207 protein-coding genes, 1 other RNA gene and 5 pseudogenes (2 of these 213 running past the window's edge) are annotated in these 230,686 nt (G+C 69.8%); 100 read left to right on the top strand and 113 right to left on the bottom strand.

Annotated features, from left to right (window positions below; genetic code table 11):
• On the bottom strand, positions 1-827 hold the 5' portion of the coding sequence (locus FB559_RS45620; RefSeq protein ID WP_141957157.1) for a serine/threonine-protein kinase. 814 nt of this gene lie to the left of the window's left edge; 827 of the gene's 1,641 nt are visible here — the first part of the coding sequence; the start codon lies at positions 825-827; its stop codon lies off the left edge, out of view.
• 54 nt (positions 828-881) lie between these two features.
• The gene (locus FB559_RS20655; RefSeq protein WP_141957156.1) at positions 882-1,943 is read right to left on the bottom strand and encodes a serine/threonine-protein kinase; all 1,062 of its coding nucleotides are present in this window, start codon (positions 1,941-1,943) and stop codon (positions 882-884) included.
• A gap of 99 nt (positions 1,944-2,042) precedes the next feature.
• Between FB559_RS20655 and lysX the strand changes: the two genes are divergently transcribed.
• The 3 genes from lysX (at position 2,043) to FB559_RS20640 (ending at position 7,737) form a co-directional block, all read left to right on the top strand.
• A complete protein-coding gene (lysX, locus tag FB559_RS20650; protein WP_141957155.1) occupies positions 2,043-5,312 on the top strand; it encodes a bifunctional lysylphosphatidylglycerol synthetase/lysine--tRNA ligase LysX in 3,270 nt (1,089 codons plus the stop codon).
• 57 nt (positions 5,313-5,369) lie between these two features.
• Positions 5,370-6,026, top strand: a complete 657-nt coding sequence (locus FB559_RS20645; protein ID WP_141957154.1) for a hypothetical protein — start codon at positions 5,370-5,372, stop codon at positions 6,024-6,026.
• A gap of 478 nt (positions 6,027-6,504) precedes the next feature.
• A complete protein-coding gene (locus FB559_RS20640) occupies positions 6,505-7,737 on the top strand; it encodes a DUF3592 domain-containing protein (protein ID WP_141957153.1) in 1,233 nt (410 codons plus the stop codon).
• On the opposite strand, the gene FB559_RS20635 is transcribed toward FB559_RS20640, so the two are convergent.
• Positions 7,734-8,942 (bottom strand): TIGR02679 family protein, encoded by a 1,209-nt coding sequence (locus FB559_RS20635; protein WP_141957152.1) that lies wholly within the window; start codon positions 8,940-8,942, stop codon positions 7,734-7,736. The genes FB559_RS20640 and FB559_RS20635 overlap by 4 nt on opposite strands.
• A gap of 106 nt (positions 8,943-9,048) precedes the next feature.
• Between FB559_RS20635 and FB559_RS44730 the strand changes: the two genes are divergently transcribed.
• The 4 genes from FB559_RS44730 (at position 9,049) to FB559_RS20615 (ending at position 11,466) form a co-directional block, all read left to right on the top strand.
• Complete coding sequence (locus FB559_RS44730; protein ID WP_246121815.1) at positions 9,049-9,408, top strand: nucleotide pyrophosphohydrolase; 360 nt, start codon at positions 9,049-9,051, stop codon at positions 9,406-9,408.
• Entirely contained in the window at positions 9,405-10,244 is an 840-nt protein-coding gene (locus tag FB559_RS20625; protein ID WP_141957150.1) for an endo alpha-1,4 polygalactosaminidase, read from the top strand. The genes FB559_RS44730 and FB559_RS20625 overlap by 4 nt, the downstream gene beginning before the upstream one ends.
• A 103-nt stretch (positions 10,245-10,347) precedes the next feature.
• Entirely contained in the window at positions 10,348-11,064 is a 717-nt protein-coding gene (locus tag FB559_RS20620) for a DUF899 domain-containing protein (RefSeq protein WP_141957149.1), read from the top strand.
• Positions 11,065-11,238: 174 nt separating this feature from the next.
• On the top strand, positions 11,239-11,466 hold the full coding sequence (locus FB559_RS20615; protein ID WP_221640101.1) for a hypothetical protein: 228 nt from the start codon (positions 11,239-11,241) through the stop codon (positions 11,464-11,466).
• Here the strand turns inward: FB559_RS20615 and FB559_RS20610 are convergent.
• The 11 genes from FB559_RS20610 to FB559_RS20560 form a co-directional block, all read right to left on the bottom strand.
• The gene (locus tag FB559_RS20610) at positions 11,456-12,088 is read right to left on the bottom strand and encodes a LutC/YkgG family protein (RefSeq protein ID WP_246121813.1); all 633 of its coding nucleotides are present in this window, start codon (positions 12,086-12,088) and stop codon (positions 11,456-11,458) included. The genes FB559_RS20615 and FB559_RS20610 overlap by 11 nt on opposite strands.
• Positions 12,070-13,464, bottom strand: a complete 1,395-nt coding sequence (locus tag FB559_RS20605) for a lactate utilization protein B (RefSeq protein ID WP_425455076.1) — start codon at positions 13,462-13,464, stop codon at positions 12,070-12,072. Before FB559_RS20605 ends, FB559_RS20610 begins: the two co-directional genes overlap by 19 nt.
• A 132-nt stretch (positions 13,465-13,596) precedes the next feature.
• Positions 13,597-14,298 carry a (Fe-S)-binding protein gene (locus FB559_RS20600; protein WP_141957148.1) on the bottom strand — a complete coding sequence of 234 codons (702 nt, stop codon included), beginning with the start codon at positions 14,296-14,298 and terminating at the stop codon, positions 13,597-13,599.
• Between the two features lie 4 nt (positions 14,299-14,302).
• Positions 14,303-15,112 (bottom strand): amidohydrolase family protein, encoded by an 810-nt coding sequence (locus FB559_RS20595; protein WP_221640100.1) that lies wholly within the window; start codon positions 15,110-15,112, stop codon positions 14,303-14,305.
• Positions 15,109-16,026: an aldo/keto reductase gene (locus tag FB559_RS20590; RefSeq protein ID WP_141957147.1), complete on the bottom strand. Its 918-nt coding sequence runs from the start codon at positions 16,024-16,026 to the stop codon at positions 15,109-15,111. The genes FB559_RS20595 and FB559_RS20590 overlap by 4 nt, the downstream gene beginning before the upstream one ends.
• Positions 16,027-16,028: 2 nt before the next feature.
• Positions 16,029-17,051: an ABC transporter permease gene (locus FB559_RS20585; RefSeq protein ID WP_141957146.1), complete on the bottom strand. Its 1,023-nt coding sequence runs from the start codon at positions 17,049-17,051 to the stop codon at positions 16,029-16,031.
• Positions 17,044-18,585 carry a sugar ABC transporter ATP-binding protein gene (locus FB559_RS20580; RefSeq protein WP_141957145.1) on the bottom strand — a complete coding sequence of 514 codons (1,542 nt, stop codon included), beginning with the start codon at positions 18,583-18,585 and terminating at the stop codon, positions 17,044-17,046. The genes FB559_RS20585 and FB559_RS20580 overlap by 8 nt, the downstream gene beginning before the upstream one ends.
• Positions 18,582-19,637, bottom strand: a complete 1,056-nt coding sequence (locus tag FB559_RS20575) for a sugar ABC transporter substrate-binding protein (RefSeq protein ID WP_141957144.1) — start codon at positions 19,635-19,637, stop codon at positions 18,582-18,584. The genes FB559_RS20580 and FB559_RS20575 overlap by 4 nt, the downstream gene beginning before the upstream one ends.
• A 10-nt stretch (positions 19,638-19,647) precedes the next feature.
• Positions 19,648-20,394, bottom strand: a complete 747-nt coding sequence (locus tag FB559_RS20570) for an SDR family NAD(P)-dependent oxidoreductase (RefSeq protein ID WP_141957143.1) — start codon at positions 20,392-20,394, stop codon at positions 19,648-19,650.
• A 1-nt stretch (position 20,395) separates the two neighbouring features.
• The gene (locus FB559_RS20565; protein ID WP_141957142.1) at positions 20,396-21,679 is read right to left on the bottom strand and encodes an enolase C-terminal domain-like protein; all 1,284 of its coding nucleotides are present in this window, start codon (positions 21,677-21,679) and stop codon (positions 20,396-20,398) included.
• The gene (locus FB559_RS20560; RefSeq protein WP_141957141.1) at positions 21,676-22,515 is read right to left on the bottom strand and encodes a fumarylacetoacetate hydrolase family protein; all 840 of its coding nucleotides are present in this window, start codon (positions 22,513-22,515) and stop codon (positions 21,676-21,678) included. Before FB559_RS20560 ends, FB559_RS20565 begins: the two co-directional genes overlap by 4 nt.
• A 201-nt stretch (positions 22,516-22,716) precedes the next feature.
• On the opposite strand from FB559_RS20560, the gene FB559_RS20555 reads away from it, so the two are divergent.
• The 4 genes from FB559_RS20555 to FB559_RS20540 all read left to right on the top strand — a co-directional run bounded on the left by FB559_RS20555 (position 22,717) and on the right by FB559_RS20540 (position 25,708).
• Positions 22,717-23,442, top strand: a complete 726-nt coding sequence (locus FB559_RS20555) for a FadR/GntR family transcriptional regulator (RefSeq protein ID WP_246121811.1) — start codon at positions 22,717-22,719, stop codon at positions 23,440-23,442.
• Positions 23,443-23,471: 29 nt separating this feature from the next.
• On the top strand, positions 23,472-23,789 hold the full coding sequence (locus FB559_RS20550) for an L-rhamnose mutarotase (protein ID WP_141957139.1): 318 nt from the start codon (positions 23,472-23,474) through the stop codon (positions 23,787-23,789).
• Between the two features lie 21 nt (positions 23,790-23,810).
• Positions 23,811-24,620 (top strand): alpha/beta fold hydrolase, encoded by an 810-nt coding sequence (locus tag FB559_RS20545; RefSeq protein WP_221640099.1) that lies wholly within the window; start codon positions 23,811-23,813, stop codon positions 24,618-24,620.
• A 512-nt stretch (positions 24,621-25,132) separates the two neighbouring features.
• A complete protein-coding gene (locus FB559_RS20540; protein ID WP_141957138.1) occupies positions 25,133-25,708 on the top strand; it encodes a hypothetical protein in 576 nt (191 codons plus the stop codon).
• A 4-nt stretch (positions 25,709-25,712) separates the two neighbouring features.
• On the opposite strand, the gene FB559_RS20535 is transcribed toward FB559_RS20540, so the two are convergent.
• The 7 genes from FB559_RS20535 to FB559_RS20505 form a co-directional block, all read right to left on the bottom strand.
• On the bottom strand, positions 25,713-26,348 hold the full coding sequence (locus tag FB559_RS20535; protein ID WP_141957137.1) for an MBL fold metallo-hydrolase: 636 nt from the start codon (positions 26,346-26,348) through the stop codon (positions 25,713-25,715).
• 83 nt (positions 26,349-26,431) lie between these two features.
• Positions 26,432-27,691: a diaminopimelate decarboxylase gene (lysA, locus tag FB559_RS20530; RefSeq protein WP_141957136.1), complete on the bottom strand. Its 1,260-nt coding sequence runs from the start codon at positions 27,689-27,691 to the stop codon at positions 26,432-26,434.
• On the bottom strand, positions 27,688-28,008 hold the full coding sequence (locus FB559_RS20525) for an Lrp/AsnC ligand binding domain-containing protein (protein WP_185792317.1): 321 nt from the start codon (positions 28,006-28,008) through the stop codon (positions 27,688-27,690). Before FB559_RS20525 ends, lysA begins: the two co-directional genes overlap by 4 nt.
• Positions 28,009-28,106: 98 nt before the next feature.
• On the bottom strand, positions 28,107-29,723 hold the full coding sequence (locus tag FB559_RS20520; protein ID WP_141957134.1) for a serine/threonine-protein kinase: 1,617 nt from the start codon (positions 29,721-29,723) through the stop codon (positions 28,107-28,109).
• Between the two features lie 168 nt (positions 29,724-29,891).
• Complete coding sequence (locus FB559_RS20515) at positions 29,892-30,185, bottom strand: iron-sulfur cluster biosynthesis family protein (RefSeq protein ID WP_141957133.1); 294 nt, start codon at positions 30,183-30,185, stop codon at positions 29,892-29,894.
• A 112-nt stretch (positions 30,186-30,297) separates the two neighbouring features.
• Entirely contained in the window at positions 30,298-31,242 is a 945-nt protein-coding gene (locus tag FB559_RS20510; RefSeq protein WP_141957132.1) for an LLM class F420-dependent oxidoreductase, read from the bottom strand.
• 10 nt (positions 31,243-31,252) lie between these two features.
• The gene (locus FB559_RS20505) at positions 31,253-32,026 is read right to left on the bottom strand and encodes an SDR family oxidoreductase (RefSeq protein WP_141957131.1); all 774 of its coding nucleotides are present in this window, start codon (positions 32,024-32,026) and stop codon (positions 31,253-31,255) included.
• An 83-nt stretch (positions 32,027-32,109) separates the two neighbouring features.
• On the opposite strand from FB559_RS20505, the gene FB559_RS20500 reads away from it, so the two are divergent.
• From FB559_RS20500 to FB559_RS20485, 4 genes are all read left to right on the top strand, one after another.
• Positions 32,110-32,895, top strand: coding sequence for an SDR family oxidoreductase (locus FB559_RS20500; protein ID WP_141957130.1), 786 nt, complete (start codon positions 32,110-32,112; stop codon positions 32,893-32,895).
• Between the two features lie 30 nt (positions 32,896-32,925).
• On the top strand, positions 32,926-33,906 hold the full coding sequence (locus FB559_RS20495; RefSeq protein ID WP_141957129.1) for a phosphotriesterase family protein: 981 nt from the start codon (positions 32,926-32,928) through the stop codon (positions 33,904-33,906).
• A 107-nt stretch (positions 33,907-34,013) separates the two neighbouring features.
• Positions 34,014-35,003, top strand: coding sequence for an aldo/keto reductase (locus FB559_RS20490; RefSeq protein WP_141957128.1), 990 nt, complete (start codon positions 34,014-34,016; stop codon positions 35,001-35,003).
• A gap of 7 nt (positions 35,004-35,010) precedes the next feature.
• Positions 35,011-35,850, top strand: a complete 840-nt coding sequence (locus FB559_RS20485) for a helix-turn-helix transcriptional regulator (RefSeq protein ID WP_141957127.1) — start codon at positions 35,011-35,013, stop codon at positions 35,848-35,850.
• A 1-nt stretch (position 35,851) separates the two neighbouring features.
• On the opposite strand, the gene FB559_RS20480 is transcribed toward FB559_RS20485, so the two are convergent.
• Positions 35,852-36,712 (bottom strand): LysR family transcriptional regulator, encoded by an 861-nt coding sequence (locus tag FB559_RS20480; RefSeq protein WP_141957126.1) that lies wholly within the window; start codon positions 36,710-36,712, stop codon positions 35,852-35,854.
• 71 nt (positions 36,713-36,783) lie between these two features.
• On the opposite strand from FB559_RS20480, the gene FB559_RS20475 reads away from it, so the two are divergent.
• From FB559_RS20475 to menC, 4 genes are all read left to right on the top strand, one after another.
• Positions 36,784-38,007: an MFS transporter gene (locus tag FB559_RS20475; RefSeq protein ID WP_141957125.1), complete on the top strand. Its 1,224-nt coding sequence runs from the start codon at positions 36,784-36,786 to the stop codon at positions 38,005-38,007.
• A 196-nt stretch (positions 38,008-38,203) separates the two neighbouring features.
• On the top strand, positions 38,204-39,259 hold the full coding sequence (locus tag FB559_RS20470; RefSeq protein ID WP_141957124.1) for an MCE family protein: 1,056 nt from the start codon (positions 38,204-38,206) through the stop codon (positions 39,257-39,259).
• A gap of 53 nt (positions 39,260-39,312) precedes the next feature.
• On the top strand, positions 39,313-40,074 hold the full coding sequence (locus FB559_RS20465; RefSeq protein ID WP_141957123.1) for a GNAT family N-acetyltransferase: 762 nt from the start codon (positions 39,313-39,315) through the stop codon (positions 40,072-40,074).
• Complete coding sequence (gene menC, locus FB559_RS20460) at positions 40,071-41,174, top strand: o-succinylbenzoate synthase (RefSeq protein WP_141957122.1); 1,104 nt, start codon at positions 40,071-40,073, stop codon at positions 41,172-41,174. The genes FB559_RS20465 and menC overlap by 4 nt, the downstream gene beginning before the upstream one ends.
• A gap of 4 nt (positions 41,175-41,178) precedes the next feature.
• On the opposite strand, the gene FB559_RS20455 is transcribed toward menC, so the two are convergent.
• Positions 41,179-41,682 (bottom strand): cysteine dioxygenase family protein, encoded by a 504-nt coding sequence (locus FB559_RS20455; RefSeq protein WP_141957121.1) that lies wholly within the window; start codon positions 41,680-41,682, stop codon positions 41,179-41,181.
• 126 nt (positions 41,683-41,808) lie between these two features.
• Here FB559_RS20455 and FB559_RS20450 point away from each other — a divergent pair, with 126 nt between their 5' ends.
• Positions 41,809-42,696 carry a LysR family transcriptional regulator gene (locus FB559_RS20450; protein ID WP_141957120.1) on the top strand — a complete coding sequence of 296 codons (888 nt, stop codon included), beginning with the start codon at positions 41,809-41,811 and terminating at the stop codon, positions 42,694-42,696.
• 923 nt (positions 42,697-43,619) lie between these two features.
• Here the strand turns inward: FB559_RS20450 and FB559_RS20445 are convergent.
• The 3 genes from FB559_RS20445 to FB559_RS20435 all read right to left on the bottom strand — a co-directional run bounded on the left by FB559_RS20445 (position 43,620) and on the right by FB559_RS20435 (position 55,105).
• A complete protein-coding gene (locus tag FB559_RS20445) occupies positions 43,620-44,249 on the bottom strand; it encodes a hypothetical protein (RefSeq protein WP_141957119.1) in 630 nt (209 codons plus the stop codon).
• A complete protein-coding gene (locus FB559_RS20440) occupies positions 44,249-51,004 on the bottom strand; it encodes a polymorphic toxin-type HINT domain-containing protein (RefSeq protein WP_141957118.1) in 6,756 nt (2,251 codons plus the stop codon). Before FB559_RS20440 ends, FB559_RS20445 begins: the two co-directional genes overlap by 1 nt.
• A gap of 72 nt (positions 51,005-51,076) precedes the next feature.
• Positions 51,077-55,105 carry a LamG domain-containing protein gene (locus FB559_RS20435; RefSeq protein WP_185792315.1) on the bottom strand — a complete coding sequence of 1,343 codons (4,029 nt, stop codon included), beginning with the start codon at positions 55,103-55,105 and terminating at the stop codon, positions 51,077-51,079.
• 559 nt (positions 55,106-55,664) lie between these two features.
• On the opposite strand from FB559_RS20435, the gene FB559_RS20430 reads away from it, so the two are divergent.
• The 3 genes from FB559_RS20430 to FB559_RS20420 all read left to right on the top strand — a co-directional run bounded on the left by FB559_RS20430 (position 55,665) and on the right by FB559_RS20420 (position 59,538).
• Positions 55,665-57,512 carry an alpha/beta hydrolase gene (locus tag FB559_RS20430; RefSeq protein ID WP_221640097.1) on the top strand — a complete coding sequence of 616 codons (1,848 nt, stop codon included), beginning with the start codon at positions 55,665-55,667 and terminating at the stop codon, positions 57,510-57,512.
• A gap of 167 nt (positions 57,513-57,679) precedes the next feature.
• On the top strand, positions 57,680-58,348 hold the full coding sequence (locus FB559_RS20425) for a hypothetical protein (protein WP_141957115.1): 669 nt from the start codon (positions 57,680-57,682) through the stop codon (positions 58,346-58,348).
• On the top strand, positions 58,342-59,538 hold the full coding sequence (locus tag FB559_RS20420) for a S8 family peptidase (RefSeq protein ID WP_141957114.1): 1,197 nt from the start codon (positions 58,342-58,344) through the stop codon (positions 59,536-59,538). Before FB559_RS20425 ends, FB559_RS20420 begins: the two co-directional genes overlap by 7 nt.
• Here the strand turns inward: FB559_RS20420 and FB559_RS20415 are convergent.
• Positions 59,495-60,553, bottom strand: a complete 1,059-nt coding sequence (locus FB559_RS20415) for an aldo/keto reductase (protein ID WP_141957113.1) — start codon at positions 60,551-60,553, stop codon at positions 59,495-59,497. The genes FB559_RS20420 and FB559_RS20415 overlap by 44 nt on opposite strands.
• An 82-nt stretch (positions 60,554-60,635) precedes the next feature.
• On the opposite strand from FB559_RS20415, the gene FB559_RS20410 reads away from it, so the two are divergent.
• On the top strand, positions 60,636-61,241 hold the full coding sequence (locus FB559_RS20410) for a TetR/AcrR family transcriptional regulator (RefSeq protein WP_141957112.1): 606 nt from the start codon (positions 60,636-60,638) through the stop codon (positions 61,239-61,241).
• Positions 61,242-61,337: 96 nt separating this feature from the next.
• On the opposite strand, the gene FB559_RS20405 is transcribed toward FB559_RS20410, so the two are convergent.
• The 3 genes from FB559_RS20405 to FB559_RS20395 form a co-directional block, all read right to left on the bottom strand.
• Positions 61,338-62,030, bottom strand: coding sequence for a hypothetical protein (locus FB559_RS20405; RefSeq protein ID WP_141957111.1), 693 nt, complete (start codon positions 62,028-62,030; stop codon positions 61,338-61,340).
• Positions 62,031-62,127: 97 nt separating this feature from the next.
• Positions 62,128-62,475, bottom strand: a complete 348-nt coding sequence (locus tag FB559_RS20400) for a VOC family protein (RefSeq protein WP_141957110.1) — start codon at positions 62,473-62,475, stop codon at positions 62,128-62,130.
• Between the two features lie 96 nt (positions 62,476-62,571).
• Positions 62,572-63,384 carry a crotonase/enoyl-CoA hydratase family protein gene (locus tag FB559_RS20395; protein ID WP_185792314.1) on the bottom strand — a complete coding sequence of 271 codons (813 nt, stop codon included), beginning with the start codon at positions 63,382-63,384 and terminating at the stop codon, positions 62,572-62,574.
• Positions 63,385-63,527: 143 nt separating this feature from the next.
• On the opposite strand from FB559_RS20395, the gene FB559_RS20390 reads away from it, so the two are divergent.
• The 5 genes from FB559_RS20390 to FB559_RS20370 are packed head-to-tail and all read left to right on the top strand — an operon-like array spanning position 63,528 to position 69,819.
• Positions 63,528-65,084, top strand: coding sequence for an acyl-CoA synthetase (locus tag FB559_RS20390; RefSeq protein WP_141957109.1), 1,557 nt, complete (start codon positions 63,528-63,530; stop codon positions 65,082-65,084).
• Positions 65,071-66,012 (top strand): OB-fold nucleic acid binding domain-containing protein, encoded by a 942-nt coding sequence (locus FB559_RS20385; protein ID WP_141957108.1) that lies wholly within the window; start codon positions 65,071-65,073, stop codon positions 66,010-66,012. The genes FB559_RS20390 and FB559_RS20385 overlap by 14 nt, the downstream gene beginning before the upstream one ends.
• Positions 66,012-67,052: a thiolase domain-containing protein gene (locus FB559_RS20380; protein WP_141957107.1), complete on the top strand. Its 1,041-nt coding sequence runs from the start codon at positions 66,012-66,014 to the stop codon at positions 67,050-67,052. The genes FB559_RS20385 and FB559_RS20380 overlap by 1 nt, the downstream gene beginning before the upstream one ends.
• A gap of 3 nt (positions 67,053-67,055) precedes the next feature.
• Positions 67,056-68,213 carry a thiolase domain-containing protein gene (locus FB559_RS20375; RefSeq protein ID WP_141957106.1) on the top strand — a complete coding sequence of 386 codons (1,158 nt, stop codon included), beginning with the start codon at positions 67,056-67,058 and terminating at the stop codon, positions 68,211-68,213.
• Positions 68,214-68,238: 25 nt separating this feature from the next.
• Positions 68,239-69,819: an acyl-CoA synthetase gene (locus tag FB559_RS20370; RefSeq protein ID WP_141957105.1), complete on the top strand. Its 1,581-nt coding sequence runs from the start codon at positions 68,239-68,241 to the stop codon at positions 69,817-69,819.
• 72 nt (positions 69,820-69,891) lie between these two features.
• Here FB559_RS20370 and FB559_RS20365 read toward each other — a convergent pair whose 3' ends face one another.
• Complete coding sequence (locus tag FB559_RS20365) at positions 69,892-70,182, bottom strand: hypothetical protein (RefSeq protein ID WP_141957104.1); 291 nt, start codon at positions 70,180-70,182, stop codon at positions 69,892-69,894.
• 139 nt (positions 70,183-70,321) lie between these two features.
• Between FB559_RS20365 and FB559_RS20360 the strand changes: the two genes are divergently transcribed.
• Positions 70,322-71,098 (top strand): helix-turn-helix domain-containing protein, encoded by a 777-nt coding sequence (locus FB559_RS20360; protein ID WP_141957103.1) that lies wholly within the window; start codon positions 70,322-70,324, stop codon positions 71,096-71,098.
• Entirely contained in the window at positions 71,086-71,184 is a 99-nt protein-coding gene (locus tag FB559_RS44000; RefSeq protein WP_185792313.1) for a DUF397 domain-containing protein, read from the top strand. The genes FB559_RS20360 and FB559_RS44000 overlap by 13 nt, the downstream gene beginning before the upstream one ends.
• 63 nt (positions 71,185-71,247) lie before the next feature.
• Here the strand turns inward: FB559_RS44000 and FB559_RS20350 are convergent, their stop codons facing one another.
• Positions 71,248-71,664, bottom strand: a complete 417-nt coding sequence (locus FB559_RS20350; RefSeq protein WP_141957101.1) for a hypothetical protein — start codon at positions 71,662-71,664, stop codon at positions 71,248-71,250.
• A 241-nt stretch (positions 71,665-71,905) separates the two neighbouring features.
• On the opposite strand from FB559_RS20350, the gene FB559_RS20345 reads away from it, so the two are divergent.
• The 9 genes and pseudogenes from FB559_RS20345 to FB559_RS45610 all read left to right on the top strand — a co-directional run bounded on the left by FB559_RS20345 (position 71,906) and on the right by FB559_RS45610 (position 77,219).
• The gene (locus tag FB559_RS20345; protein WP_141957100.1) at positions 71,906-72,379 is read left to right on the top strand and encodes a MarR family winged helix-turn-helix transcriptional regulator; all 474 of its coding nucleotides are present in this window, start codon (positions 71,906-71,908) and stop codon (positions 72,377-72,379) included.
• Between the two features lie 94 nt (positions 72,380-72,473).
• Positions 72,474-72,845 (top strand): ArsR/SmtB family transcription factor, encoded by a 372-nt coding sequence (locus FB559_RS20340; protein WP_141957099.1) that lies wholly within the window; start codon positions 72,474-72,476, stop codon positions 72,843-72,845.
• On the top strand, positions 72,838-73,317 hold the full coding sequence (locus FB559_RS20335) for an SRPBCC family protein (protein ID WP_141957098.1): 480 nt from the start codon (positions 72,838-72,840) through the stop codon (positions 73,315-73,317). Before FB559_RS20340 ends, FB559_RS20335 begins: the two co-directional genes overlap by 8 nt.
• Before the next feature lie 4 nt (positions 73,318-73,321).
• Complete coding sequence (locus FB559_RS20330) at positions 73,322-74,137, top strand: SRPBCC family protein (RefSeq protein ID WP_141957097.1); 816 nt, start codon at positions 73,322-73,324, stop codon at positions 74,135-74,137.
• Positions 74,138-74,215: 78 nt separating this feature from the next.
• Positions 74,216-74,554, top strand: a complete 339-nt coding sequence (locus tag FB559_RS20325; RefSeq protein ID WP_141957096.1) for a hypothetical protein — start codon at positions 74,216-74,218, stop codon at positions 74,552-74,554.
• 80 nt (positions 74,555-74,634) lie between these two features.
• Positions 74,635-75,678: an adenosine deaminase gene (gene add / locus FB559_RS20320; RefSeq protein WP_141957095.1), complete on the top strand. Its 1,044-nt coding sequence runs from the start codon at positions 74,635-74,637 to the stop codon at positions 75,676-75,678.
• 110 nt (positions 75,679-75,788) lie between these two features.
• A pseudogene (locus FB559_RS46760) lies at positions 75,789-75,950 on the top strand (YbaB/EbfC family nucleoid-associated protein); the annotation flags it as partial.
• 172 nt (positions 75,951-76,122) lie between these two features.
• On the top strand, positions 76,123-76,506 hold the full coding sequence (locus tag FB559_RS45615) for a hypothetical protein (RefSeq protein ID WP_246121809.1): 384 nt from the start codon (positions 76,123-76,125) through the stop codon (positions 76,504-76,506).
• Between the two features lie 14 nt (positions 76,507-76,520).
• Positions 76,521-77,219: a hypothetical protein gene (locus FB559_RS45610; protein ID WP_246121777.1), complete on the top strand. Its 699-nt coding sequence runs from the start codon at positions 76,521-76,523 to the stop codon at positions 77,217-77,219.
• Positions 77,220-77,235: 16 nt separating this feature from the next.
• Here FB559_RS45610 and FB559_RS20310 read toward each other — a convergent pair whose 3' ends face one another.
• Positions 77,236-78,348 (bottom strand): NAD(P)H-dependent flavin oxidoreductase, encoded by a 1,113-nt coding sequence (locus FB559_RS20310; RefSeq protein WP_141957093.1) that lies wholly within the window; start codon positions 78,346-78,348, stop codon positions 77,236-77,238.
• A gap of 83 nt (positions 78,349-78,431) precedes the next feature.
• The gene (locus tag FB559_RS20305; protein WP_141957092.1) at positions 78,432-78,905 is read right to left on the bottom strand and encodes an Lrp/AsnC family transcriptional regulator; all 474 of its coding nucleotides are present in this window, start codon (positions 78,903-78,905) and stop codon (positions 78,432-78,434) included.
• Between the two features lie 110 nt (positions 78,906-79,015).
• On the opposite strand from FB559_RS20305, the gene FB559_RS20300 reads away from it, so the two are divergent.
• The 3 genes from FB559_RS20300 (at position 79,016) to FB559_RS20290 (ending at position 83,929) form a co-directional block, all read left to right on the top strand.
• A complete protein-coding gene (locus FB559_RS20300) occupies positions 79,016-80,338 on the top strand; it encodes an APC family permease (protein ID WP_221640096.1) in 1,323 nt (440 codons plus the stop codon).
• 72 nt (positions 80,339-80,410) lie between these two features.
• Entirely contained in the window at positions 80,411-83,245 is a 2,835-nt protein-coding gene (locus FB559_RS20295) for a helix-turn-helix transcriptional regulator (protein WP_141957090.1), read from the top strand.
• Positions 83,246-83,299: 54 nt separating this feature from the next.
• Positions 83,300-83,929 carry an RDD family protein gene (locus tag FB559_RS20290; protein WP_141957089.1) on the top strand — a complete coding sequence of 210 codons (630 nt, stop codon included), beginning with the start codon at positions 83,300-83,302 and terminating at the stop codon, positions 83,927-83,929.
• A 25-nt stretch (positions 83,930-83,954) separates the two neighbouring features.
• Here FB559_RS20290 and FB559_RS20285 read toward each other — a convergent pair whose 3' ends face one another.
• On the bottom strand, positions 83,955-84,905 hold the full coding sequence (locus tag FB559_RS20285) for an NAD-dependent epimerase/dehydratase family protein (RefSeq protein ID WP_141957088.1): 951 nt from the start codon (positions 84,903-84,905) through the stop codon (positions 83,955-83,957).
• Between the two features lie 531 nt (positions 84,906-85,436).
• Here FB559_RS20285 and FB559_RS20280 point away from each other — a divergent pair.
• Both FB559_RS20280 and FB559_RS20275 read left to right on the top strand, forming a co-directional pair.
• The gene (locus FB559_RS20280; RefSeq protein ID WP_141957087.1) at positions 85,437-87,908 is read left to right on the top strand and encodes a M4 family metallopeptidase; all 2,472 of its coding nucleotides are present in this window, start codon (positions 85,437-85,439) and stop codon (positions 87,906-87,908) included.
• Positions 87,909-87,973: 65 nt separating this feature from the next.
• Entirely contained in the window at positions 87,974-89,350 is a 1,377-nt protein-coding gene (locus FB559_RS20275; RefSeq protein WP_141957086.1) for a M1 family metallopeptidase, read from the top strand.
• 15 nt (positions 89,351-89,365) lie between these two features.
• Here FB559_RS20275 and pgfA read toward each other — a convergent pair whose 3' ends face one another.
• On the bottom strand, positions 89,366-90,487 hold the full coding sequence (gene pgfA / locus FB559_RS20270) for a cell envelope lipid trafficking protein PgfA (RefSeq protein ID WP_281286273.1): 1,122 nt from the start codon (positions 90,485-90,487) through the stop codon (positions 89,366-89,368).
• Positions 90,488-90,581: 94 nt separating this feature from the next.
• On the opposite strand from pgfA, the gene FB559_RS45605 reads away from it, so the two are divergent.
• Positions 90,582-91,904, top strand: a complete 1,323-nt coding sequence (locus FB559_RS45605) for an acyltransferase family protein (RefSeq protein ID WP_246121775.1) — start codon at positions 90,582-90,584, stop codon at positions 91,902-91,904.
• Positions 91,905-93,914: 2,010 nt separating this feature from the next.
• Here the strand turns inward: FB559_RS45605 and FB559_RS45600 are convergent.
• From FB559_RS45600 to FB559_RS20230, 8 genes and pseudogenes are all read right to left on the bottom strand, one after another.
• Positions 93,915-95,948: pseudogene (locus tag FB559_RS45600) on the bottom strand (alpha-(1->3)-arabinofuranosyltransferase domain-containing protein); the annotation flags it as partial.
• Entirely contained in the window at positions 95,936-97,237 is a 1,302-nt protein-coding gene (locus tag FB559_RS20255) for a glycosyltransferase family 4 protein (protein WP_141957082.1), read from the bottom strand. The gene FB559_RS20255 and the pseudogene FB559_RS45600, both read right to left, overlap by 13 nt.
• Positions 97,234-98,013: a glycosyltransferase gene (locus FB559_RS20250; protein WP_141957081.1), complete on the bottom strand. Its 780-nt coding sequence runs from the start codon at positions 98,011-98,013 to the stop codon at positions 97,234-97,236. Before FB559_RS20250 ends, FB559_RS20255 begins: the two co-directional genes overlap by 4 nt.
• Positions 98,014-98,016: 3 nt before the next feature.
• A complete protein-coding gene (locus tag FB559_RS46255) occupies positions 98,017-98,151 on the bottom strand; it encodes a hypothetical protein (protein WP_281286272.1) in 135 nt (44 codons plus the stop codon).
• Positions 98,148-99,773, bottom strand: a complete 1,626-nt coding sequence (locus FB559_RS20245; protein WP_141957080.1) for an MmpA family trehalose lipid delivery protein — start codon at positions 99,771-99,773, stop codon at positions 98,148-98,150. Before FB559_RS20245 ends, FB559_RS46255 begins: the two co-directional genes overlap by 4 nt.
• A gap of 33 nt (positions 99,774-99,806) precedes the next feature.
• A complete protein-coding gene (locus FB559_RS20240) occupies positions 99,807-101,987 on the bottom strand; it encodes an acyl-CoA dehydrogenase family protein (RefSeq protein ID WP_141957079.1) in 2,181 nt (726 codons plus the stop codon).
• Positions 101,988-102,057: 70 nt separating this feature from the next.
• Positions 102,058-103,239, bottom strand: a complete 1,182-nt coding sequence (locus FB559_RS20235; RefSeq protein ID WP_141957078.1) for a glycoside hydrolase family 183 protein — start codon at positions 103,237-103,239, stop codon at positions 102,058-102,060.
• A gap of 47 nt (positions 103,240-103,286) precedes the next feature.
• Positions 103,287-103,652, bottom strand: a complete 366-nt coding sequence (locus FB559_RS20230; protein WP_141957077.1) for a DoxX family protein — start codon at positions 103,650-103,652, stop codon at positions 103,287-103,289.
• Between the two features lie 103 nt (positions 103,653-103,755).
• On the opposite strand from FB559_RS20230, the gene FB559_RS20225 reads away from it, so the two are divergent.
• Positions 103,756-104,607, top strand: coding sequence for a LysR family transcriptional regulator (locus FB559_RS20225; RefSeq protein WP_141957076.1), 852 nt, complete (start codon positions 103,756-103,758; stop codon positions 104,605-104,607).
• Here FB559_RS20225 and FB559_RS20220 read toward each other — a convergent pair.
• Both FB559_RS20220 and FB559_RS20215 read right to left on the bottom strand, forming a co-directional pair.
• Positions 104,595-104,906, bottom strand: a complete 312-nt coding sequence (locus tag FB559_RS20220; RefSeq protein ID WP_221640095.1) for a Trm112 family protein — start codon at positions 104,904-104,906, stop codon at positions 104,595-104,597. The two genes, FB559_RS20225 and FB559_RS20220, sit on opposite strands and share 13 nt — an antisense overlap.
• Positions 104,903-105,670, bottom strand: coding sequence for a class I SAM-dependent methyltransferase (locus FB559_RS20215; RefSeq protein WP_141957075.1), 768 nt, complete (start codon positions 105,668-105,670; stop codon positions 104,903-104,905). The genes FB559_RS20220 and FB559_RS20215 overlap by 4 nt, the downstream gene beginning before the upstream one ends.
• A gap of 213 nt (positions 105,671-105,883) precedes the next feature.
• Between FB559_RS20215 and FB559_RS20210 the strand changes: the two genes are divergently transcribed.
• From FB559_RS20210 to FB559_RS20185, 6 genes are all read left to right on the top strand, one after another.
• Positions 105,884-106,612, top strand: coding sequence for a class I SAM-dependent methyltransferase (locus tag FB559_RS20210; RefSeq protein ID WP_221640094.1), 729 nt, complete (start codon positions 105,884-105,886; stop codon positions 106,610-106,612).
• Between the two features lie 40 nt (positions 106,613-106,652).
• Positions 106,653-107,558 carry a DMT family transporter gene (locus tag FB559_RS20205; protein WP_185792310.1) on the top strand — a complete coding sequence of 302 codons (906 nt, stop codon included), beginning with the start codon at positions 106,653-106,655 and terminating at the stop codon, positions 107,556-107,558.
• A gap of 7 nt (positions 107,559-107,565) precedes the next feature.
• Complete coding sequence (locus FB559_RS20200) at positions 107,566-107,880, top strand: PadR family transcriptional regulator (protein WP_221640093.1); 315 nt, start codon at positions 107,566-107,568, stop codon at positions 107,878-107,880.
• Positions 107,877-108,680, top strand: a complete 804-nt coding sequence (locus FB559_RS20195; RefSeq protein ID WP_141957073.1) for a hypothetical protein — start codon at positions 107,877-107,879, stop codon at positions 108,678-108,680. The genes FB559_RS20200 and FB559_RS20195 overlap by 4 nt, the downstream gene beginning before the upstream one ends.
• A gap of 177 nt (positions 108,681-108,857) precedes the next feature.
• The gene (locus tag FB559_RS20190) at positions 108,858-109,190 is read left to right on the top strand and encodes a DUF6247 family protein (protein WP_141957072.1); all 333 of its coding nucleotides are present in this window, start codon (positions 108,858-108,860) and stop codon (positions 109,188-109,190) included.
• Positions 109,191-109,436, top strand: coding sequence for a hypothetical protein (locus tag FB559_RS20185; RefSeq protein ID WP_141957071.1), 246 nt, complete (start codon positions 109,191-109,193; stop codon positions 109,434-109,436).
• A gap of 132 nt (positions 109,437-109,568) precedes the next feature.
• Here the strand turns inward: FB559_RS20185 and FB559_RS20180 are convergent, their stop codons facing one another.
• The 6 genes from FB559_RS20180 to FB559_RS20155 form a co-directional block, all read right to left on the bottom strand.
• Positions 109,569-111,770 carry an acyl-CoA dehydrogenase family protein gene (locus tag FB559_RS20180; RefSeq protein ID WP_141957070.1) on the bottom strand — a complete coding sequence of 734 codons (2,202 nt, stop codon included), beginning with the start codon at positions 111,768-111,770 and terminating at the stop codon, positions 109,569-109,571.
• Between the two features lie 164 nt (positions 111,771-111,934).
• Positions 111,935-113,653: a hypothetical protein gene (locus FB559_RS20175; RefSeq protein WP_141957069.1), complete on the bottom strand. Its 1,719-nt coding sequence runs from the start codon at positions 113,651-113,653 to the stop codon at positions 111,935-111,937.
• 102 nt (positions 113,654-113,755) lie between these two features.
• Complete coding sequence (locus FB559_RS20170) at positions 113,756-114,538, bottom strand: EI24 domain-containing protein (RefSeq protein ID WP_246121771.1); 783 nt, start codon at positions 114,536-114,538, stop codon at positions 113,756-113,758.
• Positions 114,535-116,064, bottom strand: coding sequence for an SDR family oxidoreductase (locus FB559_RS20165; RefSeq protein ID WP_141957068.1), 1,530 nt, complete (start codon positions 116,062-116,064; stop codon positions 114,535-114,537). The genes FB559_RS20170 and FB559_RS20165 overlap by 4 nt, the downstream gene beginning before the upstream one ends.
• On the bottom strand, positions 116,054-117,418 hold the full coding sequence (locus tag FB559_RS20160) for a cryptochrome/photolyase family protein (RefSeq protein WP_141957067.1): 1,365 nt from the start codon (positions 117,416-117,418) through the stop codon (positions 116,054-116,056). Before FB559_RS20160 ends, FB559_RS20165 begins: the two co-directional genes overlap by 11 nt.
• A 31-nt stretch (positions 117,419-117,449) precedes the next feature.
• Positions 117,450-118,025, bottom strand: coding sequence for a hemerythrin domain-containing protein (locus tag FB559_RS20155; RefSeq protein WP_141957066.1), 576 nt, complete (start codon positions 118,023-118,025; stop codon positions 117,450-117,452).
• Between the two features lie 193 nt (positions 118,026-118,218).
• Here FB559_RS20155 and FB559_RS20150 point away from each other — a divergent pair, with 193 nt between their 5' ends.
• The 4 genes from FB559_RS20150 (at position 118,219) to FB559_RS20135 (ending at position 122,032) form a co-directional block, all read left to right on the top strand.
• Positions 118,219-119,391: an aminoglycoside phosphotransferase family protein gene (locus FB559_RS20150; RefSeq protein WP_185792309.1), complete on the top strand. Its 1,173-nt coding sequence runs from the start codon at positions 118,219-118,221 to the stop codon at positions 119,389-119,391.
• 180 nt (positions 119,392-119,571) lie between these two features.
• Positions 119,572-120,459, top strand: coding sequence for a hypothetical protein (locus FB559_RS20145; RefSeq protein ID WP_141957065.1), 888 nt, complete (start codon positions 119,572-119,574; stop codon positions 120,457-120,459).
• 73 nt (positions 120,460-120,532) lie between these two features.
• On the top strand, positions 120,533-121,033 hold the full coding sequence (locus FB559_RS20140) for a SigE family RNA polymerase sigma factor (protein WP_141957064.1): 501 nt from the start codon (positions 120,533-120,535) through the stop codon (positions 121,031-121,033).
• A 117-nt stretch (positions 121,034-121,150) separates the two neighbouring features.
• Positions 121,151-122,032, top strand: a complete 882-nt coding sequence (locus FB559_RS20135) for a hypothetical protein (protein ID WP_141957063.1) — start codon at positions 121,151-121,153, stop codon at positions 122,030-122,032.
• A 5-nt stretch (positions 122,033-122,037) separates the two neighbouring features.
• Here the strand turns inward: FB559_RS20135 and FB559_RS44725 are convergent.
• Positions 122,038-122,967: pseudogene (locus FB559_RS44725) on the bottom strand (MmyB family transcriptional regulator); the annotation flags it as partial.
• Between the two features lie 20 nt (positions 122,968-122,987).
• On the opposite strand from FB559_RS44725, the gene FB559_RS20125 reads away from it, so the two are divergent.
• The 3 genes from FB559_RS20125 to FB559_RS46250 all read left to right on the top strand — a co-directional run bounded on the left by FB559_RS20125 (position 122,988) and on the right by FB559_RS46250 (position 125,252).
• Positions 122,988-123,752: an aldo/keto reductase gene (locus FB559_RS20125; protein WP_141957062.1), complete on the top strand. Its 765-nt coding sequence runs from the start codon at positions 122,988-122,990 to the stop codon at positions 123,750-123,752.
• Between the two features lie 87 nt (positions 123,753-123,839).
• Positions 123,840-124,253 (top strand): DoxX family protein, encoded by a 414-nt coding sequence (locus tag FB559_RS20120; protein ID WP_141957061.1) that lies wholly within the window; start codon positions 123,840-123,842, stop codon positions 124,251-124,253.
• Positions 124,254-124,340: 87 nt separating this feature from the next.
• A complete protein-coding gene (locus FB559_RS46250) occupies positions 124,341-125,252 on the top strand; it encodes a LysR family transcriptional regulator (protein WP_185792308.1) in 912 nt (303 codons plus the stop codon).
• Positions 125,253-125,279: 27 nt separating this feature from the next.
• Here FB559_RS46250 and FB559_RS20110 read toward each other — a convergent pair whose 3' ends face one another.
• A complete protein-coding gene (locus FB559_RS20110; protein WP_185792307.1) occupies positions 125,280-126,320 on the bottom strand; it encodes a PP2C family protein-serine/threonine phosphatase in 1,041 nt (346 codons plus the stop codon).
• A 265-nt stretch (positions 126,321-126,585) separates the two neighbouring features.
• Between FB559_RS20110 and FB559_RS20105 the strand changes: the two genes are divergently transcribed.
• Complete coding sequence (locus tag FB559_RS20105; RefSeq protein ID WP_141957058.1) at positions 126,586-127,353, top strand: enoyl-CoA hydratase/isomerase family protein; 768 nt, start codon at positions 126,586-126,588, stop codon at positions 127,351-127,353.
• A gap of 23 nt (positions 127,354-127,376) precedes the next feature.
• Here the strand turns inward: FB559_RS20105 and FB559_RS20100 are convergent, their stop codons facing one another.
• The gene (locus FB559_RS20100) at positions 127,377-128,918 is read right to left on the bottom strand and encodes an AMP-binding protein (protein ID WP_221640092.1); all 1,542 of its coding nucleotides are present in this window, start codon (positions 128,916-128,918) and stop codon (positions 127,377-127,379) included.
• Between the two features lie 135 nt (positions 128,919-129,053).
• Here FB559_RS20100 and FB559_RS20095 point away from each other — a divergent pair, with 135 nt between their 5' ends.
• Positions 129,054-129,707 carry a TetR/AcrR family transcriptional regulator C-terminal domain-containing protein gene (locus FB559_RS20095; protein WP_185792306.1) on the top strand — a complete coding sequence of 218 codons (654 nt, stop codon included), beginning with the start codon at positions 129,054-129,056 and terminating at the stop codon, positions 129,705-129,707.
• Between the two features lie 55 nt (positions 129,708-129,762).
• Here the strand turns inward: FB559_RS20095 and FB559_RS20090 are convergent, their stop codons facing one another.
• Complete coding sequence (locus FB559_RS20090; RefSeq protein ID WP_141957056.1) at positions 129,763-130,602, bottom strand: hypothetical protein; 840 nt, start codon at positions 130,600-130,602, stop codon at positions 129,763-129,765.
• Positions 130,603-131,121: 519 nt separating this feature from the next.
• Between FB559_RS20090 and FB559_RS46245 the strand changes: the two genes are divergently transcribed.
• Positions 131,122-132,036: a LysR family transcriptional regulator gene (locus tag FB559_RS46245; RefSeq protein ID WP_185792305.1), complete on the top strand. Its 915-nt coding sequence runs from the start codon at positions 131,122-131,124 to the stop codon at positions 132,034-132,036.
• Positions 132,037-132,139: 103 nt separating this feature from the next.
• On the opposite strand, the gene FB559_RS20080 is transcribed toward FB559_RS46245, so the two are convergent.
• Positions 132,140-132,661: a MaoC family dehydratase gene (locus FB559_RS20080; protein ID WP_141957054.1), complete on the bottom strand. Its 522-nt coding sequence runs from the start codon at positions 132,659-132,661 to the stop codon at positions 132,140-132,142.
• A gap of 64 nt (positions 132,662-132,725) precedes the next feature.
• On the opposite strand from FB559_RS20080, the gene FB559_RS20075 reads away from it, so the two are divergent.
• The 6 genes from FB559_RS20075 (at position 132,726) to FB559_RS20050 (ending at position 136,963) form a co-directional block, all read left to right on the top strand.
• Positions 132,726-133,418 carry an ArsR/SmtB family transcription factor gene (locus FB559_RS20075; RefSeq protein ID WP_141957053.1) on the top strand — a complete coding sequence of 231 codons (693 nt, stop codon included), beginning with the start codon at positions 132,726-132,728 and terminating at the stop codon, positions 133,416-133,418.
• 102 nt (positions 133,419-133,520) lie between these two features.
• On the top strand, positions 133,521-134,129 hold the full coding sequence (locus FB559_RS20070; protein WP_141957052.1) for a TetR/AcrR family transcriptional regulator: 609 nt from the start codon (positions 133,521-133,523) through the stop codon (positions 134,127-134,129).
• Positions 134,126-134,989 carry a phytanoyl-CoA dioxygenase family protein gene (locus tag FB559_RS20065; protein ID WP_141957051.1) on the top strand — a complete coding sequence of 288 codons (864 nt, stop codon included), beginning with the start codon at positions 134,126-134,128 and terminating at the stop codon, positions 134,987-134,989. Before FB559_RS20070 ends, FB559_RS20065 begins: the two co-directional genes overlap by 4 nt.
• A 75-nt stretch (positions 134,990-135,064) precedes the next feature.
• On the top strand, positions 135,065-135,772 hold the full coding sequence (locus FB559_RS20060; protein ID WP_141957050.1) for a class I SAM-dependent methyltransferase: 708 nt from the start codon (positions 135,065-135,067) through the stop codon (positions 135,770-135,772).
• Positions 135,773-135,848: 76 nt separating this feature from the next.
• Positions 135,849-136,190 carry a PadR family transcriptional regulator gene (locus FB559_RS20055; protein WP_141957049.1) on the top strand — a complete coding sequence of 114 codons (342 nt, stop codon included), beginning with the start codon at positions 135,849-135,851 and terminating at the stop codon, positions 136,188-136,190.
• Positions 136,187-136,963: a hypothetical protein gene (locus tag FB559_RS20050; RefSeq protein ID WP_141957048.1), complete on the top strand. Its 777-nt coding sequence runs from the start codon at positions 136,187-136,189 to the stop codon at positions 136,961-136,963. The genes FB559_RS20055 and FB559_RS20050 overlap by 4 nt, the downstream gene beginning before the upstream one ends.
• Positions 136,964-137,039: 76 nt before the next feature.
• On the opposite strand, the gene FB559_RS20045 is transcribed toward FB559_RS20050, so the two are convergent.
• On the bottom strand, positions 137,040-138,236 hold the full coding sequence (locus FB559_RS20045; RefSeq protein ID WP_141957047.1) for a hypothetical protein: 1,197 nt from the start codon (positions 138,234-138,236) through the stop codon (positions 137,040-137,042).
• A gap of 414 nt (positions 138,237-138,650) precedes the next feature.
• Here FB559_RS20045 and FB559_RS20040 point away from each other — a divergent pair, with 414 nt between their 5' ends.
• The 3 genes from FB559_RS20040 (at position 138,651) to FB559_RS20030 (ending at position 140,005) form a co-directional block, all read left to right on the top strand.
• Positions 138,651-139,415, top strand: coding sequence for a GNAT family N-acetyltransferase (locus FB559_RS20040; RefSeq protein WP_141957046.1), 765 nt, complete (start codon positions 138,651-138,653; stop codon positions 139,413-139,415).
• A gap of 50 nt (positions 139,416-139,465) precedes the next feature.
• On the top strand, positions 139,466-139,690 hold the full coding sequence (gene infA / locus FB559_RS20035) for a translation initiation factor IF-1 (RefSeq protein ID WP_141957045.1): 225 nt from the start codon (positions 139,466-139,468) through the stop codon (positions 139,688-139,690).
• A gap of 99 nt (positions 139,691-139,789) precedes the next feature.
• Positions 139,790-140,005 (top strand): hypothetical protein, encoded by a 216-nt coding sequence (locus tag FB559_RS20030; protein WP_141957044.1) that lies wholly within the window; start codon positions 139,790-139,792, stop codon positions 140,003-140,005.
• Here FB559_RS20030 and FB559_RS20025 read toward each other — a convergent pair.
• The 5 genes and pseudogenes from FB559_RS20025 to FB559_RS20010 form a co-directional block, all read right to left on the bottom strand.
• Entirely contained in the window at positions 139,984-140,835 is an 852-nt protein-coding gene (locus FB559_RS20025) for a pentapeptide repeat-containing protein (protein ID WP_141957043.1), read from the bottom strand. The two genes, FB559_RS20030 and FB559_RS20025, sit on opposite strands and share 22 nt — an antisense overlap.
• Positions 140,836-140,846: 11 nt before the next feature.
• Positions 140,847-140,957 (bottom strand): annotated as a pseudogene (locus tag FB559_RS46755) (hypothetical protein); the annotation flags it as partial.
• A 147-nt stretch (positions 140,958-141,104) separates the two neighbouring features.
• Positions 141,105-142,316, bottom strand: a complete 1,212-nt coding sequence (locus FB559_RS20020; protein ID WP_141957042.1) for an epoxide hydrolase family protein — start codon at positions 142,314-142,316, stop codon at positions 141,105-141,107.
• Positions 142,317-142,480: 164 nt separating this feature from the next.
• Positions 142,481-143,161, bottom strand: coding sequence for a GNAT family N-acetyltransferase (locus FB559_RS20015; RefSeq protein ID WP_221640090.1), 681 nt, complete (start codon positions 143,159-143,161; stop codon positions 142,481-142,483).
• 65 nt (positions 143,162-143,226) lie between these two features.
• A complete protein-coding gene (locus FB559_RS20010) occupies positions 143,227-143,586 on the bottom strand; it encodes a MerR family transcriptional regulator (protein WP_141957041.1) in 360 nt (119 codons plus the stop codon).
• Positions 143,587-143,644: 58 nt separating this feature from the next.
• On the opposite strand from FB559_RS20010, the gene FB559_RS20005 reads away from it, so the two are divergent.
• The 6 genes from FB559_RS20005 to FB559_RS19985 all read left to right on the top strand — a co-directional run bounded on the left by FB559_RS20005 (position 143,645) and on the right by FB559_RS19985 (position 150,710).
• The gene (locus tag FB559_RS20005) at positions 143,645-144,559 is read left to right on the top strand and encodes an NAD(P)-dependent oxidoreductase (protein ID WP_141957040.1); all 915 of its coding nucleotides are present in this window, start codon (positions 143,645-143,647) and stop codon (positions 144,557-144,559) included.
• Positions 144,560-144,916: 357 nt separating this feature from the next.
• Positions 144,917-145,489, top strand: coding sequence for a fructosamine kinase family protein (locus tag FB559_RS46240; RefSeq protein WP_221640089.1), 573 nt, complete (start codon positions 144,917-144,919; stop codon positions 145,487-145,489).
• The gene (locus FB559_RS46235; protein WP_221640088.1) at positions 145,378-145,704 is read left to right on the top strand and encodes a fructosamine kinase family protein; all 327 of its coding nucleotides are present in this window, start codon (positions 145,378-145,380) and stop codon (positions 145,702-145,704) included. The genes FB559_RS46240 and FB559_RS46235 overlap by 112 nt, the downstream gene beginning before the upstream one ends.
• Before the next feature lie 205 nt (positions 145,705-145,909).
• Positions 145,910-146,692, top strand: a complete 783-nt coding sequence (locus FB559_RS19995) for a hypothetical protein (RefSeq protein ID WP_141957039.1) — start codon at positions 145,910-145,912, stop codon at positions 146,690-146,692.
• Positions 146,653-147,768, top strand: a complete 1,116-nt coding sequence (locus tag FB559_RS19990) for a hypothetical protein (RefSeq protein ID WP_141957038.1) — start codon at positions 146,653-146,655, stop codon at positions 147,766-147,768. The genes FB559_RS19995 and FB559_RS19990 overlap by 40 nt, the downstream gene beginning before the upstream one ends.
• Positions 147,765-150,710, top strand: a complete 2,946-nt coding sequence (locus FB559_RS19985) for a CHAT domain-containing protein (RefSeq protein WP_185792304.1) — start codon at positions 147,765-147,767, stop codon at positions 150,708-150,710. Before FB559_RS19990 ends, FB559_RS19985 begins: the two co-directional genes overlap by 4 nt.
• Before the next feature lie 448 nt (positions 150,711-151,158).
• Here FB559_RS19985 and ssrA read toward each other — a convergent pair.
• From ssrA to ftsE, 7 genes and pseudogenes are all read right to left on the bottom strand, one after another.
• Positions 151,159-151,533: a transfer-messenger RNA gene (ssrA, locus tag FB559_RS19980) on the bottom strand.
• Between the two features lie 429 nt (positions 151,534-151,962).
• A pseudogene (locus FB559_RS19975) lies at positions 151,963-152,155 on the bottom strand (IS481 family transposase); the annotation flags it as partial.
• Positions 152,156-152,254: 99 nt separating this feature from the next.
• Positions 152,255-154,078: a penicillin-binding transpeptidase domain-containing protein gene (locus FB559_RS19970; RefSeq protein WP_141957036.1), complete on the bottom strand. Its 1,824-nt coding sequence runs from the start codon at positions 154,076-154,078 to the stop codon at positions 152,255-152,257.
• 8 nt (positions 154,079-154,086) lie between these two features.
• The gene (gene smpB, locus FB559_RS19965; protein WP_141957035.1) at positions 154,087-154,560 is read right to left on the bottom strand and encodes an SsrA-binding protein SmpB; all 474 of its coding nucleotides are present in this window, start codon (positions 154,558-154,560) and stop codon (positions 154,087-154,089) included.
• 6 nt (positions 154,561-154,566) lie between these two features.
• Positions 154,567-154,812, bottom strand: a complete 246-nt coding sequence (locus tag FB559_RS19960; protein WP_246122514.1) for a S41 family peptidase — start codon at positions 154,810-154,812, stop codon at positions 154,567-154,569.
• 141 nt (positions 154,813-154,953) lie between these two features.
• Entirely contained in the window at positions 154,954-155,859 is a 906-nt protein-coding gene (gene ftsX / locus FB559_RS19955) for a permease-like cell division protein FtsX (RefSeq protein ID WP_141957033.1), read from the bottom strand.
• 53 nt (positions 155,860-155,912) lie between these two features.
• Entirely contained in the window at positions 155,913-156,611 is a 699-nt protein-coding gene (ftsE, locus tag FB559_RS19950; protein WP_141957032.1) for a cell division ATP-binding protein FtsE, read from the bottom strand.
• A 279-nt stretch (positions 156,612-156,890) separates the two neighbouring features.
• On the opposite strand from ftsE, the gene FB559_RS19945 reads away from it, so the two are divergent.
• Positions 156,891-157,076, top strand: coding sequence for a hypothetical protein (locus FB559_RS19945; RefSeq protein ID WP_141957031.1), 186 nt, complete (start codon positions 156,891-156,893; stop codon positions 157,074-157,076).
• Between the two features lie 12 nt (positions 157,077-157,088).
• Here FB559_RS19945 and prfB read toward each other — a convergent pair whose 3' ends face one another.
• The gene (gene prfB, locus FB559_RS19940; RefSeq protein WP_141957030.1) at positions 157,089-158,207 is read right to left on the bottom strand and encodes a peptide chain release factor 2; all 1,119 of its coding nucleotides are present in this window, start codon (positions 158,205-158,207) and stop codon (positions 157,089-157,091) included.
• Between the two features lie 128 nt (positions 158,208-158,335).
• Between prfB and FB559_RS19935 the strand changes: the two genes are divergently transcribed.
• Entirely contained in the window at positions 158,336-159,388 is a 1,053-nt protein-coding gene (locus FB559_RS19935; RefSeq protein WP_141957029.1) for a DUF8094 domain-containing protein, read from the top strand.
• A gap of 93 nt (positions 159,389-159,481) precedes the next feature.
• On the opposite strand, the gene FB559_RS19930 is transcribed toward FB559_RS19935, so the two are convergent.
• Complete coding sequence (locus FB559_RS19930) at positions 159,482-160,390, bottom strand: DUF8094 domain-containing protein (protein WP_141957028.1); 909 nt, start codon at positions 160,388-160,390, stop codon at positions 159,482-159,484.
• A gap of 66 nt (positions 160,391-160,456) precedes the next feature.
• Here FB559_RS19930 and FB559_RS19925 point away from each other — a divergent pair, with 66 nt between their 5' ends.
• Positions 160,457-160,972 carry an NUDIX hydrolase gene (locus FB559_RS19925; RefSeq protein ID WP_141957027.1) on the top strand — a complete coding sequence of 172 codons (516 nt, stop codon included), beginning with the start codon at positions 160,457-160,459 and terminating at the stop codon, positions 160,970-160,972.
• A gap of 52 nt (positions 160,973-161,024) precedes the next feature.
• Here FB559_RS19925 and FB559_RS19920 read toward each other — a convergent pair whose 3' ends face one another.
• From FB559_RS19920 to FB559_RS19905, 4 genes are all read right to left on the bottom strand, one after another.
• A complete protein-coding gene (locus FB559_RS19920; protein WP_246121767.1) occupies positions 161,025-165,908 on the bottom strand; it encodes an NAD-glutamate dehydrogenase in 4,884 nt (1,627 codons plus the stop codon).
• A gap of 25 nt (positions 165,909-165,933) precedes the next feature.
• Complete coding sequence (locus tag FB559_RS19915; protein WP_141957026.1) at positions 165,934-166,788, bottom strand: tryptophan 2,3-dioxygenase; 855 nt, start codon at positions 166,786-166,788, stop codon at positions 165,934-165,936.
• Between the two features lie 93 nt (positions 166,789-166,881).
• Positions 166,882-168,861 carry an acetoacetate--CoA ligase gene (locus FB559_RS19910; RefSeq protein WP_141957025.1) on the bottom strand — a complete coding sequence of 660 codons (1,980 nt, stop codon included), beginning with the start codon at positions 168,859-168,861 and terminating at the stop codon, positions 166,882-166,884.
• Positions 168,862-168,999: 138 nt separating this feature from the next.
• Positions 169,000-169,785, bottom strand: a complete 786-nt coding sequence (locus tag FB559_RS19905) for a helix-turn-helix domain-containing protein (protein WP_221640087.1) — start codon at positions 169,783-169,785, stop codon at positions 169,000-169,002.
• Between the two features lie 53 nt (positions 169,786-169,838).
• Between FB559_RS19905 and FB559_RS19900 the strand changes: the two genes are divergently transcribed.
• Positions 169,839-170,396, top strand: coding sequence for a class I SAM-dependent methyltransferase (locus tag FB559_RS19900; RefSeq protein ID WP_141957024.1), 558 nt, complete (start codon positions 169,839-169,841; stop codon positions 170,394-170,396).
• 12 nt (positions 170,397-170,408) lie between these two features.
• Here the strand turns inward: FB559_RS19900 and FB559_RS19895 are convergent, their stop codons facing one another.
• The 13 genes from FB559_RS19895 to FB559_RS19835 form a co-directional block, all read right to left on the bottom strand.
• Positions 170,409-171,368: a hypothetical protein gene (locus tag FB559_RS19895; protein ID WP_141957023.1), complete on the bottom strand. Its 960-nt coding sequence runs from the start codon at positions 171,366-171,368 to the stop codon at positions 170,409-170,411.
• Positions 171,369-171,436: 68 nt separating this feature from the next.
• On the bottom strand, positions 171,437-171,859 hold the full coding sequence (locus FB559_RS19890) for a MerR family transcriptional regulator (protein ID WP_185792303.1): 423 nt from the start codon (positions 171,857-171,859) through the stop codon (positions 171,437-171,439).
• Positions 171,860-171,908: 49 nt separating this feature from the next.
• Entirely contained in the window at positions 171,909-172,619 is a 711-nt protein-coding gene (locus FB559_RS19885) for an HAD family hydrolase (RefSeq protein ID WP_141957021.1), read from the bottom strand.
• Positions 172,620-172,762: 143 nt separating this feature from the next.
• Positions 172,763-174,394: an L-glutamate gamma-semialdehyde dehydrogenase gene (gene pruA / locus FB559_RS19880; protein ID WP_141957020.1), complete on the bottom strand. Its 1,632-nt coding sequence runs from the start codon at positions 174,392-174,394 to the stop codon at positions 172,763-172,765.
• 76 nt (positions 174,395-174,470) lie between these two features.
• Positions 174,471-175,103: an HAD family hydrolase gene (locus tag FB559_RS19875; protein ID WP_141957019.1), complete on the bottom strand. Its 633-nt coding sequence runs from the start codon at positions 175,101-175,103 to the stop codon at positions 174,471-174,473.
• A gap of 73 nt (positions 175,104-175,176) precedes the next feature.
• Positions 175,177-175,659, bottom strand: coding sequence for a hypothetical protein (locus FB559_RS19870; protein WP_141957018.1), 483 nt, complete (start codon positions 175,657-175,659; stop codon positions 175,177-175,179).
• Complete coding sequence (locus FB559_RS19865) at positions 175,656-176,276, bottom strand: TetR/AcrR family transcriptional regulator (protein WP_141957017.1); 621 nt, start codon at positions 176,274-176,276, stop codon at positions 175,656-175,658. Before FB559_RS19865 ends, FB559_RS19870 begins: the two co-directional genes overlap by 4 nt.
• A gap of 128 nt (positions 176,277-176,404) precedes the next feature.
• Positions 176,405-176,911, bottom strand: a complete 507-nt coding sequence (locus FB559_RS19860; RefSeq protein ID WP_141957016.1) for a DUF6912 family protein — start codon at positions 176,909-176,911, stop codon at positions 176,405-176,407.
• A gap of 42 nt (positions 176,912-176,953) precedes the next feature.
• Complete coding sequence (locus FB559_RS19855) at positions 176,954-177,598, bottom strand: HAD family hydrolase (RefSeq protein WP_246121766.1); 645 nt, start codon at positions 177,596-177,598, stop codon at positions 176,954-176,956.
• A gap of 54 nt (positions 177,599-177,652) precedes the next feature.
• Entirely contained in the window at positions 177,653-179,284 is a 1,632-nt protein-coding gene (locus FB559_RS19850; protein ID WP_221640085.1) for an ABC transporter ATP-binding protein, read from the bottom strand.
• Between the two features lie 4 nt (positions 179,285-179,288).
• Entirely contained in the window at positions 179,289-180,185 is an 897-nt protein-coding gene (locus FB559_RS19845; RefSeq protein ID WP_141957015.1) for an ABC transporter permease, read from the bottom strand.
• A gap of 55 nt (positions 180,186-180,240) precedes the next feature.
• Positions 180,241-181,194, bottom strand: a complete 954-nt coding sequence (locus FB559_RS19840) for an ABC transporter permease (RefSeq protein WP_221640084.1) — start codon at positions 181,192-181,194, stop codon at positions 180,241-180,243.
• Between the two features lie 67 nt (positions 181,195-181,261).
• On the bottom strand, positions 181,262-183,064 hold the full coding sequence (locus tag FB559_RS19835; RefSeq protein WP_141957013.1) for a peptide ABC transporter substrate-binding protein: 1,803 nt from the start codon (positions 183,062-183,064) through the stop codon (positions 181,262-181,264).
• Between the two features lie 303 nt (positions 183,065-183,367).
• Between FB559_RS19835 and FB559_RS19830 the strand changes: the two genes are divergently transcribed.
• Genes FB559_RS19830 through FB559_RS19815 form a run of 4 tightly spaced genes read left to right on the top strand, consistent with a single transcriptional unit; the run spans position 183,368 to position 187,993 of the window.
• A complete protein-coding gene (locus FB559_RS19830) occupies positions 183,368-184,489 on the top strand; it encodes an ROK family transcriptional regulator (RefSeq protein ID WP_141957012.1) in 1,122 nt (373 codons plus the stop codon).
• Positions 184,486-185,940 carry a M81 family metallopeptidase gene (locus FB559_RS19825; protein WP_141957011.1) on the top strand — a complete coding sequence of 485 codons (1,455 nt, stop codon included), beginning with the start codon at positions 184,486-184,488 and terminating at the stop codon, positions 185,938-185,940. Before FB559_RS19830 ends, FB559_RS19825 begins: the two co-directional genes overlap by 4 nt.
• 23 nt (positions 185,941-185,963) lie before the next feature.
• A complete protein-coding gene (locus FB559_RS45580; protein ID WP_141957010.1) occupies positions 185,964-186,713 on the top strand; it encodes a copper homeostasis protein CutC in 750 nt (249 codons plus the stop codon).
• On the top strand, positions 186,710-187,993 hold the full coding sequence (locus FB559_RS19815; RefSeq protein WP_246122511.1) for a DUF5010 domain-containing protein: 1,284 nt from the start codon (positions 186,710-186,712) through the stop codon (positions 187,991-187,993). Before FB559_RS45580 ends, FB559_RS19815 begins: the two co-directional genes overlap by 4 nt.
• 83 nt (positions 187,994-188,076) lie before the next feature.
• Here the strand turns inward: FB559_RS19815 and ftsL are convergent, their stop codons facing one another.
• The 3 genes from ftsL to FB559_RS19800 form a co-directional block, all read right to left on the bottom strand.
• Positions 188,077-188,580: a cell division protein FtsL gene (ftsL, locus tag FB559_RS19810; protein ID WP_141957008.1), complete on the bottom strand. Its 504-nt coding sequence runs from the start codon at positions 188,578-188,580 to the stop codon at positions 188,077-188,079.
• 255 nt (positions 188,581-188,835) lie between these two features.
• Positions 188,836-190,116, bottom strand: coding sequence for a sensor histidine kinase (locus tag FB559_RS19805; RefSeq protein ID WP_141957007.1), 1,281 nt, complete (start codon positions 190,114-190,116; stop codon positions 188,836-188,838).
• Positions 190,116-190,784, bottom strand: a complete 669-nt coding sequence (locus FB559_RS19800) for a response regulator transcription factor (RefSeq protein WP_141957006.1) — start codon at positions 190,782-190,784, stop codon at positions 190,116-190,118. Before FB559_RS19800 ends, FB559_RS19805 begins: the two co-directional genes overlap by 1 nt.
• Before the next feature lie 127 nt (positions 190,785-190,911).
• Here FB559_RS19800 and FB559_RS19795 point away from each other — a divergent pair, with 127 nt between their 5' ends.
• Positions 190,912-191,385, top strand: coding sequence for a hypothetical protein (locus tag FB559_RS19795; RefSeq protein ID WP_141957005.1), 474 nt, complete (start codon positions 190,912-190,914; stop codon positions 191,383-191,385).
• Between the two features lie 29 nt (positions 191,386-191,414).
• Here FB559_RS19795 and FB559_RS19790 read toward each other — a convergent pair whose 3' ends face one another.
• From FB559_RS19790 to FB559_RS19765, 6 genes are all read right to left on the bottom strand, one after another.
• Positions 191,415-191,873 (bottom strand): TSCPD domain-containing protein, encoded by a 459-nt coding sequence (locus FB559_RS19790; protein WP_483902902.1) that lies wholly within the window; start codon positions 191,871-191,873, stop codon positions 191,415-191,417.
• Positions 191,874-192,060: 187 nt separating this feature from the next.
• Positions 192,061-192,939, bottom strand: a complete 879-nt coding sequence (locus FB559_RS19785) for a carbohydrate ABC transporter permease (RefSeq protein WP_141957003.1) — start codon at positions 192,937-192,939, stop codon at positions 192,061-192,063.
• On the bottom strand, positions 192,936-193,904 hold the full coding sequence (locus tag FB559_RS19780) for a carbohydrate ABC transporter permease (RefSeq protein ID WP_246121764.1): 969 nt from the start codon (positions 193,902-193,904) through the stop codon (positions 192,936-192,938). The genes FB559_RS19785 and FB559_RS19780 overlap by 4 nt, the downstream gene beginning before the upstream one ends.
• Positions 193,880-195,148 carry an ABC transporter substrate-binding protein gene (locus tag FB559_RS19775; protein ID WP_141957002.1) on the bottom strand — a complete coding sequence of 423 codons (1,269 nt, stop codon included), beginning with the start codon at positions 195,146-195,148 and terminating at the stop codon, positions 193,880-193,882. Before FB559_RS19775 ends, FB559_RS19780 begins: the two co-directional genes overlap by 25 nt.
• A 33-nt stretch (positions 195,149-195,181) precedes the next feature.
• Positions 195,182-196,093, bottom strand: a complete 912-nt coding sequence (gene murQ / locus FB559_RS19770) for an N-acetylmuramic acid 6-phosphate etherase (protein WP_141961802.1) — start codon at positions 196,091-196,093, stop codon at positions 195,182-195,184.
• Between the two features lie 8 nt (positions 196,094-196,101).
• Positions 196,102-197,031 carry a MurR/RpiR family transcriptional regulator gene (locus tag FB559_RS19765; protein ID WP_141957001.1) on the bottom strand — a complete coding sequence of 310 codons (930 nt, stop codon included), beginning with the start codon at positions 197,029-197,031 and terminating at the stop codon, positions 196,102-196,104.
• 60 nt (positions 197,032-197,091) lie between these two features.
• Between FB559_RS19765 and FB559_RS19760 the strand changes: the two genes are divergently transcribed.
• Positions 197,092-198,126, top strand: a complete 1,035-nt coding sequence (locus FB559_RS19760; protein WP_246121763.1) for an N-acetylglucosamine kinase — start codon at positions 197,092-197,094, stop codon at positions 198,124-198,126.
• Positions 198,127-198,173: 47 nt separating this feature from the next.
• Here FB559_RS19760 and FB559_RS19755 read toward each other — a convergent pair whose 3' ends face one another.
• The 5 genes from FB559_RS19755 to FB559_RS19735 all read right to left on the bottom strand — a co-directional run bounded on the left by FB559_RS19755 (position 198,174) and on the right by FB559_RS19735 (position 204,439).
• Positions 198,174-199,988 (bottom strand): glycoside hydrolase family 3 protein, encoded by a 1,815-nt coding sequence (locus FB559_RS19755; RefSeq protein ID WP_141957000.1) that lies wholly within the window; start codon positions 199,986-199,988, stop codon positions 198,174-198,176.
• 108 nt (positions 199,989-200,096) lie between these two features.
• A complete protein-coding gene (locus tag FB559_RS19750) occupies positions 200,097-201,368 on the bottom strand; it encodes a glycoside hydrolase family 3 protein (RefSeq protein WP_246121761.1) in 1,272 nt (423 codons plus the stop codon).
• 89 nt (positions 201,369-201,457) lie between these two features.
• Entirely contained in the window at positions 201,458-203,125 is a 1,668-nt protein-coding gene (gene ptsP, locus FB559_RS19745; RefSeq protein WP_141956999.1) for a phosphoenolpyruvate--protein phosphotransferase, read from the bottom strand.
• Entirely contained in the window at positions 203,118-203,381 is a 264-nt protein-coding gene (locus tag FB559_RS19740; protein ID WP_141956998.1) for an HPr family phosphocarrier protein, read from the bottom strand. Before FB559_RS19740 ends, ptsP begins: the two co-directional genes overlap by 8 nt.
• 14 nt (positions 203,382-203,395) lie before the next feature.
• A complete protein-coding gene (locus tag FB559_RS19735; protein WP_141956997.1) occupies positions 203,396-204,439 on the bottom strand; it encodes an SIS domain-containing protein in 1,044 nt (347 codons plus the stop codon).
• A gap of 199 nt (positions 204,440-204,638) precedes the next feature.
• Here FB559_RS19735 and FB559_RS19730 point away from each other — a divergent pair, with 199 nt between their 5' ends.
• The 3 genes from FB559_RS19730 to FB559_RS19725 all read left to right on the top strand — a co-directional run bounded on the left by FB559_RS19730 (position 204,639) and on the right by FB559_RS19725 (position 206,414).
• A complete protein-coding gene (locus tag FB559_RS19730; protein ID WP_141956996.1) occupies positions 204,639-205,394 on the top strand; it encodes a GntR family transcriptional regulator in 756 nt (251 codons plus the stop codon).
• Positions 205,395-205,600: 206 nt separating this feature from the next.
• Entirely contained in the window at positions 205,601-205,738 is a 138-nt protein-coding gene (locus tag FB559_RS43990; protein ID WP_185792302.1) for a hypothetical protein, read from the top strand.
• A gap of 175 nt (positions 205,739-205,913) precedes the next feature.
• Positions 205,914-206,414, top strand: a complete 501-nt coding sequence (locus FB559_RS19725; protein ID WP_141956995.1) for an Rv3235 family protein — start codon at positions 205,914-205,916, stop codon at positions 206,412-206,414.
• 40 nt (positions 206,415-206,454) lie between these two features.
• Here FB559_RS19725 and FB559_RS19720 read toward each other — a convergent pair whose 3' ends face one another.
• The 3 genes from FB559_RS19720 to secA form a co-directional block, all read right to left on the bottom strand.
• On the bottom strand, positions 206,455-207,465 hold the full coding sequence (locus FB559_RS19720; protein WP_141956994.1) for a CU044_5270 family protein: 1,011 nt from the start codon (positions 207,463-207,465) through the stop codon (positions 206,455-206,457).
• Positions 207,462-208,061, bottom strand: coding sequence for an RNA polymerase sigma factor (locus FB559_RS19715; protein WP_246121759.1), 600 nt, complete (start codon positions 208,059-208,061; stop codon positions 207,462-207,464). The genes FB559_RS19720 and FB559_RS19715 overlap by 4 nt, the downstream gene beginning before the upstream one ends.
• A gap of 138 nt (positions 208,062-208,199) precedes the next feature.
• Complete coding sequence (gene secA / locus FB559_RS19710; protein WP_141956992.1) at positions 208,200-211,019, bottom strand: preprotein translocase subunit SecA; 2,820 nt, start codon at positions 211,017-211,019, stop codon at positions 208,200-208,202.
• 254 nt (positions 211,020-211,273) lie between these two features.
• On the opposite strand from secA, the gene FB559_RS19705 reads away from it, so the two are divergent.
• Positions 211,274-211,582, top strand: a complete 309-nt coding sequence (locus FB559_RS19705) for an HGxxPAAW family protein (RefSeq protein WP_246121758.1) — start codon at positions 211,274-211,276, stop codon at positions 211,580-211,582.
• A 55-nt stretch (positions 211,583-211,637) separates the two neighbouring features.
• Entirely contained in the window at positions 211,638-212,852 is a 1,215-nt protein-coding gene (locus FB559_RS19700) for a winged helix-turn-helix domain-containing protein (RefSeq protein WP_141956991.1), read from the top strand.
• 1,176 nt (positions 212,853-214,028) lie between these two features.
• Here FB559_RS19700 and FB559_RS19695 read toward each other — a convergent pair.
• Together FB559_RS19695 and hpf are read right to left on the bottom strand one after the other, a co-directional pair.
• Positions 214,029-214,730: a response regulator gene (locus tag FB559_RS19695; protein WP_221640083.1), complete on the bottom strand. Its 702-nt coding sequence runs from the start codon at positions 214,728-214,730 to the stop codon at positions 214,029-214,031.
• Positions 214,731-214,878: 148 nt separating this feature from the next.
• Positions 214,879-215,577 (bottom strand): ribosome hibernation-promoting factor, HPF/YfiA family, encoded by a 699-nt coding sequence (hpf, locus tag FB559_RS19690; protein ID WP_141956989.1) that lies wholly within the window; start codon positions 215,575-215,577, stop codon positions 214,879-214,881.
• Positions 215,578-216,788: 1,211 nt separating this feature from the next.
• Here hpf and FB559_RS43985 point away from each other — a divergent pair.
• Positions 216,789-217,574, top strand: coding sequence for a ComF family protein (locus FB559_RS43985; protein ID WP_185792301.1), 786 nt, complete (start codon positions 216,789-216,791; stop codon positions 217,572-217,574).
• A gap of 1,203 nt (positions 217,575-218,777) precedes the next feature.
• On the opposite strand, the gene FB559_RS19680 is transcribed toward FB559_RS43985, so the two are convergent.
• The 4 genes from FB559_RS19680 to mtnA are packed head-to-tail and all read right to left on the bottom strand — an operon-like array spanning position 218,778 to position 223,889.
• Positions 218,778-220,523, bottom strand: coding sequence for an LpqB family beta-propeller domain-containing protein (locus tag FB559_RS19680; RefSeq protein ID WP_185792300.1), 1,746 nt, complete (start codon positions 220,521-220,523; stop codon positions 218,778-218,780).
• Positions 220,520-222,166 carry an MtrAB system histidine kinase MtrB gene (gene mtrB, locus FB559_RS19675; protein WP_141956986.1) on the bottom strand — a complete coding sequence of 549 codons (1,647 nt, stop codon included), beginning with the start codon at positions 222,164-222,166 and terminating at the stop codon, positions 220,520-220,522. Before mtrB ends, FB559_RS19680 begins: the two co-directional genes overlap by 4 nt.
• A gap of 25 nt (positions 222,167-222,191) precedes the next feature.
• Positions 222,192-222,869 carry an MtrAB system response regulator MtrA gene (mtrA, locus tag FB559_RS19670; protein ID WP_141956985.1) on the bottom strand — a complete coding sequence of 226 codons (678 nt, stop codon included), beginning with the start codon at positions 222,867-222,869 and terminating at the stop codon, positions 222,192-222,194.
• Positions 222,870-222,875: 6 nt separating this feature from the next.
• Positions 222,876-223,889 (bottom strand): S-methyl-5-thioribose-1-phosphate isomerase, encoded by a 1,014-nt coding sequence (mtnA, locus tag FB559_RS19665; protein ID WP_141956984.1) that lies wholly within the window; start codon positions 223,887-223,889, stop codon positions 222,876-222,878.
• Between the two features lie 125 nt (positions 223,890-224,014).
• Here mtnA and FB559_RS19660 point away from each other — a divergent pair, with 125 nt between their 5' ends.
• The 6 genes from FB559_RS19660 (at position 224,015) to FB559_RS19635 (ending at position 230,015) form a co-directional block, all read left to right on the top strand.
• Positions 224,015-225,196: a DUF7847 domain-containing protein gene (locus FB559_RS19660; RefSeq protein ID WP_141956983.1), complete on the top strand. Its 1,182-nt coding sequence runs from the start codon at positions 224,015-224,017 to the stop codon at positions 225,194-225,196.
• Positions 225,193-225,837 carry a DUF4129 domain-containing protein gene (locus FB559_RS19655; protein ID WP_141956982.1) on the top strand — a complete coding sequence of 215 codons (645 nt, stop codon included), beginning with the start codon at positions 225,193-225,195 and terminating at the stop codon, positions 225,835-225,837. The genes FB559_RS19660 and FB559_RS19655 overlap by 4 nt, the downstream gene beginning before the upstream one ends.
• Positions 225,834-227,051, top strand: coding sequence for a DUF4350 domain-containing protein (locus FB559_RS19650; RefSeq protein ID WP_141956981.1), 1,218 nt, complete (start codon positions 225,834-225,836; stop codon positions 227,049-227,051). The genes FB559_RS19655 and FB559_RS19650 overlap by 4 nt, the downstream gene beginning before the upstream one ends.
• Positions 227,052-227,137: 86 nt before the next feature.
• The gene (locus FB559_RS19645; protein WP_221640443.1) at positions 227,138-228,064 is read left to right on the top strand and encodes an AAA family ATPase; all 927 of its coding nucleotides are present in this window, start codon (positions 227,138-227,140) and stop codon (positions 228,062-228,064) included.
• 10 nt (positions 228,065-228,074) lie between these two features.
• Entirely contained in the window at positions 228,075-229,367 is a 1,293-nt protein-coding gene (locus FB559_RS19640; protein WP_141956979.1) for a DUF58 domain-containing protein, read from the top strand.
• 75 nt (positions 229,368-229,442) lie between these two features.
• Positions 229,443-230,015 carry a Uma2 family endonuclease gene (locus FB559_RS19635; RefSeq protein ID WP_246121755.1) on the top strand — a complete coding sequence of 191 codons (573 nt, stop codon included), beginning with the start codon at positions 229,443-229,445 and terminating at the stop codon, positions 230,013-230,015.
• A 6-nt stretch (positions 230,016-230,021) separates the two neighbouring features.
• Here FB559_RS19635 and FB559_RS19630 read toward each other — a convergent pair whose 3' ends face one another.
• Positions 230,022-230,686, bottom strand: partial view of a stage II sporulation protein M gene (locus tag FB559_RS19630; protein WP_141956978.1) — the 3' portion only. The gene runs 334 nt beyond the window's last position; only the last 665 of its 999 coding nucleotides appear in the window; its start codon lies beyond the right edge, outside the window — the gene reads right to left on this strand; it ends in the stop codon at positions 230,022-230,024.

The raw sequence follows: 230,686 nt of genomic DNA, 5'->3' as shown, positions 1-230,686 counted from the left end.
GCGCGGGCGAGATCTCTGTTCGCCTCGTCGGCCGTCATGCGCTGGGCCGGGTCCTTGACCAGCAGGCCCATCAGCACCGAGGCGATCGGCCCGGCGTTGCGCGGCGGGGCGGGCTCCTCGTGCAGGACCGCGGTGAGCGCGGCCATGGCCTCGACGCGGTCGTGCGGGCTGCGCCCCTCACACGCCGCGTACAGCGTCGCGCCGAGCGCCCACAGGTCGGAGGCGGGACTCGCCAGCTCGCCGCGTGCCCGCTCCGGGGCGATGAACGCGGGTGAGCCCAGCACCACCCCGGTCTGGGTGAGGGTGGCGTCGCCGTCCATCCGCGCGATGCCGAAGTCGGTGATCACGACCCGCGCGTCCCCGCCCTCGCGCCCGCGCATGTCCAGCAGGACGTTGGCGGGCTTGACGTCGCGGTGCAGGACACCGGCCGCGTGCGCCACCCGCAGTGCCGCGAGCATCTGGACGCCGATGTCGGCGACCCGAGCGGCCGGCAGCCTGCCGTCGCTGTCGAGGATCTCCTGCAGCGACCGCGCGCGGACGTACTCCATGACGATCCAGGGCCGTCCGTCCTCCTCGACGACGTCGTGGACGGTCACGATGCCCGGATGGGACAGCCGTGCGGCCGACCGGGCCTCACGCAGGGTGCGCTCGTAGAGCACCTCGCGATCGGAGTCGGTCAACCCCGGCGGAAAGATGACCTCCTTCACCGCGACATCGCGGTGCAGCAGATCATCGTGTGCTTGCCAGACCCTGCCCATGCCGCCGCGACCCACCTGACTCAGCAGGCGGTAGCGACGTCCGAGCACCGATCCCTCCCCGAACGGCATAGCTGAGGACCATACCGACCGCCGGTGACGGATCGGTGGTGTTAGCCGAGTAATTCAGCTAAATGTCGCGAAAACGAACACAGCGAAAAGGACGAGCAGCACTACGGCGACGATAACGATCGAGCGGATCGGATAACCCGCCGACTCCGCCCCGTCCGTGTCGTCCGGTGTGGTCACCTGAGTCAGCGCGTCGGCGAGGGGCTCCGCGACATGCCCCTGACCGGGATCGTCCACCGCGGTGACGACACTGGAGGGCAGCCGCCTCGTCGCCCCGTCCAGTGCGTCGTCGACCGGCTCGTCCGCGCCGCCCGCCAGGATGCGGTCCAGCATCGAGGCGACCTCGTCGACGGTCAGGCGCTCGGCGGGATCCTTGCGCAGCAGGCCCTCGATGACCGGCCGCAGCGGCCCGGCGTTGGGCGCGGACGCGGGTTCGTCGGTGAGCACGGCGACCAGGCTCGCCATCGCGTCCGGACGCTCGAACGGCGACTTGCCCTCCACCGCGGCGTACATCGTCACGCCCAGCGACCACATGTCGGAGGCGGGTACGGCGACCCGTCCGCGCGCCCGTTCGGGTGCGATGTAGGCCGGCGAGCCGATGAGCATGCCCGTCTGGGTGAGGGTCGCGTCGCTCTGCGCACGTGCGATGCCGAAGTCGGTGAGCACGGCGCGTGAGCCGCTGACCAGGACGTTGCTCGGCTTGACGTCACGGTGCAGGATGCCCGCCTCGTGCGCGACACGCAGGGCGCCCGCCATCTGCCGCCCGATGTCGGCGACCGTTCGCGGATCGAGCACGCCGTCCTTCTTGATCTGCTCATGCAGCGACTTGGCGCGGATGAGCTCCATGACGATCCAGGGGCGGCCGTCCTCCTCGACGACGTCATAGACGGTGACGACGCCTGGGTGGCTCAGCCGCGCGGCGGTCCTCGCCTCACGAAAGGTCCGCTTGTGCTGGATCTCGCGCTCCTCGTCGGAGAAGCCGTGCGGCAAGATCACTTCCTTGACCGCGACGTCACGGCCGAGGACCTCGTCACGGGCATGCCAGACGGTGCCCATACCGCCGCGGCCTACCTCGGTGAGCAGGCGATAGCGCTGCGCAAGAAGGGGGTTTTCCGGCATAGTTCGCCCACGATACCCACCGCGAGGCCTTTCGTTGGCCTGACGCACACCCAATCACCGGTACAAAGAAAGAATATGGCGCACGATCTCAGGAGCGACATGGCGACGAAGGTGACGGATGCGGGCGGGTCGGTGACCCGGCGGGCGATCGAAGCCGTGCCGGCCGTCCTCTTCTGGTACCTCCGGATCTCCGGTGTCCTCTCCGTCCTGGCCTGGCTCTCCTACGGCCTGATCGAGTGGATGTTCAACGTCTGGGTGCTGCGCTCCATCAACTACTTCGGCTGGTACCCGAGCCTGCCGTACGGCCTGCTCCTGATCCTGGTCTCGGTCGGCGTCCGCCGCCGCAAGCGTGCCGCGTGGCGGATCAGCGTCGTCCTGTTCCTGCTGTTCTTCGCGGTCTGGGCCCTGGCCGGGCTGTCGGACTGGGGTGGCTGGGGCGAGCTGATCACGGCGGGTGCCTTCGGTCTCGTCGTCGCGCTGCTGGTCGCCGCGCGCAAGGAGTTCTATGCGCTGCCGGACCGCGCCAACCGGCGGCTCGCGCTCGTGGTCGCCTCCGTGCTCGTGGTCGTCGGCGGTGTCATCGGCACCACCCTCGTCTTCCTGACCGACCGCGACCCTCGCGGTCCCGCCTGGACCCATCTGGTCTACGCCGGGCTGCAGACCCTCCTGGGCGCGGGCGACAACGGCTGGGACCTCCAGGTCAACGTGCCGATCTGGGTCGACGGCATCCTCGGCATCCTCGGCAGCGGACTGCTCGTGACCACCGTGTGGGCGCTCTTCCGCCCGGGGCAGCGGCTCGCCGTGCTCACCCCCGACGAGGAGCTGCCCGCGCGCGCCTTCCTGGCCGAATGGGGCGACCGCGACTCCCTCGGCTACTTCGCGCTCCGCCGCGACAAGGACGTCATCCTCTCCCCGAACGGGCGGGGCGGCATCGCGTACCGGGTCGAGGGCTCGGTCAGCCTGGCCAGCGGCGACCCGCTCGGCGACCCCGAGGCCTGGGACGCCGCCATCAGCGCCTGGCTCGCCGAGTGCCGGGCACACGCGTGGATCCCCGGCGTCCTGGGCGCCAGTGAGCGCGCCGCCGCGGCGTTCGGCCGCTGCGGGCTCGACGCCCTCGAGCTCGGCGACGAGGCGATCCTGGACCTGCGCGACTTCAACCTCGACGGCCGTGACATGCGGCAGGTGCGCCAGGCCGTACGCCGGGTCGAGCGCGCGGGCTACAGCGTACGCATCCGGCGGCACGGCGCGATCAGCCGCGAGGAGATGTCCGAGCTGATCGCGGACGCCGACCGCTGGCGCGACGGCCACACCGAGCGCGGCTTCTCGATGGCCCTGGGGCGCCTCGGCGACCCGACCGACGAGCGCTGCGTGATGGTCGAGGCGTTCGACGGCGCGGGAGAGCGACGGGGGCTGCTGAGCTTCGTGCCCTGGGGCCGGCCGGGCCTCTCCCTCGACCTGATGCGCCGCGACCGTGACGCCGAGAACGGCCTCAACGAGTTCATGGTGGCCAAGCTCGCCGAGAACGCCGCCACCGTCGGGGTCACCCGGGTTTCGCTGAACTTCGCCATGCTCCGGTCGGTGTTCGAACGCGGCTCGGCGATCGGCGCCGGCCCGATCTCCCGGCTGGCGTACCGGCTGCTGTCGGTCGCCTCGAAGTTCTGGCAGCTGGAGTCGCTGTTCCTGGCCAACGCCAAGTACAACCCGGTGTGGACGCCGCGCTTCATGTGCTTCCCGCAGAGCCGCGACCTCGTACGCATCGGGCTCGCCGCCGCGCGGGCCGAGGGTTTCCTCCCGACCCTGTTCAAGCCGCGGCTGGACACGCCGTCGCCGTCGCCCACGCTCGTCGCCAAGATCAAGGAGATCGAGGAGTCCGCGGAGGCGGCCCGGCTGCCCGCACGGCGCCTGACCGAGCAGGAACGCGTCCGCCACGACAAGCTGGAGCGCCTGCGCGAGGCCGGCATCGACCCGTACCCTCTCGGCTTCGACCGTACGGCGGTCGCGTCCGAGGTGCGCGAGCGGTTCGGGGCGCTGGCGCCGGACGCGCACACGGGCGAGACCGTGGCGGTCGCGGGCCGGGTCGTGCTGGCGCGCGAGCACGGCAAGCTGGTCTTCGTACGGCTCCGCGACGAGTCCGGCGACATCCAGCTCATGCTGGCGGCCGACTCCGTCGGGCCGGACGCGCTGCGGCGCTGGAAACAGCTGGTCGACCTGGGCGACCAGGTCGGCGTGCGCGGCGAGGTCATCACCTCCCGTACCGGTGAACTCTCGGTGCTCGTGGCCTCATGGGAGCTCACCGCCAAGTGCCTGCACCCGCTCCCGGCCTACCTCCCGGGCTCGCTGACCGACGAGTCACGGGTCCGCCAGCGGCACGTCGATCTCATCGTCAACGACGACGCGCGGCGGATGCTGCGGCTGCGCGGCGACGTCGTGACGGCTCTGCGCGACCATCTGCGGGAGCACGGCTACCTCGAGGTCGAGACGCCGATGCTGCAGCCGGTGCACGGCGGTGCCGCCGCCCGGCCGTTCACGACCCGGATGAACGCCTACAACCTGGACCTCTACCTGCGGATCGCGCCCGAGCTCTACCTCAAGCGGCTGCTCGTCGGCGGCGTCGGCAAGGTCTTCGAGATCAACCGCAACTTCCGCAACGAGGGCGTGTCGCCGCGGCACAATCCCGAGTTCACGATGCTGGAGGCCTACGAACCGTACGGCGACTACAACACGATGGCCACGCTCACCCGTGACCTCGTCCTCGCGTCCGCGCGTGCCGGGACGGGCGGGACGGTCGTGGTGCGGGACGGCGTGGAGTACGACCTCGCGGAGCCGTGGCGGGAGATCACGGTGTACGACTCGGTCTCGGAGGCTCTGGGCGAACAGGTCACCCCTGCGACCTCGCTGCGCACTCTGCAGAAACACGCCGACCGGGTGGGGCTCAACCACAATCCCGAATGGGAGCAGGGAAAGCTCACCCAGGAGCTCTTCGAGACGCTGGTGGAGTCCTCGCTGCGCTCCCCGACGTTCGTCCGCGACTATCCGGCGGCCACCTCGCCGCTGACCCGGCCGCACCGCGACTCGCCGTGCCTGGCCGAAAAGTGGGACCTGATCGTGTTCGGCCTCGAACTCGGCACGGCGTACTCCGAGCTGATCGACCCGATCGTCCAGCGCCGCAACCTGACCGCGCAGTCTCTGCTCGCGGCCGGCGGCGACCCCGAGGCGATGGACCTTGACCAGGACTTCCTGCGTGCCCTGGAGTACGGCATGCCGCCCGCCGGCGGCATGGGCATGGGCGTCGACCGGCTCATCATGACCCTTACCGGCCGCAACATCCGCGACACCATCCCGTTCCCGCTACTTCGCCCCGGGTCCTGAAAACGGCCGGTTCAGGCCGCACGCAGCATGCCCCGAACGCCACTACAGTCGTTAGGCGTGAGTGACACCAATCAGAACGTCACACGGCAGCCCGACGTCGAAGGCTACGACGACCTGATGGACTTCGATGCCGAAGGGTTCCTGAACGAGTGGCAGGAGGCCGACCGCGCGGCGGTCGACCTGCTCCGCGAGGCGCTTCCCGACGTCGTCGCGGCACGGGTCCCCGAGGAGCAGCTCGCCGAGGCGGTTCAGCGCATCCGCACCCAACTGACCGAGTGGCCGCACCGCCACCTCGCCTCGGCGGCCGACTGGGGCAAGCAGCCTCCGGCCGACGACGAGACGCTGTGGATCCAGGCGGCCGGCGCGCTCGTGTCGATGAACGGCGAGTCGGGGCTGGGGAGTCACGAGGAGACCTCCCTGATGACCCTGCAGCACGGCGACTGGGCGGGCGCGGTGATCGGCCTCGCACGTGCGGGCGTCGGCACTCGCGCGTGGGCGGAGGACCTCTTCCAGCTCGCCGACAAGTGCCCGGAGATCGAGGGCTCCTACGAGGCCGACGACCGTGAGCCGATCGAGTTCGCCTTCGGCCTGATGGTCCCGGTCTGGGAGGCCGTCGGCGCCCTGGACGAGCACCGCCGGCTGACCCCGCTCGGCCACTGGGGCCTGCCCCGCGCCCTCGCCTGGGCCTGGGACGGCTCTCTGGACGAGGGGTAGCCGCCGGACGCCCGTAGCGGGGTCATGGCAGACGCCATGGCCCCCCAGAGGCCGTGCCGGTCCACCCAGGCCGGCACCGCCGCAGTGATCTCTTCCGGCCGGCCCTCCGTGGCGTGCCCGGGACCGCCGCGCCCAGATGGGGGCAGGATGGTTCCCTCGGTCGCCCGGGCCGGCGGGGCGAGTGGGGCGCCCAGGAGGGTCGTCAGGGCACCGTCGAGCTCCTCGGCCCCGCGGGTCGTTCCCGCCTCTCAGCGGGGCCAGGAGGCGCTCCAGGAGCACCCTGACGGTGGCGGCGGCCGGGCCGCACGTGTCGCCGCTGGTGCTGGGGTCGCGGGTGCGGTCGATGAGGCCGTCCGCGTCCCGTGTGCGGGCCGGCTCGGACGCGGGGAGCGTCTCCAGGCCGGTGTGGGCCGGTTCGCGACGCCGGGAAGCCGTTCGGCATGCTCCCTGCGACTGATCGGACAAATAGCATGCGACGGTGACGGGGCGACGTAAGGGAAAGAAGCGGCACCGCTCGCCTGCCGGTGCCGAGCCGCACGATGGCGGGTCGGCCCTACTGCGTCCCATCGACCCCGAGCGTGACCTGCTCGGCCGGGCACCGGTACGGCTGCAGGTCGAAGGCGACCTGTTCCTCGGCCACGGGTTCGGGCACCAGCGAGTGGTGATCCCCCTGTCGTCGGTCAAAGCGCTGGGCACCTACTTCTCCCCGCGGACTCGCGGGGCTCCCCGCCGAGGACTCGTCGTCCTCGATGCCGAGGACCGGGTGTTGCTGAAGGCTCGCGGCGACTGGCCGGCCGACGCGCTGGGGGACTTCGCCCGTAAGGCCGGGCTGCCGTCTCCCGGGTACCGGCCGGGCGGCCGCCGCCGCCTGCGCCGGGCCAAGGGCTGTCGGCGGCTGCGAACGGCGCCGCGCGGGTCATGGCTGGTCAGCGTTTTCGCCACCGTCGCCCTGTTGGGATGTCTCGTGTTCGGCGGGGCGATCGCCCTGCTCCTCGCGACACAGACGGTGCCGCGCTCGTTCGGAGCGGTGCGCGTCCTCATCGACATCGTGGCGCTGCTCGCCGGAACGGCCGCCGGCCTGACCGCCTCCGTGTATCTGCTGAAGGCCGCGGACACGGCGGTGAAGTGGCTGGCACGGTGGGTCGCCCGGCGCCTCGGGCACGACGTGCCCGACACGCCGCCCGCACCACCGAGCCTCGGCCGTTCCCGGAGGCGCCCGCCCGGGTTCGCGGGTCTCGCCGTGCCGGTTCTGGCGATCTTCGGGCCCATCGTGCTCACCGTGACGATCGTGAGCGGTGTCCGCGACGAACACCTGATCGACCGGCTGAACCGGCACGGCGTGAGCACCTCCGGCACGGTGGAGGACAGACCGGCGGTCTCGACCGGAGGCCACGGCACCTCCATCACCCACCACGTCGAGCTGACGTTCACGACCCGTGACGGCCGGTACGTCACCACCTCCGACCGATCGATCGGCGGGGTCACCTACACCAACCTGGCCGCGCGAGACGTGACGGTGGTCTACGACCCCCGGCACCCGGCCACCGCCGCGGTGGGACGGCAACTGCGGATCTCACCGTGGCACGGTGGCAGGACCACGAACCTCGTCTCCGGCTCGGTCTTCACCGTCCTCCTCCTCGCGTACGCGGCATTGCGGCTGCGCGGACGGAGGACATCGCCACGTTCGGAGCGCCGGCGGTCACCGCACTAGCGTTCCGCGGCGTCCGCGGCGTCCGTGGCTCCCCGGTGAAGGTCGGCGAGGAGCGTCGGGAGCAGCCACTCCTCCCGTGCCGCCCGGTGTTCGCGGGCCATCGTCGTCGTAAGGCGGGCATCCCAGGGAGCGGCCGTACGAGTGCCCTCCAGGGGGTCATCGGTCCCGGTCTCCAGAGCCTCGAGGTAGTCCTCGGTGCTCATTCGCCACGGGACCGCGCCGTAGCGCTCGGTCGCCGCCGCAGTCGTCCGCAGGCCGGGCCAGTCGAAGTCGTTGCGCCACCGGATCCGGGCCCCGGTCGCCGCGCCGAGCAGCCGGTCGCACGCCGCGGACAGGTGGCCCTCCGTACAGACGAGCGGGGCGCTGCCTGCCCCGAGCTCGGCCGCCGCCGCACGCAGCACCGCCGGACTCTCGCAGACGAAGATCTCATCCGCCCGCGGTGTGACCGGCGCGGCCACCAGCTGCTGCAGCGTGAGCCGGAACGGGATGCCCGCTGACGCGGCGCCGTCCAGCCAGCCGGCGACGATGTTCTCCTCGCGTGCCCGCAGGGCGAGCACCAGCACCTGGCTGGACAGGTCGTCGGCGAGCACGCCCGCGTCGCTCCAGACCCGGCGCTCGTCCTGGCGGCCCACCGGCGGCGGCGCGCCCTGCCAGAGCACGAGCGCCCGCATGACCAGACCTGCCAGCGGTTTGCCGGACAGTGCGGTCGCGTCGCCGGTCGCCCACTCGGCGAGCACCGGCAGCGGCACGTCCTTGGCGGGCAGCCGGTCGAGCACCGCCGCCGCCCAGCCGAGCAGGTCGCCATCACCGCTCCGTACCAGCCGCATGACCGTGCCGTCCCGCGACAACTCGCCGAGCCAGCCCGTGAACCAGCCCTCCCCCGCGTACCGGCAGCGCATGGCGGCCTCCAGCGCCTCACGCATGTCGGAGGGCCGGCCCGGCCGGTCGAGCCAGGCCAGCGCCTTGCACAGGCCCACGCCGTACGCCTCTCGCAGCATGCCGTCCAGCGCGACCAGCGTGACGGCGGGCCGGTTGGACGCGGCGTCGCGGCCGGTGATCCGCTCGACGACCCGGAGCTCCTCGCCGGAGGGGTAGGCGAGCGCGATGGAGCCGGTCACCTCGCCACCGGTCCTGTCCAGCCTGCGACGAGCCGCGGCCAGCAGCCGCCGCCATTCTTCCCCGCGCAGCTCGTCGAACTCAGCCATGGGACTCAGTGTGCCGCGATGCACGGGCCGGCGCCGCGACACCCGGGCTCCAGTCCACGCCGCGTCCGTACCCAGGGTCCGCCTCCGCCAGTCGTACGGTGGCTCTGTGACAACGCCGATCGAAGATCTCACCCTCCGCCTGCGGGGGTTCGTCGCGGCCCGCGACTGGGAACGGTTCCACACACCGAAGAACCTCGCCATGGCCCTGGCCGGCGAGGCGGGCGAGCTCCTGGCGGAGCTACAGTGGCTCACCGCCGAGGAGTCCGCCCAGGTCATGGCGGACGAGACGGCCGGGGCCCGCGTACGCGCGGAGGTGGCCGACGTCGCCATCTACCTTTTCCGCCTGGCCGACACACTGGGCATCGACGTCGTCGAGGCCGCCCACGCCAAACTGGACGAGGGCGAGCGCCGCTACGACGTCGCCACGTACCGGGGCATCGCCCGCAAGGCTCCCCCGCTGCCGTGACCCCGCTCCGCTCGGCGATCGTCCTGGGTGTGGTGCTGGCCGGTGCGGTGGTGGCCGCCGTGGTGCTGCCGCGGGCGAACGACACCTCACCGCCACCAGTCCCTTCCGCGTCGGCCTCTCCTCCCGTCGCACCCCCGCCGGGAGCGAGTTTCGACTACCAGATCGGTGCCGCGTACCCGCCGGCCCACGGCGTGCGCGTGGTCTCGCGTGACCGTTCGAGCAGCCCGGCCGCCGGCCTGTACTCCATCTGCTACGTCAACGCGTTCCAGGTCCAGCCGTCGGAGCTGGGCTGGTGGAAAGGCACGCACCCGGACCTGCTGCTACGCGGCCCGGGCGGCCCGGTCGTGGACGAAGACTGGAACGAGGCGTTGCTGGACCTCTCGACCCCCGCCAAGCGGACCGAAGCGGCCACCATCGTGGGCGGCTGGATCGACGGCTGCGCGCGGCGCGGCTTCCAAGCGGTGGAACCGGACAACCTCGACTCCTACGAGCGGTCGGACGGCCACCTCACCAGGTCCGACAACGCGGCGTTCGCGGGTCTCCTGGCCCGCCGCGCCCATGCCGCGGGTCTGGCGATCGGGCAGAAGAACGCCGCCGAGCTGCTGCCCCGGCACGCGAGCATCGGCTTCGACTTCGCCGTCACCGAGGAGTGCGGCCGCTACGGGGAGTGCGAGCGGTACGCGTCGGCGTACGCGAACCGCGTCTTCGACATCGAGTACCGGACGAACGACTTCACGAGGGCCTGCCACCACTCAGGCACGACGATGTCCATCGTCCTCCGCGACCGCGAGGTGAGCCCACCCGGCAGCCCTCACTACGCCTTCAGAACCTGCTGACGGCGATGGCGAAAAGTTCTCCTGAATTAAGCCGAGGGCGATGATTTCCGCGGCCGGCTCCGGTCAACACCTCAGAGCAGTCCATCCGAGCCCAGGAGGAACCATGACCGAGAAGACCGCCGGCGCCCTACCCCCCGTCGTCGACCGGCAGGCCTGGCAGGCCGCGATCGACGAGCTGCGTACGCGGGAGAAGGCCGCCACCCGTGAACTCGACGCCATCGCCGCACAACGCCGCCGACTGCCGATGGTCGAGCTTCCGGACTACACGCTGATCGGCCCAGACGGCCCCGTCCGGCTGGCCGATGTGTTCGGCGAGCGCTCCCAGCTCATCGTCTACAACCACATGTGGTCCGATGGCGCGGAGTGGCAGTGCGGCGGCTGTACAGGGCTGACGTCGCAGTACGTCCGGCTGGGCTTCCTCGACAACTACGATGCCCGCTTCGTCATCGTCACCAACGGGCCCATCGAAGAGGCCTTGGCCTACAAGGCCAAAGTCGGCAACAGAATGGACTGGTACTCGTCGTCGGAAAGTGACTTCGGCGCCGACGTGGGCGCGGCGCCCGGCGGGGGCTTCGCGGTGAACGTGTTCCTCCGCGACGGCGACAAGGTCTACCGCACCTGGCACACCGACGGCCGCGGTACCGAACAGCTCAGCCACACGTTCGCGTTGATCGACCTCCTGCCGTGGGGCCGCCAGGAGGAATGGCAGGATTCGCCCGAAGGCTGGCCGATGTCTCCCACCTACTCCAACTGGCTCGACTCTCCCGACGTCGCCAGGCTCTACGGCCCGGACGAAGACGCCAGGCCCGCGAGATCGTGAGGTCGAAGTGATGGCAACGGAGCCTTCGAGCAGTGGTCACCTGCCGATCAACGGTCTGAGCCTCTATCACGAGGTGTACGGCGAGCTCGGCAGGTCGAGAACGTCTCCGTTGCTGCTCAAGCGTTCAAGGAGCACACGCCGGACGTCGCGGCGTTCGACGCCTACCTCGAGAAGATGAAGGTCCTGAGCATCGACGACCAGGACATCAGCGACGCGCAGATGCGTTCGATCTCCGCGAAGACGATGGTCATCGTCGGTGACGCGGACGCCGTGAAGCCGGAGCACGCGCTGGCGATGTTCAGGCTGCGCGGTGGCGGCGACGAGGAAGCGGCGGCGTCGGGGAGGCTGCCCGAAGGTTCCGGCCGCACGCCTGGTGAGGCCGGCGGGAGCCTCAGGGGGTGATGAGGACCTCCAGCGTGCGGGGGCCGTGGACGCCCTCGACGCGGTTCAGCTCGATGTCGCTCGTCGCCGACGGGCCGCTGATCCAGGTCAGGGGGCGGGTCGGGTCGAGGCGCTCCAGGGCTTCGGGGACCGTACGGACGATCTGGTCGCGGCGTACGACGCACAGGTGGTAGTCCGGGACCAGGGTCAGGGCGCGGCGGCCCTGCTCCGGGCCCGCGTCCAGGATGATCGTGCCGGTCTCGGCGATCGCGACCGCGCAGCCGGTGAGTACGCCGTCGAAGCCGCTCAGCTCGACGTTCGGCAGTGGCGGCTCGTCGCGGATCACCTCCGACTCGCCCAGCCACGAGGACGGCACGCCGGCGGGGATCGCCAGGCGGCGGGCGCCTCGGCGGGCCAGGGCCTCGTCCACGGCGTTGCCGATGTCGTCCACCTGGTGGACCAGCGCCTTGTAGTCGACCAGGCGGTCCACCAGCAGCTCGACCACGTCCGGGCCCGTACGGGTGCGTTCGTACTCGCGGGGCACCGTGAAGTCCTCCGGGCCCTCTCCACGCGGCACGTCCGAGAGCGCCGACCGTACGCGGGCCAATATGCGGTCGCGGGAGGTCATCGGGTCGCCCACCATTGGCGGAAGGACTCCTTCGGGGGCCGGGGGACGTCTCGGGTGTCGGACCAGGCCGACAGCGGGCCGGGCAGGCGGCGCGGGGTCCAGTGTCGCAGGCGGCCCGCCGAGTTCTGCGCCACCGCCAGCCAGCGGGGCGAGTCCAGCACCCGCCGGGCCGCGCCCATCGCGAGGCGCTGGCCGTGGTGTCCGCGGGTCACGACCTTCGAGCGCAGGTCGAGCAGCACCTCGGGGATGTTGATGGCGACCGGGCACACGTCGTAGCAGGCGCCGCAGAGCGTCGAGGCGTACGGCAGCGACTCCTCCAGCGGACCGGCCATCCCCTTCAGCTGCGGGGTCAGGATCGCGCCGATCGGACCCGGGTACACCGAGCCGTACGCGTGGCCGCCCGCCCGTTCGTACACCGGGCAGACGTTCAGGCAGGCCGAGCAGCGGATACAGCGCAGCGCCTGACGGCCGACCTCGTCCGCGAGCACCGACGTGCGGCCGTTGTCGAGGAGCACGAGATGGAACGTCTGGCCCTCGGTCGCGCCGGTCCACATCGAGGTGTACGGGTTCATCCGCTCACCGGTGGACGAACGCGGCAGCAGCTGCATGAAGACCTCGAGGTCCTGCCAGGTCGGCACGATCTTCTCGATGCCGACCACCGAGATCAGCGTCTCGGGGAGCGTGAGGCACATCCGCCCGTTGCCCTCGGACTCCAGGACGACGAGGGTGCCCGTCTCGGCGACGGCGAAGTTGGCGCCCGAGATGCCCACACGCGCGGACAGGAAGCGTTCGCGCAGGTGCAGCCGGGCGGCGTCGGCCAGGGCGCGCGGGTCGTCCTTGAGGTCCGCCGGTGCGGGCCGGCCCCATGCCGCCATCTTCGACAGGAAGATCTCGCGGATCTCCGCGCGGTTCCGGTGGATGGCCGGGACCAGGATGTGGGAGGGCCAGTCGTCGCCGAGCTGCACGATCAGCTCCGCGAGGTCGGTCTCGTACGCCGTGATGCCCTCGGCCTCTAGCGCGGAGTTCAGGTCGATCTCCTGGGTGGCCATGGACTTGACCTTGACGACCTCGGTCTCGCCGGTGGCCTTCACCAGGCCGGTGACGATCCGGTTGGCCTCGGCCGCGTCGGCGGCCCAGTGCACCGTGCCGCCCGCCGCCGTCACGGCCTCTTCCAGCCGTTCGAGGTAGACGTCCAGGTGCCGGAGCGTACGGTCCTTGATCGCGGCGCCGGCCGAGCGCAGGGCGGCCCAGTCCGGCTGCTCGTCGACGACGAGGGCGCGCTTGGCGCGGATCGTGTGGGTGGCCTTGCGCAGGTTGTGCCGCAGCTGCGCGTCCGAGACCGACTTCGACGACGCCTTCGGAAAACTCGGCATCCCGACAAAGGCGTTCATGAGGCCTCCTTCGTCGGGCGCGCGAACCTAGTGCTGTGCCTGACTGTGCCCTCGCTCCGCTCGCTCACGGGGCCTCCTTCGTCGGAGAGGCGACCATGGTGCTGTGCCTTCCGGTTCCCTCGCTCCGCTCGGTCACGTGTCCCCCTCCGTGGCCGCGAGGATCTCTGCCAGGTGCATGACCCGCACGCCCGTACGCTGCCGCGACAGCGCGCCGCCGATGTGCATCAGGCAGGAGTTGTCGGCGGCGCAGAGCACCTCGGCGCCGGTGTCCAGCACGCTGCGCACCTTGTCCGAGCACATCGCGGCCGACACCGCGGGGTTCTTGAGCGAGAACGTCCCGCCGAAACCACAGCACTCCTCCGCGCCGCCGAGCGGCACCAGCGTCAGGCCGCGTACCTCCGAGAGCAGGTCCAGCGGGCGCGAGCCCACCTTGAGGGAGCGCAGGGAGTGGCAGGTCGGGTGGTAGGTCACCGTGTGCGGGAAGTACGCGCCGACATCGGTCACGCCGAGCACGTCGACGAGGAACTCCGTCAGCTCGAAGACCCCGCCCGGCGGTGAGATGCCGAGTGAGGGATACCACTCGCGGACCATCGCCGCGCACGAGCCGGACGGCACGACCACGGCCTCGTAGCCGCTGAACGTCGAGACGAAACGGCTCGCGAGTGGCTTCGCGTCGTCGCGGTAGCCGGTGTTGAAGTGCATCTGGCCGCAGCAGCTCTGCTCCGCCGGGAAGTCGACGGTGCAGCCGAGCCGCTCCAGCAGGCGAACGACCGCCTTCCCCGTGCCGGGGAAGAGCGTGTCATTGACGCAGGTGATGAAAAGCGCGACGCGCATGGCCTCAACTTAGTCCGTAGATCCGCTTCGCGGTCGCCCCGTGTACCTCGAACCGGTCACCGGGCGACAGCGCCTCCTCGGCGAGGGCGGTCACCTGGCCGGGCGTCGCCGCCAGCGTGCACACCGGCCAGTCCGAGCCGTACATCGTCCGGCTCGGGCCGAAGGCGGCCAGCACATGCCGTGCGTACGGCAGGATCTCGTCCGGTTTCCAGTCCGGGCCGGCCTCGGTGACCAGGCCGGACAGCTTGACCGAGACGTTCGGCAGCGCGGCCAGGTCGGTGATCCAGGTCGCCCACGGCTCCCACATACCGCCCGCGATGTCCGGCTTGCCGGCGTGGTCGAGGACGAAGGACACCTCGGGCAGCCGGCGCGCGACGTCGAGGGCGGCGGCCGCCTGCGGCGGCTTGACCAGCAGGTCGTAGACCAGCCCGGCGGCACCGACGGCCGCGATGCCGCGGACCACCGGCGGGCGGTTCAGCCATTCGGGGTCGGGCTCGTCCTGCACCTGGTGGCGGATGCCGACGAGCGGCCCGGCCTCCCGGAGCGCGGCCAGCCGCTCGCCCACGTCCGGCGCGGTCAGGTCGGTCCAGCCGACCACACCCGCGACCGGCCTCGCGGCACCCGCGAGCAGTTCGAGCGTCTCCGACTCGTCCATGACCGCCTGCACGACGATGCTCTGCGAGGCCTCCGTGGCCGCGGCGTAGCGTGCGATGTCGAAGCGGCCGCGGATCGGGTCCGCCCACGGCCCGTCCATCCAGGCGTACTCACGCGTGGCCGTGTCCCACAGGTGATGGTGCGCGTCAACGTAGATCACAGCTCATCCCACAGGGCCTCGGGGATGTCCAGTTCGAACATGTCGGCGTTGTCGTCCACCTCCGCTGCGGACCGGCAGCCGACCACGACGGAGGCCACGGCCGGATGCCGGAGCGGGAACCTCAGGGCCGCGGCGCGCAGCGGCACCCCGTGGCCCGCGCAGATCTCCTCCAGCCGTGCCACGCGCGCCAGCATCTCCGGCGGTGCCGGCCGGTAGTCGAACGTCGTGCCGCCCGCGAGCAGACCCGAGTTGTACGCGCCGCCCACCACCACCGAGGTGCCACGGCGTTCGCAGGCCGGCAGCAGGTCCTCCAGCGCCGGCCGGTCCAGCAACGTGTAGCGGCCGGCGCACAGCACCACGTCGAGGTCGAGGCGCTCGACGAGCCGGGTCAGCATGGCCGACTGGTTCATCCCCGCCCCGATCGCACGGACGACACCCTCGTCGCGGAGCGCGGCCAGTGCCGGGTACGCCGAGGCGTACACCTGCTCTTCGTGCCGGTCGGGGTCGTGCATGTAGACGATGTCCACGTGGTCGGCGCCGAGGCGTTCGAGCGACTCGTTGAGCGAGCGCAGGATGCCCTCGGCACTCCAGTCCCACTCACGGCGGTACGGCGGCGGGTCGGCGAACCCGCCCGCTTCGGGCGGCTCCCCCGCGGCCAGCGGGACCAGCAGGCGCCCGACCTTCGTGGAGATCACGCAGCCGCCGGGCAGTGCCGCGCCCATGAGCCGCTCACCACGGCCCGCACCATAGTGCGGCGCCGTGTCGAAGTAACGGATCCCCCGGTCGAACGCCCGCCGTACGGCCGCCGTGGCCTCGGCGTCCGGCACCGGGTCGTACAGACCCGCGATGCCGGCGCCGCCGAGCCCAAGCGTGGTGACCTCGACCGTGGTACTGCCGAGCCTGCGCAGTTCCATCGCTATTCCTGTGCCTGTCCCGAGGTGATCCGGCTGATGATGAGGGCGATCAAGATGATCCCTCCATTCAGCGCGTTGATCCACTGCGCCGGGACACCGGCCAGGGTCAGCACGTTCTGGATCATGTAGAGCAGCAGGATGCCGGTGAAGGCGCCGAAGACCGTGCCGCGCCCGCCGTTCAGCGACACGCCACCGATCACCGCCGCCGCGAACACCGTGAAGATCGCGCCGTTGCCCTGGCTGGCGGCGACCGAGGCGAGACGTCCGGTCAGCAGCAGGCCACCGAGGGCGGCGAGCATGCTGCCGATGATGAGCGTGGCCCACAGCACGCGGCTGACGCGGATGCCCGCCGCGCGTGCGGCGTCCGGGTTGCCGCCGATGGCGTACAGCGACCGCCCGAACCTCGTGTAGCCGGTCACCGCGATCGCCACGGCGTACAGGATCAGGCAGATCCAGACCGAGGCCGGCAGTCCGAACCACACCGCGTTGCCGAGGTAGATCATCGAGCTCGGCAGGTTGAAGAACGTCTTGCCGCCGGTGATGCCGGTCAGCAGGCCGCGCAGCACGATCAGCATGCCGAGCGTGACGATGAAGCCGTTGAGCCGGAACCGCACGATCAGCAGGCCGTTGATCCAGCCGATGACCGCACCGGCGACCAGCGTCAGCGGGATCGACCAGGCGCCGGACAGCCAGCCCAGCCCGTGCGCGATGCCGGGCTCGAGGACGAACAGCGCGGCCACGCCCGGGGCCAGGCCGAACGTCGACTCCAGCGACAGGTCCATTCGCCCGCAGATCAGTACCAGCGCCTCGGCCAGCACCAGGAGCGAGATCTCCGACTGCTGCTGCAGGACGTTGACGAGGTTGTCCCAGTGCAGGAACACCGGGCTGACGAAGTAGCCGACGATCGCGATCACGATGATCGCGGGCACCAGCGCGAGGTCGCGCAGGCGCGCCAGCCGGGGTGCGGCGATCCGGCCACGGGCCGGTGCGGTCTGCTCCGGACCGGCCGTCTGGGTCTCAGTCACGGATGCCCTCCATTGCGGCGATCAGCTCATGGTCGGTCCAGCCCCGCGCCACCTCGGTGACGATCTCGCCCTTGAACAGGACGATCACCCGGTCGCAGGGCCTCAGGTCATCGAGGTCGTCGGAGACGACGAGTACGCCGGCGCCACGGTCGGCGGCGGCCGAGGCCGCGCCCAGCAGCGTCTCCTTGGCCCGTACGTCGACGCCCGCGGTCGGCTGCATCAGCACCAGCGCCGTCGGGTCGCTGACGAGGGCGCGGGCCATCACGACCTTCTGCTGGTTGCCGCCGGACAGCGCGGAGACCGGCTGTTCGGGGCCGGCCGCCTTGATGGTCAGCGTCTCGATCGCCTCGGCGCCCAGCGCGGCACGGCGCCGCGACCCGACGAACCCGAAGCGGCCGAGCCGGTGGGGAACCGTGAGCGTGGCGTTCTCGGCGATCGACAGGTCCGGCACGAGACCCTCGCGGTGCCGGTCCTGGGGGACGAAGCCCACACCGGCGCGGAGCGCGGCGGGCACGCTGCCCGGCCGCGGACGTACGCCGCCGACCTCGACCGTGCCCTGGACGGCGCGGCGAAGGCCGACGATGACCTCGCCGACGGCCATCTTCCCCGACCCGCCCGATCCGGCCAGGCCGACCACCTCGCCGGGGGCGACCGTCAGCGACACGTCGGTGAAGACGCCCGGCAGGCCGAGCCCGCTCACCTGGAGCGCCGGGGCGCTGCCTTCCGGCGGCGCGGACCGGTCCGAGGACGGCTCGATCAGTCCCGTCGCCTCGCCGGTCATCGCGGCGACCAGCGCCGTCTTGTCCAGCTCGGCGACCGGTGAGGTGACGATGTGCCGTGCGTCGCGCATCACCGTGACGGTGTCGCAGACCTCGTAGACCTCGTCGAGATGGTGGCTGATGAACAGGAACGTCACGCCGGACTCCCGCAGGGAGCGCATCCGGGCGAACAACCGCTCGATCGCACCGCCGTCCAGCTGCGCGGTCGGCTCGTCCAAGACGATGAACCGCGAGCCGTGCGACAGCGCACGAGCGATCTCCACGAGCTGGCGCTGCTCGACGGTGAGGCGTTCGGCCGGGACACGTACGTCGACGTCGACCTCCCACGCGTCGAGCAGGTTCCGTGCCTTGCGGCGGAGCCCGTCCCAGGAGATCAGCCCCGAACCCTGCCTGTTCAGGCCCTGCCTGTTCAAGAACAGGTTCTCCGCGACGGACAGCGAGGGGATGATCGTGGACTTCTGGTAGACGCAGGCGACCCGGCTCCGCCACGCCTCGCGGTCGGCGATCGCCGGCGCGGGCTCACCGCCGAACTCGACCGTGCCCGAGTCCGGCGGCGTCAGGCCGGTGAGCACCGAGACGAGCGTCGACTTGCCCGCGCCGTTGCGGCCGACGAGCGCGTGGACCTCCCCGCCGGTCACCTCCAGCGACACCTCGTCCAGCGCGACGGTCACCCCGAACCGCTTGGTGATCGCGTGTACCGCCGCGACCGGCCGTAGGGGGGTACGGTCGGCCGCGGCGTTCTCCGGAACGGTCATTTGATCTGGTTGCCCCAGAGCGAGGTGTCGGTCGACTTCAGGGAGTTCGGGTACGCGCCGTCCTTGGTGACCAGCGGCGCCGGCAGCTGGTCCTCCAGCAGGCCCGGCCTCGGCTGGACGATCGTCGAGTCGTGGTCGGTCTTTCCGGGGGCGAACTTCTGTCCGGCGACGGCGGCCTTGATGTAGTAGAGCGCGTACTTGGCGTACAGGTCGGCCGGCTGGGAGACGGTCGCGTCGATCTGGCCCGCGGCGATCGCCTTCATCTCCTCCGGGATCCCGTCGTTGGAGATGATCGTGATGTGCTTCGGGTCGCCCGGCGGGACCAGCCGGCCCTTCTGCTTGAGCACGTTGAGCGTCGGGGCGAGGAACGCGCCGCCGGCCTGCATGTAGATCCCGTTGAGATCGGGGTTGGCCGCGAGCGTCGTCTGCAGCTTGTTCGCCCCGACGTCGCCCTTCCACTCGGTGGGCAGGCCGATGACCTTGATGCCCTTGTAGTTCGCCGCCATACACGCGTTGAACGCGTCGGTGCGGTCACGGCCGTTGATCGAGGCCAGGTCGCCCTCGAGCATGGCGACCTTGCCCTTGCCCTTGAGCGTGTCGCCGAGGAACCTGCACGCCTTCTCGCCGTACGCCTTGTTGTCGGCGCGTACGACCATGTAGACGTCGCCCTTGTCGGGGCGGGTGTCCACGGTGACGACGGGGATCTTCTTCTGCTTCAGCTGGTCGAGCGTGGGGGTGACCGCCGCGGTGTCCTGCGGGGCCAGCACGACGCCCTTGACCCCCTGGCCGACGAGCGCCTGCACGTTGGCGGTCAGCTTGGCGATGTCGTTCTCGGAGTTGGACGTCTTGAGGTCCAGCCCCAGCTCCTTGCCGTACTGCGGGACGTACTTGATGTAGGAGTTCCAGAAGTCGGTGTCGGAGCGGGGGTAGTCGACTCCGATGACCTTCCCGCCCCCACCGCCACCACTACTGGTCTTGTCGTTGTTGCAGGCGGACACCAGCAACGCGGCGGTGGCGAGCGCGGCGCCGGCCGCGAGGGTCTTACGCTTCATCGCGTTCCTCTCAAGGTGTTTCTGGTCGAATTCGCAGGCCGTCCATGCCCCCGTCGACCGCCAGCGCGGTTCCTGTCGTAGCCGAGGCGAGCGGACTGGCCAGGTAGGCGATCGCGGCGGCGACCTCCGATGCGCTGACCAGTCGTCCGCTCGGCTGGCGGGCCTCAAGTGCGGCCCGCTCCGCCTCCGGGTCGGCCGCCGCGTCCAGCAGCCGGCCGATCCAGGGGGTGTCAGCCGTGCCGGGATTCACGCACGTGACGCGAATCCCCTCACGTATGTGGTCCGCGGCCATCGCGAGGGTGAGCGACAGCACGGCGCCTTTGGTCGCCGAGTAGAGCGCTCGGCTCGGCAGACCGACGGTGGCCGCGATCGAACAGGTGTTGACGATCGCGGCGTGCTCGGATCGGCGCAGGTGCGGGAGGGCCGCGCGGGCCATCCGCATCATGCCGAACACGTTCACTTCGAAGACGTTGCTCCACTCGGCGTCGTCGTTGTCCTCGACGGTGCCCTGCGCGCCGATGCCGGCGTTGTTGACGAGGACGTCCAGACCGCCGAGGTGCTCGACGGCCTGCGCGACGGCCGGCCGTACCTGCCCGTCGTCGCGGATGTCGGCACGGACGCCGTACAGCGGCTCGGGCGGGCCCTCGAGGTCGAGGCAGGCGACGGTGGCGCCGCGTTCGGTGAGCAGGCGGGCGGTGGCCAGCCCGATGCCGGACGCGCCGCCGGTGACGAGTGCTCGGATACCGGTGAACTCCACGTCATGACCTCCAGGCAGGGCCGTCGGGATAGGAATATTCGGCGAGGCTCTCGGCCTTGATCTCCGCCGACATGCCCGGGGCGGACGGCGCGAGGTAGTGGCCCTCGCGTACCCGTACCGGGTCGGTGAAGTGCTCGTGCAGATGGTCGACGTACTCGATGACGCGGTCCTCGGTGGAGCCGCTGACCGCGAGGTAGTCGAACATCGACAGGTGCTGCACGACCTCGCACAGCCCGACACCACCCGCGTGCGGGCAGACCGGAACGCCGTACTTGGCGGCGAGCAGCAGGATCGCGACGTTCTCGGTGACGCCGGCGACGCGGCAGGCGTCCAGCTGCAGGATGTCGATGGCCTCGGCCTGCAGCATCTGCTTGAAGACGACGCGGTTGGCCACGTGCTCGCCGGTCGCCACCCGCACCGGGCGTACGCCCGCGCGGATGGCGGCGTGCCCGAGGATGTCGTCGGGGCTGGTCGGCTCCTCGATCCACCACGGGTCGTACGGCGTGAGCGCCCGGACCCAGTCGATCGCCTGCGCGACGTCCCAGCGCTGGTTGGCGTCGACCGCGATCCGGATGTCCGGTCCCACGGCCTCGCGGGCCAGCCGCATGCGGCGTATGTCGTCGTCGAGGTCGCCGCCGACCTTGAGCTTGATCTGGGTGAAGCCGTCCTCGACCGCCTCGCGGGACAGCCGCGTGAGCTTGTCGTCGGTGTAGCCGAGCCAGCCGGGCGTGGTGGCGTAGGCGGGATACCCGGTGCTCAGCAGCGTCGCCTCCCGCTCGGCCCGGCCGCTCCTGGCGGCCTTGAGCAGGTCGACGGCCTCGGCCGGGCGCAGCGCGTCGGTCAGGTAGCGCCAGTCGGCGAGGTCGACGATCTCCTCGGGCGTCATGTCGGACAGCAACCGCCAGACCGGGACACCCGCCACGCGGCCGGCCAGGTCGAACGCCGCGTTGATGAGCGCGGCCGCGGCCATGTGCACGACGCCCTTCTCGGGCCCGAGCCACCGCAGCTGCGAGTCGTGGCCCAGGCGACGGCCGAACTCGCCCAGGTCGGCGAGGTCGAGGTCGTGACCGACCACCAGCGGTGCGTACGCCTCGATCGCGGCGGTGCACAGCTCGTTACCGCGCCCGATGGTGAAGCAGAACCCGTGCCCCTCCGCGCCGGTGTCGGTGCGGATCACCACGTACGCGGCGGAGTAGTCGGGGTCGGGGTTCATCGCGTCCGAGCCGTCGAGCCGCCGTGACGTCGGGAACCTGACGTCGTGCACGTCGAGCGCGATGACCTTCATACGAGCCTCTGGTGCTGCCGGCCGAGACCGTCGATCTCGATCTCGACGACGTCGCCCCTGCGAAGGTAGGGCGTGCCGGGGCGGCCCATGGCGACTCCGGCGGGGGTGCCGGTGTTGATGATGTCGCCGGGTTCCAGGACCATGAACTGGCTGAGGTACCAGATCAGATGGTCAACGCCGAAGATCATGTCCTTGGTGCTGCCGTCCTGGCGGAGCTCGCCGTTGACCCACAGGCGCAGGCCGAGGTCCTGGGGGTCGGCGATCTCGTCGGCGGTGACGAGGTGAGGTCCGAGGGGGTTGAAGGTCTCACACGACTTGCCCTTGTCCCAGGTGCCGCCGCGCTCGAGCTGGTACTCCCGCTCGGAGACGTCGTTGCTGATCGCGTAGCCGGCGATGAGGTCGCGAGCCTCGCCCGGAGAGTCCAGGTAGCGGGCGCGCCCCTTGAGAACGACGGCGAGTTCGACCTCGTAGTCGGTCTTCTGGCTGCCGCGCGGGATGAGCACGTCGTCGGTGGGGCCCACGACCGTGTTGACGGCCTTCATGAAGATGATCGGCTCGGCCGGGAGCTCGTCCTTGGTCTCCGCGGCGTGGTCGCGGTAGTTCAGGCCGATGCAGACGACCTTGCCGGGCCGCGCGACGGGTGCGCCGACCCGCTTGGTGTTCTGGATCGGTGACAGCTCGCCGCCCTCGTACGCCGTCCTGAGGTCCTCCAGGCCCGTCGCGAGGAAGCCGGGATCGATGTCGCGGGTCACTCCGGACAGGTCGAGGAGCGTTCCGTCCTCGGCCAGGACGGCAGGCCGCTCGGCACCTTCCGGTCCGACACGCAGCAACTTCACGGAGCCGTACCCCCTCTGGGTCTCAGGCTGGTCCGACCTCTCGGTCATTCATCGGACCACTCACGGGGACAATGAGACCATTACTGGGCGATGTCCTGGCAATACCCTGTTACGGACTTGTTACGAACTTCCGATTGGTACGACCAATCGGGTTCATACACAATGACCTGGCAGCCACTGGGAGACGGGGAGGAAGACCGCGTGCCGGACGAGACCGCCGCCAGAGTGACCGTTACCCAGCGAGCCGTCGAGGAGATCAAGGCCAAGATCGCCACCGGGGAGCTGGAGCCGGGACAGCGGCTGCCGACCGAACGCGACCTCGCCACCGAGCTGGGCCTGTCGCGCAGCTCGATGCGCGAGGCGATCCGCGCGCTGACGGTCATGGGCGTGCTGGAGGCCCGGCACGGCGCCGGCATCTACGTGACCCAGCTGGAGCCCGGCGACCTGCTGGAGACGTTCGGCGTGGTGGCCGAGATCTCGCGGGGCGAGACCCTGATGCACCTCGTACAGGTCCGCAAGATCCTCGAACCGGCCGCCGCGGCCGCCGCGGCGGCGCGCATCGACGAGGAGGGCCTGACCCACCTGCGCGCCGAGATGACCGCCATGGAACGCGGGACGACCGCCGAGGAGATCGTCGGCCATGACCTGGAGTTCCACCGGATCATCACCGAGGCCGCCGGCAACCCCGTCCTCGGAGCGATCCTGGGCGGGCTGAACAGCCGTACGTTCCGCGCACGCGTCTGGCGCGGCTACCGCGAGGAGGGCGTCTTCCCCCGCACGTTCTCCGAGCACGACCAGATCTACCGCGCGCTGGTCGAGCGCGACCCGGACGGCGCCCGCGTCGCCGCCGCGGTCCACATCGGCGCGGTCGAGGACTGGGCACGCCGCCAGGCGGCCGACGACGACTGGGCCCGGCCGGGCGACTGAGCCGGCCCCCGGATCTGAGAGGACCGAACATGCGCGTCGCCCTGCACACCCGCCTGGCTCCCGGGCGCGAGGAAGCCTACGAACAGGCGCACCGTGAGGTGCCGGCCGAGCTGGTCGCGGCCATCAGGGCCGCCGGCGCACACGAGTGGACCATCTGGCGCAGCGGGCTGGAGCTGTTCCACGTGATCGACTGCGACGACTACGCGGCCCTCCTGGCCGCTCTGGCGGACCTGCCGGTCAACGTGGCCTGGCAGGCACGGATGGCCGGCTACCTCGACGTCGTGCACGACTACTCTGACGCGGACACGGGCCTGCCGGTGGCCTGGCACCTGCCCGTCCGGTCCTGACCGGTCTGCCGAGGAGATCCGTTGAACAGGGTTCGCACGCTTCAGATACCTGGTGGCCGGCTTCACTACGAGGTACGCGGCTCGGGGCCCACGCTCCTCATGATCCCCGGCAGCAACGGCGACGCCGGCCTGTACGACGGCGTCGCGGACCTGCTCGCCGACGCCTACACGGTCATCACCTATGACCGGCGCGGTTTCTCCCGCAGCTCTCTCGACGGGCCCGTCACGGGTGACTGGAGCGACGTCCACACCGGCGACGCCCATCGCCTGATCGAGACCGTCGCCGCCGGGCCGGCGCACGTCTTCGGCAGCAGCGCGGGTGCCGTCATCGGGCTCGACCTCGTGAGCCGCCATCCCGGCCTGGTGACCACGCTGGTCGCCCACGAGCCGCCGCTGGCGGAGGTGCTGCCGGACGCCGCGGAGTGGCGCGCGTTCTTCGCGAAGGTCCATGCCACCTACCTGCAAGAGGGTGTCGGACCGGCCATGCGCCTGTTCATGACCGGCATCGGGCTGGACGAGGTCGAGAGACCGGCCGTCATCGACCCCGGACTGACCGGCCGGCTGTCGGGCAACCTCGACTTCTTCCTCTCCCACGAGGTACGCCAGGCACCCGGGTACCGCCCCGACCTCGACGCCCTGGACGCCGAGCGGGCCCGGATCGTGATGGCCGGCGGCCACGAGTCGCGCCAGCACTTCCCGTACCGCCCGGCCGCCACGCTGGCGACCCGCTGGGACACGCACGTGGCCGACTTCCCCGGCGACCACACGGGCTACTGGTCCCGGCCCGCCGAGTTCGCGGCGACCCTGACCGCCGCGCTGGCCATCCCCTAGCTGGGTCCTGTCTCAAAGTCATGCTGTTGCCGTGGCGCCGTCTGGGCGGCGCCACCCGGGGTTATCCACAGAACCCCGCTCTACTTCCGCCCGCCGCTGTTCCCGCTGGACAATGAGAGTGGGATGGCACCCCCGGGCGGGTGGGCTCCACGCGGGTGGGCTCCACGCGGGTGGGCTCCACGCGGGTGGGCTCCACGCGGACGGACCCCACGCGGACGGACCCCACGCGGACGGACCCCACGCGGACGGACCCCACGCGGGCGGACTCCGGCCGAGGACTTCGAGACAGGCCGTAGGACCGACCCCAGCCCGCGGGGGGCGTGGGGGGCGGAGCCCCCCACATTGGGGGTTCCGGGGGTCACCCCCCGGGCGGACACAGTGGAGCCAGCCCTACCCCATCTCGGGGGACGACCCCAGCGATTTCTCGGGGTGGAGCCCGTAGCTTCCCCTGATATGAGGCCGAACGTCTTCTCCCCGTCGCCTGGCGCGCGCATTCTCAAGGTGTGAGCCCGATGACTTCGCTGATCACAGCCGTGTGGGCCGTCGCTGCGGTCTGGACCGTGGCCGCCGCCCAAACCTACTCACTCGCCCTTCGCCGTAGCCGGGTGGCGGTGCGCCGGGGCGCGCTGCGGGCCCGTACGGCACTGCTCTGCGGGGTCGCCGCCGGTACGGTCGTGGCCGTCGCCGCCGGCTTCGTGTCCGTGCCACGTGCGCTCGCGATGGCGCCGTTGCTCGTCCTGCCCGCCGTCATGGCCTTGTGGCGGGCCCTCCCGCCGCTCAGTGAGCTCGTCCGTACCCTGCTGACCGACCCGTGGGGGCCGAGCGACCCGAGGACGCGGCGGGCCGCCGCCGACCCGGCTCTCACCGTCCCGCCGCTGGCGGCGCTCGCCTGCGTGCCTGCCGCCGCGCTGGTCCTGACCGGCGGGTGGATCTCCGGGGTCGTCGCGTACGCGCTGGCCGCCGCGATCACCACGGCGGTGGCCTGGCGTGCGCCGCACCGCCGCGAGACCGCGGCACGCGCGGGCGTGCTGCGCCGGGTGGTCGTCACCGCCACCACGCCCACGGCAGCCGGGCGCGAGGCCGCCTAGGACGTCAGAGCTCTATCGACTCTCCGGGCTTCAGGCGGCGGAAGTCGGCGTCCTGTGCCTCGGCCTCGCCGGTGAGCTGGCTCTCCAGCAGGCCGAGGCCGAACTCGTTCAGCAGGCCGTCGTGGACCGCGTACGCGCGCCGCGGGGCGACCGCCCGAAGGTACTCGATCATCTCGGGGGCCTTCATCCACGGCGCCTGGCCTGGGACGAGCAGGGTCGGCGCCTCCACCACGGTGAACGCGTCGCCGGGGTGGAAGATCTCCCCGTCGATGAAGAAGCCGACGTTCTCCACGGCCGGCACGTCCGGGTGGACGATCTCGTGCTTCTGGCCGACGACGGCGACCTCGAAGCCGGCGATGTCCAGCGCGTCGCCTTCGCCGACCGTACGTACGCGGTCGCCGACGTCACCGAGGATCCGGGCGACGGCACGGCAGGTGTGGACCGTGAGGCGCGGGTCCTCGGCCAGGGCCTTGCGCAGACGTGCGGCCTCGAGGTGGTCGAAGTGCTCGTGCGTGATTAGCACCGCGTCCGCGCCCGCGATCGCGTCGTCCTCCGGCGTGAGCCCACCGGGGTCGATGACGAGAGTGCGATCGTCCTTCCGCACCCGCACACAGGCGTGGCCCAGCTTGGTCAGCTGCATTCCTCTCACCTCTCTTCGACTCCCACGATCGTTTCACGCCGCCCGCCCGGCCCCGAGCGCCCCTTCTGACCTGCGTGAGCCGATCAGCAGACGTCGCGGCGGAGCAGATCCTCGACGGTCTCGCGGCGGACCAGCGGCCAGGCACGCCCGCCGAGTACCGCGATCACCGGTGGCCGTGCGACCAGGTTGTAGTTCGAGGCCATGGAGTGGTGGTAGGCGCCGGTGCAGGGCACCACGAGCAGATCGCCCGGGCGGATGTCGCCGGGCATCGGCACGTCCGAGGCGATCACGTCGCCGGCCTCGCAGTGCCGGCCGACGACCGTCACCGGTACGTCCCTCGCGCCGGTGGGGTGCCCCACCCGCGCGACCGTGTACCGGCTGCCGTACAGGGCGGGCCGTGGGTTGTCGCTCATGCCGCCGTCCACGACGACGAACGTGCGCACTCCGTGCTTGACGGCGAGAACCCGGTAGAGCGTCACTCCGGCGGCGGCGACGATCGCCCGTCCCGGCTCGACGGTCAGGTCCGGTTCGGGGATCCCGCGGATCGCGCACTCTTCGGCGACGGCGCGCGGTACCCGCTCGGCGAACGTCTGCACGTCCAGCCCGCGATCGCCCGGCCGGTACGCCACCGCGTGGCCGCCGCCGAGGTTCAGCTCCGGCAGACCGCCCAGCTCGGCCATGAACGCGACCAGCCGGCGTGCCGCCGTCTCGTAGCCGTCGGGCACGCCGATCTGGGACCCGATGTGACAGTGCAGCCCGGCGAGGGTCAGCGACGGCTGGCCCAGCACGCGGCGTACGGCGTCCGCGGCGGCGCCCGAGGCCAGCGACAGGCCGAACTTCTGGTCCTCGACGCCGGTCGCCATCGCCTGGTGCACGTGCGGGTCCACCGCGGGGGTGACCCGCACCAGCACCTTCTGTGGATGGTGGCGGTCGCCGGTGAGGGCGGCGAGCCGTGCCACCTCGCCTGCGGAGTCGACCACGATGCGGGCCACGCCGTAGTCGAGCGCCGCGGCCAGGTACGCGGGGGTCTTGCCGTTGCCGTGCAGCAGGATCCGCTCGGGCGGGAAGCCGACCGCCCGCGCAAGGGCGAGCTCGCCCTCGGAGCAGACGTCGAGCCACAGTCCCTCCTCCTCCACCCACCGGACCATGGCGCGGCAAAGGAACGCCTTGCCGGCGTAGGCGACACGGTGCGGGTGCAGCGCCTTGCGGTACTCGCGGCAGCGGTGCCGGACGTGCTCCTCGTCGATCACGTAGGCGGGAGTGCCGAAGCGTTCGGCGATCTCGGTGAAGGACACGCCGCCCACGGACAGGGGCGGCTCGGCGGTCAGGGGCCAGATGTTCATTGCTCGTCCAGGTTCACGCGATGCAGGACCAGGGTGGTGGAGGTGTGGCCGCCCGCGCTCCGTAGCTCGCCCACCGCGATGTCGAGGTCGGCGAGGGTCCGGCAGGACAGGCGCACTTCGTAGTCGCAGTCGCCGGCGAGCCGCCACGCGTCCACGACGGTGGCCTCGGCGCGCAGGTGCTTCTCGAACTGCTCGTGTTCGGCGCCGCCGACCAGCCGGACGCGGACCAGAGCCTCTAGGGCGGCCTCGCGGCCGGTCTCGGGACGGACGGCGCGACCGGTCTCGGGACGGACGGCGGATGGTGCGATCGCATTCACAAGAACGACGTTATGGACGGGCAGCGCCGATCACCTGGTCACGTACGAACCCTTCACACCGCCGGGACGATCGCTAACGCATCCCTAACGGGGGAAGATCATCCCGTCGGGTCCGGGCGTTCGTACCCTGTCAGCTCGATGCTCCGCGTGATCGCGTCGACGGTGGCCCGGTAACGCTCGGGCAGCTCGACGGTCTGCAGCAGGATCCCGGACTCGGGCTGCCACCACAGGCGTGGCGTGGAGCTGAAGCCGTCCCGGCACTGGAGCCGGTACTCGCGGTAGATCGCCGTTTGGCCGCCCACGGGACGCGTGCCGCGGAACGTGACGCCGTCCGCCGTGATGGCCTTCGTCAGGTCGCCCGAGGCGTCGGGAATGCAGCTGGTCAGGTCGCCGGGGTCACCGGAGTTGGCCCAGCCTTTCGGCCCGTCGTAGTCCGGCTGCTCGCCCTTGGCCCACGCCTGGATCGCGAGGCCGCCGTGCGCGCAGATGGAGCGGTCGAACTCCTTGGGCGTCAGGCAGTCGTCGCCCGCGAACTCGCCGGACCCCCGGTTCGACGTCCAGCCGGTCGGCACGATGTAGGACAGCCCGGAGTCGTTGTGGACTCGGCTGCCGCGCAGCTCATTCGTCGAAGCGGCCGAGGAGGACGCCGGCGTCTTGTCGCGTGGCGAGGCCCGCCCGCTCCCGGCCTGCGAGTCGGAGGGGAGGAGCACCACGAGCCCGGCGATGACGGCGGCCGTCACCGCGGCGGCGGCGACCCCGCCGCCCAGCAGGTACGTCCGTCGCGACGGCCGGCGCCGCGCGGACTCCCAGGCGGGGTCGTCGGGTCCGGGCGGCATGACCCAGGTGCGGTCGAGGAACGCGGTCGCGGCCATCAGCGGATCCTCGTGGCCGAGCGGTGTGGCGACGGCGGAGAGCAACTCGGGCGATGACGGGCGGGCCTGTGGGTCCTTCGCCAGGGCCCGTTCGACCAGTTCGCGGTAGCGGTCCGGGAGACCGGACGTGTCGACGGTGGTGTTCAGGACACGCGCGGCGAGGACCTCGGGCCGCCCCGTGCCGTAGGGCCGGCGGCCGGTCGCGGCGAGGTAGAGGATCAGTCCCCAGGCGTACACGTCGGCCGGCGGACCGACCGCATCGCCGCGGTAGTGCTCGGGACTGATCCAGCCCGACGAGCCGAGGATCACGCCGGTCCGGGTCATCGTGGTCTCGTCGAGGGCACGCGCGATCCCGAAGTCCACGACCTTGGGCCCGTCCGGGGCGAGGATCAGGTTCGACGGCTTCAGGTCCCGGTGCACGACCTCCCGCGAGTGCAGGGCGACGAGGGCCTCGGCCAGGCCGACGGCCAGCCCGTGCAGCTCGTCGCCGGACATCGGCCCGTGCCGGTCGATCCGCCGGTCGAGTGTCGGCCCCGGGAGGAACTCGGTGGCGAACCACGGCAGCGCGCCGCCCGGGTCGGCGTCCACCACCCGGGCAACGCATCGGCCTCGCACCCGGTCCAGCAGCGACACCTCACGAGAGAACCGCTCGCGGAAGTCCGGGTCGTGCGCGAGTTCGGGCCGGACGACCTTGATCGCGACGCGGCGGCCATCGGCGCCCGATCCGGCGTAGACCACGCCCATCCCGCCGGCACCAAGCCGGCCCGCGAGGCGAAAGCGCCCCACGCGATCCGGATCGTGCGGCTTGAGCGGCTCCAACGCCGGCGTGTCGTTCTCCGGCATCCCGGCACCCTCCCCCTAGGTCCCAACCGTGACTAGGAGGAGTAAAGCGGATTTTGCCCCGATAGGCGGCAACTAGCGAGAGAGGGGAGGCTCGCGGGGCCGGTGCGTACGGGTCCGGACACACCGATCGCCCCGGACGTGGTGTCCCGGGGCGATCGGTGTTCTCGGTCAGACGGCCTTGTCAGCGAGGCGGAAAGTGACATCCCCCTGCTCGTCGACGCTGGCGTCGAGCGTCATCTCGTCCAGAATCGAGGCCGCATCCGGTTCCAGGTAAACGCGTGCGCCCTGCTCCTCCACGACCTCGTCTCCGGCCTGAGGGCCTTCGGCGACCGCGAGGGCGAGAGTGCCCGTTTCCTCGGGCTGGGACTGCGTGGCGATCCTCAGCCCGGTCTGTGGTGAAAGCTCGGGTTGGCTTGTGACGGTACGAATCACCTGGACCGCCGAGTCGGTCAGCGTGAGCACTGTCAACAGCTCCTTCTGTCGGTTTCCGTGATGGGCACGGCCTGGGCCGCGCTTGGGCCTGCCATGCCCCACATCACGACCGGCAAACGTCCGCATTCACGAAGTGACGACTTCACGGGGCGAGAGCGCGGACCGCCTCGGGCAGCTTGACGCCGTCGGCCGGCACCACCGCGAGGACCGGTGTGTCCAGGCCGTTCTCCACATATTCACGTATCCGCTCGCGGCACGCCTCCGGGGGGCCGTGCACGACCAGCTCGTCCACGACCTCGTCCGGAACCGCCTCCAGAGCGGCTTTTCGGTCACCAGCGGCCCAGGCCTCGTTCATCGCGGCGAGCCTCTCGCCCCGGCCGAGCCACTCGTGGAAGGCCGCGTAGACGGGCACGGTGAGGTACGCGGCGATCATCCAGCGGCCCAGCGCCCGCGCCGCTTCGGCGTCCGGGGTCGGGCAGACGAAGATCCGCGCGATGAGCTCCTTCTCGGCGCCGAGCTCGGCGCGTACCTGGCGCACGTCGTCCGGGGCCAGCCAGTTGGTGATCGCCCCGTCGGCCTCGCGCGCGGCGAGGTGCAGCATGCCGGGGCGCAGCGCGGCGAGCACGATCGGCGGCGGGGTCTCCGGCGGGTTGTCCAGCTTGAAGCCCTTCACGCCCAGGGCCTCGTCGGTGACCTTCTCCCCGGCGAGCGCGCGCCGGAGGAACCGCAGCGTGTCACGGACTTTCTGGTACGGCTCGGTGAACGGGATGGCGTTCCAGCGCTCCACGATCGCCGGCGAGGACGTGCCGATGCCGAGCACGAACCGGCCCGGCGCGAGTCCGGCGAGCGTCGCGGCCTGCTGCGCCAGCAGCGCGGGCCCGCGGGTGTAGACCGGCACGATGGCCGGCCCCAGCCGCAGTCCGGGCGCCCACTGCGACGCGAGCGCGAGCGGGGTGAAGGCGTCGGTGCCGTTGGTCTCCGCCGACCACGCGTCGGTGTACCCCAGGTCCTCCAGCTCCGACACGATCTTCTGGTGCCGGGCGAGCGGCACTCCGGTCAGTGGAATCGTCAGTCCCCATCGAGACATGCAGGCCTCCTCAGCCAATACCCGGACGGACGATGGCGCCACCGTCGATGACCATGGTCTGGCCGGTCATCCAGCTCGACGCGTCGCCGGCCAGGAACAGGATGGTCTTCGCGATGTCCTCGGGCTCGCCGATCCGGCCGAGCGGCATGAACTTGTTGAGCTGCGCCTCGTTCTCCTCCCACAGTGCCCTGGCCAGATGCGTCCTCACGATGCCGGGGGCGACGCCGTTGACGCGTACGGTGGGAGCCAGTTCCATCGCGAACTGCCGGGTCAGGTGGATGACGGCGGCTTTTGACGCGTTGTAGTACCCGATGCCGGGCTCGGTGACCATGCCGCCGACCGAGGCGATGTTGACGATCGACCCGCCGTGTTCGGCCATCGACGCCTTCCACACGAGCTGGGTCCACAGCACGATCGCGAACTGGTTGACCTGGACGATCTTGGACGCACGCGCGGCGTCGAGGTCGACCATGGGGCCGAAGTAGGGGTTCGTGCCGGCGTTGTTGACCAGGATGTCCACGCGGCCGAACTCGCCGACGGCCGCCTCGACGCAGGCGCGCGCGGCCTCCTCGTCGCCCACGTGAGCCGCCTTGGGCAGCACACCGACGCCCGGATGTGCCTGGCGGATCTCGGCCGCCACCTCGTCCAGCGCCCCCTGCTTGCGCGACGAGAGGACGACGTTGCAGCCCTCCGCCGCCAGCGCCACCGCGGTCGCCTTGCCGATGCCACGTGACGCGCCGGTGATGAGCGCGGTTCTGCCCGCCAGGCCGGTCTCGAGTCCCATGCTGTCGCCCTTCATTACGTGATGCCGAACCACGCTGATACCCGAATCGGGTTCACCCTAGTGACAGATGTTACGTTCCTGCCATGCGGGTGACTGGTAAGAACATCGTGATCACTGGAGCGGCCAGCGGGATCGGGGCCGCGCTGGCCCGGCGCTTCGCCGCCGACGGAGCCGCCGGAATCTGCCTCGCCGACCTCGACGAAGACGCCGCGACACGGGTCGCCGCCGGGCTGGAGTGCCGTACGGTCGTGCGCCGCACCGACGTGGGCGACGAGGCCCAGGTGCGGGCGATGGTCGAGGCCGCCTCGGAACTCGGCCCGATCGACCTCATGTGCTCCAACGCCGGCATCGGCACCGGCGCCGGCCTGGAGGCCACGGCCGAGCAGTGGGCCGCCATCTGGGCGGTGAACGTCCAGGCCCACGTGTACGCGGCGCGTGCCGTGATCCCCGGAATGCTCGAACGCGGCACCGGGTATCTCCTGAACACCTGCTCGGCGGCCGGGCTGCTGACCCAGCCGGGCGACGCACCGTACGCCGTGACCAAGCACGCCGCGGTGGCGTTCGCCGAGTGGCTGGCGCTGACCTACGGCGACCGGGGCATCAAGGTGAGCGCGCTGTGCCCCCAGGGGGTGCGCACGCCGCTGCTCACCGGTGGCATCGAGGAGGGCCTGGCCGGCCGGGCCGTCGCCGCGGCGGGCACGATCCTGGAGCCCGAAGAGGTGGCCGAGGTGGTCGTCGCCGGGCTGGAGGCGGAGAAGTTCCTGATCCTGCCCCATCCCGAGGTGGCCGAGTACGTACGCCGCAAGGCCAGTGATCCAGATCGATGGCTCTCAGGGCTACGCAGACTGGTGGCCGGGGTCCAGAATTAGAACTTCATTCTGGTTCTAAGGGAGGCCTTCATGCCCACCGTCGAGACCGTACGCGGAGCCGTCGACGTCTCCGATCTCGGACAGACCCTCATGCACGAGCATCTGTTCGCGGTCGGCGTCGAATACCTGGCGAACTACGGCGCCGGCTGGTGGGACGAGGAGAAGCAGGTAGCGGACGCGGTCGCCCGGCTTCGCTCGGTCGCGGCCAAGGGCGTGCGCACTCTCGTCGACCCGACGGTGTGGGGGCTCGGCCGCTACATCCCCCGCGTTCAGCGGGTGTGCGAGCAGGTCCCGGAGCTCAACGTCATCGTGGCCTCCGGCTACTACCACTACACCGCGGTCCCGCTGCAGTTCCTCAACCGCGGGCCCGGTCTGCTGCTGGACGAGAGCCCGGACCCGCTCGGCGGGCTCTTCGTCCGCGACATCACCGAGGGCATCGCGGACACCGGCGTGAAGGCGGCGTTCCTCAAGTGCGCCGTGGAGCACGCCGACCCCACACCGGACGTCGAGCGTGTCCTCCGCGCCGTCGCGTACGCCCACCGGGAGACCGGCGCTCCGATCACCGTCCACACCAACGCACACCAGCAGACCGGCCGCTGGGTGGTCGACGTGCTCCGGTCGGAGCAGGCCGACCTGTCCAAGGTCGTGGTCGGGCACAGCGGCGACTCGGGTGACCTCGACTACCTGGTGGAGCTGGCCGACGCGGGCGCGCTGCTCGGCATGGACCGCTTCGGCATCGACGCCTACCGTTCGACCGCGGACCGGGTCGCCACGATCGTCTCGCTGTGCGAGCGCGGCTACGCCGAGCGCATGGTGCTGAGCCACGACGCGATGTGCTGGATCGACTGGTTCGGCGACGACTTCACGGCCGTACGCGACGCGGCCCTGCCCAACTGGCACTACGAGCACATCCACGACGACGTGCTCCCCGCCCTCCGCGAGGCAGGCGTGAGCGACAAGGACATCGACACCATGCTGGTCGACAACCCCCGCCGCTACTTCACCCGCTAGCGTCGCCCTCCGAGAACGGGGCTCAGGAGAACGCTGGAAGGTCTCCTCCCCCGCCGCATGCTTCTCGTGACCGCCCCACCCGGGGCGCGGCACGAGGAGTGGTGAGCATGAGGACGCATCCGATCGGTGGTCAGGGCCTGGTGACCTCCGTCGAGGGCCTGGGCACGATGGGCATGACCGCGATGTACGGCACGCCGGACGACGCGGAGGCCATCGCCACCGTGCGTCGGGCCGTCGAGCTGGGGGTGTCGATGTTCGACACCGCCGACTTCTACGGCCCGTGGACCGGTGAGGAACTGCTGGGGCGTGCGCTGTCGGGCCGCCGTGACCAGGTCGTGGTGGCCAGCAAGGGCGGCGGGGTGACCCTCGACGAGGAGGGGAGGATCGTCGGCGGCCCGAACGGCCGTCCGGACTACCTCCGCGGGGCGGTCGAGGCATCGCTCCGCCGCCTGGGCACGGACCGCATCGACCTGTACTACGTGCACCGGGTGGACCCGGACGTGCCGGTCGAGGAGACCTTCGGGGCTCTGGGAGAGCTGGTCGCCGAGGGGAAGTTGGGCTACCTGGGGATCAGCGAGGCGTCGCCGGAGAGCATCCGCGCGGCGCACGGCGCCGCGCCGCTGTCGGCGGTCGAGACGGAGTACTCCCTGTTCACCCGGACCGTGGAGTCCAACGGTGTGCTGGCGACCGTACGGGAGCTGGGCATCGGGTTCGTGGCGTACTCGCCGCTGGGCCGTGGGTTCCTCACCGGTGAGCTGCGGTCGGTCGAGGGGCTGCCGGACGGCGACTTCCGCCGCTCGGCCCCGCGCTTCGCCGGGGAGAACCTGGAGCACAACCTCGGCCTGGTCGACAGGATCCGGGCGATCGCCGACAAGCTGGGCGTCACCTCCGGCCAGCTCGCGCTGGCCTGGGTGCTGGCGCAGGGCACGACCGCGATCCCCGGCACCAAGCGGCGGGTCTACCTGGAGGAGAACGTCGCCGCGGCCGGCCTGGTGCTGGACGCCGGGACGCTCACGGCGCTCGACGAAGCCGTGCCCACCGGCGCCGTCGCGGGCGAGCGTTATTCTCCGATGGGGATGAGCACCATCCAGGAATGAGCGCACCGTGAAGCACAGCGAAGTGGGGAGCTTCCTGCGCGCCAGGCGCGAGGCGCTGCGGCCGGCGGACGTCGGGCTCGTGCCCGGCGGCCGCAGGCGCACACCCGGCCTGCGCCGTGCCGAGGTCGCGCTGCTCGCCGACGTGTCCGTGGACTACTACGAGCGGCTGGAACAGTCACGCAACGCCCACCCCTCCCAGCAGCTTCTGGCGAGTCTGGCGCGGGCGCTGCGGCTGTCGGTGGACGAGCGCGATCATCTCTACCGCCTGGCCGGCTATCCGCCGCCCCGGCCGGGCGCGACCGCCGGCTACGTCGACCCGGCGATGATGTTCCTGCTGGACTCGCTGACCACGGTGCCCGCGCACGTCACCGACGACCTGACCACGGTCCTCGCACAGAACCGGCTCAATCGCGCGCTCCTCGGCTCCTGGGCCGTCGGCGACGACCGCGCGGGCAACGCGACCTGGCGCTGGTTCACCGATCCGGCCTCACGTGACCGCAACGTCCCCGAGGAACACGAGAGGATCGGGCGTTCCTACGCGGCGGACCTGCGCGCCACCGCGGCGCAGCGAGGCCGCGACGCCGCCTGCGACCGGCTCATCGCCGACCTCACCGAGGCCAGCGAGGAGTTCCGCGGCTACTGGGAGGCCATGGAGGTCGCCCCCCTGCGGTCCACCCGTAAGACGCTGGTCCACCCCCATGCCGGCCGGCTGGACGTCCAGTGCGACGTCGTGCTCAGCTCCACCACCGGCCAGCGCCTGGTGATCTTCCGGCCGCAGCCGGGTTCGGCCACGGCGGACGGCTTCGCGTTCCTGGACGTGCTCGGCCAGCAGACCTTCGAAGGCTGACTCATGGCGCCGAGCGCCGGATGACGAAACGGCGGAAGTCCTCCACCGCGGGCGTACGGGTGCGATCGGCCACCCAGGCGAGGCCGATCGTGCGCCGCGCGCCCGCGATGACCACCTCCTCTGCCCCGGCGACGGGATCGCCGGGAGGCACGACCGCGACGCCGAGACCCGCGGCGACCAGGCCGCGCAGCGTGGTGGCCTCCTCGCCCTCGAAGGCGATCTCCGGCCGTACGCCGGCGGCGTGGAACAGCTCCTCGGTGATGGACCGCAGGCCGTAGCCGTGGCGCATCACGATGAAGGGCTCGGCGGCGACCTCCGCGAGGTCCACCTCGGCGCGGCCGGCGATCCGGTGGTCGGCGGGCACGGCGAGGCGTAGCCGTTCGGTGCTGAGCGGATGCCAGGCCAGGCCCTCCGGGCGCGGGGAGGTGATCGCCATGTCCGCGTGCCCGCCGGAGACGGCCTCCTCGATGCGCTCGGAGCTGCCCTGGGTCAGCCGGAAGGTCACCCGCGGGTGCTCGGTCCGGTAGCTGCGGAGCAGCTCCGGGACGAGCACCGTGCCCTGGGTGTGCAGGAAGGCGAGACCGACCTCGCCGTGGTCGGGGTCGGCGGCCTGGGCGAGCGCCCGGCGTGCCGCGTCCTCGGTGGAGACCAGGCGTTCGGCGTGCTCGCGGAAGATCTCGCCGTAGCGGTTCAGCCGGAGCGTACGGCCCTCGCGGTCGAAGAGCGGCGCGCGGAGCTCGCGTTCGAGGCGGGCGATGGCGCGGGAGAGGCCGGGCTGGGAGATCCGTAGCTCGGCGGCGGCTCGCGTGACGTTGCCGACCGCGGCGACGGTGAGGAACCAGCGAACCGTAGTCAGGTCCATGCTCACCAAGCATAGTTTTCGCGTAAAAGTTTCATTGGACGCATCAACGCCACCGGCGCAGTGTGGAGTGCATGCTCCGGTCGCTCGCTCCCGCCCCCCTGCCCCCGGCCGAGCGGTACCGCAGAGGCTCGCGCGAACTGCGCCGGGTCAACCTGGCACTGTTCGTCGCGGGGCTGACGACGTTCATGTCGCTCTACTGCACCCAGGCCCTGCTGCCGGTGCTCTCCCATGCCTTCGGCGTCTCTCCGACGGCCTCCAGCCTGCTCGTCTCCGCGGCCACCGGGACGCTCGCGCTCGCGGTGATCCCGGTCAGCTCGCTGTCGGAGCGCTTCGGCCGTACGCGGGTCATGCTGGTCTCCTCGGCAGTCGCGGCGCCACTCGGCCTGCTGTTGCCGCTGTGCCCGTCGTTCCCGGCCCTGGTCGCCGTGCGCACGCTCCAGGGGATCGCCCTGGCGGGGGTCCCCGCGGTGGCGATGGCCTACCTGGCCGACGAGGTGCACCCCGAGGCGCTCGGCGGCGCGATGGGGCGCTACATCGCCGGCAACACCGTGGGCGGGCTCGCCGGGCGTCTCCTGCCCGGTTTCGTGACCGACCTGGCGGGCTGGCGCTGGGCGCTGGGCGTGACCGCGCTCGTGACGATGCTGCTGAGCCTGGCGTTCTGGGCGCTGCTGCCACGCTCGCGGTTCTTCACCCCCTCGCGCGCCCACGGCGGCTCGCTGCTGCGGCACCTGGCCGACCCGGGCATGCGGCGGCTCTACCTGGTCGCCATCGCGCTGATGTCGATGTTCGTCACCGTCTACAACTACCTCGGGTACCGGTTGATCGCGGCGCCGTTCGGCGTGCCGCAGTCGGTGGCCACGCTGGTGTTCGTGATGTACCTCGCGGGCACGTTCAGCTCGCCGGCCGCCGGCTCGCTCGCCGACCGGGTCGGACGCCGCCCCGTACTCCTGGGAGCCTGCGCCGTGGCCGCGGCCGGGCTCCTGCTGACCCTGGCTGGCTCACTGGTCGCCGTGGCCGCCGGGCTCATGGTCATGACGACCGGCTTCTTCGCCGCGCACACCGTCGCGAGCGGCTGGGTCGGGCGGCGCGCGGCCACCGGCAGGGCACAGGCCTCCGGGCTCTACCTGTTCTCCTACTACCTCGGCAGCAGTGTCGGCGGATCGGCGGGCGGCCTCGCCTACCAGCACGGACACTGGCCGGCGACCGTCGCATACGGCCTGATCCTGATCTCGGTCGCCCTGTTGGCGGCGGCGGGCATCCGTTCCGTGGTGGCCTCCCGCGTTCGGGAAGCGTGATGTGCGTCACCTGCCCAGGTCAGTAAGGCATTGCTGACCTGCAGCGACGCAGAGTGGCGACTTTCTTACGCATTTTGCCGGGCTCACGTTCTTGTCGTGAGAAAATACGCGTCAGTAGGGTTCACAGACGCGATGGGGAGCCACGTCCCCCAACGCGTCGCACGCACCAAAATCCCACCGCGAGGTACCCCCGCAGATGCGCCCATTCCGGGAACGCAACCCTTTGCCCATCGGTATCGCCGGGCTGGCGACCGTCGGTCTGATGGCGCTGCTCGCCTTCAACCTCCAGCACTTCGAGGGCGGCACCACCTACTCCGCCGCCTTCAGCGAGGCGGCCGGGCTCAAGGCGGGCGAGGAGGTGCGCATCGCGGGCGTGAAGGTCGGCAAGGTCGAGGGCGTGGGCCTCGAGGGCGACCACGTGAAGGTGAAGTTCACCAGCGGCACGCCCTTCGGGACCGGCACGCGCATCCAGATCAAGATCAAGACGCTGCTGGGGTCGCACTTCCTGGCGCTGGAGCCCAAGGGTCCGGGCCGCCAGCCGGCGCACCAGGAGATCCCGGTGTCGCGCACCACCGCGCCGTACGACGTGGTGCCCGCGCTGCAGGACGCCAGCGCCCAGCTCGGCAAGATCGACACCAAGCAGCTGGCCAAGTCGTTCGACACGCTGTCGCAGACCATGCAGGGGTCCTCGGCCAACGTCCGCGGCACCCTGGCCGGACTGCAGAAGATCTCGCGCGCGGTCGCCTCACGCGACGACGAGCTGAACGAGCTGCTCAAGCACTCCAGCAACGTCACGAAGCTGCTGGCCGACCGCAGCGGCGACCTCGCCACCCTCGTCAACGACGGCGGCCTGCTGCTGCAGGAGATCAACGCCCGCCGCCAGGTGATCAGCCAGCTGCTGACCGGCACGGTCTCCCTGTCCCAGCAGATCACCGGGACGATCGAGGAGAATCAGGCGACGCTGAACCCGGCGCTGAAGAACCTCCACAATGTCGTGGACATCCTCAACCGCAACCAGACGAACCTCGACAAGACCTTCAAGCTGATGGCCCCGTTCACGAGCCAGTTCGCCGACGTGACGGGCACCGGCCGATGGTTCGACGTCTACCTGCAGAACATCGTCCCGCTGCCCGCGTCGGTGAACATCCCCGGCGGGTCCGGCAAGCAGACCAAGATCCCGCCGTCGAACCCGCTGGCCCCCTCGACCCCGGCACCCCCGTCCAACGGCAACCCGCTGCCGATCATCAAGTAGCTCGCAGGCCGCCCGGTTGGCCGTCCGGTCCGTGGACACGGCACCATCGGGATATGGACGTACGCGAGCTGACCACCACGGACGACCTGCGTGCGGCCTCGGAGCTGCTCGCCGGGATCTGGCGGCCGACCGACCCGATGCCGTACGAGATGATGCGCGTCCTGCGGTTCCTGGGCGGCTACATCTCCGGCGTCTACGAGAGCGGCGCGATGGTCGGCGCCTGCGCGGCGTTCCCGACCGCCGATGGCGGGCTGCACTCTCACATCACCGGTGTCTCGGCTCGCGGCAAGGGCGCGGGTTTTGCGATCAAGCGCCACCAGCGCTCGTGGGCGCTCGCGCGGGGCATCTCCACGATCAGCTGGACCTTCGACCCGCTGGTAAGGCGCAACGCGTACTTCAACCTGGTCAAGCTGGCCGCGCGGGCGACGGAGTACCTGCCCGACTTCTACGGCGAGATGCCGGACGAGCTGAACGCCGGCGACCCGAGCGACCGCCTGCTCCTCGTCTGGGACCTGGACAGTCCGGAGGTGGCGGCGGCTCTCGAAGGCATCCCTTCTCCCCCGGTCGAGGTTGACACGTTCACGGTGCTCACCTCGGATGCTGACGGGCGTCCGCTCTCCCACGATCCGGCCGGGGCCGTACGGCTGGCGGTCGGTACGCCTGCCGACATCGCCGCGTTGCGTGCCTCCGATCCGCCGCTCGCGCTCGCCTGGCGGCGGGCCCAGCGCGCCTCGCTCGGCGGGGCGCTGGCCGCCGGATACCGCGTCACCGGCTTCACCCGGTCCGGCCACTACCTCCTGGAGGTCCGCTCATGAAGCTGTCGGCCGTGGAGCTGCGGCGCATCCGTCTTCCGCTCGTCTCCCCGTTCCGTACCTCCTTCGCGACCGAGACCGAGCGTTCGGTACTGCTCGTCCGCGTGCTCGGCACGTCGGCCGAGGGCTGGGGAGAGTGCGTGGCCATCGACGAGCCGCTGTACTCCTCCGAGTACGTTTCCGGCGCCGCGCAAGTGATCACCGATTTCCTGCTCCCCCGGTTGCCTTCGGACGTCACGGCCCGCGCGCTCGGCCCGGCGTTCGCTCCGGTCAAGGGGCACCCCATGGCCAAGGCCGCCGTCGAGATGGCGGTCCTGGACGCGGAGCTGCGGGGGGCCGGCATGTCGTACGCGGCCTATCTCGGCGGGATCCACGACCGGGTGCCGGCCGGCGTCTCGGTCGGGATCATGGACTCGATCCCGGAGCTGCTGGACCACGTGGACGGCTACCTCGCCGAGGGGTACGCCCGCATCAAGCTGAAGATCCAGCCGGGCTGGGACCTGGAGCCGGTACGCGCCGTACGCGAACGGTTCGGCGACATCCTGCTCCAGGTCGACGCGAACACCGCGTACACGCGTGCCGACGCCCGGCACCTCGCCGGTCTGGACCCCTTCGACCTGCTGCTGATCGAACAGCCGCTGCCCGAGGACGACCTGCTCGGCCATGCTCAGCTGGCCGCGGTCGCGCGGACACCGATCTGCCTGGACGAGTCGATCGTGTCGGCCCGCGCCGCCGCCGATGCCCTGTCCCTGGGCGCCTGTTCGATCATCAACGTCAAGGCGGGCCGGGTCGGGGGTTATCTGGAGGCGCGGCGGATCCATGATGTGGCCATGGCGCACGACGTGCCGGTGTGGTGCGGCGGGATGCTGGAGACGGGCCTCGGCCGCGCGGCCAACCTGGCGTTCGCGGCACTGCCCGGCTGCACACTGCCTGGAGACGTCTCAGCCTCTTCGCGGTATTACACCCGGGACATCACCGAGCCGTTCTGCCTGGTCGACGGCCTGATGACCGTCCCGTCCGGGCCTGGCCTCGGGGTGTCGCCGATCATGGACTACCTCGACGAGCTGACGGAGTCCTCGCAGTTGGTGCGCCTGGATTCCTGAGGGTTCAGCCGCGTACCGGGAGGTCGTACACCCTGCGCACGCTGGAGTCGATGCGGGAGATGTCGGTGCCGTAGACGTGGACCGAGACCGCCGTCTGGTCGCCGGAGTTGCGCACCCGGTGGATGTCACCGGGCGGCGCGAAGCCACTGACCTCCCCTACGAGGTTGTCGTTCACGCCGACACTGAGCAGGTGGTCGCCCTCGTGGACGAACAGCTCCTCGTGCTCGACCCCTTGGAGAACGCCGAAGACGCACCAGGTGACGTGGTCGTGGATCGGCGTGACCTGACCGGGCCGCCAGACCACGGCGACGATGGAGAACGCACCGTCGGGCTCCACGTACAGCGTGTGGGTCTGGTAGAAGTCCGGGTCACCCTGGCGCTCCTCGGCGGTGAGCACGTCGGGGGTCGGCAGATGCCGCCGCAACTCGCCGGCGACGAGCACGGAGGTCTCACGCCAGCCGAGGTGGCGCCCCACAGCGGTGCGTACGCCCGCCACGAGATCTGCCATGCCCGGTCGTAGGTTTCCGCACGTCAGCGTTGCGTCTTTCACGTCTCCAGGGTCCCGCGCGGGGCACTCATCGGTCCAATGCCAACATCTGCGTCTTTCCATAGACCCCGTTGATAGATTGGGCCTGTGCTGGATGTTTCCCGCCTTCGCGTGCTGGTAGCGATCGCTCGTACCGGGTCGGTGACCGCCGCGGCGAAGGAGCTGCACTACTCGCAGCCGTCGGTGAGCCACCACCTCGCGCGACTGGAGGCCGAGACGGGCGCCCAGCTCGTACGGCGTGCCGGGCGCGGCATCCGGCTGACCGAGGCCGGCCGGACGCTCGCCGAGCGCGGGGCCGAAATCCTCGGTCGCCTTGATGCGGCCGAGGCCGAGCTCTCGGCGCATGTCGGACTGAGCCAGGGACGGGTTCGGCTGGCGGCGTTCCCGTCAGCTTTGGGAACGTTCGTCCCGCGAGCGGCAGCGCTGCTGGCCGCCCGCCATCCGGGGCTTCAGGTGAGCTTGTCCGAGGCCGAACCACCGGAGGCCGTCCGCATGCTGCGCGCCGGGTACGTCGATGTCGCAGTGATCTTCCGGTACGACCTGGAGGGCGAGGACGACGGCATCACCACGCGCCGGTTGCTGGACGAGCCGAGCTACCTGGTCACTGCGTCGGAAGCCTTGGAAACCTCGCCCGACCTGGCCGCTTTCTCTGACGCTGAATGGATCGCGGGCTGCGACCGCTGCCGATTGCATTTGCTGGACATGTGCTCGCGGGCAGGCTTCGACCCGAAGATCTCCTTCACGACGGACGATTTCGTGGCCGTCCAGGCCATGGTGGCGGCCGGCCTGGGCGTAACGACCCTGCCGGGCCTGGCGCTGGCGGCGGCCCGCAACCCTTCAGTGCACAGCGTGGTCCTGCCCGGATCAACGCGGTACGTACTCGCCGCGACGTACGGCGCGCCACCCGAACCACCCGCCACGTCGGCCCTGCTCGACGCCCTCGCGACGCCGGGCACGGCGATGGGCGACCCGTAAGCCATTCCGCGGTCGTATTTGGGGTCATCGTTTGGATGTCGTAGTTGTCCACGACCGAGTGGATCCGCAGATGCGCGGAGACGTGTTTGTCGATCTGGATCAGGACCGACAGCCACCGGCGAACGGCCACCCCGCAGGCCAGGGCAGCCGCTATTGCGAAGACTCCCTCCACGACCTTAGTACGTCCCTGACAGTGGAGAATTCCCGGGGCACCTCGGCATCCGGACCGGCAGCCAAGGCGTCCTCCAGCATTCGCCTTGGCTCTAGCCGTCGATCCAACTGTCAAGTATTTCATACCACTTGTCGTTCGACGCACTATGGACAGTGAAACCCATGACCAGCCAAGCGAGATGGCGCACCGCGGGCTCATCCGCACGACTCGCCCAATACGACAGGTAGGGGTGGACATCAATTCGCATGATCCCGGCAATACTCAAAAATTCAAGCACGTCCAGACGTCGCGGGAACCTCGACAGCGTCGCACGCCACCATGCGCGCATGAACACCTGAATCGCGACCCGCTCCCCACGAGGCCACCTTCAGCGCATTCGTCATCGTCGAGTCGAAGTCAGCTTCACCCGACAGTAGAGGGAGCCGGACGTCACGACGACTCGACCTCCGATTCTCTGAACCGGCGCTTGGGTCGAAGGTCGCGTACAGGTCATCCAGCGTCGGATACAGAGAGGGAAATCCGTTGTCCGTGCCAGGCTCGCTCATGACATTCAAGCCCTATCAACGATTATTTTCTCTGATGACCCCACCGGCTTACTGCTCGTCACAGCGCGCCAGATCGACACTCTCCGCTACCACCGAAAGAGCAAGAGAGCCGAAACCCGCATAGTCCCATTATTAGGTCTCCCCCACGGCGCAGGAGTCAGCGCCGGAAGGGTTCTTTCCGAGTGACGTAGACGGCCTTCGTGATCTCATGAAGGTGGACTAGTCGAGGGGCCGTAGTTGGCGGTCAGCGTAGCAGCGTAGCCATCCGGCGCGGCGCGACCTCTAAAAGTCCATGGAAAATACGAATTCAATGCACCCGACACCTCCAGGAATGGACCAAACCGGGCACGCCATTCGCTTCGGGTAGAGGAATTTGGGAAGCCGCAAAAAACCGCAACTTCGGATTCCCTTTCCCCCCAGCAGCCCCACCCTCCAGAAGCTCCAGTAACAGCGATGACGTTCGCTGTGATTGCCATAGACGCATAGGTATCGCCGAGCGGTTCATAACCGATCGCCGCCCAGTAGTCGTCCACGCCGGCTTCGACAGAAAGAGAAATTGCCGAATAGATCCGATATTTCGAATAATAGTATGTATCGCAATCGGGTTCCAGAACAAGCAGTTCGACCCGCTGGTCGCCATGCCAGCGCGCCATCGCACAAAAGGTCGGCCAAAAATCCGGAGCGAGGATTGCATCATACTCACAGAAGAGAGAATCGCTCACATCCTTCTTGAAGACCTGATTAGGCAACCTGGCATCAAGGTGAAAGACCGCGGCCGCATGCGAACGAACCGATATGTATCCGTTGCGATCGACGATCGAACTAGTTTCCGACATCAGTCCTCCCCCAGCCTGATCTTGAGATCGGCCTTCTTGGACCCGGACTTGAAGAACTCGGCCGTCCACCCTTCGTGGGTCTTCGCATGATCACGAAGCTGATATCTTGCCCCCTCCTTCTCGTACACGGTGCCCCAATCTTTTTCCACACGGCTCCAACCGTTTCCCTCAAGGTTCCGCCCGAATTCAGTGGGGCCGACATCAATACGTTTATTCGGCATGCGGGCGCCAGGATTCGTGACGTCCTCATACTTTGAGGCAGTCCGACAGCTATCCGTGTTGTGTACGAGGACGGGTGCGGTGCCTGCTTCTACATAGTAGGTGTGCAGACTGGCGATGGTGAGATCGCGTACGGCTGGGTGGCCTGGATACGCGGCGACACGGATGATGCGGACCGGCGTACCGTCGGCGATGTGGAGTGTGGTCCCGATGGTGAGGTGGTCGGCGCGGGTCCAGGCATGCTTGGTCTGGTTCCAGAACTTGTGGTGTTCGGTGGCGGTGACGATGCCAGTGTGGTGGCCTCGGTCACCGTCGGTGTCGACGGTGATGCGCACAAGGTTCTTGTAGTTGGTGCCGCCGAACGATGCGATGACCGGCTCAGCGCGACTCTTGCCGGTCTTAGGGTCAGTAGCGAGGACCCTGTCACCGACCTTGACCTGCTCAATCGGCTTGGTAACCCCGTCGGCTAGGAGAACCTGCGTCCCCGGGACGAAACTGTTGACCGAACAGCTCGGCGCCGGTTTGTCCGGGTTACGGACGCCAGCCTCCGACACCGGCTCGCCCTGGGCGCTCCGTAGCTTGCCCGCGTCAAGCCCGGTGTTCCCCTCGCGGAAACCCAGCAGCAAACCATCAGAGTGGCGCATCGCGTACTCAAGGCCACCCGTTGTCGGCCCCCCGCATGAGATACCCGACTGCTTGCAGACCGCGTTGGCGAACTTGATCGACTCCATCGCGACCAAGCCGCCACAGTGCGACGTCGAAATGTCCCCATAACACGACCAGATGCGATCCGCGATGTCCTTGTACTGCTGCTTGTTCTGCACTTTCTGCAGCGCCAGCATCACTATCTGCCAGTTGCGCGCGTAGACAGTGCGGATCCCGAGCGGCAGCCGAGGAGGTCCGCCACCACCGACGCTCGACGGGGGCATCTCCCCTTTCGACGAGGAATTGTCCGCACCCGGCAAGGGCCCATCGCACCCGGCCTGGACCCAGTTGCCACCGCACAGGTGCGTCCCGTCGGCGTCGCTGCCGGTCACCGGGTTGTCATCGGCGTAGGCGTAGCCGTTCCAGGACTGGGGGTCGTCCTGGTCGAAGAGCGGGTCAACGGAGATGAACCGGCCGGTGTCTGAATCGTATTCGCGAGCGCCGAGATGGGTCAGGCCGTCCGGGTCGATGGTTCCGCCGACGAAGCCCTTGTCCGTAGGCCATATGCCACTGGGACTACCGCGGAACTGTCCGAACGGCGTGAAACGACGCTGGGCCTCAGCTTGCGTGGCGGCGTCGACCGAAAGTTCGGCGGTGCCATGAGGATCGGAGGACAGGAACTGGACACCCGCTGCGGTGCGTGTCGCGATCAGTGCGCCGGCGTGACTGTAGTAACGGGTGCCCGACACCGTGTTGGTGGTCTTGTCCAGCCGCAGTTCCATGTTCGGCAGGTACAGAGTGGTGCTGGTCGGGTCGCGGCGCAGCAGACGGCTGCCGTCGGCGTCGTAGGCATAGCCGGTGGTGCCTGCCGCTTCGGCGGTGGTGGCCAGATTCCCCTCACTGTCCCAGGTCAGGGTCTGATTGCGGCCGCCGACGGCGCGTGTGGTGATGTTGCCGGTCGCGTCGTAGCCGAAGCTGTCGGTGCGACTACCGGCCGCGCCGGTCTGGGTGACCGATTGCAACTGGTGCTGGCCGTGCCCGGGGGCGGGGTAGGTGTAGGTGCGGGTGGTGTCGGCCGCGACCGCGTTGGTGCCGTGCTGGGTCTCGCTGGTGCGGTTGCCGGTCGGGTCGTAGCTGTAACTGGTCCAATACGGTGCCGGTCCGCCGAGGAGGTTCTTGGCCGGTGCGGTGCCGCATGCACCGGTCGGTGTCCAGGCATCAGTGAGGCGCTGGAGGTAGTCATAGGCGAAGCATTGACTGTCGGTGCCGGCCCGCGAGCTATCAGTTGCCGAGGTGACGTTGCCCGCGTCGTCGTAGGTGTACTTCGCATCCCGGTCGACGCCGGCGATGTCCTGGCGCTCGGTGCGGGATTCTGCGAGCCGTTGAGTGCCGTACTCGTAGGAGTATGTGAGCCAGGTCTTCTTCGCACCGGTCGACAACTCATACTGCTCGGGCTTGCCGGTCAGGGAGTACAGCGACTTGGTGACGTAGGTGGAGTTGCCGGTCGTGGTGGTCGGCCGGCGGAGCTCGTCGTAGGAGTAGGCGACGACTTCGGCCGGCATGCCAGATGCCTGGGAGACCAGGGGAAAGCTGGTTGACTGGACGGTGTTGTCGAGGTTGTAGCGGGTATTGTACTGATAGCTACCTGCGAGCTTTTCCTCACCGGTCACCGATGGAACGGTGTAGGTGGTACGGGTCGGCTGGTTCAGATTGTCATAGGCATTATTCGTCGCGACGTAACTCGCACCACCGATATTGCGGGTGACGCTGGTCAGCTGTCCCTTGCGAATCGTGTCGTACAACCACGAGGTCAAAAGCGTGCCGCTCGCGGAATCCTGCCGTTCTTCGGTTTTACGGCCGATCGAGTCGTAGGTGAAGAAGAGTTTCTTCCCACGGGCGTCCTGGGTGGATGTCGCCTGGTCCAGGTCGTCGTAACTGGTGGTCGTGGTGCCCTTGTCCGGGTCATCAGTCCGGATTTCCCGGCCCCGCAGGTCATAGGTATGCGTCCACTTGTTACCGGCCGCGTCAGTGACCGTGGCCGGCTTGCCCGCCGGCGTGTAGGTGTACTTCGTCGCGTCGAAATCGCCGGTCGGGGATCCGGCCTTGTACTGACGGACCTCGGTAACGTTGCCACGCGCGTCGCTGATCGTGGTGGTGGGGGTGGCTCCGGTCGGCGGATCGGCCGTCACCCGGTCGCCGGAGTAGGTGGTGGTGGTCCGCCATTTCTCCTGACCGGCTCCCCCGCCGATGAGGAAGCGTTCGGTGGTGACGCGGCCGAGGCCGTCGTAGTCGTAAGCGGTCTGGGATTCCACGTCCCCGGGCGTGTCAATTCCGAACAACGCACTGTCAGGGGCTCCGGCCGCGTAGTACGACGCGTAACTGCGGGCGGTCTTGCCCTGGGAGTTGTAGAAGGTGTCGGTGATCAGCCGGCCACCGTCAGGACCAAGTTCCTGGGACTGCCGGGGACGCAGCAGCCCGTCGTACAACACGTAGCTGGTGATCTGGCTGTCGTCGGGTCGCAGGGTCTTGGTCCGTACGGCGACAGGTGCGCCGCTGCTGATCAGATACGTGTACGCCAGGTTGGGGACATCGCCAGCCGTCTTGGAGGTGTTCGGCAGCCACACGTTGATCAGACGGCCGAGCGCGTCGTATTCGACGTCGGTGCGCTTGCTACCCGCGTCGGTATTCGAGGTTGGCAGGTTCCAGGCGGGATCCAGGTCGTTGGTGGTGGACAGCGCTGTACTGGAATCACCGGGTTTGACCGGAGGACCGGTCACCTTCGACGAGGTCGGCAGGCCCGTGGCCGGCGTATAGGTGGTCGTGCTGATGTGCCCGGTCGCGTCCGTGACGGTCGCCGTCCGGCCATACGCGTCGTAGGTGCTGGCGGCGTCGGTGACGTAGACGGGCGTCCCGCCGTTGTAGTCGGCGACCTTCTCGACCTTGGTGATGTCCCCCTTTGAGGGGGCGGCGTCAAAGGCGCCTCCGTCGTAGTAGGTACGAACATCAGAGATCACCTGTGCGGGCCGGCTGACCTGGGCCCCGCAGTTGACGGCGACGGTCTCGACCCGGCTGGGAGTGTTGAGCAACCACGCCGTGGTGTTGCTCGCGTAATCGGTCTGGGTGCACTGATCGTCGGCGGCGGTGGAGGTGTCCCCCTGGTCGTCGACCTGCGTGTTGAGGCCAGTGGTGTCGTCGAAAGTGTTCTTGACCAGTGTTTCCCGCCAGTTCCCGCCGTCCAGGGCGGTGAGCGTACGGGTGCTGGCGGTGCCAGTGAGGTTCGCGGTGGTGGTACCCCAGGACCGTACGCGCTCAGCGGTCTGGTGCGTCCAGACGGTGTTGATGGCCTTGGAGGTGACGGCCCCGCCAGGACTGAGATGGTTGGTGGTCTTGAGCTCGAAGCCCTGGCGCGCATCCGCGTCGGGGTACGTACCACCCTCCCCGTCGGAGACGGTGACGTCCTTCTTTCCGCCGTCCTTGTCGAGGCGGTCGCCGTCCATGCCGCGGAAGTACTGGTGGTCGGTCTGGGTCTGCATGTCGTTGTCGCCGCCGGACTGGACGCTGACGGTGGCGTAACCGCGCCACTGCGACCACGTCTTGTACTTCTCCTTGGTCAGCCCGTCATCGTCGTCGAAATGCCAGGCGGCTCCACCCTGGTAGTCATAGTTGGTGACCATGTCGGGTGCGTGACCGGTGCGGTCGCTCTGAACGATCTGGGCGACCACGTATTTGTGGAACCAGTCGATCTTCGGATCCTTTGACCCGTCCGGGGGCACCCAGTACGTCGGGAAACAACGCTTGGTGTTGGTCTCCGGGGTCGGGAGTGCGTCAGTCGTGCATTCGGGGGTCGAATAGTTGACGTCGATCTGCCCGCCGGACTCGTCGAAGACGGTGCCGAGCCGGTACTTGATGTAGGGGCCGACATCGTCGCCGAGCTTGTCCACCCGGTTCGCCAACTGGACATGGTTGAAAGTGACCGGCGGCAAGGTCACCGGTGTCTTCCCCGCGAGACCGGTATGGGTGATCGAGCCCAGCAGTAGATCCCGGTCGACGTCGGCCAGCCCCCACGCCTGTGTCAGCGCCCACGAGTCCACGTCCCGGTAGCCGGACGCGTCGGGCTTCAGAACCTGGGTGGTCACACTGGTCAGGCGCTTGCGCGACCAGAACGTGGGCGATGCCTTGATGGTGTTGAGGTCGCTGTCCTTGCAGTCGGTGCCGGCGTCGCAGTTCTGGTCCCAGGGCACGTCCCACCATTGGTCGGGGTTGTCACCGATCTTGGAGGGTGCGCAGTCGAAGTCCGTGTCCGGGATGCAGCGTTCGGAGACTCCAAAGTTCACCAGCGCCGGAGCCTTGGCGAACAGATCATCAGAGCGCAGGCCGTACTCGATGTGGTCCAAGTAACCGCCCCGGGTGTACACCGTGCCGTCGGAGGCCTTCAGGTCGCGGGCGTAGTGGTTCGTCTCCGGCGTGTAGTAGTAGGTGACCGCGTTGCCGTGCGGGTCCAGGACATAGTCCAGGTTCCAGCGCCATGCCTGCTGGCACCACGAGTCTGCGAATGCCGCGGCGTGACATGGCTCGCCCGAATCGTCGCCGAACACTGGAACCGTCCACGTCGATCCGGTTTCCGGCTTGCCGGAGGTCCAGTCCGGAAGGCGGTCCTTTCCGAAGAAGTACTGGACACCGTCAGGGGTGGTGACCTTCCAGTACTCACCGTCGTTGTCACCGTTGTCGGCACCGGTGAGTTTCTGGATGCGGGTGCCGTCGTCGTCCTTCATCCGCCATGTGTCGCCTCCGGCAGGGATGAGCTCACCGGCCTTACCGTTCAGGCTGATCGTGGCGTTGTCATATCCCCAGCATTCATCGCCGGGCTCATTACCGAACTCATCCTTCGGAGCACCGTCGTCGCCACATGACTTGTACCGTCGCTCGATATATCCCGACCACAGGTCAAAGCCCTCACCGATCCAGGAAGGCTGCCCATTGGTGTTGGAGGTACGGCCATCCACTGAGCCGGAGGAGTAGTCGATCGACAGTTTCGGCGTCAGGTCCCCGGGTACCGGTGGCACGCGCATCGGATAGGTCCAGGTGAAGTCCCCGGTCTGGGTACCGACCTGCCAGGTCGCCGAAGCCGACAGGGGGGTCGCGGTGTAGTCCCCCTTGTCGCTGGATGCCCCGGCGGTCGCGGCCAGCAGGGTCGCACCGGCCGCGGCGGGGGCGGCATCGACATCAGCCGTCAAGACCTTCGCCGCAGTGTCATTACGGGTGGCCAGCGGCGTCGCCTTCGCACACTCCGGACGCTGCGGCGTGCTGAGCGCGCAGCCCGGTAGTTGCACCAGACGCAGTCGGGATCCATACGAGCCGCCGAAAGCGTTCACCCAGCTCGAATAGTTCAGCTGAACGCCCACCCGACCAATGGACGGCCCTGAGTCCGAACGCGCGATCGTGAACAACGGCCCCTTCACTCCGGCACGCTGTGACGACTTGCGGTCCAGCACACTGACCTTGACTCGCTGCGGCGGGCTCTGCGCCACCTCGGACTTGGCGGCCTTCGCCGGGGCACCAACCCAGACCGGCAAGTCGCCCGCCCGTACGGCTCCGGCGTTCGGCCGACCCGTCGGCAAAGCGACTTCGGCACGCCCCGACTTGGGCCAGGCGGCTTTCGGCGCCGCCTGTTTCCGCGTGGCCGGGTCGGGCGTGCGGGGCCTGGTCTTGACCTGATGCCCCTTCACGGTCTTGTCGGCGTGCTGCACGCCCGGCCGGCCCGAGCCGTCATCCGCTTGAGCGGGGATACCCGGCCCGAGCACGGCTACCAGCAACACGGTCACGGCCAATGCCACGGAGCGCCGGAAGCGCCCAAGCTCGCTCTGCGACATCATCGCTCGCTTTCGCACCATGTCCTCCGGGGAAAACCGCCGCGCCTGTGCACGTCGCTTCTGAACCAACAGGTCTGAATTTGATCGACGAACTTATAGGGCGCCGACGGCAAGCTCGGTGCCATTGGCGAGCCTTACTATCTGATCGTCGCTGGCGACACCATTGAGGATCCAAACGTCGTCGATCACGCCTGGCCAGTACTCGCCGTAGGTTCCGTCAGTCTTGGTACGACCGATCTGGAACGCCTTGATCGCGTCAAATGCAAGTGTGTTACTGCGATAGGAGACCGGGCCGTCTTCACTCTGTTCGAGCTCGCCATTTACGTAAAGGCTCATCTCGTCGGCGAACGCGTCATAGACGATTGCGACATGGTCCCAATCGCCATTGGACTGAAATGCGGGATGTGCGGCGACCTGATGAGTCTCGCCTGTGGCGTCCTTGTCCGGCATGTCGATCTGGTAGCCGCCGGCATTCGCCTGATCGTCCGGGTCGGGGGTGTAGCGGAGGGTGAAGGCGCTGTTGACGTTGCCTTCCTGGCTGAACACGGCGGCGTTCTTTGTCGGCCTTCCCGGGGTCTGGACCCAGCCGGCGACGGTGAAGCTCTGGTCGGTGTGGACGACAGGGCCCGTGGTCGCGGCGTAGTCGCCGTCGCCGTCCAGCACCATGCCGCCGGGTGGGTTCCCCACCCAGCCGAGGCCCTGGTCGACGTAGGCGTTACCGAACAGGCTGACGTGGTGACCGCCGAGCGTGTCGTCGGCGCTGGTGATGACCGAGCTCGGGGCTCCGCCGGCGAGCTGGGCGGCCTCGGAGTCGGTCAGGGGCTGGTCGAAGACACGGACGTCGTCGAGTGCGCCGTTCAGGTAGCTGACGTAGGTGCCCTTGGTCTTGAACCGGCCTAGGTTCAATGGACCGGTACTGGCCCAGGTGTTGGGCTGGGCGACGGTCTGCTGCAGTTTTCCGTCGGCGTACAGGCGGATCTGTTGGGCGTCCGAGTCGTACACGCCCGTCAGATGCGTCCAGGTGTTGAGTACCGGCGGCTGGGTCGACTGGGCTCTGATGTAGGTGGGGGTGTCCGAGTCTGGGGTCTGCATGTTGAAGATCCACCGGTCGTAGGTGGCCGAGTAATACAGCGCGAACGCCGAGCCGCGGCTGCCCTCCTGGCTGAGGATGATCGGGGTGGCCGACTTGGCCGCGAGTTTGACCCATGCCGAGACGCTGAAGCTCTTCGTGGTGTCGACGACCGGTCCCGAGGTCGCGGCATAGCCGGTGGAGCCGTTCAGCTGCATCGCCTTGCCGACCTTGCCCGTGCCCCCGAACGTCACCCCACCGTGCGCGCCGGCCGGGAACGCCCCCTGAGCGTCGACGGCCTGGGTGGCGCCCGCGGCTTCGTCCAGCTTCCAGTACGCCTTCGCCGTACGTACGGTCGAGGTGGCGTCGTTCAACTTGTAGCGGGCCGCCACCACCGGCCGCTGGGTGAACAGGTTCCGAGCCTCCTCGTCGGTCACGACCCGGTCGAAGACATGGACGTCGTCCAGGTCACCGGAGAAGAAGCTCCCGGGTACGCCGCCATAGGACCCGACGCCGATCTGCAGGCCGCCGGTGGCGTTCCACGGGGTTGTGTAAGGGACGGTCTGTGCGAGTGTGCCGTTGACGTACAGGCTCAGGGTCTTGGCGACCGCGTCGTAGACCCCGACCAGATGGGTCCATGCCCCGCCCTGTGGAGCGGTGGCCGACACGGCCCGTACGAGGGTCTGGTCGGTGGTGTCGCTCGTGTACCGGTTGAATGCCCACCGGTCGAGCGCGGAGGAGTAGTACAGCTCGAAGCCGCTCTTCTGCGCGCCGGCCTGCGTCGCGATGATCCCGGCGTGGTCGGGCTTGGTCGCGGTGAGTCGTGCCCAGGCCGACACCGCGAAGCTCTTCGTCGTGTCGAGCAGGGGAGCGCTCGTCGAGGCATAGCCGTCGGTGCCGTTCAACTCCATCCCCTTGCCGACCATGCCGTCGACGCCGAGTGTGGCCCCGCCGTGCACGTCCGCCGGGTTGGCGCCGTTGGTGTCCTTGATCTGGGGCGAGTCGACCGGCTCGTCCAGGGCGTAAGTGGCCTTGGCGTCCGCGCCTGCCTTGACGCGGAAGTAGTAGGTCGCCGTCGCGCTGGTGTTCCCGGTGGCGTCGATCGCCTTGACGCTCAGGTAGTTCGGGCCGGCGGTCTCGGGCATCACGTCGATGGTGGCCGGCGCGCCCGCGGTCACGGTCGCCTGATGCGCCGAGGTCGGGTCGCCGTTGACGCCCCACTGGTACTTCGTCACGTCGGGGTCGGAGGGCGTCAGGGTGAACTTCCCGTACCGACCCACTCCGTCGTACCAGGGGTCGTTCTCGTCGTCGGGATTGGATTCGGGATACCCGTCGGTGGCGCTGGAGCTGATCGCCGGCGCGGCCGGAACGGTGTGGTCGTAGAGGAAGTAGCAGCCGGTGGCGTTGCCCGCGTAGCTCCACGGGCTGTAGCTCGTGCCGTCGTAGGCGCGGACGTGCCATTCGACGGGCGTGTTCTCCGGGATGCCGGCGGGCAGGGTGGCTGTGAACGTCGAGCCGCTGGCCTTGGCGCTGGTCAGCGCCGAAGTCCAGCGCTGCGCCCAGCCCGTTCCGTCATCCCAGGCCGCCTGGAACTGGCCACGTACCTTGTTGGGGTCTTCGGTGTCCGGGTCGGTCAGCACCGCGTACGCCTTGGGCGGCACATTGACTCTGGCCGGGCTGGCCGGGGCCTTGCACGCGCCACCCGGCGAAGACGTCAGGTTGCTCATTTTCGGCTGGGGCGGCGGGGTGTTGTAGTGCACCCGCAGGGAGGGGTCGTCGTCGAAGCGTTTCCAGGCGAGTTGGTCGTCCTCGGTGCTGGCCCTCAGCCCCAGTGTCAGGGTGGACCAGCCGCCGGCGGCGGCTTCCTTCATGGCCTTGGTGGCGTCCAGGATGACGTCGCCGGCCGGGCAGCCGGAGTAGCCCTTGGCGGTGCTCTGGTGGTCCAGGTTCTCCAACCAGTTGTCACTCGTGGAGTCCCACGTGGAGGACGTACCGAACGTCTTGGTCTTCCACAGCTCGACGTTGCGGTTGGTGCAACTCGGCGCGAAGGTCTCCTTGACCTGGAATTCGGCCGACAGGATCGTCTTGCCGCCGAAACCGCTGGTCGGCATACGGTAGAACAGCCGCTTCTTGTGCGGGGAACCGCAGTCGTTCGTGTAGCTGTACGGGCAGTACCCCATCCCCTCGTCGCCCTTGAAGTTGTAGTCCTTCCAGCCGCCGCTGGAGACCATCAAATTGGCCGAAGAACTCACAGTCTTGTACACCGGGTCGATGTAGACGGGGAATGCCGTCGCCGGGTCGGTCAGCATCGTCTGATCCGGTGTCAGAGTCACAGCACCCGAACCGACCTGGACGTCGATCGGCGCACGGTGGGACGATCCCTCTGCTCCGTCCGCCGGGTCGCCGGTCGCCGCGGCCATGGCTCTGGTCGCCTTCGGCGCGGCCGGGCCGGTGGCCGAGTCCCACATCATCGGTTGGGGCGCCTCGAAGACCACACCACCGCCGCCAGTGTCGGTCGCCTGCAGGCCACCGGCCTCGTCCTCTTTCAGGATCAATCCGGTGGCGGCCGTGGTGAACTTCAGCTGCGCCAGCTTCGGGTCCTGCGCCGCTTCGCGGGTCTTGACCACCAGTACGTCGGAGAAGCCCTCGGCGTCCGCGTTCAGCTGCAGGTCCACGCCGCTGATGACGTCCTTGTACGTCGCGGTCGCCCCCGACAGCACCGGTGCCGGGAGTGTGCCCGGCCAGGAGAACGACAGCTTCCGGCCTGCCCGGACCATCGTCGCCATCGGCCCGGTGCCGCCGCCGTTGAAGCTCAGGTCCACCGTCGAGGCGCCCGGCGACACCGACCCGTCGGAACGCTTGCGCAGTGCCGTGTCGATGTCGACCCACTTGCCGTTCTGGCGGGTACGCACGGGCTGTAGGTGCTCCACCGCCTCGAATGTGCCGTCGGGCTGCGCGTACACCTCGCGGGACTCGCCCCGCAGCGCGCCGACCTCGACCTGAGAGCCCGAACTGCGCGCCTGCTTCAGGGCGGCGGTCTCTCCCGCCTTCACCGGCGGAGTAGCGGACCCGGACGCGGCACTGGCCGGGGTCGCACCTGCAGTACCCGACAGCATCGCCGCGGCCACCACGACCGCGACCGGACCCGACAGGGCCCGTCTCCTGCGTAGGCGGGACGAGACGATAGGACGACGCCAGCGGGTCACGTCCGCCTCCAGCGAGTAAGCGCGGGGTTAACAAACGGACGGACAGTAACTAATCGCACCAGGACCCGTATAGATCTCGGCACTTGCTGCCAGCTTTTGTCTGGCCGCTAAAAGTCACCGGGCCGCGTAAACCCGACAAATAGGCCAGGCGTCTTCTCCTAATGCCCTCCGTCAAGAGGAGCTGGTCTATGCCGTGAGCTGCGGAGATCATTTGGCCCTTGATGAGCCGCACACGCAACCAGGAACCGGGCCCAGGTCTCGCAGGTCGAGTGGCGAAGATTGTTACCAGTTCCCGAGACGAACGTGATCTGAGTCACATTGCATGCGGCCGTCTGGTCTGTCACGATCTGCCGGTTCCGCCGATCTGTGCGCCGGGTGCGTACTTCGTCCCAAAGGGGATTGTCTCGTGCGCCGATGGTTGACCCGTCCCGGTCTGGTCGTACTCCTGCTCGCCATTGCCGTGGCCGCGGTCACCTCCGGGTCCCACGCGGCCACCCGGCACGAGGACACCTACACGTACGGCACGCAAGTGCGCCAAGGCATTGACGCCTACTGGTACGACGCCGACCAGCCCCGGCCCGCGCTGCTCCTCCTGCACGGCGGCTACTTCAACTCCGGCAGCAAGACCGACTGGGCGGCCACCGCGCGCTACTTCGCCGACCACGGCTTCGCGGTCTTCTCCGCCGACTACCGCTACAACACCGACGCCGCCTGGCCCGCCCCGCGCGACGACGTCCTCGCCGCCGCCGACTGGATCAAGGCGCACGCCGCCGAGTTCAACGCCGACGCCGCACACCTCGCCGTTCTCGGCTCCCAGGCCGGTGGGCAGCTCGCCACCACCCTGGCCACCTACGGCGCCGGGCGTACCCGCATCGACGGCGCGGTCGGGCTGTCACCGGTCAACTCCCCGTACCGCGCCTGGACCGAAGCTCCCACCACCAGCGCCACCGCGACGCGACGCAAGATCCGTGACGAGACCGTCGTCCTGCACCGCTGCTACCCCGACAAGACCGACACCGACTGCTGGGCCCGCTGGACCGACTCGGTCGCCAAGGCCCACGCCTCCGGTCCCGACGACGCACCTATGTATCTGGTCCACTCCGCCGGCGACGCCGTCCCGGCCATCCAGTCCACCGACCTGCGCGACGCCGAACTCGCCAAAGGCGCCAACGCCGCCGACGTCAGCGTCCAGACCGTCTCCGGCAGTGGCTCCGGTGGACCACTACTGACCGCCGACGTCAGGGCCAGGATCCTGACCTGGCTCAAAGCCCGCGCCCAGGGCACCGTCCCCCCGCGAACCGCCCCCGGCGACCAGACCACACCGGCCCTGCGCAGCGCGCCGCAGCTGGACGCCACCGCCGGCGACGCGGCCGGCTCCCGCACCACACCCGGGACCACCACCAACCCGCCCGTCCAGAACGACGACCCGGTCCCGACCCCGCCCAAGACCGAGAGCCTGCAGGCCCTCACCGACGCCACCCTCACCACCGGCACGTACGCCTACGGGACCGACCCGAAACAGCAACTCGACGCGTACTACACGCCGACCACCACCAAGCAGCCCGCTCTGGTCATCATCCACGGCGGCTACTGGTACGAAGACGACAAATCGAGCTGGACCGCCACCGCCCAGTGGTACGCCGAACGCGGCTACGCCGTCTTCTCCATCAACTACCGCCTCGACACCCAATCCGGCTGGACCGCGCAGCGCACCGACGCCATCAACGCCATCGCCTGGATCAAGGCCCACGCCACCGACTTCACCATCGACCCCAAACGCGTCCTGCTTCTCGGCTCCTCGGCCGGCGGACAGATCGCCACCGCGGTCGGCACCTACGGCAGCGGCACCACCTACGTACGCGGCGTCGTCGCCCTCTCGCCCGTCGCCTCCCCCTATCGCGCCTACAACGACGGACAGGCCGCGGGCGCCAGCGCCTCCAGGCAGAAACTCCGCGACAACTCCACCCTGCTCGGCCGCTGCTACCCCACCAGCTCGGACACCACCTGCTGGAATCGCTGGACCGACGCCGTCGTCAAGAACCACGCTTCAAGCGGCGACGCCCCCATGTACCTCCTCCACTCCGAAGGCGACTTCGTCCCCTCCGCGCATTCGGCCGACCTGTGCACCGCACTCAAGGCCAAGACCGTCACCTGCACTCTTGAGGTCGTCCCCGGCAGCGGACACGCCAGCGCCATCCTCAAGACCAGCGGCATCCACACCAAGATCCTCACCTGGCTCCAAGCCCACGACTGACGCGGCTTCACCGACCTCAAGGCACTTGTTAACCGGCTGGAGCCACCATCGTGTCCGAAACTCTGATCTCACCCCCGCATCCTCGGGAGGGTGATCGTCCTCGTCGTCCGTTCGTCCTGATCATCGCGCTGGCGTTGGCGGGCGTCCTGAGTACCGTCGGCGGCGGTGTGGCGATCCGCGCGCATCTGACGCGCAAGCCCACCGCGGACGAGATCGCGGCGGCCGGTCAGAAGGAGATCGCCTCACGCTGGCGTGCACTCACGGCCGGCGAGATCTTTCCCGCTCGGGCGGATGAAACATCTTCCGAAGGCTCGGTCATCGATTCGATGACACCGACCTTGAGTGCGCTTCGCGTCGGGATCGCACCAAGAGTGTCCTGCGCCGAGGGCTTCGACCACCCACTCGCCGAAGTCCTCGTCAGACACGGCTGCCGGACCGTGCTGCGCGCCACATACGTCGACCCCAGCGGAACACTGGTGACCACACTCGGCGTCGCGGTGATGCCCGACGCCAAGCGGGCCGACGGCGCTGAGACGGATTTCAGCGCCTCGCTGGGCGTGCACGGGGTAGAGGAACGGTACGGAGTACGCGCGGTGCCGTTTCCGGGCACCGTCGCCGCGGGTTTCGGCGATTCGCTGAGACAGGACTTCTCCTACGAGAACGGCCACACTCCCTACCTGTTCTTCCGCTCCAGCGGCTGGATCACCGACCGTGCCACTCGCCTTGAGACGGTGGTGGTCAACACGTTCGCGTTCGCCAGAGTCGCGTTGGACAAGGTGATTCTGCGTCTCGCCACAACGAACGAGCCGTGCGAGCGACGAGGTGTGAAATGTTGATCCGCCGTTCCGCCGGGCTGCTGGCCACCGCCCTTCTCGTCGGCCTCACCCCACCGCTGGCCGGTGAGTCCCACGCCGCCACCTTCGACTGGAGGCTGCGGTTCACCTTCGACTTCGTCGCGGCCCAGCGCATCAACCCGGGCAGATCAATAAAGATCGCCGTACTGGCTGACGGCGTCGCCTCCGGAGTCACGGGATTGAAAGGCAAGGTCGAAAAGGGAAAGGACCTGGTGGGGACGCCGCGCCCCAAACGCGTGTCCGGGACGCTCCTGGCCTCCATCATGACCGGTCGTACCCCCGGCGCCCCCATCGGCGGACTCGCACCCGCGACGACCATCCTTCCGGTACGGATCTTCGCCGACACCAATGAGCCGGGCGGCCGCACCTGGCGAGAGACCGCCCAGTGGGGCGACGTCATGGCCAAGGGCATTCGTTACGCCGTCGACCACGGCGCCGATGTCATCGCGGTCGAGGCCTACGTCACCGGGGACGGCACCGCCCAGGTCAGTGCCGCGATCGCCTACGCCCAGGCCAAAAGGGCTGTCATCGTCGCTCCCACTGGCGTTCAAAAGCCCGAAAATGCCGCCTACCCGGCCTCAGCACCCGGAGTGATCGGGGTCGGCACCCTCACCTCCAAAGGCCGGCGTGACGGCACGGTGACGTCGAGAAGCACTGCCACGCTCGTCTCCGCCCCCGCCTTCTCGATTCCCGCCGTCGGCCCGGACAACCGGACCTGGACGCTCGGAGGCGAACCTGTGGCCGTCGCCTTCACCACCGCAGCAGTCGCGATGATCAGGTCCGAGTACCCGAGACTCACATCGGCGCAGGTCGGCCAGGCCCTGTCCGCCTCGGCACGACGCCCCCGGGGGAAAGGCCGCTACGACACCGAACTGGGCTTCGGCTACCTCAACGCGGCCGGCGCGCTCGACGAAGCGCACAAGCTCGCCACGCGCGATGCCCCTGCCATGACGGCGAAGTCGTCCGTACCGGACAACGCCCGGCTCGGCGGAAACCGGCCGGCCACCATCAGAGCAGCGCCGTACTCCCCCCTGTGGATCGGCGGATTCGGCGGGCTGGCGCTCGCAGGGCTGGTCGCGCTCGGGTTCGCCACCTGGCTCGCGCTGCGCAAGCGCTCGACCACCGGCGCTACGGACGCGACGCCGCAGCGCGCAGGTCAAGAGGCGGGTTGAGGCGGGCGAAGCCCTCCTGGCGTTCGTACGGGAAGTAGGGGTACGGCGCGGTCGCCGCGCTGGCCTTGTCGAGGCGCGCCACCTGGTCCGGCGTCAACTCCCAGCCGACGGCGTCGAGGTTGTCCCTCAGCTGGGTCTCGTCGCGGGCGCCGATGACGACCGATGACACGGTCGGCCGCCTGAGCAGCCAGTTGATGGCGAGCTGCGGGATGGTCCGGCCGGTCTCCTCGGCGATCTCGTCCAATGCGTCGACCACGTCGTACAGACGCTCCTCGTCCACGGGTGGGCCGAAGTCGGCGGTCCGGTGCAGGCGGCTCTGGGCCGGGAGCGGGCGGTCGCGGCGGACCTTTCCGGTCAGCCGTCCCCAGCCGAGGGGGCTCCACACGACCGCGCCGACTCCCTGGTCGACGGCCAGCGGCATCAGGTCCCACTCGTAGTCGCGGCCGATCAGTGAGTAGTAGACCTGGTGGGCGACGTACCGCGGGTGACCGTACCGTTCGGCGATCGCGAGTGACTTCATCAGCTGCCAGCCCGCGAAGTTGGAGACTCCGGGGTAGCGGATCTTGCCCGCGCGTACGAGCTCGTCGAGCGTGGCCAGGGCCTCCTCGATCGGGGTGCGGGCGTCGAAGGCGTGCAGCTGGAACAGGTCGATGTGGTCGGTGTCGAGCCGGCGCAGGGCGTCCTCGCATGCCTTGATCAGGCGGGAGCGTGACGTGCCCGCCTCGTACGGTCCCGGCCCCGTCGGGAGTCCGGTCTTGGTGGACAGGAGCAGGCGGTCGCGGCGGCCCTTGATCGCTTCGCCCAGCACCTCCTCGGAGGCGCCGTCGGAGTAGACGTCCGCGCTGTCGAACATCGTGACGCCGGCGTCGAGGCAGATGTCCACGAGCCGCCGTGCCTCACGTGCGTCGGTGCTGCCCCAGGCGCCGAACAGCTCACCCTTGCCGCCGAACGTCCCCGCGCCGAAGCTCAGCGCGGGGACCATGAGCCCAGACGCGCCCAGTCGCCGGTATTCCATGGCCTCTCCTTAATGGATCCGAGGTTCCGTTAGTACGGCACGCTAACATGGGCGCGACTCTTAACGAAACTGGAGACCCGTTATGGACGGCGACGAGCCTGGCACGATCCGGCCGGGGGGACGTACGGCGCGGGTGCGGACGGCCGTGCTGCGGGCGGCCGGCGACGCGCTGGCCGAGCAGGGCTTCGACCACCTGGACCTCGCGGACGTCGCACGCCGCGCGGACGTCGGCAAGACGACCGTCTACCGCCGCTGGGGCAGCGTGACCGGCCTGGTGGCCGACCTGCTGACGGACATGGCCGAGCAGTCGCTCCCGCGTGCGCGCACGGGCTCGCTGCTCGGCGACCTGAAGGCCAACGCGCGGCTCGTACGCAAGACGCTGACCGACCCCCGGCAGGGACCGCTGTTCACCGCGGTGATAGCGGCCGCCACCTGCGACGCGCGGACGGCCGAGGCCCTGCACCGCTTCTACGAGACGCGGATCAAGGAGTGGGCGCCCTGCGTGGACGAGGCGATCGACCGCGGCGAACTGCCTGCGGGTACCGACGCCGAGGAGGTCATCCGGGCCGTGTCAGCGCCGCTGTACTACCGCCTGCTCGCCAGCGGCGACCCTCTCGACGCGGCCACCGCCGACCGCGCGGCCGAAGCCGCCGAAGCCGCCGCCCGCGCCGGTGTGTTCGTACGGTGAGACCCCGCGGTCCCGAGGCGAGTGGAGGCCGAGGGCCTCACTCGCCGATGTGGTTCGGGGACCCGCATCTCATTCTCTCGGCCGGGATGGCCGCTATTACGAAGACTCCCCCCACGACCTCAGCACGTCCCTAGCAGCGGAAAATTCAAGGGCCACCTCGGCATCCGGACCAACAGACAAGGAATCTTCCAGCATTCGCCTGGGCTCTATGCCATCGATCCAGCTGTCGAGCATTTCATACCACCTATCGTTCGCCGCACTATGGACGGTGAAGTCCATGACCAGCCAAGCGAGATGGCGCACTGCGGGTACGTCCCTGCGACTCGCCCAATACGACAGGTAAGGGCGGACGTCAATTCGCATAACGCCGACAATACTCAAAAGCTCAAGTACGTCCAGACGTCGCGGGAACGTCGACAGCGTCGAACGCCACCAGGCACGCATGAAGACCTGAATCGCGGCCTGCTCATCATGAGGCCAATCTCGCCACCGCACACCGATCGCGTTCATGGTGTTCCATGCATAATCAACACTGCGGTCTACTTCTTCAGCGAAAAGCTCAAGAACTCGCGGAAGTATACACTTATGCTGCCCAACCTCTCGAAACGCACGCACTTTCGCCATAATCGAGTCGAAATCAACTTCACCCGGCGGTCGCGGGAGCCTGACGTCAACACAGCTCGACCTTTGCTTCTCCGATTCGACACTTGTATCGAAGGTCGCATACAGGCCATCCAGCGCCGGACGCAGAGCGGGGAATCCGTTATCCAGTTCAGGCTTGTTCGGCACCTCCCTACCGTCTCATGGAGGGCAAAAAGAGCAGAGCCAGAATGGGAGCCCTGCGTGGACGACGACTGCCACGGGAGGGCGACGAGGCAGCCCGGGGTCAGAGGTCGTAGGCGACGGGGTGGCGCGGCTCGTAGAGGGCGAGGTCGGCCCCGCTCGGCAGCTTGATCGCTGCCCGCGAGCCCCAGCCGGCGCTGCTGACCGGTTGGGCGATCTCAACACCCTTGGCGGTCAGCTCGGCGAGCGTGGCCTCGAGGTCGACGCACATCAGGTAGAGCTCGGTGCCGTCGTTCTCACCCGGATGCACGGCCGCCTCGGCGGGCGGCAGCTTGAAGATCAGCCAGTCGTGTCCGGCGTCGACGTGCGGAAATCCCAGCACATCTCGCAGGAAGGCTCGATCCGCCTCCGCGTCTCGGCTGTAGATGACCACATGCACACCATTGATCATCGGATCATTATCGACGAAACCCTGCTGTGGGCGAAGGGATCCATAAGAGGCCACGCCGACATCACGACCCGTGGTCGACGCCGACGCGACCGCGCGTTATTCGCCCGTGTAGTTCGGGGGGCGTTTCTCGCGGAAGGCCAAGGTGCCCTCCTCGGCGTCCTTGGAGGCGAAGACCGGCCAGCCGATCTCATCGGAGATCTTCAGCGCGGCCTCCTCGTCCAGCCCTTCGGTGCGGCGGTGAGTAAGAAGGATCGCCTGGACCGACAGCGGCCCGCAGGCCGCGATCTGGTCGGCCATCTCACGGGCGGCGGTCAAAGCCTCGCCGTCCGGCACCACGCGGTTGACCAGGCCCATGGCCAGGGCCTCGGCCGGGGTGACCGAGCGGCCGGTGAGCAGGATGTCCATCGCTAGCGCGTACGGGATCTGGCGGGTCAGCCGCACCGCCGAACCGCCCATCGGGAACAGGCCGCGTTTCGCCTCGTACAGGCCAAGCGTCGCGCCCGAGGCGACCACCCGCAGGTCCGTACCGGTCAGGAGTTCGGTGCCGCCCGCCACGGCGTAGCCCTCGATCGCGCAGACCAGCGGCTTGGTCGGACGGGAATCGCGGAGCAGGCCCTTCCAGTGGTAGTCGGTGATCTCCGTGGCCCGCTGCCGTACGCGCGGGTCCTCCGACGGGCGGCCCATCGCCTTGAGGTCGGCGCCGGCGCAGAAGTGGCCGCCCGCCCCGGTGAGGATGCCGACCCGTACGTCCGGGGTATCGGAGATGTAGGCCCAGGCGTCGGCCATGCCCACGAGCATGTCGGTGCTCAGCGCGTTGCGCGCCTCGGGCCGGCTCATCGTGACCGTGACAACATGGCCGTCGCGTTCGACGATGCAGTGGGCGGTGCTGATCGGCAGTCTCTCCGCCATGCGCACTCCTCCGAAGCCGGTCAAAACAAGAACGGATTCTAGTATCGCCACGCCCGATCCGACAGGTCTTGCTCCCCAAAACGATAACGTGATCTACTGCGGATCTGGGACACCTCCGTACGACCGACGTACCGGGAGGATCAATGGGATCACTGGGCTTTTGGCGCTTGGCCGCCACCGACCCTTACTGGGTCGCGGCGGTCGACCCGGACGGTACCCCGCACAAGGCCGGGGACCTCCTCTCGCGCTGCAACCGGCTCGTGCACGGCCTGCGCGACCTCGGGCTGGAGCCCGGCGACGGGATCTGCGGCCTGGTGCCCAACGGCGTCGACGGGCTGGTGCTCTATCTCGCCGCTCTTCAGGCCGGCTGGTACTACACGCCGGTCAACTGGCACCTGACCGGGCCCGAGATCGGCTACGTGGTCGCCGACAGCGAGGCCAAGGCGTTCTTCGTGCACGAGCGGTACGCCGGCGAAGGCGTACCAGGTGCCGAGGCCGCCGGGATCGACCCGCAGCGGTGCTTCGCCGTCGGCAGCGGCGAGGTCGCGGGCTTCCGCCCGTACGGCGAGCTGGTCGACGGCAGGCCGGACACCCTGCCGGAGCAGCGGACCGCCGGCGCGACCATGCACTACACCTCCGGCACCACCGGGCGGCCCAAGGGCGTACGCCGGGCGCTGAACGGCCTCGACCCCGACGACTCCGCCGAGCTGATGACGTTCCTGCTGACGTTCTTCGGCTTCACCGCGGGGCCGCCCAACGCCCACCTGGTCACCTCGCCGAGCTACCACACGGCCGTGACACAGTTCGGCGGCTCGGCGCTGCACATGGGGCACTCGCTCGTCTACATGGACCGGTGGGACGCCGAAGAGGCCCTGCGGCTCATCGAGCGGCACGGGATCACGAACACCCACATGGTGCCGACGCACTTCAAGCGGCTGCTCACGCTGCCCGCCGAGGTGAGAGAACGCTACGACGTCTCCTCGATGCGCTGGGCGATCCACGCCGCCGCGCCCTGCCCGGTGCCGATCAAGCAGGCGATGCTCGACTGGTGGGGCGACTGCATCTGGGAGTACTACGCGGCCACCGAGGGCGGCGGCACGATCGCGAGCCCGCAGGACTGGCGTGAGCATCCGGGGACGGTCGGCAGTGCCTGGCCGATCAGCGAGCTGCTGATCGTGGACGACGACGGCGCCGAGGTGCCCATCGGCACGCACGGCACGATCTACATGAAGATGGCCGGGGTCGCCTTCGAGTACAAGGGCGACGCGGCCAAGACCCAGGCGAACCGGCTCAAGGACTACTTCACCGTCGGCGACATCGGCTACCTCACCGAGGACGGCTTCCTCTTCCTGTCCGACCGCAAGGCCGATCTGATCATCTCCGGCGGGGCGAACATCTACCCGGCCGAGATCGAGAACGAGATCGTGATCCATCCGAAGGTGGCCGACGTGGCGGTCTTCGGTGTCCCCGACGACGAGTGGGGCGAGCAGATCAAGGCCGTGGTCGAGCCGGCCGAGGGCGTGCCGCCCGGACCGGAGCTGGCCGAGGAGATCCTCGCCTCGCTGGAGGGCCGGCTGGCGCGGATGAAGTGGCCGAAGTCGTTCGACTTCATCGAGCACATGCCGCGCGAACCCAACGGCAAGCTCCTCAAACGCCGCCTGCGCGACCCGTACTGGAAGGACCGTGATGCCGCCATCTGAGCAGCTGCTGGCAGCCGATCACTCGCTGGCTTTTCCCGGCGGGTACACGCGTTCGGTCGGGCCGGTCATCGGACGGTTCCTCACCGAGCTGCGCGACGGGCGGCTCGTCGGGGTACGTGCGGCCTCGGGCCGGGTGCTGTTCCCGCCGGTCGAGTACGACGCCGACGGCGAGACGGTGACCGAGGAGTTCGTCGAGGTCGGCCCGGAGTGCACCGTCGGCGCGTACGCCTGGGTGGCGCGGCCCCGGCCGGGCCATCCGCTGGAGAGGCCGTTCGCCTGGGCGCTGCTGACCCCCGACGGCGCCGACACGGCGATGGTGCACGTCCTGGACCTGGGTGTCTTCGAAGAAGGCGCCAAGGCGCCGAAGACGCTGCGCGCCGGGCTGCGCGTACGCCCCAAGTGGCGCGGCGAACGTACCGGCACGATCGGGGACATCGAGTCCTTCCGGCCCGACGTCACCATGATCAACGCTCCGGTCGAGGCGGGCTACCGGCTGAGCGCCGGTCACGCGCTCAGCCGCTTCCTCGGCGGCATCGGCGAGGGACGCATCCTCGGTCACCGGTGCGGGGTCTGCGGCAAGGTCTACGTGCCGATGAAGGGCCTGTGCCCCGTCGACGGCGTTCCCACCACCGAAGAGGTGGAGGTGCCCGACACCGGCACGGTCACGACGTTCGCGGTGAACAACATCCCCGACCCGCGCGCGCCCGACGTGCCGTTCGTGTCGGCGTACGTGCTGCTCGACGGCTCCGACATCGCGATGGTCGCCCTGGTGGCGGGCGTCCCCGCCGGCGACGTACGGATGGGGATGCGGGTACGCGCGGTGTGGCGGCCGCGCGAGGAGTGGGGCCGGACCATGACGAACATCAAGTGGTTCGAGCCGCTCGACGAACCCGACGTCCCGTTCGACGACATCAAGGACTACCTCTGATGGACATCGCAGTCGTGGCGTTCGCGCAGACGGAACACATGGGCGAGGACTCCGGGCGTTCGGAGGTCGAGATCCTCGCTCCGATCATCGGTGAGGTCAAGGAACGGACCGGGCTCAAGCGCTTCGGCTTCACGTGCTCCGGGTCGCTGGACTATCTCGCCGGGGCACCGTTCTCGTTCGTCTCCGCGCTCGACGCGGTCGGGGCGTGGCCGCCGATCTCCGAGAGCCACGTCGAGATGGACGCCGCCTGGGCCCTGTACGAGGCGTACGTCCGCCTGCTGCACGGCGACATCGACACCGCGCTCGTGTACGGCTTCGGCAAGCCGTCCCAGGTCGTACGGCCCGACGGCGAGTCAGGGCTGCCCGAGCTGATGAGCCTCCAGCTCGACCCCTACTACCTGGAGCCGCTCGGCCTGGACCAGGTCTCGATGGCCGCGTTGCAGGCACGCGCGTACCTCGAGCTCGGGCACAAGGAGGACGACCTGCGCGCCGTCGCCGCCCGTTCCCGCGCGGACGGGCGCGCCAACCCGTACGCGCTCGACCTGCCCGACCCGGGCGATGACGATTATGAGATCGCGCCGCTGCGGCCCTACGACTGCGCGCCCGTCACCGACGGCGCGGCGGCGATCGTGCTGGCGACCGGCGACCGGGCGCGTGAGCTGTGCGAACGGCCCGCCTGGATCCGCGGCGCCGACCACCGCATCGAGGCGCACTCGCTGGGTGCCCGCGACCTGGGGCGGTCGGAGTCGACCACGCTGGCCGGACAGAAGGCGGGCGCACGCGACGTCGAGGTCGCGGAGCTGCACGCGCAGTTCAGCCACGAGGAGCTCATCCTGCGCGAGGCGCTCGGCCTCGGCGACGACGTACGCGTCAACCCGTCCGGCGGGCCGCTGGCCGCCAACCCGGTCATGGCGACCGGCCTGATCCGCGTCGGCGAGGCCGCGGGCTGGATCCACCGCGGCGAGGCGAGACGCACCCTGGCCCACGCGTCGTACGGCCCCTGCCTGCAGTCGAACCTCGTGTGCGTATTGGAGGCATGAACCATGGCTGAGGCATGCGCGGTGATCGGTGTCGGGCAGACCCACTACCGCTCCAAGCGGACCGACGTCTCCATCGCCGGGCTCGTACGCGAGGCGGCGCTAAGGGCCCTGGAGGACGCGGGGCTGACGTTCAAGGACATCGACGCCGTCGTGGTCGGCAAGGCGCCCGACCTGTTCGAGGGCGTGATGATGCCCGAGGCGTACCTCGCGGACGCGCTCGGCGCGCGCGGCAAGCCGCTGACGCGCGTGCACACCGCCGGCTCGGTCGGCGGGTCCACCGCGCTGATCGCGGCGAGCCTGGTCCAGGGCGGAGTGCACGACCGGGTGCTCGTCGTCGCCTGGGAGAAGCAGTCCGAGTCCAACGCCACCTGGGCGCTGTCGACCCACCCGCCGCTCACTCCCTCGCTCGTCGTGGGCGCGGGCGGCTACTTCGCGCCGCACATCCGCGCGTACATGCGGCGTACCGGCTCCCCCGACCACATCGGCACGCTCGTCGCGGTCAAGGACCGGCAGAACGCGCTGAAGAACCCGTACGCCCACCTTCGGATCCCCGGCATCTCGCGCGAGATGGTCGAGTCGACGCCGATGCTGTGGGACCCGATCCGCTACCTGGAGACGTGCCCGTCCAGCGACGGTGCGGCGGCGATGGTGCTGGCCTCGGAGTCGGCGGCGCGTCAGGCGCCGAACCCGGCCGCCTGGGTGCACGGCGCCGCGATGCGCTCCGAGCCGATCGTCTTCGCCGGACGCGACACGGTGAGCCCGCAGGCCGGCAAGGACTGCGCGGCCGACGTCTACTCCCAGGCCGGCATCACCGACCCACGCCGCGAGCTGGACTGCGCCGAGGTGTACGTCCCGTTCTCCTGGTACGAGCCGATGTGGCTGGAGAACCTCGGCTTCTGCGGCGACGGCGAGGGCTGGAAGCTGACGGAGTCCGGCGCGACCGCGCTCGACGGCGACATCCCGTGGAATGCCTCCGGCGGCGTGCTCTCCTCCAACCCGATCGGCGCCTCCGGGCTCATCCGGTTCGCCGAGGCGGCCCAGCAGGTACGCGGACTGGCCGGCGATCATCAGGTCGAAGGCGCCCGCCGGGCGCTCGGCCACGCGTACGGTGGCGGTGCGCAGTTCTACGCGATGTGGGTCGTCGGATCCGAACGGCCCTGAGCACCCCCCGCTTGAGGAGCGCGCGATGGAGTTCAACCACGCCGACCTTTTCGAAGCTCTGGCCGACGCGATCGGGGACCGCAGAGCCCTCGTCGCACCTGGTCCGGACGGCGTCGAGCGGCTGACCTACGCCGAGCTGGACGTGTACGCCAACCGGCTGGCCCACCACCTGGAGGACGCCGGTGTCGGGCCCGGACAGCACGTGGGTGTGCATCTGTACAACGGGCTGGAGTACATCACGACCGTGCTGGCCGCGCTGAAGCTCCGCGCGGTGCCGGTCAACGTCAACTACCGGTACGTCGAGGCCGAGCTGGAATACCTCTACAACGACGCCCAGCTTGTGGCGCTGGTGTACGAGTCGGACTTCGAGGAGCGGGTCACCGCGGCGGCGGGGCGGACGCCGACGCTGCGGCACCGCGTCGTGAGCGGGGGGACCTCACCGCACGCGGTCCCGTACAAGGACGCTCTCGCCGGCTCGCCGGCGACGCGCGGTTTCGCGCAGCGCTCCGGCGACGACCGCTACATCATCTACACGGGCGGTACGACCGGCATGCCCAAGGGCGTGGTGTGGCGCTGCGAGGACCTGTTCATGGCCTTCGGCGGCGGCAACCCGTACGGCGAGCCCCGTAAGACGCCCGGCGAGGTCATCGAGGCCGCGCGGAGCTCGGGTGGCGTGGTGATGATGACCGCCGCGCCGCTCATGCACGGCGCGGCCCAGATGACGACGTTCATCTCCTGGTGGATGGGCGGGTCGGTGGTCTACAACCGGCGCTTCGACGCCGCCGAGATCCTGCGCACGATCGAGACCGAGAAGGTCCTGACGCTCGGCATCACCGGCGACGCGATGGCCCGCCCCCTGGTCGACGCGATCGCCGCGGGCTCGTACGACCTGAGCTCCCTGGCCGCGCTCAGCTCGACCGGCGCGATCCTGTCCGGCTCCGTACGCGAACGGCTGAGCGAGCTGCTGCCGAACATGATGATCATCGACAGCTTCGGCTCGTCGGAGTCGGGATACACCGCGTCCGGGGTGGAGGGTTCGACGCCCGAGTCGGGGCTGAAATATCGGCCCAACATCACGTCCCTGCGCGTGCTGGGCGATGACCTCCGACCGGTCGAGCCCGGCTCGGGGACGATCGGGCAGATCGCCAAGACCGGGCACCTCCCCATCGGATACTGGAACGACGAGGCCAAGACGGCGAAGACGTTCGTCGAGGTCGACGGGGAGCGCTGGCTGCTGACCGGCGACATCGCGACGCTCGAGGCCGACGGCACGGTCTCGGTCCTCGGACGCGGCTCACAGTGCATCAACACCGGGGGCGAGAAGGTCTTCCCCGAGGAGATCGAGGCCGTGCTCAAGGGGCACCCGGCCGTCTTCGACGTGGTGGTCACCGGGGTGACGGACGAGATGTACGGGCAGCGGGTCGCCGCCGTCGTCCAGCTGTACGCGGACGCCGAGGCGTCCCAGGGCGACCTCGACGCCCACTGCCGAAGCCGCCTGTCGGGGTACAAGGTCCCGCGCACGTACGCGTTCGTGGCCGAGCTCCAGCGCTCGCCCGCGGGCAAGGCCGACTACCGCTGGGCCAGGAAGGTCGCCGAGAAGGCCTGACGCCCGGCGGCGCTCAGAGGATCCACGAGACGCCGTTCTCGCGTGGGGCGTGAGTGAGGGCGTCCGTGGGCGTCATGCGCGGGTCCCGGCGACGACGCGGATCAGGGCGGTCACCGCGCAGTCGACGTCGCGTGCGGGGCAGATCGGCCTGTCCCAGGACCACCACCAGGTGAGCACATCGTCGGCGTCCGGCTTGAGAGTGACCGTCTCGGCCAGGTGCTCGTTGCCGTTCGGGGTGTTGATGCGGATCTTGGTCGAGGGCTCGATGATGTCGGCGACCAGCCCCGCCCGGCCGCACATCGTGGCGAGCCGCGAGACGAGCTGATCGGCGCTTTCCGCCGCCGGTGGCGTGTTTATCTCCATGGGGATCGCTCCTTTTCGAATCTGTCTACAGAATCGCAGAGCGGCCCTATTCTGTGGAGGCGCGAAGCGCGCAAGTCATTGAATTATTCGGATCGGCTCACGCATTGAAGCAACTTGAAATCGGGCAAATGAGGCGGATATGGCGGACTCCACGTACACCCCAATGGCGATATGGGGCCGCGAGTTGCGGCACTACCGGAAGGCGGCCGGACTTACCCAGACCGAGTTCGCCGCGAAGATCAATTACTCGCCGTCACTCGTGTCGCAGATCGAGACCGGCCAGGTCCCGGCGACACCGGAGTTCGCCGCCTCGTGCAACAAGACGCTCGAATCCGACGGTGCCCTCGTTCGGCTCCTGGACTATCGCAAGGACGACATCCCGCCGTGGTGCGCCGAGTGGATGCCCTACGAGGAGGGCGCCAGAGCCCTCAAGACCTTCCAGCCGCGTTTGATCTATGGACTGCTTCAGACGGAGGCGTACACCCGAGCCGTACTGAACGGTGACGACATGGCCATCAGCAGGCGGCTGGAACGTCAGCGGATACTCGAACGCCCCGAACCCCCAACGCTGCATGTCGTGCTCGATGAGTCCGTGCTCTGGCGGGATGTCGGCGGGCCCGAGGCCATGCGAGGGCAACTGGCACACCTGGTCGAGATCTCCTCTCCAAAGGTCCAGATTCAGATACTGCCGAATGGCGGGCACCTGGCCACCCAGGGGCCGTTCGTCCTCGCTACGCTGGAAAACGGCAGTACAGCCATATACTTGGAGACGGCCGTGCGCGGATTGATTGCCACCTCCCTCGACGACCACGTGCGAGCGGACGCCGCATGGGAAGCGATCAAGGCCGATGCGCTGCCGGTGGGAATGTCCAAGGAATTGATCGCGCGGACGGCGGAGGAACGATGGGCACCCTGACGACCCCCTGGCGTAAGTCGACCCGAACGGGCGGCAACAATGACGACTGTGTCGAGATAGCGGTCCTCGAGGCGCACCGCGACTGAGCTCGAACAGGAAAGAACCCTCGGGCCTTCTGGCTACCGGGGGTTCTTTCATTCGCGGCTCCGCTAGGCGGCGCGGGCTTCCCAGACGAGGCCGAGTTTCGGCTCGTCGTCCGGGGTGTCGGCGTCCTTCGGCAGGCTCCACACGACCTCGTACATCACGGTGTGGTCCCGGCCGTCGCCGTGTCCCTTCCACCGGCCGACGCCGCGGTCGTATGACGTATGGCCGGTGAAGTCGGCGAGGGTGCCGTTGAAGACGGGGAACGGCATGAGGTTCGCGGTGCTCTCGAAGATCGCGAGCCGGAGCCGCTGGGCGAGAGGGCCGGTGGCCTCGCCCTGGGCGTACATCGCGATGTCGGCGTCGGCCGGGCCGTTGAAGGTGACGGTCACGGTCACGGCTCCGCGCTTACCGGGCTTGATGCCGTCGAGCGGCAGCCACGTGGCGGAGGTCACATCGTCGGTGAGGGTGATCGAGTCAGGCATGTAACCACCTCGGATTCAACTTAGGTAGCCTAATCAACATAACAGCTCCTGACCTGCGGATATTCCGTTGTCAACAGGCCTGCGGTGTGCTCGGAGCGGCCCTTGAGCGCGGCGGTGAAGCGGGCTCCGGCCCTCACCGGAATCCGCCCTCCGCACGGGTAAACTCGCCCTAGAGCATCTCTATCTCCGAGAGGTGTTCTCTCGTGGATCGCTGACCACGCCTGACTGTGAGGTGGGTTCCATGACGGCGCCGGACCGGGCCAAGCTCATCGCCGAGCTGGGCCACCAGGCACGCGTGAGTACGGCATGGACGGTCCTGCTCCACCACGCCATCGCCAGCAGGTCGGGCATCAACGTCACCGACATGCAGTGCATCAACCTGCTCCAGCTCCGCGGCCCGATGACCCCGGGCCAGCTCGCGCAGGCGATGTTCCTCACCACGGGTGGCGCGATCACCGCCCTCATCGACCGCCTCGAGAAGGCCGGCATGGTGCGCCGCCGCCGCGACGACGCGGATCGCCGTCGCGTCATCGTGGAGGCCACCAAGGACGCCCCGGTCGCCGAGCTCGGCGCCAGGTTCCGGCCCGTCGCCGAGATGTACGGCGAGCTCCTCGAGACGTACAGCGACGAGCAGCTCGAACTGATCCTGGACTACCTGGCACGTACGAACGAGGCGTCCCCCGGCGTGATCGAGCGCGTGAAGCACCTCGGCTGACCCACGCGTCCGTCGCCGATCTCCGGCAGGTCTTGACAGCGGACACACATGTCCGCATTCTTAACACATTCGTTCTGAAACAAGGTGGTTATGGATGACGTCCGACCGGCTCAGCCTCGTGTTCGGGGCGCTCGCGGACCCCACCCGCCGGGCGATCCTCGTACGACTGACCGAGGGTGACGCGACCGTGGCCGAGCTCGCGGCGCCGTTCGTGATGTCACAGCCGGCGATCTCCCGGCACCTCAAGGTGCTGGAGAACGCCGGACTCATCTCGCGCACCCGGCGGGCGACCGCCCGGCTCAGTCATCTGGAGGCCGAGCCACTCCGCGAGGTGACCACCTGGTTGACCCGCTACCAGCGATTCTGGGACGAGAGCCACGAGCGGCTGGACGAGCTGCTCGCGGCCCTGCAAGGCAAGGGCGGCCGCGGCACGGTCGCACGGACAGAGGGAGACGACCATGGGTAAGACGCAGATCACCGCCGAGCCCGGCATTCCGCAGATCATCGTCGAGCGGGAGTTCGACGCACCGCGGGACCTGGTGTTCCAGGCCTTCACCGAGCCCGAGCTGATCGTGCAGTGGCTGGGCCCACGCGAGCTGACCATGAAGATCGAGGAGTACGACGTGCGCGACGGCGGCAAGTGGCGCTACATCTCCTCGGACGCCGACGGCAACGAGTTCGGCTTCCACGGGGTCTTCCACGGCAACCCCTCGCCGGAAGGCACCGTGCAGACCTTCGAGTTCGAGGGCATGCCGGGCCACGTCGCCATGGACACGCTCACCCTGGTCGAACGCGACGGCCGGACGCTGGTGCGTACGGTCTCCAGCTTCCAGTCGGTCGAGGACCGTGACGGGATGATCGCCTCCGGCGCTGAGCGCGGCGTGCGCGACTCCGACGAGCGGCTGGGCGAGCTGCTCGCCAAGCTGCAGGCCGGCTGACGCGATGGCCGACCCGATCCGGCTGCGTGTCCGGCTGCCCGCCTCCATCGGGGCGGTCCGGAACGCATGGACCGACGCCACGGCACTGCGGCACTGGCTGGCCGACCACGTCGAGGCCGAGCCTGGCCGGTACGCGTTCTGGGGCCGCCACACGCCGCAGGGCGAGAAGCCCCGCCAGCGGCCGCTGCACCTCGACGACCGCACACTGCGCTTCTCCTGGGAGCTGAGCGGCGAGGAGACGATCGTCGAGGTGCTCCTGGAGGAAGACGCCGGCTCCACCGTGGTGACGTTGTCGCAGACCTGCTTCGAGGGCGCGTACTCCGGATACCCCGTCGGCATCGCGTTGACGGTGTTCTGGTCGCTGGCGCTCGGGAACCTCACCGACCATCTCATGGACCGTCCGACCACACCCAAATGCGACTACACCGCGCGTGACCTGCGGACGGAGGTCGCCATCGGTGCGCCACGCGATGCCGTGTTCGGCTCGCTCACCGCCTCTGAGGAGTTCAGCCGGTGGTTCGGGCTGCCCGTCGAGATCGAGCCGTACGTCGGCGGGTCCTGGACCATCCGGCGCGGCGGCCCGATCGGCACCGTACGCGCGCTGGAGCCCGGCCGCCTGCTCTCTCTGGCGGAGGACTCCGGCATCTCGACATGGGAGCTGGAGGACCACGACGGCGGGACGCTGCTGAGGCTCGGCCTGAGCGGCTTCGATCCCGGCTCGCCGCCGTACCCGGGCTGGACGGGCTGGCTGTCGGCGGTCTCCTCCCTGCGCCGCTACCACGAGCTCGCCGACTGGCGGCCCATCTGGCTTGACACCTAGCGGGTTCGACGCCTGGCGGGTTTGACGCCGCCCTCTCGAGGGACAACCCCGGTACGAAGCCTGAGGAGGAGATCTCCCATGAGCGGTCACATCGGGCCCCTGCGATTCGGCGGCTGGGACCTTTCGGATCGCCGGCGCCGTTCGGGCATCGGGTACGCGATCGGGCGGGTGATCTGGCTCGCGGCCCTGGCCGTCACCGCGATCCTCGTCTTCGGCATCGCGCTCACCTGGGCGAAGGCCAACCCCGGCAACGACGTCGTCCACACCGTCATGCGGGCGGGCACCTGGCTGGCGACACCGTTCCACGGCATCTTCCACGACCCGAACGCCCGCGAACGGCTGACCGAGAACTGGATCGTCGCCGGCGCCGCCTACCTCGTCGGCGGCGGCCTCCTCTCCTGGCTCGTGGGCCGCTGACACGGTTTCTGCCGTATTTGTGTTAGATAACGCCCTTTCTGCTCGCCTGCGCTCCGGATCCGCTGTTAGCTTCAGGCCCCATGACCGCGCTGGACACCTTCATCGACGCTCTGCCCAAAGTCGAACTTCACGTTCACCTGGTCGGTTCGGCCAGCCTGCCGACCGTGCTCGAACTCGCCCGCCGGCACACCGGCCATCACGTGCCGACCGACGAGGAGGCCCTGCGGAAGTTCTATGAGTTCCGCGACTTCCCGCACTTCGCCGAGGTCTACTTCGGGGTCAACGGCCTCGTACGCGAGCCGGAGGACGTCGCGGCCCTCGTCGTCGGGGCCGCCCGCGACCTCGCGGCGCAGAACGTCCGCTACGTGGAGCTGACCGTCACGCCGTTCTCGCACGTCGTCGCCATGGGCATGCCGATGAAGGCCGTCACCGAGGCGCTCGACGTCGCGGCGCGGCAGGTCGCGGACCGGATCGAGGTCGCGTACGTCTTCGACATCCCGGGCGAGTTCGGGGACGAGGCGGCGCGCTTCACGATCGACCACGCGCTCTCGCAGCCGCCGGAGGCCATCGTCGGCTTCGGCATCGGCGGCATCGAGCAGGACCGGGCCGGGCACGAGGAGGCGATACGCGACGCCTTCCGCGCCGCCATCGCCGCGGGCCTGCACAGCGTGCCGCACGCGGGCGAGATGAGCGGGCCGGAGACGATCTGGGAGGCGATCCGCGGTCTGGGCGCCGAGCGGATCGGGCACGGGATCCGCTGCGTCGAGGACCCGGACCTGATGGCCTACCTCCGCGAGACGCAGCTGCCCCTGGAGGTGTGCCCGACGTCCAACGTGTGCACGCGCCAGGTGCCCTCCATCGAGGCCCACCCGCTGCCCCGGCTGATCGAGGAGGGTCTGTACGCCACGCTGAACAGCGACGACCCGCCGATGTTCGGGACGACGCTGACCAAGGAGTATCGGACCGCGGCGGTCGACCTGGGCCTCGGCGCGGCCGGAGTGGCGGACCTGGCACGCAACACCGTACGCGCGTCGTTCCTCGACGGGGATCGCAAGGAGGCGATCCTCGCCGAGCTCGACGCCGTCCAGGCGGCCCATGTGACCGAAAGCGCGGAAGCAGAATAGGCACTTTCCCCGGCGAATATCGCCTCAATACAGGAAAAATTCAACCGTTACCATTCGCGCTCCCGAGGTCGATACGTTCACCCCACCGTTGATCGACCATGGGGTGAGACGTGACCGAAGCCACCGACGATTCGCGGGTGACCGCCACCGCGGCCGACGGCTTGGTGCGTGTCGCCTTTCATGCCGGCGGCCTCGTCGAATCCGTGACGCTCGCTCCCAAGGTCAAACGACTCGCCGTCGATGACCTGGCGGACGCGATCGTGGAGGCGGTGTCGGCCGCCCAGGTGGAACTCCTGCGGCCGCCGAACGGGACCGTGAGGCGAACCGCGAGGCGGCCCGGCGCCTGTCGGGCGAACTCGAGCAGATCAACGCCGAGTATCTCCGCAAGACGGCGCTGTACGACAACAACGGCACCGAAATCCTCAAGCGAATGGACGGTTGAGCGTGGGCGTCGACCAGCGAACGATGACGGCCGACAAGGCCATGCTCGACAAGACGACCTGGGCGCTCGCCCAAATACCCGCCGACCCCTCGAATGCGTCCGTGGCGAAGAACGATATCGAGGACCCGGGCACCCGGCTGGGTGTGGCCACCGAACCGGGATGGGGCACGACCTGGGAGTCCGACGGCGATTTCCGTACCCAGCACTTCTCAAAGAAGTACAGCCGGCTTCTCTACAGCCTCTACTGGGCCGACCAGCGGATCTGTGGGGAGCAGGGCGGAACCAGCGCCGGGGTGAAGAAGATGGCCGCCGACTACGCGGCCGCCGAGGACGAGAACGAACGCGCCGTCTTCGACGTCCCGCTGCCGCCGAAGCTCACCGACTGAGGGAACCGATCCCGATGATCAAGATGCCGGACGATCTCAGGGCGACGGCACACCTCGTCGACTACGAGCCGCTGACCCTCGACGAGGACCATCTGAGCGCTCTCAGCAAGAAATGGGAGAGCGCCGCGACGTACTTCAGGAATCAGGCGGACTGGCCCAAGAGCCAGCCCGGAACGGTCTGGGATCCGCAAAGCTCCTGGGTACGGGGCCACGACCGTCCTCTGGACGCGTTCGTCGACTTCTATGAGAACTATCCACGCAAGCACTGCTACAGCGTCGCCGCGCAGGCGCCGCCGGTGGCCGGGGCACTGAACAACATCGCCGGGATCGTCGTCAGTCACAAACGCGCGGCCTACCAGGCGCTGGAGGCCGCCAGGAACGACCTCTCCCGCGGCGGCCACCTGTTCGGCCCCAAGTACCTGAAGGTCTTCGGCGCCCATCTCTACCTTCCCGGTGTCGAAGGCGCGTACGAGGAGGACGTCGACGCGGACTTCGCGACGGTCGACGCGCTGAGGGAGCAGCTCCGGCAGCTGAACCAGCGGACGCAAGACTCGATCGACGCGCAGGTAAAGATCATCGAGCAGGCCGGCGCGGCGCTCGACCGTGTGGCCGACAACGCCGCCCAGGCCACCACCGTGCTTCCGGACGGGCCGCAGACGGTGAGTTCGGGCGCCCCCAGCACCTATGAGCACTGGGTCGAGCACGGCAGATGACGAGGAGCCCGGCCGCTCAGTCCTCGACGATCGAACTCAGGCGCTCCATCGTCTCGATGTACTCCTCGACCAGCTCGTAGATCACCCGTGAGGTGGACTTCACCTGGTTCATCGTGCCGACGATCTGGCCGACCGGGAAGGTCGTCAGCTCGCCCGCGCCGGACTGGTTGATCCGCTTGAGGGCGTCCGAGATGAGCATGAACTGCATGGGCATCGGCAGCGTGCCGGGCGACTCGGCGGACTCCCACGCGTCGGTCCACGCGGTCTTGAGCATCCGCGCGGGCTTGCCGGTCCACGACCGCGACCGCACGGTGTCGCGTGAGGTCGCACCCAGCATCCGGTCGCGCGACGCCTCGGGGGTGTCGGCCTCCTCGACGGTCAGCCAGATCGAGCCGGTCCACACGCCCTCGGCACCGAGCGCGAGCCCGGCCGCCATCTGACGGCCCCGGCCGATGCCGCCCGCGGCCAGCACCATGGTGTCCGGGCCTACGGCGTCGACGACCTCGGGGATGAGCACCATCGTGGAGATCTCGCCGGTGTGGCCGCCCGCCTCGGTGCCCTGGGCGACGATGATGTCGACGCCCACCTCCTTCTGCTTGCGCGCGTGCCGGGCGCTGCTGGCCAGCCCGGCGACCGTCACGCCCTGCTTGTGCGCCTCTTCGACCACGTCCGCCGGGGGCGGGCCGAGCGCGCTGGCGAGCAGCGCGATCGGGTGCTTGAACGCCACCTCGACCTGCGGACGCGCGGTGGCGTCGGTCCAGCCCAATAGGTAGTGGCCGGCCCCCTCCTCGGTCAGCGGGTCGATGCCGTGGCTCTCGAGCAGCTCGTTGACGAAGCGGCGATGCCCCTCGGGGATCATGCCCTGCAGCCGGCTCAGCATCTCGCCTGCGTCGCCGAGGTCCGCGCCCTCGTACTTGGCGGGCATCACGACGTCGACGCCGTACGGTTTGCCGCCGACGTGGTCGTCGATCCAGGCCAGCTCGGTCTCGAGCTCCTCGGGGGTGAAGTACAGGGCGCCGAGGACGCCCATGCCGCCGGCGCGGCTCACCGCCGCGACCACGTCGCGGCAGTGACTGAACGCAAAGATCGGATACTCGATCCCGAAAAGCTCCGTTACCCGTGTCCGCACCTCCGTACAGTACGCACGCGGCGGCCGAAACTGCAACGTGTTCTAGTTTATGTCTCATGCGAATCACGGCGACCGGCGGACGTTCAGGCGCCGACCGCGGAGGACTCGAGCCGGCCGAGCTTGGTCTTGCGCGTCTCCTCGAAGACCACCGACGTACGGAACCCGGCGATGTCACGCCGGCTGCTGAGGCGGTCGACCAGGAAGGCGTGCAGGTGGTCGAGGTCCTGAACGCCGACGTGCACCAGGAAGTCGTCATCCCCCGCGACCACGAAAACACTGATCACCTCGGGCAGCCGGGACGCGAACTCCTTGAAGCCGTCGATGGCCGCACGGGCGGGCGTACGCAGCTTGACGGCGACCAGGGCCTGCACTCCCCGGTTCAGCGCGGTCAGGCTGATGTCGGCGTGGTAGCCACGGATCACACCGCGGCGAGTGAGTACGCGGATCCGCTCCAGGGAGGTCGACGGCGCGACGCCGAGCCGGCGTGCGAGCTCACGGTTGGACAGCCGAGCATCCGTTTGGAGAAGGTCCATAATCTTGGTGTCGATTTCGTCCATGTTCGGATATTGGCATGGATTTCGAGCGATCGTTCGGGCCGAGGTCGATTCGCCCGTCTGACTGACTACCGTTCCCCCGTCGTACTGACCATTGGGGGAACGTCATGGCGTTGTCGACGCGATCAGGTCCGGCGGAGCGCTCGGCCGGAGGAGAACACGGGCACCGGCTCGGCGCGGCGCAGGGGACCGCGCTTCTCGTCGGTGCCGTACTCGGGCCGGGCGTGCTGGCCCTGCCGCACCTGGCGGCGGAGGCGGCCGGGCCCGCCTCGATCGTGGTCTGGGCCGCGTTGCTGGTCATCAGCGCACCTGTGGCGCTGACCTTCGCGGTGCTGGGCGCCCGCTTTCCCGACGGCGGCGGGGTGGCCACCTTCGCCGCGCGGGCGTTCGGGCCCCGCACCGCCGCGGTCGTGGGCTGGTGTTTCTACGCGGCCGTGCCGTTGGGCGTCCTGTCGGGCGCGCTGATCGGCGGCGACTATGTCGCCTCGGCCGTGGGCGTCGGTCGCCCGTGGCCCCTCGTGGTCGCGGTGGCGTTGCTCGCGGGGGCGTTCGTCACCAACCACGGGGGGCTCCGCACGTCCGGCAGAGTGCAACTCGTTCTCGTTTGCGTGCTGGTCGTGGTGCTGGCCGTCGCGATCCTCGCGTCCGGACCGGACGTGCGGACAGGGAACTTCACCCCGTTCGCCCCGCACGGCGGCAGCGGCGTCGTACACGCGGCCGGCCTGCTGTTCTTCGCCTTCGCCGGATGGGAGGCGGTCACTCACCTGTCGGCCGACTTCGCCGATCCGGAGCGTCTGCTGCCGCGGGCCACCGGGCTGGCACTGCTCATCGTCGGCACGCTCTACCTCGGGCTGGCGATCGCGGTGGTCGGCGTGCTCGGCGACCGGGCCGCCGCCTCGCCGGTACCCCTGTCACTGCTCCTGCAAGAGGGGATCGGTGACCTGGCGCGGGAGACCACGGGCGTGGTGGCCGTCATCCTGACCTTCATCGCGGTCAACACCTACATCGCGGGGGGCGCGAGGCTCGGCGCGGCGCTGGCACGTGACGGAGCGCTGCCCGCGGGGCTCGCCAGGGGCGCGGCGGCCGGGCAGGTTCCGCACCGCAGCCTGCTGCTGCTCGCGGGCCTCACCGGCCTGCTGACCGCGGTCGCCGTCCCGTCGGGGCTCGGCCTGGACACGCTCATGCGCGCGACCGCGGCGTGCCTGGCGGCCGTGACGCTCGTCGGCATGGCCGCCGCGACACGGCTCCTCTCACGCGGCGGGCGCCGCCATGGCCGCGCGCTCGCCGGAGCGGCCACGGTCTTCACCGGCCTGATGTTGCTCTCGTGCGGTCTCTTCCTTCTCCTCCCCGCCGCCGTCGCCACGGTGGGAGCCCTGGTGGTCCGCGGACGCGGCCTGCACAACTCGACTCGGTCGCGAATCGATCTGGGGTGTTGACGCCGATATGACCCGTTGTTAACTTTCGCGCCGGGGCTCACGCTGAGAGCCGCGTACGGAGGGCCGACGCGGATGACCGAAGCGATCGGAGCGGTCCGTGGTGAGGCCGGTCCGCCGACGGCGGCGGGACCGGTCGGCGGGCTTTCGGCCCATGCCCTGGTGGACCGTGGACCGCTGATCGCGGGAGCGCGCGAACACCTCGCAGGCGGTGGCAGCGTGCTCCTGACCGGACCGGCCGGAATCGGCAAGTCGACCCTGCTCAGCGCCCTGGCCGGGGAGTTCGCCGACCACCAGGTGCTGCACTGCTCGCTGTCGGAGACCGAGCGCCATCTGCCGTTCCTCGGCCTGATCGACCTGCTGGCCGATACCGGCGACGACGTCCTGGACACCCTGCCCAAGCACCAGCGCGCCGCCCTGGACTCGGCGCTGCTCCGGCGTACCGACCCGGTGGGCGAGCGTGACGTCCTCGGCCTGCGGATGGCCGTCCTGGCCACCTTCCGCGCGCTGTGCGCCTCCGGACCGGTGTTACTGGTGGTCGACGACGCCCAGTGGCTCGACGCGCCGAGTGCGGAGCTGCTGGCGTTCATGGCACGCCGCGCGCGAGGGCTGCGGCTCCACGCTCTGGTCGGCCTGCGCACCGGGCCCGCGGACCCGCGGCCGGAGCCTCGCCTCTGCCCCCCGCCCGTGCGCTCGTTCGACGTCCCGCCGATGACCGCCGCCGAGGTCACCCGGCTGCTGGGCGATCTCGGCCTGCCGCGGCCCGTACTGGCCAAGGTCCACCGGGCCAGCGACGGCAACCCGTTCTTCGCCATGGAACTGGGCCGCGCGCTCGCCGAGCACGACGGGCCGCTGGACCCGGCCGCGCCGCTGCCGGTGCCGGACAGCCTGCGCTCCCTCATGCTCGGCCGCCTGATGGCGCTGTCGGCGAGGGCCCGGCGCACCCTGCTCACCGCGTGCGCGGTTGCCCGGCCGACGCTCGCGCTGCTGCGCGGCGCGGGCCGGTCCGAGGCGGCGGGTGACATCGCCGAGGCACGTGAGGCCGGCATCGTCATGCCGGGCGAGGTCGTACGGTTCACCCATCCCCTGCTGTCGGCCGTCCTGTACTCCGAGGCCACCGAGCGTGAGCGACTCGCGGTGCACACGGCACTCGCCGACGCGGTCTCCGACCCGGTCGAGCGTGCCCGCCATCTCGCCCTCGTCGCGCCCGGACGCGACGCCGAGGTCGCGGCCACGCTGAGCGAGGCCGCCACGGCGGCGCGGCGCCGTGGAGCGCGCGCCGCCGCGGCCCGGCTCGGCCTGCTCGCCGCCGACCGCACCACCGAGGAGGAGGACGAGGCCGGGCTGCGGCTCACCGCCGCCGAGGACGCGCTGGCCTCGGGCGAGTTCGCGCTGGCGCGCGGCATCGCCGAGCAGGTGCTCGAACAGGCGTCCCCGCCGGCCGAACGCGTACGCGCCTGGATCGTATTGCTCGACTCCGTCGGCCAGGCGCTGGCGGAGCTGGACGACGTCTTCCCCCGCGCGCTCGCCGACGCACGCGATGACCCCGCGCTGCTCGCGCCGCTGCACTACCGGCTCGCCTGGCGGGCCTGGCTGGTCAAAGGCTCGGCGGCCAAGGCGCGCGACGAGGCGGCCACGGCCGCCCGGCTCGCCGCCGAGGCCGGCGACCGCCGTACCGAGGTGCTGGCGCTGACGAAACAGGCGCTCGTCGAGTTCAGCACCGGCCGTCTCGAGGCGGAGCAGACCCTGGCCCGCGCGCTGGCCGGCTCGCAGGACCCGGCCATCCGGTTCGACCACAACGGCCCGGTCTACCTGCGCCACCGGCATCATCTGCTGCACGACCGGCTGGAGGAGGCCCGCGCGGAGCTGCGCTCGCTCACCTATGTCGTGCGCCAGCGCGGCGCGGTGGAGAGCCTGTTCATGTGCCTGTACGGCTCCTCCCAGGTCGAGATCTTCCGCGGCCGCTGTGACCGGGCCCTGGACCTCGCCGACCAGTGCCTGCGGCTGTCCGAGGACAGCGAGCTGAGCCGCGGGCCCGCGTGGTGCGCGGTGGCCTTCGCCGAGGCCGCCGGCGGTTCGCTCGACCGTGCGCTGGCCGCCGCCGAACGCGCCGTCGCCCAGAGCGAGGACGACGGCGACCTGCTCTTCCTGCCGCACGCCCTGCACGCCGCCGGCCACATCCGGCTGCTGCGCGGCGACGCGGCCGGTGCCGCCGCGGCGCTGCGCCGCGTACGCCGGATGGAGGACGAACAGGGCCTGGCCGAACCCGCGTTGCGCCGCTGGCACGGTGACCTCGCCGAAGCGCTCGTGAGGATCGGCGCCGTCGACGAGGCGGCCGAGCTGATCGAGGCGACCAGGCGTGACGCGGTACGCCTCGGCCGCCGCGGCGTGCTGGCCGTACTGGAGCGTGCCTCCGCGCTGACGGCCGCGGCGCGCGGTGATCTGGACGGCGCGGCGGAGGGCCTGGACCGCGCCGTCGCCGCGCTCACGGCCTCGCCGTACCCGCTGGAGGAGGGCCGGGCGCGGCTCGAACTCGGCCGGCTACGGGTACGGAGGGGCGACACGGCGGGAGCGCGAGAGTCACTGCGCGCCGCACGCCGGGTGTTCTCGCGCGCGAAGGCGACGCCGTGGATGGCGACGGTGGTGGCCGAGCTCGACCTGCTCGACGTCGGCGTCCCGGCGGTCGCCGACGAGGCGGACCCCCTGCGGACCCTCGCCGGGGTCGAGCGCCGGGTCGCGGTCCTGGTCGCGGAAGGGGCCACGAACCGGGAGATCGCGGCACGCCTGTTCGTAAGCGTCAAGACGGTGGAGGCCGCCCTCACCCGCACGTACCGCAAGCTAGGCGTACGCTCCCGCGTCGACATCGCCCGCCTTGCCGCGTTCCGCCCGCCGGGCGACCACCCCGCCTAGCATTTGGAGCTCGGTCACCCTGCTAGTAGTTCGTGTTCCTATCGGAGGTAGTCAATGGAGCCACCCCAGTGGCATCGGCCCGGCGGTCCTGAGGTCCCTGCGAGCGGGCCGTTCTACGGACAGGCGCCTCCCGGCCACGGGACGGCCGTCCCCACGAGGGACGGGCCACCGCCCGGGTGGTACGCACCGCGATGGGAATATTCCAGGAAGTCGCGTCGCCTGATCGCTGGGCTCATCGACGGCTCCACCCTCAACACCATCGCCCACCTCGGGACGGTATCCCTCTATATCGGGCTTCACAGGGAAAGGCACGGCATTGCCTACGGCGTCGCCGACACCTTGATCTACCTCATCCTCATGATCTTCATTTTCGTGCTGCCTCAGGCGCGATGGGGCCAGACGCTCGGTAAACGGGCGATGGATATTCGCGTCGTACGGGCCGGCGACGGCGGTGCGATCGGCTACGGACAGTCCACCCTGCGCGAGCTGGTATTCGCTCCGCTCAACCTGATCATCGGGCTCGGCAACCTCGTCGTCGTCATCGTCGTCGGACTCCTCAGCGATCTCGATCCCGCCTGGATCTTGTGGGATCCACGTCGCCAGGCGCTGCACGACAAGGTGGCGCGGACGGTCGTCGTGCAGGCCGGGCCAGGCATACCGAATCCCTACAGAGACGGGAAGTGACCTGAGGCCCACGCGGCGGGCCCGGTCACGGGGTGGGACGCGCGCGGTACCAGTCGAGGGTTGCGGCGATGGCCTCGGCGTGCGGGGTCACGGCGAACGGGCCGAAGGTGCCTGTGAACTTCGAGGCATCGGTGACGAAAGGGCGATCGCGCTGGTACCAGGTCTCGCCGAGGGCGCGGACGGTGGGGTTCACGAGTCCGATGGCGCGTTGCATGCCACGCCCGAGGGCCGCGATCTTCCGGGGCTGACCGAGCTCCGCGAAGACCAGGTCAAGGAACTCCTCTCCCGTCAGCGGCTCTGCCGCCGGCAGGTGCCAGACCTCACCGTCCGCCCGTTCATCACCGCCGAGCACGACGAGGCCCTTGGCGATGTCGGGCAGGTAGCCGAGCGAGTGGGGCTGGTCGAGCGATCCGACCCAGCGGGCGACCTTCCCACGGAGCGCGGCGCCGAAGACCGTCGTGCCGGCGGTGGTGTTCACCCCGCCGGGACCGTAGTAGTCGGACGCCCTGCCGATGGCGACGCGCAGCTCGCCGGAGCGGTGACCCGCCAGGAGTGACTCGGCCATCTCGGCGCGAACGCGGCCCTTGGGATTGCGGGCCGCAGACGGCATGTCCTCGGTCATCGGCGCGCCGACGGGACCGTACATGTACAGGTTGTCGGCGAAGACCAGTTTGGCGCCCGCGGCGGCCGCACCCTCGCGCACCGCGTCGGTCATGCGGGGGAACTCCTGCACCCACCGGGTGTAGGCGGGGGCGGCGCAGTGGTAGACGACATCGGCGCCCTCGCAGGCCGCCTTGGCGCCCTCGGCCGAGGTGATGTCGCCCCGGTGGGCCTCGACGCCGTCCAGCGACGGCACCTTGCCGCTGCGGTTCACCGCGCGTACGCGGCGTCCACGGGAGGCGAGCTCGCGGGCCACGGAGCCACCGATGGCGCCTCCGGCGCCGAGGACGACGTGCAGGTCGGATGCAGCGGACACAGGATCTCCCGGTGTTGTTCGCCCAGCGGCCGTCCGCAGAGTTTAGTGGCAACCTCTCCGGCGACAAGAGGCCGCCTTCCGCGGCCACCGCACCGCACCGTGACGCCGGGTTAACACCGAGAGACGACCAGGACCGGTCGGCCGTGCCACGGGCGCACGGCCTGGCCGGAAGCGGGCGTAGGGATATCCCTACGGCTCCTCACGGTGTCTTCACCGGCCTGCCCTCCATGCGGACACTCCTGACCAGGAGGCGGCGAACACCTCGATCTCACCGCGAACCGGAAGGAGGTCTCGCCGCCAGAACGCACGCCACGCACCCCGGATCGCGACCGGGAGCGTGCATCGCGTTCCGGCTCGCCGTCGCAGTGCCCGCTCCAGTGGGCCACCCCCGCCAAGGCCCTACAGAGCAGGCGACCCCCTGCCAGGTCCCCGCCCGCAGGCCGTTCCGCACAGAACGGTCACGAGCTCATGTCCGCTCGCCTGTCCGCTACCGCGGGCGCAACGTTCAATGGCGAAAGGAATTCTCCGCCCATGTTCAGACCACGCATCGCGACGGTGTCGGCTACCGCCACACTCGCCGTCGCGGCCGCGCTGCTGGCAGCCCCCGCTGCCAGTGCATCACCCGCCTCCCCCGCCAAGCCGCCCGCACCCGCCAGGACCCAGCCCGCGGGCCACTCGGCGTTCACGAAGGACGACTTCACCACCAATCCGTCGGCCGCCACCCGGAAGCGGGTGGTCGCCGACGCGCGCAAGGCCCTGTCCGCGCACAAGAGCACCGCCCACGTACGGTCGGGCAACGCGTTCACCGAGCGTTCGGTCGTCGTCGCCAAGGACGGCTCCGCCGACGTGCGCTTCGACCGTACGTTCCACGGCCTGCCCGTCTACGGCGGTGACCTGGTCGTGCACCTCAAGCCGGGCGGTTCCTACCGCGCGGTGAACACGGCCACACCCGCCGCCGCGGTCTCGACCTCCCCCAAGGTCGCCGCGTCCGCCGCCGCAAGCACGTCCCGCGCGCAGCTGCACGGGACGGTCGCCTCCGTCGGCAAGCCGCACCTGGCGGTCTGGGCCACCGGCCGGTCCTCCCAGCTCGTGTGGGAGACCGTCGTCAAGGGCGTACGGGCCGACCGTACGCCGAGCGTCCTGCACGTCCTGGTGGACGCCACCAAGGGAAAGGTCGTCACCCAGCGGGACGAGATCGACACGCTGCTCTCCCCGGCCCAGCAGAAGGCCGCCGAGGCCAACAGTGCGGCCGGCAGCGCGGCCGCGCCCCTCGTGGGCGGCACGGGCAACTCGATCTACAGCGGTAGCGTGCCGATCGACCTGACCCAGTCCGGCAGCACGTACTCGATGAAGGACCCCTCGCACGGCAACGGGTTCACCACGAACCTGAACCACGCCACGAGCGGGACCGGCACGACCTTCAGCAACACCACCGGGACGTTCGGCAACGGCACCAACAGCGACGCGGCCTCGGCCGGCGTCGACGCGCACTACGGCGCCGCGGAGACGTTCGACTACTACAAGAACACCCACGGCCGTAACGGCATCTTCGGCACCGGCGCCGGTGTGCCTTCGCGGACGCACTACGGCAACGCGTACGTCAACGCCTTCTGGGACGGCTCCCAGATGACGTACGGCGACGGCTCGGGCAACTCCAAGCCGCTGGTCGAGATCGACGTGGCCGGGCACGAGATGAGCCACGGTGTCAGCGGCGCGCTCACCGGCTGGGAGGAGAACGGCGAGACCGGTGGCATGAACGAGGGCACCAGCGACATCTTCGGGACGATGGTGGAGTTCTACGCCAACAACGCCAAGGACACGCCCGACTACACCATGGGCGAGCTGATCAACATCAACGGCAACGGCACGCCGCTGCGCTACATGTACCAGCCCTCGCTCGACGGCGCCTCGCCGAACTGCTACACCAGCGCCAACGGCGGGCTCGACCCGCACTACTCCAACGGCCCGCTCATCCACTGGTTCTTCCTGCTGGCCGTCGGTAGCGGCAACCACGGGTACGGCAACAGCCCGACCTGCAACAGCTCCACGCTCACCGGCATCGGCAACGACAAGTCCGCCAAGATCTGGTACCGGGCGCTCGCGTCGTACGCCAACAGCAACGAGACCTACGCCAACGCGCGTACCGACTCGCTCAAGGCCGCCGCGGACCTGTACGGCACCCACTGCACCGAGTACAACGCGGTGAACGCCGCCTGGGCCGCCGTCAGCGTCACCGGCTCCGACCCGGTCCCCGGCACCTGCCCCGGCCAGCCCGGAGCACCGTCGGTGACCAACCCCGGTAGCCAGTCCAGCACGGTCGGTACGGCCGCCAGCCTGCAGATCCAGGCCTCCGACCCGGCCGGCCAGACGCTGACTTACAGCGCGACGGGCCTGCCCGCCGGGCTGTCGATCAACGCCACCAGCGGCCTGATCTCCGGCACCCCCACCACCGCCGGCAGCTCCTCGGTCACGGTGACGGCGAAGAACACCTCCAACGCGACCGGATCGGCCACGTTCACGTGGACGGTCAACCCGGTCGGCGGCGGCTGCTCCTCGTCGGGCGACAAGGTGACGAACGGCGGCTTCGAGAGCGGGACCACGCCGTGGACGACCACCTCGGGTGTCGTCTCGGCCAACGGCAACGGTGAGACCGCGCACTCCGGTACGCACTTCGCCTGGCTCAACGGCTACGCCACCACGCACACCGACACGGCCACCCAGTCGATCACCATCCCGGCGGGCTGCCACGCCTCGCTCAGCCTGTGGCTGCACATCGACACCGACGAGACCGGCTCCACGGCCTACGACAAGCTCACCGTCAAGGTCGGTAGCACCACACTCGCCACCTACAGCAACGCCAACGCCGCATCCGGCTACGCGAACAAGACCTTTGACGTGTCTTCCTTCGCAGGCCAGACCGTGACGCTATCGTTCACCGGCACCGAGGACTCGTCCTTGCAGACCAGCTTCGTCCTCGACGACGTGGCGGTCAACGCGTCCTGACCGTGATCCAAGAGGGCCCCGGGGGCGCGAGCACCCGGGGCCCTCGCATCCTCGGGAGTTCCAAGATGAGAACAAAGATCGCGATCCTTGCCGCCCTGGTCGCGGCGATGACGCCGCTGACCGCCGCGCAGGCGGCCGAGACCGTACGGGCGCCCGCCCACGCCGCCTCACGCCTGGCCGCCGACCCGACCCGTACGCCGGCCTCTCCGTCGTACACGGTCAGCCTGACCAGCAACACGTCCGGCACCACCTGGACCGGGCACGAGTCGGTGAGCTTCACCAACGCCGCGGCCGACCCGCTGAACGAGGTCTACCTGCGGCTGTGGGACAACTACCACGGCAGCTGCCCGTCCACGCCGATCACCGTGACGAACGTGACCGGCGGCACGGCCGGCGCGCTCGAGGTCGGCTGCACCGCGTTGAAGATCACCCTGTCCGCTCCCCTGGCGCAGGGCGCACGTGGCACCGTCGGCTTCGACCTGAGCATCGTCGTGCCGAGCGGCGCCGACCGCTTCGGTCACGACGGGTCCTACAACTTCATCGGCAACGCGCTGCCGGTGCTGGCCGTGCACGACGGCGCGGGCTGGCACCTGAACCCGTACACCAACAACGGCGAGTCCTTCTACTCACTGGCGAGCGACTTCACCGTCACGCTCGACCACCCGACCTCGCTCAAGGTCCCGGCGACCGGGACGTCCGTGGACCAGGCCGGCGCCTCGGGCCGTACGATCACGACCGCGACCGCCTCGAAGGTGCGCGACTTCGCCTGGGCGGCCGGGCCGTTCACCCTCACCACCGGCACCTCCACCGGAGGGGTGAAGGTCAACGTCTACCGCGTGAGCAACATCTCGGCCGGCTCGGCGACCTCGATGCTGAACACCTCGAAGTCGGCGCTGGACGCGCACAGCCAGCGGTTCGGCGCCTATCCGTACGGCGAGGCCGACGTCGTCCTGGACAACAACTTCTGGTTCGGCGGCATGGAGTACCCCGGGTTCATCCTGGACCTGGTCAGCTCCACCGCGATGGCGCACGAGCTCGCCCACCAGTGGTGGTACGGCATCGTCGGCGACGATGAGTACACCAGCCCCTGGCTGGACGAGTCGTTCGCCGACTACGCCACCGACCTCTACCAGGGCAACACCGGCTCCGGTTGCTGGAACAGCGTCTCGTGGGCCTCGTCCGCCGAGAAGATCACCAACTCGATGGCGTACTGGGACGCCCACTCGAGCCGGTACTCGACGGTCGTGTACACCTACGGCCGCTGCGCACTGCACGACCTGAGCCGGGTGCTCGGCACCACCGCCATGACCAAGCTGACGCACGACTACGCGGCGTCCCACTGGTACGGCGTCTCTACTACCGCCGAGTTCAAGGCGGCGGCCCAGGCGCTGACCACGACCGACCTGACGTCGTTCTGGACCCAGCACCGCATCGACGGCTGACCACCGGCCAGGAGGTCAGGACTCAGAGGACGGCTCCCGGTCGGCCGGCTCATCGCCGGCGGCCCGGGGGCCGTCAGCGTTCTCGGTGTCCTCGGCCTTCGCCCCGTTCCCAGCGGACGTGCCCGAACCGACGGCGCGGTGCGCGGGCCTACGCCGTGCGGAGACGAGGAGCAGGAGTCCCGCGATGAGCAGGATCAGGCCGAGACCGCCGCCGCCGTACGGCAGCCAGCTCTTGACCAGGCCGATCTTCGTGGCCTCGGTGTTCGAGGTGTGCACGAGGCTTTTCTGGCTCTCGGGCGTCATCTTCAGGTCCAGGTCCGCCACGACGAGCCGGTCGACGCCGTCGCTGGTGCGCAGCGTCTGCGTGACCTTCTGCTCCTGGTTGACCGGGGCCCCGGTACGCGGGTCGACCCACGCCGTGACCGTCGACTGGTAGACGCGGTCCACCGCCACCGCGTTGTTCTTCTTGTCATAGCCCGGGAGCTTGGACACCTGGGCCGCCGGCAGGCCCAGCAGCGACGCGGGCACACCCGGCTTGATCGAGTCCGTTACGGTCGGCGGGATCTGCTGGACGAAGCGGTAGGTCTTGATCCCCTGGACCTTTTCCTCGCCCTCGTAGTTCATGGGCCAGGCGCGCTTCGTGCTGGTGTCGAAATAGGGGTAGGACTTGCGCTTCACGCCGACGGGCCAGAAGAGGCCGACTCCCGTCTGCTTTACCGCGCCGTCACTGTTCACCGACGCTCCGCGACCGTCGCGCAACTGCGCGGTACGACGGTCGAAGACGGCGCGCTGTGCCTGCGTCTCGATCTTCGCGTTGGCGGCCGTGTCCTCGATCGAGGTGAACGAGTCCCAGACCGCGACCTTGCCGTCACCAGCGTGGACGTCGCCACGAGTGGTGTTGGTGGCGGTGACCGTGGCGCCCTTCTGGAGCTTCCATTGAGTGGTGTCCAGATACGTGGCCCCATCGGCACGGAGCGTGGTCTTCTCATAGACGTTAAGGGGCGCGGCGATCAGTTGCCGTGCCACGTAGAAACGCACCAACGGAGCGAGTGCGATAAAAAACGCTCCGACGCCGATCAACACCAAACCGACATTGCGCCGCACCGTTGACCTCCCAGGGGAAATTGCCTGAATCATAAGCGAATGTGGCATTTGTGAACCGATGGGATGGCCTTTGTGACGATCATGTTACCTACGCGTAGGCTTCTGATCCCGGCCCCGGAGGTTGCCCGTGACAGCCCAGACACCCAGTGCGACGAACGCGCGCCCGGAGACCGTCCGGCCCAGATCGGACGAGCACTACGACGCGCTGGACGGCGTGCGCGCGATCGCCGCGTTCGGGGTCCTGGTGTTGCACGTGTCGGCCGACACCGGCGCCACCCTGAAGCAGAACGCCGTGGCGTGGCTGTTCTCCGGCGGCGCGATCGCGGTGACGGTCTTCTTCACGCTGTCCGGGCTCCTGCTCTACCGTCCGTGGGTCGCGCAGCTGCTCGACGTCGCCGGCGACCGCACCGTACGCGTCCGCACGTACTTCTGGCGCCGTGCGTTCCGCATCCTGCCCGCGTACTGGGTGCTCGTCGCGTACGTGATGATCGTCATCCTGAGCTCCCACCTCGGCGACGTCTGGACCTGGCTGAGGCTGCTGACGTTCAGCTACACCTACGACCCCCATCCGTGGTGGGGCAACGGCCTCGGACCCGAGGGCCTCTGGCAGATCTGGAGCCTCACCGTCGAGGTCGCCTGGTACGTCCTCCTGCCGGTGACCGCCGTCCTCCTCGGCCGGTACGCACGGCTCGGCGAGCGGGGCACACCCGACGCCGCCCGGCGGGCCCGGCGCCTGCTGCGGGGCATCGCCGGGTACGCCGCGCTGTCCTTCGTCTACACGATCTTCCTTTTCCAACCGGCGTACGCGCCGCTGCTCGGCGAGTGGCTGCCGCGCTACTTCGCGTGGTTCGCGATCGGCATGGCGCTGGCGGTCGTGTCGGTACGGGCACGTACGGGGTCGGCGCGCGCGGCGCGGTTCGGCCGCACCGTGGCGCGGTCGTGGGGCACGTGCTGGCTGATCGCGGCGGTGGCGTACTGCATCGCCGCCTCACCCCTCTCGGGACCGACCGACCTCACCACGATCGACACCATCTGGACCTCGGAGTTCCGGATCGTCACCTACGGCGTGGTCGCCTTCTTCGTCATCGCCCCGGTGGCTCTGGCCCCCGCCGGCGATCCGGTCATGCGCGCCGTTCTCGGCAACCGGGTCATGCGGTTCCTGGGCCGCATCTCCTACGGCGTCTTCCTCTGGCAGGTGCCGGTCCTGCTCGGCTGGAGCGACCTCGTCGGCCACACGCCCTTCAGCGGGCACTTCCTCACGGAGTTCCCGGTGATCGCCCTGCTGTCCGTCGGCGTCGCGACGATCTCGTACTACTACATCGAGCAGCCGTTCCTCCGGCTCGCCTCGCGGCGACGACGTGCCGCCCGGCCCGCATCCGGCCCGGCCGCGCCGGTCGGGCGACCCGCTGAGCGCCACGACCAGGCGGGCGAGGACGACCAGGCACCCTAGGTCGGGCAGGGTCTCGGTGACCAGCGCGGCATGCGGGCCGTGCACGTGGTCGCCCGCCACCGTGACGGCGGCCGCCGCGAACAACACCCCGGCGGCCGTCCAGGGAGACAGCAGCCAGGCACGCTCCCGCCGCGGCGCCCACGCGAACGCCACCGCCGCGACCGCCGCGACACTCGCGCCCGCGACTCCGCCGGCCCAGTAGCCCACTCCGGCCGAGACCAGGGTCGCCGCGACCTCGCCCACGACCGCGATCACCCGGCCATGGGCCCGTGCCGCGACCGGCCCGGCACGTACGCGGGACCGCAGCGGCGTCAACCGGACCGGCCACAGCCCCGCGACGAGCAGCAGCGGCAACAGCCCGAGCCCGGAGAACAGGGCCGCGCGGTAGACCCGGTCGGGCCCGTAGGTCAGGTGCACGGTCCCGATCGTGCCCGCGGGGACGACCCACGCCTGCCGCCAGCCGTCGAGCCGCACCGGGTGCAACGTGCGGCCGCCGATCGTCGCCCGCCAGCCCGCGTTGAAGTTCTCGTTCACGGACAGGTACGAGTCCTGGCCTGTGTCGACGTCGACGCTCCGGTCCTGCGAGGTCCAGCGCGTGACCTGCACGTACGACGACTGCACGTGCGGTGCGGCGTAGAGCCCGCCGGCCGGGTCCACCACGGCCGAGTCGATGCGATAGGAGTCGAAGGCCACCGGGTCCAGCTCGTTCGCGCCGGCCCGCAGGGCGACCGTACGGCAGGCGGCGAAACGTATCGGGCGGCCGGCGAGCACGTCCGCGAAGGTGCCGCTCGCACGAGTCTGAACCGTCACCCCGTCGATCTGGACCTTCGGCCCCAGGCCGCACGGCAGCGACAGGCGCGGGCCGGGGAGGGGGCGCAGCGTCGGGATGTGCGGGATCTTGACGTCGGTGACCTGCGGAGTCTCGAAGGGGAACCGCAGCGTCAGCCGGGTCGTCCGCATCGGCGCGATCTTCAGCAGGCCGTCGGGGCCGATCACGCCCTCGCGCCACTGGCCACGGTCGCCCTCGACGCGCACCTTCAGCAGGCCGCTCGCACCCGGTGGACGCTTGACCGTCACCTGGCGCACCACGGCCGCGCGCCCCCACTTCAGCGCCAGCGACGGGTCGGTGTCGGCGGCGGCCGGGACCCAGGTCGTGGCGGGGTCGTCGTCGTAGGCCGAGCGTGCCATGCCGGCGGGCTCGTTCGTCGCGACCGAGCTGGCCGTCACGTCGATGCGGGGGTCGGTGCTCATGTACCGCTGGATCAGCTTGGTGTCGATGAGCGCCGCGGTGCCGGTCAGCTTGGCCTTCGACGCCACCGCGGCGTTGAACACCCGGTCGAAGGCGAACCCCTCCTCGTCCTGACGCGCCAGCTCAGGCGAGCACACCCACCGTACGGAGCCCTGCATGCAGGCGGACAGCCGGCCCGGGGCCCGGGTCATGACGGCCGTGCCGCCGCCGGGCGTCGTGGGCAGCCGGTAGTGCCGGAGCGCCTGGACGCCGTCGATGTGCAGCTCGGACAGGCCGACACGCGCCCCGGCCGGGACGAGGGGCCGGCCGGCGATCGCGAGGATGCGGACGCGCAGCCACGTCGTCTTCCCGGGCGCCACGGCGAGCGGCTGGGCGGTGGACGTCGGCGCCAGGTTCTGCTCGACCTTGCCGTTCTGCGTCGAGATCTCGATCCGGCTCGGCGGCGGCCCCAGCAAGGGGTCCTGGGTGAACGTCGCCGTGACGTTCCGCGGCGTCACCGGCCGACCGAAGTCGACCTTGAGCCACTGGCCGACGGGGCCGTTCCAGCCGCCGGTCTTCCACTGGGTCCACTGGTTGCCGTCGATCGCGGCGTACGGGAGGGTGCCCGGGTCGTCGAGCTGGGCGATCGAGTCGATGTCGGAGGCGGACGAGGACGCGGTGACGTCCTTGATGCCGGTGTAGGTGGCGACCGTCGAGTAGCGGTCCCAGGCGTTCTCCATGAAGTCGCGCTCGTCGCCGGGTCTGCCGGGTCTCTGGTCCGCGGTCATCGTGGGCGAGGTCTGCCCGCGCAGCTCTCCGAAGTTGCGCTGGACGCGGCGCAGCGAGTCGCTCACCGCGGCACGTCCGGGCGCCTGGGGATCGTCGTCGTCGAGAAGCACGGGCCGCCCGTCCAGCAGCCCGTTGTCGGCCATGGTCAGCATGGCCTCCGGCGAGCCGTACACCCGCAGGGCCTGGTCGACGCCGGTCATGCTGACGACGCTGTCGGCGCCCGCGACCTCGAAGACCTCCACGGGCGGATAGGGCTGGTCGATCGTGCCCACGGCGTCGTCGGGCAGGGTCGTGCCGACCGCGACGTTGCCGAACGCCGCGGCGCGGGTGATGCCGGGTGAGGAGTAGAGCGCCTCGTGGATACGGGCGGGCCACGCGCCGCGCAGGTCGTCGCGCTTCAGGTCGTTGCGCACGAGGATGTACCGCACGCCCATCCGGCCGAGCACCTGGGTGAGCCCGCTGGATCCCTGGCCGCTGGTGAGGCGCTGGTCGACCGCGTCCATCAGCCGGGTGAGCCCGGCCGAACCCGCCGGCACGATCTGCCGCTCGGCCCACCGGGTCGTCATCAGCGGCTCGGTGATCTCGTCCAGCGGCCGTCCCCACAGGTACTCGGCGAAGCGGGAGCCGGGGACCGTGATGACGCCCTGGTCGCCGGCGTGGCCGTTGAGCCAGGCGGTGGCCTGGCGCCAGTACGGCGGCACGGACGAGAAGTCGCCGGTGACGGACAGGCCGGTGCCGAGCGTGGCCGCGGCCACTCCGGCGAGCGCGACGAGCGCGGCCGCCACGGACCAGGTACGCCGCCGCCGCCGGGCGCCCAGAGGCGTCAGCAGATGGATGAGGCCCAGGGCGAGCGGCAGCCGGACCACGCCGTCGAACTTGTACAGGTTGCGGAACGGTGAGAGCGGCCCGTCGATGAGGTGCCGGAACTCGGTGGCGAACGGCCCGGTGTGCCCGGCGACGATGATCGTGACGCCCAGGACCAGCGTGACGAGGAGGAACGTCCGCTGCGGCAGCCCGCGCCGCGCCAGGCCCGCGACGCCGAGCGCGGCCACCGCGGCGGTGGCCAGGATGGGCAGCGTCTCGGTCAGGAACACGTGACCGAGCGGCAGCCACGGGCTCCCGTCGACCGTGAGCACGTTCACCCAGCGTTCGGTGCCACGGAAGACGTTGACCAGGCTGGTGGTCGAGGTCGTCGTGGAGGCCTTCTCGGTGTAGGTCAGCCAGGAGAAGGCGTACTTGCCGAGCAGGAGCAGCGGCACGGACCACCACGCGGTGGCGAACGCCACGGCAACGCCCCACCAGGCGAGCAACCGGACCCGCGCGGTGCCGCGCGGCCGGGTGAGCACGAACAGGGCGGGCACGACCAGTACCGCGAGCACCGCCGTGGCGTTGATGCCGCCACAGCACGCGACCGCCAGCCCCGACCGCGCCGCCGCCTTGATCCGCCCGCTGCCGCGGCCCTCGCTCTCGCCGCGGCGGGTCACCGTCGCGAGCGGCAGCACGATCCACGGGAGCATCGCGAGGGGCAGGTACTCCGAGGAGTTGATGCCCATGGAGGCAAGGGCGTGCGGGCTCAGCGCGTACGCCATCGCCCCGACCAGGCGGGCGCCGGGCGAGCCGAGGTCGAGGCGCTCGGCGAGCCGCCGCACGCCGAGGAACGCCACGCACAGCAGCAGGGCGAACCAGAACCGCTGGATGATCCAGGCCGGGATGCCCGCGAGGTGCCCGGCCACGTAGAACGGCCCCATCGGGAACAGGTAGCCGGCCGCCTGGTTCTGCAGCTGGCCGAACTGCTCGATGTCCCACAGGTGCAGCGCCCGGCCGAGGAAACGGACCGGGTCGATCGGCAGGTCGATCTTGGTATCGGGGACGATCTTGCCGGGCCGGGTGGCCGAGGCGAGCAGGCTCAGGCAGAGGCAGCAGAGCAGTACGCGCAGGCGTTCGCGGAGACGGGGGTCCAGCTCGTCGGCCGCCGCCTCACCACCGGACGGCCGCGCGGCGACCGCCGTTCGCGTCACCGCGGCCATCCACCTGCCCACCCGAGCAGTCGCTCGACGTCCGTGGCCGGCCGGACCGAGTCGATTCCGCGCGTCTCGAGGAGCTCGTCGCGTACCGGGCCCTCCACGACCCGCTCCGGGCCTTTCCCGCCGATCACGACCGCCTCGGGCCGGGTGCAGTACGCCGTGCCGCGCCGCACGGCGGCGTCGACCAGGGCCGCCATCCGGTCCGCGCTGCGCGCCCAGTCGAACTGTGCCGCCCAGTCACGGCAGGCGTCCGCCATCTCCTCGCGCCGGTGCGGGTCCGAAAGCTCCTTCAGCGCCAGCTCGACGGTGTCCTCGAAGGACTCCCAGGTGGGGACGAGCCAGCCGGTCACCCCGTCGCGTACGGCGTCGCGCAGCCCGTCGACGTCGAAGGCGACCGTCGGCACGCCGAGCGCCGCGGCCTCGGTCACGCTCAGCCCCCAGCCCTCGCCCCGCGACGTGCTCAGGTGCAGGCGGGCGCGGGCGACCAAGGCGGTCTTGTCGTCCTCGGGCAGGTATCCGGCGAGCAGGACGAGATCGCCGAGATTCCGGGTGGCCACCTCGGCCCGCAGCGCGTCCTCCTCCGGGCCCCGGCCCACGATGCGCAGGGGCACCCGCAGGCGTTCGGCGAGGTCGAACAGCTTCCCGATCCGCTTGTGCGGGACGAGCCTGCTGACGCACACGAGGCCGGTGCCCTCCCCCGCGGGGACCGCCGGCGGCGGGGTCACACCGTTCGGGACGACGTACACCGGGCCGGTCCAGCTCAGCCGCTCGCGCATGGCCGTGACCGTCGACGGGGATACGGCGACACAGGCGTGGCGCCGGTACGCGCGGCGGGCCACCGGGCCCTCCAGGAGCCGGCCCACGCGGGCGAGCCAGGAGGAGAAGTGCACCCCGAACTGCTCGTCGTGCACGTGATGGACGACGCAGAGCACGGGCACGCCGCGCGGCAGCACCCAGGGGGTGAAGAAGGGAATGCCGTTCTGGCAGTCGAGCACGGCGTCGAACGAGCGGCGGCGCGTGAGCATCCAGGCGAGCACCAGCGGGTACACGGTGAACCGGCCGCCGAGCCGCACGACGATGACGCCCTCGACGGTCTCGCGCCGCGCCTGGCCGGGCGCACGGCTCGTCACGTAGTGGACCCGCCGGCCTTCGGCGGCGAACCGCCGGGCCAGCTCCCACGCGTAGCGCTCGGCGCCGCCCGCCGCCGGGTGCCAGGGGTCGCGCCAGTTCACGACCGCGATCCTGTCGGCCCTGCGGTGCTCACGCTCGCGTTCGTTCTTCGCCAATGTCATCCGGCGTGCAGCTCGTCCGCGACCGGGACCATCGGCGCCGCGGTCACCGCCCGCCGCGTCGCCGTCGCCCGTATCCACAGGAGGTCGCGCAGGCAGCCGCCCGCGTGACGGCTGATCGAGAAGGTCGACCCCGGCATGTCGCGCCAGGTCACCGGGATCTCGACGACGGTGGCGCCGAGCCGGCGGCAGTTCAGCAGGAGCTCGACGTCGAACGCGAAACCGGCCGTACGCAGGTTGGCCGCCGCGGCCCGTGCCAGCGGGCCGGCGAAGAACTTGAAGCCGCACTGGGTGTCGATGATGCCGCCGGTCATCTCGCGGCACAGCCGGTTGAAGGCGAGTGCGCCGAGACGGCGGAAGGGCCGGCTGTAGATCTCCACGTCCGACTCGGGGTGACGCCGGGACCCGACGATCACCTGCGTCCCGGAGCCGAGCATCGCGAGGACGTCGTCCAGGATCTCCACGTCGGTGGCCATGTCCGCGTCGCAGAAGCCGACGTACGGCGCGGTCGTGGCGAGCAGCCCGAACCGTACCGCCGCGCCCTTGCCGGGCCGGGCGCACTGGAGGAGGTCTACGGGCACTGGGCCGGACCACTGCCGGACGATGTCGGCGGTCGTGTCCGTACTCGCGTTGTCGACGACGATGATCCTGCTGCCCACCTGGAGGCGTGCCAGCTTCCCGGACAAGGTGGCGAGGCCGTGTTCGAGCCTTCCGGCCTCGTTCCTCGCTGGGACGACGACGTCCAGAAACGCCTCAGTGGGCGAGCCCCGCGGGCCCACCGGTCACCGGGTGCCGTAGTTGTACAGCGGCTTGGCGACCGGGTCTTTCTCAGAGGTCGTCACGACGCGAACCACGCCGAACGAGGTCAACATGGCCAGTACGGCTCCAGCGAGTACCGCGGCGGCGATCCGCATCATGACTCCTCGGGCGGTGATGTTTCAACGAGGTTACTAGTCGGTACTCTCACAGACCAGATAAATGTCACAAATGTAATAAACCACGCAATGTAGACAGGCAACTGCGCTGGGTGTGCCTCGTGCGCCTGGACGGCACCTGGAAGGCGGTAGAGCGCCAGGTCCGGCCCGGAGACCACGCGCTCCGCGCCGGCGAGCCGACTGTCCGGTGCCCCGGCGTCGATGGCGACGTACCTTACGCCGTGGGCGGCCAGCGCGGCGGTCAGCGGGGCGCCGGACCGTACGAGAGCGTCCAGCTCGCGTGCGCGCGGATCCTCCGCGGCCAGGTCGATGGCGCGCCCGCCGGGCACGGCGACGCGTACTCCGTCGTTGACGATGACCCGGCCGGGCAGGAAGCGCGGCAGCGGGTCCAGCACCCGTCGTTCGCCGTTCCAGGGGTAGCCGCGGTAGGCCTCCCAGGGCAGCACGAGCACGTCACCGGGGTCGGCGGCCACGACCGTACGTGCCCGCGCCCAGTCCGCCGGGTAGTGGACCGCACGCAGCCGCCCGCCCGCTCCCCAGGCCAGGCCGGGGAGAAGGAGCAGCGGAAGCAGCAGGGCGGGAGCCACCCAGCCGGGAAGACGGCCGACGGCCATGCCCGCTCCCGCCGCGACCAGGACGGCCAGCGGCGCGACGAACTGCTGGCCGTCGCGCAGCAGCGCGAAGCCGGACCACAGCCCGATCGCGCCGCGCAGCACGCCGGGTGCGACGACGCCGAGCGAGGCCAGGACGAGACCCGCCGCCGCGGCGACCACGAGTCCGCGTATCCGGTCGCCGCGGGCGTACGCGACCACGGCGACGGCCACCACGAGCAGCCAGATCAGCGCGGTGAGCAGACCACCGTAACCGCCCGGCACCGTCTCGGCGTTCCAGGCGCCGCCGAGCAGCAGCAGGCTCCCCAGCGCGCCGAAGGGTGTGTCCGCGCGGGCCGCGAAGGCCGCGACGCCCGCCGCGTCCGCCGGTGCGCTCGACACGCGCAGCAGGCTCGGGACCAGCCACGGCAACGCCACCAGGAGCAGCACCGCCGCCGTGGCGAGCAGCGACCGCGCGCCCCTCCAGCCGACGGTCAACGCGACGAGACCGGAGACGGCCAGCGCCGCGAAGCCGCCGACCGCTGCCGGCAGGAGCGCGAGCGCCAGGCGCCGGTGGTCGCCCCGCGCCGCCGCGGTGACCACGAGGGGAAGCCCGGCGTACCCGAGGAGCAGGGCCCACTGGCCGAGCAGCAGGCGTTCGGCCACGAAGGGGTTCCAGGCGTACACGACGCCGGCCGCGAGCCGGGGCAGCAGCCGCTCCGAGGGCACGAGCGTGGACGCCGAGGCACAGGCCAGCACGAAGATCGCGAGCAGGATCGCCTTCTGCACGAGGTCGGCCGGTGCGAGGTGGGACAGCGCGGTCACGACGGCGTCGCTGGGCACGTGCCGTGGCAGCATCCCGGTCAGCCCGAACGTCGCCCTGGAGAAGACCGGGTGCGGCACGAACACCATGTCGTAGGACAGCACGAACCCCGGGGCCAGTCCGGGCCCGACCGCCAGCGCGCCGAGCACGAGCCCGGTGCCGGCCGCGGCAGCCGTGTGCCGTCCTCGCATGGGCCGTCCTCGCATAGGAGCAGGAACGCTACCTCACGGATCGCGCGGCAGGCCGAGCAGGCGCTCCGCGATCACATTGAGGTTGACCTCGGTGGTGCCACCGCCGATGGTCATCGCGCGGGAGGCCAGCAGCAGGCGGGTCCAGTGCCGTCGCGGCCCGTCCGCGTGGCCTCCGGTCAGGGCGCCCTCGGCGCCGAGCAGCCCGAAGCCGTACTCGGTCACCCGCTGGCCGTGCTCCATGCCGACGAGCTTGCCGACGTTCGCGGTCGCGCCGGCGTCCACGCCGGACAGTTGCTTCAGCGTGGCCCGCACGCCGAGCAGCGCGAACACGTGCGCGCCGGCGGCGAGCCGGCCGAGACCGTCCCGCACGACCGGGTCGTCGTCCAGGCCGAGGTCGCGGACCAGGTTCACGAGGCCGGGCAGCTCGGCGCCGAGCTGCCAGCCCGTCGACAGGTTCACGCGTTCGGCGGTGAGCGTGCGGCGCGCCACCTGCCAGCCGGCGTTCACCTCGCCGACGACCATCGCGTCCGGCACGAACACCTCGTCGAGGAAGACCTCGTTGAAGATCTCGTCCCCGGTGAGCTCCTTGAGCGGGCGCACCTCGATGCCGGGCGTGGTCATGTCGACCAGGAAGTAGGTGATGCCCTTGTGCTTGGGCGCGGCCGGGTCCGTGCGCGCGACGCAGATGCCCCACTGGGCGTGCTGGGCGAGCGAGGTCCAGATCTTCTGCCCGGAGATCCTCCAGCCGCCTTCGACGCGTTCCGCCCTGGTGCGCAGCCCCGCCAGGTCCGAGCCCGCCCCCGGCTCGCTGAACAGCTGGCACCACACGATCTCCCCGCGCAGCGTCGCGGGCAGGAAGCGTTCCTGCTGTTCCGGCGTGCCGTACGCCGCCAGTGACGGAACCACCCAGGCACCGATCAGGAGGGCGGGCGGCCGTACGCCCGCGGCGCGCAGCTCCTGGTGGATGACGACCTGTTCCAGTGGCGACGCGGCGCGGCCCCAGGGCCTGGGCAGGTGCGGCTGGACCCAGCCGCCGTCGGCGAGTGCGGCGACCCGGTCCTTGTCGTTCAGCGCGGCCAGGGCGGTGACCTGTTCGTGGATCTCCTGCCGGAGGGGCTCGGCCTCGCCGGGCAGGTCGAGCTCGTGGCTCCGGGCCACCCCGGCCAGCGCGAGCCCGGCCACCCGCGCGTGCCCGCCCCGGCCGAGGAGCGCGCGGAGGGTGAGCGCACGGCGGTAGTACAGGTGGGCGTCGTGCTCGAACGTGTATCCGATGCCGCCGTGCACCTGGATGCAGTCCTGGGTGACGGCGACCGCGACGTCAGGGACCAGCGCACCCGCCACCCCGGTCGCGTACGCGGCCTGGCTCCCGCCCTGGCCCACCGCGTGGGCCGCGTCCCAGACGGCGGCGTGGGCGCGTTCGAGCTCGATCAGCATGCGGGCGCACTTGTGCTTGATCCCCTGGAACTGCCCGATCGGCCGGCCGAACTGCTCACGCGTCCTCGCGTACGCCGCCGCCGTGTCGACCGCCCAGCCGGCCACGCCGCACGCCTCGGCCCCGAGGACCACCGCCGCGACGCCCAGCACGTGTTCTCGCGTGAGCCCGGTCAAGATCCGGTCCACGGGGATCTCCACGTCCGTCAGCGCGACCGCCGCCACGCCGCGCAGGAGATCCAGGCTCTCCAGTGGTGCGACGGCGTCCAGCTCGTCCCGGCGCAGCGCCACCCACGTCTCGTCGGCCCCGGTCGCGACCGGGGCGACGAAGATGTCGGCGTGCCGTCCGCCCAGCACCGGCTCGGTGGTACCGCTCACGACGAGTGACCCGCCGTCGCGCCTTCCGGTCAGACCGCCCGCCAGCGCCACCGCGCCGATCGCGCCGCCGTCGGCGAGGGCGGGCAGCAACGCCTCACCGGCGCCCGCCGTGACCAGGACCGCGCTCGCCAGGACGCTCGCGACGTAGGGTCCCGGCGCCGCGGCGCGTCCCATCTCCTCGACGACGACGGCCAGCTCGACCAGGGAGAAGCCCTGGCCGCCGTTGCGTTCCGGAATGTGCGGGCCGAGCAGACCCTGGCCGGCGAGCGCCTGCCAGTAGGCGGGCCGAGCCTCGGGTTCCCGCTCGACCGCCGCGCGTACGACCTCGCGCGTGACGTGGCGCGTCGTGAAGGCGCGCACCGAGGCGGCGAGTGCCTGGTGCTCCCCGGTCAGCCCGATTCCCATAGGGTCCTCTCGCTCGTCCGCGCCGCCACCTTAGATCAAAGCGAACGGGATTCGGTATAGGCCGCGTCGATCAGAGCCTCGGGCAGGTGCGGAACCAGCCCGGGCCGACGGTCACGCCGCGTGCGGGCGGCGCCGCGTACCCGCGGCGGAAGACGCCGAGCGGGACCGACACGAACCTCGGGCGGTAGACCGAGGCCTGGCGGAGGTTCTGCGGCACGCACTGGCCGTCCACGAGCGTCGTGTTGACGTTGTAGGACATCACGATCCGGCCGTGGCCGCCGAGCTCGGGGTGGACGCGCGCCTGGTAGACGAACCAGCCCGACGAGACCTCCGGCGCCCGGTAGATGACGGCGCTGTCCGCCTCGCGGAACGGGCCGGCCGGGGATCCGGCCAGGTAGGCGATCATGGCGCCGTCCCCGAGGTCCGCCGACGGCCGCCGGGTCACCAGCGCGTAGCCGTCACCGACCCTCGCCATCCCGAACCCGCTGTCGACGGGGGTCGGCAGCTCCGCGGCGCGCGACGGATCCGCCGACCAGCCGGTTCCCGTGTCGTACCGCCAGGACGGAACGTCGGTGACGTGGCCGCGCGGGGCGCGCGCGACGTACAACCACTTGGGGCGGTCCAGGCGGTCCAGGTGCCCCCGGTAGCCGTAGACGTAGGTCCACGATCCCTCGTCGAACAGCGCCGCGCCCCACATGACGGGAGTGCGCGCCGGCGCGGGCCAGGCCTGCGGCAGCTCGCGCACGCTCTCCAGCCGCAGGCCGGGCAGCGAGAACGTCGCCAGGGCCACACCCTGCTCGGTGAAGTCGAAGTCCGCGCCCGAGCCGTTGAGGCGGTGGTAGAACTCCACCAGCTTGCCGCCCTCGACATGGCCGGCGCCGGCCCAGTACCAGCCCGGCGTGCCGAGCGGCGGGCGTACGGGAGTGTCGGCGGGAACCGTGGTCAGCCGGTCCCCGTCCTGCACGACCAGGGAGTTGCGCACGAACCCGGCCCCGCTGCGCGACCCGTCCGGGTTCACCGGGCCGAGATAGGTGTCGGAGAAGAACCACGCGACACGTCCGTCAGGGAGGCGGACCGAGCTGGTGCCGTCGGCACCGCTCCACTGCCCCGGGCCCGCGGCGTCACCGGCCCGGGTCCAGCGGGAGTTCATCGCCGCGTCGGAGACCGCGGCGGGGTCCTTGGCGGGCGAACACGCGCCCAGGACGAGCGTCGCGCACGCGAGGACCCGCGCGGCGTCACGAGCTCGGAACATCGGCAACCGGCATCATCGTCATGGGCTGGTGCCTAGATGCTATTCGGTCAGAGCCGGCCGGTTCCCAGCCATACGGCCACCGCGGCGAGCACCAGAAGAACGATGTTGAGCCCGATCTCCCGGACTTCGCCCCGGGCCAAGTGCAGCGTCATGCCGCCGACCTGTACGAGGGCCAGGCCGACCGCGGCCGCGACGGCGAGCCAGACCGCGATCCCCGTCAGCGGCGGCAGGAGGAGGCCGAGCGCGCCGAGGACCTCCAAAGCCCCGATGAGCCTGACGAGTGGCAGGGGCACGCTGTCGACCCAGCCCATCATGGGACGCAGCCGCTCCCGGTCCTGGAGGAGTTTCTTGCCACCCGCATAGACGTAGAACAGTGCGAGGAGTGCGGCGACGATCCAGTACGCGACGTGCATGGAGATCCCCCGTGGTGGTTACGGGCGATACCACCACCCAGGCACCACGACCGTCCAAGACCGATCAGATGGGCTCGATACCGAACGGATATCGTCACCGGTCATGGAGCTACGCACACTGCGCTATTTCGTAGCCGTCGCCGAGGAACTCCACTTCGGCCGGGCCGCCACCCGGCTGCACATGAGCCAGCCGCCGCTGAGCCGGGCGATCAAGCTGCTGGAGACCGACCTCGGTGCCGCGCTGTTGCATCGCTCCGCCAGAGGCGTCACGCTCACCCCTGCTGGGGCGGTGCTCCTGGACGAGGCGCGCACCCTGCTCGGCCAGGCCGACCGGGTACGCGTGCGCGTGGTCGCGGCGGCCGGCACCGCGACCATCACCATCGGCATCCTGGGCGACAGCACCGACCGGGGCGCGACGCGGCTGGCCGCCGCGTACGGCCGGCGGCACCCGGGCGTCGAGGTCCGCATCCGTGAGACCGACCTGACCGATCCGACCTGCGGGCTGCGCGCCGGACTGGTCGACGTCGCTCTGACCCGCGGGCCGTTCGACGAGACCGGCCTGAGGGTGCACGAGTTGCGCGTCGACCCGGTGGGCGCGGTGCTGCGCGCCGACGATCCGCTGGGCCGCCGCGACCGCCTGAAACTGGCCGACCTGGCCGACCGGCGCTGGTTCCAGTTCCCGTACGGCACCGATCCGATCTGGCAGTCGTACTGGAACGGCGGCGAGCCTCGCGAGGGTCCGGTGGTGCGCGCCGTCCAGGAGTGCCTGCAGGCCGTGCTCTGGAACGGCACGGTCGGGATGGCCCCGCTCGGGCACGACCTGACCGCGGAGCTGGCCGTGGTGCCGCTGGCCGACATGGCGCCGAGCCGCGTGGTGGTGGCGTGGAACGAGGGCGACGCGAACCCGCTGGTCCAATCGGTCGTCCAGATCGCGACGGCCGCCTACCGCGACTGAGCGCGTTTGAGAAGCTCCACGGGGTCGCGCCCGAGCGTGGCCGTCGCCTCACCCCGCTCGACACTGGCGACCAGTGCCACGTGCCGCTCGTCGGAGATCTCCTCGGCCTCGTCGGCGAGGAGGATCGGGATGCCCGTCTCGACCTGGTATCCGCGTCGCAGACGCGGGTTGTACAGCAGATCGTCGCCGGGCAGGTACAGCAGCGCGTCCTTGTCGACCGGGCACGCCAGGAGCGGAAGAAGCCGCTCGTCGAGCGGCGCCGGCTCCTCGGCCGGGTCGGCGATCGTCTCCGCGCTCATGACTCGCGCCGGAGGATGAGCAGGAGGTTCCAGGTCAGCAGTTCGCGCAGCACCGGCAGCCGGACGACGAAGCCGCACCAGCGCGGGTAGTAGCGCGGCCGTGCCTCCAGGACCGTGACGTCGCCGCGGGAGCGGACCAGCCGCAGGACCCGGCCCGCGCCGACGGCGAACAGGCTCGTGCCGTACCGGTTCTTCGGCGGCCGCCCGTGCCGTCGGGCGTAGCGGCGGGCCGCGAACGTGCCGCCGAGGAAGTGCCAGGGAGAGGTCTCGTGGCCGCCCCAGGGCGAAAGCCAGAGCGTGTACGAGAGGTAGACGATTCCGCCCGGCCGGGTCACCCTCACCATCTCGTCGATGAACGCGCCCGGGTCCGGGACATGTTCGAGGACGTTGGAGGAGAAGCTGACGTCCGCGCTCGCGTCCTGGATGGGGAGCCGGTAGCCGTCGCCGACCACGGAGTTGCGCCGGGGCTCGCCCCGCTTGCGCAGCTCGCCGGGGTCCGGCTCCACCAGGAGGCCGTTCGCGCCGCGGTCGCCGAAGGCGGCTGTGAAGTACCCACTGCCGCCGCCGACGTCCACGACCGTACGGCCGGCCAGGTCGGCGTGGCGTTCGACCTGGCTCACGGCGTCGTCGGCCAGCATCGTGTAGAAGCCTTCGGGATCGGACTGCTCGCTGAGAAAGCCGCGGAACAGCCGCAACGAGCGGAAGCGCCCCTGGTCCGCGGGGCGGCGCGGGGGTGTCCGGGTCGACGAGGCACGGAGGGCCATTCGGTGTCCTGGTGCGGGAGCGTGGGTGGTTCCGACGAAGCTAGAGCACTCTTGACTGATCGACAACAGGGCTCAGGCGCCGTTGACATTCCATCAATAACCCCCACAGAATGTCGCAAATCGGTCCGAGATGCTGATCGACCGGCCGCGGACGGGTGTCCGGCCGGTCTCGCCGCGGCGATCGACGATGGGTCGCGGAAGGGAGCGGTCAGGGTGACGACCGGCGTTACTGGCGGGCGTGGCGGGCTCCGGCACTTCTATGAGGATCCACACGTCCCGGTCAGCTCCGGCTCGGACCGTGCCCACCGGCAGCTGCGGATGCTCAAGGCCGTCCTCGCGGAGGCCGACGGACAACAGGTCATCGTCGACGTCGGCTGCGGCGACGGCGCCGCCACCGGTATGGTGCGGCGCCTCGGGCACACCGTGGTGGGCGTCGACTGGTCGATGATGGCGCTGCGGCACGCCCGGCGCCACGACCTGCTGCTGATCCGCGGCGGGGTGGACGCGCCCGGCCTGCCGCTCGGGGACGGCACCGTGGACCTGGTCATCCTCAGCGAGGTGATCGAGCACCTCGTGGACACCGACTCGGCCATCGACGAGCTCCACCGGGTGCTGCGGCCCGGCGGCCGGCTCCTGGTCTCCACGCCGAACCTCGCCGCCTGGTACAACCGCGGCCTGCTCGCGCTCGGCATCCAGCCGATCTTCTCCGAGGTGAGCCTGCGCGGCGTCTACGGGCGTCCGGGCAGTCAGGTGGCCGGCCACCTGCACATGTTCACCAAGCGGGCGCTGACGGAGTTCCTGACCGCGCGGGGCTTCGTCTGCGAACGCGTGGACGGCGCGCCGTACCAGGACGTGCCGGGCGTGCTCAGGCCGCTGGACCGGCTGCTCTGCCGGTGGCCGTCCGCCGCCAGCATCCTGCTCGTCCAGGCCCGGCGCGCGTGAACACCGGAACGGCCACGGACCGGCCGTGATCCTCGGCGTGGTGTTAGCGCTCGTGACCACGCTCGCCTACAACGCGGGGTTCGTCCTGGAGAAGGGCGCTCTCTCCTCGCTGCCCCCGCTGAACATCCGGCTTCCGCTGAACCTCATGCGGATGCTGGTGACCAACCCTCGCTGGATGGCCGGGTTCGGCCTGATCGCCGTGGGGCTGGCCGGCCAGCTCGTGGTGCTCACGCGCATCCCCCTGACCGTCGCCCAGCCGCTGTTCTCCTCCGGGATCGTGTTCCTGCTGCTGCTCACCATGACGGTCCTGGGCGAACGCCTGACCTCGCACGAGTGGACCGGGCTGGCAGGGATCATGGCCGGGGTGATCTGCGTCGTGGCCTCGCTGAACTCGCGCACGGACACCGTGGGGACGGGCGGCCACGTACTCCGCGTGCTGCTGATCGCGGTGCCGTCCACGCTGGCGGGCATCGGCGTCTTCGTGGCGGCGGGCCGCCGCGGCGGGAGGCACCGCCGGCCCGCCGGGGACGTGCCGTACGGGCTCGCGGCCGGCATCGTCTACGGCGTCGCGGGCATGGTCGTCAAGGGCCTGTCCGCGTCGATCGACTTCCACGGTCCGGAGACGATCGCGGCTTCCGCCCTGGCCTCGCCGTACCTCTACCTGCTCGCGCCGATCACCCTCGCCGGCTTCCTGATCTTCCAGACGGCGTTGCAACGCGGCCGCGCGTCGATCGTCGCGCCGGTCTCCACCGTGGTCTCCACGCTCTACACGGTCGTGGCCGGCACCCTGATGTTCGGCGAACGCCTGCCGGCGGACGCCGTCGACCTGGTACTACGCCTGACCGGCCTCGCGGCGATCGCCGCCGCCCTGTTCTGGCTCCCCCGCCGGGCCCGCGCCGCATCGGCCGGTGCCGACCTGGCCGATACTTCGATAATCGATATATAGTCCGCTCATGCGCGCGATGAGCGAGGCGACGTACTTCATCCTGGCGGCGCTGATCGAGGGTCCCCTGCACGGTTACGGCATCATCAAGCGCGCGGGCGAACAGTCCGGCGGCCGGGTGCGCCTGGCGGTCGGCACGCTGTACGGCGCCCTCGACCGGATGACCGCGAGCGGCCTGATCGCCGTGGACCGCGAGGAGACCGTCGACGGGCGCCCCCGCCGCTACTTCCGCATCACCGACGACGGCACCGCGGCCGTCACGAAGGAGGCCGAGCGAATGGCGGCCGCCGCCCGCATCGTACGGCTCAGGCCGGCGAGCGCGTGAACACGGAAGACTGGTACCGGTGGCTGCTGCACGCCCACCCCGAAGGGCACCGTGACGAGCTGCTCGGCACGCTGATGGAGACCCACGAGGGACGCCGGGCGGCCTCCGCACGCGAGAGTCTTGCCCTGGTGCGCGGCGCGTTCGGCGCCCACGCGCGTCAGAGGTCCGCACGTCCGGTCCGATGGTGGGTCGACGGCCTGCATCTGGCGGCCTTGGGTCTCACCATCGCCGCCTTCGGCAGCGTGCTCACCGAGCTGCGTGATGCTCCCGTACGGCCCATCGTGTACGCGGTGCTCGCGTTGGCCGTGCTGCGTGGCCGGTTCCGTCCGGCGCTGCCGATCGCCGTGCTCCTCGCCCTGCAGAACGACCTGGGGGGTCTGGCCTGGATGAGCCAGGCCACCGACCGGCGGTTCGGCGCGTCGCTCTGGCTGACGGCCGCCGTCCTGCTCGTCCTCGCCGTACGGGACTCGCGCGGCCCCTCGCATCCGCGTTCATGGTGGTGGCTCGCCCTCCCGGCCGCCGGGCTGCTCGACGCCTTGTTCCTTTTCGTCTCGCCACTCGAGCTCCAGGCGTTCACGGAGGTCGGCCTGCTGTTCGCGGGCCTGTGCGCGACCGTGGCGGCACGCGACCTCCGCTGGTCTCTCGGCGCCGCCGTCTACGTCATCCCCGGCGTGTTCGGTGACTTCGACGACCCGCACACCCGGATGCACAGCACCATGAACGTCGCGTACTACGGAATCCTGCTCGCCCTCCTCCTGGCCACGGCGGCCGCCGCCCGGCAGGGACACCGCCGCGTCTGAGGGGCTGCGGCTCGCCGATGAAGCCGGTCCCCCAGGGCCGCGCCGCCACGTCGCTCGAGCGCACGAGATCCCCACATCGTCCTCCGCGGACCAGCCCGAGTAGACGATCTCCGCCGCTCCACGGAGCCTGTCGGTCCGCTTCTGTAAGCTTCGGATGGGTGGAAGGAGGCAACCGGGATGACGGCACAGCCGCATGATTTCGTCTCTGGCGACACGTCCGAACCGGCCAAGAATCTACGGGCCATCCGCGCCGCTCTGGTCGTGCCCCAGGACCGTGAAGCTTTCGATTCCGGCCTCAAGGCGGTGCTCGATGAGGTCCGTACGAGCCTCGACCTCGGTGCACTGAATGACTTCGTGCACCGCTGGTGGATCTCGGCCTGCGACTCCACCCGCGACCTCGAGGGACGCCGAGAGATGCATGCCCGCGCTGGACGCATCGCGGCCGGTGAGACGGTCCCCCAGGGAAGGCCGTGGCGCGAGCTTCTCTCCGAACGCGAGAACGGACGGTAGGTGTACCGGCTGACGCTGGACCCGATCGCCGAGGAGCAGATCAGCGCGGTCCCGGAAAATGCCCTGCGACCGCTCGCAGAACTGTTCGTCCTCTTGGAGACCGCGCCGTGGAGCGGTCACCCGTTCAATCCGGCCAATCCCCGAGGCAACATGCTCACGCATGCCTTCGGCGAACGTGGCCTTGCCACCTATCTGGTCTTAGAGGACCAGGACGAGGTGTACCTGCTCCGCATCGAGTGGCCTTGACCACGTACAACATGACAACCGCACGTGGTCTGTGGGAACCCGCCCGGCAGGGACACCGGCACGTCTGAAGAGCTGCGGCTCGCCGAAGAAGCCGACCCCGTCTCAGGGGCCGGCTCCTGACTCGCAGCAGTGCTACTTGCCCGGCTCCGGGTCGCGGGGCAGGCCGAGCATGCGTTCGGCGATGACGTTCAGCTGGACCTCGGTCGTGCCGCCGTAGATGGTCATCGAGCGGCTGAACAGCATGTAGCGCGCCCACAGGCCCGTCGCGGCGGTCATGTCCTCCTCCGACGCCATGGCGCCCTGCGACTCCCAGATGAAGTCGGCGGCCTGCTGGTTGAACTGCACGCCCAGCAGCTTACGTACGCTCGCCTCGGCGCCCGGTTCGTGGCCGGAGATCTGCTTGAGGGTGAGGCGGAGGCCGAGCAGGTCGATCGCCTGGCCCTCGCAGAGGTACTCCCCCAGCTCCGCGCGCTTGACCGCGTCCAGGTCCTGGGGCTTGAAGAAGCCCAGGAGCTCCTTCGTGCCGGCGCCCAGTGAGCCGGAACCGCTGGACAGCTGGACGCGCTCGTTGCTGAGGGTGTTGCGGGCGACCTTCCAGCCCTGGCCGACCTCGCCCACCACGCGGTCATCGGGCACGAAGACGCCGTCCAGGAAGACCTCGTTGAACATCGCCGCGCCGGTGAGCTCGCGCAGCGGACGGACGTCGACGCCCTCGGACTTCATGTCGACGATGAAGTAGGTGATGCCGTCGTGCTTCTTCGGCTCACTGGAGCTGCGCGCGATGCAGATCGCCCACTCGGCCTGCTTGGCGACCGAGGTCCAGATCTTCTGGCCGGTGAGCTTCCAGCCGCCCTCGACCTTCTCGGCCTTCATCTGCAACGACGCCAGGTCCGAGCCCGCGCCCGGCTCGCTGAACAGCTGGCACCAGATCATCTCGCCGCGCAGCGTCGGGGCGAGGAAGCGTTCTTGCTGCTCCGGCGTGCCGTACACCACCAGCGAGGGGACCACCCACGCGCCGATCCCGAGCTGCGGGCCCTTCACGCCGGCCGCGCGCAGCTCCTGCAGGATCAGCACCTGCTCCATCGGCGGAGCCGCCTTGCCCCACGGCTTGGGCAGGTGCGTGAACACCCAGCCCTCGTCGCCCATCCTGGCGAACCGCGCCTTCTCATCGGAGATCGCGGCCAGCTCGGCGACCTCGGCGCGGATGCGGTTACGCAGCGGCTCGGTGTCCTCGTCCAGCTCCACCTCGACCGCGCGGCGTACGCCGTCGAGCGCCAGCGTCGCGACCGAGCCGGCCCAGTCCTTGGCCGGGCCCAGCAGGACGCGCAGCGTCGAGGCGCGGCGCAGGTAGAGGCCGGCCTCGTGCTCCCAGGTGAAGCCGATGCCGCCGAGCACCTGGATGCAGTCGCGCGCGCACCGGAGCGCGGCGTCCGGGGCGATCACGGCCGCCACGCCGGCCGCGAAGCCCGACTCCTCGGCCGGGTCGTCGGAGGCGCGTGCGGCGTCCCACACGACCGCGCGGGCCTTCTCCAGCTCGATGAGCATGCGCGCGCACTTGTGCTTGACGCCCTGGAACTGCCCGATCGGCCGGCCGAACTGCTCACGCACCTTCGCGTAGCTCGCCGCCGTGTCGACGCACCACGCGGCGATGCCGGCCGCCTCGGCGCCGAGCAGCAGCGAGGCGAGATCGAGGACCTCCTCGCCCTCCAGCCCGGTCAGGATCCGGTCGGCCGGAACGGTCACGTCCGCCGCCTCGACCCGTGCCACCCGTCGCGTGCGGTCCAGGCTCTTCAGCGGGGTTACGGTGAGCGCGCCGGCGTCGACGGCCACCCACTCCTCGCCGTCGTCGGTGCTGACCGGCAGCACGATCACGTCGGCCAGCGCCCCGCCGAGCACCGGCTCGGCCGTGCCGCTGATCGTCAGGCCCGCGTCGGTACGCCGGCCGGTCAGACCGGTGGCCAGGCCCAGCGCGCCGACCGTGCTGCCGTCGGCCAGACCGGGCAGCAGCGCCTTGCGCGCCTCGACCGACTCGTCGGCCCGCAGCAGCGCCGCGCTGGCCAGCACGGTCGGCAGGTAAGGGCCGGGCACGACCGCGCGTCCGAGGGTCTCCAGGGCCACCACGAGCTCCAGCAGGCCCGCGCCCTGGCCGCCGAACTCCTCGGGTACGTGCAGACCCAGCAGACCCTGCTCGGCAAGGCCCGTCCAGAAGGCGGGACGGCTCTCCTCATCGGCATCGAGCGTGGCGCGTACGACGCTGACGGGCGCGTTGCGCTCCGCCCATCCGCGCACCGCGTCGGCCAGTGCCTCGTGCTCCTCGGTCAGCCCGATGCCCATCTCAACACCCCATTCGCGACGTCCTCTTGCGGCCTACCCTAGAGGCCGCCGGGCGCTTGTTGGAATGGGATTCGGCGTGAAACGTACCGCTCAGTAGCTTCTCTGAGACCCCAGACGCCCCAGTGGTCACCTGCGACCACCGGGGCGTCTCCGATCGGGGTGGGTCAGCCGACCCGGAGAGAGCGCACGACGAAGTTGACGTCGGGCCAGAGCTTCTTGTTGGTGTTGGGCACCGACATGAACAGGACCCCGGGGGTCTTCCTGCCCGTGTTGACCAGCGCCACCGTCACGACGTCACCGGTGGCCTTGGTCCCCGGGCGGTGGTAGGTGACGTAGTCGCTGACCAGCCAGCCCTTGTGCCCGCCGAGGTTCAGCGGCTCGGAGGCCAGCAGCCTCTTCTTGTGCTGGAAGTTGAACATCCGTGCCTCGTACACCTGGGCGGCCTCGGCCGTGGCGTCGCGCTCGCTGCCGGGTCCGTTGTAGGTGTCCGCGGCGGCTCCGGACAGCTCGGCGCTCATCAGCCTGGCCCAGTGGTTCGGCCGTACGCCGGACTTCTCCGTCACGGCGAACTGGCTCACGCTGAAGCCGAGCTCGTTCATCGGGCTCTTCTTCGGCGCCGGCGCCCACGGCTTGGCGAGCCGCGGGTAGGACAGGCCGGAGCGCGGATCGGTGACCCGCCCGACCGTCTTCGTGTGCACGCCCTTGAACCTCGGAAGCTGCTTGCGCGGCAACGGCTTGTTCGTCGGCGCGTGCGCGGGAGTCTGCGCGGGCGCCTTCGTACGGGTGGGCGCCGCGGCGTTCGACGCCTGGCTGTCACCGTTGCCCTTGAGCACATAGACGCCGGCGACCGCGATCAGACCTGCCACCAGGACGCCGAGCCCGAGGTACAGCGGACGCCGCGAGTGGCCGTCCTCCTCATGGGACATGCCGCCACCACCGTCAGGCGGCCCGGTGGGGTTGCCGTTCTCGTCCCGCATCCAGTCGGGCAGCCGCAGGTTGCCGCTGCTCGGCTTGCCCGGCTTGGGCGGCGGCCCGGAGGGTGCGACCACCTTGTCCCACATCGGCGGGTGGTCATCGGAGGCGAAGAAGTCGTTCTCCGCCGCCTCGTCCTCGGCCGTCACGCCCTTTTCCGGGGCGGGCGGACGGGGCGGGACCTCGAACGCCCCGGTGCCCGGCGCGCCCGTCTCGTCGCGCTCGGAGGTGAAGGAGCCCGACCCGTAGGAGGACTCGCGCGCGCCGTACGGCTGGTCGTCGTACGACCGGTCCCCGAACGCCCTGTCGCCATACGGCTTGTCCTCGAACGGCTTGTCCTCGAACGAGCTGGAGCCGAACGAACCGGAGCCGAACGAGTCGAAGGAGCTTCTGCCGGGCGCCGACCCGCCCGAGTCCCCGTACGAGCTCTCCCCGAACGAACCGGACCCGAACGAACCGAAGGACGACTCGTCCGAGCCGGACGATGACCCACCCGGCTCGCGGAAGGACTCGCCGAAAGAGCCGGACCCGAAGGAGGGCTCCTCCTCGGCATCCCGTACCCCGGTGCCGAAGCGCGGCGTCGTCCCGTTGGGTCCCGGGTCCTCCGGCTCCGGCGGCGAGACCGGTTCCTCGGCCGAGAAGGTCGTGCGGTTGACCGGCTCGAACGGCGACCGACCCATCGGCGCGGCGGGCTCCTCCGGCGGAACCGCCGGGAACCCTCCGGTCGGTGACTCGTCGTCATCGGTGGCGGACCAGGACTCAGACGGATCGCTCACGGACGGAAAGCCCGGTGTGTCGTCCTCATCTCCCGAAACCGCTGGGAGTGGCCCGGTGGTGTCATCGGGCGTGGAGTACTGGTCGCTCTGGCTGGTGGCCGGGCGCCACTGCCCGGCGTCCCCCTGATCCGACATGCCGCACAGGGTACGTGAAGATCAACATTTCTCGCTTACGTCACTAATTACGCTCCGGCCACAGCTTGTTATCCACAGCGTGGCATCGAGGTTACGGCCGCCTCAACCGACATCCGCCGACGACAGGCCCTGACGTGCGGAAACACCCTGGTCCGCAAGGCGTTCGCGGGCGAGGAGCGTGCCGCCCGCCACGGCGCCCGGCATCGCGATCAGCGCACCCAGCGGAATGAGGAACACCACAAAAACCGAGGCACCGAACCCCACCGCGAGTGCCCGGTTGCGGCGCAGCAGCGCGAACCGGTCCCGGCGGCGCAGGCCACGGCGTTCGAGGGGGATGGAGGTGAGCTCGAGCGTGAGGAAGTAGCCGGACACGCACGCCGCGACGACCGGCACGACGGTCTGCCCGACGACCGGCAGGAAGCCCAGCGCGAAGAAGACCACCGCGAACAGCCCGGTGATCAGCCCGACGATGACGGCGTCGCCCAGGCCGTACATCAGCTGCCGCCACAGCGACAGATCCGCCTCCGGGGGCAACCCTCCCGCCGACTCCTCGACACGTCCGGAGATGCTCTCGTAGAAGGGCTCGCCGACGAGCAGCGTGACGCCGGTGAACGTCACGATCGAGATCATGATCGCGGCGCCGAAGAGGAGGATCGCCATCAGCACGCGGACCGTGTCGCGCGGCCCGGCGGACCAGTGGTCGGCGAACGGGCTCGCGGCCTTGACCAGATCGGTGAGGTACACACCGAGAAAGGTCAGGCCGACGATGTACACCACCAGCACGATCAGCGCCGGGATCAGGCCGAACAACCACTGCCCCGGGCGGCGCGCCGCCCAGCCGAGCCCACGGGTGAAGTAGCGCACCCCGGCGATGAAGTTCTTCACCCGCCAAGAGTAGGAGCAGAGGACCGCGGCGCACAGCCTTCCCGTGCCTCGGCCGCGCGCCGGATGTTGCGCTGCATCCGGCCGAAGATGATCCCGTGGAACGGCCGTACGCCCCACCAGTAGAACTGACCGGGCAGCCCGCGCGGGTGGAAGAGCGCCCGCTGCCGGAACCAGGTCCGGCCGTCCCGCTCGATCGCGGTCAGGTCGAGCCACGCGAGGCCGGGCAGCCGCATCTCGGCCCGCAGGCGCAGCAGATGCCCCGGGTCGAGCTCCTCGACGCGCCAGAAGTCCAGTGAGTCGCCGATGCGCAGCCGGTACGGGTCGCGGCGTCCGCGCCGCAGCCCCACACCGCCCACCAGGCGGTCGAACAGGCCACGCGCGGTCCAGGCCAGCGGCCAGGAGTACCAGCCGTTCTCGCCGCCGATGCTCTCGATCACCTGCCACAGCGCCTCGCGTGACGCGGCGACCGAGGACTCGCGCACGTCGACGTACAGGCTGCCGCCGGCCCAGTCGGGGTCGGTCGGCAGCGGGTCGCTGGCGGCGCCCGGCACGGACGCCGAGGACCAGCGGGTCGCGACGTCACCGCTCCCGATGCGCTTGAGCGCCAGTTGCACGGCCCGGTCGAAGCCGGTCAGGCCCTCCGGTGGGTCGGGCACGTACTCGGCGATGTCGTGTTCGTGGCAGACGACCTCGTGGCGGAGCGAGTCGACGAGCGGCCGCGCGATGCCGCCCGGTACCGGCGTGACCAGGCCGACCCACAGGCTGGACAGGCGGGGCGAGAGCACCCCGACGGGCCTGATCCGGCGGGGGCGCAGCCCGGCGATGGCCGCGTACCTGCGCATCATCTGCTCGTACGTCAGGACGTCCGGCCCGCCGATGTCGAAGGAGCGGTTCACGCCGGGCGGCAGGGCGGCGCAGCCGACGAGGTAGCGCAGCGCGTCGCGTACGGCGATGGGCTGGATGCGCGAACGGACCCAGCGTGGCGTGACCATCACCGGCAGGCGCTCGGTGAGATAGCGCATCATCTCGAAGGACACCGAGCCCGAACCGATCACCACGGCGGCCCGCAGCGCCGCGGTCGGCACGCCCGAGGCCAGCAGGATCTCCCCGACCTCGGCGCGCGAACGCAGGTGCTCCGACACCTCCCCGTCGCCGGACGGCGCGAGGCCGCCGAGGTAGACGACGCGGCCCACCCCGGCCTCCTTCGCCGCGGCGGCGAAGACACTCGCGGCGCGGCGGTCGGTCTCACCGAAGTCACGGCCGCTGCCCAGGGCATGGATGAGGTAGTACGCCACCTCGACGTTCTCCAGCGCCCGTCGCATGGACTCGGCGTCGGTCAGGTCCGCGCGCACCACGTCCACCCGGGAGCTCCAGGGCTGGTCACGCAGCCGTTCCGGGGACCTGGCCGCGCAGCGTACGCGGTATCCGTGGGCGAGCAGCTCGGGTACGAGACGCCCGCCGATGTAGCCCGTCGCCCCCGTGACGAGGCAGAGCGGGCCGTCGGCGTTCTCGGTCTCAGATGCCACGTGCTCTCCGGAATCTCTTCACGCCCTCGTCCAGGTCGACGATGGGCTCGGGATAGTCGAGTCGCCGGCGTTCGGCGTCGGGCAGCAGCCACGGCCGGTGTACGGGCGCCCCGTCGACCTCGCGCAGCTCGGGCACCCAGCGGCGTACGTAGTCGCCATGGGGGTCGAAGCGTCTCGCCTGCACCAGCGGGTTGAGGATCTGGCCGGGACGGGTGCTGGCGCCGGTGCCGGCCACCCACTGCCAGTTGAGCTGGTTGTTCGCGACGTCACCGTCGACCAGCAGGTCCAGGAAGTGGCGGGCTCCCACCCGCCAGTCCACGTAGAGGGTCTTGGCGAGGAAGCTGGCGGTGATGAGCCGGCCGCGATTGTGCATCCACCCCTGCTCCGCGAGCTGGCGCATCGCGGCGTCGACCAGCGGATAGCCGGTACGCCCCTCGCGCCACGCCGCGGCCTCCGCGTCGTCGGCGCGCCACCGGTCTCCCCTCGGCCGGTAGTCGGCGCGCGCGATCACGGGGCGGTCCGCGAGCATCTGCCGGTGAAAGTCGCGCCAGGCGACCTGCCGGACGAACGCCTCCGCGCCCGTACCGCCCCGCCCCACCGCGCGGTGCACGAGCTCGGCAGCGGAGACGCAGCCGAAGTGCAGGTACGGCGACAGCCGTGAGGTGGCGTCGGCGGCCAGGTCGTCGTGCAGGTCGGCGTACCGGTCGATCGGCCCGGCCAGCCACGCCTCGGCGCGGCGGCGCGCCTCGCTCTCGCCGCCCGCCGGCAGTTCGGGTGAGGGACGGCCGGGGGCGAAGCCGGACGCCTCGGGCAGTGGCTCGGAGTCGACGTCGGGCACGGAGACCTTCGCCGGCGCCGCCAGAGGCCGGCGCACGCCCACGGCACTCCACCGGCGGAAGTACGGGGTGAACACCGCGAAGTGCTCCTTGCCGCCCGGGGTCACCGCGCCGGGCGGGACCACGGTGAGCGCGGCCTCGTGCACCCGCAGCTCCCGCCGCGCGGCCGACAGCGCCGTACGCAGCCGCTCCTCGCGGTTCTGGGCGAACCCGCTGACGTCGCCCGCGACGTGCACCTGCCCGGCACCGGTCTCCTCGGCGACCCGGCAGACCTCACGTACGACGTCGCCGGAACGCACCACGAGCCGCCCGCCGTACTCCCGCAGCGCCCGGTCGAGGTCGGCGAGACAGCCGGTGAGGAACGCCGCCCGGTTGGGCGTGACGAACCCGGCTGCGCGCACCCCGTCGTCGAGCACGAACAGGGGCACCACCTGGTCGGCCGAGTCGAGCGCGCCACGGAGCACCGGGCTGTCGTGGGTCCGCAGGTCGGCGGTGAAAAGAGCGATCGCGACGGTCATCAACCAGGGCCCTTCCCCCTTCCGGCCAGGATCAACGCATTGGGAGCTCCGGGTAGGCCTTCCCGCGGCCGCACAGGTGCTCACGGACACGTCCGACCAGTCCCGCGCCCGTCTCCAGCAGCGTGGTCAGCCGGTTCTGCGATCCCGCGTCGAGCCGGCTGGGCGCCCTCTCCTTGGCCTTCCTGGCCAGCTCGCCGAGAACGACCAGCTGCTCCCGGCTCACGTACTCGCTCAGCAGCGGGAAGATCCGCTCCTCCTCATCGTCCATGTGGCGGCGAGTGTCGGGGGTCAGCCTGGCCAGCAGGTAGGAGAAGTGGTCGTCCGGTAGGTCCGGCGCCTCCAGCTGTCGCAGTATCCCCTCCAGCCACTCGTGCTCGATGATCGCCTGCTCGACGATCCAGGCCCCGTCTGGCAGGTACTCGAGGGACGCCGGGTAGAGGTAGGCCTCCTCGGCCACCGCGTGCCGCACCATCTCGACGATCAGCTGGTCGGTCAGCGTGCGCCGCAGGCTCTCCCCGCCGGACAGGAACTCCACCTCGACGAACAGCTGTCTCAGCTCGCGGTGATCTTCCTTGAGCATGCTGATCAGGTCATCGGGTCGGTTCATGACGCCTCTCTGGCTTGTCGCCGATGGCCCCTCATGTTCGCCCTGAGATCCGGGTGCGGACGCGTCCGTGATCTCTTGCGGCCCTGCCCGTCCGCCGGCCCGGCGAAACGCCGCCCGACGCAAAACCGCAGGTGAGGGCCACCACGGCTCTTAATCGCTCGCCGATGGTGGCAGGGGCGCTCACACTGGCGGCATGGGACGGACCGTCACCGCGCTGGTGACCCATGAGGGCGATCCCCTCGGTGCCGTCGGGCCGTTCGCCGTGGAGACCGCGTGGTGGTCCGAGGTCGGGTCGGTCGCCGGTCACCTGCGCCGCGAGCTCGGGGTTCCGGTGCTCGTGCTGCGACTGCTGAAGGTCGAGCATGGTGAGGGCGGCCGGGACGGCCACGTGACGTACCACGCCGAGGCGCTGCACCCCCCGACGCGCGTCCCCGCACGTCCCATCGACCACGCGGGCCTGGGCGCCTCACACGAGCTGCGCTCGCCGTGGGCACGGCTCGACGGTCTGCGGGAGCTGCTCGGGTGGGCCGCGGACATCCTGGCCGCCGCCGGCCGCCCGCCGACCGGGCCGGTCGAGCAGCACCGGACCTGGAATCTGGCCGGGCTGTTCCGGCTGCCGACCCGGCAGGGGCCGGTCTGGCTGAAGGCCACACCCCGTTTCGCCACGGACGAGGCCGGCGTCATCGCCGCGTTCGCGCGGCTGGACCCGGGCCTCGTCCCGCAGGTCATCGCGGCCGGCGACCGGCGCATGCTGCTCGAACACCTGCCCGGCGAGGACTGCTGGGACGCCTCCGCCCCGGTCATCATCAGTGCCGTCGAGCGCTGGGTCGCCGCGCAGACCGCCGTCTCTCCTCCGGAGGGGCTGCCGGACGGGCGTTCGCCGGTGATCGCCGATCGGGTGCGTGCGCTGCTCGACGGCCCGGTCGGCGGTGAGCTGACCGCCGGCGAACGCGCGGTGGCGCACGACCTGGTACGCCGCTGGCCGATGCTGGATGACTGCGGCCTGCCGGACACGGTCGTGCACGGGGACTTCCATCCCGGCAACTGGCGCGGCGACGGCGGGCCGCCGGTCGTGATGGACTTCGCCGACGCGCACCTCGGCAACCCGGTGCTGGACGGCCTGCGGGTCCGCGACTTCCTTCCCGAGGGCAAGCGGCCCATCGCCGTACGGGCCTGGGCCGACGCCTGGAGATCCCACCGCCCCGGTTGCCACCCGGCCCGTGCCCTGGCCATCGGCGAGCCCCTCGGGCACCTGGCCTACGCCGTGCGCTACCAGGAGTTCCTGGACGGGATCGAGCCGTCCGAGCGGATCTATCACCTCGACGATCCCGTCGTCACCGTCCGCCGCGCCCTGCGCCACGCGTGACCGCCCGGGGGTAGCGGACGACCGGTCCCGCCGCCTTGCCGCCGGCCGCCTGGTCACGGCTGCCTTCCCGGCCATCGATCGCGGACCGGCGCCGGTCATGATGGATCTCGTAACCAAAGCAGCCACCCATCCCGTCCTTACGGACAGGAGCGCGCGCCCCGGTCCGAAGAGAGGTACGAGATGGACGAGAGGCTTCGAATGATGTTCCGTGAAGAGATGTCCGCCGAGCGGCAGCCACCGCTGGGGGACCTGCTCGACGATGCGGTACGTGACGGCCGGCGCGCGCGGCGTACTCGCAGGGCCTGGATCGGTCTGGGCTCCACCGGCGCGGTGGCGGCACTGGCCGTCGGCGCTTTCCTGGTCGTCCCGGGGAAGAGCCCGCAGCGGGAGGCGGCCCCGTTGAAAGGGCCCGTACCCGTCCTCGCCGCGAGCTCGACCTCCACAGTGATCAAGCAGCCGTCCGGTCCGAAGTCCCCGGTCACCGACGCGGCGGTGGTCGAGCAGCTCGCTCGCCTGCTGCCGGCGGGCAGGACCAGTGGTTTCGCCCAGGGGTCCAAGGAGGCCAACCGGTACGCGTTCGGCCAGATCTACCTGGACTCCGGTAAGGGACCGGGCATGGTCCGCGCCTTCGTCTACAAGGGCGGCCTCAGCGACAAGGCGTGCAGCACCACCCCCAACACCGAGGGCCTCGCCTCGAAGGAGGCGGCCGAGCTCAAGGCCAGTACTGACAAGAAGGTGCAGGAACAGGTCCGGCGGCGTTACGCGGCCCTCATGGCGCAGAAGCGGCCGGGCTGCAGGGACCTGCCGGGCGGCGGCCGCGCCCTCTTCCAGAAGGACGCGGACGGAACGGCATCGGCGACGGTCGACCACGGCAACGGCATCGTCGTGACCGTGTTCACGGCGACCTGGCTGGCCTGGAACGGCAAGGAGAACCCTGCCGGGACGGTCGCGCTGACCCCGGGCCAGGTGCTCAAGATCGCCGCCTTCCCCGGCTGGGGGGCCAAGATGGACTCCGCGCTGGTCAAGAAGGCCGCCACCGACCACCCCTCCATGCCCACCGTCTACTGACCGCCGCCGGTACGGCGGGCCACGCCATCTCCGCGGGCCCGCCGTATCACGTCACCGAGCGAGAGGATCCCCCATGCGTGACGACGGCGAGTTCTCCGACTTCGCCGAGGCGGCCGTGGTCCGGCTGCGGCAGACGGCATTCCTGCTCAGCCGTGACTGGCATCTCGCCCAGGACCTGACGCAGATCACACTCGCCAAGGTCTACCTCAAGTGGCGCCGGATCGACGATCCGCACGCGTACGCCAAGAAGATCCTGCTCCGCGCCTTTCTCGACCACAAGCGGCGGCGCAGCTCTGACGAGCTCGCGGTCGAGGAACTCCCGGAGATCCCCGCCGCCGACGACGGCCCCGATCTGCGGCTCACCCTGTTCGAGGCGCTGGGCCGGCTGCCGGCGCGCGACCGGGCGGTCGTGGTGCTTCGCTACTGGGAGGACCTGAGCGTCCGTGACGTCGCCGGCCTGCTCGGTATTTCCGAGGGCAATGTCAAGATCCAGAGCATGCGGTCACTCACGAAACTCCGCGCCCTTCTCGGGGAGGACGCCCCGGCCGGATCGGCTCACCGGGATATCGGCTGAGGTCTGTGGCATATTGCGCCATACAGGAAACATCGGCCCGACCATTACTGGCATTAAATATCACTGCACCGTAAATCAGGCCGAAAACGCACGGGCTCTGTTAAAGTCCTACATTTCATGAGCGCAGTGCGGAACACCACCGCCATCATCGTCGCCGCGGCCGCGGGTGCCGTACTCGGCCTCGTACAGGTCACGGTGGCGGAACTCACGGACATCACGACGCTCGGCGCGGATTTCGGCGGAGGCGACGACCGTGTCCAGGGCGCTCAGGTGACCCTTGTCGCGTGGTACTGCGCGATGGCGGTGCCGCTGGCCGTCGCGATCGCGGGCGCGCGGCGTGATCTGGGCTTGAAGACCCGCGGGGTGGCCGTACTCGCCGCCGCCGCCGGGACGCTTGCGGTGTATCCGCTGGCGGCCCATTTCAGCAGTGACGGCATGCGGCACAACGTCGTCTCCGCGCTGCTGGCCGGCATTCTGCTCGGCATCGTCGGCGCGTCGGCCGTCGCGGTGGCACCGGCCATCGGACGAGGACTGGCGGCGTACGTGGCGTTGCTGTGGGCCGCCGCGCTGGTGTTCACCTCACTCGTTTCCAACACGGTCGTATACGCCGGCCTCGTGCAACCATTGGGCCTGGATTTCCTGGACTCGCTGGGATCCTCGCTGCCGGCGGACCTGCCGCACAACCTCGGTTACCACCTGCCGACGATGCTTCCCGTCGCGGTGGTGGTGCTGGTCCTGGCCGGCATCCTGAGCGGCGTCACCGCGCGTCGTACGGGCGCGTGGGCCGTGTCCATCGCCACCGGCGCGGCCGGCCCGGTGCTCGCAGCGGTGCTGTACCGCCTCACTCCCGACGAGTTGTCCTTGTGGAACGAGTCCGCGAGCGCGCTGGTCTTCGCACTGGCGGTGTGCTGCCTCGTGCTCGCCGTCGCCGTGACGGCCGTCTTCCGCCGCCGCGCTCCTCGCGAACTCCCGGCCGACGAACCGAGCCCCGCCGAATAGCGGATCTATTCGACGTTTCTGGCGAGGATGCCGAGGGTCGCGCGCAGGGCGGCTTCGGGGATGACGGGGAAGATGCCCTTGTCGCGGTACTTGTCGTCGACCTGGCTCCAGTCGTAGTACGACGTCACCCTGGTGCCCGTCTCCGTCGCCTCGAGCCGATAGCCGTAAAGATGCCTGATCGGAGGCTGGATCGCCCCGGAGATCGTCCACTCGATGAGCGAATCCTGCTCGAACCGGGTGATGATCACCCTGACGTCGTACCTGCCCATCGGGTAGTCGCCCAGCGCCTCCCGATCCATGTGCACGACGAACTCGTCGCCCACCTGCCGTACGTGATCGCCGTCCGCGGACTGGAGCATCCCGGAGCTGTCGATCGCCACATGCCCGCCGGGATCGCACAGCAGCGCGAACACCTCCCCGGGTTTCGCCGCGATCTCGCGCTGGACCTCGAACCGCTCCGTCGCCATGCCCGCCACCCTCGCACGTACGAAGGACTTCGGGACAGGCCCCAATCGCTCGCCGATCGGTGCGCGGCCGAGCCGCCGGCCGTTCGCCGCCCGGGGGGCCGCGCCCGCGTCTCCGGCCGCGGTCCAGCTGGCCAGCACGGACAGGCGCTCGGCGGTGGGCGAACCGGCCTCGGCCGTGTACGCGATCAGGGCCTGCTCGTCGTCGTCGGCCAGGGCGAGCCGCTCGTACGTGAACACGAGCTCGCCGACGATCGGATGGTCGATGCGTTCGAGGCCCCGCGTCTTCTCCTTGACCGTGTGATCCGCCCACAGGGCGCGAAACTCCGGGCTCGTGGCGTCCAGCTCGCGAATCAGCGCGGCGAGCCACTCGTCGTCGGGGTGCCGTGCGGCCTGTACGCGCAGTTCGGCGGTGACGGACTCGGCGTCGGTCGCCCAGTCCGGGAAGAACGTACGTGACTTCGGGTCGAGGAAGAACCGGCGGCCCGGTCATGAGAACGGGGATCGCCGGTGAGGCCGGGCTGGTGCACCAGAAGCCGGGGATCTTCAACGATCCGGCCTACATCCGCGGCGCCGCCGACCACAGCCTGCGGCGTCTGGGCGTGGATCACATCGACCTCTACCACATGCACCGGCGCGACGTGAACGTGCCGATCGAGGAGACCGTCGGCGCCATGGCCGAACTCGTGGCGGCCGGCAAGGTGGGGCATCTGGGCCTCAGCGAGGTCACGGCCGACGAACTGCGGGCGGCGCACGCCGTTCACCCGATCACGGCGGTGGAGTCCGAATGGTCGCTGTTCAGCCGGGACATCGAGACGTACGTCGTCCCGGCCGCCGCCGCGCTCGGGACCGCGCTGGTGCCGTACTCGCCGCTGGGCCGGGGCGTCCTCGCCGGTGCCGTCCCCTCCGTCCAGCGCCTGGAGGCCGGCGACGTCCGCCGTGCCATGCCGCGCTTCGCCGAGGGGAATGACCGCGCCAACCACGACCTGCTCACCCCGCTGCGTGAGATCGCGGAGGCGCACGAGGCGACGACCGCTCAGATCGCGCTGGCATGGCTGCGCGCCCAGCAGGACGTGTTCGGCCTGCCCGTGGTGCCGATGCCCGGCACCCGCAGGCGTACCCGGGTGATCGAGAACGCGACCGGCGCGCGCATCACCCTCACCGCCGACGAGCTGGCACTGCTCGACCCCATCGCCGCCCAGGTGACCGGCCACCGCTACGCCGACATGAACTTCACCTCGGCGGGCCGCGAATAAGCCGCGGGAACACGGGCGAGGCCGCGGTCACATCGTCGCGGTGCGATCCGTCAAGTCGGTGACGGACCAATCCGGGAGATGCACATCATGAGTGGTCTCATCAGGGCCAAGGCCGTGTACTGGGTCGCCACCCTGCTCGTCGCCGCCGAGCTGGGCGTCGGCGGAGCGTGGGACGTGTCGCGGACGCCGCAGGTTCGCGACCTCGTCGACCACCTCGGCTACCCGCCGTACTTCCTCGTCATCCTCGGCACCTGGAAACTGCTCGGCATGATCGCGCTGCTCGCTCCGCGCTTTCCGCTGCTCAAGGAGTGGGCCTACGCCGGCGTCATCTTCACCGACACCGGCGCCATCGCCTCCCACCTCATCGTCGGTTACGGGTCCGGCGAACTGGCCATCCTGATCCCGCTCGCCCTCCTTACCGCCCTTTCCTGGTCGCTGCGGCCGGCGGACCGCCGCGTTTCCTCCCTCGCTCGATCGCGTGCTCGCGGTGGTGGACCGTGAGGTGTGCGCGGTTGACCAGGGATGACGCCAGGACAGAGTTCCTCCCTGCTGTTAGGCCCAGCCTCCCAGCGACGTAGTGTGGCGAGCGTGGAGCTTCGTCAGCTGCGCTATTTCGTCGCGGTCGCCGAAGAGCTCAACTTCGGCCGCGCCGCCGAGGGGCTACTGATCGCCGGCCCTTCGCTCTCCCAGCAGATCAAGGCGCTCGAACGGGACCTCGGCGTGCGGCTGTTCGACCGCGACCGCCGCTCCGTCGGCCTCACCACGGCCGGAACGGCCCTGCTTCCCCACGTCCGCGCCGTACTCGAACGGGCCGACGACCTCCAGAGTCGCGCGGCACGGATGTCCGGTTCCGAGCCGATCCGCCTCGGGTACGTCAACTGGCTTCCCCCGGACCTGGCCTCCCGGGCCGCCGAGGTGGCTCAGCTGCGCATCAACCCGTGGGTCGCTCCTTCACACACGCAGACGGCCCGGGTCTCCGCCGGCAGCCTGGACCTCGCCGTGTGCTGGGTAGGGGTGGAGGACCTCCAGCGGCACGGGCTGAACGCCCGGCTCCTCGGCGCCGACCGGCTCTACGCGCTGGCGACCGGTGACGGTACCGGTGACGTCGAGGCCCGGGACACCGCCGTCCTCCTCGCCGACGATGTCGCGTACTGGACGTGGAACGCCTTCGCCGAACGTCTCGCCGCCGACACCGGCGCGCGGGCGGTGCACGTCTCCGACTCCGGCATCGTCGGCGCCGCCTTCTTCGACCACGTACGTCACAGCCCACGCCCGGTCGTCAACTCGCCCAAGGGTCAGACCACACCGCCACCGGCCGACCTGGTCGAACGCCCGGTGATCGCACCCGAGGTCTACTGGACCTGGTCCCTCGTCTGGCGGCGCACGGAGGACCGGCCCGCCGTCCTGGCCACCGTCGACGCGCTCACCGAGGGCGTCGGTGACGCCGGAATCCACGGCCCGGACGCCTGGCTGCCCGAAGGGGACCCCCACAAGCGGTAGACGCGTCCGCACGAGCCGTCCCGCCTCCTAAGGCGTGGCGCTGTGCCGTACGTGGTCGTCAACCTTGATGCCGTCGGCCTCGTGGCGGCGCAGCATGACCAGGGCGGCGTCGTCTCCGAGCCGGTCCCCCACGTGCGCGGCCAGGTCATCCACCAGGCGTTGAACCAGATCCTCCGGCTCTCCACACGCGGCGTGCCTGGCCAGCGGGAAGAACTCTCCGTCCGCGTCGCGGGCCTCGGTGAATCCGTCGGTGTAGAGCAGCAGTCCATCGCCCGGACGGAGGCCGACCTCGATCCGGACGTGCTCCTGGGAGAGCTCGAGCATCCCGAGTGGCGGCAGCGGCGACCCGATCTCGACCTCCTCCACTCCGCCGTCGCTCCGCAGCAGCAGGGGCGGCGGGTGACCGCAGGACAGCACTTCGGCGACATCGCCCGCGGGAGAGACGTTGACCAGCAGCGCGGTCGCGAACACCCCGCGCTCCCCCACCCCGGGGTCCCGCGACAGGCCGACGTGCAGGCGCCAGGCCAGTGAGGCCAGGTCCTCCTCGTCGTAGGCCGCCTCACGGAAGGCGCCGAGCAGCCGCCCGGCGGTCTCCACGGTGCCCAGCCCGTTGCCCATGACGTCACCGATCAGGAGCCGGATGCCGTACGGCGTCCAGGCCGCGTCGTACACATCGCCGCCGACCTGTGCCTGCGGGGCGGAGGCGAGATACCGGGTCTCCAGCCGTAGCGGGCCTAGCCGCGAGGGCAGCGGCCGCAGGAGCGCACGCTGCACCACCTCGGCCACCGCCTGGGTGTCGGCCAGACGACGTAGGCGGCCGAGGCAGCCGATCCCGCAGACGACCATCACGGCGGCGACACCGGCGGCGGAGGCCAGCGCGTCTTCGCGCCCTCGGATCACTGCCAGCAGGAAACAGACGGAGAAGGCGGCCACGCCGGTCAGATGGAACCGGCGCTGGTCAGCGCCTTGCAGAAGCGCCAGGGCGGGCACCACGGCGTACATCACGCAGACGCCCGAGCCACCGCGCAACGCCAGGTCGGCGGCCGTGATGATTGCCAGGGCGGACAAGGGAACAACCCATATCGACGCTTTCGCGGCAAACCGCGACCGGCGTGGCTCGATCTCCCTTGACCCGTACATCGAACCCGATGTTACGCACCGGAAAGGGTATTTGGTAACAGGAAATAGCCTGCGACCTGTGCCGGAGTCTTCGTGAGCCTGTTTTCCGGCCCTTGGCCCGGCCGTATCGGCCGATATGCGGGAACATGGAATTCGTGCCCGTTTCACGACCAATCGACTTCACGAAACGTCGAGGGCCGGATGGAGGAACGCCATGATCGAGGTCGATGTCGTCAATGGGGTCGGGTACGTACGGCTGGCCCACGGCAAGGTCAACGCCCTCGACCTGGAGCTGTGCCAGGCGATCGAGGAGACGATGCGACGCCTCGACATCGAGGACGTACGGGCCGTCGTGCTCACCGGCGCAGGGCGGGCATTCTCGGCCGGGGTCGATCTCCACCGCATCGTCGCAGGCGGCACCGGCTACGTGGCCGAATACCTGCCTGCGCTGGTCGGTGCCTTCCGGGCCGTCTTCGACCTGGGCAAGCCGGTGGTGGCCGCGGTCAACGGTCACGCGATCGCCGGGGGCTGCGTGCTGGCCGCGGCGTGCGACCACCGGATCATGGCCACCGGGAACGGCACCATCGGTGTCCCCGAGCTGTACGTCGGTGTGCCGTTTCCGGCCGCGGCCTTGGAGATCATGCGGTTCGCCCTGGGACCCGCCGGAGCACGACGGGCGATCCTGAACGGGACCAACCACCCACCGGCCGAGGCGCTATCCCACGGTCTCGTCGACGAGCTCGCCGCCCCGGCCGACCTGCTCGACCGCGCCCGGTCGGTGGCCGACCGGCTGTCCACGGCGATCCCGGCCGACACCTTCCGCCACACCAAGAAGCAGTGGCACGCCGAGGTGACCGGGCGCATCGACGCTCTCGCGGACGCCAGCGAGACCACCACGCTGGACCTGTGGAAGACGAGGGCGACGGACGGCCGCATCCAGTCCTTCATGGACCGCACCGTGCGCGCACGCCAGGATCCGTAGCCGCACGGTGCCGATGGACGGCCTCAGTTCACCTTCCGCTGCTGCCCGCTCCAGTACGGAGCGCGCAGTATGAACTTCTGAATCTTGCCCGTCACCGTACGCGGGAGCGCTTCGGCGAAGTCGACCGAGGTCGGGCACTTGAAATGGGCGAGGCCGGCACGACAGTGCGCGATCAGTTCGGCCTCGGTGGCAGCCGCCTCGCCGGTGAGGATGACGATCGCCTTCACGGTCTCCCCCCAGCGTGGGTCGGGGACGGCGATGACGGCGGCATCGGACACTGCCGGGTGGCCCAGCAGCCGGTTCTCCACCTCGGTGGCGGAGACGTTCTCGCCGCCGGTGATGATGACGTCCTTCTTCCGGTCGGTGATGGTGAGATAACCGTCAGCGTCGAGCCGGCCGGCGTCGCCGGTACGGAGCCAGCCGTCCGCGAGGGCGGCCTCGGTCGTCTCGGGCTGCTCCCAGTAGCCGTCGCATACTCCGTGGCCACGTGCGAGAACCTCGCCGTCGGCCGCGATCCGCAGGTCGGCCCCCAGTACCGGGGCTCCGGTACGGCCGGCGAGGAGCGCGGCCTGCCTGGCGGGCGGCAACCCCTCGTGTTCTGGTCGCATCCGGTTCACGGTCAGCAACGGGCCGGTCTCGGTGAGCCCGTAGACCTGGGCGAACTCCCATCCGGTGACCTCGACGAAACGGGCGATCACCGAAGGCGGCGGCGGAGCGCCACCGCACATGACGCGCACCCGGCCGCGGCCGGGCACGGCACCTCGATGCGTCTCGGCAGCGGCCAGCACGGCGGCGAGGACCGCCGGCGCTCCGCCCATCAGCGTGACACCGTGGTCGGCCACGCGCCGCAGGATCTCGGCGCCGTCGACCTTGCGCAACATGACCTGAGGGATACCGAGCGCCGCGGCGGCGTACGGGATGCCCCACCCGTTCGCGTGGAAGAGCGGCACCGTATGCAGATAGACGTCGCGTTCGGTCATCGAAAAGTGCAGCGCGAAGGTCACGGCGTTCAGCCACAGGTTGCGATGCGTCAGGCGTACGCCCTTCGGGGCCGCCGTGGTGCCGCTGGTGTAGTTGATCGTGGCGACGGAATCCTCATCCGGTGACCGGCCCACTGTGGTCGTTGCCACGCCCCGCGTGGGCGTTCGGCCGAGGGAGACAAGGTGGTCGACGGGGAGGCCGGCGACCGTGTCCGCCACTTCCGGGTCGTGGAACAGAACACGGGCCCCGCTGTGGCGGACGATGAAGCCGATCTCATCGCGGGCCAGCCGGAAATTGATCGGCACGAGAATCCGGCCGGTGGCGGGCACGGCGTAATAGAGCTCCAGGGCTCGGGCGGAGTTGTGCGCCACGACGGCGACCCGTTGACCCGGCTCGACGCCGAGCCCGTCCAGGAGGGCGGCGAGCCCGGCGACGCGAGCGGCCAGCGTTCCGTACGTCGCGTCCGGTAACGGGCCGCCGGGGATGGCCGGATCGTCGATGACGGCGGACCGGGCGGTGTGGACGGTGGCACCACGTGCGAGGAACTGTCCGATGCTCAACGGCAGATGCATGGCGACGTCCATCTGTCTTCTCCCCCAGTTCGGATGAGTAGAGTTTGAATGGCGACCAATCAAATGTCAACCCATGCCCGTCCGTGCACGACACGTCGGCGGATCCCCTTCGGCGACACCGTCGGCCGACACGACACAATGGCGGACATGGCCACCGAGAACCAGGCCGCGGCGGAGCCCCGGCGCGGTGCCGGCACCCCACGCTCAGCACAACGCGCGACCCGCGAGGCCGGTCGTTCCACTCGCGCGGCCATCCTCTCCGCGGCCTCCGGCCTGTTCCGCGAGCGCGGACTCGCCGGAGCCTCCGTCAGTGACATCGCCCGTGCCGCCGACGTCTTTCCCAGCCAGATCGCCTACTACTTCGGCACCAAAGACCGCCTGTTCGTGGAGACCGCCTGCCACGACGTACGCCACGCCGCACGCGAGGTCGAACGAGCCGGAGCAAGAGCACGTACGCCGGCCGAATACGTACGCGCCATCGTCACCGAGGCTCTCGCCCAGCCCAGCCTGCTCACCTTCGCCGAAGCGATGCTGCTCGCCGGACGTCACCCCGAGCTCTCCGAACCCATCACCCGGACGTTCGATGTCCTGCATCGCGAGGGTGAACGCGCCGCCCGCGACACACTCAGCAGGCACGACTGGACGCTGCGTACCACGCCGGACATCGAAGCCCGCGCGTTCTGGGCCACCGTCATCGGCGTCGTGATGCAACGCGCGGCCACCGGAGAGGCCTTTCAGACCAACACCACAGAGGCCGCGGTCGCACTCGTACTCAATCCCTTCGCTTCGACACCATCGTGAACGGCGAGGGAGCCTCGTCCCGGCCGGGACGAGGCTCCTGCTCGCGTAGAAATCGTCAGGTCGGCTCCACGCACCGGATCCGGACGACGAGACGGCTGCCGGCGGTCGGGGACGTGCCCGCGGTGAACCAGCCGCGTGTGCCGAGCTGGGTCAGCTGGGTGAGGGAGCCGTCCTGTGCCTCGGTGCCGTCAGGACCCACCACCAACAGGCCGGCGCCGAACGACAGCCCGGTGATCCCGCAGTCGATCTCGTTGCTCGACGCGGTGTTGACGTCGAAGGTGGCCTGACGCAGGGTCGAGGTGTCCTTCGGCGCACACTGCGTGCTCACGGTGAGCGTGTCGGACTGGATCGCGTCCAGCACTGTGACCTGCCAGCCGCTCCCGTCGGCGGTGGGCGTGTTGGCGACCATCGGAACGGACGCGCTGATGCCGCCCCGCGAGTTGAACATCATCCCGCCGCCGCCGATCGCGTACGTCCCCGCCGGGCACGAGACGACCCCGCGGCGGAGGACGGACCCGCTGAAGGGGAACATCACCTGCTTCTGGGTGAAACCGGCCAACTGGTCGTTCGGCGCGCAGGTCACCTGGATGACCATGAACTGGTCCGCGCCGGTGCCCTGCGGGGCACCGCTGGCGATGACCCCGTTGAAGTCCGGCCGCGGGATCAGACCGGTCATCCGGGCATGCCCCAGGCCGGCCGCGATGACCTTGCTGCCCGCCGGGCAGGCCACGTTGCCGCTCGCCAGCCCATCCTGCGCGGCGCCGTTGACCCTTACCTGCGCCGTGGTGAGCGTCCGCGGGTTGATCGCGGCCGATGCCGGCACGGCGGACCCGACGACGAAGAGCCCCATGACCGCGGTCGTCAGCGCGACGGCGACCCGCACCATCCTCATCATGTCCGCGCTCCGGCGCATCGATAGGTGGTCATGTTGCCTCCTCGCAGTCGTGGCGCCTTGGTGGAGGGCGCCTCAGAAGGAGGGCGTTCCACGCCGTTCCATGAGGGGACGACTTCGTGTGGCCGGGCCCGCGCGCCCGGTGCCGCGGCCCGTCCGGGCGATGGCAGCGGCGTCCCGCCGTGATCGTTGGTCGGCTTCCCGCCGCAGCTGGGGTCGCTGCGGCGGGAAGCCTTTAGGGGATGGCTCCCAGCTCGGCCGCCGGGGGCGGCGGCGGGAAGCCTCCAGGGGGGCGTGTGGGTCAGGCAGCGTCGTCCGTCATGCCTCGACCGGCGGGGTGTGTCGCGGAGCGCCACGGCCACGATCGTCTTTCCGCCTCGGGGGGACCGGCGGAAGAAGTCGGCGGGGGCATGCTCCGGCGTTCCCGTGCCACCCACAATGCACGACTGACCAGCGGTGACGCCAGGACATGATTCCTCCCTGCTGGTAGGCACAGCCTTCCAGTGACGTAGCGTGAGAGGGGTGGAGCTTCGCCAGCTGCGCTACTTCGTGGCGGTCGCCGAAGAGCTCAGCTTCGGCCGTGCCGCCGAGCGGCTGTTGATCGCCGGCCCGTCCCTCTCGCAGCAGATCAAGGCGCTCGAACGCGACCTCGGCGTGCGGCTGTTCGACCGTGACCGCCGCTCGGTGAGCCTCACTCCGGCCGGAGCGGCCCTGCTTCCGCACACCCGCGCCCTGCTCCAACAGGCCGATGACCTCCAGGGCCGGGTAAAACGGATGTCCAGCTCCGAACCGGTCTGGATCGGGTACGTGAGCTGGCTGCCCGCGGGCGTGGTCCCGCGCGTCTCCCCGACGGTTCAGCTGCGCATCGACCCTTGGACCGGCCCTTCCCACACTCAGGCGGAGCGGGTCTCCACCGGCAGCCTGGACCTCGCGGTGTGCCGGGTGTCCACGGGCGACATGGAGCGGTACGGGCTGAACGCCCGGCTCCTCCGCGCCGTCCGGCTCTTCGCGATCGCGACCGGCAACGATGCCGGCGACGTCCGCGTGGACGACACCGCCGTGCTCATCGCCGACGACAACACGCCGTGGCTGTCGTGGAACGCCTACGCCGAGCGCCTCGCCCGCGACACCGGCACTCACCCATTGCACATCTCCGACTGCGGCATCATCGGCGAGCCCTTCTTCGACCACGTACGCAACAGCCCGCGCCCGATCGTCGACTCGCCCATGGGCCAGACCGCCACGCTGCCATCCGACCTGACCAAACGCTCGCTGATCGCACCCCAGGTCTACTGGACGTGGTCCCTCGTCTGGCGGCGCGGCGAGTCCCGCCCCGCCGTCCTGACCACCATTGACGCGCTCACCACCGGCGTCGGCGACCTCGGAGTCCACGGCCCGGACGCCTGGCTACCCGAGGACGATCCCCACCGGCGCTAGGTTGTCCTTTACCGCCGGGCTGGTCATAGGCGAGGACAAGGTAGTGCACGGATATCCCCCCGTTGCGATTGATCATGAGCTGGCGCACGTCGGACCTCGGTCGTCACGGATCGGTGATGCGGCGGCGCAGGAGGTTCACCGCCACCAAGTTCAGCACGATCCGCCCGTCCTGGTTGATCAGCTCTCCTCGGGTCCGCACCACTCCACGGTCGGGCTTCGAGCGCGACGGGCGAGCGGCCAGGATCGTGGTGCGCAGGCGCACCTGATCCCCGGCGCGCAGGGGTGCCGGCCATCGCAGCTCATCCACGCCAGGTGACGCCAAACTGGCTACCCGCGACAGGTAATGATCGGCGAACAACCGCATGAACACGCATGCCGTGTACCAGCCACTGGCAATGAGACCGCCGAACGGACCAAGCTCGGCAAAGGCGGCATCCAGGTGGATCGGCTGGGGGTCGAACTGCGACGCGAAAGCCAGCATCTCCTCCCGGACCACGTTGACGTAGCCGTATTCGTACACCGATCCCGGGGCGTAGTCCTCGAACCAGCGCTCGTCGATCCCCACGGAGAAGTCCACTGCGGTGAGCGTGCGCGTACCGCTGCCCGGCTCGGCCCTGGTCGACATGGCTCAAGCGTTGCACGGCAACACTTCAGCCCAACCCGAAGTATGAGGACGCTACGCTTCCACGGTGTTCGCTTCCGACTGTGACCTCAGCGCGGTCGCGCGTGCGATCGGCGAACCCGCCCGCGCAGCCATGCTGCAACGCCTCATGGACGGACAGGCACACACCGCCAGCGCCCTCGCCGCGACCGCCCGGATCTCCAACTCGGCCGCGACCGCCCACCTGCATCAACTCGTCACCGCGAACCTGGTAACCGTCGTGCAGGCCGGACGGCGCAAGCTGCACCGTCTCGCCTCGTCCGACGTCGCCGTCGAGGCACTCGCCGCGATCGCCCCGCCACAACCGGTCGAGAGCATGCGTCAGGCCCGCACCGGCAGGCGGCTGCAACAAGCCCGCGTCTGCTACGCCCACCTTGGCGGTAGCGTCGCCGTGGCGGTCTCCGGCCACCTCGCCGCAGCAGGTGTCGTCGACCCGTGCGCACAGGGGGTCACCGGCAGGGTCCACCACTTCAGCGATCCACTCCTGGCCGCGCTAGGCATCACCGATCTGCCCCCGGGACCAGGACCGGCCACCCGCGGCTGCCTGGACTGGACCGAACGAGTACCGCACCTCGCCGGTCGACTCGGTGCCACCCTCCTGGCCGCCATGCTCACGCACGGCTGGATCGCCCGACGACCTCGCGATCGGGCCCTCACGGTCACCGAAACCGGCATCGAACGGCTGGCTCAGTTCGCGATCATGCCGCCCCTGGAGACGTAGCGGCCCGGAACGTCCGCGCCGCAGCGGTCACCAGAACCACGGGCATGCGCCTGACGATGTGGCCCTTGTAATTGAGTTGAGCTCAACTTAGGGTCAGTGCCCATGGAAGAACGATGGTCCGCACGGGGCTCGGCGGCTCGGCAGCGGATACTCCACGCGGCCGCCGAGGAGATGGTCGCGGCCGGCGACATCGAGGTGGCCGCTGTGGCGCGGCGTGCCGGGGTGAGCGTCGGCCTGCCCTACCGCTACTTCGGCACCCGCAGCGGCCTGGTCAGCGCTGTCATTTCCGATTTCTACGACCGGCTGGATGAGGCGGTGACCAACCGGGACTTCGACGGCGACACCTGGTACGACAGGGAGCGGGCACGGGTCACCACATGGGTCGACCACCTGTACGACGATCCGCTCGCCCCCGTCGTGCTCGGTCGGCTGGGCGGCGACGCCGAGACGGCAAGTATCGAGACGCAGCGCCTGCACAAGGCCATTGAGCTGGGCGCCCGCAACATCGCACGCGGACAGCGTGACGGCGATCTACTCCCCGACCGAGACCCCGAGTTGCTCGTGGCAGCGATCCTTGGCGGCGTCCACATGGCTGTCGCGGTCGTCCTGACCCGCACCCCTCGTCCCGACCGCTCACGAGTTGCCGCCGAGTTGTGGGCCTTCGTCGCCGGAGCTGCCGAAGCCGCGAACACTTCCGGAGAGACATCATGACCGAGCAGGGCGCGAACCCCGAGGTGCACAGCCTGGAGGATCTGGCCGGAGATCTCGCTCGCACGCACCGGGCCACCGGCGGCGGCGGCCGGGGCGTCGAGCCTGGGCAGATCCAAGCCGACCTGGCCGCACTCGAACGCGACGGCTACCTCATCCTGACCGGCCTGCTCAGCCGCCAAGAATGCGACGATCTTCGCGCCGAACTCACGCCGCTGCTTGGCCAGACCGGGCGCAACGCCTTCGAGGGCCACCGTACCCAGCGGATCTACAGCGTGCTCAACAAGACCCGTTCGGTGGACCGCCTCGTTGACCACCCTCGCGTCCTGGCCCTGCTCGACCGATTGCTGCTGCCCAACTACCTGCTGTCCCAGTTGCAGATCATCAACATCCGGCCTGGCGAAGACCCCCAGCTGCCGCACCCCGACGATGGCTTCTATCCGGTCCCTCGCCCCCGACCGGAGCTGTCGGTGGCCACCATCTGGGCGATCGACGAGTTCACCGCCGATAACGGCGCAACCGTCCTCTTCCCCGGGAGTCACCGCTGGCCGGACGGCAGAACCCCCACCGACGCAGACCCCCACCTGACCGCCGTCATGCCCGCCGGCTCCTGCGGGCTGTTCGTCGGCACCCTCTGGCACGGTGGCGGCGCCAACCGCACCGTCGCACCACGCCTGGCCGCCACCGCCCAATACTGTCAGCCCTGGCTGCGGACACAGGAGGCGTTCACCCTCTCCACCAGCCGGGATGCCGTCCGTGAGGTCTCAGAGGATCTCCGCCGGATGCTCGGCTACAGCATCTATCCGCCTTTCGTCGGCATGGTCGACGGTATGCACCCCAAACGCCTCCTGGACCGCCGCTGACCCGCATCGTCAGACCCAGACCGGCGTGTCACCAACGGTCAATACACCTAGGACATCAGGAAGTACTCTTGGCCCGTGTTCTCGCCTCAAGGCCCGTCTCTGCGTGAACTGGCAATGCAGGCGCTGTCGTCGGTCGAGCACGGCTACGACCTGCTCGCTCCGAAGTTCGACCACACGCCATTTCGCACCCCCGATGGCATCCTCGACGCGACCGCCGACGCGCTGCGGCCACTCGGCCCGTTCGGCCGGGGACTGGACGTGTGCTGCGGCACCGGTGCGGGCACGCGGGTCCTCGCGCCCCTGTGCCAGGAACGGATCACGGGCGTCGACTTCAGCGCCGGCATGCTCGCGCGGGCGCGCGACGCACACCCGGACGCCGAGTGGGTACGGGCCGACGCACGGGCGCTGCCCTTCGCCGACGCCTTCGACCTGGCGGTCAGTTTCGGGGCGCTCGGGCACTTCCTGCCCGCCGAACGGCCCGCCCTGTTCGCCGGGGTGTTCCGCGCGCTGCGGCCCGGCGGACTGTTCGCCCTCCCGATCGGTGCGCCACTACCCATCACCTCGGGCTCGTACTGGGCGCTGCTCGGATTCGACCTGGCCATGCGGGCCCGCAACGCCCTATGGCGTCCCCCGTTCGTCATGTACTACCGCACCTGCGGGCTGGACGCGGTCCGCGACGACCTGGCCGCCTCCGGGTTCACCGTGACGACGGTCCCCCTGCCGGCTCTCGGCCAACGCGAGGACGGCGGCCCGCGGTACGGGCTCGTCCTCGCGCGCAAGTGACACCTGCGTCCTTGTCGCGGCCCGATGCCGCCCCTGATGCTTGCGTTATATATCGCGTAACGTCATATTAGGTCTCATGGAGGCCAAACCGATGCGGGAGCAGAGTTATCTGATCCTGCTCGCTCTCGCCCCCGAACCCCTGTACGGCTACGGCATCATCGCCGCCGTGAAGGATCTGTCGGACGGGCGGGTCAAGCTCGGTCCCGGCACCCTGTACGGCGCCCTGGACCGCCTGGCCGAAGACGGCCTCATCACGCGCGACCGTGAAGAGGTCGTACAGGGCCGGTTCCGCCGTTACTACTGGCTCACCGGTCCCGGCCGCGAGGCCCTTGAGGCCGAGACCAGCAGACTGACCGCGCTGGCCGCGCGGGCCCGCCGGCGACTGGCCGGCCCGAGGATCTCCGGGAGTCCGGCATGACGACACGGTACGAGCAGCGCTGCCTCACGCTGCTGCGCGCCTACCCTCCGCGCTACCGCGCCGCCCGCGGAGAGGAATTAATCGGCACCCTGCTCGACGCGGCGACACCGGGCAGAGAGACCCCCTCGATCCGCGAGTCCTGGGACGTCATCCGCGGCGGGCTCATGACCCGCTGGCGCGCCCACCCACCGGTGTGGCGCTGGCTGCTCTACAGGGGAACCGGCGCCCGCCTCCCCTATGCGTACCGCTGGTGGGCCCGCGACGACATTCTCGGCCGCTGGTTCTACGCGCGCAGCAACTTCGGATTCTCCTTGCTCAGCTACCCCGTCTCCCTCGGTGTGCTCGTCGGCGAACGCGCGGTTTTCAGCGCCCAACGCGGCATCCCGTACCGTTCACCGCTTCCCCACGGCAATGGGTGGTGGATAGCCATCATTCTCGCGGTGTTCCTGCTGGTCCCCATACCGCCCCTGAACAAACGGAACAGGCGCCTGGCTCTGAAGAAGCACGAGTTCCTCCCGGACGGCACACCCTTCGAAGCCGCATCGATGTGGTGGGGACCGGCGTGGCCACCGCAAGGCCCGTCCGGAGTCCCGGTCGCTCTCCCGCCGTCCGTCGCGCCGGCCGCCGTCGTACCCGGCTCCTGGCCGCCCCTGGGTCATGTCCCCGATTCCTGGCCGCCGATGGTGCCGCCCGTCGCCGTCCGCGCACGGCGCCCCCAGCCACCGGACGACGGAGCCTGGCCTCCCGCCGGCCCGTGGTCGCCCCCCGGGTGACCGTACGCCCGGCCGCCATCGGCTGAACTCGCCGGCGGCGTTGGGGTCACGCTCAGCAGCGCGACGGCACCTCGGCTTAAGGCCGGCGCTTCCCACCGTTGCCGCGCCGTCTGGGTACCGTGCGCCGCGAGTGCCGATCACTCGCGGACGTACGCTGCCCGACGCCGATCGACATGTCCTGAGCATTGTTCTGGACGGATGCCGCTCTCCCTGGGCCAGAGGCGGAGCCGGACGCGGACCCCGCGCCGCCACGGCCGATCCGGCAGTAGCCGGCGAACAGGAAGCCTCGCTCGAACGGCTCACCGAGGTCCAGCTCGATGTTCACGTGGCTTGGGAGGTCGTCGAACGCCATGTTCGGGAGGATGAACTCCCTGCCCGTGTACCTCTGCCGGACCGTCTGTTTGGCTGCGGGCTTGCAGACGAACGGGTTCGCGTAAGTGTTGTAGCCGAGCCCGACGCCGGTGTTGAGGAATCCGACGTCCTGACACTGGTACAGCACTCCGCGCATCGCCGCGGCGTTCCTGGGCCCCTGGTAGGTCGAGGCGAAGTTCTGGAAGCACGACGTCGACTCGCCGGTGGTGTACGGGGAGGGGCCCGCGGCCGCGATCGCGCCGAGGAAGGATCGGTTACAGCCGATCTTCGGCGACAGGTCCTGCCCTCTGAGCAGCGCGGCCCGCCGGCAGCCGGTCACCGTCTGGAAAGCGCCGACGACGTCTTCGTTCGGGCGGAGCCGGGAGTACGCGAGGACGAGGTCGATCTGGGCCGCGAGCGGGTACGCCCCGGTGTCGCCGAACTCCTGGTCGAGGAGGCGGAACCACGTCTCGAAGCTCGGCACCTGGACCTGGGTACCCAGGGGCAGGGTGTAGACCGCGAGGTCCATCGGGTCATCGAAGCTCACCAGGCCCGGAAACCCCGCGTACGACAGGATCCCGATGCCGACCTTCGGAGGATTGTCGCCGTAGATCCTGCGCAGCAGCAGGTAGCGCTCGAGATTGGTGTTGGAGACCGCCCAGGCGTACCAGAAGCCGCTGGGATAGATCGTCGTGCTGCCGCGCGGGTGTGTCGTGGCGAAGAGCAAGGGCGAGACGCATCGAACCTCACGGTTGTTCCATGCGGTCTGGTACTCGTCCGGTGTGGTGACGCAGGCCGCCCTGGCCTGGGTCGCCGCTCGCGTCGAAGCCGAGGGCGCCGCCCCGGTCACGGTGAGCGCGAGGACACAGGCCACGACGGCGCGAGACGGCATCCGGGCGGCCGTCGGATGCTTGAGGTTCATGAGTGCTCCTTAGGGCCCGATCGGCCGGCTCCGGGCGGAATCAAACGGGTCGAGCCACCGTGACCAATGTCAAGGACAGGAGCGATGCCGAGCCGGTGACCTGGCCGTCTATTGCCTCACCCGGAAGGAACCGAGGCCAAGACCGCACCTGGACCGACGGCCCGTACTCCGCACCCCTCCCCAGGCGGCGGTCTCGCTCGCCTCGCCGGCCGCGCGGTCCGGCACCGAAAAAGAGGTTGGGCGGGATGAGGTTCGGTTGTTAGCATCTGCGACGCCGTGACATCACGCGAGGAGGTGAGACCCATGAACGCTGTTTCGAGGTGGGTGCTCCCCTTCGTTGTCACGGCCGGACGACTGACTTAGGGGTCGCCGGGAGCGCCTCGACAACCAGGCACTCCCGAAAGGCGACAACCTATGCACCCAATAGTGATCACCAGGGTGGCGGAGCGGCAGTGGCACGCGGTGGAGGACGACCGGGTGGTCGGCCGCGGAGACACTCTGCGCAGGGCCGGCCGGATCCTCCTGAGCATCGACTCGTGGCAAGGCGCGGTCTTCGACCAACTCGCCGACGCCATGCTGGCGGACCTGCCGAGGCCGCTCTACACGTTGGTCGACGAGGCTGACCTCGACCTGACGTCCCGCTGGCACCGAGCGGGCTTCACGACCCGGCGGCGCGAGTGGGAGTACCTCGTGCCCACCGACCCACGGGCCACGGGCCTCGGCTCCGTGCTTCCGCCGGAGGGCGTGACGATAGTGCCCGCCGGTGCGGCGCAGGAGGACCCGCTGCGCGAGGTCTACACCACGATCCACGACGAAGTCGACGCCACCGTCGGCTGGGCAACGATGCCGGCCGAGGTGCCGGCCCTGCCGAACGGGACTCCGCCGCTGGACCCGTCGAAGTACGCGGTGGCGGTGCAAGCCGATCGCTACGTGGGACTGGTCCGGGTCACGGGGCGGGTGACCGTGCGGCCACGCATCGGGCTGCTCGCGGTCCCATCCGACCATCGCCGCCGCGGCATCGCCCGGGCGCTGCTGGCCCACGCGCTGGGTTCGGCGCACCGCTCCGGGGTCGAAGCGGCATCGACCGAAGTGGACGAATCCAACGGGGCGGCCGTGGCGCTGTTCGAGGGCGTCGGCGCCCGGCGCGCGAGCAGCAACCTGGAGTTGGTCCTCCGCTGACGCCTCACCACGTCACTCGTCACTCGTCACCGATCGGAGAGGTGAAGACCATGGCACGAACATCAGGGGGCATCGAAGTCGAAGGCACCGTCGTCGAGTGCCTGCGCAACGCCACCTTCAGAGTCGAGCTCGAGAACGGGCACAAGGTGCTCGCACACATCAGCGGGAAAATACGGAGGAACTACATCAAGATCCTGCCGTACGACCGGGTGCTCGTGGAGCTCAGCCCGTACGACCTCACCCGCGGCCGGATCCTCTTCCGCTACAGGACGTAGCGGTAGGCGCGCCGGGTAGGCACGTCACCTGCCTGCGGTATCGGCGTCCGGCTTCCAGCCTGTCGCCGATACCGCCGCGGCCGCGGTTCGATGCGCTACTTGTCGAGGACAGCCGATGCTGACGGGCCGTGGCTGACGCGGGTGCGGCCGGAGGTCGTCCTGGCGTTGGCCGGCGTGTCCGACGAGCGGTTGGCGGAGTACGCCGAGGATGAGCTGCTGGACGAACATGAAGCCGTTCGGTACGTCCGGCTGCGGGACCTGGCAAGGTCGGCAGGGGCCAGCGGCCGGAACCTCTACTGCTGGTCATCGCTGTAGTTGACGAGCATCCCGAAGATCTGGTCGCGGACGTCGGGTGGCAGCCGCCGACCGACCCAGTTCCGAGACACCACGGCGTGCCCGTTGTTGTACTCGATCGCACAATCGGCCTGGAACCTCAGGGACCGTGCCGCCTCAGTCTGGATCTCGTTGTCCGGCCAATCAGCCATGGCGGCCAGCGCAACCGCTACGCGCTGATCAACGCGGTCCAAGACGCTGTAGTCGGGTAGGCCGGGAAGCCTCTGCGCGTCCAGGTCGATGTGTATGAACGCGACATCGAGCAGGTCCGCGCCCGTGAGGTCGTTACCGGTGAAGGCGTTGCGGTCGCGGCCGAGCACCAGGGCTCGTTCCGTGGGCTTACCCCAGAAGTTCGTGTTTTGGATCTTGCCGCGGAATGTGCACTCGACGAACTGCGCCTCATGCGTATGGATCAGATCGCGCAGGCGGGCGCCCTCGAACAGGCAGCGCTCGAATCGGGCGTTGCCAAAAAAGGCCTCCGGAGGTATCCGAGTACGCGCGAAGACGCACTCCCGGTACAACGTCGCCGGCCAGGCCAGCCGGTCCCACTGCTCATCGGCGGTAGTGGCGCCGAAACCGACGTTGTCGAACGCGGTCCGAGAGAAGTCGCAGCGCTCGAAGACGGAGTCGTACGCCCCAAAGCTGGAAAACCTCAGCCCGGAAAAGTCGACATCCACAATTCGTGCCTGCGCAAAGCTGACATTGAAGTTGCCGTCCGCGACCTCGAAACGCCCACCGTTCAGCTCACCCCGGGCCAGCCAGTACCGACGCAAACCCCTCTGCGCCGCCTCTATTCGGAACGCCCCGCTCACGCCACGCCACCTCACACGCCATCTGCCGGCCGAGCACCGTACCGCGATGATGGCGGCTCTTCGAAGGTCAGCGGATCGCCGATGTTCTCCATGATCCCGTGGTCCGGGGCCAAGCTGAGGGAACGCCGGAGGCGTCGTAATGCTCAGGACATTACGGATCGCCACCGACAACCTGCGGCGGAGGACTCACCTGTGAGCGCGCGCATCGTTCGGGCATCGCGGCATGAACAGATGTCTGCCTTGCCGGCCGTTGGTTGCCGCGTGCGCGGTTACCGCAGTGGACGGAACGCGGCCCGCAGTTCAGTCGCGAACAACTCCGGCTCCTCCCAGGCGGCGAAGTGGCCGCCCCGTTCGGGCTCGCCGAAGTAGTTGAGCGTGGGGTAGGACTTCTCGGCCCAGCTGCGCGGTGTCCGCCAGATCTCGCCGGGGAACGCGCTGAAGCCGACCGGGATTCGCGGTGGCGGGAGCGGCCGGCTGCCTGCGGCGGGCGCGTCCGGCCCGTAGGCCTCCCAATACGACCGGGCCGCGGACGCTCCTGTGCCGGTCAGCCAGTAGGCCGTGACGTTGTCGAGGATGTGGTCGCGGGTGAGGTTGCCCGAGGGCCGGCCATCGAGAAACGCGCGGGCGATCTTGTAGTAGGCGTCGGTGTCGTGGTCGAGCATCCAAGCGGCAAGAGCGGACGGCGAGTCCAGCAGCGCGTACCCGATCGTCTGCGGCCGGGTGGCCATCTGCGTGAAGTAGCCGATCCCGCTGGTCTGGAAGGTCTTGATCGCGGCGAGCGCCGCGCGTTCGGCGTCCCCGTCGTCCGGCAGCGACGCCGGGTCGTCGAGCGCCGGCACGAGCAGGTTGGTGTGGATACCGGCCAGCCCTTCGGCGCCCAGCCGTCCCAACCTGTCGGTAACGCCGGCGCCGACGTCGCCGCCCTGGGCCACATAGCGGTCGTAGCCGAGCCGGCGCATGAGCTCCGACCATGCCCGCGCGGTACGGTCGAGGTCCCACCCGACCTCCACCGGCTGTCCCGAGAAGCCGTACCCGGGCAGCGACGGCAGCACGAGGTGGAACGCGTCCGTAGCGGAACCGCCATGCGCGGTGGGATCGGTGAGCGGGCCGACGGAGTCGAGCATCTCGATGACCGAGCCCGGCCAGCCGTGGGTCATGATCAGCGGCAGTGCTTCCTGGTGCTCGGACTTGACGTGCACGAAGTGGATGTCCACACCGTCGATCTCAGTGGTGAACTGAGGCAGCGCGTTCAACCGGGATTCGACCCGCCGTCCCTCGTACTCTGTCGTCCAGTACTGCCACAGCGCCTGCATCGCGGCCAGCTGCACACCCTGAGAGCGGTCGTCGACAAGCTCCCTGCTCGGCCAGCGCGTCATCGCCAGGCGGCGGCGCAGATCGTCGAGCGCCTCTTCGGGGATCTGCACGGTGAACGGCTGGATGACGCCGTCAGCCTGCTCCTGCTCCTGCTCGGGCGAGGTCATGTCAGACCACTGCCTCTCTGTCTGAACCCGGCGCGGGCAACTGAAGCTGCCGCTCCCTCAGTCCACTCTCACACCCGACGAGCCGCAAGTCAGAAATCTGACACTTGACACGGACGAAATCCCGATCAACGCACCCGGGCGACGTCGCGCGAGGAAGCGAGGATTCAGCGGGCGGGGACCGGCTCGGACGACGGCCGCCATTCGCGCCTGATCAGCCCGTAGACCCACGAGTCGGAGACCTCGCCGTTCACGACGCAGTCTTCCCGCAATGTCCCTTCACGCATGAAGCCGAGCTTCTCCAGCACGCGGGCAGATGCCACGTTGCGCGTATCGGTCTCAGCCTGGACGCGATTGAGGTCCAGCGAGTCGAATGCCCACCGCAGCAATACGCGTGCGGCCTCCGTCGCGTAACCGTGGCCCCACGCTGCATCACCGAAGCAGTAGCCCAGCGATGCGCTGCGGTAGTCCGGATTCCACCGGTTCAGGCTGCACCAGCCGATGAACGTCCCGTCGGAGATACGATCCACGGCCAGCCGCGCCCCGGTGCCTCCCTGCGCCATCTGCCGGCAAGCCGTGATGAAACGCTCGGCGCGTACGCGTTCGCTCCATGGCGGCGCGTCCCAGTAGCGCAGCACGTAGGCGTTGCTGTGCAGCGCGAAGAGGTCGTTCGCGTCCGCGTCGTCGAAAGGACGTAGCCGAAGGCGAGCGGTGTGCAACGTGGGTGTCGGCAGGGCCATGCGCGTCAGGTCCCCTCCCGTGATCAATGGCCAGACAATCAGATACTCGATGCCGGCCACTCGCAACGGGTTTTCTCGGCGGACAGGCAGAACGAAGTGCACGCTCATCGGCACGAGCGCGCTGCCAGCGGCAGAAGAACGCGTTCGCTAAGTGCGTCGTCCAGATGGTCGAGTCAATCCCGTACGGGCCTGGTTTGGAGCAATTGATCCAGGATGTCACGGGCGGCCGCGAGCTTGTCGATGGACCTGGTGATCCGGACGCGCTCCTCTGCCAGACCGTCGAGCAGTTCCGGGCAGGTGGGGGCGAGCACGGTCGTGTCGTCGGGAATGCAAGGCAGGATCTCTGCGATGACCGACGTCCCCAACCCGGCGGACAGCAGCAGCTGAATGTGACGAACGGCTTGCGCCGCGCGCTCGTCGTAATCACGGTAGCCGCTCGCGCTGCGATCGGGCCGCAAGAGGCTCTTTTCCTCGTAGTAACGCAACGCCCGGGGACTCGTGCCCGTCCTCCGGGCCAGCTCGCTTATCCGCACCCACCAAGCGAATCAAAACTTGACCTTCACGTCAACGTGAACGTTTACCGTGCAAGCCATGCCCAACAACACCATTGAGAGCCGACCGGACTCCACCCTCACCGTCCTGGGGCTCGGCCCCATGGGCCGAGCATTCGCCGCCGCGGCGGTCGCAGCCGGCCGATCCACCGTGATCTGGAACCGTACGCCGGACAAGGCACACACGCTCGTCGCCCAAGGCGCGACGCTTGCGCCCACAGCAGCCGACGCGGTACGCCAAGCGTCCCTGGTGATCTGCTGCGTGATGAACTACGACGTACTCCAGGCGATCGTCGGCGACGTCGCCGACTGGTCCGCGACGACACTCGTCAACTTGACCAGCGGCCACTCAGACGAGGCTCGCGCCATGGCCGTGTGGGCCGGCGAACGCGAAATCCCCTACCTGGAAGGCGCGATCCTGACACCCGCCCCCACCATCGGCACGCCTTCCGCGTCGATCCTGTACTGCGGCCCCGAGCCCGTCTTCACCCGAAGCCGGACCACGCTGGAGACGTTCAGCCCTAGCGGCATCTACCTCGGAGACGACTACGGCACCGCAGCGGCATACGAGATGGCGCTGCTCGACCTCTTCGCCATGACGATCGGCGGCCTGGCGCACTCCTTCGCGATGGCCACCACCGAAGGCATCACACCCACAGCATTCGCCCGCTTCGCCAAAGGCATCGGAAACCTGCTGCCGGACATGATCGACGGATTCGCCGGCCAACTCCTCGAAGGCCGCTTTCCCGGCAACACGTCGAGCATCGCATCGGCAGGCTCCGCGATCACCCACGTTGCGGAGGCCTCCGAAGCGCGTGGCATGGACACCGGCCCCCTGCACGCCGTGCAGGCCATCATCGACCGCGCGATCACAGCAGGCCACGGCCACGACGGATATCCACGACTCGCCCAGATCCTCACCCCAGCCGGCGCATCGAGCCGAGCAAGGTCCTGACGATCGCGGCCGAGCTTGACCACGACACCCCAGGACGTTTCCCGCCGAATCCATGCAGCGTAGATATCCGCTCATCGGCAAACGAGTACGAGCCGATAGCGGAGTAAGTCAGTGGCCCGGACGGCCGCAGTCGATGGCCAAGTGGCAGCGGCTCCAGGCGGCCGAACACGAGCCCGGCTAGCCGGGCGGTCACTCGCCCGGGATAGCCGTCGGCCTCCAGCAGCGGGAGAGCGCAGCGACCGGACCGTGGCATGCCGTGTCGCCTGGCCCTGGGCCGGAGGCCGATCCTCGGGAGGGGCCGGGTGTCGTCCGCATAGGATCTGGCGAAACGATCACCCCGGACAGGAGGGGCCCGACGTGGTGCGCTCGGCGACGTACCTGCTCGAGTGCCTGCTCCAGGCCGGGATGCGCGACGTCGTCGCGGTGGAGCCGGCGACCGGTGGGGTCGCGGCGCTCGCGGGCATAGCCACCCGCCGGAACGCACCGCCGGTGTTCGTCAAGGCCTTCGCCGACGCACCGGGAGACGACGTCTTCGTCACCGAGGCCGAAGGGCTGGCCGCCCTGCGTGAGCTCGGCGGGATGGCGACACCCGAGGTCATCCTGGCGGACCGGGAACTGCTTGTGCTGTCCGTACTCCGGCCGAGGCCGCGCAGTGAGCCCTTCTGGGAGCAGTTCGCACACGCACTCGCCCGCCTGCACACGAGTACGACCCACCCTCGCTTCGGATGGCACCGCGACAACTGGCTGGGCCGCCGCCGACAGGTCAACACCTGGGACGACGACGGCTTTGCGTTCTTCACCCGGCATCGGCTGCTTCGGTGGTCGGCCAGCCCCGCGTCGAGGCGGCACTCGACGCCGGAGACCGCGCGGCGCTGGAGCGGCTGTGCCACCGGCTGCCCGACCTGCTGCCGGACCGTCCGCCATGCCTGACGCACGGCGATCTGTGGGCACAGAGCCTCATGGCCACCCCGGGCGGCCGGCCCGCGCTGATCGACCCGGCCGTGTCCTACATGTGGGCCGAGGTCGACCTCGCCCACGTGTGGTCCACCTCGCCCCCGGCCGAGGCACGACGGTTCTTCGAGGTCTACGCGGAGCTGACCTCCCTCGACGGCGACTGGCCCCCCGGGCAGACACAGTGGACCTGACGACCGCTTACTCGAACACAAGTACCCAGTTCACAGCATTGTGATCGGAGCTGGAAGCGCCGCTACTTAAGGAAGCGCCAGGAGGACTTTCCCTCCACTGTAATGACGATTTCGGCTCTCCTTAACTCACAGTTGGGCAATACAAGGCCAATGCGGATTCCCTGTGGACGTCTCCGCCAGGCAGTGGTTGCGTCACAATTGGGTCATGGCAAGGGATGATTCCGCGATCGAAGCGGCCGCGTGTGCCGTCACCGACGCACGGGACCGGGACGACCGCGCCGGCGAGGCGCGTGCGCTCAGCACGCTCGGCCAGGCGCTGCTCAACGCCCATCGTGTCGGTGAGGGCCGTTATATCTGCAGGCAGGCCGAGCAGCTCGCCGTTGAGGTTGGCGACCGCGACAGCGATGACCAGGTGCTGACGGTGCTTGGCTTGAACCCGAAGGAATTGGATGAGCTGGCGAGCCAGGACGGTTCCTGGCGAGATTTTCTCCTTGATTCTTCTGAAGAGACGCAATGGTTCGCCTCGTTTCAGGATGCTAGGTCAGACGAATACTATAAGTCAGGTTTCCGTAGCAATGTGTCGTATCGGGCGGACCTGTTCGTGGAGCTAGCCGTCGGATTCGTTACGGTCAAGTTCCTCGGGCCGTTCGCAGAGGCATTCGCGACAAAGCTCGGCGAGTCACTGGGAGAATCGGCCGCTCGCGCGATCGGGCGCATTCGCCTGTTGCGCAATCACCGGCACGCCCGCACCGACCTTGACGTTGTCCTGCCGGAGTCGACGAGGACGACGCTGGTGCTGCCAGCCGACTTCACCGACGCGGCCAGGTTGGCCGCCATTGACCTCGACCTGACCGCCGAAGACGTCCGCGGTGCCGAACTTCACTGGGATGTCGGCGCCGGGCGATGGCGCTCCGTAAAGTACGCGTTGTTCCGGGATGGAAGGGCGTTATGGGCTGGTTCAAAAGCAGGAAATCTGGCCATAATTTGAACAATACGGACGGCAGCCCATCCGTTGGTTCTTGCGACTGCTGCGGCGTGAACTTAGACCGCACGCAAGGCTATTACGTCGCGACCACCGATATCGTCATGTCAGAGCCCTTCTGGCGGAACCATATCGAGCCCCTCAAGATCATGGCGGACATGGTCGGGACGCCCAGGGGCAACGCTGCCGGACTGGATGAACAAGCCGCGTTTCATACGCTACTTACTAGTGTGGCCGGTAACGAGGCTCCGTGGCTGATCTGCGAGAAGTGCAGCGCGTTCTTCGATTTCGAGCGGGACGAGGCGCGGTCGTACGCCGTTCGCGGAGTCAGCCCGCGCAAGTCCGGCCCGGTGAATCCGAACGAATGCGCCGTGGTCGCCGGCGCGGCATGGGAATACATCTTTGGCCACCGACCGTCCTCGCCGCAGACCTTGGCCGGTCCCACTGGCAGCACATCTCGTTGTGACTCCTGTAGCGCGCCGTTGGACCGTGCTCAGGGCTACTACCTCGCGACCGCTGACGTCGTGGTGTCGGAGGCGTACTGGCGACTGTACGCCACGAAGATTCGCGCCCATATGATGGAAGACGACGCCGAATGGGACGAACACATGCAGTTGCTCATGTTCGCCAGGATGCTGCAGCACGTAGCCAGCTCCAGGACCCCATGGCTGATCTGCGAGGACTGCAGCGAGTTCTTTTTGATCAAACGGGACGAGGCACGGTCGCACGCCGTCAGCGAAGTCAGCCCGCCCAAGTGCGGCCCGGTAGATCCGAGCGAATGTGTCCAGGTGGCCGCTAAGGCCTGGGAGCACGTCTTCGGTCGCTGGCCGGCGTCCGCCGAGCAGCCCGAAGTCGTGGACTCCTGCGACCTGTGCGCGAAGAAGATCTACCGGCGGGAGACCGCGGGCTCCGTGGGAAGAGCGAGATTTGAGGAGTTCCGCGCTAGCGGAATCATCGACAGCGCACCGCTGTCTCCGCCTCGCCCAGGCGACAAATGGCTCTTGTGTCAGATATGCCTCAAACGGATGATCGCCAGGATACAGCGAGCAGGATTGAGCACCCCGGTTGCCGAAGAATCATGAAATCTGCAGAGCGTCGAGCCGAGAAGCTCTTCGAGAAGGGCAAGGCGGCTTATCAGCTGGAAAGATATCCACAGGCGATCGCGGCGTTCGAGTCCGCGATCGAGCTTGTACCCAACGCGCCGAACAGCCATTTCCTCCTCGGTGTCAGCCGGTTCAATTCCGGGAATATCGGAGGCGCGCTGATTCCTTTCGCACGATGTGTTTATCTCGAGCCGGGCCACCGCGATGCTCGTAACGGCCTAGGCATGGCCCTTCAATCGGTCGGATTTTCCGAGCAAGCCGCAGCCCACTTGGCGCGGGCCGCATACGAGGGCAACCCTCAGGCCCCGGGCACTCTGGCCGAGATGAAAATGGATTTCTGTCGCCAGTGCGGTGGACCGCTGACTACTTCCCTCGGCGGCGCGTCGCCTGCCTCGCCGATGAGCGACTGTCTGCGCTGCGCGGGCGAACCGCCCGCACTCACCTCACCCCGCCAACGCACCTGGTCATGGGCTCACCGACCCCCAGAGGACTACCGGTCGCAGCTGTCCCTGCCGGGCGCCCAGCTGGCCCAGCTCGGCCGTGATCACAGATCACGCTACGCACGCGACGGCGATGCCGACGACATCGACCAGGCGATCACATATCTCGAGCTAGCTGTGGCCACGACCGTGCCGGTGTCCGAGAGCGCGGAAAGGCTGACCGAGCTGGGCGTGGCCTACCGTGAGCGGTTCGCGAATCACGGACTGCCCGCCGACCTGGACCACGCGATCGACTGCCACGAGCAGGCGATCGCGATAGCCCCGCGGGCGCCCGGCTACCATGCCACGCTGTCCAGCCTCGGCCTCGCCTACAGCGAGCGCTACCGACACGGAGGCTCCGCCGGTGACCTGGACCGGGCGGTCGCCCTGCTGGACCGGGCACTGACGAGCCTGCCGGCCGACCCCGACCACCGGACTGCCATTCTGGCCAACGCCGGCATGATCTACTCACGTCGCTTCGAGCTCAGCAGGACACCAAGCGACCTCAAACGTTCCGTCGAACTGCTTGAGCAGGCGGTGGCCGCTACCCCGGACGATCATCCGAGACTGGCGGTGCGGCTGTCCAACCTCGCCACCGCCGTCGAGGCCAGCGATCCGGGCCGGGCGATCGCGCTGTGCGAACGCGCCGTGGCCGCCACCCCAGATGGCGACCGGCGCCTGTACGCCCGACTGGGCAACCTCGGCAGGTGCCGCCTTAACCGCTACGATCGAACCGGCCTGAACACTGACTTGACCGAGGGGCTTGCGGCGCTGCGACGGGCGGCGGCGGCCACCCCGGACGGGGATCCGGAACTGCCCTCCGTGCTCTCCCAGCTCGCGGCCGGTTACCTGCGGGCTGAGCCAGGCAGGAAAGGCATCGATCAGCTTACGGTGCGCGCCCTCATCGGCCGGCTGTCCACCGCACGGAACGCCTCGCCTAGAGCCCGGGTCCAAGCCGGAGGAAACCTTGGCACGCTCGCGAATGCGATAGGTGACCACGCCACCGCAGTGGAGGTGCTGGACGCGGCGGTGACGTTGCTTCCCGCCGTCGCCGCGCGAGAAGCCGACTGGGCGGACCGAGAGCACCGCTTCGGTGAGTTTGCCGGGTTGGTGAGCCAGGCCGTCGCCGCGCACTGCGCGATCGGCGACCCGACCGGTGCGGCCGAGATCGCGGAGTTGGGTAGGGGAATCCTGCTTGCCGCACAGCTGGACTCTCGCACCGACCTCACCGAACTCGACCGGCAACTGCCCCATTTCGCAGACTCCTTTCGCCGGGTCCGGGACATGCTCAACGTGTCTTCGCCCGGCCAGGCCGGGAACCGGGCAGAGTTGTGGACCCGCTATGAGAACCTGGTCAGCCAGATCCGCGAACGGCCCGGCTTCGGCCGCTTCCTGTGCACGCCGCAGCTGCTCAAACTACGGCACGCTGCCCACGGTGGCACTGTCGTCATGGTCAATTCGGGCCGCGAGCAAGCTGACGCCATCCTCATCGGCGCTGACGGCGATCCCGTACCGGTCCCCCTACCGGACTTGGCACCGGCCGATATCTCCGCCATGGCCGGGGTGCTCCTTTCCACCATTCGCGCGTCTAGCGGCCCGGCTCAGCTGCTGTGGCGAGAAGACCTCAAGGAGGTTCTCGGATGGCTGTGGAAGACGATTGCGCTGCCGGTGAGCAAGGCTTTACCCCCTGCGAACGGACCACAGCGGATATGGTGGCTCCCCGTCGGCCCACTCGGGGTGTTCCCGTTACATGCCGCCGGACATCCCGGTAAGCCCGGCGCGCTGGACGCCTTCGTCTCCTCCTACATCCCGACGCTGCGGATGCTCGCGTACGCACACGACCGACCCCCAGCGGGTGCCCGGCGCCAGCTCACCGTCGCGCTGGCCCACACGCCCGGACTGCCCGACCTTCGTGGCACCATCGCAGAGGCCCTCAACCTGGTGCGCGACCGGCCCGCCATCCCGCCACTGCTGAACTGGCGGGCATCCGTCGACGAAGTGCGCGCCGCCCTGCCCGCCGCTACCTGGGTGCACTTCGCCTGCCACGCCACCGCCGACTATGGCGCACCGTCCAAGGGCGGGCTGCGCCTCAACGACGGCATGCTGACGATCCCGGAAGTGAGCCGACTCCAACTGGCCGACGCGGAGCTGGCATACCTGTCCGCCTGCTCGACCGCCCATCGCAGCCTGGTCCACGCCGATGAGTCCATCAACCTTGCCTCTGCGTTCCACCTGGCCGGCTTCCGTCATGTCATGGCCAGCCTCTGGCCGCTGGAGGACGACTTCGCTGCCGATGCCTCGCAGCGCTTCTACGATGCTCTCAAGCAAGGGCATTCCGCGGCGGACGCTGCCCTGGCTTTGCACCAGGTCATCAGGGGGCTACGCACCGAATATCCCGATCGCCCTGATCTCTGGGCGGCCCTGATCCACAGCGGGCCTTAACCCAACTGACATGCATCAACCACCGATCACCACTCGGCAATAAGCCTCGAATGAATCCCTCTTCAAGAAGGCAGGACTTGAGATGAACGACTGCCTTGGAGCGTCCAGCCGCGAGCAGGCGCCTCGATGTCCGTCTCTCGCCGACGTCGTCCGCAGGCAGTCATCGTCGTGGATTAGGGGGAATCGTCGCGCTCAACGTGGACATGACGCAAATGCCCGTGCATGTCAGCCGTTCCGGGCCGGATGACACACGTAGCGACACCGCGCAGCCGGGACAACACCGCCGGAACACAACAACGGCGCCGCCCCCACCGCTCCAAAGAGCAGGTGGACGAGCAACGCCGTCGAATGAACAAGGGTGCCTCTTCCGACCCCAGCCCGCGGGGGGCGTGGGGGGCGGAGCCCCCCACATCGGGGGGTTCCGGGGGGTCGTCCCCCCGGGCAGACACAGTGGAGGTGGCGGGAATCGAACCCGCGTCCTTCGGTACCAAGACAGGGCTTCTCCGGGCGCATCCTGCTAGTCGTTTTCTCAGCCCCGGCGCTCACGCAGGCGTGTCGCCGACAGGCTCAGCCGCTGTTAGTTTTTCCCGTTGTTCCCGCGGCCGGGACTACAGGTGGAGTCTCCTTACGATGCCAGACCCCGGGTCGGAGACGCTCCCGGGCTGACAAGTTCGCTACCTAGCCTCAGGCGGCAAGGGCGAACTGAGTGCGCTTAGAGTTGGCACTTGTTGTTTTGCGGTCACAGGATTAACGAGGTCACAACCGCAGCCCTCGGCCCGCTTCCCCATATCTCGACATACCAAAGTCGAAACCGATCACCCCCTATTGAATTATCAACCGGACACCGAGGTGCCCGTCACGTCGACCGTACACGTACAACACAGGTCACGCCAACGAGATTCCCGCCCACACAGGGGAAGCGGGGGCGGTGACCACCTGGACGGCTTGGGCCGGTGGGGTCGTGGGAGGTCAGGGTCGCTTGGAAGATGAGAACCCCCGTGGGCGTGGACTAGGCACACCCACGGGGGTGACCGGCAGGGTCGGGCCGGTCCGGACGGCAGAGCCTCCCCCGAGACGAGGCTCTGGTCTCATCACGGCGACTGAGTCCGCAACCCCCCAAGCGGTATCTCAGTCATCTGTTAAGACGTCAGTGACGCCAGGGATGGTTGCCGCCCATGAGTCAAGGGATGACAAAGCAATCACGGAGCGTGAACGAGCCTCCTGAGGACCGAAAACCGGGCCCCGCGCCAGGACGCTCGGTCCAGGTCGGCGTGCGCCGCGGGCGGGCATGGGGGCGGCTGGAGCGATCGGTCATGCCGGCCTCACCGGACACTGGCCGTAGCGGCCGGCCCACCGCTAACCGAGACCTGGAACCGTTCGGCGGCCCGCCGCAACGGCCGGCCGTCCCCCACGACACAACGCGCCAGGCGAAGACGCCCAGGGATGCGTCATGTTCCGGCAGGAAGGCCTTCTGGTCGCCGGTGCAGATCTCGCAATCCACACCACGCCACACCTCTACCAAGATCATCCAACCGTCGGCAGACCTAGGTCCCGCGCAGGAACTTCGCCGCCACGGCCGCGGCGTTGACCTTGCCCTCCACGGCCAGGGCGAAGGCGTAAGACCCGCGGAAGCCGACGAACCACGACACCGTCTTCCCCGAGCCGTACGGCACCGTGGCCGCGACGCCGCTGACCGGCGAGCCGGACAGGTTGGCGGCTCGGCCCGGGCCGCTCTTGACCGATGCGCGCAGCAGCGGCAGCAGCGCCGAGATCGAGTCCGAGTCGAGTGACCGCGGCTGGATCGGCTGTGGCGGCGACGGGTCCTTCAGCAGGCTCGGGGGTTTCCAGGTGCCGCTGTACACCGCACGGACGGCCAGTGCCATCGACAGTGGGCTCACCTCGATGTGGCCCTCGCCCACCATGGCGGCCGCCTGGTCGGCGGCGTTGGCCGACGGCGGGACCGAGCCCGGGAAGGACGGCAGCGGCAGCGTCCACGGCACGCCGATGCCGAAGCGCGACGCGCTCGTCCGCAGGTCCTGATAGGTCAGGGAGCGGTACAGCGACGCGAACGCCGTCGGGCAGTTGCGGACGAAGTTGCTCGAGAACGTCGCCTTGCTCGACGCCTTGCCGTGGAACACCTCGTCGCCGACCTTGTACGTCGACGGGCACGGCACCTTGGCGCCGACCTTCTGGTGGTAGCCCAGCAGCGCCTGGGTGGTCACCATGCTGAAGGTCATCCCCGGCGGGTAGTGGGCCTCGAACGCCAGGTTCTTGCCGTTCGTCCCGTGGTTGGCGGCGGCCAGGATCTCTCCGGTCGCCTGGTGCACGACGGCCAGCGACGCCGCCCCGTGCACACCCTGCAGTGCCTTCTCCGCGGCCACCTGGACCCGCTGGTCGATCGTCGTGCTCACCGGCTGGCGAGGGGCGCCCGGCAGCTCGTACAGCACCTGGCTGCCCGATCCCGACGGCCCCTGGGCGACCACCTTGACGGTCGGGGTGCCGGCGAGTCTGCGCTGGTCGAGCACCTGGAGTCCGGACACTCCGATCGTGTCGCCCGGCTGGTACGGGGCGCCGACCTGCTGAAGCAGGACCGCCGTGGCCGGGCCGAGCTTGCCGACGACGTCGCCGGCGGCGGTAGGAGCGATCTGGAGATAGCGCGTACGTGCCTGTACGCCCGGCACCTGCAGCAGCTGGGCCGCCTCCTCGACCTGGTCGGGCAGCTGAAGCGTCACCAGCGGGAGGAACTCCTGTGGCGGCGCCGAGCGTACGCGCCCGAGGACCCGGTCCTTGTCCAGGTTCGTGATCTTGGAGAGGCGGTCGAGTGTCGCCTCCGGCTTGGCCAGCTGGCCGGGCAGTACGCCGAAGATCTCCACCTTGGTCTTCTTGGTCAGCGGCCGGCCCTTGGAGTCCTGGATGTAGGCCCGCGGCAGCGTCTCCGTGACGACCGCCAGCCGTTGCCCCTTACCGAGCTTCGGATGAATGATCGACGGGCTCCACACGACCTTCCACTGCCCTCCCGAGCGGTGCAGGCGCATCTGGCTGCCGTAGTCCCACGGCGGACCGTTGTCGCCGAGGTCGATCTGGACCTCGAACTGCGCGGTGGCGTCGTCGCCGTCCTTGCGGACGTGGCCGAGCGCCAGGTGCAGTGAGGCGAGGTCGAGCTGGCCGGGGAGCGCCTCGAGCGCTCCCGCGACGGCCTTGCGGTCGCCGTTGGTCTGCTTGGCGGCGCCGGAGTAGTTGCCGTTCTGCCAGGCCACCAGGAAGTCGCGGACCGTCGGAAGTGGCGAGGGCTCCGCGAAGCAGCCCGAGACAGCAGTCGTGACCAGCAGCGCCCCGGTAAGGGCGGCCACCCCACGGACCCTTCGCATGACCACCTTCAGCGCCTCTTGAACCGTGCCACTCGGGCGCGTTCCATCTCGCGGTCCGCGTCCCGTTTGGCAAGGGCCTGCCGCTTGTCGTAGGTGCGCTTGCCGCGCGCCGTCGCGATCTCGACCTTGGCCCTTCCGTCCTTGAAGTACAAGGACAGCGGGATGATGGTCCACCCGGACTCGTTCATCGTGCCGATCAGCTTGCCGATCTCCCGCCGGTGCAGCAATAGCTTGCGCGGGCGGCGGGTGGCGTGGTTGGTCCAGGTTCCCTGCGTGTACTCGGGAATGTGGACCCCCTCGAGCCAGACTTCACCGTCGCGGATGTGAGCGTACCCGTCCGTGAGGTTGGCACGGCCAGCGCGCAGCGACTTCACCTCGGTGCCGGTGAGCACGAGGCCGGCCTCGTAGGTGTCGTCTATGTGGTAGTCGTGACGCGCGCGCTTGTTCTGCGCGATGAGCTTGCGCCCTTGTTCGCGTGGCACTGGAACTCAGCCTCGGTCTTTCGTCGGCAGGGCGGCCGGCAGCCCGCGCACCATCGTGTGCGCGCACCGCTCGGCCTTCCGGGGTAGACGGTCCGGGTCGACCGCCATATCGGGCTCGATCCGGAATCCGTCGAGGCTACGACCACGCGGTGTCCGATGGCGACCGACAGTGAGTCCGGTCGCGGAACCGCCGGCCCGCCACAACGGCTCTCGAACCGATCCCCTTCCGAAGGTACGCGATCCGACGATCATCGCGCGATCGCGATTACCCGGCATGGCGGCACCCCATCGATGCGGCGGCAGGCTGGTGGGACACACGGCCGCTGGGGCGGAGCATGTGGGGATTCTAGGAGCCGGCCCGCTCATGACATGGGAAGACCGCCTGGGCGGCGATCAGATCTTCAGGTAGCGACGAAGGGTGAGGAAGGACGCCAGCGAGCACAGGACCACGCCGAAGCACACCGAGAAGACGATGACCTGCGTGACGTCCAGCCAGCCCAGTTCGGTGGCGAACTGCAGGTTCTTCGTCAGCCGTCCGAGCAGGAAGACCTTGGAGAACCCGAGCAGCACCGCGGCGAACAGGCCACCGATCAGTCCGGCGATCGCACCTTCGAGCACGAAGGGCAGCTGGATATAGAGGTTGGAGGCCCCGACCAGCCGCATGATGCCGGTCTCCCTGCGCCGGTTGAAGGCCGACAGCCGGATCGTGTTGGCCACCAGGAGTACGGCGGCGATGACCTGGATCGCGGCGATGATCAGCGCGGCCCATTGCAGGCCGCCGAGGATCTTGAAGAACTTCTCCAGGATCGCGCGTTCGTTGATCACCTGGTCGACGCCCTCACGGCCGTTCATCTGCGCGGCGACCGCGGTGTACTGCTTGGGATCCTTCAGCTTCACCCGGAACGAGTCGGGGATGTCGCCGAGCTGGATCGTGTCGGAGAAGCCCGGGGTGTCGGCGAACCGCTCCTTGGCCCGCTGGTACGCCTCCGCCTGGGTTTCCTGGACGACCGAGGCGACCTGGGGCAACGACTGGAGCGAGGCCTTGATCTGGGCCTTGGCCTGCGGGCTCGGCTCGTTTTTGTGGCAGGCCGGGTTGGCGCTCAGCTTGTTGCAGAGATAGACGGAGACCTCGACCTTGTCCGACCAGTAGTTGTTCGACTTGTCGACCTGCATCTTGAGCAGGACGCCCGTGCCGAACAGCGCCATGGCGATCGCGACGGTAACGACGAGGGCAATGGTCATCGTGAGGTTCCTGCGGAGACCGATCCAGATCTCCTGAAGAACGAACTGTGCGCGCATGCCTCGCTGTCCTTGGTCGTCCGTTGTGGGGTGGTCTCGTCTCCCGTGGGAGGCTACACGCCGCCGTATGCCTGGCCGTAGACGCCGCGGGACTGGTCGCGAACCACACGACCGTCCTCCAGCTCCACCACCCGCTTGCGGAACGCGTCGACGATGGCCGCGTCGTGCGTGGCCATCACCACCGTGGTGCCGGTCCGGTTGATCCGGTCGAGCACCTTCATGATGCCGATGCTGGTCGCCGGGTCGATGTTGCCCGTGGGCTCGTCGGCGAGAAGGATCATCGGCCGGTTGACGAACGCCCGCGCGATGGCCACCCGCTGCTGCTCACCGCCGGACAGCTCGTCCGGCATGCGGTGTGCCTTGCCCTCGAGGCCGACGAGGTCGATCACCTCGGGGACGACCTTGCGGATGAAGCGCCGGGGCTTACCGATGACCTCCAGCGCGAAGGCGACGTTCTCGTAGACGTTTTTGTTGGGCAGCAGCCGGAAGTCCTGGAACACGCAGCCGATGCGACGGCGCAGGTGGGGGATCTTCCAGTTGGTGAGCTTGTTCAGCTCCTTGCCCGCGACGTGGATGCCGCCCTGCGTCGGCCGCTCCTCCTTGAGGATCAGGCGCAGGAAGGTGGACTTGCCGGACCCGGAGGGACCCACGAGAAAGACGAACTCGCCTTTCTCGACGGCCACATTGACACCCTGCAGGGCCGGGCGGCTCTGGTGGGAATAGATCTTGGTGACGTTATCGAAGTGGATCACGGCTGCATCACGACGTGTCAGTCTAGGGGCTGGGGGACGGGGACGGCTGTCTTTTGAGGGACAGGAGCCCCAGGGTGGCTTCGCGGCTCGGAGGGCCGATTGGCCAAGCAGCAGTCTAAGGGGGAGACTGGCATGGATCGTCCAACTTGGGTACACCCATAGGTGCAACCGAGCATCACACGCCCCGGCGGACCACATCCGACGCCGGTGCGGGCCAAGGGACGGGCGCGGTCCCCCGGGCCGGGCCGGTCCCACGATTTGACCTCGGAGAGGAGCCAGATGAGCTGCGAACACCTGATCTGTGCTCGGTGTGCGGGACCCGTCGTCGAAGGACGCTGCGCCGCCTGCCGGGCGGCACGCACTGAGATGCACCACCCTGGAACATTCGGCGTATCACCCGTTCTGATCGGCGCGCTGCTGCTGGCGCTGACCCTCCTGATCGCGCTGAAGATCGGACTGAACTAGCCGGCGCCGCGGCTACTGGCCGTCGCCGGACTCCAGCCGGCGCATCCACCGGATCTCGGCCTCGATGAACTCATCGATGTCGCCGTCGAGCACCGCGGTGGGGTTGCCCGCCTCGACGCCCGTACGCAGGTCCTTGACGATCTGGTACGGGTGGAGGACGTAGTTGCGGATCTGGGTGCCCCATGAGCTGGTCGACTCACCACGCAGCTCGTTCATGCGCGCGGCATCTTCCTGACGCTTGCGCTCGAGGAGCTTGGCCTGGAGCACCGTCATGGCGGTCGCTCGGTTTTGCAGCTGGCTGCGTTCGTTCTGGCAGGAGACCACGATGCCGGTCGGCAGGTGCGTGATGCGCACGGCCGAGTCGGTCGTGTTGACGCCCTGACCACCGGGCCCGCTGGAGCGGTAGACGTCGATCCGCAGCTCGTCCTCGGGGATGTCGACGTGGTCGGTCTGCTCCACCACCGGGACGATGTCCACACCCGCGAACGAGGTCTGCCGCCGGCCCTGGTTGTCGTACGGCGAGATGCGGACCAGGCGATGGGTGCCGTGCTCACCACGGAGCGTGCCGTACGCGTACGGCGCCTTCACCGTGAACGTCGTGGACTTGAGGCCGGCCTCTTCGGCGTAGGAGGTGTCATAGACCTCGGTCGGGTAGCCGTGCCGCTCGGCCCAGCGCAGGTACATCCGCTGCACCATCTGCGCGAAGTCGGCCGCGTCGACGCCGCCCGCCTGGGAGTTGATCGTCACCAGGGCCTCGCGGGCGTCGTACTCGCCCGACATGAGGGTGCGGACCTCCAGCTGCTCGATCTCCTTGCGGAGAGTGGCCAGCTCCCGCTCGACCTCGGCGCGGGTCTCCTCGTCGCCCTCCTCCGAGGCCAGCTCCAGCATCAGGGCCGCGTCGTCGAGCCTGTGCCGCAGACCCTCGACCTTGCCGAGCTCGCCTTCGAGGTAGGAAAGGCGCCTGGTGACCGACTGCGCCCGGTCCTGGTCGTTCCACAGCTCCGGATCGGCAGCCTGCTCACGAAGCTCTTCGAGGTCACGGCGCATGCCGTCGAGGTCGAGTACGGCTTCGACGCCGCCGAGCATGGCGCCGAGCTCCTTCAGCTCTTCAGACGGATCGATGGCTGCCACGACCGAAAGCCTACCTGGGGCCTGGTCCCCGGGGTACGCGAGCCACCACCTGATCACCTCGCGTCCGGGCACTTGAACTTGCCTGGCATACTCTGCCCGACAGCGGTAACGATGATCGGCCGGGGAGCATGAGGACAGCGGTAACGTCTGCGCTGGCGATGGCACTGGCCCTCGCCGGGCTGGTGGGGTGCTCGGACGACTCACGGAGCCAGGCCCAGACCAAGCCGGCCGCGGCGCAGTCCAGCCCCGACGCCAGCCCTCCGCCCGAGCCCATGACCCCGCAGACGGCGGACAAGGCGTTCCGGGCGTTCGTGACCAACGACGACGTGGCGCGTGCCAGCGGGGACGAACGGCTGGCCCTGTGGTGGACCAGCGAAGGGCAGTCACAGCTGACCGCGGCGGCGTTCCGCAGGGCGGTGGCCAAGGGTGACCCGGTCCCCCGGTATCGCTACGGCGCCCCCACGCTCTACGTGCCGCGCCTGCTGCCCCAGGGCATCCAGTGGTTCGTGGCGGTCGTACGGCGCAGCGCCGTGGACGGCAAGGACCCGCACACCGTGATCATGGGGTTCGTCCGCAGCAAGCCCACCCAGCGCTGGCGGCTGAGCCTGGCCACGCTGCTGGACAAGAAGCAGAAGCCGCCGAAGATCGCGGTGGATGACCAGGGGTACGCGAAACCGCTCGCGACGTTCGACGCGGCGCTGCTGATCCCGCCGCGCGTCGTGCCCTCCATCCAGGCCACGCTCGCCGAGGAAGGGCCGGGGAACGTCGCGGCCAAGGTCATGGAGACCGGAAAGCACACGACCGACTACTACAGCTCGGACCAGAAGGCGACGAAGCCGAAGAAGGGCTCGGGCCTGCACATCAACACGGTGTACGCCACGACCGCTTTCCCGATCTTTCCGCTGGCGACCACCGACGGCGGCGGCATCGTCCTGTACGCCCTGAGTCGCGACGCGGTCTCGATCAAGAACAAGAAGAAGCCGGGACACGTGCCGATCCCCAAGGACGCGGCGCCGTTCATCTCGGCCGATCTGGTGCACAGCGAGCTCGACGTGACCCAGACGCTGCAGTTCGCCACGCTGGTGCCGCCTCAGCCCAAGAAGGGCGATGACGGCGACAAGGCCACGATCATCGGTGCCGACGGCGGCACCATCAAGGCGGCGGTCCCGGCGGCCCACTGACCCGGACGGTGTCGGGGGCGGCCCTCACCCCGCCCTGGCCGGATGAGGGCCGCCCCGCGTTTCCGAGAAGGTGAACCGGCGGCCGGTCATCCCCTAGGACGTTGTGGCCTGGACCGCTTTGCGATAAGTGCCTATCACCTGGGTGTCCCCGTGGTCGGGGACCACGGCGAGGTACTGGATGAGCGCGACCGAGCTGAGGTGGTGGCCCACCCGGCCGGTCACGAGGCCGGCGAGGTCGCCGTCGGCGCTGACCGTGCCCGGGTCGACCATGTCGTAGCGCTCGCTCTGCCGTACGACGTACCACACCAGCGCGCCGCCGCCGGTCGTGCGCAGGGCGAATGACCGCTGCTGGTCCGGGGCGAAGTCGGAGGTGAGGGTCACGCCGCGCTTGCGCAGCTCGCTCTCGACCTTGGTCAGCGCGTCACGCGACTCGGAGGTGTACGGGCCCGGCGCCATGCCGGTCGCGCCGCTGGACAGCGTGGCGGCGTGCGCGCCGGCCACCTTGCGCGGCTCCACCGCGGCGTCGGAGTCCGCGGGGTTGACCGCCGTGGCGTAACCGTCCTTGTCGGTGGCGATGCCCGACAGCGGCGCCGAGGGGAACGGGTCGGCGGCGAGCAGCCAGGGGCCGCCCGTGTGGTCCTGCACGAACAGCAGGGCGTGGCGGGTGTCCCCGGACGTGGCGTCGACCGCGAACCACTTGGGGAAGCCGCTTTGGCGCGGGATGTAGTAGGCCGGTCTGGTGTAGGTGAACGGGGTGTACTTGTCCTTCTTCGCCCGGCGCAGGCGGTAGCCGGCCCGGTCCATCTCGAGCTGCGCGCCGGTCTCCACCGTGGCCAGGAGGTTGGCGTCGAGGTCGCCGTTGGCCCGGTTGTTGATCGACTGGTAGTTGGCCAGGACCTGTTCGGCCTGGCTCTTCGTGAGGGCCGGTTGCGCGGATCCGAGGGAGCCGCACGCGGACACTGGGAGGATGACGGCCGTCAGTGCGGCCAGATGTCGACGCATGCCGACAGATTCGCACAGTAACTGATCGACTACTGTCCGAATCGGCAATCCGGAAAGGACACCGCGGTGACGCTCCCCCGAGCCGCCCGTAGCGGACTCCTCGTCTCGGCTCTGGTCCGCCGCGGCACCGACGTGCTGATGGTACGGGAGGAGGCGGGCACGGCCGACGGCACGAGCTGGGTACTCCCCGGTGGCCAGGTCGAGCCCGGTGAGCTGGTGCACCAGGCGGTGATGCGCGAGCTGGCGGAGGAGACGGGCCTGCGGGCCTCCGTGCCGGGCCGGCTGGCGTTCGTGTGCCAGTACACCGTCACCCACGACCCGGACTGGGCCGGGGTCTGGACGGTGTTCACCTTCGAGGTCGAGGCCCCGGCGCAGGATCTGGCGCCCGCCGACCCGGACGGCCTCGTCCTGGAGGCCGCCTGGGTGCCGCTGCACGAGGCGTGCCTGCGCCTGTCACGGCAGTCCTTCCGCCCCCGCCGCGAGGCACTTCTGCACCACCTGCGGGACGGCACCACGCCGGGACGCCTGTGGCTGTGGCCCGACGGCACCGGCGGCGCCCCGGTCGTCGTACCAGGTCCATGAGCCATGCCCTGGAGCGGCCCGGACGCTGTCCGGGCCGCCCTGCCACGGGCCGTCAGTCAGGCAGTGTGGACGCCGTCACGAGAGTACGGATCGAGCGCAGCGCGACCGAGAGGGTCGCGATCGTGAGGCTGTCGGTCTCCCAGATCTCGCCCAGGGTCTGTGCCGCACGGCCGACGGCGGCGCTGTTCTTGTCCGCCCAGGTCGCCAGGCGCTGCTCCGGCCCGACTCCCGGCTCGCTGGTGATGAGCACGTCACGCGCCAGGGCCGCGTGCGCGGCGTACAGGTCGTCGCGGAGCGCGGACCTGGCCATGGAGTTCCACCGGTCGTCGCGCGGCAGCTGGATGATCCGCTCGCGCAGGCGTGACAGCTGCAGGCGCTCGGCGAGGTCGAAGTAGACCTCGGCGGCCTCCTCGACCGGCCGGTCCGCGCTGCGGGCGATCTCCACCAGGTCGAACGTCGAGAACGCCGGCACCATCATCGCCACGTGCTCGGCGAGCTGGTCGGGGACACCGCTCTCGGTGAACCGGTCACGCCTCTCCTCGTAGCCCTCCAGGTCGCGGCCGACCAGGAGCTTGGGCATGAGCGCCGCGAGGGCGGCCGCCCCGGTGGCGAAGAAGTCGACCGTGTCGCGGATGTCGAACGGCATGCGCCGGTTGTGCAGCAGCCACCGGGCGCCGCGCTCGGTGAGCTTGCGCGCCTCCAGCCGCATCTTGATCTGCGTCGCGGTGTCGATCTGGTAGTCCAGCTCGTCCACCTTGCGCCAGAAGCCCTCCATGTGGAAGACCTCGCGCGCCACGAGGTAGGCGCGGGTGATGTCCGAGGCCGACGCCCCGGTCTCCTCGCTCATGCGGAACGCGAAGGTGATCCCGCTGTCGTTGACCATGCTGTTGACGACCGACGTCGCGATGATCTCCCGGCGCAGCGGATGCCGGTCCATGTAGTCGCGGAACCGCTCCCGCAGCGGCGTCGGGAAGTACTCGACCAGCCGGCTGGCCAGGTCAGGGTCGTCGGGCAGGTCCGAACCCCGGATCTCGTCCTCGAGCGTGAGCTTCGTGTAGGCCAGCAGGGTGGCGAACTCCGGGCCGGTGAGGCCCGGCCCGGCCTGGCGCCGCTCGGCGAGCACCTTGTCGTCGGGCAGGAACTCCAGCCGCCGCTTGAGCTTGCCGTCCCGCTCCAGCTTGCGCAGGTAGCGGCCGTGAACGTGCAGCATGGAGGACGCCTGGGCGCGCGCGGCGGCGAGTGCGACGTTCTGCGCGATGTTGTCGCGCAGAACCAGGTCGGCGACCTCGTCCGTCATGTCCAGGAAGAGCGTGTCACGCTGCTTGCGGGTCAGCTCTCCGTCGCGTACGAGCTGGTCGAGCAGGATCTTGATGTTCACCTCGTGGTCGGAGGTGTCCACGCCCGCGGAGTTGTCGATGAAGTCGGTGTTGACGAGGCCGCCGCCGAGGGCGAACTCGATCCGCGCCCGCTGGGTGAGGCCCAGGTTGCCGCCCTCGCCGACGACCTTGCAGCGCAGCTCGGTCGCGTCGGCGCGCAGGACGTCGTTGGCCTTGTCGCCGACGTCGGCGTGGGTCTCCCCCGACGCCTTGACGTAGGTGCCGATGCCGCCGTTCCACATCAGGTCCACGGGCGCGCACAGGATGGCGTGGATGAGCTCGTGCGGGGTCATCGCACCCGCACCGTCGGGGATGCCGAGCACCGCGCGTACCTGCGGCGTCAGCGGGATCTTCTTGGCCGTACGCGGGTGCACCCCGCCGCCCTTGGAGATCAGCGAGGTGTCGTAGTCGGCCCAGGAGCTGCGCGGCAGGGCGAACAGCCGCTCGCGCTCGTGGAAGGAGGTGGCCGGGTCCGGCGCCGGGTCGAGGAAGATGTGCCGGTGGTCGAAGGCCGCGATGAGCCGGATGTGTTCGGACAGCAGCATCCCGTTACCGAAGACGTCACCGGACATGTCGCCGACGCCGATCACGCTGAAGTCGTCGTTCTGCACGTCAACGCCGAGCGTGCGGAAGTGGTACTTCACCGACTCCCAGGCGCCGCGCGCGGTGATGCCCATGCCCTTGTGGTCATAGCCGACCGACCCGCCCGAGGCGAAGGCGTCGCCGAGCCAGAAACCGTACGAGGCCGCGACCTCGTTGGCGATGTCGGAGAACGTCGCGGTGCCCTTGTCGGCGGCGACCACCAGGTAGGTGTCGTCGGCATCGTGGCGTACGACATCCTTGGCCGGCACCACCTCGCCACCGGCGAGGTTGTCGGTGATGTCGAGCAGGCCGCTGATGAACTGTTTGTACGAGGCGACGCCCTCGGCCAGGAACGCCTCGCGGTCGCCCGGGTCGGGCAGCCGCTTGCACACGAACCCGCCCTTGGCGCCGGCCGGGACGATCACGGTGTTCTTGACCGCCTGCGCCTTGACCAGGCCGAGGATCTCGGTGCGGAAGTCCTCGCGGCGGTCCGACCAGCGCAGGCCGCCACGCGCCACCGGGCCGAACCTCAGGTGCACGCCCTCCAGCCGCGGGGAGTACACGAAGATCTCGAACTTGGGCTTCGGCAGCGGCAGGTCCGGGATCGCCTCGGGGTCGAACTTCAGCGACAGGTACGGCTTGGGCGCGCCGCTCGCGGTCCGCTGGTAGTAGTTCGTCCGCAGGGTGGCGCGGATCATCGACAGGAAGCTGCGAAGGATCCGGTCCTCGTCCAGGCTGGTGACCGCGTCGAGCGCGCCCTCGATCTCCTCGGTGATCGCTGAGCCCAGCTCCTCGTGCGCGTCCGCGGCGTGGCCGTCGCGGGACTTGAGGCGCGGGTCGAACCTCGACTCGAAGAGGCGCACCAGCAGCCGCGCGATGCGGGGGTTGCCGATGAGCACCTGCTCGAGGTACCGCTCGGAGAACGTCGTGCCGGTCTGGCGCAGGTAGCGGGCGTACGCGCGGAGCACCATGACCGGCCGCCAGGCCAGGCCGGCGCCCAGCACGAGGCTGTTGAACGGGTCGCTCTCCACGTCTTCGCGCCACAGGGCGGTGAAGGCGTCCTGGAACAGCTCCTTGATGTCGGCCTCGTCCACGTCGGGCGACGGCTCGTGACGTAGGCCCAGGTCATAAATCCACGAACGCCGGCCGTTCTCGGGCGCGACGCCGTAGGGCCGCTCGTCGACGACCTCGACGCCCATGTTGTGCAGCAACGGCAGCACGTGCGACAGGGAGATCGGCGGTCCGAGCCGGTAGACCTTGAGGCGGCGTTCGCCGGGCTCGGCGCCGTACGGCTCGTACAGGTTGATCGAGATCTGGCCCGGCTCGGTCAGCGACTCCAGCCGCTTGAGGTCCGCGCACGCGGTACGCGCGGGGAAGTCGGCCTTGTAACCCTCGGGGAAGGCGTTGGCGTAGCGGCGGGTCAGGACGCCGGCCTTCTCCTCGCCGCACTGCTCGACGATGGCATCGGCCAGGTCGTCGGCCCAGGACCGGGTGGCGCCCACGAGCCGGGTCTCCAGCTCGCCCAGGTCGACGTCGTCGGGTAGGGGACGGCCGCGCTCGCCGCGGACGACCACGTGCAGCCGCGCGAGCGCGGAGTCGCCGACCATCGCGCTGTAGTCGACGCTCGTGCCGTTGAAGGCGCGGCGCAGGATCTCCTGGATGCGCAGCCGGATCTGGGTGGTGTAGCGGTCGCGGGGCAGGAAGACGAGACACGACATGTAGCGGCCGTAGGCGTCCTTACGGACGAACAGCCGCAGTTGCTTGCGCTCGCGCAGGCGCAGCACGCTCATCGCGATCGGGAACAGCTCGTCGACCGAGATCTGGAACAGGTCGTCGCGGGGGTAGGTCTCGAGGATCTCGACGAGGTCCTTGCCGTCGTAACTGTCGGCGGCCAGCCCGGCGCGTTCGAGGATCGCGTGGAGCTTGTGGTTCAGCACCGGGATGTGCTCGATGCTCTCGCTGTACGCGCCGTGGGTGAACAGGCCGAGGAAGCGGCGTTCGCCGACGACCCCGCCGTCGCCGTCGAACTTCTTCACGCCGACGTAGTCGAGGTACGCGGGGCGGTGCACGGTCGCGCGGGAGTTGGCCTTGGTCAGCACGAGGAGGCGGGGCTCGTGTGCCTTGGCGCGCACCTCCTGGGGCAGGGAGGCGAAGCTGGTCGACTCGGACTGGTCGGAGCGCAGGATGCCCAGGCCGGTGCCGGGTATGGCGCGGAGCAGCTCGCCGTCCTCGCCGGTCTCCAGGCCGTACTCCCGGTAGCCGAGGAAGGTGAAGTGGCCATCGGCCAGCCAGTCGAGCAGCTCCACGCCGTCACTGGTCTCCGATCCCGGCAGCGGCGGCCGGTGTTCTTCGAGCCCGGTGGCGATCCCCCGGGCCAGGGCCCGCATCTTGTCCTCGTCCTCGACCGCGGCGCGGACGTCGTTGAGGACGCGCAGAAGGTCCTTTTCCAGCTCCTGGAGCACCGTCCGGTCGTTCTGCCGGTCGATCTCGATGTGAATCCACGACTCTTCGAGCACGAGGCCTTCGCCGTCGCCGATCCCCTGCAGGCGGCCGGTCACGTCGCGGCAGACCTTGAGCTGCGGATGGACGATCAGATGGGTGGACAGCTCATGCCGGTTGAGCTCCATCGTCACCGAGTCGACCAGGAAGGGCATGTCGTCGGTGACCACCTGGACCACGCTGTGCCCGGAGTCCCAGCCCTGGTCGTCAACGGTCGGGGTGAAGGCACGCACCTTGGCCCGGCCCTGGGGACGGTCCTCGCCGAGCTGGCGATGGAACATCGCCGGCCCCCAGATGTCGGCCGGATCCCGTGCGGTGAGATCCTCGACGGCGACGTGCCGGTAGTAAAGCCGCAGATAGCCGAGAACGTCGGCGAGCTCGGGGCGCACGCCATGGGCGTGGTTGACGCAGGTCTCCGCCGCACGGCGCAGCAGATCCTCCTTGGGCATCGCCGGCCGGCCGGTCGATTCGCCGCTCATTCTCAGAGTCTCCCTCAGTGCCTTCTCAGAGCAGGGTTCGCAATTCCCATAGCAATGGGTAATACCGCAGGTCAAGCCTGCTTCGGAGGTAGGGCGCGCCGGTCGAGCCGCCGGTGCCCGACTTCGTGCCGATCTGCCGTTCGACCATCGTGACGTGGCGTTGCCGCCAGAGGGCGGCCATCTCGTCGTGCGTCATCAGGTCCTCGGCCAGCTGCCAGAGGTCGTCGTGGCCGTTACGGTCGTGGGCCACCGTGACGAGCGACTCGCTGATCTCGTCATCGTTGCCCGCGGCCAGCCCGCGCCGGCGCAGAAGCATGACGAAGGCGTCCCAGAGGCTCGGCTCGGCCAGCCTGCGGTCGAGGCGTTCTTTCTCGTCGTCGGTCAGGCCGCGGAAACGCTTGAGGAACCCGGGATCCTTGTGACCGGAGAGGAACTCCATCTCACGGAACTGCACCGACTGGAAACCGCTGGCGGGCGCCAGCTTTTCCCGGAAGGCCATGAAGTCCTGGGGAGTCATCGTCTCGAGGACCTGGATCTGGTCGACCAGGATCCGCTCCACCGCGTGCACCCGCCGGAACAGGTGGCGGGCGAGCCATACCTCGTCGTCGGTCATCGCCCGGCGGATCTCGCCCAGCTCGTGCAGCAGCAGCTTGAACCAGAGCTCGTAGACCTGGTGGATCGAGATGAAGAGAAGTTCGTCGCGTGCTGGTGGGTCGGACTCGAGAACCTGCTGGTCCAGCAGGGTTGGCAGCCTCAGGTAGGCGCCGTAGGTGAGGCGCCCCCCCTCTTCACCGAAGTTACGTCCGGGTGCGCCGGATCCGTTTCCGGGTACGCCGGAAGCGGAAGCGGCGGCACCACGCCGTTGTGGTGTTGCGCTCACGGCGGTCAGGTTAACCCGAAATCTGGTTTTAGCCGACTCGGAGACGGGAAGGTAGTCGTGCCGCTACTGTCCGGTGGCGCGAACGCCCTTCTGTCACGACCCTGGGGTGAAGTACGCCAGGACCTCGGGATTCGCCATCGCGTCGGGGTTCGCGGCCTTCTCCACCGGGGTGCCGAGCAGGATCTTGCGCACCGGCACCTCGACCTTCTTGCCCGACAGGGTCCGCGGGATGCCCGGCACGGCGTGGACCTCGTCCGGCACATGCCGTGGCGACAGCGTCGACCGCAGCGCCGCGCGGATCCGGCCGACGACCTCCTCCGACAGCTCGCCGCCGTCGGCGAGCTGGACGTACAGCAACAGGCGCCCCTCCTGGCCGAGCTGCCCGGTGTCCACCACCAGTGAGTCGGCGATCTCGTCGAACGCCTCGACGACGCGGTAGAAGTCGGAGGTGCCCATCCGTACGCCGCCGCGGTTGAGCGTCGAATCGGATCGTCCGTAAATCACGTTTCCGCCGTCGGGAAGGAGCTTGATCCAGTCCCCGTGCCGCCAGACGCCCGGGTACATCCCGAAGTAGGACTCGTGGTAGCGATGGCCGCCCTCGTCGTTCCAGAAGTAGATCGGCATCGAGGGCATCGGCTCGGTCAGGACGAGCTCACCCACCTCGTCGACGACGGGCTCGCCGGCGTCGCCGTACGCCTCGACCTTGGCGCCCAGCCCGCGGCACTGGATGACGCCGGCGCGCAGCGGAAGCAGCGGGCACGGTCCGACGAAGGCGGTCGCCATGTCGGTGCCGCCGGACATCGACCCGACGAGCAGGTCGCGTCCCACATGGTCATAGACCCACGCGAAGCCCTCGGGCGGCAGCGGGGAGCCGGTGGAGCCGATGCCGCGTACGCGTGACAGGTCGTACTCCTTGCCGGGATCCAGGCCGGCCTTCATCGAGGCGAGGATGTACGGCGCGCCGACGCCGAAGTAGGTCACCCCGGCCTCGGCGGCGAGCCGCCACAGCGCGTCGCCGTTCGGCGCCCCGTCGTACATGACGATCGTCGCGCCGACGAGCAGGCCGCCGACCAGGTAGTTCCACATCATCCAGCCGGTCGTGGTGAACCAGAAGAAGACGTCGCCCGCGCCGAGGTCCTGGTGGAGGCTGAGTGACTTGAGGTGCTCGAGGACGATGCCGCCGTGGCCGTGCACGATCGGCTTGGGCAGGCCGGTCGTGCCGGAGGAGTACAGGATCCACAGGGGGTGGTCGAACGGCACCTCCTCGAACTCCAGGGCCTTGCCGGGGCGGCGCAGGTCGTCGTAGCGGAGGCCACGGCCGCCCTGGGGCACCGGCGGCTCCGCGCCGGCGTCGAGGTAGGGGATCAGCACGGTCGCCCGTAGCGTGGGCAGGGCCGCCTGGATGTCGCGGACCACGCCGAGCCGGTCGTACCGCTTGCCGTTGTAGGGGTATCCGTCCACCGCGACGAGCACCTTCGGCTCGATCTGGGTGAACCGGTCGATCACGCTCGGCGCCCCGAAGTCGGGCGAGCACGAGGACCAGATCGCACCGAGCGAGGCCGTCGCCAGGAAGAGGACCAGCGCCTCAGGGATGTTGGGCACGTACGCGGCGACCCGGTCGCCCCTGGTCACACCGAGCTCCTCGAGCCCCGCGCGTACCTCGGCCACCTCGTCGGCGAGCTCGCCGAAGGTCAGCGTCCGCGCGGCGTCGCCGGTCTCGGAGCGGAACACCACCGCCGTGGCGCCGGGGTCCCGGCCGGGCCGCAGGGCGTTGCGGGCGTAGTTGAGCGTCGCGCCCGGGAACCAGCGGACGCCGGGCATCGCGGCCGTGCTTCCCGGGGGAACGCCCCAGTCGTCCGGCGCACCCTCGCGTACGGGTCCGTCGCCGCGTTCGCCGAGGACCTCGAAGCGGGACCAGATCGCATCCCAGAAACCGTCGATGTCCGTGACCGACCAGCGCCACAGCTCGTCATAGGAGCCGAGGCCGCGCTCGGCCATGAAGCGGGCGACACGGGCACTCCGCCGTAGGTCTTCGGACGGCTCCCAGAGCAGGTCACCCTCGGCAACGGACACGTCACAGCCTCCCGGCGATCGTCATGGCATCCCCAGCATCGACATGACGGCCCCGGTCCGCAATGTGAGCCGGCCACATAGACACCTTGGTGACAGGGTAGGGCGCACGCGGGTGGCGGCCTCCGGCGAGCACCTGGTTCATCGCCGGTCCCGGTCCTGTGGTGAGGGCGAGCGGTTCGTGAAGTATGTGGCCGGAGGTACGCCCGTCACCTTGCGGAACACCGCGACGAACGCGCTGGGTGTCGCGTAACCGACCCGCCGGGCGACGGTGGCGACCGGCAGGCCCGCCGCGAGCAGCGGCAAGGCGGCGCGCAGGCGTACCTGTGTGCGCCAGCGCCCGAAGGTCATTCCGGTCTCGGCCGGGAACAGCCGCGCCAGCGTACGCACGGCGGCACCGGCCCTGCGGCCCCACATCTCCAGGGTCGCGTCGTCGGCCGGGTCGTCCACCACCGCGCGGGCGACCGCGAGCGCGCGGGGATCGCGGGGCATCGGCACCGCGATGGTCGTCACCGGGACCTCCGCGAGCTGGTCGAGGAGCACGCCCTCGGCTCGCCGGCGCGCGGCCGCGGCGAGCTCGGCGGCGGCCAGGTGGAGGATCAGCTCGCGGGCGAGGGCGCCGATGGCCACCACCGTCGGGCGGGTCCAGCGCGGGCCCCTCCCCTCGCCGAAGTAGGGACAGCAGACGGTGGTGTGCCGGTCCGCGTCCATGGCGTGCTCGGTGCCGGCCGGAATCCACAGGGCACGTGCGGGCGGCAGCACCCAGGTGCCGGCGGCCGAGGTCACCGTGAGCATGCCGGAGGAGGCCCAGGCCAGCTGGTGCTCCGCGTGCCGGTGCGCGTCGTACCGGCGGCCCTCCGCGGAGAACGCGGCGACCAGGATCGCCCCGTCGCCGTACGATCTGAACTGGCCGTTCTGCGACATCATCTGACCGCCTGGCTCATTTACGCCGCCGCCTGCCGCTTCTAATGTGCACGAGCATGAACCTGCTCCACAACCGGATCTGCGCGTCACCCAAATGGGCCGAGTACGTGCGCACGGGACTGTTCCCGGCGGTGCTCGGCGACATCGACCTCGGCGACGACGTCCTGGAGCTCGGCCCCGGGCTGGGCGTGACGACCCGGCAGCTCGCCGGGCGCGTGCCACGGCTCACCGCCCTGGAGGTCGACGAGAAGTACGTCGCGCGGCTGCGGCGTGAGCTCGACGTGGAGATCGTGCACGGCGACGCCACGGAGATGCCCTTCCCCGACGCGTCGTTCACCGGCGTGGCGTGTTTCACCATGCTGCACCACGTGCCCGCGCCGGAGTTGCAGGACCGGCTCTTCGCCGAGGCATGCCGGGTGCTGCGTCCGGGGGGCGTTCTCGCCGGCAGCGACGGCCGGGTGAACCTGCGCTTCCGGGTCATTCACCTGGGCGACACGCTGGTCCCGGTCGATCCGGCGACCCTCCCGGCCCGGCTGGAGGCGGCCGGATTCACGGACGTGAACGTGAACCCCGTGCCGCGCCGGGTGCACTTCACCGCCCGCAAGCCCGGCTGATGGTTTCCGCGATCACCCTGCTTGCAGATGGTGGTGCAGCGCGTGCGGCGGCGCGTAGGCGCGGATGATCGCGTCGAGGTCGGCCAGGTCGGATCGGCGAGGCACACGACGGGTGAGGACCGTGCCGGCCGCCAGCCGGCCGCAGGCCGGGCCGACCCGCACTCTCAGCTCACCTCCGTCCCCTTCCGCGGCCAGTGACACCGACGCGACGGCCGTCCACGGCACCGTGCGGGTCCGCCAGCCCTTTCTGAGCGAGATCCGTTCTGGGGACACGAACAGGGGCGGGGACGCGAACCATGTCCTGATGGACAGCAGGAACAGCACACCCGGTACGACCCCGTAGGTCAGGCCGGTGAGGAGGTTGACGAGGACGATCGTGGTTCCGAAGGCCAGCCCGCTCAGGACGAGGCCGAGCGCCTGGGTGCCGATCCGGACCTGGCCGGTGGTGTAAGGCAGGCGCGTGTGGATGAGGAGCTCCGGCAGCCGTCCCCGGCGTACGACGATGCCGGGGGCGATCGTGGAGATGGCGCTCTCGACGGCCTCCTCGTCGCGTACCGGCAGGTCGACCACTGCCGCGTGAAGAACGGGACCGGGCGCGCGGAGACCGACGATCATCGTGACGCGGCCACGGTGGGACGCCAGCAGAAGCTCCGCGACGTCGGACCACGCGACCTCGCGCAGCCCCGACCGGATCGGCTGCCGCCCCGATCGGCCCTGGAGGAGGACGAGTCGCTCACGAAATCGCAGCGACCGCGATGTGAGGTCAAGCACCCGCACCGGCCAGACCGCGATGGCGATGGCGATGACCGGGACGAGCCCGCTGATGATGATTTCGGTGACACCGAGGGGCGCTTCGATGGCGTCGGCCGCGATCGCCACGGCGAGGCCCGCCGCGACCGCGACCAGGAGCGCCGCCGCTAGGTTGGTGACGAGACGCGGCCGTCGGAGACGGTAGCCGCTCGGAGTTTCCATGCGGTCCTCCGGGAGAGCACGGGACGCAGGTAAGACGCTCGGCGACGGGGCTCGGTTGCGCGCCGCGTTCAGCCGTGAGCCGGCTCGGTGACAGGACTCTCGGTCAGGTGTCCGTCGGCGACGAAGTCCTCGTACACCCCGACCTTGTAACTGATCAGATCCAGGCATTCTGTGAGCCGGGCGATCTGGGCCTTCACCCGGTCCTGGTGCGTGCGCATGATGCCGAGCCGCTCCTTCTCGTTGCCCCGTCCCTCCCGTACGAGCTCGGTGTAGCGGCGGATCACCGGAATGGGCATGCCGGACGCCCGAAGGATGATGCAGACGGTGAGCCAGTCGACGTCGTCTTCGGTGTACAGACGACGGCCGCCGGGGGCGCGTGTCACAGGGTTGGCGAGAATGCCCTCGCGCTCGTAGAAACGCAGCGCGTGCACGCTCAACCCCGTGCGCTCGGCGACCTGTCCGATGCTCAGGCTCGGTGCGACCTCAGACATACCGGCCAGAATACGTTTTGCCCGCGGTCGTTCCGCCGCGCCGGCCGGCTCAGGCCGGGCCGGGGTCGGTGAGGGACTCGACGGCCCGTACGACGCGGTCGGTGTCGGCCAGTGTGGGGATCACGACGTCCGCGCCCGCGCCGCGGAGTTCGGCCTCCGTGGCGTTGCCGGTGGCGACCGCGATGATGCGGGCGCTCGCGATGTGGGCGGCCCGTACGTCGTTCGGCGAGTCCGCGATGAGCACCGTGGCCGCCTCGGCGATCCTCGTGCCGTACTTCTGCGCCGTACGCGTGCGCGCCAGCTCCACCAGCGCGGCCTTCGGGTAGGTCTCCGAGCCGTAGCCGCCGACCTCGAAGTCGACGTACTTGTCCAGGCCGAGCGCGGTCAGCTTGGCGATGGCGTTGCGCTCGATGGAGCCGGTCAGGACCGACTGGATCACATCCCGTAGCCGGCCGACCGAGGCGAGGGCCTCACGCGCGCCGGGCAGGACCCGGCCGTCCTTGCGGATCGACTTGCGGCGCGAGGCGAACGCGTCGCCCAGCGCCGTCATGAACTCGGCGAGGTGGTCTTCGGTGGTCACCACGTCGTTGAACGCGAGCGTCTCAAAGATGATCTCGGATTCGGTGCGTCCCGCGGTCGGTGCGAGACGGACCAGCGGCCGTCCGGTCACCCGTGCGAACGCCTCGGCGTACGCCTCCCGCGTCACCCGGCCGACGTCGACCAGCGTGTGATCGACGTTCCACAAGACCAGACGGGGCATAGCGGGCTCCTGTGGCGAGTCGGGATTGACGGTTAATCGTCGGGGTTGCGCCCTACGTACGCAAACCCGCTGCTCAGTCGCCGGCCGCCCCCGCGCGAGGGTGGCTCCCACCAGGCGCGGGAGCCACCCTTGTCACGCGAGGCTCAGGAGCCCATGTGCGGGTACCGGTGGTCGGTCGGCGGGACGAGGGTCTCCTTGATCGACCGGGTGCTGACCCAGCGGGTCAGGTTGAAGATCGAGCCGGCCTTGTCGTTCGTGCCGCTGGCCCGCGCGCCGCCGAACGGCTGCTGTCCGACGACCGCGCCGGTCGGCTTGTCGTTGACGTAGAAGTTGCCGGCGGCGAACCGTAGCCGGTCCGCTGCCGCGGCGATGGCCTGGCGGTCACGCGCGACGATCGCGCCGGTCAGGGCGTACGGCGCGGCGCTCTCCATCTGGGTGAGCATCGCGTCGTAGTCGGTGTCGTCGTAGACGTGCACGCCGAGGATCGGGCCGAAGTACTCCTTGGTGAAGATCTCATCGCCCGGGTCGGCGCTCTCCAGGATGGTCGGCTGGACGAAGTAGCCCTCGGAGTCGTCCAGGCCGCCGCCCACGAGGACGCTGACGCCCTCGTGCGCCCTGGCCCGCTCCAGGGCCTCCCTGTGCTTGGCGAACGCCCGGTCGTCGATGACCGCGCCCATGAACGCCGACAGGTCCTCCGCGACGTTGCCCATGGTCAGGGACTCGACGGTGCCGAGAAGGTCATCGCGCATGCCGTTCCACAGCGAGCGCGGGAGATACGCGCGCGAGGCCGCGGAGCATTTCTGGCCCTGGTACTCGAAGGCGCCGCGGACCAGGATCGTGGCCAGCGCCTTCGGGTCGGCCGACGGGTGGGCGACCACGAAGTCCTTGCCACCGGTCTCGCCGACGAGCCGGGGGTAGGCGTGGTAGCCGGCGATGTTCTCGCCCACCGTGCGCCACAGGTGCTGGAAGGTGCCGGTGGAGCCGGTGAAGTGGATGCCCGCCAGGTCCGGCTGGCGCAGCGCGACCTCCGAGACGGCCTGGCCGTTGCCGGTGACCAGGTTGATCACGCCCGGCGGGAGCCCGGCCTCTTCGAGCAGCCGCATGGTGAAGTGCGCGGCGAACGTCTGGGTCGGGGACGGCTTCCACACCACGACGTTGCCCATCAGCGCGACCGAGGCCGGCAGGTTGCCGGCGATCGCGGTGAAGTTGAACGGCGTGATCGCGACGACGAAGCCCTCCAGCGGCCGGTACTCCGCCCGGTTCCAGACGCCCGGGGAGGAGATCGGCTGCTGGTTGATCAGCTCACGCGCGAAGGAGACGTTGAACCGGAAGAAGTCGATCAGCTCGCAGGCCGCGTCGATCTCGGCCTGCTGCACCGACTTGGACTGGCCGAGGATCGTGGCGGCGTTCAGCGTCGAACGCCAGGGGCCGGCCAGCAGCTCGGCGGCCCTCAGGAAGATCGCGGCGCGGTCGTCGAACGCCATCGCCCGCCAGCCCGGTGCGGCCGCGCGTGCGGCCTCGACCGCCGCTTTGACGTCGCCGGCGGTGGCGTCGCCCATCCGGCCGAGCACGTGGCCGTGATTGTGCGGCTCGACGGCGTCGATCGGCTGCCCGCCGCCGAGGCGCTGCTCGCCGCCGATGGTCATCGTCAGGTCGATCTGCTCGCCGGCGAGTTCTTTGATCTTCGCCTCGAGTGAGGTCCGGTCCTGACTACCGGGGGCGTACGTCCTGACCGGCTCGTTCACGGGGATCGGTACGTTCGTCACAGCGTCCATGCAAACTCCTCGACGTCGTCGTCATGAGCATCGTCGCACGTGATGCCTTACCCGACAAAACGACCGTTGATCCAGGTCAGATGTGCACTGTGACGTCGGAGAGACGGTCGATGACCGGCACTCCGAGCCGGTCGAGATCGGCGCGTGTCTGCAGACCGCCGGTGTAGAGGATCGCCCGCGCGCCGACGTGCCGGGCGGCGATCGCGTCGTCGACGCTGTCCCCGACCATGACCACGTCGGCGGCGTCGACGTCGAGCGCGGCCAGGTGACGCACCATGAACTCCGCCTTCTCCCCGCCCGCCTCCTCGGCGCGCAGCCCGTCGACCCGACGGAAGGACAGGTGGATGCCGAGCTCGCGTACGGCGACGCCGAGGCGGTCGTGCCGCCACATCGACAGCACCGACTGCGTGTGCCCCTCGCCGGCGAGCAGGTCGATCGCGGCCTGGGCTCCGGTGGCGAGCCCGCAGCGCTCCATCAGCCGGTGGTAGGTGTCGTGGAACGCGGCGTCGAGCCGCTCCCACTCTCCCTCTTCGAGCGCGCGGCCGAGGATCCGCTCGTAGGAGGCCCAGATCGGGCGGCTGTAGACCGAACGGTAGTGGTCCAGCTCCATCGGCGGCAGGCCGTAGGAGCGGAAGACCTCGTTCGTGGCATCGAGGATGGCATCGCGGTCGTCGAAGAGCGTGCCGTTCCAGTCCCAGACGATATGCATGACGTCCAAGAGCATAAGACGCCGCACCGACAACGACGACGGCCTCACCCCGGCTCGGGGAGTCCCCGAGGTGTTACGAACGCGCCGGCACGGGCCGCTCGTCGCGAGGTCGCCGCAGGCCACGCCCGCGGTAGGTCATCACCAGCTGCTGGACGCCGAACGTCACGCCGATGCCGAGCCACAGCGCGTTGCCGTTGAAGGGCTCGTCCAAGACGAGCACCGCGAACACTCCGAGACCCAGCCGCGTGGCGAGTGTGGTGATCCACAGCAACAGTGTCACCAGGCCGCCCCTGCGGTACAGGCGCCCGCTCGCATCCCGCCACATCGGCATGGTGCGGCCGCGGAGGACGCCGAACACCACCGACACCAGCAGGCCGACGACGAGGATCGCGATTCCGGCCACGGTCATGCGGGCCGGACCGGGCGGCACGCAGCCACGCGCGATCAGCAGGGCGACCCACAGGTAGGTCAGCGGCCGGACAGGACGGACTGAGAACTGGCTGACGATGATCACTGCGGTGATGCCCGCGACCAGCAGCAGGTTGGGGGTCGTCACGACGAGGACTCTCCGATCAGGTGCTTCGCGAGGACCTGGGACAGGACGGCGCGGAACGCGCGGTCATGGGCGGGGTCGGCCGGATCGTGCCCGAGCCCGGCGAGCCAGGAACGGCGGCCCAGCGCGTACCCGTACGCGCTGGACAGCGCGAGAAGGACCACCTCCTCGATACGGGCCCGGTCCGGCATCTCGGGCTCGGACAGGACGACGCGTATGCCGGCCTCCATGGCGTCGACCAGCTCGGACAGACCCTCCGATGAGGCGCCGGCGTCGTGGGCGTGGAGGCTGGACCAGGCGAAGAGGCGTACGTAGCGCTCGTCCGCGAGGATTTCGAACAGCACCTGCGTCATGTCGTTCGCGTACGGCACGCCGCGGTCGGCGCGCATCCGCTCGCGTACCCGCTCGCGCTGCCGTTCGTTCTCGCGCTCGAGCACCGCGCGCACCAGGGCGGAGTAGGTGCCGAAGTAGTGGGTCACGAGACCGTGGGTGACACCGACGGCATCGGCGACCTTGCGCAGGCCGACGCCGTCCGGACCGAACTGGGCGATCAGGTCGGCGGCGGCCGTGAGGATCTCCTCGCGCGCTTCCTCCGGCGTACGCCTGCGTCGTCGTGTCATTACCGCACCCCTTGTTTGCAAGGGTGACAATAGCCTGTTGGCAAGCGTGCCAACAAGGGGCTTCGCAGGGAGAGGGCCGGGGGCGTACGGGAATTCCGCCGTCCGCCTGGACGAGACGCCGGGAACGCCTAGGAGAACAGGTGCGGAAGCTCCTGTGTGGCGTACCACATCAGCTCGTGGCCGGCCGCGCCGTCGACGGTGAAGCGCGCGTCCTCGTCGCCGGTGTCGGCGGCCGTCACCGCGGTGCGGGCGGCGCGTACGTCGGTCTCGGCCTCGGCGTCGTCCACGTGACCGGACACGATCCGGTCGAACGAGATGGGCCGGATGATCCGCACCAGGGCGCGGTCCTCGGCGTCCACCAGGTCGCCCGCGCCGTGGGCGATCGCGTCGTCGGGCACCTCCGCGACGATCACGACACGGCGTGACGCCGCCTCGGGGTCGGCGGCGAGCAGCCGCAGTGAGTCCTTCGCGGCATCCGCCATCGCGGCGTACTCGAGCTCCTCGAGGTCGGCCGAGGCGTACCACTCACGCAGCGCCGGTGTGACGGCATAGCCGGTCAGCGGTACCGGCCCGAGCTTGCGATCCCGGAGGATCTCGGCGAGTCCGCTGAGCGTGGACGGAAGATAGACGCGCATGTCGTTCATGAGTGTGCCAGTACGCGGTACGGAATGCGCGCACTACCTGAGCGACACCCCGAGTAGCTCCTCCAGGCGCGCGGCGGTGCCGTCGGCGTCGACATGGTGGACGCCCACGATGCCGAGCCGCTCCGCCGCGCGTACGTTGTGCTCGATGTCGTCGATGAACGCGCAGTCCTGCGGCGGCAGGTCGAGCAGCTCCAGGGCGTGCTGGAAGATCTCCGGGTCGGGCTTGCGCAGCCCCACCTCGCCGGAGATCACCACGCCGTCGAACAGCTCGGCGAACAGCTCACGCGGATAGCTGTTGCCCCACGAGTTGGACAGCAGGCAGGTGCGGATGCCGGCCGCCCGCGCCTTGCGCAGCACCTCGTACATCGGCTCCACCGGCTCGAAGGCGGCGAACATCCGGGTGAGCAGGCCCTCGGCCGCCACCGCCGCGCCGCCACGAGTGCGGAGCCGCTCGGCCAGCCTGCGCTCGAACTCGGCCACCGGGAGGGTGCCGTCCTCCAGGCCGTGGACCGGGCTGACGACGCCGTCACCCGCGTACGCGTTCTGGAACCACTCGCGCATCACGGTCCGGTAGCCGTCATTGTCGATGTCGTCCGCCTGGATCCAGGCCCCGATCGCGTCGCGCAGCGGCGTCGTGAGCACGCCGCCCCAGTCGGTGATCAATCCGCGTAGCGTCACGCGCTCGATGGTAAGCGCCGCGCGGACGCCGAATCGAACCGGGTTCGGGCGGTGTCAGATGCGGTGCCGCTCCTCGCGCCGCCTCCGCTGGTCGACGGGATCGGGCACCGGTGCCGAGGTCACGAGGCGGCGCGTGTAGTCCTCGCGCGAGTCGAAGAGCACCTCGTCGCGCGGGCCCACCTCGACCAGCCGTCCCTCCTTCATGACCGCCACCCGGTCCGACACCATGCCCACGACGGCCAGGTCGTGGGTGATGAACAGGCAGGCGAAGCCGAGGCGTTGCTGGAGTTCGAGGAAGACCTTGAGCACGGCGGCCTGGACCGAGACGTCCAGCGCGCTCGTCGGCTCGTCCGCGATGACCAACTGCGGGTCGAGAGCGAGCGCCCGCGCGATGCCGACGCGCTGGCGCTGCCCACCGGACAGCTCGTGCGGGTGCCGGCGGCGTAGCGCGGGGTCCAGCTCGACGCTCTTCAGCAGGGCGACCACGCGTGCGGTACGGTCGCCGACCCCGTTGATGACCAGGGGCTCGGCCACGCAGTCGCCGACGGTCATGCGCGGGTCCAGGGACGACGCGGGGTCCTGGAAGACGATGCCGCACCGGCGGCGCAGCCGGCGAAGGTCGCGTCCCCTGGCGTCCGTCAGCGCCTCGCCCAGCAGGCGCACCGACCCCGAGGTGGGCTTGAGCAGGCCGATCGCGGCCCGGCCCACGGTGGACTTGCCGGACCCGGACTCACCGACCAGCCCCAGGACCTCGCCCTTGGCGATGGTGAGTGACACGTCGTCGACCGCGCGGTTCTTCCGGCCGCCCTTGCCGCGGAACTCCACGACGAGGTGCTCCAGGGAGAGCGCGACCTCCTCGTCCGCCTGCGCCGTGCGGGTGCGTCCCTCGCCGCGCGCGAGGCGTGGCACCGAGGCCAGCAGCTTCTTGGTGTAGTCGGCCTGGGGCCGGGCGAACAGATCCTCGACGGTGGCCTGCTCGACCACCTTCCCCTGGTACATCACGACGACCCGGTCGGCGATGTCGGCGACGACGCCCATGTTGTGCGTGATCACGAGCATCGCCATGCCGAACCTGGCCCGCAGGTCGCGGAGCAGGTCGAGGATCTCCGCCTGCACGGTGACGTCGAGCGCGGTCGTGGCCTCGTCGGCGATGAGCACCTTCGGCTCGCACGCGATCGCCATCGCGATGACGACACGCTGGCGTAGCCCGCCGGAGAGCTCGTGCGGATACTGCCCGAGCCGGTCACGCGCGTCGCGGATGCCCACCGTCTCCAGCAGCTCCGCGGCCCGCTCCAGCGCCTGCTTCTTGGACAGGTCCCCGATGTGCAGGCGCAGCGCCTCGGCGACCTGCCAGCCGACGGTGAACGCCGGGTTCAGCGCCGTCATGGGCTCCTGGAACACCATGGCGACCTCGGCGCCGCGTATCGTCCGCAGCCGCGCCCCGTCCAGCGTCGTCACGTCGACGCCCCCGACACGTACCGTCCCGGTGGTCGTGGCGGTCGGCGGCAGCAGGCCCAGCGCCGACATCGACGTGACGCTCTTGCCCGACCCGGACTCGCCGACGACGGCGACGACCTCGCCGGGCGCCACCGTCAGGCTGACGCCGTCGACCGCGCGTACGCCGTCCCGGCCGCCGCCGAACGAGACGGCAAGTTCCTCGAACGCGAGCATGGGTGTGTCGGTCATCGGGTCACCGGCCCTGGAGTCGTACTTCGAAGGAGTCGCGCAGCCCGTCGCCGATGGCGTTGAACGCGCACACGACCAGGACGATGGCGATGCCGGCCGGGAAGATCAGCCACCAGTAGCCGTCGTAGGTGTAGGAGATGCCCTTGCTGAGCATGCCGCCCCAGTCGGTCTTGGGCGGAGCCACTCCGAGCCCCAGGAAGCTGACGTAGGCGATCAGCAGAATGGCGTCCGCCACCTGGAAGGTCGCGTTCACCACCACGGTCCCGATGGCATTGGGGATGATGTGACGGAACACCGCGCGCCGGTGACCGCCGCCCATCGCCCTCATCGCCTGCACGTAGTCACGGCTGCGCAGCGACAGCGCCTCGGCTCGTACGAGCCGGGCGGGCACGAGCCACGACACGCAGCCGATGATCAGGATCTGGACCGGCACGGTGGGCCGGACGATGGTCGCGGTCACCAGCAGCAGGAACAGCGCCGGGATCGCGATGCCGGCGTCGACGACCCGCATCATGATCGCGTCCAGCCATCCGCCGGCGTAGCCGGAGACGGCACCCCAGATGGTGCCGATCAGCGTGGCCAGCAGTCCGGCGGCGATCCCGATTTCAAGGGACGTCTGGCCCCCGATCATCAGACGTCCCAGCTCATCGTGGCCGACATCGTCGGTGCCCAGAAGATGTCCCCCTTGACCGGGAGACAGGTTGGCGCCGGCCAGGTTCGTGTGCGTCTGGTCCGTGTGGTGGACCAGCGGGCCGAGGAAGCAGAACAGCAACAGCGCGGCGAGGATCACCAGCCCGGAGACGGCGAGCCGGTTGGCGAAGAACAGCGACGCCATACGCCGGTACGACCCGGCGACCCGTACGGGAGCCGGCTCGGCGACGACCTGGGCGGAAAGACTCATGAGCCCTCCTTCGTCGGAGGAGTGACCATAGACGCTGTGTTCTTGGTTCGCTCGCTCATCGGATCGCGCCTCTCACCCGTGGGTCGACGAGCGCCTGGAGGACGTCGGCGAGCAGCGACCCGATGACGGTTGCCAGCGCGATCACCAGGACCGCGCCGAGCAGGATCGGATAGTCCGAGGTCTGGGCGGCGTTCCAGAACAGCAGCCCCATGCCGGGGTAGTTGAACACCGACTCGATCACCAGCGCCCCGGAGAACAGGACCGGAAGGTAGTAGCCGAGCATCGCGATGATCGGCGTCAGGGAGTTGCGCATGATGTGCAGCCAGACGACGCGCCGCTCGGAGGCGCCCTTGGCGCGCGCGGTGCGTACGTAGTCCTCGGCGAGGTTGTCCAGCACGGCCGAGCGCATGTACCGGCTGAAGGCCGCCACGGTCGCGATCGCCCCGGCGAGCACGGGCAGGATGAGCGCGCGTGAGTCGGCGAACAGGCCGGCGATCGACTGGGTCTGCGGCGCCTGCGGAGGCAGGAGCTGCGTCTTCTGGGTGAAGACGATCACCAGGATGAGGGCGAGGAAGAAGACCGGGGTGGCGTACCCGACGAACACCAAGGTGGTGACGGCGTAGTCGGCCAGGCCCTTGCGGCGCCGTGCCTGCCACACGCCCAGCGGGATGGCGACCAGGAGGGCGACCAGCGTCGACAGGCCCGTCAGCACCAGCGTCTTGGGAATCCGCTGGCCGATCAGCGAGGCCACCGACTGGTTGAGCGTGTACGACTCGCCCAGGTCACCGTGGAACAGCTCGCTGAGGTAGGCCCAGTACTGCTGGAACAGCGACTTGTCGAAGCCGTGCTCGCGGTTGAACTCCGCGATCGCCTGCGGGCTGGCCTTCGGGCCGAGAATGCCATGGGCCGGCCCGCCCGGCACGGAGTGCAGCAGCAGGAACACGATCACCGTCACGAAGAAGATGACGACGATCGCCTGCCCGATCCGCTTTGCCAGGAAGCGCGTCAACGGGATGCCTCCGACCAGGGGGGTGGAGGCCCGGGACGGCAGGTCGCCGTCCCGGGCACGTCGGTTACTACTTCGCCAGGTACCAGCGCTGCGGCTGGATGTTCGCCAGCGGGTCCTGGATCACGCCACGCAGGTTCTTCTTGATCGCCGACACCTGGTAGGCGGGGTTCGGCATCCAGATGACCGGCAGGCTCTTGGTGACGTACGCGTCGTAGTCCTGCAGCGCGGCCGGGTCGGTCGAACTGGTCGACTTCTTGATCAGGTCGTCGACGGCCGGGTCCACGTAGCTGCCGAGGTTGGTGCCGCCGGTGCTGCTGAAGATCTGCTCACCGCTCGGGTACGCCGGGAAGTACCAGCTGCCCGCCGTGCCGAAGAAGGAGAGCTGCCAGGAGCAGGACGACTGGCTCGGCTTGCACTGCGCCGTGTGGTCGAGCACCGAGTTCAGCGGCTCCGCCTTGATCGACAGGCCGATTCCGATCTTGGACAGGGAGGACTGGACCTCCTGCATCATGTTGTCGGTCTCGGTGCTGCCGCTCTGGCTGTCGATGGTGAACTTCAGCCGGGTGCCCGCCTTGATCCCGGCACCGCACTGGGTGGCTCCGCTGCCCGCCTGTGCGCACGACGCCACGCCGTTCGCGATGGTCCAGCCGTGCGAGGTCAGCAGGGCCTTGGCCTTGTTCAGGTCGAACGGGTACGGGTTGGTCTGCTGCGTCGGCGAGAGGTACTTGGAGACCGGCTGCTGGGGTACGGGCCCGTAGCCGGGCGCGGCCTCGTCGTGCCAGAGGACCCGGGAGATCGTGGACTGGTCGATCGACATCTGCACGGCCTGCCGGACGTACAACTGCTTGAACACCGCGCCCATGGCCGGGTTGTTGAAGTTGTACGGGATGTAGGTGATGGCCCAGCCGTTCCAGGGCTTGACCTGGTACCCGGCGTTCTCTATCGACTTGCTTTGGGAGACCGCCAGCGCCGGCAGGTAGCCGTAGTCGACGCCGCCGGAGCGTACGACGTTCAGCTCCGCGTCCGAGGAGGTGAACGGCTTGAACGTCACGCTGTCCAGGTGGGCGGTGTCGGGACCGGTGTACTTGGGGTTCTTGGCGAGCGTGACCTGGCCGGTGGTCGTGAACTCCTTGACCGTGAACGGGCCGTCGGCCGCCTTCCACAGCGGGTTGCTCGCGTACTCCGAGAGCTTGCCCGCCTCGCCGGTCAGGTACTTGAAGACCTTCTTGGCCCCATCGGTGGTGCGGTCGTAGTCGCCGGCCTTGCCGCCGGCGCTCTGGACGTCCCAGACCGCCTGCGGGATCGGCGTGACGTAGGTCAGCTGGTTGGCGGTGAACCAGTCCGGGTTGTACGCCTTGGTGAGCTCGAGCTTGAACTCGGTGTCGCTCACGGTGTCGAACTTGGCGACGTTGTCCGGCAGGTCACCGGCGTTGTAGTTGCCCCACTGCGCCTTGTTGGCCTTGACCAGGTTGAACCAGAACTCCACGTCGCGGCTGGTGACCTTCTGGCCGCTCGCCCAGGTGAGGTCGTTCAGCTTGATGTCGACGGTCTTGCCGCCGTTGGAGTACACCGGCGGCTTGGCGACACCGGCCTTCTCGTCCAGGGCGACGGTGCCGCTGGTGCCGTCGTAGGTGTAAAGCGGGAGGAAGACCTCCTGGCGGATCGAACCGTTGAACGACGCCAGGTGACCGGGCGTACCGATCGGGAAGATCCAGTTCGGCGTGGCGTTCGGCGGCATGGCGAAGGTGACCGATCCGCCCTGCTGGGCGGTGCCACCCTTCGCGTCCGATCCTTGGTCGCCGGAGGAACAACCGGCGGCCAGCAGGGTGACGGCCGCGCCGATCACCGCCAGCGTCAGTGGTCTCTTCATCGGTGCTCCATGTGGGGGACGTCCATCGTTTTCGGCGGAATGCTGGCGGCGACGATACATGCCCATATCGAATGAAGACAAGGCGCAACCGAATTAAGTGCCTGACCTTGTGCGCGACGAACCGGCTGATTACGGCCGTGTTACGCGGATGGACGGTGGACGAGGTTGCCATGGCTTGCTATCGTCCAGCCAAGTTCTGGGATTAACCTTCGTTCTCGAAGTAAGTCCTTAAACTTCGTTCGACCAAGCTTGATCGCTAGGGTTGCCGCCGCAACCACGGATCGCCGCAGTGAAGGAGCCACCATGTCGGCCGCGCAGATCATGGGGCTCGTGGCGTCCGGCCAGGCCACTTCGCGTGCGGATCTCTCGCGCCTGCTCGGCTGGGCGCCCTCGACCGTGTCCTCCCACGTCCAGGACCTGCTCGACGCGGGCCTCCTGGAGGAGTCCGGTGAGGGCCGGTCGCGCGGCGGGCGGCGGCCCCGCCTGCTGAGCGTCCGCGCCGGAGACGGGGTGATCCTCGGCGCCGACCTCGGCGGGCACCACGCCAGGATCGCCGCGCTGGACAGGGCCGGACGGCCGCAGACCATCCGGGACCTGGAGATCGACGTCGCGGCGGGCCCCGAACCGATCCTCGAGCAGGTCACCGACGCTCTGCTCGAACTGGGCGGCGGACGCCCGACCCTCGGGCTGGGCGTCGGGATGCCAGGGCCGGTGGGGCTCGGCGGCGTCGTGGTCGGGCCGTCGCGAATGCCGGGCTGGAACGGCTTCTCCGTACGCGGCTGGCTGACCGAGCGCTTCGACTCGGCGATCCTCGTGGAGAACGACGCGAATCTCATGGCCATGGGCGAGGCCGTCACGCGCGGTCCCGAGCTGCGCGACTTCGTCTTCGTCAAGGCGGGCACGGGCGTCGGCGCGGCCGTCGTCGGGGACGGCCGGCTGTACCGCGGCGCCCGTGGCATCGCCGGCGACATCAGCCACATTCGGGTCCCGGCCGGCGGCGACCGGCCGTGCAGCTGCGGAAACTTCGGCTGCCTGGAGACCATCGCCAGCGGCGCCGCGCTGGTCGACGCGGTCAAGGCGGACGGCGTCGCCGTGGCGAACACCGCGGACCTGGTGCGCCTGGCGCGCGACGGCAACCCGACCGTCAACACGAACCTGCGCTTCGCCGGCCGGCAGCTCGGCGAGGTTCTCGCCACCGTGGTCAACTTCTTCAACCCCCAGGCCGTCATCCTCAGTGGCGCGCTGGCCGGCTGCGACATGTTCGTCGCCGCCGCGCGGGGCGTGCTCTACGAGCGCTGCCTGCCGCTCACCACCCAGGAACTCCAGATCGGGGAGAGCGTGGCCGGGCCGGACGCCGGGCTGCTGGGCATCGGCCGTCTCCTCATCGACCAGGGCCTGGCCACTCCCGTAAGGACCATCCCGTGAAGCCTCTGCGCATCGGCATCGCCGGAATCGCCATCGAGTCGAGCACCTTCTCCCCGCACCGCACCCGGCTGGTGGACTTCCGGGTCACACGCGACGAGGCGCTGCTCGCCCGCTACTCCTGGATCGGCGCCCCGTGGTGCGACGGTGTCGAGTGGGTGCCGCTCCTGCACGCCGTCTCGCTGCCCGGCGGTGCGGTCGAGCCGGAGGTGTACGACGCGCTCGAAGCCGAGATCGTGGAACGTGCCACGGCGGCCGGGCCGCTCGACGGCCTGTTCTTCGACATCCACGGCGCGATGAGCGTCGTCGGCCGTACGGACGCCGAGGCCCGGCTGGCCTCGGCCGTACGCGGCGCGGTCGGCCCGGACACGCTGATCTCCACCTCGATGGACCTGCACGGCAACGTGTCACGCGAGCTCGCCTCGGCGGTCGACCTGATCACCTGTTACCGGATGGCGCCGCACGAGGACGCCTGGGAGTCGCGGGAGCGCGCGGCGTACAACCTCGTGGAGCGTCTCCACGACGGCGGACGGCCACGGAAGGCGTGGGTGCAGGTGCCGGTGCTGCTTCCCGGCGAGAAGACCAGCACCCGCATCGAGCCGGCCAAGAGCCTGTACGGCCGGATTCCCGATGTGGAGGCCCTGCCGGGCGTGCTCGACGCCGCGATCTGGGTCGGCTACGCCTGGGCCGACGAACCCCGGTGCCGCGCCGCCGTGGTGGTGACCGGCGACGACGAGGAGGCCATCACCGCGCACGCGCGTGAGCTGGCCGAGGGGTACTGGCGGGCCCGCGCCGACTTCGCGTTCGTGGCGCCCACCGGCACGCTCGGCGAGTGCCTGGAGACCGCCATCGCGAGTGACGCCCGGCCGTTCCTGATCAGCGACTCCGGTGACAACCCCACCGCGGGCGGCGCCGGCGACGTGTCCTGGACGCTGAGCGAGCTGCTCGGCGTGGAGGAGCTGCGCCTGGGCAAGGTGAGCGCGATCCACGCGAGCATCCAGGACCCCGCCGCCGTCGCGACGGCGTTCGCCGCGGGCCAGGGCGCCGAGGTGATGATCCGGGCCGGCGGCCGAATCGACTCCGGCCCGTCCGGGCCGGTCGCCATCGCCGGGACGGTGCACTCGCTGGTCACCGGCGACGAGGTCGGCGGCGACATCGCGGTGATCAAGACCGGCGGCCTGCACGTCATCCTGACGTCGCGGCGCAAGCCGTACCACACGATCGCCGACTTCACCGCGCTCGGCCTCGACCCGGCCGGCACCGACCTGGTGATCGTCAAGATCGGCTATCTCGAACCCGAGCTGTACGACCTGGCCGCGGACTGGCTGCTCGCCCTCACCCCCGGCGGCGTCGACCAGGACCTGCTCCGGCTGGGCCACCACGGCGTACGGCGCCCGCTCTTCCCGTTCGACCCCGAGATGCCCGACCCGGACCTCACGCCGGAACTGCTGTGAGTGCCCCCATCCGAGAGGAACCCATGCGTTACGAGATCTGCCTGGAGTCCGCCGACGACGTCGCCGCCGCGGCGGAGGCCGGTGCCGACCGGGTCGAGCTCTGCGCCGCCCTGTTCGAGGGCGGGATCACCCCCAGCCACGGAATGATCGAGCAGGCCGTCGCCGTCGCCGCCGGCCGGATCAAGGTCCATGTGATCATCCGTCCGCGTGGCGGGGACTTCATCTACAGCCCGTCCGAGGCCGAGGTGATGCTGCGCGACATCGAGACGGCGAAGATGGCGGGCGCCGACGGGGTGGTCATCGGCGCGCTGACCCCGGACGCGGAGATCGACACCGAACTGTGCGGCCGGCTCGTCGTGGCGGCCCGCCCGTTGAGCGTGACGTTCCATCGAGCGTTCGACGTGGCCCGCGACCCGGAGGCGGCGTTCGAGGACGTCATCGCCCTGGGCGTGGACCGGCTGCTCACCTCGGGGGCTGCCCCGAGCGCGCTGGAGGGCGCCGACCTGATCGCCCGCCTGGTGGACAAGGCCGCAGGCCGGATCATCGTGATGCCGGCGGGCGGCATCAACGAGCGCACGGCCGCACGCGTGGCCGAGCAGACCGGCGCGCGGGAGCTCCACTTCACCGCGAGCGAGGCGGTGCGGTCGAAATCCCGCTTCCAGCCCGCGGGCATCTACATGGGCGGCGCTCTCTACCCCCCGGAGACCACCCGCTCGGTGACCACACCGGGCCGCATCCGCGCCATCATCGACGCGTCCGGGCTCTCCGGCTGATCGGTCCGATATCTCTGCAGACCTCGGGTGTCGACTTCGTCGCGCCGACCATCCGCGGAACCCTGCCTGCCAAGCCGCAGTACAACGGCGGTGGTGACACCACCAAGCTGGCGGACCTCGTGGCCGCCATCAAGCGGCGCGGCGCCGCCATCAAGATCAGCGCACTCGACGACACCGCCGCCTCGCTGACCGCGAAGAAGAACCTCGACAAGCACGGCACGAACACCTATGACCCGAAGTTCGACGTCGGCGACTCCCAGGGCACCGGCGAGGGCGGATACAAGTACTTCTGGGAGTACAACCTGGAGAACTGGTTCAAGGTCGTCCCGGCGGACATGCGCTTCACCCTCAGCGGGCGGCCGGTGATCTACGAGTGGTCGCTGGCGGACTCCTTCTTCACCGACCAGGGCGGCGGCCACGCCGCCGCCATGCTGAACTACGCCAAGCAGCACGCGCAGTCCGAGTTCGGCGTCGCGCCCTACTTCATCGTGGACAACAGCTGGATCAAGGAAGACCCGGCCGCGCAGGACGTGGTCGACGGTGTCAACGACTGGTTCTCCATGACCAGCAGCTCCACGCTCGCCACGTTCAAGGGCGACACGTTCGGCGTGCTCGTCCCCGGCTACCACACCGGCGCCGCGACCGACCTGTCGAGGGACATCCCGGCCGCTCACGGCGACACGCTGCGTACCGGCCTGGCGAACACGGTGGGCAAGGGCGCCCTGGTCACCCTGGTCGAGGGCTTCAGCGACTGGAAGGAGAACTGCGCGCTGTGGCGCGGCCGGCCCGGAACCTACGACGCCACCCGCTACGACTACCCGAACCAGATGATCAACATCTTGCGGCAGTACGCGCGCGACCCTTTCCAGACCGGAGTTCGCATCGAGGCCGAGGGCGCCGACTCCACCTCCGACACCACCGCGGGCAACCTCTACAAGACCTACCGCGACGGTGACACCGACATCCAGGCGACCACCGACGGCGGCCCCGGCTGGAACGTCGGCTCCACGGCGGCGGGCGAGTGGCTGCAGTGGAAGGCCCTGCCGATGAGCGGCACCGTCACCCTCAAGGTGCGGGTGGCCACGGTGTCCGCGAACTCCCAGATCCGCTTCGACGTCGACGGGAAGACCGGCCCGGTCACCACGCTGCCCAGCACCGGCGCCTGGACGACGTACCAGACGGTCAACGCGGGCACCTTCACCTTCGCGGCCAACAGCGTGCACGACGTCCGGATCACCTTCCTGAACGGTGGGGTGAACCTCAACTACTGGACCGACTGAGCCTCGCCGCCCGCCGGGGCGTGATCGCCTGCCGCCGCCCGCGCCTGAGCCTTCGGCCCATGGCGCGGGCGGCCGATGACGGACTACCGCGAGGCCGGCGCGGCCGGCGGGAACGCGCGTGGGCCGGCGTCCCGCATGCCCAGGCCGCGTGCCTTGGCGTGCAGGACCCGCGGGTCGCTCTCCCGCGCGATGTCCACCCGCAACCCCTGCCGACGCTCGTCGAGCCGCTGGTTCTCCCGCTGCAGCTCGCTGCGCGTGAACGCCTGCTGAGCGAGCGCGGTGTTCAGCAGGAGCAGGCCGACCAGGGCGCCGCCGAGCAGGCCCACGACCAGCACGGCGAACGGTGCCTGCGGCGCGGTCGCCGCGCGGCGTTCGGCCGCACGGACCGGCCGGCGCGGCGCGGTGGTCCGGCGCTCCGGCGTACGCGCCGTACGCGCCGCCGCCGCGCGACCGGCGGCCGGGGTGCCGGTACGAGCGGCGCCGGTGCGCCGTACCGTGCCCGCACGTCGCCGCGTGGTCTCCGATGGCGCGTCGGTGGTCTCGGCCGCCCGGGTACGCACCTCCGGCGGCGACGTCATGGTCTTCATCGCTTTCCCCTGTGTTCGATCCGCTGTGTCCGCGGGTCGTCACCGCCGGCGTGAGCACGCCGGCGCGGTCAGGGACCCGCCGCGGCGCCGGCGAGTCCGACCGAGGAGAAATGCGGCACCGCGTCCGCCGTCACCCCCATCCATCTGGGGGCATAGACCTGAAGACCGACATAGACGTGCACTCTCCTCATGACCGGCGACAATGCACGGAGCGTAACGATCTTCCCGTGGCGGACGCCACCGAATTTCGGGCCGCTACCGGCGCGACGCGTCCGCGGGGCCGGCCGGGAGCACGGCCCGAAGGCAGGCGCCCGGCTCCGGCGTGGTGGCGACCGACAACGCGCCGTGGTGGGCGACGGCGATGTCTCGGGCGATGGCGAGGCCGAGTCCGGAGCCGCCGCGGTCTCGGTCGCGGGCCTCGTCGAGGCGGGTGAAGCGGTCGAAGACGATCTCGCGTTGCTCCTGGGGGATGCCGGGACCGTCGTCGGCGACCTCGAGTACGGCGTGTGAGCCGTCCGCTCGCACGCGGACCATGACGGTGGTGGTCGCGTGGCGGACGGCGTTGTCGACCAGGTTGGCGACCAGTCGCCTGAGCTGGTCGGCGGACCCGCGGACGAGCACGTCGGCGGCGATGTCCAGCGTGACCGTGACGTCGGGTCGCGGCCGGCTCTGGGCGGCCTCTTCGGCCGCCACCTGGCCGAGATCCACCTCCTGGTCGCGCGGGGGTTCTCCCGCGTCGAGGCGGGCGAGCAGGAGCAGGTCGGCGGTCAGCGTCTGGATCCGGTCCACGTCGACCAGGGCCTGGGCCGGCACCGCCGGCGCCTCGGTACGGTAGGCGGTCAGCTCCAGGCGGGTGCGCAGGACGGCCAGCGGGCTGCGCAACTCGTGTGCGGCGTCCGCGACGAATCGTTTGTGCTGCTCGACGGCGACCTGCAGCCGGTCCAGGGTGGCGTTGACCGTACGGGCCAGTGCCGCGATCTCGTCGCGGGAGTCGGGTTCGGGGACCCGCTGGTCCAGGTCGTGGGCGGTGATGTCGGCCATCTTGCCGCGGATCGCCGAGACCGGTTTCAGCGCGCGGCCCACCGCCGTCCAGGTGAGCAACGCCACGAGCAGCAGGAGTGCCGGCACGCCGGGCAGGAGCAGGTGCCGCAGAGTCGCGATCGCCTGCCGGGTCGGCGCGAGCGAGGACCGGCCCTGGATCGTCACCGTCTTGCCCTGGGCGTCCACCTTTTCTCCGGCCACGACGTAGCCGGATCCGGTCTTCCAGGTCGGCCCCTCCAGCGCCGTGGTCACGTTGACGTCCCGGGTGACGGCGGGCACTCCCGGGGGCTCCGGCAGGGATCCCGCGACCTTCACCGCGGCGGCCACGGCCCTGGCCTTCTCGGCCGCCTCGGCACGCGCGCTCTTCTCCAGGTTGTCCTGCAGGACCATGAGCAGGACGACCGAGGCCAGCCCGAGCGCCACGGCCACGGTGAGCACCGCCGCCGCCGTGGCACGCAGTCGTACGCCGCCGAAGCGCGGCAGACGCCGTGTCATCAGGCCTCCAGCCGGTAGCCGGCACCGCGGACGGTGACGAGAGTGGCGCGCCCGAACGGCTTGTCGATCTTGCGGCGCAGGGCGCTGATGTAGACCTCGACGATGTTGGAGTCACCGTCGTAGGCGAAGTCCCATGCCTGGGACAGCAACTCGGTCTTGGTGATGACCTCGCCGGCACGGCGCGCCAGGCCGTGCAGGATCGCGAACTCCTTCGGCGTCAGCGCGATCGGGATCTCCGCGCGGCTGCAGCGCAGCCCGGCCGGGTCGACCTTCAGGTCCCCGACGGTGATGACGGCCGGGCGCTCACGTATGCCCCGGCGGAGCAGGGCGCGCACCCGGGCGAGCAGCACCATGTAGGAGAAGGGTTTGGACAGGAAGTCGTCCGCACCGTTGTCGAGCGCCTGAGCCTCGTCCCGCGCCGTGTCCCGGGCGGTCAGCATGAGGATCGGCGTCCAGATCCCGGCCGCGCGGAGCCGGGCGCAGATCGCATTGCCGTCCAGGTACGGCAGCATCACGTCCAGGATGACCACGTCGTACGGGTTCTCGGTCGCCAGCCACAGTCCCTCACGCCCGTCGTAGGCGAGGTCGACCGCGAAGCCCTCTCCGGCCAGACCGTCCTTCAACAGATCGGCGAGGCGCCGCTCGTCCTCCACCACCAGTATCCGCACCGGCCCAGCGTGACGGGCCCTACCTAAAGCCACGATGAAGATGGGCTGAGAACCGTCCTCATCGTGCCTTCAGGTCCCCGCCGCGAGACTCCGAGACGTCCCGATCAACTCCATCTCGGAGGAATCCATGAAGAAAAGATTCATCGCCACCGGCCTCCTGGCCGGCGGTGTCGCGCTCACCGGGCTGGCCGGCTCGGCGTACGCCGCAGGCGCGACGCCGACCGCGAAGGACACCGGCCCGGTGAAGGTCACGGGTCCGGCGAAGGGCCACGGTCCGGTCGCCGTCGCGTGCGTCGGCAAGGGTGTGCACATCAAGGGCAAGCCGGAGAAGGGCACCTTCTCGGTCAAGGAGCCCGGCGACCTCCGGGTACCGCCGGAGACCGGCAAACCGCTCACCAAGGTGCCAGGCAGCGTGGTACCCGGCCGTACGGCAGACGGCAAGGCGCTGCCGGCTCCGCCGCCGGGGGCCGCGGTCACCAAGGTGATCCGGGAGAAGAACAGGCACGGGGGCCCGAAGCTCGGGCCGGTGCCCAAGGGCCTCCGCTGCTTCTCCGTGAAGCCCGGCACCCCGGGTGCACCCCCGCCCATTCCCGCCCGCTGACACATACGCCGGACCGGCCGCCGGGAGAATCACCGGCTCCCGGCGGCCCGGAACGCATGCGGCTCCATCCAGACGCGTGCCTGCTCGATCCGCTCGGCCACGGTGAAGATCCCGAGCTTGGCGCGTCGGCGGTAGGGAAGCCAGTCGATCGCCAGGCGCCGAGCGACATATTCGGCGATGGAGCGCACGCGAGGGATCTCTGGGTCATCGGTGCGACCGTTGGGCACGAAGCGAAGGTCGAGTCCCTGGCGGACGAGCTCGTCCAGCGGCACGCGGTGCTCGATGCCGACCGTCAGTGCGGTGGCGTAGAGCTCCATGAGGCCCGCGCCCGCCGTGCCCGGCTTTCCCCAGCGGACGGACACCTCACCGAGAGAGCCGTCCTCACGGCCGTTGGCGGTCAGCGAGAACCTCTCGCCACCGATCATCACAGAGACGGTGTGACCCGCAACCCGTCTTGGCGTGCACGTAGAGATGGCCGACTCACGCACGAATCCCCCGAAAGGCGTAGGCACAACTGGTGGGGTTGAAAGGACACTCGCGCTACTAGATGTAGTGCGAGTAGAGCCTATCGAGGGGTGCTGACACTTCAGGGGACGCCGCGCCGGGGGTGGCCTGTGCGGACGCGTGAAGACGCCCCGGCCGGCCCCGCCTACGGGCGGCCGGGGAGGCGGGCGATCACTTGGTCATGCCGGCGGTCAGGCCGGCCACGATCTGCTTGGTCGCGAGCAGGAACAGCAGGACGAGCGGGATCGTGGTGATGACCAGGCCCGCGTACAGCTGGGCGTGGGCCGCCTCGAACTCCGCGACGAACCGGGTCAGGCCGACGGGCAAGGTGTACTTGTCGTCCTCGACCAGCACCAACGGGAAGAAGAAGTCGTTCCACAGCGGGATGAACTGGAACAGCGCCACCGTCGTCAGGGCCGGGCGGACCAGCGGCACCATGATCTGACCGAAGATGCGCAGCTCACCGGCCCCGTCGATGCGGGCGGCCTCCTCCAGCTCGTTCGGCAGCGCGCGGAAGAACGCGGACAGGACGAAGACGCCGAACGGCACGCCGCTCGCCGCGTACACGCAGATCAGGCCGATCCGGGAGTCGATCAGGCCGATCGAGTTGAGCAGGAAGAACACCGGCTTGATACCCAGGCGGATCGGCAACATCAGGCCGGCGAGGAAGTAGGCGCTCAGCAGGCCGCTCAGAGGAAAGCGGAACCGTGCCAGCGGGTACGCCGCGAGCACCGCGACGCCCGTGCCCAGCACCACCGAGGAGACGGTCACCACGATGGAGTTGATGAAGTAGGCGCTGAAGCCGCCCTCGGACCAGGCCTTCGCGTAGTTCTCGAAGGCCGGATGCAGCGGGAACCCGATCGGCTGGTCCGCGAGCTGCTGCTCGGTGCGCAGCGAGCCGAGCGCCATGATGATCAACGGGGCCAGGGCCGCCGCGGCGTACACCCACAGGAGGGCTGTCGAGGCGATCACCGCGGTACGCGGCCGGCGCCGCCGCGGACGGCGTTGCGGGGCCATCACCTGGGGCTTCTCCAGCACGGAGGTGCTCATTTCAGGCGTGCCTCCATCCTGCGGAAGAAGCGGTTCGCGACGATGGACACCCCGAAGATCAGTACGAACATGAGGACGGCGAGCGCCGAGGACTGGCCGATCGCGTTCGCGTCAGGGCTTTCGAAGGCGGTCCGGTAGAAGAGCAGGCCCAGCACGTCCGTGGAGAACGACGGGTTGCCCTTGGATCCCTGCAACGCGTAGATCAGGTCGAGGATGTTGAAGTTGCCGATGAAGGTCAGCACGGTGACGATGCCGAGCACGGGCGTGAGCAGCGGGAACGTGACCCGGCGGAAGCTCGTCCACGCCGACGCGCCATCGACGCGCGCCGCCTCGTGGTATTCCTCCGGGATGCCGGCCAGGGCGGCCGCGAACAGCAGCATCGGGAAGCCGACCCACTGCCAGGCGTTCACCAGGATCGCCACCGGAAGTGCCAGGTGCGGGTCGCCGCGCCACGGCTGGGCGAGCGACCCGAGGCCGATGCCCTTGAGGGCGGCGTTCACCGCGCCGAACTGCGGGTTGAGCATCATCGACCACAGATAGCCGGCGACGATCGGGCTGACCAGGTGCGGCAGGATGTAGGAGGTCTGCAGGAACCTCTTGCCGCGCCGTGACCGGTGCAGCAGCACCGCGAGCAGCAGCCCGGCCGTGGTCTGGATCAGCATCGTGCCGACGAAGAAGATGCAGTTGTGCAGCAGCGCGCGCGGCACCTGCTCGCTGAGCGGATACTTCGTGAACAGATCCACGAAGTTCGAGACTCCGGCGAAGCCACCCTGCTGAAGGCCGTTCCACGAGAAGAGGCTGTACTGCAGCGCCGAGATCAGCGGATAGATGATGAAGACGGTGTACAGCACGAGCGCCGGCAGGAGGAACGTCAGCAGCAGGACGAATCGCCGTGCCCGGCGGCGGGTCGCCCCGCCACCGGGTCCGGTCGGCCCCGCCTTCAGCCGCCGCTCGGCTTGAACCACGCCGAAACGCCCTTCTGAACGAACTTGCCCGCGTCCGCGGCCGACGTGCCGCCCAGCATCTTCTGCAGGGCGCCGCCCTCCTGGTCACGGCCGAGCGGGTTCCCGTAGCCGAAGTCGACGACCATCATGTACGTCGCGCCGTGGGTCTTGTAGTTCTGCAGCGACTGGGCCAGCAGCGGGTCGCCGGGCGTGACTCCGGGCACCGCGGAGATCTGCTTGAGCGTGCTCGCGTACAGCCGGCCGAACTCCGGCGTCGCCATCCACTTGGCCAGCTCGATCGCCTCCGCCTTGTGCTGCGAGTGCGCGTTCACGCCGTACGAGCCGTCGACGTAGCCCGAGGTCAGCGCGTGGTCGACCTTGGCGCCGGGCGCGGGAGGCGCGTCGAAGAAGCCGATCTGCAGGTCGGGGTTGGTCTGGGTGAACGGCCCGACCTCGTACGACCCGCCGGGGTACATCGCGGCCTTGCCGCTGGTGAACAGCGTCTGCGCGTCCGGGTAGTCGACCGCGGCGACCTTGTCCGGGTAGTACGGCTTGAGCTTCGCCGTGACGTCGAGCGAGGCGGTGTAGTCCGGGTCGGTGAAGTTCTTCGTGCCGGCGACGGCGGCCTTGGCGAAGTCGTCGCCGCCGTAGCGCGTGGCGCCGAAGATCTGGTGGTCGATGGCGAGCACCCACGGCTGGAGGCCGCTCGTCGACAGTGGCGTGATGCCGGCCTTCTTGAGCTTGTCGCACGCGGCGATGAAGTCCGCCCAGGTGGACGGCGGCTGGATCTGCTGCTCGGCGAAGATCTTCTTGTTGTAGAGCACCTGGAGCGTCTGCAGGGCGTACGGGACGCCGTACAGCTTGCCGTCCTGCTTGCCCCTGGCCGCCTGGAGGACGTTCGGGTCCCAGTTGCCCACGTCGACCTGGCCGTCGAGCGGGGTGAGGTTGCCACCCGTGATGAGCGACTGGATCGGCCCGTAGGGCTTCAGCTGCACGATGTCCGGGCCGCCCTGGGACTTCTGCAGCTCGGTCGGCAACACCGTGAGGTATTCGGTGTTCTTGATCGGCTTGAACTTGACCTTGATCTTCGGGTGACTCTTCTCGAACGGGGCGAAGATCTTCGCATAGCCCGCCGTGTCCTCGGGACGCCAGGAGAGCACGGTGAGGGTGACCTTGTCGCCGCCGCTGCTCTTGGTACTCGGGGCACATGCCGGAGCGGCGATCACGACGCTGAGCGCCGCTATGACCGTGCAGAACTTACGCATATGAAGGTGGACCCTTTCTCTTACCCCCGGGTATCAGGCATCTCCGTGGATCGTGCTCATCGCCTCACGGACGGAGCCACCGGAGCCGGCGAGGGCTTCGGCGGCGCGACCCGGTGAGACGTCGCACAACAGGGAGACAAGGGCGGTGCGCGTGTCGCCTGCCGCGTCGGCCAGGGCGGTCTCGCACGTCTCCGCGTCCATACCGGTCGCCTCGACCAGGATCTTGACGAGGCGGCCGCGGAGCTTGGAGTTGAGCGCGCTCATGCTGACCATGAGGTTGGAGTAGGTGCGGCCGAGCCGCACCATCGCCGTCGTGGACATCGCGTTGAGCACGAGCTTGGCCGCGGTGCCGGCCTTCATCCGCGTCGAACCCGACACGGCCTCCGGTCCGGTGTCCACCGCGATGTGAACCTCGACCTCCGTACCGGCCGCGGCGGCCGGGTTGGAGCTGATCAGCACGGTGTGCGCGCCGGCCTCCGCGGCCGCGCGCAGCGCCCCCACGACGTACGGCGTGCGCCCGCTCGCGGTGATGCCGACGGCGACGTCGCCTTCGTTCACGTCACCCGCGTCGCTGGCGCCGAGCGCGGCGTCGTCCTCGACGTTCTCGATCGCCTGGGAGATCGCGCCGAAGCCGCCCGCGTGGTGGGCGACCACCAGGCTGGGATCGATGCCGAAGGTCGGCGGAAGCTCCGCGGCGTCCAGGACGGCGAGCCGTCCCGAGGTGCCCGCGCCGAAGTAGTGCACCCGGCCGCCGGCACGGAGCGCCTCGACCTCGAGGTCGACCGCCTTGGCGACCTGGGGCAACGCCTCCGCGACCGCGGCGGGCACCAGCGTGTCCTCGGCATTGATGAGCCGCAGTATCTCCAATGTGGGCAGCACGTCGATCTCGGTGGTGCGTGGATTGCGTACCTCGGTGGGTACGCCCTTCAGCACCGCCAGGGGCATGCTGTCGTTCACCTGCGCCTCCGCTCGGGACGCACTCGGCGGACCGTGACCGCCTCGAGTGTCGCCTCCAGATGCTCACGGGTCCCGGTCGTACGCTGCGCGATGCCGACGAACACGCAGTCGATCACGGTGAGCTGGGCCAGCCGGCTCGCCGTCGCTCCGGATCGGAACGTCGTCTCCCTCGCCGCCGTCGTGAGTACGAGATCGGCGGCGTCGGCGATCGGAGAGCGAGGGAAGTTGGTGAGCGCCACCGTCGTGGCACCGCGGCGCTTGGCCACGCTGAGGGCATCGATCGTCTCCACCGTCGACCCCGTGTGGGAGATCCCGACGGCGACGTCGTTCGGTCCGAGGACCGCTGCGCTGGTGAGCATGATGTGAGCGTCGGACCACGCGTAGGAGGTCCGGCCGATCCGGTGCATCTTCTGCTGGAAGTCCGAGGCCACGAAGGCGCTGGCGCCCACGCCGTAGATGTCGACCCGGCGGGCCGCCGCGATCGCCGTGACCACTTGGTCGAGCACCTGGATGTCGAGCTGGTTGGCGGTCTCCTCGACCGCGCGGGCATCGGCAAAGGCAATCTTCTCGACGACCTGTTCCAGCGTATCGTCCGTGCTGATGTCGCTGCCGACGTCCCGGCCGCCGGTCACTCCCTGTGCCCGCCCTGCCTCGGTGGCCAGCGTCAGCCGGAGCTCCGGATAGCCGGAGAAGCCGATCGCCCGGCAGAACCGGATGACCGTGGTCTCTGATGTGCCGCACGCCTGTGCGAGCTCGGTGATCGTGGAGTTGGCGACCGCCTCCGGACTGTCGATGACCCGCTGTGCGACCCGCGCTTCCGCGGGTGGCAGCGATGGCAGCAACGAACGGACGCGTACGACTGTGCTGAGCGGAGATGCGCCTGCGGCGTCGGCCCCCAGCCCGGATTCGGGCCCGACCTTCCTCATGGCGGAAAGTTTCTTACGAAAACAATGTGATGTCAACGGGCAATGTTCTACGGTCACTATGTGTGCTCTAACCCGATCGGTCCCTACGTGGTCGGCGTCGACGCCGGTGGCACCCGGACGCGGGCCGCGATCATCACGCTCGACGGCACGGTCGCGGGCTACGGCGTCGGACCCGGCGCCAACCCGAACTCCGGCGGCGGCAGCGCCACCGAGCTGACCAGCGCGCTGACCACGGCCCTCACCACGGCGATCAAGGACCTCGATCCGGCACTCGTCGCCGGGGGCGTCTTCGGCATCGCCGGTGCGGGCGCCGCCAACCGGCCACGCGCGGTCGCCTCCGCCAACGCCGCCTGGGAGGCCGCGGGCATCACGGGCGAGCCCGAGGTGATCACCGACATCCCGGTCGCGTACGCCGCCGGCAGCACGGAGCCGGTCGGCCTCGTGGTCTTCGCCGGAACCGGAGCGGGCGCGGCCGTCGTCAACGCCGGCGAGATCGAGCGCCGCGCCGACGCCAACGGCTATCTGATCGGCGACGAGGGATCCGCGGTGTGGATCGGGCGCGAGGCCGTACGCGCCGTGATGCGCGCCTACGACGGCCGTGGCCGTGCGACGCTCCTCGCCGGGACCGTGCCGCGGGCCCTGCTGGGGGAGGCCTCCGGGCCGCTCCTGGCGGAGCTGGACCCGGGCATCGCCATGGCGAGCGGGGCACCGACCGCGGGCCTCACGTGGTCCGGGACCGACCTGCCCCAGGCGATCATCAAGAAGGTCTACGCCGGGCAGCCCGCCTCGATCGGCGGGGTGGCCCCGCTCGTGAGCGCGGCCGCCGAGGCGGGCGACCCGGTCGCCCTCGAGATCATCGAGAGGGCGGTCCGGCACCTCCTGGAGGACGCCGACGCCGTACGCCCCGCGCTGAACGGCCTGCTCGGCGGACGGGACGAGCATGGCCTGGTGGTCGCCGGATCCCTGCTGGAGAGCGGGCCGGTGGCCGACGGCGTACGCGCCGGCCTGTCCGCGAGGTTCGGCGTCGACCCCGTACTCGCGGGCGACGGAGCCCTCGGAGCCGCGCGCCTGGCCGTACACCGGCTCGAACGCTAGGGCCGGGTGCGGAACGGCGGGCTCACCGTCGTCCCGCACCCGTTCGATCACTTGCCGAAGCTCAGGCCGTAGCCGTACGGATAGAGCGTCTGGTCGGGATGGCCGGCCACCGGGATCATGACCGGCAGCTTGCCCTTCGGACTGATCTCACCGAACAGCACCTTGGTGAGCGACTCCAGCGACGCGGGCGTGTAGCCGTACGTCACCAGGTAGTTCTTGACGTCGGGGAAGTATCCGATGTCGTACGCGTCGCGCACCGACGCCACGATCACCGGCTTGCCCGTGGCCACCAGCGCCTTGACGAGGTTCTGCTGTGCCGTGCTGTTCCACGCGGCATTGGTGGTGACCACGGTGACGTCGTTGTTCGCGGCCTGGGCCACCGACTGGTCGATCGTCGCCTGCGACGGGGTGGTGCCCGTCTGCAGCACCGAGGTGACCGCCCCGCGCTTGGCGATGTCATTGGCGAGCGTCTGGGTGGTCGTGACGCCGTAGCCGGTGACGAAGACCTTCTGGCCGGCCTTCTTCAGCGGCAGGGCGTCGTTCTTGACCAGCGTGGTCGTCTTGTCGGTGATGCGTTGCTCCGCCGCCAGGTGCGCGGGCGTGCCCACGCGGGACGCGACCTTGCTCTCGTCGACGTAAGGGTGCTTGAACAGACCGTGGTCGAGCTTCTGCTTGAGAATCCGGTACACGGACTGGTCGATGCGCGACTCGCTGATCTCGCCGCTCTTGACCGCGTTGACCAGAGAGTCGCGCTGGAGGCCGTACAGGCCCTTGCCGCTGTCGTCCGCCGGAGGCTTTTCCAGCTGGTCCACGCCGGCCTTGACCGCCAGCACGGGGATCCGGTCGTCGCCGTACTTGGCGCGGAGTCCCGCCATGCCGAGGGCATCGGTGACGATGACGCCCTTGTAGTGCAGCTGGTCGCGGAGAATGCCGGTGAGGATCGGCTTGGAGAGCGTCGCCGGGTCACCGGAGGGGTCCAGCGCCGGAACGATGATGTGCGCCGTCATGATCGAGTCGACGCCGTGCGCGATGTCCGCCTTGAACGGCGGCTCGTCGATCTGCTCCCACTGCTCCTTGGTGTGGTTGATGATCGGCACACCGGTGTGGCTGTCGGTGTCGGTGTCACCGTGACCCGGGAAGTGCTTGGCCGTGGCGATGATGCCCGCGGCCTGGTAGCCGTCGACCTCGGCGGGCGCGATCTGGGCCACCAGCGACGGGTCGGACCCCGGAGAACGGACGCCGATCACCGGGTTGGCCGGGTTGACGTTCACGTCGGAGTCGGGAGCGTAGTCCTGAGTGATCCCGATCGCCTTGAGCTCTTCGCCGGTGATCTTCGACGTGGTGTACGCGTCCTGCGGTGAGCGCGCCGCGCCGAGCGCCTGGGCGCCCGGGAACTGCGTGAACGGCGCCGGGACCCGCGTGACGATGGAGCCCTGCTCCTGGTCCGTGGTGATGGTCGCCGGGATCGGCACCCGCGTGTGCATGGCCGCCTGCTGGATCCCGTTGGACAGGTGGGCGACCTGCTGGGGACTGACGAGGTTGGGCGGGTCGACGTAGTAGTAGATGATCCCGCCGGGGTGGTACTTGGCGATCAGCTGCTGGGCGTTGTCGACGCCCCACAGTTTCTGGTTGGCGGCGACGGCCGTGGGATCGGTCGTGTCCGCGCTCGTGCCGTAGACCTGCAGCACGAACAGCTGGGCGACCTTCTCCTCGAGCGTCATCCTGTTGAGGATCTTCAGGACTCCTCTGTCCTTGCCGGGCTGGTGCCCGGCCTTGGCGGCGTTCGCGGTGCCTGCTCCCAGACCGGCCATGGCCACGAGTGACGCCGTACCTACCGCAATGAACCGTCGGCGACGGGACATCGATAACTCCTTCCGCCCCCGAGATGCGCGAAAGAAAATGACTGGCCCTGGCCAGCTCCTGAAACTTAGTCACGCTCAGGTCTCGGCGTCAACGGCCGACAGCGGACATCAAGCGCCGGCACGTACGTCGGCGGCGACCTTGCGCGCCGCCGCCCGATGCGCCTTCGAGCCGATGACGCGGCCAGCCTTGGCCACGCTGACGTACGGGTGGAACATCCCGCGCTCGTTCTTCATCCGGATGATCCTGGTCACGGCGTCGTCGAGGCGGCTGCGCGAGATCCGGCCGGACTTCACCGCGGCGAGGACCGCGTTGTAGGCGCGTCCGAGGCTGCGCGGCATGAGCAGCATGTCGGCGCCGGCCACGACCGCGCGTACCGCCGCCTCCTCCGGGCCGAACTTGATCGTCGCCCCGGTCATCTGGAGGGAGTCGGTGATGATCACGCCTTGGTAGCCGAGCTTGCCGCGGAGCAGTCCGGTCAGCACCGTCTTGGACATCGTCGCCGGGAGCCGGGACTTTTCCAGGCCGGGGACGACGATGTGCGCGGTCATGATGACATCGGCGTGGTGGTCGATCGCGGCCTTGAACGGCGGCGCGTCGATGCGCTCCCACTGGGCCTTGGTGTGGTTGATGATCGGCAGGCCGGTGTGGCTGTCGGTGGCGGTGTCGCCGTGGCCGGGAAAGTGCTTGGCCACGACCGCGACGCCGGTGGCGCGGTAGGCGTCGATCGCCACGCCGTCGAGGTGGGCGACCTTGCTCGGGTTCGCGCCGAAGGACCGCACACCGATCACCGGGTTGTGCGGGTTGATGTTCACGTCGGCGTCGGGCGCGTTGTCCTGGTTGATGCCGACCGCCATGAGCTCCTCGCCGGTGACCTTCGCCGCCAGGCGGGTGTCCTCGTCGGGGTCCTTGGTCGAGGCAAGCAGCTTGTTGGACGGGAAGCGGGTGACGTAGGGAAGCCGTGAGACGGGCCCCTGCTCCTCGTCGGTGCTGATGACCAGCGGTACGCCGCCGTTCTTCAGCGCGGCCTTCTGCAGTCCGTTGGACAGCTCCGCGGTCTGCCGCGGGGTGTGCAGGTTGAGCGGGAAGTAGATGACGCCGCCGAGGTGGTAGCGCTTGACGAGGGCGGCCCCGGCCGACGGGGTCGAGCCGGGGATGGTCGGCATGAACAGCTGGCCGACCTTTTCGGCCGTGCTCATCTTCTTGACGAGCGCGACCTCCGTCGGTGTCGGTGTCGGTGTCGGCGTCGGGGACGCGGGCTTCGACGAGGACGGCGAAGAGGGGCTGGTGGCCGAGCTCGCCCCGGGTTCGTGGCAGGCCGAAGCGGCCATCGCAGCGGCAGCGAGAGCGGTCACGAGCTTCCAGCCGGGCGTCCGTCGCACGCGCACGACGCTAGTTACTCCACGGGTGGAGAGCAAACCTGCCCTGCTCACCAGCCCTTACTGCCGTGTGATGGCGCCGGTAAGGCGCACTACAGGCCGAGGGCGGCCAGCCCGGGAAGCTCGGCACGTGCGTCCCTGCGCGCGGTGGCGGCGTCACGTGCCGCGCGGGCGGCGGCCGCGGCCCGGCGGCACTGCTCGGTCGTATGGGCGGCGAGCGCGGCGCGTACGGCCGGAAGGGCGGGCGGGCTCATCGACAGCGACGTGACGCCCAGCCCGGTCAGCACGCAGGCCAGCGCCGGGTCACCGGCCGCCTCACCGCACACTCCGCAGGCCTTGCCACCCGCGCCCCTGGCGGCCAGCGCGACCAGGTCGAGTAGCGCGGGCTGCCACGGATCCTGCAACCGGCTCAGCGCGCCCACCTGCCGGTCGGCCGCGAAGGCGTACTGGGCGAGGTCGTTGGTGCCGATGCTGAAGAAGTCGGCCTCGGCGGCCAGGTCACGGGCCCGCAGCGCGGCCGAGGGGATCTCGATCATGACGCCGGCCCGCCCGATGCCGGCCGCATGGCACAGCCCGGCGAAGTCACGGGCCTCCGCGGCGTCGGCCACCATCGGCGCCATGACGAGCAACTCCACCGGGAGTGCCTCGGCCGCCCTGGCGAGGGCGCGCAGCTGACCCTCGATCACCTCGGGATGGCGCCGCAGCATCCGGAGGCCGCGTTCGCCGAGGGCGGGGTTGGGCTCGTCCGCGACGGCGGGCAGGAAGGCGAGGGGCTTGTCCGCGCCGGCGTCGAGGGTCCGTACGACGACGTACGGAAACGCCTCCAGCACGGCACGGTAGGCGGCCTCCTGCTCCTCCTCCCCCGGCGGCGTCGTACGGTCCAGGAACAGGAACTCGGTGCGGAACAGGCCGACGCCCTCGGCTCCGTACTCCAGCGCGGCGGGCACGTCCTGTGGGCCGCCCACGTTGGCCAGCAGGGGCACCGCGTGACCGTCCGCGGTCGTGCCCGGTCCGGTGACGGTGAGGGCGGCGGTACGCGCCGCCGCGGCCGAGCGTGCCCGCTCCACCTCGTCGGCGGACGGGCCGGGGCGTACCTCTCCGGAGACGCCGTCGACCAGCACGACGGTGCCCTCGGCCAGCGCCGTACAGCCGGGGCAGGCGACGACCGCGGGTACGCCCATCGAGCGGGCCAGGATCGCGGTGTGGCTGGTCGGGCCGCCCTCTTCGGTGACGAAGCCGACGACCTTCGCGGGGTCCAGCAGGGCCGTGTCGGCCGGGGCCAGGTCGCGTGCGACCAGCACGAACGGCTGGTCGGAAGCGGGGATGCCCGGCATCGGCACGCCCAGGAGGACGGCGATCGCCCGGTCGCGGATGTCGTCCAGGTCGGCGACGCGTGCGGCGAGGTAGTCGCCGGCGCCGGCCAGCATCTCGCGGAACACCCCGAACGCCTCGTGCACCGCACGCGGCGCCGAGGAGCCGCCGGCGATCTTCTGTCCGGCGAGCTCGGCCAGGCCCGGGTCCCGGGCCATCATGGCCTGGGCGGTCAGCACGTCCTGTGCCTCGCCACCGGCCTTCGTGCCGCGTTCTTCCAGGTCGGCGGCGACCGTTTCGAGGGCGCCGAGCGCGCGCCCGGTCTCGGCGGCGGCGTCGCCGGGGTGACGCTCGCCCGCAGGTGGCTCGGGCACGGCGCCCGCGATCACGCGTACCGGTCCGGCTCCGATGCCGGGGCTGACGCCGAGACCACTCAGGCGGTCAGGCACCGCTCGCGGTCACCGTCGCGGCGAGCTCGTCGAGGGCGGAGTCCGCCCCGTCTCCCTCGGCGATGATCACGATCTCCTCGCCGTGGCGCACGTCGAGCCCGATCACGGACAGGATGCTCTTGGCGTTGACCGGATCGGCGTCCGGCCGGCCGACGGCGACGTCCATCGGCGCCTTCGTGGCGGCCTGGACGAACAGAGCGGCGGGACGGGCGTGCAGCCCCGCCTCGGATTGGACCGTGACACGGCGCTCGGCCATTGCGAACTCCCCCATTACGAATCGGTCTGCGTCACCTTGCCGAGGCCGCGCGGCATGTCGGGATCGATCCCGAGCCTGCGGGCCAGCCGTTCGGTGATCAGCTGACCGGGCACGATCAAGGCAAGTGGTGCGACCCACTCCGGCAGGTCCGGACCGGGGAGCGCACGCGTGGACGCACCGGCCAGCATACGGCCGCCGCCGATGCCGTACGCCTTCGCGCCCGCCGCCGTGACCCGCTCGGCCAGCGCGACCGCGGCGGGCAGCGTCGGGCCGGAGTCGGCCGCCACGACGATCGCGGGGGTGTCGTCGTCCACGACCGCGATCGGCCCGTGCAGCAGGTCCGCGTACGACAGGCCCATGGCGTGCAGGTAGCACGCCTCCTTCAGCTTGATCGCGAACTCCAGCGCGGTGCCGTAGGCCATGCCGCGTCCGGACACGACCGCGCCGGGCACACCCGCGAGCTCCTCCACGATCTCGGGCAGCGCGTCCGCGGCCTCGGTCGCCGCGATCAGCCGGTCGACCTCGTCGGGCGCCCGGCGCAGGTCGGCGATGTCGACCTCGGCGCCCAGGCCGATGCCGAGGACGGCCAGCGCCGCGAGCTGCGTGGTGTAGGTCTTGGTCGCGGGCACGGCCAGTTCGTCGCCAGCCCGGGTGACCAGGGCCAGCTGGGCGGCCTCGGCCAGCGGCGAACCCTCGCCGTTGGTGACCGCGACCGTACGCGCGCCGCAGTCGGCGGCCCAGTCGAGCGTCTCGACGATCTCCTCGGTCTTGCCCGACTGGCTGATCGCCACGGCGAGCACGCCGGAGAGGTCGATCTTCTTCTTGTACGTGGTCGCGATCGACGGCGAGGCGAGGGTGGCCAGCCGCCCGGCCTGGGTCTGGATCAGATAGCTGCCGTAGACGGCCGCGTTGTCCGAGGAACCGCGCGCGATGAACAGCACCTGCCGGGTCTCGCGGCCCAGGATGCCCACCTCGGCCACGCGGGGCAACAGCGCGTCGAGGGTCTCGCGCAGCGCGGTGCCCTGCTCACCGATCTCAGTACGCATCCGGGTGGTCATGGGATCTCCTTCGCCGTGTGCCGTACGGCTTGTCCGTCCGGGCCGTGCCTGCTTGCGGTCACCGGGCAGACTGTGATCGCGTCGTTACGCCTTCGTAGCCCTGACCTGCATTGACACGCTAACTGGACGTGTGGTCTAGTCCGGACTAGACCAGTATGAACCATACTTCACTCCCCGACTCTGCTGCCAGAGGTACCCAATGGGCAAGATCGATCCGACCAGCCCCGTGCCCAAGTACTTCCAGCTCCGGGAGATCCTCCTCGACCTGATCGAGGACGCCGAACTACCGGTCGACGCTCCGATCCCGTCCGAGCGGGAGCTGTGCCAGCGGTTCGGGCTGTCGCGGATGACGGTTCGGCAGGCCGTCGATCATCTGGTCACCGAGGGCCGGCTGTACCGCGTGCCGGGCAAGGGCACCTTCGTGGCCCGACCCAAGATCGAGATGCCGCTGCGCCTCGTCTCGTTCACCGAGGACATGCGCGCCCGTGGCCTCGAGCCCGGCGCTCGCGACCTCGACCGCCGCACCACGCCGGCCAACGCCCACCTCGCCCGGATCTTCGACGTCCCGCCGGGCACCGGGGTGCACGTGATCGAACGCCTGCGCACCGCCGACGGCGAGCCCATGGCCGTCGAGCGCTCCCACATCCCGGTGACCGTCGCCCCGGGCCTGCCGGACAGCCCGCTCAGTGACGCGTCGCTGTACGACGTGCTGGAGACGCGCTTCGGGATCATCTTCGACGCCGGCGAGCAGACCATCGAGGCCGGCATCGCCGACGTGGCCGACGCACGCCTGCTCGACCTGGCCCGCGGCAGCGCCGTGCTCCTGCTGCAGCGACGGTCGTTCATGAACGGCACCTGCGTCGAGCTCGCGGTGTCCACGTACCGGGCGGACCGCTACCAGTTGCACAGCGCTCTGGAGATCCCGAGGCGGAACCGGGTCTCGTCCCGGCCCTGACGTGCCCGGACTGCCGAGTCGCCGGCCGCCCGCATCTCGACGCCAGCCGTGCCGTGCCCGGGGCCGACCCTTGCCGAAGCAGGCGCTGAACCTTTCGGTCCGCATCTCGTATGCGTAAGTAGTCGGCTGAACACAGCGACTGCTTTTTCCTCTACGAGAAGGAGTACCCCTCCTTCGTCGAGCCGCCCGGCAACTGCTGGCACACCGTGCTCAGCGGCGCCGACAGCGATGAGGCGGTGGGCTACCGGCTCGTCAACGGGCAGTGGCTGGCGGTCGTCACGAGGTATTTCAGTGATGACCCCGGCGGGGGCGACGTGGGACACGGGGTCGAGCTGGACTTCTGAGCCGCCCTCGGCCCGGACGCATGTGAACGGCCCCGGGCGCCGGCCCGGGGCCGTTAGGTGCCGGGTCTCGTCCCGGCCGTGACCTGTCCGCATCCGGCCACGACGTATCAATTCGCGCTCTGAGCCCTCTTTGTGGCTGCCGCCGCGTGGCGGCCGTCACCTCCGGAGGTTCGCGATGCGCAAACGACCACCCGTACGCCGCCCGGCCCTGATCCGGCTCATCCCGTACGGCGGGCAGGTCCCGATGGGGATCGCGGTGTACGGGTCCCTGGCGGTCGCCCTGGACTCCGGCCCTCCACCCGGGCGCGTGCCCCGGCCGGTGCTCGGCGTCGTACGCGAGGGCTGCCCGGACCGGCCGACGGCCTTACGTGCCGAGGCGCGGCTGATCGCCCAGCTCGTCCTGGACGTACTGGCCGGCGTGCGGCCCTACCACCATCTGGCGGGGCGCACGACCCCGTCGCTGTTCGAGCGGCTCGAGTCCCTCGCCGCTCGCGTCCCGGGCCGGGCCGCGCCGAAGCTGAGCCGGCTCCGGGTCTGCGAGCCCGCACCAGGTGTGGCCGAGGTCGCGGTGGTCGCGACCTTCGGGCATCGCGTCCAGGCCCTGGCCCTGCGGCTGGAGCACGAACGGGGCCGATGGCGGTGCGCCGCCGTCGAGACGACCGTGCCACCCGGATGAGAGCCGCGAGGGCCTTCCCCCGGAGGGAAGGCCCTCGCGTTCAGCGCTGTCCAGGACCGTCGACCACGCGCCCGTCCAGGTCCGCCGAGTCGTTCAGCACCTCACCTGCGTGTCGCCAGACCTTCCCCTTCAAGATCTCGTCCTCGGTGAGGGTCATCCGTACGCCGAGGAAGCGATACGTCTTCCGGTCCAGGATGATCTGCTGGAGACTGCCCTGGTCGGCCCGGGTCACCGCCACGCCGGGACGCCCGGCCAGGTCCTTCACTCCCGGGACGACCGTGACGCCGGGAATCCTGGCGAGGGCCCGGTAGAGCGCCGCGTTCGTCTTCGGCGGGACGAGTTTGTCGTCATCGAGGATCTGTTCGATCCGCCCGAAGCTCCTCCGGCCGTTCCCGGAGTCCTTCGTGTCGTGCCGGATCTTCGCGAGCAGTGCGACCGGGTCGGTGGGCAGCGTGGCCACGTAGTCATAGAGCGCGCGTGGCGAACTCCTCCAGATCGCGGGGCCGGACACGGCTCCGTGACCGCGCCGGGGCCTGAGCTTTTCTCCCGGGCGGAGGACGTCCTGCGTCTCCAGCGGTGAGCCCTGCGTGGAGGACGCGATCTCCCTGCCGTCGAACCTCCACCACTGCTCGACCTTGACCTTGCCTCTCAGCGTCCCGATCGTGTTGCCCGGGGCGATGGCCCAGTTCTTGAGCTGCGGACTGTAGACCCACTGGTCCGGCCTCGGCCGGGGGACCGTCTGCCGCTCGACCTGCTGAGCCGCCAGTTCCAGCACGCGGGCGGGCCGGCCGTCACCCGGTGTCAGCGTCATCGGCGGCGTGGACCGGCCGGTCTGGGTCACGGCGACCGCCACGGCCGTACCGGCCGCCACCACCCCGACGGCCGCGAGCCGCCAGGCGACGTGCCGGCGCGGCGTCCGTGGGCCGGTCCGCGCCGGCGGCGCGTCGAACTCGGCGTGCAGGCGGGCCCATGCCCGCGCCTTCACCGCGGGGTCGGACCGCGGGCCGGCCGGACGGGCGCGGCGGACGAGCCCGATCTCCTGGTCGTTCATTCCGGTGCCTCCCGAAGAGATGTCGGGTCGATGTCGCCGAACGCCCGGCGGATCTTCTTGCGGACGCGGTGGAGGCGCGACCGGACCGTGCCCATGGGCACGCCGAGCGCTTCCGCGGCCTCCTCGTACGTCAGGTCCGCCCAGGCGATCAGGAGGAGCAGGTCACGCTCGCCGGCCGGCAGACCGGCCAGCACCGAGGCGACGCGGGGGCCGAGTCGCTCCGCGGTCACCCGTGCGTCGCTGCTGTCGGTGAAGGACGCGCTCACCCGGTCCGCGCCGGTCCGCGCCAGTAGCCGGTGGCGGCGGCGTTCGGCCCGGCGGTGCTGGCCGATGAGGTTGGTCGCGATGCCGTACAGCCAGGGCCGGGCGTCCGTCCTCGTCAGGTCGTAGCGCCCGCGGTTGCGGAAGGCGACGGTGAAGGTCTCGGCGCCAACGTCCTCGGCCGGCTCCGGACCCAGCCTTCGCGCGATGTAGCGGTGTATCTCGTCCCAGTGCCGATGGAAGATCTCGGCGAACCTCTCCGGGTCCGTGAGGGACGCGCTGATCGTCCTGCTGTCGTGCACCTCCCCGGCGCCTGGAGATGTTTTGATCGCCACCGTTTCTCCTCTCGGCGCGGATGCGTCGGTCATCAGGTACTTGGTGCGATCACGCCGTCCTGTTCCCTTTTTCTTTCTGAGACGCCGACGGCCCCGGGGGGATCCCCCGGGGCCGGTCGGTCTTGCGGTGCTACACGATCAACTGTTTCGCGGGTCACCGTGGCAGCGCTTGAACTTCTTGCCCGAACCACAGGGGCAGGGGTCGTTGCGCGAGACCCCGACGTAGGCGTCTTCGCCGTTGTCGGTGTGGGTCTCGACGCCACCCTCGCCGTCGACGGTGGGGGCGCTGTAGCTCAGGCCCTGCGGCCGGCTGGACTCGTCCAGGCCCTTGGCGACGATCTCGGGGGTGTCCTCGGCGGTCTCTGCCGTCTCGGCGGTGTCGGTCAGCTGGACCGGGGCCGCGCCGACGCCGGCGACGGCCGACTGCTGCTCCTCGTCGGCGATCTCCACCTCGAGGTTGAACAGGTAGCCGACCGACTCCTCCTTGATGCCCTCGAGCATCGCGGTGAACATGTCGTAACCCTCGCGCTGGTATTCGACCAGCGGGTCGCGCTGAGCCATGGCCCGCAGCCCGATGCCCTCCTGGAGGTAGTCCATCTCGTAGAGGTGCTCGCGCCACTTGCGGTCCAGGACCGACAGGATGACGCGGCGCTCCAGCTCACGAAGGACCTCGGCGCCCAGCTCCTCCTCGCGCGTGACGTAGGCGGCCTGAGCGTCGGCGGTGATCTTCTCGGTGAGCACCTCGGCGGTGAGGCCGGACTGGCCGCCCTCCTCCTCGATCAGGTCGTCGGAGCTGATCGAGATCGGGTAGAGCTGCTTGAACGCCTTCCAGAGCTTCTCCAGGTCCCACTCTTCGGGGAAGCCGTCGGCGGTGGCCGCGGTGACGTAGCCCGCGACGACCTCGTCGATCATGCGCTCGATCTGGTCGTGCAGGTCGGCGCCCTCGAGGACCCGGCGGCGCTCGGCGTAGATGACCTTACGCTGGCGGTTGAGGACCTCGTCGTACTTCAGGACGTTCTTGCGGATCTCGAAGTTCTGCTGCTCCACCTGGTGCTGCGCGGACCGGATGGCGTTGGAAACGATCTTCGACTCGATCGGCACGTCGTCCGGGATGTTGAGCCGGGTCATGATCGCCTCGACGCGTGCCGAGTTGAACAGCCGCATCAGGTCGTCCTCGAGCGAGAGGTAGAACCGCGACTCGCCCGGGTCACCCTGACGGCCGGAACGGCCGCGCAGCTGGTTGTCGATGCGCCGCGACTCGTGCCGCTCGGTGGCCAGCACGTAGAGCCCGCCGGCGTCGACGACCTCGACGTGCTCTTCCTTGACCGCCTGCTTGGCCTTCTCGATCGCCTCGGGCCAGGCCTTCTCGTACTCCTCCGGAGTCTCGAGCGGCGAGAGGCCCTGGGCGTGCAGCGCCTGGTCGGCGATGTGGTCGGGGTTGCCGCCGAGCGTGATGTCGGTGCCTCGACCTGCCATGTTGGTCGCCACCGTGACGCCGCCCTTACGGCCGGCCTCGGCGACGATCATGGCCTCTCGCTCGTGCTGCTTGGCGTTGAGCACCTCGTGCGGGATGCCGCGACGCTTGAGCATCCGCGAGAGCTTTTCGGATTTTTCCACCGAGGTGGTGCCGACCAGGACCGGCTGGCCCTTGTCGTTCCGCTCCTTGATGTCCTCGACCACGGCCTCGAACTTGGCCTGCTCGGTCTTGTAGACGACGTCGGAGACGTCCTCACGGATCATCGGCTTGTTGGTCGGGATCGGGATGACCCCGAGCTTGTAGATCTTGTTGAACTCGGCCGCCTCGGTCTGCGCCGTACCGGTCATGCCGCCGAGCTTGTCGTAGAGGCGGAAGAAGTTCTGCAGCGTGATCGTGGCGAGAGTTTGGTTCTCGTCCTTGATCGTCACGCCTTCCTTGGCCTCGATGGCCTGGTGCATGCCCTCGTTGTAGCGGCGGCCGTGCAGGACTCGACCGGTGAACTCGTCGACGATCAGGACCTCGCCCGCGTTGACGATGTAGTCCTTGTCCTTGCGGTAGAGCTCCTTGGCCTTCAGCGCGTTGTTGAGGAAGCTCACCAGCGGCGTGTTGACCGAGTCGTACAGGTTGTCGATGCCGAGCCAGTCCTCGACCTTCTCGACCCCGGTCTCCAGGATGCCGACGGTGCGCTTCTTCTCGTCGACCTGGTAGTCGCCGTCCTCGCCCTCGGGACCGTCCGTGGCCTTCTTGAGCCGCGGCACGATCTTGGCGAACTCGGTGTACCACTTGGAGTTCTGCTCGGCGGGGCCGGAGATGATCAGCGGGGTCCGCGCCTCGTCGATGAGGATCGAGTCGACCTCGTCCACGATCGCGAAGTTGTGGCCGCGCTGGACGCACTCCTCCAGGCTCCACGCCATGTTGTCGCGCAGGTAGTCGAAGCCGAACTCGTTGTTCGTGCCGTACGTGATGTCGGCCTCGTAGGCCTTGCGGCGCTCGTCCGGCGTCATGTCGGCCAGGATCACCCCGACCTCGAGCCCGAGGAACTGGTGCACGCGGCCCATCCACTCGGCGTCGCGCTTGGCCAGGTAGTCGTTGACCGTGACGACGTGCACGCCCTCCCCGGCCAACGCATTGAGGTACGCGGGAAGCACACAGGTCAGGGTCTTGCCCTCACCGGTCCGCATCTCGGCGATGTTGCCCATGTGCAGCGTCGCGCCACCCATGACCTGAACGTCGAAGTGACGTTGGCCCAGGGTGCGTTTGGCCGCCTCACGGGCCGTGGCGAATGCCTCGGGAAGCAGATCGTCGAGGCTCTCGCCATCGGCGAGGCGCTCCTTGTAAGTATCGGTGAGCGCGCGCAACTCCGCGTCGCTCATGTCGACGAAGTCTTCCTCGATCGAGTTGACCTGGTCGGCGATCCGCTTGAGCTTACGCAGAACTTTGCCTTCGCCGGCGCGAAGGATCTTGTCGATGACTACTGGCACTCTCGGGAGCTCCTCGAAGCGTTCGTGGTATCGCCGGGGGTCGTGTCCGACGGCGCATACACGACCCGTACGGTGTCATCGTAGGCGAGTCCAACCGTACAGCGGGACAACCGTCACTATCACGAGACCCGGGTTGTCCGCGACCGCGTCAGGGTTTGCCATGATCGTGTCAAACGATCGTGTACAAAGTTGAGCGACGGGCGTGTGACAATTCGTCCGCACGACTACGCGCGTAATCCCGCGGGGAGGGACGCATGGCCCAGAACTCACACGCAGGCCGGGCCAGCTCATGGCTGGCGGTCATCGTGATCTGGATCGGGTTCGGCGTCGGAGGTGCCGCACTGGTGCCCCATCCGAAATGGTGGCTGTTCTGGATCGGACTCGGGATCGTCGCGGTCGGCGGAATCATCGCCGCGGCCGTGCGTATCTTCGACGACGTCATCATGGACGGCCCCCGCGTCGAGCCTGAGGAACGGCACCACTCGGAGCTGACCGCCGCCCGCGGCGAGTCGGGCGGTCCCGAGATCGCCACTGACCCGGCCACGACCAAACCCCACGGCTGATCCTCCCCTTGTCACCGGCCGTCTTTCTGTCGGTGGCGCCCTCTACTCTCGGGTCATGCCTCCCCTAGAGCTCTCCTCCGAGCAGGCACGCCGGATCCAACTTCGCGCCCAGGGTCTCCTCGGGCGTGTCGTCACCCCGTCCCATGGTGGCGGTCTGCGCCGTGATCCAGGCGCGCGCCGGGCGCTCGGTGCGCTTCGGCATCTTGGGGCCGTACAGCTCGACACGATCTCGGTGCTGGCGCGCTCCCACGAGCTGGTCGCGTACGCACGCCTGGGCGCGGTCGGCCGTCTCTCGGTCGAGCACGCCTACTGGAACGGCACGGCGGCGTTCGAATACTGGTCGCACGCCGCGTGCGTGCTGCCGATCGAGGACTGGCCGCTCTACGCGTTCCGGCGGCGCGCGTACGTCGAGCGCGGGCAGCACTGGCACCGCACGCCGGAGCAGGCGTGCAAGGAGGTCCTGGCGCGCCTGCGTGCCGACGGGCCGCTCACCGCGACCGGGCTCGGCGGCGCCAAAAAGGGCGGCGAGTGGTTCGACCGCACCGACCACAAGATCGCCGCGGAATACCTCCTGGCCACGGGCGAGGTGGTCTGCACCCGCAGGGTCGGCTGGCGCCGCGTGTACGACCTCCCGGAGCGTGCCATCCCCGCCGCCCTCCGCGAGCCGGACCTGTCCGACGACGAGTGCGTCACGACCCTGGTGACCCGGGCCGGACGTGCCCTGGGCGTGGCGACAAGGGCCGACCTCGCCGACTATGTGCGGGTACGCGGAGACCAGGTGGACGGCGTGGTCGAGGCCACCGGCCTGGTGCCGGTCACCGTCTCCGGCTGGACCAACGGCACCGCCTGGGCCCATCCCGAGGCGCTGGCCGAGCCCCCGCGCGGCCGGCACCGAACGACGTTGCTCTCCCCGTTCGACTCACTGGTCTGGGACCGCAAACGCACCCAGCGCGTGTTCGCCTTCGACCACCGCCTGGAGGCCTACGTCCCGAAGCCGAAGCGCGTCCACGGCTACTTCACGATGCCCCTGCTGGCCGGCGGCCGCCTGATCGGCCGAGTGGACCCGGCCCGCGAGGGCACCACCCTGATCGCCCGCAAGGTCTCCTTGGAGCCGGCGGCGGTGAACACCCCCGCCAAGGCCGAACGCGCGATGACCTACCTGGCAGAGGCCCTACGCGAGGCGGCCGAATGGGTCGGCTGCGACGCGGTCCGCGTCGAACTCCTCGACCCACCCGCACTCGCCGCACCACTGACCGCCGCCCTCCGCTGACACCGAGCCACGCCACTGACGCGCGGGGTATCGCTCGAGTAGCGCCGACCTGCACAGACGCCCGCGGCCGAGGTCGCGGCCGTCGCTCTCCGCCTGGGCTGATATCTGCGGACGGTGGCCGTCGGAGGGCTGTTTGTCTGCGTCGGCCGAGTACGCGCGGCCATCACTGGTCCGTCCAGCCGGCCGGTCCTCGGGCGGCCGCACTCTTGGACGTGGTTGCTCGGACCAGTGCGGCATTCGGGATACGGAATCATCAAGCGGTGCCGACCACCTTGGCCGGGAACCTGCTCGGGCCGCACGCCCCCGATAGCGCGAGACTCTCCGCCCGAGGAACAGCCACCCGCCTTGTACACGCCCCGAGACCGCAACCGCACGGTCCACCCACCTGACAGAGTCCTCAAACGGCCTGCCCCTGGGCCTGGTGACCCGGACCGGTGCGGCATTCCAACAGCGAGACATCACGAACGGCCCGCCGCGAGAACCAGGAACGCAGGAACCGCTCCTGCCCGCCCCCCGATAGCGCGGGACTGCCCGCCCGAGGAACAGCCACCCGTCTCGCACACGTCCCAAGACCGCGCCACCGCACGGTCCAATCACCTGACGAAGCCCTCAAACGGCCTGTCCTGGGCTTGGTGACCCGGAACAGAGCTGCACGCGGGACCTACCCGGCTCACATCGCCCGCCCCTCGATGCGCGCTGTCGGTCGATGAACAGTTGCCATGTCGCGCGGGCGCGGGGCTGGTCTCGCGGTGCTGCGGCTCAACCTCGGCGACAGAGCAATGGTCACCGCACGTACCCAGGGGCCGTGTATTCGCCCTCAGCGTCACGTTCCGTTGATCTAAGACGGAGCTCGCCGACGGCGCTGCCACGTACCGCCTCCGCGCCGTACCAAGCCGACGTCAGTCAGCCCCCCAGCCGACTCTCACTCGAGGCACTCCCGGGCAACTCCCCATCCAGTCAGCTCTTGCCCGGCCGGCTCCTCGCTTGAGTCGGTGTCGGTCATCCGACCCGTCGTGGCCGCCGGGCGGCGACGGCTCACTCGCGTGGCGTGGATCGCTACAGGGGGGCATGGCGGCGCTGACGAGCGCCGCGCCGGTTGTCTGGGGTTCTCAGGCCGCGGCCTGAGCCGCGGGTGGCTCGATCCACCCGCTGCCGACCTCAGCTGATTCGGCTGATTCAGCTGATTTCGAGGAGCTTCTCGCGTACCGCGTAGACCACGGCCTCCATCCGCGAGTGCAGTTGGAGCTTCTCAAGGATGTTGCGGATGTGGTTCTTGACCGTGTTCTCCGAGATGAACAGCTCTTTGGCGATCTCTCGGTTGCCGAGGCCTCGCGCCACCAGGCGGAGGACCTCCATCTCGCGATCGGTCAGCTTGGGTGCCGGCACCTGCTGCTGACGTTCGTCACCGCGCTTGGCCATGACGGCGAACTCGGTGATCAACTTGGACGCCATCGACGGGCTGATGAACGACTGGCCGTCATGCACCGCGCGTACGACGTCGGCGACCTCGTCGATCGAGACATCCTTCAGCAGATATCCGGTGGCGCCTGCCTTGATCGCCTCGAAGAGATCCTCCTCCTCGTCGCTGATCGTGAGCATGACGATCTTGACGCTCGGCACCTGGTCCTTGATGGATGTGCATGCCTCTATGCCACCGCGGCGGGGCATTCGGATGTCCATGAGTACGACATCCGGTACCAGGTCACCCACCTGTTCCACGGCCTCCTGGCCGTCGCCGCACTGGCCGACGACCTCGATGCCGTCCTCGTCGTCGAGAACCATCTCCAGGCCACGACGGAACAGGGCGTGGTCATCGACGATGAGGACACGGATAGGGTCACCGGCCACGGTGTCACGAGTCTGCGGAGCCTCGCTCAACTCCTCCTCCAAACGGTGCGCCGGCCCATGGGGATCCTGGGCGTGTCGCGGGGGTGAGATCAACGACCGTGTGGTCCCAGGCACGACCCACCGCGGGTCGCGCCTGGGACCAGATTGGTCGAGGTCATGGCGCGGCGCAAGCGCAGCGTCACTCCTCGACTAGACGGATCACCCCATAGTCCCAGCCTCGGCGCCGGTATACGACACTCGGACGCAGACTCTCCTTGTCACGGAAGAGATAAAAGTCGTGACCGACCAGCTCCATCTCGAAGAGAGCCTGGTCAATGGTCATGGGGTCGGCCTTGTGCGCTTTTTCCCGCAGAACGACCGGACCGTCGCCTTCCATCGCGATCGGCACGATGTCGTCGCCCAGGGGCGGGGCGTACGTGTCCTCGTCCCATGATCGCGGTGCTTCGACGGTCTCGGTGGCGGCCGGAGCCGCGGCAGGGACGGAGTCCGGCTGGTTCGGCTCGGCGCCAACTGGAATGTCGTCGGGATCCGGCGCCAGCGCCGAGGCGAGCCTGGCGCGACCGTGGTTGCCGTGGTGGACCTTGCGCCGGTCGCACATGCGCCGCAGCCGTCCCTCGAGCTTGCCGAGGGCCATGTCGAGTGCCGCGTAGCGGTCGTCGGCCGCGGCCTCGGCCCTGATCACGGGGCCACGGGAGACGATGGTGAGTTCGATGCGTTCACGGGTGTCGGACTGACGAGGGTTGTGCTCTTCAGAAACCTCCACGTCGACCCTGATGACCTTGGGATCCAGCTTCTCGACCTTGGCAAGCTTGGTGTCCACATGACGACGGAATCGATCGTTGACGTCCGTATGGCGGGCCTTCACGATGATGTCCACGGGGACCCCCCTCCTCCCGGTATTCAAGAGCACCCGACACGGGGAGCCGGGCTCGACACTCCCTTGTTCCTGATTCAGTTGCGATCAAACGGGGGCAACACCCGCCCGGCCGACCTGGTCTTCGTCCCCACATCCGCCTGCGGAGAGTCTCGCGGCGCTTTCGCCACTACTGCTCTTCTCCCGGTCCGGAGGACATCTGATCCCCCGGTGAGGCAGGTCTTACTTCTAAGCCGCACCGTGATCGGTCGACGAGAAGTCGCCTTACGTGGGCCGTTTCGCCTGCGGCTGGCATCGGCTTGCCGGGCCGGTTGAGACTCGGCGCAACCACGGACCCGGGCGGGTGTCATGTCAGGAACGCTAACCCCTTACGCCACGAATGTCAGGTGGGGACCCCCAGAAAAAACACGGATAGTCATTGGGGGGCCTGGTTTCGGTCCCACCGCTGCCGCTTAGACCCTCCGGATGGGGGCCAGGGCGTGGGATGTGTCACGTTCCACGTACGACCTGGTCAGTATTGTCGGGAGGTTCGAGACGTTTCGCTCAATGCGCAGGTTCCGTCGCAGCCTGTGCCGGTGGACCTTCGCCGATCTTGGGCGGCGGTGCCGGTATTCGACTACCCCGGGTAGCCGAATCCACCTTTATCCGGGGACATGACACCTCCGGCGTGTCGAACGTTCGCAGCCGCCCCAGGTCCCACTTCCGCTGTCAGGTCCGGACCTGCAATCGGCCCCATCCCGACGCGGCACAGACGCGCTACGCGGTATGTGGCAGAGACGCGCTACGCGGCGGGTGACACAGACGCCGTACGCCGTACGCGGTCGCGGCGCAGAGGCGGTACGCGGTCGCGCGGCACAGACGCGCTATGGCGCAAGCGGCACGCGGCGCAGACGCGGTGCGCGCCGCGCGACATAGACGCGGTACGCGGTCGCGGCGCAGACGCGGTACGCGGCGCACGGCGGTACGCGGCGCACGGCGGTACCGGCGCACGGCGGTACCGGCGCGCGGCGGTACGGGCGCGCGGCGCAGACGTGGTACGTGGTACGCATCGCGATCCCGGGTATAGAGCCGTGCCAATCGTGGATCCCCAGTGGAGAGCCATGCCGAGCCTGAGATCCGCCCCCGCCTGCACCTCCGCGTCAACCCCCGAAGGTTTTCCACAAGCTGTGGACAGGACTGGCGCTCAATCCCCTGGCGGGGCAGGCTCACCGAACATGAGCGTTCTCACCGCAGCACTCGACCTGATACTTCCCCAGCCGTGCGCCGGTTGCGGCATACCGCACGGGCTCATATGCCCGGCCTGCGAAGAAGCGCTCGTCAAACCCGCAAGGTTGTGCCTGCCAAGTCCGGTCCCGTCGGGCCTGCCCCCGCCCTTCGCCGTCGCGCCGTACGCCGGGACGGTCCGCCAGTTGATCGTGGCGCACAAGGAGCGTGGCCTGACCGGCCTCGCACGCCCTCTCGGCGTCGCTCTGGCACGCGCGGCACTCGCCGCCGCTGACTCCGCGGGCATGGGGTCTCCGCTCGTCCTGGTCCCCGTCCCGTCGTCTCGTGAGTCCGTACGCCGCCGAGGCCACGACCCCACCCTGCGGATCGCCCGCGAGGCGGCGAAGGAGGCCACACGTGAGGCAGCGGAGACGCAGAGCGCCGTACGGGCGCCCATACGGAGAGCCGGGCACCGCTCCGGCAGGCGAGCAGCAGTGTCATGCGTCCCCGCACTCGCCCACCAGCGCCGAGTCGCCGACCAGGCCGGCCTGACAGCAGCCGACCGAACGACCAACCTGTCCGGCGCGTTACACGTTCGGCTCGACCTGCACGGAGTACGCGCGATCATCGTGGACGACGTCGTCACCAGCGGATCAACACTCACCGAAGCGGCCCGCGCCCTACGAGCCGCCGGAGCGGAGGTACCCGCGGCCGCCGTAATAGCCGCCACCGAACGCCACACAGGAGGCCCGTTCTCCACACCGACCCGGCACCAGGAGGTACGCCTGCAGACCTAGAAAATCGAACCGAACGCCTCCGGCAGTACGGCCTTGGACCGGCCCGGTCAGCCTGAGTCCGCACTGGGACGGCCTGCGGCAGCCTGTGACCGGTCGCAAGGCTAGCGATGGGGCGGAGCACGGGTTCACCTGAGCGCGGCCTGCACAGCCTGGGCCGGCGACGGGGCAGCTCACGGCGGGATAGCTCACGGCCGGATAGGTCACGGCGGGATAGCTCACGGCGAGCTCGGCTCATACGCGAGCCCGGCTGACGCCCGAGCCCGGCTGACGCCCGAGCCCGGCTGACGCCCGGGCTCGGCTGACGCCCAGGGCTCGGCCGTGAGCCTGCCGTCTCGGTCAGCCTGAGACAGCCGGATCCAGGTGCGTCTAGATCCGGCATCGGCCCCGGCGAAAAGCGACCCCGTCCACCTCAGCGCGGCCTGAACAGCCCGGGCCGACCGCGTGACAGCCCACGCGCGGGCTCCACTCATGCACGGGCTCCACTAATAGACGGGCTCGGCTCACGCGCGGGCTCCGCCCATTCGCGGGCTCGGCCGTCAGCCTGCCGTCTCGGTCAACCTCGGGCGGCCCGCCCCAAGCGCGCCTCGATCCGGCACCGGCCCCGGCGAAAAGCGACCCCGTCCACCTCAGCGCGGCCTGAACAGCCTGCGCTAACCGCAGGGAAGCTCACTCGTGGGGGCTCGGCTCACTCGTGGCTCGGCTCACGCACGGGCTCAGCCGTGGGCCTGCTGCCTCGGGCAGCCTGGCCTAAGCGCGCCTCGATCCGGCACCGGCCCCGGCGAAGGGCGGCTCCGGTCTAGTTCTGCGCAAGCGGTCGCGGTCCTGCGCAGGCGGTCGCGGTCCTGCGCAGGCGGTCGCGGTCGAGCTCTGCGAAGGGCGGCTCCGGTTGAGCTCAGCACATGCGGGTCGCGAGCAGCTCAGCACATGCGGGCGCGGGGCAGCTCAATGCACGCGGGTCGCGAGGCAGCTCAGTGCACGCGGGTCGCGGGCAGCTCAGTGCGGGCTTATCGTCAGCCGCGGCGGGAGCGTCAGGACGGCCTCGGCAGACGCCACCCCCGCTCAACCTGCGAGCGGCCGGTGATCTGCGCGCTCGGCCGCTCGGCGAGGACGGACGCCGGATCGACGGCTTCGCCATGCTGGTGCTGGTCGAGGTCACGGCCGGCGTCGTGCTGACGTCGGTCAGCGGTGACGCGCGCTTCGTGCTCAGCCGGGATAGGCCGGGTCAGAGGTGCGGTAGAAGCACTTCCACTCGTCGTACTTGTCGCTCAAGCGGCAGACGTTGTCCGAAGACTGAGGGTTCGAGACGTGCTGCGTGACCAAGAGCGGCGCGCCCGGGTAGGCCGCGACGGCCTTCATGTCTCCGCCCGGGCCCACCAAGGGCTGGATGGCGGCGCCGCTGACCGGCACGTCGTACAGCACGGGCGACGGGTTGCCCGGTGTCACGCCTACGACGGCCAGGTGGTCCGCGTCGCGCCACGCCAGGTCGATCGCGCCCTCCTCGGAGCTGATCGCGATGAAGCCCTCCGCCTGCAGGCCGCCGGACGGGGCTCGGTCGACGCGTCCCAGTTGGACCTCTGCCACCTTGCCCATCTGCACGATCGCGGCGGCTCGGGTGCCGTCTCGGGAGATGCGCAGGGCCTTCACCGGGTGCGGCGCTAGGGTCCAGTTGTCGATCGACACCTTCTTCGTGCCGCCGGCGATCTCCCATAGCCTGGATTCCTTGGAGTTCGACTCGACCGCCCAGACATTGCCGCGCGTATCCCACGATGGCGTGCTGAACCGGCCGTCCTTGAGCTTGGCTTTCAGTACCGCGCGGGACGTGCCGTCGCTCAGGTCCGTCACCGTCACCGTGCCGCCCGACGTGTTGAGGGCCGCCACCTGGCGCGCGTCGTAGGAGACCGCCGGATGTGACACCCGCAGCTTCGGCAGCAGCACCTGCGGCTGCGGAACCGTGTCGAGCCTCGCGAGCCGCCCATCCGCCGTACGCACGTAGCTGCGCGGCAGTTCGCTCGTGCCGTTGGGATCGAAGCTGCTCCACGCGCCCGAAGACTGGACCGTGCTGTTCAGGCCCGGCACGCGTATCGCCTTGCCGTCGATCTCCAGCTTCAGCTGGTCGACCTCGCGCAGTTGGCGCAGGGTCCACATGAGCTGGATGGACATGTTGCGCAGATTGCCGGCACGGGCCTGCCGGCTCAGGTCGACCGTGGCCACACCACCGGTGATGTCCAGCCGCCTCAGCTGGGTGCCCGACGGGAAGCCGGTACGGACGGCGGCACCCCGCAGCCACGACGTCGGCCCCCCGAGCAGCTGCTTCACGAGCTGCTCCGACAGCCAGTTGCGGTTGACGAGCGGGATGAACACCGGGTTCGGCACCAGGACCGGCGTTTCCGGCGCGAAGAAGTACAGGTTCAGCGTGCGGAAGGCGCGGTTGACGTCGTTCCTGCTGAGGAGGAGTTCTTGCGGAAGGTCGGTGATCCGCCACTGTTTCTGGGCGTCCTGGCGCAACTGGTAGGTCTGATCGAAGTTGTGGGGATCGGCGATGTACTGGCCGTCCGTGCCGATGCGGCCCAGTTGGACGACCTTGTCGGTCACCGTCGCCCGGTCGCCGTCGCGCTGGACCGCCGACTGCTCGACGCTGTCGTAGACGACCGTGTTCACGCCCGGCCGCCAGCAGCCGCCGCACGCGAGGTACTCCCGTGCGACCTGGTGCTCGCCGTTCGGGCCGTCGAAGCTCCCCGAGGCCGCCTGGAACGCCGTGACCATCGTCCCGGGGTCCCAGTCGCGGCCGGGGCCGACCGGAATGACACGGACGTACGGGTCGTCGATCGGCTGCTGGTGGCCGGTCACGCGGCCCCCGACCACCTGGCTGCCGGACGGAACGCTCGCGCAGCCCGCCAGCAGCACGGCCCCGAGAGCACCGGCGAAGACAGGCCGGTGAAGGGACCTCATGCGTCGGCCTCCAGCTTGAGCTCGGCGTACGGCGCCCGCCTCAGCTCCACCTCCGGCGGCACCAGCGGCAGCGGCGAGCCGCGCAGCTCGGCGCCCGCCACCCTGGGCAGTGACAGCCGGAACTGCGAGCCCTGGTCCGGCTCGCCCCATGCCTGTAGCCAGCCGCCGTGCAGCCGGGCGTCCTCCTTGGAGATCGACAGTCCCAGGCCCGTGCCGCCCGTCGTGCGGGCGCGGGCGGGGTCGGCGCGCCAGAAGCGGTCGAAGACCATGTGCGCCTCGCCCGGGCGCAGGCCGCAGCCGTGGTCGCGTACGGCGACGGCCACGGCGTCGCGGTCGGCCGCCACGCTGACCACGATGTCCTTGCCCTCGCCGTGCTCGACGGCGTTGACAAGGAGGTTGCGCAGGATGCGTTCGACCCGGCGGCGGTCGACCTCGGCCATGGTCGCCTCGGCCGGGAGCTGTTGCACGATCTTGCTGCCCTTGCGCTCGGCCAGGTCCTCGGTGTCGCCTACGGCGCGCAGGACCAGCTCACGTACGTCGATCGAGTCGGCGTCGAGCGTGGCCGCGCCGGCGTCGTACCGGCTGATCTCCAGCAGGTCGGCCAGCAGGCCCTCGAAGCGTTCGAGCTGGCTCTGCAGCAGCTCCGCCGACCGGGACGCCAAGGGATCGAAGTCCTCGCGTGCCTCGTAGAGAACGTCGGCGGCGATGCGGATCGTGGTCAGGGGCGTGCGCAGCTCGTGTGAGACGTCCGAGACGAACTGGCGCTGGACCTTCGACAGCTCCTCCAGCTGGACGATCTTCTCCTGGAGGTTGGCGGCCATGTCGTTGAACGACGTGGCGAGCCGGGCCAGGTCGTCCTCGCCGCGTACCTTCATGCGTTCTTCGAGCCGGCCGGCGGCCAGGCGCTCGGCGGACTGGGCCGCGAGGCGTACCGGGATGACCACCTGGCGGGTGACGAGGGAGGCGATCGCGGCGAGCAGGAGTACGAGCGCGGCCCCGACGCCGAACAGCGTCCGCTGGACGACCGTCAGGCTCTGCTTCTCCTGGCTCAGCGGGAACAGGTAGTAGAGCTGGTAGCCGTTGACCTTGGTGCCGACGATCAGGCCGGCCGCCGAGGTGCCGTCGTCATAGGACAGGCTCCCGTACGTGCGGTACGGCGTGCTGGCGAGCGAGCGCTGGACCTGTTCGGACAGCCGGGGCGGCACGCTGTCCAGCTTGATGCCGTTGCTGCTGAACCCGGCGATCCCCGGGTCGTTCTCGTCGATGATGATGACCTCGTACAGGCCTGCCGGCCCGCTGCGCCGGGCCAGCGTGGTCACCACGTCGTTGAGCTTGCCGTTGGTGGTCTCCTGGTCGGTCGGCCCGATGGCCAGCCGGCCCTGGGCCACGCCGACGCCATCGTCGAGCTGGAGCAGCGCGGCGCGTTCTTTGGCCTCCAGCAGGGCGTTGGTGATCTGCTGCATCAGGAAGACGCCCAGCACGACCACGACGACGCCGGATATGACCAGCGTCGTCGTGACCACGCGTACGCGGATCGAGCGGCGCCAGCTGGTCTTGGCCGTGCCGAGGCCGGCCCGGGCCATGCGGCGAACCACACGCAGGCCTCGCTGAGCCGTCGCCTTCAAGGGGATCCGCACGGTCATGGCCGGGGGCACACGGGGCCGGGCGCTAGGCCGGGCCCGCCTTGTACCCGACGCCGCGTACCGTGACGACGATCTCCGGGTGCTCAGGATCCTTTTCGATCTTTGCTCGTAGCCGCTGGACGTGCACGTTGACCAGCCGCGTGTCGGCGGCGTGACGGTAGCCCCAGACCTGCTCGAGCAGGACCTCGCGGGTGAAGACCTGGCGCGGCTTGCGTGCCAGCGCCACGAGGAGGTCGAACTCCAGAGGAGTGAGCGGAATGTGCCGGTCGCCTCGCTTGACCGAGTGACCGGCCACGTCGATCGCGATGTCGCCGATCTGCAGCAGCTCCGGTGTCGGGTCGTCGGTGCGGCGAAGCCGTGCGCGGACGCGCGCCACGAGCTCCTTGGGCTTGAAGGGCTTGACGATGTAGTCGTCCGCGCCCGATTCGAGACCGAGAACCACGTCGACCGTGTCGCTCTTGGCTGTGAGCATCACGATCGGCACACCGGTTTCGGCCCGGATCTGACGGCACACGTCGATGCCGTCGATGCCGGGCAGCATCAGGTCGAGCAGCACGAGATCCGGGCGCGTCTCCCTGAATGCCTCGAGTGCCTTGTCACCGTCATGCACGAACGACGGTTCGAAACCCTCTCCCCGGAGCACGATGCCCAGCATCTCAGCCAAAGCGAGGTCGTCATCGACGACCAGCACGCGTCCTTTCATGTACCCTCATTGTCCGGCGTTGTCAGAGGCGGTCCCCCCAAGCAGGCCAAGGTTACCCCCGTTCGCCCGTGTAATGACCCCTTGCTCGGTGACGATCGCTGTTACCAGATGTCCGGGCGTCACGTCGAACGCAGGATTGTAGGCCGGGCTCTCCTCCGGGACCACCCGCCGGCCGCCGATGAAAGTCACTTCCGCCGGGTCCCGCCGCTCGATCGGAATGTCACCTCCCGTCCGGGCGTCCGGATCAAACGTGCTGGTCGGTGCGACCACGACGAACGGCACTCCGTGATGGTGGGCCAGCACCGCCAGGGGATAGGTACCGATCTTGTTCGCGACGCTGTGATCACGGGCGATGCGGTCGGCGCCGACGACCACCAGGTCGACCTCGCCCGCCGCGAAGAGACTGCCTGCCGCGTTGTCCGGCAGCACCGCGTACGGGATGCCGTGGCGCCGCGCCTCGTACGCCGTGAGCCGCGCGCCCTGGAGGAGCGGACGGGTCTCATCCACCCACAGGTGCTTCAGGCGACCTGCCCGGTGAGCGGCCACGACCAGCGCGAACGCGGTGCCATGACCCCCCGCGGCCAGGGCCCCGGTGTTGCAGTGGGTCAGGACGCGGGCGCCGTCCGGCACGAGCGTCAGCCCGTACTCGCCCATCCGCCCACTGGCCTCGTCCTCCTCGGCGGCGATGGCGTGGGCCTCCGCGAGCGGATCCCGGCCCTCCGCGTACGCCGACAGCACCCGCCGCGCGCCCCAGCCGAGGTTGACCGCTGTCGGCCGCGCCCGGATGACCTCCTCGGCGGCTGCCTGGACGTCGGTGCCGAGTGCGGCGGCGAGAGCGACGCCGTAGCCGCCGGCGATCCCGAGCAACGGCGCGCCGCGGACGGCGAGGCTTCTGATCGCCGCCACGAGGGAGGGGACGTCCCGGCAGACGAGTGTGACCTCCTCGTCCGGCAGCCGGGTCTGGTCGAGCAGAGCGATCGCGGGCCCCTCAGGCGGGTCGAGCCAGCGCAGCGCTTTCATGCCCCGATTTTGCCCTATTCGACGCTGGGGCCAGGGAGTCCCGTCACGTGATCACGTGAGCGCCGTCCCGCGTGGCAGGATGAGCCGGGTAACAGCGGCGGGGAGCAGGTATCGGGGAGTTGGGTGTGACCGACCCACACGCTTGGGCAGTACCGGGCTCCGGCACGCCCTCGTCCGATCAGATCGCGCCCTCGCCCGCCGAGCCGGCACAGGCGAAGGCGGACGACGGCGAGCTGGAGATGGAGATCCCGCTCCGCCCGCTCGGGGTCTCGGAGATCCTCGACGGGGCCGTCACCTACATCCGCCGCAACCCGCGTGCCACTCTCGGCATGTCGGCGATCCTGACGAGCGTCATCGAGATCATCGTCACGGTCGCCCAGTACTTCCTCCTCGGCGGGCAGGCCCGTACCGAGGTCACACCGGCCGCCCTCGCCCGGACGCTGGGCGGGGCGTTCATCACGTTCAGCATCGGCAGCCTGCTCACGGCCTACGTCGTGCTCCTGCTCAGCGGACTGCTCGCCCCGGTCATGGCCCGTACGCTGCTGGGCCGCCCGACGTCGTTCGGCGGGCTCTGGCGCATCGCGCGGCCGCGCGTGTCACGTCTTCTCGGCGCCGCGACCCTGGTGATGGTGATCGTGTTCCTCACCGTGGCGGTCCCGTTCGCGCCGATGATCGCGGCGGTCGCGGGCGACGCCCCCGACGGCGTGCAGGCGATCACCTGGATCGTCGGCGTACCCGTGGCCCTGGTGCTGATGGTGTCGGGTTACGTGTGGTTCGCGCTCGCGCCGCCCATCCTCGTCCTGGAGCGCCGTGGAGTGATCGCCTCGCTGCGCCGGTCGGCGGAGGTCGTACGTGGCCGGTGGTGGCGCACGTTCGGCGTCCTGTTCCTCTCTTTGGTGATCACGCTGCTCGCCGGCACCTTCGTGCTGCCGACGCCGTTCGCCATCGCCCAGCGGATCGTGCTGAACATCGACCCGAACCCCTCCGGCTGGGGGCTCGTCGGCCTGGTGGCACTGGGCACGGTCGGCCGCATCATCGCCGGCACGCTGGTCAACCCGTTCAACGCCTGCGTGATCGCGATGGTCTACGCCGATCGGCGCATGCGGCGCGAGGCGTTCGACCTCGAGCTCCAGATGGACACGCCAGAGGATCCGGTCGCCGCCTGGCTTCCCGGGCCGCTCACCGCCGCGGGCTCCGGCCCCCAGCCGAAGGTGCCGCGCGGTCCCCTGGTGATGCCGCCGGGCACGCCTCCGACGTACGCGCCCCCGTACGCGCCCCAGTACCCGCCTCCGGGATGGAGCCGATGATCGAGTACGCTCCCCCGCCGGTCGGCCGCGACCAGGCGCGCGAACTCGCCCGCCGCGAGCTGCAGAAGCAGATCTACCACCGCGACGAGCCGTCGTTCCTCGACCGGATCCTGCGCAAGATCAACGACTGGATCTCCTCGCTGCTCAATCACTCGCCCGGCAACCAGTCCGGTGGCCTGAGCTGGACGGCGCTGGTCGTCCTCCTGGTGCTGCTGGTCCTCATCGCCGCCGCGGTCTGGTGGCGGATCGGCAACGTGCGGAGCAACGCCGCCGAACGCGACGCCCTGCTGGACGACAGACCCACCACCGCCAAGGACCACCGCGCCACGGCCGAACGCCATGCCGCCGCGGGCGAGTGGCCCGAGGCCATCCGCGAACGCCTGCGCGCCATCGCCCGCGACCTGGAGGAGCGGGTCATCGTCGAACCGCGTCCGGGCCGTACGGCCGACGAACTCGCGAGCGAGGCGGGCCAGGCACTACCGGACTTCGCCGAGGAGCTCACCGTGGGCGTGCGGATCTTCGACGACGTCTGGTACGGCGGCCGCACCGGCGATGCAGAGGGCTACCAGCGGCTCACCGAACTCGACCGGCGGCTGCGCTCGGCGCGCCCCGCACCGCTCGTCTCAACGGAGTCCGCGTGAGTACGGCGGCGCCGGAGGCCGGGACCGCGGCACCGGAGGCCCCGGCATCGGAGACCTCGGCGCCCGACAGCGCGGGCCACGTCGCGCGGCGGCGCTGGCGCCGGTCGCGGGGCATCCTGGTCGCGATACTCGCGCTCGCCATCGTCGGCGTGGTGCTCGCCGCGCTGCAGCCCCGTCAGCAGGCGGCCTACCTCGACCCCGACTCGGCGGGGCAACAGGGAGCCAGGGCACTCGCCGAGATCACCCGGCAGAACGGCACGCCGGTGAAGGTGGTGCGCAGCGCGTCCGCCGCCGCGGAGCAGATGCGGGCCCAGCCCGACGCGGTCCTGGTGATCACGCATTCGGAGCGCCTGCTGCCCGGCGACCTGTCCACCCTGCGGGCACTGCCCGGCGACCGCCTGCTGGTCGAGCCGACGGGCGACACGCTGGAGGCGCTCGCCCCCGGCGTCCTTCCCGCCTCCGGCGCCTCGGGCACCATCGCCCCGGACTGCTCGCTTCCCGCGGCGGTGAACGCCGGCGACGTCGGCCTGCCCGACACGCAGACCTACAACGCCCCGGCCGGCGCGGCGAAGTGCTACTTCAGCGACGGGAAGCCCGCCCTCGTACAGCTCCCGGGAGTCGGCTCGACCGTCACGGTGCTCGGCACGGGCGGCCCGCTCACCAACGAACGCCTGGCCGAGGAGGGCAACGCCGCGCTCGGCATGAACCTCGTCGGCGCCCGGTCGAGCGCGGTGTGGCTGCTGCCGGACACACCGCCACCGGGCAGCGGGCGCAAGTCGTTCTCGGACCTGGTGCCGTTCGGGGTCAAGCTCGCGGTGCTTCAGGCGATCATCGCGGTCCTGCTCGTGGCGCTCTGGCGGGCACGCCGCCTGGGGCCGGTCGTGGTCGAGCCGCTGCCGGTCGTGGTCCGCTCGGCCGAGGCCGTCGAGGGCCGGGCCCGGCTGTACCGGTCGCGACGGGCCGGTGACCGTGCCGCCCTGGCACTGCGCGCGGGTGCGCTCGAACGCCTTACCGCGCTGCTCGGCATGCCCAGAAGCGCCGCCGCCGACCCGGCCATGGCAGCAGAGATCATCGCCGGCATCTCGGCACACACCGGACAGGCGCAGGCGATGATCGGTGCTGCGCTGTACGGTCCTCCACCAATGGACGACGCCGGGCTGGTCCGGCTCGCGGGCTACCTCGACGAACTCGAAAGGCAGGTTCGGAACTCGTGAGTGAGCGAAGTTCTGACATTTTTGGCACCGGGTCGGCCGAAGAGGAGCCGCAGGACCTGGCGACGCAGGACACACGTGCGGCGCTGATGGCGTTGCGCAGTGAGGTCGCCAAGGCGGTCGTCGGACAGGATGCCGTGGTGACCGGGCTGGTCATCGCCCTGCTGTGCCGCGGCCACGTGCTGCTCGAGGGTGTGCCCGGCGTGGCCAAGACGCTCCTCATCCGCACCCTGGCCCAGGCGCTGAAGCTCGACTTCAAGCGCGTGCAGTTCACCCCCGACCTCATGCCGGGCGACGTCACGGGTTCCCTCGTGTACGACAACCGGAGCTCGGAGTTCGAGTTCCGCGAGGGTCCGGTCTTCACGAACCTCCTGCTCGCCGACGAGATCAACCGGACGCCGCCGAAGACCCAGGCGTCCCTCCTGGAGTCGATGGAGGAGCGCCAGGTGTCGGTGGAGGGCATGCCGCGCATGCTGCCCGACCCGTTCGTCGTGTGCGCCACGCAGAACCCGATCGAGTACGAGGGCACGTACCCCCTGCCCGAGGCTCAGCTCGACCGGTTCCTGGTGAAGCTGACCGTCCCGGTGCCCTCCCGCGAGGACGAGATCGCGGTGCTCCAGCGACACGCCGCCGGCTTCGACCCCCGTGACCTGCACGCCGCCGGAGTCACCCCCGTCGCCGGCCCGGCGGACCTGGCCGCGGGGCGTGAGGCCGTCGGACGCATCCGGATCGACCCGAAGATCAGCGGATACGTGGTCGACCTGTGCCGGGCCACCCGCCAGTCCCCGTCACTCCAGCTCGGGGTCTCCCCCCGTGGCGCCACCGCGCTGCTGGCGACGGCGCGCGCATGGGCGTGGCTGTCGGGCCGCGACTACGTACGCCCGGACGACGTGAAGGCCCTCGCCCGGCCGACGCTCCGCCATCGCGTACAGCTCCGGCCCGAGGCGGAGCTGGAGGGAGCGACGACCGACGCCGTGCTCGACGGCGTGCTCACCACCGTCCCCGCTCCGCGTTGAGGGGCAGGCCATGGCGCTGACCGGCCGTACCGGTCTGCTGGCCCTGCTCGGCGCGGTGGTGATGGTGCTCGCGCCGAGCTGGTGGACGTTGCTGGTCGTGAACGCCCTCCTCGTCGCGCTGATCGTCGTCGACCTGGCGCTGGCGGGGAACATCCGGAGCCTGGGCCTGCACCGCTCCGGCGACACGAACGTACGCCTCGGCGAGGAGGCCGCCGTCTCGCTGATCGTGGAGAACCGCGGCACGCGGAGGCTGCGGGCACGGGTGCGTGACGCCTGGCCGCCGAGCGCGGGCTCCGGCCCCCGCGAGGTCGCCCTCTCGGTACCGCCGGGTGAACGCCGCCGCGTCGACATACGCCTTCTCCCGACCCGCCGGGGCGACCGCCGGGCCGTCTCCGTCACGATCCGGTCGGTCGGGCCGTTGCGGCTGGCCGCACGCCAGCTGTCCCGGCAGGCGCCCTGGAGCGTACGCGTGCTGCCGGCCTTCCCCTCGCGCCGCCACCTGCCCGCGAAGCTCGCCCGGCTGCGCGAGCTGACCGGCCAGCACGTCGCGCTCATCCGCGGCCAGGGCACCGAGTTCGACTCGCTACGGGAGTACGTGGACGGCGACGACGTACGCTCCATCGACTGGCGGGCGACCGCGCGCCGCAGCGACGTCGTCGTACGTACCTGGCGCCCGGAGCGCGACCGCCGCATCTACCTGGTCCTCGACACCGGCCGTACGGCCGCGGGGCGCGTCGGCGACATTCCACGACTGGACTGCTCGATGGACGCCGCCCTGCTGCTCGGCGCGCTGGCGTCGCGGGCGGGTGACCGCGTGGACCTGCTCGCCTTCGACCGGCAGGTACGTGCCCGGGTGGAGGGCAGCAGCCGTACCGGTCTGCTGACCGCGATGGTCCGTGCCATGGCACCGCTGGAGCCCGCACTCGTCGAGGCGGACGCGGCCGGCATGGTCTCGGCGCTGCTGGCCCGGGTGCGGCAGCGGTGCCTGGTGGTGCTGCTGACCGACCTCAACGCGACCGCCATGGAGGAGGGTCTGCTGCCCCTGCTCCCGCAGCTGACCGCCAAGCACCTGGTCATGATCGCCGCGGTGAGCGACCCGCGGGTGAGCGAGATGGCGACCGCACGTGGGGACGCGGCCGCGGTGTACGACGCGGCCGCCGCCGAACGCGCCCGCGCCGACCGGCGACGGGTCACCGCGGAGCTGCGAAGGTACGGCGTGGAGGTCGTGGACGCGCCCCCGGACGACATCGCCTCGACGCTGGCCGACGCCTACCTGTCCCTCAAGGCCGCCGGCCGCCTCTGACCGGCCGCCTTCAGCACGTTGCCGTAACCTACTTGAGTACAGGGTTGAGCGACACCTGTGCAGAGGAGACATGACGTGACCGCGCTACCGGAATGGATGTTGGCGCTTCCGGAAGAAGGCGTCACCGCCGAGGAATACGATCGCATGCCGGAAGAGATTTGCCGGCGCATCGAAATCGTCGACGGGAGCATCATCGTGTCGCCCTCCGCGACCCCGAGACACAACCGCATCGCACGACTACTCGCCAACTCCCTCGAATACGCGGCGCCTACGCCATGGCAGGTGACGACGGATGTGGACCTCCGTATCTCCGATGTACCGCTCCACAACAGGCGCCCCGACGTGCTCGTGTTCTCGGGCGATCCCGACGAGCTTCCCGTCCGGCCACACCAGGTCATTCTCGCCGTGGAGATCATGAGCAAAGGAAGCGTCAATGCGGATCGCCTGGACAAACCCGCCGCATATGGCGTTGCAGGCATTTCGCACTATTGGCGCATAGAGCAAGAGAGTGGCGGGCTGGTCGCTTATACCTACGAGCTCGATACCGTCGAAAGGACGTACAGAGCGCTCGGCAGATATTCCGGCGCGCTCAAGGCCGAGGCTCCATTCCCCGTGACTGTTGACCTGGACGCACTCGGCGGACGTTGACGGCCGTCAGGCGGCCACGGGGGCGGTGTCCGGGACGATCTCCGCGTCGCCGATGTCGCCCTCCCGTACGGCGCGGCGGCCGAACGTGATCACGTAGGTGAGGAAGACGACCTCGGCGAAGACGCCGATGCCGACGCGGAGCCAGGTCGTGTTCACGTGGCCGGTGACCAGGCCCTCGATGGCGCCCGAGACCGCGAGGACGCCGATCAGCCCGAGCGCGATGCTCATCGCCGCGCGCCCCTCCTCCGCGAGAGCGTGGCTCCGCCGGCGGTGGCCCGGGTCGATGACCGTCCAGCCGAGGCGCAGGCCCGCGGCGGATGCCAGGTACACCGAGGTCAGTTCGAGCAGGCCGTGCGGCAGGATGAGGCCGAGGAAGATCGTCCCCTTGCCGTTGGCGAACATCAGGCCGGCCTCGATGCCGAGGTTGAGCTGAAGGTTCAGGAGCACGAGGATCGTCGGGATGCCGAGCAGGATGCCGAAGATCAGGGCCTGGGCCGCGACCCACGCGTTGTTGACCCAGACCTGGAAGGCGAAGGCACCGGCGGCGTGATCGGTGTAGTAGTTGGCGAAGTCGTGGTCGACCAGCTGACGGATCTCCGACGGCGACAGGAGGGACGCCTGCACCTCCGGGTTGCGTGCCACCCAGATGGCCAGGACCAGCGAGATGAGGT

The sequence above is a fragment of the Actinoallomurus bryophytorum genome (assembly GCF_006716425.1).
In the GTDB taxonomy this organism is placed as follows: Bacteria; Actinomycetota; Actinomycetes; order Streptosporangiales; family Streptosporangiaceae; genus Actinoallomurus; species Actinoallomurus bryophytorum.
Note: the sequence above shows the minus strand (reverse complement) of the source record. Positions and strands in the feature narration are given on the sequence as shown.

Coding starts and splice junctions, on each gene's coding strand:
- FB559_RS20655 (WP_141957156.1), bottom strand. CDS start 1,943: ATGCCGGAAAACCCCCTTCTTGCGCAGCGCTATCGCCTGCTCACCGAG.
- lysX (WP_141957155.1), top strand. CDS start 2,043: ATGGCGACGAAGGTGACGGATGCGGGCGGGTCGGTGACCCGGCGGGCG.
- FB559_RS20635 (WP_141957152.1), bottom strand. CDS start 8,942: ATGGCTGAGTTCGACGAGCTGCGCGGGGAAGAATGGCGGCGGCTGCTG.
- FB559_RS20620 (WP_141957149.1), top strand. CDS start 10,348: ATGACCGAGAAGACCGCCGGCGCCCTACCCCCCGTCGTCGACCGGCAG.
- FB559_RS20615 (WP_221640101.1), top strand. CDS start 11,239: ATGAAGGTCCTGAGCATCGACGACCAGGACATCAGCGACGCGCAGATG.
- FB559_RS20610 (WP_246121813.1), bottom strand. CDS start 12,088: ATGGTGGGCGACCCGATGACCTCCCGCGACCGCATATTGGCCCGCGTA.
- FB559_RS20605 (WP_425455076.1), bottom strand. CDS start 13,464: ATGAACGCCTTTGTCGGGATGCCGAGTTTTCCGAAGGCGTCGTCGAAG.
- FB559_RS20600 (WP_141957148.1), bottom strand. CDS start 14,298: ATGCGCGTCGCGCTTTTCATCACCTGCGTCAATGACACGCTCTTCCCC.
- FB559_RS20590 (WP_141957147.1), bottom strand. CDS start 16,026: ATGGAACTGCGCAGGCTCGGCAGTACCACGGTCGAGGTCACCACGCTT.
- FB559_RS20580 (WP_141957145.1), bottom strand. CDS start 18,585: ATGACCGTTCCGGAGAACGCCGCGGCCGACCGTACCCCCCTACGGCCG.
- FB559_RS20575 (WP_141957144.1), bottom strand. CDS start 19,637: ATGAAGCGTAAGACCCTCGCGGCCGGCGCCGCGCTCGCCACCGCCGCG.
- FB559_RS20565 (WP_141957142.1), bottom strand. CDS start 21,679: ATGAAGGTCATCGCGCTCGACGTGCACGACGTCAGGTTCCCGACGTCA.
- FB559_RS20550 (WP_141957139.1), top strand. CDS start 23,472: ATGCGCGTCGCCCTGCACACCCGCCTGGCTCCCGGGCGCGAGGAAGCC.
- FB559_RS20540 (WP_141957138.1), top strand. CDS start 25,133: ATGACTTCGCTGATCACAGCCGTGTGGGCCGTCGCTGCGGTCTGGACC.
- FB559_RS20535 (WP_141957137.1), bottom strand. CDS start 26,348: ATGCAGCTGACCAAGCTGGGCCACGCCTGTGTGCGGGTGCGGAAGGAC.
- lysA (WP_141957136.1), bottom strand. CDS start 27,691: ATGAACATCTGGCCCCTGACCGCCGAGCCGCCCCTGTCCGTGGGCGGC.
- FB559_RS20520 (WP_141957134.1), bottom strand. CDS start 29,723: ATGCCGGAGAACGACACGCCGGCGTTGGAGCCGCTCAAGCCGCACGAT.
- FB559_RS20510 (WP_141957132.1), bottom strand. CDS start 31,242: ATGTCTCGATGGGGACTGACGATTCCACTGACCGGAGTGCCGCTCGCC.
- FB559_RS20505 (WP_141957131.1), bottom strand. CDS start 32,026: ATGGGACTCGAGACCGGCCTGGCGGGCAGAACCGCGCTCATCACCGGC.
- FB559_RS20500 (WP_141957130.1), top strand. CDS start 32,110: ATGCGGGTGACTGGTAAGAACATCGTGATCACTGGAGCGGCCAGCGGG.
- FB559_RS20495 (WP_141957129.1), top strand. CDS start 32,926: ATGCCCACCGTCGAGACCGTACGCGGAGCCGTCGACGTCTCCGATCTC.
- FB559_RS20490 (WP_141957128.1), top strand. CDS start 34,014: ATGAGGACGCATCCGATCGGTGGTCAGGGCCTGGTGACCTCCGTCGAG.
- FB559_RS20480 (WP_141957126.1), bottom strand. CDS start 36,712: ATGGACCTGACTACGGTTCGCTGGTTCCTCACCGTCGCCGCGGTCGGC.
- FB559_RS20475 (WP_141957125.1), top strand. CDS start 36,784: ATGCTCCGGTCGCTCGCTCCCGCCCCCCTGCCCCCGGCCGAGCGGTAC.
- FB559_RS20470 (WP_141957124.1), top strand. CDS start 38,204: ATGCGCCCATTCCGGGAACGCAACCCTTTGCCCATCGGTATCGCCGGG.
- FB559_RS20465 (WP_141957123.1), top strand. CDS start 39,313: ATGGACGTACGCGAGCTGACCACCACGGACGACCTGCGTGCGGCCTCG.
- menC (WP_141957122.1), top strand. CDS start 40,071: ATGAAGCTGTCGGCCGTGGAGCTGCGGCGCATCCGTCTTCCGCTCGTC.
- FB559_RS20455 (WP_141957121.1), bottom strand. CDS start 41,682: ATGGCAGATCTCGTGGCGGGCGTACGCACCGCTGTGGGGCGCCACCTC.
- FB559_RS20445 (WP_141957119.1), bottom strand. CDS start 44,249: ATGTCGGAAACTAGTTCGATCGTCGATCGCAACGGATACATATCGGTT.
- FB559_RS20440 (WP_141957118.1), bottom strand. CDS start 51,004: ATGGTGCGAAAGCGAGCGATGATGTCGCAGAGCGAGCTTGGGCGCTTC.
- FB559_RS20420 (WP_141957114.1), top strand. CDS start 58,342: ATGTTGATCCGCCGTTCCGCCGGGCTGCTGGCCACCGCCCTTCTCGTC.
- FB559_RS20415 (WP_141957113.1), bottom strand. CDS start 60,553: ATGGAATACCGGCGACTGGGCGCGTCTGGGCTCATGGTCCCCGCGCTG.
- FB559_RS20410 (WP_141957112.1), top strand. CDS start 60,636: ATGGACGGCGACGAGCCTGGCACGATCCGGCCGGGGGGACGTACGGCG.
- FB559_RS20400 (WP_141957110.1), bottom strand. CDS start 62,475: ATGATCAATGGTGTGCATGTGGTCATCTACAGCCGAGACGCGGAGGCG.
- FB559_RS20395 (WP_185792314.1), bottom strand. CDS start 63,384: ATGGCGGAGAGACTGCCGATCAGCACCGCCCACTGCATCGTCGAACGC.
- FB559_RS20390 (WP_141957109.1), top strand. CDS start 63,528: ATGGGATCACTGGGCTTTTGGCGCTTGGCCGCCACCGACCCTTACTGG.
- FB559_RS20385 (WP_141957108.1), top strand. CDS start 65,071: ATGCCGCCATCTGAGCAGCTGCTGGCAGCCGATCACTCGCTGGCTTTT.
- FB559_RS20380 (WP_141957107.1), top strand. CDS start 66,012: ATGGACATCGCAGTCGTGGCGTTCGCGCAGACGGAACACATGGGCGAG.
- FB559_RS20375 (WP_141957106.1), top strand. CDS start 67,056: ATGGCTGAGGCATGCGCGGTGATCGGTGTCGGGCAGACCCACTACCGC.
- FB559_RS20370 (WP_141957105.1), top strand. CDS start 68,239: ATGGAGTTCAACCACGCCGACCTTTTCGAAGCTCTGGCCGACGCGATC.
- FB559_RS20365 (WP_141957104.1), bottom strand. CDS start 70,182: ATGGAGATAAACACGCCACCGGCGGCGGAAAGCGCCGATCAGCTCGTC.
- FB559_RS20360 (WP_141957103.1), top strand. CDS start 70,322: ATGGCGGACTCCACGTACACCCCAATGGCGATATGGGGCCGCGAGTTG.
- FB559_RS44000 (WP_185792313.1), top strand. CDS start 71,086: ATGGGCACCCTGACGACCCCCTGGCGTAAGTCGACCCGAACGGGCGGC.
- FB559_RS20350 (WP_141957101.1), bottom strand. CDS start 71,664: ATGCCTGACTCGATCACCCTCACCGACGATGTGACCTCCGCCACGTGG.
- FB559_RS20345 (WP_141957100.1), top strand. CDS start 71,906: ATGACGGCGCCGGACCGGGCCAAGCTCATCGCCGAGCTGGGCCACCAG.
- FB559_RS20340 (WP_141957099.1), top strand. CDS start 72,474: ATGACGTCCGACCGGCTCAGCCTCGTGTTCGGGGCGCTCGCGGACCCC.
- FB559_RS20335 (WP_141957098.1), top strand. CDS start 72,838: ATGGGTAAGACGCAGATCACCGCCGAGCCCGGCATTCCGCAGATCATC.
- FB559_RS20330 (WP_141957097.1), top strand. CDS start 73,322: ATGGCCGACCCGATCCGGCTGCGTGTCCGGCTGCCCGCCTCCATCGGG.
- FB559_RS20325 (WP_141957096.1), top strand. CDS start 74,216: ATGAGCGGTCACATCGGGCCCCTGCGATTCGGCGGCTGGGACCTTTCG.
- add (WP_141957095.1), top strand. CDS start 74,635: ATGACCGCGCTGGACACCTTCATCGACGCTCTGCCCAAAGTCGAACTT.
- FB559_RS45610 (WP_246121777.1), top strand. CDS start 76,521: ATGATCAAGATGCCGGACGATCTCAGGGCGACGGCACACCTCGTCGAC.
- FB559_RS20305 (WP_141957092.1), bottom strand. CDS start 78,905: ATGGACGAAATCGACACCAAGATTATGGACCTTCTCCAAACGGATGCT.
- FB559_RS20295 (WP_141957090.1), top strand. CDS start 80,411: ATGACCGAAGCGATCGGAGCGGTCCGTGGTGAGGCCGGTCCGCCGACG.
- FB559_RS20290 (WP_141957089.1), top strand. CDS start 83,300: ATGGAGCCACCCCAGTGGCATCGGCCCGGCGGTCCTGAGGTCCCTGCG.
- FB559_RS20280 (WP_141957087.1), top strand. CDS start 85,437: ATGTTCAGACCACGCATCGCGACGGTGTCGGCTACCGCCACACTCGCC.
- FB559_RS20275 (WP_141957086.1), top strand. CDS start 87,974: ATGAGAACAAAGATCGCGATCCTTGCCGCCCTGGTCGCGGCGATGACG.
- pgfA (WP_281286273.1), bottom strand. CDS start 90,487: ATGATTCAGGCAATTTCCCCTGGGAGGTCAACGGTGCGGCGCAATGTC.
- FB559_RS20255 (WP_141957082.1), bottom strand. CDS start 97,237: ATGACATTGGCGAAGAACGAACGCGAGCGTGAGCACCGCAGGGCCGAC.
- FB559_RS46255 (WP_281286272.1), bottom strand. CDS start 98,151: ATGATGCGGATCGCCGCCGCGGTACTCGCTGGAGCCGTACTGGCCATG.
- FB559_RS20245 (WP_141957080.1), bottom strand. CDS start 99,773: ATGCGAGGACGGCACACGGCTGCCGCGGCCGGCACCGGGCTCGTGCTC.
- FB559_RS20240 (WP_141957079.1), bottom strand. CDS start 101,987: ATGGGAATCGGGCTGACCGGGGAGCACCAGGCACTCGCCGCCTCGGTG.
- FB559_RS20235 (WP_141957078.1), bottom strand. CDS start 103,239: ATGTTCCGAGCTCGTGACGCCGCGCGGGTCCTCGCGTGCGCGACGCTC.
- FB559_RS20230 (WP_141957077.1), bottom strand. CDS start 103,652: ATGCACGTCGCGTACTGGATCGTCGCCGCACTCCTCGCACTGTTCTAC.
- FB559_RS20225 (WP_141957076.1), top strand. CDS start 103,756: ATGGAGCTACGCACACTGCGCTATTTCGTAGCCGTCGCCGAGGAACTC.
- FB559_RS20220 (WP_221640095.1), bottom strand. CDS start 104,906: ATGAGCGCGGAGACGATCGCCGACCCGGCCGAGGAGCCGGCGCCGCTC.
- FB559_RS20215 (WP_141957075.1), bottom strand. CDS start 105,670: ATGGCCCTCCGTGCCTCGTCGACCCGGACACCCCCGCGCCGCCCCGCG.
- FB559_RS20200 (WP_221640093.1), top strand. CDS start 107,566: ATGCGCGCGATGAGCGAGGCGACGTACTTCATCCTGGCGGCGCTGATC.
- FB559_RS20190 (WP_141957072.1), top strand. CDS start 108,858: ATGACGGCACAGCCGCATGATTTCGTCTCTGGCGACACGTCCGAACCG.
- FB559_RS20180 (WP_141957070.1), bottom strand. CDS start 111,770: ATGGGCATCGGGCTGACCGAGGAGCACGAGGCACTGGCCGACGCGGTG.
- FB559_RS20175 (WP_141957069.1), bottom strand. CDS start 113,653: ATGTCGGATCAGGGGGACGCCGGGCAGTGGCGCCCGGCCACCAGCCAG.
- FB559_RS20160 (WP_141957067.1), bottom strand. CDS start 117,418: ATGACCGTCGCGATCGCTCTTTTCACCGCCGACCTGCGGACCCACGAC.
- FB559_RS20155 (WP_141957066.1), bottom strand. CDS start 118,025: ATGAACCGACCCGATGACCTGATCAGCATGCTCAAGGAAGATCACCGC.
- FB559_RS20150 (WP_185792309.1), top strand. CDS start 118,219: ATGGGACGGACCGTCACCGCGCTGGTGACCCATGAGGGCGATCCCCTC.
- FB559_RS20145 (WP_141957065.1), top strand. CDS start 119,572: ATGGACGAGAGGCTTCGAATGATGTTCCGTGAAGAGATGTCCGCCGAG.
- FB559_RS20140 (WP_141957064.1), top strand. CDS start 120,533: ATGCGTGACGACGGCGAGTTCTCCGACTTCGCCGAGGCGGCCGTGGTC.
- FB559_RS20135 (WP_141957063.1), top strand. CDS start 121,151: ATGAGCGCAGTGCGGAACACCACCGCCATCATCGTCGCCGCGGCCGCG.
- FB559_RS20125 (WP_141957062.1), top strand. CDS start 122,988: ATGAGAACGGGGATCGCCGGTGAGGCCGGGCTGGTGCACCAGAAGCCG.
- FB559_RS20120 (WP_141957061.1), top strand. CDS start 123,840: ATGAGTGGTCTCATCAGGGCCAAGGCCGTGTACTGGGTCGCCACCCTG.
- FB559_RS20105 (WP_141957058.1), top strand. CDS start 126,586: ATGATCGAGGTCGATGTCGTCAATGGGGTCGGGTACGTACGGCTGGCC.
- FB559_RS20100 (WP_221640092.1), bottom strand. CDS start 128,918: ATGGACGTCGCCATGCATCTGCCGTTGAGCATCGGACAGTTCCTCGCA.
- FB559_RS20095 (WP_185792306.1), top strand. CDS start 129,054: ATGGCCACCGAGAACCAGGCCGCGGCGGAGCCCCGGCGCGGTGCCGGC.
- FB559_RS20090 (WP_141957056.1), bottom strand. CDS start 130,602: ATGATGAGGATGGTGCGGGTCGCCGTCGCGCTGACGACCGCGGTCATG.
- FB559_RS20080 (WP_141957054.1), bottom strand. CDS start 132,661: ATGTCGACCAGGGCCGAGCCGGGCAGCGGTACGCGCACGCTCACCGCA.
- FB559_RS20070 (WP_141957052.1), top strand. CDS start 133,521: ATGGAAGAACGATGGTCCGCACGGGGCTCGGCGGCTCGGCAGCGGATA.
- FB559_RS20065 (WP_141957051.1), top strand. CDS start 134,126: ATGACCGAGCAGGGCGCGAACCCCGAGGTGCACAGCCTGGAGGATCTG.
- FB559_RS20055 (WP_141957049.1), top strand. CDS start 135,849: ATGGAGGCCAAACCGATGCGGGAGCAGAGTTATCTGATCCTGCTCGCT.
- FB559_RS20050 (WP_141957048.1), top strand. CDS start 136,187: ATGACGACACGGTACGAGCAGCGCTGCCTCACGCTGCTGCGCGCCTAC.
- FB559_RS20045 (WP_141957047.1), bottom strand. CDS start 138,236: ATGAACCTCAAGCATCCGACGGCCGCCCGGATGCCGTCTCGCGCCGTC.
- FB559_RS20040 (WP_141957046.1), top strand. CDS start 138,651: ATGCACCCAATAGTGATCACCAGGGTGGCGGAGCGGCAGTGGCACGCG.
- infA (WP_141957045.1), top strand. CDS start 139,466: ATGGCACGAACATCAGGGGGCATCGAAGTCGAAGGCACCGTCGTCGAG.
- FB559_RS20020 (WP_141957042.1), bottom strand. CDS start 142,316: ATGACCTCGCCCGAGCAGGAGCAGGAGCAGGCTGACGGCGTCATCCAG.
- FB559_RS20015 (WP_221640090.1), bottom strand. CDS start 143,161: ATGAGCGTGCACTTCGTTCTGCCTGTCCGCCGAGAAAACCCGTTGCGA.
- FB559_RS20005 (WP_141957040.1), top strand. CDS start 143,645: ATGCCCAACAACACCATTGAGAGCCGACCGGACTCCACCCTCACCGTC.
- FB559_RS19995 (WP_141957039.1), top strand. CDS start 145,910: ATGGCAAGGGATGATTCCGCGATCGAAGCGGCCGCGTGTGCCGTCACC.
- FB559_RS19990 (WP_141957038.1), top strand. CDS start 146,653: ATGGGCTGGTTCAAAAGCAGGAAATCTGGCCATAATTTGAACAATACG.
- FB559_RS19985 (WP_185792304.1), top strand. CDS start 147,765: ATGAAATCTGCAGAGCGTCGAGCCGAGAAGCTCTTCGAGAAGGGCAAG.
- FB559_RS19970 (WP_141957036.1), bottom strand. CDS start 154,078: ATGCGAAGGGTCCGTGGGGTGGCCGCCCTTACCGGGGCGCTGCTGGTC.
- FB559_RS19960 (WP_246122514.1), bottom strand. CDS start 154,812: ATGATCGTCGGATCGCGTACCTTCGGAAGGGGATCGGTTCGAGAGCCG.
- ftsX (WP_141957033.1), bottom strand. CDS start 155,859: ATGCGCGCACAGTTCGTTCTTCAGGAGATCTGGATCGGTCTCCGCAGG.
- FB559_RS19945 (WP_141957031.1), top strand. CDS start 156,891: ATGAGCTGCGAACACCTGATCTGTGCTCGGTGTGCGGGACCCGTCGTC.
- FB559_RS19935 (WP_141957029.1), top strand. CDS start 158,336: ATGAGGACAGCGGTAACGTCTGCGCTGGCGATGGCACTGGCCCTCGCC.
- FB559_RS19930 (WP_141957028.1), bottom strand. CDS start 160,390: ATGCGTCGACATCTGGCCGCACTGACGGCCGTCATCCTCCCAGTGTCC.
- FB559_RS19920 (WP_246121767.1), bottom strand. CDS start 165,908: ATGAGCGGCGAATCGACCGGCCGGCCGGCGATGCCCAAGGAGGATCTG.
- FB559_RS19905 (WP_221640087.1), bottom strand. CDS start 169,785: ATGATGTCGCAGAACGGCCAGTTCAGATCGTACGGCGACGGGGCGATC.
- FB559_RS19900 (WP_141957024.1), top strand. CDS start 169,839: ATGAACCTGCTCCACAACCGGATCTGCGCGTCACCCAAATGGGCCGAG.
- FB559_RS19895 (WP_141957023.1), bottom strand. CDS start 171,368: ATGGAAACTCCGAGCGGCTACCGTCTCCGACGGCCGCGTCTCGTCACC.
- FB559_RS19890 (WP_185792303.1), bottom strand. CDS start 171,859: ATGTCTGAGGTCGCACCGAGCCTGAGCATCGGACAGGTCGCCGAGCGC.
- FB559_RS19885 (WP_141957021.1), bottom strand. CDS start 172,619: ATGCCCCGTCTGGTCTTGTGGAACGTCGATCACACGCTGGTCGACGTC.
- pruA (WP_141957020.1), bottom strand. CDS start 174,394: ATGGACGCTGTGACGAACGTACCGATCCCCGTGAACGAGCCGGTCAGG.
- FB559_RS19875 (WP_141957019.1), bottom strand. CDS start 175,103: ATGCATATCGTCTGGGACTGGAACGGCACGCTCTTCGACGACCGCGAT.
- FB559_RS19865 (WP_141957017.1), bottom strand. CDS start 176,276: ATGACACGACGACGCAGGCGTACGCCGGAGGAAGCGCGCGAGGAGATC.
- FB559_RS19860 (WP_141957016.1), bottom strand. CDS start 176,911: ATGCGCGTCTATCTTCCGTCCACGCTCAGCGGACTCGCCGAGATCCTC.
- FB559_RS19850 (WP_221640085.1), bottom strand. CDS start 179,284: ATGACCGACACACCCATGCTCGCGTTCGAGGAACTTGCCGTCTCGTTC.
- FB559_RS19845 (WP_141957015.1), bottom strand. CDS start 180,185: ATGAGTCTTTCCGCCCAGGTCGTCGCCGAGCCGGCTCCCGTACGGGTC.
- FB559_RS19835 (WP_141957013.1), bottom strand. CDS start 183,064: ATGAAGAGACCACTGACGCTGGCGGTGATCGGCGCGGCCGTCACCCTG.
- FB559_RS19830 (WP_141957012.1), top strand. CDS start 183,368: ATGTCGGCCGCGCAGATCATGGGGCTCGTGGCGTCCGGCCAGGCCACT.
- FB559_RS45580 (WP_141957010.1), top strand. CDS start 185,964: ATGCGTTACGAGATCTGCCTGGAGTCCGCCGACGACGTCGCCGCCGCG.
- ftsL (WP_141957008.1), bottom strand. CDS start 188,580: ATGAAGACCATGACGTCGCCGCCGGAGGTGCGTACCCGGGCGGCCGAG.
- FB559_RS19805 (WP_141957007.1), bottom strand. CDS start 190,116: ATGACACGGCGTCTGCCGCGCTTCGGCGGCGTACGACTGCGTGCCACG.
- FB559_RS19795 (WP_141957005.1), top strand. CDS start 190,912: ATGAAGAAAAGATTCATCGCCACCGGCCTCCTGGCCGGCGGTGTCGCG.
- FB559_RS19785 (WP_141957003.1), bottom strand. CDS start 192,939: ATGAGCACCTCCGTGCTGGAGAAGCCCCAGGTGATGGCCCCGCAACGC.
- FB559_RS19775 (WP_141957002.1), bottom strand. CDS start 195,148: ATGCGTAAGTTCTGCACGGTCATAGCGGCGCTCAGCGTCGTGATCGCC.
- murQ (WP_141961802.1), bottom strand. CDS start 196,093: ATGCCCCTGGCGGTGCTGAAGGGCGTACCCACCGAGGTACGCAATCCA.
- FB559_RS19765 (WP_141957001.1), bottom strand. CDS start 197,031: ATGAGGAAGGTCGGGCCCGAATCCGGGCTGGGGGCCGACGCCGCAGGC.
- FB559_RS19755 (WP_141957000.1), bottom strand. CDS start 199,988: ATGTCCCGTCGCCGACGGTTCATTGCGGTAGGTACGGCGTCACTCGTG.
- FB559_RS19740 (WP_141956998.1), bottom strand. CDS start 203,381: ATGGCCGAGCGCCGTGTCACGGTCCAATCCGAGGCGGGGCTGCACGCC.
- FB559_RS19735 (WP_141956997.1), bottom strand. CDS start 204,439: ATGACCACCCGGATGCGTACTGAGATCGGTGAGCAGGGCACCGCGCTG.
- FB559_RS19730 (WP_141956996.1), top strand. CDS start 204,639: ATGGGCAAGATCGATCCGACCAGCCCCGTGCCCAAGTACTTCCAGCTC.
- FB559_RS19725 (WP_141956995.1), top strand. CDS start 205,914: ATGCGCAAACGACCACCCGTACGCCGCCCGGCCCTGATCCGGCTCATC.
- FB559_RS19720 (WP_141956994.1), bottom strand. CDS start 207,465: ATGAACGACCAGGAGATCGGGCTCGTCCGCCGCGCCCGTCCGGCCGGC.
- FB559_RS19705 (WP_246121758.1), top strand. CDS start 211,274: ATGGCCCAGAACTCACACGCAGGCCGGGCCAGCTCATGGCTGGCGGTC.
- FB559_RS19700 (WP_141956991.1), top strand. CDS start 211,638: ATGCCTCCCCTAGAGCTCTCCTCCGAGCAGGCACGCCGGATCCAACTT.
- FB559_RS43985 (WP_185792301.1), top strand. CDS start 216,789: ATGAGCGTTCTCACCGCAGCACTCGACCTGATACTTCCCCAGCCGTGC.
- FB559_RS19680 (WP_185792300.1), bottom strand. CDS start 220,523: ATGAGGTCCCTTCACCGGCCTGTCTTCGCCGGTGCTCTCGGGGCCGTG.
- mtrB (WP_141956986.1), bottom strand. CDS start 222,166: ATGACCGTGCGGATCCCCTTGAAGGCGACGGCTCAGCGAGGCCTGCGT.
- mtrA (WP_141956985.1), bottom strand. CDS start 222,869: ATGAAAGGACGCGTGCTGGTCGTCGATGACGACCTCGCTTTGGCTGAG.
- mtnA (WP_141956984.1), bottom strand. CDS start 223,889: ATGAAAGCGCTGCGCTGGCTCGACCCGCCTGAGGGGCCCGCGATCGCT.
- FB559_RS19655 (WP_141956982.1), top strand. CDS start 225,193: ATGATCGAGTACGCTCCCCCGCCGGTCGGCCGCGACCAGGCGCGCGAA.
- FB559_RS19645 (WP_221640443.1), top strand. CDS start 227,138: ATGGCGTTGCGCAGTGAGGTCGCCAAGGCGGTCGTCGGACAGGATGCC.
- FB559_RS19640 (WP_141956979.1), top strand. CDS start 228,075: ATGGCGCTGACCGGCCGTACCGGTCTGCTGGCCCTGCTCGGCGCGGTG.